Genomic DNA, 230,686 nt, shown 5'->3' on the forward strand with positions numbered 1-230,686 from the left:
AGTGAAAGAGGTGATGGGGAGTAACCGAAGTGGCAATGGCCTTCAAGTCCGGGTCAGTAAAGGAGCCATCAAAAAGTTACAGAAACAACGCTCAACTCAGCATTCACTTTACAGCCTGACTAGGTTTTTGCTCACTCGATACCTGGAAGCACAGATCTCGGTAGAGAAGCGGGACGATTGGCTCTCACATTCCTTCGAAGAATACAGCGTCGATAATGCTACAGTGAGAGAAATCGATGAGGTCATCAACGTTCCGAACATTGGACCTGTCGTGGTGACTCGTCATGCACTGGAACGGTTTGTAGAACGGCTTTCAGACGGTGTACCTAAGCATCCTTGGAAGGCTTTGACTTCAAAGCTGACAAGTCCTGCACTAATTAAAGCTCAATTGCCAGAACGAGTAGCTATACATAAATTAAAAAAATATGCACAGCAGGCTGAATTCTGGCAGCTTGATGGCTGCAAGTTGCACTTCGTTATTGTGCCAAACGATTCGATAAAATCATTGGTTACAGTATTCTGAGTTTAATAAACGAGTGAAATTTTCTCTACGAGTAAAAGTACAAGTACAAGTACAGATTGAACCAGAGTGCCCAAAGTGCAATTGTACCTGTTATCTGAATTTTTTAGCGGAGCGAGCTTTTTCCTGAACTGAGTTAACCATCTTAGTAAATGCACGATCTTTCGCTCTTCGTTCCGCTAAGGTCGCACTATTGTGTGCGTCTTCGCGCAACAGCTTTTTGTAATTAGCTAACCGTCTTGAAGATAGCTCACCGTTCTCCACGGCCTTTCTGACCGCGCAATTCGGTTCGTTCTCATGCTGGCAGTCACTAAATCGACATTGAGAGGCAAGTGATTCAATATCGGCAAAGGTAAGTTGAATACCTTCTTTTACATCACTAAGTTGTAGCTCTCGCATTCCAGGAGTATCCATCAAAAGGCCTCCTTTTGGTAACCATTTGATGGCCCGATAGGTGGTGGTATGGCGACCTTTGCTATCTTGTTCTCTAATGCTCCCAGTTTCCATTTCATTGTGGCCAAGTAAGCCATTTACTAGCGTCGATTTTCCAACACCAGAGGAGCCCAGAAAGGCAATCGTCTTGCCTTTCTGGCAGTAGGTTTCAAGTACAGAAACATCTTGAGGATCCAATGCGTTGATGCAATGAACACTTAGTAAGAGATCAAGTTTTTGGACTTGTTCTCGAACATCATCAACATTGCGACATAAATCTGCTTTTGTAAGTACAATAACGGGTGCAACACCTGCATCATTGGCCAGTGCTAAATAACGCTCAATTCGATTTAAACTAAAATCATCATTTAACGAGCTGACGATTAAGACCGTGTCAATATTTGCAGCAATGAGCTGACGTTTGATGGCACTGCCTGCGGCCTTTCGTTGAAACAATGACTGTCGTTCAAGTACGCGAAGTACTCGTTCTTGATCGAATACAACCCAATCTCCCACGCAAACGGAATCGATTTTGGGTGGAAGGTTAAATCGTAATGTCCCATTGGTACTCATCAGTACTACGTCTGATTTATGATGTTCGACGATTCGACCAAGCGAGCAACTCTCTAGCTCTTCCAACGTAAGTTGCTGTTGAAAGAATGGGCGCATACCTAAATCAGTCAATGAAAAAGTGTGCATCAGTTTGTCCTACCAAAGATCAGGGCTATCAAGGGGAGATAAGCAGGTTGGTGTCCCCTCTATTGGTGCTATGTTTCCACCAAGCATTGATTGTGCAATCCAACCTTCGGGGTATGACAGTGTAAAGGGGGCTTTGAGTACATCTTCGCTGATCGGAGCAAAGCCTGTCTTGGAGTAAAAATTAATATCGCCGTATGTGGCTACCACAGATACGCCAGCGTTTCTGAGAGTCTCAAATCCAAAATTGATCAGTGCTTGTCCAATCCCTTTCCCATGGCAGTCTGTCGCAACTGCAACGGGTGACAAGATAAATACGCTTTCACCCTTTGGAAAGGAAAGCTTTGAAAAAATGATGCCACCAACGATGCGAGCGTCGTCATCTTGAGCGATAAATACATAAAGATCGCCGTCTTTGGTAGGCAAGGTTAAGAAATCATCAACAAGTTTGGCGATTAAAGCGCCTTCGTTTTCACCTTCCGAGTCTGTAAATGTCTTTTTGAACAGTGCGATTAATTCGTTTTTTTGTTCAGGTTTATAATGTGAATAATTCATCTCAATATCTCTTATTTGGTTTTCACAATAAAGTACTGGTAGGTAAAGTCCTTGCCAGCAAACTTTTTATAAAGGCTTGTTTCCTTTTCGATATCGCTTATTGCTTGTGAATCAAATCCTTGCTTTTTCAGCTCGATAATTCTTTGTTCAAGTGGCTCCCAGTAATTTTTCCAGCCATCTAGCCCTAAAGAAAAATGAGTTACGATTTCGTATCCATACTCATCAAACAGTTTTAATCTAGAGGGAATATCTGAAATATCAGGGTAGTCTTCTAGCCAGAATTTCTTTGACTCTTCATCAGGTTCATTAGTGAGCCAAACTAAATCGCTGACCATCATATAGCTGTTCTTTTTCAATAAAGGTTTCCATTGCAGAAGAGCTTTTGCTATACCCATGATATAGACGCACCCCTCAGCCCAAATAACATCAAAACTGCCGTGCTCAAATGGCAAATCAGTCATTGATGCACACAGTGTTTGTATTCGTCCATTAAGGTCTAAATCATGCACTTTGGTTTCGAGTGTGCTAATGGCAAGCGATTCATTATCAACAGCAGTAACCATCGCGCTTGTTTCTTGCGCGAGTAGAATGGTCGATGTGCCTTTTCCGCAACCAATTTCTAAAATATGTTTGGGGGCCTGCGTTGGGATGCATTGCAAGGCTTGTAAGGTCGCTTGCTCTGAACCAGGGCCCCAACGGTCTACGGTTGAGAAAACCTGCATAAAATCTTTCATGTAGCGTTCGTGTTCATTCATGTCTTTCGATAACCATTTAATTCTGAGCGCGTCTTTTTCTTCAAAGCCCTGACTATGTAACCAATTTGCATATTCATTTGGTGCATTTTGGTTCAATGAGATATGCAATTGCCGTTGTGATTTTTCACCAATTAAGCCAAGTAACAGCTCTCGGGCTTTCACTTTATCTTCGATTTCTTTTTCTAGTTGTGTTAATCGTTCACGCAGAGTGGTTTTGTCTATTTTTTCTTCTAAACAGCTTTGACATTCCTTGAGTGAGAGTCCTGCACTCTGCAACTGTTTAATCAAGTAGAGTCGTTGTAAGTCTCGCTCCCCATAAAACCGATAACCATTGTCTCTGCGCATACCTCTGATAAGACCAAGCTTTTCATAATATAAGAGCGTGGTTCTTGAGATGCCTGCTTTTGTGGCCAACTCTGTAATTAGGTACATCTCAGTGTTTGTCCATATAGGTTGATATGTGAACAGCATAAACTGTGAAGCTATAGACAGGTCAAGTGAGTTTCATAAATATTTTGAGATTGTTGAGTGGTGTGAAGAAGACTGATTCGTGTAAAAGAACCTAGAAGCTAGATAGTCAGAAACACACACGATTCCTTCATCTATCTGGCTAATCGCTTTTATGGGGATCTTTAGCATGTAGCTCTGTGACATTTTCTGGAGCTGACAATGAGAACCCCTTTGTTACCTTGGTTCATCCTATGGGTGACCATCCCAATCATTATTTTCTTTCTATTCATCTTGCCCGCCCATGCCAGTGATGGGCAATTCTATCAGCGTGGTCAGGAAGGCTGGTTTTGGTATCAGGTCATTCCTGAGCCAGCGGAGGCTGAAGAGCTTATTAAGCCGGAATCTGGTGTCGTGGAGTCCAGTCAGAGCGAGCTAAAGCCCTTCAGTGCTGCCTGGTTTCGTGAGCACATGCAGTCGTTTATGGACAAGGCAATTGATGAGCCGACGAATGAGAACGTCAGAGCCTATCTGTACCTCCAGCGCGTCATGATGGATAAGGGCTCACAGTTTGCTGATGTTAGTCAGCAGGTGGTCATGGGCGATCCTGTTTTGGATGAAATCAGTCGCAGACCCTTGGCGACCTATGCTGCCAATCGGATGGACCGTGAAGCTGGCGCTCAACGGGAGGTTGCTTTAGGTGAAGTAGCAAAGCGAGCTGGCTTGTTCTTCTTCTATCGTTCGGATTGCCCTTACTGCCACGCTCAAGCGCCTATCATCGAATCCATGGCTTTAAACTACGGTTTCGAGGTGTTTGCTATTGCTGTCGATGGCATGCCTTTACCCGGTGGAGAGTTTCCCAATTACAAAGTCGATTCAGGACAAGCACAATCCTTGTCCGTTACGACTGTCCCTGCCGTGTTCTTAGTTGACCCGCCTAACGTTATTACTCCGATTGGACAAGGAGCAATGAGCCTTGATGAGCTCAATAATCGAATCATTCTCGCAGCCCATCAAGCCGGTTGGATTGACGATCAAACTTACTATGCCACCAGACCTGTTCAACCCGGCGTGTCACTCGCGATGTCAGCCCAAGAGCTTAACGAAAAGATATTACAGGACCCTGAGTTCCTTGTTCGCTATCTGCGTGCACAAGGAGGGTTATAACAATGAAAAAAGTATTACGAGTATCGCTAATCGCCTGTGCGATTGGTTTTTCATCTATGAGCCAAGCAAGCTTGCAACAGGAGATGAACCAGTTGTTTGGTTCAATGACCAACACCACTGCGCCTGGCGTATTTGAGAGTCAACGGCGTGGTGTGATATCTGGCGGAAGCGTTGTTGTTCGTAACAGGATCATGAACGAGAACCTCGTCTCTATGGTGCCACCGTCATTCCAAGCCGGTTGTGGCGGCATTGATATGTTCGCGGGAAGTTTGTCATTTGTTAACGCGGATCAGTTTGTTCAATTACTTCGCTCTGTTGCTGCAAACGCCAAGGGGTATGCATTCCAATTGGCGCTCAGTGCTATGTGTGAGAAATGCTCACAGCACATGGAGACACTGCAAAAGAAAATCCAGCAGTTGAACGAGTATTTTGGTAACTCCTGTCAAATGGCTCAGGGAGTCGTGAACGATACCCTGGCTGCTTTTGGTAAAAAGGGGCAAACAGAAGCCAGCATGTTGAGCTCACTTAAAGGGGCTGGGGACATTTTTACCAGTTGGAGTGAGTCCAATGGTAAGAACCCATATGAGAACGCTTCGAGTGTCGCGGCATCTGATGTAAACAGAACGATTAAAGGTAATTTGGTTTGGCGAGCACTGAAACGTCATTCGGCATCAAGCTGGTTTGCATCGGGGGATGACCGTTTTCTTGAAGCAGTTATGTCGGTGACTGGTTCGATCATTGTTGGTGATCTAGCTAATGCCGCTGATGGCCAAGGTAAAGCCCCGAAACTGACCAGACTGAATGGCAATAAAGTGACTATTGAGCATCTAATTCACGGCGGTAACGTCGCTATGTACCGATGTGACACAGTGACACAAGACGGCTGTCTGAGTCCGACAATCACTAACGTGACCCTGACGGGGTTATCAACCCAAGTAGAAAATTTACTTCTTGGTACAGGTTCCAGTAACGGCATTATTTTTAAGTTTGCTCGAAATACAGGAGCTGCTAGCACCACCGAAAAGGCTTTTATGACATCGGCTCCTGCGAGCATTGGCGGCATGATTCGAACACTTTCTGCATTAAATGAAGGGGCTGCTAGGTCGTTTGCTTCACGAGCGGCGCCATTTATTGCTGTTGAGATGGCCCGAGCATTGGTTGAAGACATGCTCAATGCAGCTAGAAGTACCTCTGGTGTAGAAGATCATGCCTATGCGAAGTTGTTAACTGAAGACCTTGAACGTGCACGTCGCCAAATCAATGAGGAATACGCCGCGTTACAGCGAAGATACGGCTCAGAGCAAGAATTGCTGGCGCACTTTAACCAAGTGATTCAGACCATTCGCAAACAGCGTTATTACACCGTTAAATCTACGGCGTTGGGGGAATAGGTCATGTGGGAAATCTATTCCATCGGGGATTCGGCTTTTTTAGAGCAGGTCCTGAACGCTGTCGCGATGATCACTGGTACAGGCGATTTCACTTCAATGGTTCGCATTGGCTTGCTCATTGGGGTATTGATGGTCTCTGTTCAGGCCTTAATGCAAGGTGGTCGTGGGATTAACTTTCAACATGTTTTAGTCTCATGGCTAGTCTTTGCAACCATGTTTGGGCCCAGTACCCGAGTGAGCATTGAGGATGCGTACACGGGACAAGTTCGAGTGGTTGATAATGTGCCCATCGGTGTTGCTGCCGCAGGTAGTACGATTTCGACTGTTGGCTTTCAAATCACGCGATTGTTTGAAACGGCGTTCTCAACTCCCGCCATGACGGAATACGGCTTTGCATCCAGTTTACAGTCACTGATTAAAGTGAGAAAACAGGTGATGGATCGCTCTGGGTTGGGTGATGCAAATCGTGTCGCCGGTTCGGACATCGAGCAATCGTGGTTTAACTACATCAAAGAGTGCACCTTGATTGGTATCGACATTGGCCAAAAGAACCTCGATCAGGTGCTGAGTGATCCTAACCCGATGACTGCGATTAGGTTTGATTCGCGCATTTATGGCACTCGAATCATGCTCAGTGGTAGCAGTAGCGATCTGGACTGCACCGATGCCTACAGCCAACTGAAACTCATGACAGAATCAACCTTCATTCCAAGGCTTAAACAGGTTCTGTCGGCCTCATTGGGAACTTCGTCAGCAACGGATACTGATGACGTGATCCGAAATGCACTGAATAACCTTGGTTTGGATTCGGTTAACATCCAAGAGTACATGACCGCGTCGGTGCTTTTGCCTATCTATGAGCAAAGCGTGACGGGCAAATATATGGATGATCAAGCTTTCACCGCCGCCGTTATGGTTAACCAAGCGATTGAGCAGCGCAATACGCAATGGGCGGCGGAGCAGACCCTGTTCCAAAGCATCGTTCGTCCGATGATGACGTTTTTTGAGGGTTTCATTTACGCCATCACCCCATTGATGGCCTTTGTGATTGCCCTTGGCCAAATCGGGATGCGAATGGCCGGGAAGTACTTGTTAATCCTGCTTTGGATTCAACTTTGGATGCCTGTCATGGCCATCATTAACCTGTATATTCATTTAACCGTTGCAGGGAAAATGTCGGCTCTTGATGCATTTGCAGGTACAGAAGTGCCATCTTTTGCTGGGATGATGCAGATGGATTCAGTGCTGCAAACCTGGATAGCTACTGGCGGCATGTTGGCGTCGAGTGTTCCGGCGATTTCGCTCATGCTTGTGTATGGCTCAGCAATAACCGCTACCCACTTGGCTGGACGTCTTCAAAACGGTGATGCCATTGATGAAAAGATGGCAAGTCCAGATGTCTCGAAAAATGCCCCGGTGATGCAATCACAGTCAATGTTCCAAAATTCAGCCCTCACTGGTTCTGCTATGACCGGCGCGTCAAACCTACTTAGCAGTTTCTCTGTCGGAAATGCGGTGGGTTCAATGGTCGGCTCTGCAAAAGAATCCATGACTCAGGCAACTCAAGCCTTTAGCCGTCAAGTTGGCAACACCATGAGCCGAACTTTTGGTGAAAAGCTAAGTTACGACAACCTTTCTTCGGTTGGACGTCAGATTGGTTCTTCTAATTCCGCATCTAGCGCCGTTGTTAATCAGGTCACTGATGACCTGCAAACACGGTATGGTTTCGGAGACGATAAAAAAGACGCTGTACGTGGCTTGGTATCGGGCGTGTTATCTGGCGGACTAAGGGTTGGTGGCGATGGAACCATTACTAATCCCGGTGAGAAAGAAGTTGCCGATAAGGGTTTTCTTGGGAGGCTTCTTGGAACGGGAGGCAATGATTCTCCACAAGGTAATTTGCCTGGAGTTGATAAGCCAGATTCATCTCGTGTACCAAAACTATCAAGGGTACGAGCTGGGTTGGATCTAGGTGGTAACTTTAGTGGCCAAGTTGAGTCGTCAGAAGGCAGTTCTCGGTCTACGACCGCAAATACGCTCACTGGGGAGATGCAAAGCTTGGCATCGAGTGATTCACGACGTGCTGAGTTTCGCGATGCGATGGTTAAGGACCTTTCAGATTCAAGACGCTCTGGCGTTGAGATGTCGTTGTCTAATCAAGACTATCAGTCACTTCAGAGTTCAGCACAAGACGTTATCACGGCATCAAACCGCTTTAGTGAGCTTGATCAGGCCAGCTACAGTCTATCAGGACAAAGGAACACGGATGGTGCGACGTTAACTCGATTAGCAGCGGATAATCCTGAAGTCATGGATTATTTAGGTCGCTATATGAACCAGCATGTTGAAGCAGGTAACCGATTACGTGAAAACCTTCCAATGTATCAGCGCTTGCTACCTGATGATAATCAGGCGTATGTGGCCGCAGCTATGGAGTCTTTAACCTATAGCAACTCCTCGACGCCCGCTGAACGAGACAATGACTATCAAGCAGCAATGACTGTTATGGCCATGGCTACCGGAGCCGATTTACGATCTATTCAGCCACGCTCTAATGAAGGCTTGTCATCAACTGCACCTACTTTTGGTGGCACTCAAAGCCAAGTGGAATCGGGTGTATTGGGCGGCTACGAGGATGCTGCAACTGTTCAAACTCAGTTCAACGCAGCTCAATCAGCTTACCAAACTAATTTGTCTGGTGTTGATGGACAACTAAATGCGCATCAACAACAAGCCCAACAGGCCGTAGTTTCTGACACAAGTACCTATCAATCTGGACTAAACAGTGAAGCTGGCTCTCAGTGGCGATCTCGCATTATGGCTGATGATAGCGGAGTTTCTGGTGCTGAAATGTTCTTCAACAGCGCCAGTGCTATTGGTGACTTCAGTGGCAAGCATACTGATGCAGCACTGCATACCTTGAATCACTTTGGCGAAGACTATGAGAGTTACAAGGAGCAAGCACTTGAAGACCCTAGCTCACGAGGTTTCTTGCACAATGCAACGGTGGCCAGTAAATCAACCTGGGATGGCTTAAAAGCAGCCGTTGACGCCGGAACCTCTTTGGAAAACCCATTGACGGCGTTTAATGATGCATACAGTGGATCGAGTTCGCAGTATGCCTCCGAAGTAAACTGGGGTACTAAGTCTGAAGCCATGTTGGCTGGGGCATTCGGTGCGGCAGTTAACAATCGATATGGTGAGTTCTTAGAACAGTATGCCGATGATTTTAAACAGGAAGCATACAGCGAAGGGCAGAGAATGGGATTGACCCCGATTCAAAGTCAAGTGTTCGCTCAAGCTTTCAATGAAGGTTTGGCGGGGCGCGTTTTCAACTCTGAAGACTCATCGAGTTGGTCGCCTGAAATGCTAGGTCTAAGGGAGCAAATGCTAAATGAGTATCGTCAAAAGGATGAGAGTGGCGCTTACATTCCTGACAGTGTGTCCGAAGAAGATAAAGCATTTGTGGATAAGCAGATAGCGGTGATCTCAAATGCATCGCTTGCGGGAGATTATGCTCAGAACAACTTGATCGATATTAGGGCTTATAACCAGGCATCAGGAAGGAACTGAAAATAGAAGGTAGCCAGCTTGTGGTTGGCTGGCTATTTTTTTGGCTTTTTGGGATACCTTGGATAAAAGCCATCAAAAAACGAATGGAGCTTATACCAATACCATTTTTCTTCAATGCTCAAAGTTCTACCCGAATCTTTAACTTGGCTACTCAAGAATCTAATTCCAGTGCAAATAGCTAAGAAAAAGAGTCCCAAGCCAACAATTGTCCAACTCGCTTGCCAATATGCGATTGCTACAAGCATAGTGATTATGGCTATAAGTCCGATGGGATTACAGGTCGCTTTGAATCCCAAGTAGCTGAAAAAAACGACGGTGCAGAACAGAAATGGCAAAGCCGCTAACTTGGCAGATGCCGTTAATATTTCTGATGGAAAGAAATGAGCCGCAGCCAAAGTCGCCAGAAAAAGCCCCAGTGATATAAACCAGCAGCGTGCTGGTAAAGATTTAAGTAAGTTTGTCATCTTCTTAGTACTCTCAAAGTGCACAGACGGTGCACAATCAAATCATGCATCAGCATGTTAGTTCTGAAAAAGTGCTCTAGTGGTTTGCTCGGCCATAATCTCACACACAGGGCATTTAAGCTGAATGCGCTGTTGAGATACCGTCAAATACAGACTGCCGCATCGACACCGGTGTAAGGATGCAAGCTGTGATCTTAAATCACGAGCTAGAACCCAACCTTCATTGATGGTCAGTTTTTTCCAGGGGATCTCAGCTGGAAGATCTGCTTCTTCTCTTGCAACCAAATACGCATCGTAAGCCTTCATCAAAGCATCGATATTTAATTGCTTGTAGACATTATCACCACCAATATTGACATAAAGCGCCATAAGCAGGGAGCCTTCAACTAATGCTCTTCTGCTTTTGACGATGGCATCAGATTCTGGCAATTGACCAGGACAAGGTGACTTGCCAGTCACTTCTTTATGGAGCCTTCTGATAATGTGGATTGGCAAACCTGTATCGAGCGCGATAATGGTTGTTCGAAATCCGTATTTAATAAGCAGCGAGGCTCGGGTAAATAGCTCACTTTTGGACAGGTTATCAATCATGCATCCCCCTTGTTGTTTAGGGTTGATAATAAATAAGCGATTCTTGGGATACCTGTGCCTTTGCTCTTCACCATCTCAATCAGTTGGCTTTGGTTACCCCTTGGTTGAAACAGCATGAATGATGAGGTCGCCACTCGTTGCAGGTCATCAACACCAGCATTAATCAAAGCATCAACCACGTCGCGTGTAAGTCCAAAGCGCAAGACGGCCTCTTGCGGATCAATTCGCGCTAATTCTCGTGCTGCGTGTAGGTACGCCAAATTTAATTGATAGAAGTCTTGTTGATTGGTTGTCATTGACGGACCTCCAGTTCATGTAAAATATTGCGATAGATAGAAAGCACTCTTTGCCCATACCAGCGTGCACGCTCTTCGTTCCAACTGTGATAGCGGCCTATGCCAAGCTCTAAATCATTTGGTGAAGACTTGATTGCTTCGGCCAAAATACTTGAGCCGACCGTAAGGTTGGTGATGGGGTCTAGCAGTTCCGCTGCTGAGCTCACCCGATGCCCATGCCAATGCAAATTGATTTGCATAAGGCCAATATCGAGCTGATATTTTTCAGTCTCTTGCAGTGCTTGGTTTAACAGTTTCTCTGCTTCTGTCTTAGATTTGGCGTAGGTTGCGTTTGAACCATTGCGAATTGCGTATGGCCATGGACTGGTCATGTTAAGACCTCGATGTGAGGCCGACTCAGCCAAGGCAACGGCGTAGAGCATGACTGGATCAATACCAACACTTTGTGCTGCTTTTTCCCACTGATAGCCCGGAAACGCATAGACTGAAGTGCTTGCGGACATGGCTATCACTAGGGCAACGGTTTTTGCTTTAATCGTTTTCATTTTTGTCCTCTAATTGATTTCCGAGAAGCGCCTGAATGGCTTTCGGGCTTATTCTTTTCAAAGGCACTGCGCTAAAATTGGCGATGCCTCTCGTGTAAACTTGTGCCGCTTTTGACCAGTCACCTACGGCAACAGGCGCTTGCATATCAAATCCTTTTTGCTGGTTCTGATGGTCTGCAATACCCTGTAATAGCCTTGGGTATTCACCCACTTCGTCCCGCAGCAAGTAAGCCTGGTAGCGTGTTAAAAACTCTTTTTGCTTAAAGGGGTATTCCCTGTCATCAACTTTGCAGAGTTCAACCCATCCCCCCATGTCTGAAATCACGCGGTGGATAAGTGCATCGTCAAACATCACGGATGTCCAAGCGCCAACCTGACGAACAGCCTTGTCAACTTTGTTCCAAGCAACCATGGCTCTTGAACCCGAGTTGCCATCGATATGCTTGATGACGTCAGCGGGCTTTGGAAAAAATTGCCCAGTATCCGGTGATTGAATATGCCGAGTCAGACCGATTCGCACTTCTTCAATGCTATAAGCACGAAGGGCTTCAAATGCGATGGATAGCAATTGCGGTGATAAGCTTTTGCCATACATGGCCCAAGCTGCTCCCCAAACTTCAGCAAACTCGCGTTTATCAACCTCCTGCACTTGAACGAACCTCCCGAATACCTGGTCCGGCCCAGCTTTCAGCGATGCGACGATTGCTTTCTTCAATATTCAATTGGTGATTGCTGCCCTTTAGGCTCGTCGATGATTGCTGTACTTCATCAATGCGAACGTACTCGTCTTCCCATTGCCGGTTTAAAAGCCAGTTATGTGGCATAGGGGTCTTAGTCCGATCTTGATACTGCAATCGGTTGTCTCGTTGCTCTTTCCAGCGTGTTAGCACTTCCAAGGCGAGTTCATGGTCTTCATTGAGGCCCATGCGTAGCCATTCTTCTTTGGCTTTCGCTTTTTTTTCTTTGCGTATTTGTACATCCCAGAAGTCTTCAAACTGTATGTGGTCAACAGTTTTAACTGTTGGTTTATTGCTTCTCTCAGAGTCATCCGACCGTTGAGAGTCCCTTACCGGGTTGCCATCAGGCATAAACAATGATGAAAATTCTTCTGGTAGCCGAGCTTGAAAAGCGGCAAGAGATTTCAAAAGCGATGCCATACCAACGAAGTCGGCAGGTACATCTTTAAGTAACCGAAAGGCAGCCTTACCTTGGTTCGGGTTTTCGATTGGGTTGTGCTTCAGAAAGCTCCGAATCAAAGTCCAACCGGATTCCTCGCAACGAATGAGGAACTGATCTTGTTCTAACTCATTTAGAGCCTTGGCAACCTGTTGCTCATCCCAGTTCAAGTCAGAAGCAACGTAACCAATCGGTAATCGAAAGCAGCCAAGCAAATTACAATGTGGGCATGTAAGCAAATACAGTCCTAGCAACTTCGCTGAGTCACTCCAGGACAAAACGTTTTGCTTTAGCCAAAAGCGGGTATAGACCTTGCCATAATCACGCATGGAGGAACTCGCTTTTGTGTTTACGTAAAATGCTGACCATTATTTGCCCTTAATCCTACTGGTTACTGGCTTTCAGCTCGCTTGGGCATTCGGGATAGATGTCCGGTCTTAACTGGGATCGGGTTACCTGTCCTTGCGTAGCTTGTTCGATGGGTAAAACGAATTCAGCGGGAACACGCCCTGATTTATTCAACCAAAACCAGACGTTTTGCTGTTTTGAGTTGATGGCTCGCGCTAATGCTGATTGCCCGCCTACCAAGTCAATGGCACGGCGGAGATGTTTTTGTGTCGTGTTGAACACTTCCATACCGTCTCCTGTTACAATAAAAACTGTTACAAGATTGAATGTTACAGTTTAAACTGTAGTTAAGTCAACAGTTAAAATTGTTGAAAGGCTACAGTTTTATTTGTAGAATACGGGCTTATGAAAACTTTATCCGAACGACTAAACCATGCCTTGCAGCTTACTGGGGTGACTCAGTCTGAGTTGGCTCGTCGCATTGGTATCAAACAGCAGTCGATCAGCCAGATTTGCTCTGGTAAATCGGCTAGGTCTCGTTACACCATGCAGATCGCGGAGGCGCTTCGCGTGAATGCTCATTGGCTCGCCACAGGTGATGGCGAGATTGGCTTGGGGGTCGGTAATGTAGAAGTCGGGCCTGATATTAAGGGAAGAATTCCTCTCATTAACTGGGTTCAGGCCGGTGATTGGACTGAAATAGCGGAGGGATTTGCCCATGAAGATGCTGAGGAGTGGCGTGAAGTCACTGGGAAAGCACATGAGGGTTGTTTCGCACTTCGCGTAAAAGGCGACAGTATGGAAAATCCAAGCGGAAAAAAATCCATACCTGAGGGGGCAGTGATCGTTGTTGATCCTGAGTTACCTTATTCTTCAGGTTCATTGGTTGTTGCGCGTTTGGATGATTCGAAAGAAGCAACCTTTAAGCAGTTAGTTATTGATGGTGAACAGAAGTACCTAAAACCTTTGAACCCGCAATACCCTGCAATACCGATCAACGGCAACTGCACCATCATCGGTGTAGTACGACAAGCTATCATCGATTTCTGGTAGCGAAGGAATTTGTGGTTTAGCCACAGTTGTTCATGAGCTGAAGAAGCAACGATTGCAAACAGCTACAACTGAGCATTGGCGCACGCTGAGAGTAAATGGTAACCGATTAGATAACCATTGATTGTTTATAAAGTCAAGATCAGCGAAAATAGCGGCCAATTACGATTAACACGACGGATTTGACAAGCGAAGAACTGAAAATAGAGTACTTCCAAAAGTGTGTACAAATCCGTGTACAAACTAAAAGAATTTATACATGGCAAACCAAGATTTTCTTAATGAAATCAATAAGCGAAGGACCTTTGCTATCATCTCGCACCCCGATGCGGGTAAAACAACGATCACCGAAAAGGTGCTTTTATTCGGTCAAGCGCTACAAAAAGCCGGCACTGTAAAAGGTAAAAAGTCAGGTCAGCACGCCAAGTCTGACTGGATGGAAATGGAAAAAGATCGCGGGATCTCGATCACCACCTCGGTTATGCAGTTTCCGTACAACGACTGCCTAGTCAACCTGCTCGATACACCTGGTCACGAAGATTTCTCTGAAGATACATACCGCACACTAACCGCGGTAGATTCGTGTTTAATGGTTATCGATACGGCAAAGGGTGTCGAGGACAGAACCATTAAATTAATGGAAGTTACTCGCCTGCGCGATACCCCGATTATTACCTTCATGAACAAAATGGACCGCGATACGCGTGACCCTATGGAAGTCATGGATGAAGTTGAAGATGTTTTAAAAATAAAATGTGCCCCCATTACTTGGCCAATTGGCATGGGTAAAGAATTTAAAGGTGTGTATAACATTTTAACTGATGAAACGATTTTGTATCAGTCAGGCCAAGGCCATACCATTCAAGAAAAGCGAGTGATTAAAGGTTTAGACAACCCAGATCTCGATGCTGCGATTGGTAGTTTTGCCGACGATTTACGCGACGAGTTAGAACTTGTTGTTGGCGCTTCTCATGAATTCGATCTCGATGAATTCTTAAAAGGTGAGTTAACACCGGTATTCTTTGGTACCGCTTTAGGTAACTTTGGTGTAGACCATATGCTAGATGGTTTAACCCAGTGGGCACCAACACCATTACCACGCAAAACCGATGGCCGCGATGTTGAAGCAACCGAAGAAAAGTTTTCAGGCTTCGTCTTTAAGATCCAAGCGAATATGGATCCAAAACACCGTGACCGCATAGCGTTTATGCGCATTGTTTCAGGCAAATACACCAAAGGCATGAAAATGCGCCAAGTACGTATTGGTAAAGATGTAAAAATTGCCGATGCTGTAACCTTTATGGCAGGTGATCGTGCCAATGTTGAAGAAGCCTATGCCGGTGATATTATTGGTTTACACAACCACGGCAGTATTCAAATTGGTGATACCTTTACCCAAGGTGAAGAAATGAAGTTCACGGGTATTCCAAACTTCGCACCTGAGATGTTCCGCCGTATTCGTTTAAAAGATCCGTTGAAGCAAAAGCAATTACAAAAAGGTTTAATCCAGTTATCTGAAGAAGGCGCGGTTCAAGTATTTCGACCGCTCAACTCGAACGATATGATTGTTGGCGCGGTTGGTGTGCTTCAGTTTGAAGTGGTCGTGCAGCGTTTAAAAACCGAATACAACGTTGATGCGATTTACGAATCAATCAGCATCGCAACTGCCCGTTGGTGCACTTGTAAAGACGAGCGCACATTGGAGCAGTTTAGAAAGAAAGCGTTTGATAACCTCGCGCTTGATGGCGGCGATAATTTAACTTATATCGCACCAACGATGGTCAATTTGAGCTTGGCGCAAGAGCGTCACCCTGATATTGAGTTCCATCAAACCAGAGAGCATTAATTAAAGATTCCCGCCTGCGCGGGAATGACGAAAAGATATAACGCCATTTCTGCCTTCGTGGGAATGACGAGTCAAATAACCGTCATTTCTGCCTTTGCGGGAATAACGAAAAAATATAACGTCATACCGCACTCGATGCGGTATCTCATGCGCAATAGCAAAGAGAAAGTGATTACGAAATGAATATTAAACAACTACTATCAGACATTGTATTAAAAGCAATGGTCGATGCAGGCTTACCACAAGACACGAACCCTGCCGTGAGCCAATCAACGAAACCACAATTTGGTGATTACCAAGCGAACGGCGTCATGGGCGCAGCTAAAAAGCTAAAAACCAACCCGCGAGAATTAGCTACTAAAGTTGTTGAAAGCTTAACTCCGGCATTAGTTGATGCAGGCATCGCTGAGAAAATTGAATTAGCTGGCCCAGGCTTTATCAATATTCATTTATCAAAAACTTGGTTAGCAAGCGCTCTGGCACAAGCGGCTAACGATGAAAAACTTGGCGTAACACAGCGTGCAGAGCCACAAACCGTAGTGGTTGACTATTCTGCGCCAAACTTAGCAAAAGAAATGCACGTAGGCCACCTGCGCTCCACGATTATCGGTGATGCAGTCGTTCGCGCACTAGAATTTAGAGGCGATAAAGTGATCCGTCAAAATCACATGGGTGATTGGGGCACACAATTTGGGATGTTATTAGCGCATTTAAGCGATAAATTAGCCGCTAATGAAGTTGCGGAAACAGCCCTAGCCGACTTAGAGAACTTCTACCGCGAAGCAAAAGTGCGCTTCGATGAAGAAGACGGCTTTGCCGATCGCGCGCGTGAATACGTCGTAAAACTGCAAAGTGGTGACGCCGATTGCGCAACGTTATGGCAACAATTTATCGATATCTCAATTCACCACTCTGAAGAGATTTACGATAAGTTAAACGTCACCTTAACCCGTCAAGATATCATGGGCGAAAGTGCTTACAACCCAGACTTGCCTGCTGTTATCGACGAACTTATGGCAAAAGGTATCGCAGTAGAAGATCAAGGCGCAAAGGTTGTGTTCATTGAAGAAATGGCTAATAAAGATGGCGAACCTTCGGTCTTTATCGTACAAAAATCTGGTGGTGGCTATCTTTACGCAACAACCGATTTATCAGCTTGTCGCTACCGTTCGAATGAATTAAACGCAGACCGTATCATTATTTTTACTGATGCACGCCAAGCGCTTCACTTTAAACAAGTTGAAATTGTTGCTCGCAAAGCTGGTTTCTTGCCAGAAAACGTTGCCTACGATCACTGCCCATTTGGCATGATGATGGGCGACGATGGCAAACCATTTAAAACCCGTACTGGCGGCACCATTAAGTTAGCAGACTTACTTGATGAAGCCGTTACTCGCGCAACCGAGCTCATCAAAGAAAAGAACCCAGAGATGCCAGCAGAGCAACTTAGCGAAGTTGCTCAAAAAGTCGGTATTGGCGCGGTTAAATTTGCCGATTTATCGAAAAACCGCACCAGTGATTACATCTTTAACTGGAAAACTATGCTGAGCTTTGAAGGTGCAACTGCGCCTTACTTACAATACGCGTATTCACGTATTCAAAGTATTTTCACTAAAGCTGGGGTGAAAAGTGAGCAACTACCTAGCCAAGCAACGATAGTTGAACCACAAGAAAAAGCATTAGCACTTAAATTGCTACAGTTAGAAGAAGTGCTCGACGCGGTGATCAGTGATGGCACACCTAACTTGTTATGTAATTACTTATACGAGCTTGCGAGTCTTTACATGAGCTTTTATGAAGCCTGCCCAATTCTCAAAGACGGCATTGACGAAGAGACCAAACTTTCGCGTTTAGCCCTTTGTCATGCAATTGCTAATACCTTAGAAAAAGGCTTAGACATCTTGGGTATTGAAGTCATGGAGCGCATGTAGCATTAACTGCATAATCTGATTACACTAAAGGCTATCAAATTTGATAGCCTTTTTATTAGCCTTTTTATTAGCCAATGACCATGTTTTTTACCGACAGCCATTGCCATTTTGATTTCAAAGCGTTCGACCAAGCGCGTGAGTCAATCGCGAAAAGCTGCTTAAACCTTGGTGTGCATCAACTGATAGTGCCGGCTATCGCACCAAGTAATTGGCATCAAGTATTAACCCTTTCAACAGCAACTCCACTCAAACTGCACAAAGCACTTGGTATTCATCCTTGGTTCTTAAATGACTTAACAACAGATCACCTTGATCAATTATTAGCCTTATTGCTGCAATACAAAGATAGCTTAATCGCCGTCGGTGAAATAGGTATTGACGGAAAAATAGCGGAAGAGCACGATAACCTGAGCAAACAAATCGAGTTTTTTGACCGCCAATTAACTATTGCCAAACAAGTACAATTGCCGGTAATCATCCATCATAGAAAGTCCCACCCTTTATTGGTCGAGCGGTTAAAAGCCAGTAAGTTCGACGGCGGTGGGGTTATTCACGCATTTTCAGGAAGTTATCAACAAGCCAAACACTATCTTGATTTGGGTTTTAAATTGGGGATTGGTGGTACAATTACTTATCAACGCGCGCAAAAAACGCTCAACACAGTCCGTAAACTACCACTCGACGCCATAGTATTGGAAACAGATGCCCCGGCCATGCCTATTTTTGAGCAATCAACTGAGCACAATAGCCCGCAAAATATCCCAGTAATTTTTGATTATCTGGTCAAACTAAGAACAGAGCCGAAAGAAATGATCGCTCAACAGATCGAAAACAACATCAATAAAGCCTTTTGTCTTTAATTTTTATTTCTTTATAAAACAATAACCTAAATTATCATCAGTACAGACATAGGCGATTAAACACACAAAACAGTTCATTTTTGAAAGCAAAGATGAAATAATACACACTCAATTACAAGTAGTAAGGTTGAATTATGGCGACTTCAGAAGCGAATCAGACACAAATCAATGAAACAGCAACTGAGCACAAGGTTTCATTGGAGCAACAATTAGCAGACGCAAACAAGCAAATAGAAGAGCTTAAACTGCAAATTTCATGGCTTGAGCGTTCATACGAATAATTAAACCAGACCTATTCATTTGTTATTAGCGAGCCTTTAGTGCTCGCTTTTTTTTGCTCATTTGAAAACTAAAAACAAAATATTTCATCGCAACTTTCAAATTTAGTCGAACGTTACGGCTTAGCGCTTGCCACTTTAATTGCTTTATGACGTGCCTTTGAAAAGCTTTTTGCCAGCAAGAAACCAACAATGCCGGTGAGAATTAATAGCAACCTAGCTTGCTCAAAAAGCTCGTTATTCGCTTGGTTGAGCGAGCTGGTGATCATCTCGTCTTGCAAGGTAATACGGACATAGCCCAATAGTTTGTCGGCGCGAATTTCACTGGTAAAGCTCGTCTGCTTAACGGCTACATCATCAGTTAATCTTGCTTGGGTACGCTCAAGAATTGCTTGTGCTTTTTCTGAGTTAATCAGGGTTTGTCCGGTAACATCATAAAATACGACATCGTGGATAAACGCTTGCTCACTTGTTCGCTCAGCCAGTAATGTTAACGCTTTTTTATCACCGCGCTCGAGCAAAATAGCAGCACTGGTCACAAGTTGTTGCAGTTGCAGTTGCCCCACCTGCTGATAATGCTGATGAACATTGTTTTTAGACTTTTGATCGCTAATAAAATGAATATTCAAGACAACAACGATAAGCACAACCGCTATAGTTAATTGCAGAATTTTATTATAAATCGGCGATATTTTAAGGTATAAAGGCATCTCTATTCGTTTCTTAAGATGAAAAATATTCGGCAGCCAAGCAAAATCTCTCAAGCTGTAGCTTAACTATACTGGCTAAATGATGTTTTTAAAATCTAAACGCAATAAATAATATTAAAAGGTTGTAGAAGAATATGTCGATGTTTGAGTATGAAATTAACGCGTTAGAGCAGTTATCAGTAAAACAAATAATTGATTGTAGTAAACCACTCACCAAACCATTAGCTTTTTCACTCGATACTCAACACCTGCGCCTTACCAGTAGCATAGTAGCTACCGAGCGAACACCAGTAGCTAAAATAGATGACATTCAACCACTAGAACAAACAAGCGCCACGCTAGTTGTCTTTTCAACGCTCAAACTTGCTACCTTGGTTAAACTCCAAGACTGCTGTCAATTAAACTTAATGAATATTGAGCAAATAAATCAGCGCAATGGCTTAACCAGTATTCGCTTTGGCATAACCTGCCAAGATATTAGCTTTAGCAGGCAACTGCTGGCTAGCTTTAATATCCAGCACAATATTGAGGCTGCCATTACTCAGCACTCACCGAGCTTAAGTCAGCCAGGTCTACTCGTTATGGATATGGATTCAACTGCAATTAAAATTGAATGTATTGATGAAATTGCCAAACTTGCCGGCACCGGTGAGCAAGTAGCGGCGGTAACGGCTCAGGCAATGCGTGGCGAATTGGATTTTAAACAAAGCTTATATCAACGTGTTGCAACCCTAGAAGGCGCTGATGAAGCGATCTTACAAACTGTACTCGCCAACCTTCCATTAATGGAAGGGCTGACTGAACTTATTGCTACTCTGCAAGCAAATCACTGGCGTTTAGCCATTGCTTCTGGCGGTTTCACCTACTTTGCTGACCACTTAAAAGCGACGTTACCACTCGATGATGCTTTTTCTAATCAACTCGAAATTATTGACGGTAAACTAACCGGAAAAGTGCTAGGTGAAGTAGTAGATGCGAATAAAAAAGCAGACGTACTGGTGATGCTCGCGGATAAATATCAAATTCCGATGAGCCAAACTGTCGCCATTGGTGATGGCGCAAATGATCTAGTCATGATGGCCAAAGCGCAACTAGGTGTTGCTTGTCACGCGAAAGAAATCGTCCAACAAAAAGCCCAAACCAGCATCAATAAAGCACCACTTGATACGCTATTGCACTGGCTTGATTAGCAATGATGAAAGAAACTACTGACTGGCTTGTTCGGCAATGTACATTTGATGTCTGAGCAATGCCTCTTTGGTGATATCAAACAATTCAACAACGCCTGCAACACTCCAAATATCTTGCTCTAATTGCTTACCTCGGTGAATGGCATATGAGCCGATATAGCTTAACTCTGGATTTAAAAAGTCCATATTAGGCCTATCGACACGTGAAAGCTTGGTCTGTAAACAAAATAATTGACCACGCTTTAATGCTGTGGCGATAAACATATGGCGTAATTTATCGCTACTTAGCTCAATATCAAACTTAGTGATTACCGCTTTTTCAACTGACTTAATACTGGTGTCAATTGACACATATAAAATACCGTGCACAGGTAAATCAGTACTTTGTAAACGCTTAAGTGCCGCAGTTAGCATTTCAATCGCGTTGTGATGACTAAGTAGCGGGAATAGATTGATCCTGCGTCGCTGGTCACTAAGGGTTCGGCAAACAGAAACAAAATTTGAGCTATCGTGATTAGCGACAACAAGCTCTGTTTTATAACGACTGCCACTTGTTTGCACCAACAGCTGTGGAATATCTAGTGCACTTGAATATATATTAAGCAGTGCCTTACTTAAGCCCGGGATAGTTAAGGCATATTCATCAACCTCGAGCTTATCTCTGTTTTTACTGATCAGCAGCTTAAAAAAGCTCCGACCAATATGCTGATGTTGCTCAACGTAAACCTTTAAATTAATAATATTTTTCTTTTTATTAATGCGAACCACTTCATAGGGTAACTCGCTTAAATTAAAAGCTTTGGTAATTTTTTGCAGTTTAGGAAAAGTCAATTTAACGACATCACCGCGTTTTAACATCGCCTCTCGATCAAGTATGATTTTTAATCCAGACATCGAAAAATCTTCAGACTTGCCTTGCCACTTTACGCCGCCCGCCTCAACGGTTGCTGGCGTTTGATATTTAAAGCGAGACTCAGAGCGCTGGTTTAAAAAACTAATGCCAACAGATTCTACTCGTTGATTTTCTGCACTGCGTTTATGGCCAAAGCCCTTGAGCATTTTCTTATCAATGTCTTTGTAGTTATAACGCTTGTACTCTTCTTGTAAACTTAAGCACGTGAGGTCATGAGCAACAATACAATAAGGCAAATTATCGACTTCGTTGTAGACATCGTCCGATGGCGGGTCCATCAGGTATTGATCTTTTGTCGCTAGTGAATTAGACAAGGTCAACGAAGCATGAGCCTTATCCCGATCAACGTCAAACAGCTTTATTTCAGTAATGGCAAACGATTCTTTTGATGCGGCAAAACCAATAAATTTGCGCATAAAGGCTTTATCTTGCTCCAGCTGCTTATTGTCAGCGGTATAGAAGAATTGTTGGCCATTACTTTCATGAATAAAGCTATATACCAATAAGCTTTGACCTATTTTTTTGGCCATTCTCAAACGCGCAATGCGCTCTTGTGTAAGTAAACAATCAATCGTTGAAAATTGACGTTCATCTTGCCAATACTGATATAGTGCTTGGTTGTTGTGGCCTGTTAATGCATACGCGGGGCGATACTTACCGTCAACTGAACGAACAAATATCGGTAGCTCATTAATTTTTGGCAAGACAAATTGCTGATAGCTACGCGCCTTAATGGCCGTAATCGTATTGTCTAAATTGATCTTGTATCGGCGTTTATTACCTTGAATAAAGCCCTTTAAGAATTGCTTGAAGCCATCTTTATCTTGACCTTTTTTATAAACCCTCTCCATGCCAACTAGCTGAACTTTATCAACTACCTGCATGTTTCTGATCACATAGTCAAAAGCGTTTTCTTTGCCAAATTGAAATTCTTGCTCTAAACCAACAAACTGAATAGTTAACGTTTGGCCAACCTTTAAAGTTTGTTCATCAGTCATCCGCACTTTAACACCGTCAACGCTCATATCTGAGGTTGTTGCCAGTAAGATATCATTGGCGTTCACTTCTACTTTTACCGGAATGGCAAAGTTCATGCGCTCTTCTTTGCGATTGAAATATGGGCCTAGAGTTACAACCTCTGCAGGGTATTGCGTTTTATCTAAGATGCGCTCTTGGTCTTGAGCTTGAGCGGAATCTACCTTTGCCTTCTCACGCTGATAGATTACCCTAAAATTGTTGTCAGTATTCTTAACTGCCTCATACACGCCAAAGGTATACGAGCCATAACTAGCAATGCTTTCTTTAAAGGTTTGGATCGCAACATCATCGAGAAAATGTGTTTTACCATCGTATTCAAACATTTTACATTCGCCATCAACCAAGCCTCGTAAGTCGACCAAACGAGTACAAGGTTGCGCCAGCCGTTTCACTTCCATCTTTAGTAAGAAGCGATCACTGGTCGGTAAATGTTTTGTTGCCGCATTATATTTAGTTTCGAAATCAGCCTTAAATACCTGACCTCTAAACTGATCAATAATGCGATTATATTTTGTTAAGTCTTTTGACATTGACCTTAAACTAACTCATCAACTACTGCGTTAAACGCATATCATTATCTTACAATCTTAACAAAATCAACAAGCAATATGCGTACCTAAAGCAAATAACCGAGAAATAACTTGCTCTGCATCGCTAATGTTGAACAAAAATAGCCAAGCTCATTAACGAGAAATAACTATACAGGCAATAAATTGACAGTAGCTTGCCAGTTGCATCTTATACCCGAAACAGCGACACTAGCGCGATAGAAATCATTATACGAAGAAAGGTGATAGCGCCAATGGCCAAAGCGGCAAAAATCGAATTTGTTTGTACCGATTGTGGAAAAAATTATACCCGTTGGCGTGGTCAATGTGAGTGTGGCGCTTGGAATACACTTGCAGAGATGAAAACATCAGCGGCCAAAAAAGCAACAAGTACCAAGTCAAGTGCAGCGGCTGGCTATGCTGGTATTGCTGGTGGTGGTGCCAAAAAAATAGATGAAGTGGTATCACTTGAAGCAGAAAAAAAACCAACCGGCATAGGTGAGCTCGACAGAGTATTAAGTGGTGGTGTCACCACAGGCTCAGTCAATATCATTTCTGGTGATCCCGGCGCTGGTAAAACTACCTTGTTATCTGCACTTGTTGCTCGCATGTCACAAGATGTCGCATCGCTTTATTGTACCGCCGAAGAATCGTTATCCCAGTTTAAAAATCGCGTTCAACGGTTAAAGCTCGATTATCAAGTAGACAACCTCTATTTACTATCTGAAACAAGTGTCGAGCTGATCATTGAAGAGCTCGATAAACATCAAATCAAATTTGCCGTAATCGACTCGATTCAAGCTGTCGTTACGGAAAACGCCAATGGTAGTCCTGGCTCACCATCACAAGTAAAAAGCGCCGCCCAAGCGTTAACCCAATATTGTAAACAAAATAACGTGACCATGTTTATCATTGCTCACGTCAATAAAAACAACGAAATTGCCGGCCCGCAAACCTTAGTTCACATTGTAGATGCCCTACTTCACATCGATACCAACGATGGCCAAGTAAGAACGCTAAGAGCGAATAAAAACCGCTTTGGTGATATTGATACCGTTGGTATTTTTAAAATGACAGAGCGCGGCATGATCAGTGTTGATAACCCCAGTGAAATCTTTTTGTCGGGTTCAACCACTAACTCTCCGGGCTCCGCCATTACCTGTATTCGCAAGGGCAACCGCAATCTGCTACTCGAAATTCAATGTTTGACCACGGAAATAGAATCCGAATTCCCGCAACGCGTCTGTGTCGGCTTAAACATGAACCGAGTAAAAATGCTAACCGGTATTTTGCGAAAGCACACCAAAACCAAAATTTTTCACGATACCTTTTTCAATATTGTTGGCGGGTTAAAAATTGATGAATCTGAAACCTGTATCGATTTAGCTTTAGTCACCGCGCTACTGAGCTCACTCAACGATTTTGTTGTCCCGAGAACGACTTGTATTATGGGCGAACTCAGTTTAAATGGCGATGTCCGGCCTATTGATAGTGGTGTACCCAGAGTAAAAGAAGCGGCACAACACGGTTTTGAACAAATTATTATTCCACACCGCAATTACCACAAATCGATGGAAGGTAGCGGTGCCCGTATTATTCCAGTAAAAACCATTCACCAATTATTGGAAATCATTCAATAATCGCCGCAAGCGCCTTAAACAGGGGAAGCAAATTAAACCTGACGTTTTCCCCTGTTGTTTGGTATTATTGGCCGATTAGATGTTATTCACTTAATGCTAGAAAAATTTCATGAAAAACGCAGTTAAACAGTTAGCTATCGGCGTAAGTGCCCTAGCGCTTTGCTTTATCTCGGTAGCTGAAGAAGCACCAAAAGTTGAACCACAAGAATTAACCATTGACCGAATTTATTCTTCACCATCGTTAAATGGTGCCACACCAAAATCACTGCGTTTTTCGCCAGACGGTAAGCGCGTAACTTATTTACAAGGCAAGCAAGAAGATTTATATCGCTACGACTTATGGGAATACCATATTGACAGTGATGAAAATCGACTACTGGTTGACTCTAAAGATATCTTTGACGGTATCGAAAACCTATCTGACGAAGAAAAAGCCCGCCGTGAGCGCCAGCGCATATACGGCTCTGGCATTATGGAATACAAATTTTCGAACGACGGCAAAGCCTTGTTATTTCCGTTAAATGGCGATCTCTACTATTACAACTTAGCCGAAAAAAAAGCCAAGCGTTTAACGAATACACCAGCATTTGAAACCGATGCGAAGTTTTCGCCAAAAGCCAATTTTGTTTCCTTTATCCGCAATCAAAATATTTTTGTTATCGATATCGACTCAGGCGAAGAAACAAAACTGACAAAATCAGGCGGTGGTACGATTAAAAACGGCATGTCTGAGTTTGTTGCTCAAGAAGAAATGGGCCGCATGACGGGTTACTGGTGGTCACCAGATGAAAAGTATATCGCCTTTTTAAACGTCGACGAATCGCCGGTAGACATTGCTGTGCGCAATGAAATTTACGCTGAAGAAATCAAACTTGTCGAGCAGCGCTATCCATATACTGGTACGCCAAATGTAAAAATCAAGCTCGCCACGGTTAACGTTAAAAGCCAGCGAATTCGCACTATTGATATCGGTGAAGAAACTGACATCTACATTCCACGAGTAAACTGGTTGCCTAAAGGCGATGCCTTGACCTACCAATGGCAATCACGCGATCAAAAAACACTGAAACTCAACCTCTATTCAGTAAAAAATCGTCGCCAATCAACCTTGCTCACTGAGACCTCTAGCCATTGGCTTAACCTACATGACGACTTGACCTTTTTAAGTGATAACAAGCGCTTTATTTGGGCGTCTGAGCGCGATGGCTTTAAACATTTGTACCTGTATAACACTGATGGTGAGCAACTTGCCCAATTAACCAAAGGTCAATGGGTTGTCGACTCGCTGCACGCGGTAGACGAGCAAGCGGGCTGGATATACTTTACTGGCCGCGCCGATACACCGTTAGAGCGTCACTTATATAAAGCACCACTTGACGGTAAAAGCCCTGAGCACGTTGTTCGAGTAACGAAACGCAACGGCTTTCACGACATTGTTTTTTCGAGTGATCTGAACACCTATATCAACAAGTTTTCGAATATTCAAACACCGTCACAAGTGAGTTTGCACAAGATCAACGGCGAGCACATTACGTGGTTAGAAGAAAACAAAGTCGATAATAACCACCCTATTGCACCTTATTACGATCAACTCGTGATGCCGGAATTTGGTACGTTAAAGTCGGATGACGAAACCACCACCTTGTATTACAAAATATACAAACCCAAACAATTAGTGCCAGGCAAAAAATACCCTGTTATCGTCAATGTCTACGGCGGCCCTTACGCACAGCGCGTTACTAACCGTTGGCAAGGAGCTGACTTCACGCAGTTTATGGTCAGCCAAGGCTATATTGTTTTCCAATTAGACAATCGCGGCTCAAACTACCGCGGTACCGCGTTTGAATTTCCGATTTATGAAAACCTTGGCGATATTGAAGTCACCGATCAGGTAACCGGCGTCAAATTTCTGCGCACGTTAAACTATGTTGATGAACAAAGAATTGGCATCTATGGCCACTCATATGGCGGTTATATGGCGCTAATGAGCATGTTTAAAGCAGGCGAATACTTTAAAGCCGGTGTTTCTGGTGCCCCAGTAACCGATTGGCGTTTATATGATACCCACTACACTGAGCGCTACTTAAATCACCCGAAGGCGAATGAAAAAGGCTATGAGTCGAGTTCTGTTTTCCCATATGCCAAAGATTTGAACGGCCCGCTGTTTATTTATCACGGCATGGCAGACGATAACGTATTATTTACCAATACCACCAAACTGATCAAAACGCTGCAAGATGAAAATAAGCTCTTTGAGTTGATGACCTACCCAGGCGCAAAACACTCAATGCGCGGTAAAAAAGTTAAGGTGCATTTAAACAACTCGATTATCGACTTCTTTGATCGTCACTTTAAAGCACAGCCATAAGCCAATCAGGCTTTTTATCAAAGGCAACTTAGGTTGCCTTTTTTATTTTCACCTCTAAATCACCGCTTCGAGTATGTCGATATCGTCAAATGAGTCGTTGTCGATAGTAAGGTGCAAACATAATGCTGCTATTACCTTCGCAATAGATGAATAAATTTTGACTATAAACATATTTCATTTTAGCGGTAATTGTGTTTAATTATGATGCGTCATATTTATGTTACTGAATAATAATAACAAACATCAGAAAACGTAAGCTGTTTTGAGTGCTGCCATTCAAGTATCCGCTACTTTAACCAAGTATTTCTTTGGTTTTACCCTGTTGTTTAAAAAAGAAAATTTTGGAAAACACCCATGAAGAATCGTCCGTCTGTAGTACGTAAAGTACTACTTTCTATTTCTGGCATTATTGCCGTTATTGCCATTGCCGTGGCTTACTTTGTCACCTCAGAGCGCGCCTCAACCGTTGAACAAACCGTTACGCAAGAAATTCGCCGCGCCACTCAACAAGCGGCTTTTGGCATCCATGAGTTTTTCCGCGAGCGATCGCGCGTTGTCACCTCATTACAAGCTAACCCATTCGTCAATGACTGGTTTGGTCGTTATAGCGAGCGCGGCTCATCCATTGACAACGACAAACAATACCAACAAATCGTCGACTTATTTAAAAACGAATCTGACCATGATCCCATGATCAAATCAGTGTTTTACGCGCCAGCGGCAACCCATGAATATTTTGATATCAATGGCCGTTACAACGATCCAAATTACTTCACTAGCAAGCGACCTTGGTGGTTTGAGGCACTGGAAAAAGATCGCTTGTTTATCACTAACCCTGAGATTGATGCTAACGACGGCTCCATTGTTACGTCAATAAAAACAACAGTCTACTCGCCATCACGCACCTTGCTTGGGGTGATGGGTATCGATATCCTCGCCTCAGAAATCAAGAGTGGCTTAATTGATAAAATGCATTACCAAAACGAAGGTTATGGCTTTTTATATACCGCCGATGGTCGTATTATCTCGTTTCCTGACGAGGCTAATAACATTGATATGAGCACCCTGCCTACCCTCGATCAAGTCGATAGTTTAATTAGCCACGCCAACGGTTTTAAAGCACTATTAAACGACAGCAAGCCACAACAAGAGCTGCTTACTACCCTAGATTTTAAAGGCGAACAGTACCTAGCCTTAGTCGCCCCGATTACCGATGAAACCATGGCTCTTGACTGGCGAGTTGGCTTTATGGTGCCAATGCACGCGATTACCGATCCCGTCACGCAAACCACTTATTCATCTATTTTTTCCGTGATCTTAGTACTCGCACTTACTTCTGGTGTTATTTTTATCACAATACAACGCTTACTTACCAAGCCACTTAAGCGCGTGATGGCGGCAATGGATGATATTGCCACTGGCGACGGCGACTTAACCAAGCGCATTGATATCAATACCAACGACGAGCTAGGCCAGCTAAGTGAGTCGTTCAATACTTTTGTTGAGAATATTCAAAAAATTATTAGCCAATGTAACCTCACCACACAAAAAGTACTGAGTGAATCAGATGATGTTAGCCATTTAGTTGCCGACTTCTCCTCAACGGTTGGCATGCAAAAAGGATACATCGAGCAAATAGCAACGGCAGCCACTGAAATGACCCAAACCATTCACGGGATTTCTGATAACGCTCAAACGTCATTAGATTACGCCACTAAAGCAGCTAATGAAGCGAAACAAGGTAAAGCCTTGGCTGATAACGCCAACACCTTGATCAATGATTTAGCTAATGAAGTGAGTCATTCAACCGAAGTTGTCAATGCCCTACACAAGAATTCAGAATCTATTTCAGCCGTACTAGAAGTGATCAAAAACATTGCTGAACAAACGAACTTACTTGCGTTAAATGCCGCCATTGAAGCAGCTCGAGCCGGTGAGCAAGGTCGTGGCTTTGCCGTTGTCGCCGATGAAGTAAGAACCCTTGCAAGTAGAACACAAGATTCAACGGGCGATATTGAAAAAATTATCGTGAAACTGCAAGAATCAGCCTCTAGCGCCGTAGCTGCAATGAATGTTGGCAAAGAAAAAACCACCGAAGGCGTTAGCGTTATCTTACAGGTCTCAGAAAAACTCGACCATATAAACCAAGCGGTTGCCCTCATTGAAGAACAATCAAATGAAGCGGCTTCAACCATTAAAGAGCAAGCGTCGGCGTCAGATGAAATTACCCAACAAACGATTTCGGTCAATGAACTTGCCGATCAAGCGGTTCATCAGACCTCAGATATGGCTCTAAAGAGTGAATCACAAAAAGCCGTAACTCAAGAGCTCACCGCGACTATTTCGCAATTCAAGGTGTAGTCGCTATTTGGTATTCGCAGGCGATAACGTTATAGTAGTAGCGTTTATCGCCTTTTTTATTTTAACACTTTATGAAAATTTCAAACGCCGTTGACCTCAACCTTGATGAAGTAGAAATCAGCGCTATTCGCGCGCAAGGCGCAGGCGGACAAAACGTCAATAAAGTTAGCTCTGCTATTCACTTGCGATTCGACATTAACGCCTCGTCACTGCCGGATTTTTACAAAGAGCGTCTACTGGCATTGAAAGATAAACGACTGACCAAAGACGGTGTTATTGTCATTAAAGCCCAACAACACCGCACTCAAGAAAAGAACCGAGAAGAAGCCCTCAAACGGCTTGTTGAGCTGATACAAAGCGTCAATGTGGTACAAAAAGCGCGCAAACCGACCAAGCCGACCAAAAGCTCGCAAATTAAACGCATGGACAGTAAAACCAAACAAGGTAACGTCAAAAAGCTCAGGCAAAAAGTAAAGTTTTAACTTAGTAGCAAACAGAGTTATCTGGCAGTGGGTAGGTGGAACTGACATTATCGGCACTGGTAATTTGCAGTTGGTTGTCAATCACCTCAAATTCAAACGTTCGCCCCAACCATGGCGTTTTTACTATCAATTCAAGTTGATAACGATTTAACGGCTGTTCACATAGCAAGTAGAAGTAATGATAAGCCCGCCCCATCGCGCCAGGATCTGAGGTATAAACGTAGATAGTTGAATCTTCAAAGGCTCGTTGCTGGTGGTAGTAAGTTAATTTGTTGGCGGTGTCGATGTTGATCATCAAGCCAAAAAACATCACGATAATTTGTAATGCAGCTAATAATAGACTCACAAACCACACCAAGGTCGCGCACCATGTTGGCTTAATGACTTGCTGAAAACGCGTAAGCGCAAACACTACCAGAAAAAAGCCAACTAATACACTGGTGTATTTTACATAGAACAACCAATAGCCGACCTTGGCCATAAATAACGGGCTGTCAAAATTTAGCCCCCACAATGTTGCGCCATAAAAACTTTCAAGTAATGGCAATATGATGAGTGCGATAGCAAGTAAAATATATTTCACTGTCAGCTGATATCCTTTTCTCGCTGTGCTAGTCAAATTTAGACAGTGACGTTACCCGTTGAATCTCGTACCACTAATTCAGGGGTGAACTGCTCAACCATTTTGCTATCAGACGACTTTTTGATTTGAGCGATCAATAACTTAGTCGCGTTTTCAGCGATTTTTTCAGTTGGTTGATCAGCGGTTGTCAGTTTTGGCCAAGTTTGGCGCGAGAACGGGCTGTTTTCAAAGCCTGCAATTGATAGTTGCGTTGGAATATCGATGTTCATCAAGCGCGAAGCGAATAATGCACCGGCGGCAATTTCGTCATTACAAGAAAAAATAGCAGACGGTTTTACCTCACGCTCCATCAAGGTTTTTGCTCCTTCAACACCTGATTCAAACGAGTATTCGCCATCGACAACTAAGCTACTGTCTAACGCAATGCCATTGGCTGTTAAGGCGTCTTTATAACCGTTAAAACGCTCAGCACTTGAGTTGTGCTCTTTGCCACCAGCTAAAAAGCCAATGCGCTGATGACCAAGGCTAATCAGATGCTCAGTAATATCAAACGCCGCTTGATGGTCATTAACCATCACGCAAGGTGAAATTTCATCAGGTGCGTGTTCACCCGACATGATCCGAACAACTTTGACATCTAAACTGGTTAAATGCTTGACGAACTCAGGGTTTTCAGAAAACGGTGGTGTTAACACTATGCCGGCAATACGCGACATTTTTACCATTAACGTGATTTCTTCAAGAATGTTTTTAGATTGTGCATTACACGGATGAATAACCAACTCGTAACCTTGAGACTTACAGGCTTTTAAAATACCGTTTTGCATATCAATGACGTAATAAGCATTGGGGTTATCGTAAATAAACGCGATAGAAAACGATTTAGTGCCAGCCAAGTTACGAGCTGCTAAGTTGGGTTGATAATCTAAAGCAAGCACCGATGCCATGACTTTTTCTCTCGTTGCATCGCGTACTGACGGCTCGTTATTCATCACCCGAGACACCGTTTTTATTGATACGCCAGCGTGTTTGGCAACATCGTTGATCGTCGCTTTCATTTAAATTTCAAACCCTAAAACAGATAATTTCTTATTATTTCCTGAGCGCTAGAGTATTGGCATTTATCAATAATCGCAACCAACAAATCTTGAAATTTCATTGAAATGACAATTGACAGCGCTGTCATTTTAACTTAGCTTTGCATAATCATTAACATTTAGGTTGGAAAAATGACAGCTAGAACTCAGCTTGCCAGTTGGCAAAAACTCGAACAGCTTGCAGCATCAGCAATACCTTTCGATGTAAACAAGGCGTTTAATCAAGATCCTTCGCGCTTCGACAAATACCATATCGAACTCGATAACCTGTTATTCGATTATTCAAAAAACTTTATCAACGATGAAGTATTAGCCACGCTGCTCAACTGCGCAAGAGAATGTCGGTTAGAGCAAGCAAGAGATAGCATGTTTGCCGGCAGCACCATTAACAAAACCGAAAACAGAGCGGTTTTGCATACTGCCCTAAGAAGTAAATCAACACAGCCCCTAATGGTGGAAGGTCATAATGTTCGCCTACAAGTGACACAAGAGCTAGCAAAAATTGAGCGCTTTGTTGAGCGAGTTCATTTAGGTCATCACACCGGCTATAGCAATAAAGTGATCACTGACATTGTGAGTATCGGTGTTGGTGGCTCGAATCTGGGGCCCGAAATGGTCTGCCAGGCGCTAACTCGCTATGCCCTAGCTAAAGTTAATGCCCATTTTGTTTCTAATGTCGATGGCGAACAAATATCGCAAGTTCTCGCTACAATAAACCCTGAAACGACATTGTTCATCGTTGCTTCAAAAACCTTTACAACCTCTGAAACGATGACCAATGCCAACACCGCAAAGCAATGGCTTGTTAATTATTTCAAATCGGAAGGTGCCGTTGCCAAGCACTTTGTCGCGGTCAGTAGCAACCTCGACAAAGTTGCTGAATTTGGTATCGCCAGCGACCATATTTTTGCTATGTGGGACTGGGTAGGCGGCAGATTTTCAATGTGGTCGGCAATCGCCTTGCCAATTGCCCTATACATCGGATTTGATCATTTTAAAACACTGCTTGAGGGTGGTGAATCGATTGACCAGCACTTTATTAACGCACCGCTTGCACAAAATATTCCTGTCATTATGGCCTTGCTCAGCTTTTGGCATGCGAGCTTTTTAGGTCACCAGAGCCAGGTGATTTTGCCTTATGATCAGGCACTCGCGAGATTTCCCGCCTATTTACAGCAGGCTGAAATGGAGAGTAATGGTAAATCAGTATCAACCCAAGGTGAGTCGCTACCCTACCCAACCGTGGCTGCGCTTTGGGGTGAAATTGGTATCAATGGTCAGCACGCTTTTTACCAATATTTACATCAAAGTAATGCCATTGTACCGGCTGATTTTATTGGTTCTATCGCAAGTCATCACTCACTTGATAACCATCAACAAGTATTAATGGCAAACTTTTTCGCACAAAGCCAAGGCCTGATGACCGGGGTTAGCCAACAAGCAGTCGAGGCTCAACTAGCCGATAAAGGCCTATCAGCTTCACAAATACAAGCACTCGCCCCACACAAGGTTCACCAAGGTAACAAGCCCTCGAATACCATTTTATTGGATAAGCTGACACCATTTAGCTTAGGTCAACTCGTTGCCTTGTATGAACATAAAATCTTTTGCCAAGGTGTGTTACTCGATATTCATTCATTTGATCAGTGGGGTGTTGAGCTTGGCAAAGTATTAGCGAAGAACATTGAACAACAGCTCAACGAGCAGCAAGTTGAATCAAATCAAGACAGTTCAACGCGTGGACTACTCAGTTATTACTTAGCGAAACAGGCTCAATTTAGTACGAATGACAGCCAATTAGGCGAATTAAACAGCAAAAATAGCACTGATTGAGTGGCCAATTAACGAATAAGCGAAGTGAAAACAAATTTATTTATTAATAAAAACCAACAACTTAGAAAATTTAGTTACTTTTTTTTAATAATTTTGTAGCCAAAATAAAATTTTCTGTGTAAGGTTTATACAAATTTGATGACAACGCTGTCATAAAAAGACAACGCTGTCATTTCAAATATCAAGCAACCAACTAAAATAATATTCACAACAATGTGTATTAAGGGAAAGTCAATGTCATCTAAACACTTTAAAAAAGGCGTCTTAGCAAGCTCTATCGCTATGGTGCTAACTGGTGGTGCTGCGCCACTTGCTCTTGCCGATGAAGCAAAAGCACAAGATAAAACAGAAGTCATCGAAGTTCGTGGTATTCGTGGCTCGTTAAAAGAAAACATCAATGCTAAACGCTTTTCAGACTCAATTGTTGATGTTATCACCTCTGAAGATATCGGCAAATTCCCGGATAAAAACGTTGCTGAAACACTCTCTCGCATTACTGGTGTTGCGGTTAGCCGTGAATTCGGTGAAGGTGAAAAAATCAGTATTCGCGGCGCTGGCCCTAAATACAACCGTACCTTATTAAACGGTCAAACTGTAGGTACTGCTGACTGGTTCATCCTTGATGAAGCGAACCGCAGCTTTAACTACACCATGTTACCGTCAGTTATCGTTAAAAACTTAGAAGTTTACAAGTCACCTGAAGCTTCAACTGACGAAGGCTCAATTGGTGGTACCGTAATTTTACGCACTCGCCGCCCGCTTGAACTTGATTCAAACACCGTTAGCCTTTCATTAGAAGGTCAATACTCTGAAACATCAGGTGAAACCGATCCACAACTTGCTGGTATGTACTCATGGAAAAACGAAGAAGAAAACTTCGGTGTGATGATTTCAGCAGTTAGCCAAAGCCGTACGTTAGAGCGTCAAGGTTTTGAAGTATTAGGCTGGATTGAAGACGAAGCCGACGACTACATCGTTCCACGTAACATTGGTGCACCTCGCTTTTTACAAGAGCGTGAACGCGATACAGTATTCGCGACCTTACAATACGCGCCATCAGACGACTTATTATTCACGTTCAATGCCATGTCTTCAAAAATGGACGTTGATAACCAAAACGCTAACTTAATTAACTTTGCTTTTGCTGACCGAGCTGAAATCATTGCTAATGCAACGAAAGTTGAAAACGGTGCAATTTTAGCATCAAGCGCTGGCGGTAACTACGCATACAACTTTATCAACCGTGTTTCTAGCACTGAATCTGAGCAATTCCACTTAGATGTTGACTACGATGCTGATAACTACACGTTAAATTTCGAAATTGGTACAACGGCTGCTAAAGGCGGTACTTACCGTGAAACATCTTGGGAATACGTTGCGGTAGGCGCAGGTTATTCATACGACTTAACCGGTACCCCAAATGTTGATATCGGTGTTGACCCATCAGACGGCTCTAACTTTGCTGCAGGCTGGATCTGGGGTGGTGCGAAACCAACCACTGACGAAGAAACATTCGCACAGTTAGACTTAGAATTCCCAGTAGAAGTTGGCCCATTCACGGCATTAAAAACCGGTTTAAAATACCGTCAAGCCGAGCGTACTCAAGGTCGTCACGCCTACAGCTGGCACGCGCCATTTACTGATGGTGGCGGAGCAGACTGGAACGTTTACCTAGGTCACATCTTTGAAACTTGCCCAACATTAGCTGACTGTGGCTTAGACGCATTAGGCTCAGTCAATGTCGATGTTGCAGCAACAGGTAACTTAACGAACCAAGTAGCCCACAACCGTCCATTAATGGAAGAAATCGCTTTTGGTGGCTTAAACGGCATTGATGCGGGTTATGCTATTCACGACAACCTACCTGAAATCTGGGAAGTTGAAGAAGACATTTTAGCTTTCTACGTACAAGGTGATTTCAGTGGTGAAGGCTACCGCGGTAACTTAGGTCTTCGTTACGTAAGTACAGACCAAACTTCATACGGTTATGAGTATTCAGGTGAGACTTGGGGCTTAAACACGATTAATGGCGACTGGTTAACGCCAGAAGTATTAAACTGGGTGAATCAATCAAACGATTACTCAGAAATGCTACCAAGCTTTAACATTGCCTTTGACGTAACGGAAGATCAAATTCTACGTGTTGGTGCAGCACGTGTCATGGCTCGCCAAAACTGGGCTGACATTTCTTCATCTGAAACTTATGGCTCACTAACTGGCGGTCGTGGTTCAGGAACACGTGGTAACCCACAACTTTCGCCGACAATTGCCAACCAGTTCGATGTATCGTGGGAATGGTACTACGCTGACGCTTCAGTCCTATCTGTAGCTTACTTTGCTAAAGATCTTAAGTCGTTACGTACATCAACAGTGGTAACTGAAGATCGTTACGACCAAGAGAACGATGTTTGGGTGCCAGTTGATTTCACTCAACCTGGCAATGGCTTAGCTGGTACTATTGAAGGTATCGAATTTGGTTTACAGCACGACTTTGGTGGCTACGGTGTCCAAGCTAACTACACTTACACAGATTCTTCTTCAGAAGAGCCTCGTGATGAAATGAAGCCAGGTTCAGGTCTTGTTGAAGGTACGTCTGAAGACATGCTGAACTTAACTGCCTACTACGAAAACGATACTTTCGGTGCGCGTATTATGTATAACTACCGCAGCGAGTGGTACAAAGGCTTGCACTTTAATGGTGATGAGCTATTTAACGACGATTTCGGTCAGTGGGATGCAAGTGCTTCTTGGAACTTCAATGAGTACTTAACCTTCACTCTTGAAGCCGTTAACTTCACTAATGAAGAAATTGTTGAGTACAACAGCTCTAAAGAACGTGTGATGTCGATTTATGAAAATGGTCGTCGCTACGTTGCAGGTGTTCGTGTTAACTTCTAAAAGTTAACCACAAAAAAAGCCGAGCTTTGCTCGGCTTTTTATTCACCCTAACTAGAGTTTTCCCCAATGAAAAAACGCGCGTTAAAACAAGTTGCCACGTGGCACAATGTTGACAAAGCAAGGTTTGAACAAGAAATCCAGCCCTTAGCAGAGCCAGCAATTTTAAAAGGTTTAGTTGATGATTGGCCGTTAGTTAATCACGCTAAAGCTAGTGAGAACTCAGCCGCGCAAGCCGTTATCAAACAACTTTCATCATTATATATTGGCGGCAATGTCCAGTTTGCTCGGTTAGATAAAACTAGCGCCAACGGCCGTTACTTCTACAACCCTAACTTTACCGGCTTCAACTTTAGCCGAGAAATAGCAAGCTTTGATGCGTTCATTAGTGAGTTATTAAGTCATTCCACACAATCAGAGCAAGCTGTTGCCATACAAAGTGCGCCTGTTGCCGATTACTTCCCCAAGTTCGAACAAGACCATTCACTCGATTTATTTGGCGCTGAAGTAAAACCGCGTTTTTGGTTGGGCAATCATTCAACCGTTGCGCCCCACTACGATGACGCCGATAACATTGCCTGTGTGGTATTAGGCAAGCGCAGATTCACCCTATTTCCGCCTGAACAAATTAGCAATTTATACGTTGGTCCGTTGAACAATACACCGGCCGGTGCACCGGTTAGTATGGTCGACGTTGCTAACCCAGACTTTGCCAAATTCCCGAAATTTAAAAGCGCGCTAAATCAGGCGCTCGTTGCTGAACTTGAGCCCGGAGATGCGATTTATATCCCAACCTTATGGTGGCACAACGTAGAGGCGCTCTCTAACGTTAATCTACTCGTTAATTACTGGTACGGCGGCTCTATTGCCGGTACTGAAAAACCCGTGCCAATGGATACCTTGCTGATGAGTTTACTGACGCTAAAAAACTTACCGGCTCAGAAGCGCAAAGCCTGGCAAGCGTTTTTCAATTACTATATTTTCGAAAGCCCCGATGACGCGCTAGATCATATTCCAGCGCATATTCGCGGCATATTGGCTGATTTATCCAGCAGTCAAAAACAACAAATTAGCCAATGGCTGATCAGCCAACTAAGCAATAAGAATAACCCATAAGAAGACGTTCATGAAAATAACTAATCTATCTTTTATCATCGCCTTTTCCTGTTCTAGTAGCCTATTACTTAACGCCTGCTCAGAGGTTAAAACACCTCAGGCAGTCGAATTACACCAAGCAAAACAGCAAGACATTAACGAGATTGCTGACAACCTTCAGGTTAAGTTTTCACTGGTCACGAACCAGCCAAGCGAGCATTGCGATCCTGATAAAACCGATGGCGATTGCTTTACCGCGCAGTTAACATTAACAGCGCTTGATGCGATCAAAGCAACAAACTGGCAAATTTACTTCTCGCAAATCACGCCAATTCAGTCGTCACAAAGCGATGAGTTTGTGATTGAACATATCAATGGCGATATTCACCGCATTAGCATGAAACCAGAATATGCCGGTTTTGGTAAAAACGAAGCCAAAACCATCACCTTTTACGGCAGCTATTGGTCGCTATCTGAAACCGATGCCATGCCTAACTACCTAGTTACTGCGCCTGATTTAAACGCGCAAGTGATCAAAAGCACAAAAGCGAAGATTGATCCTGAAACCGGTTTAGAAATTTTACCCCATGTTACCCCTTACACGAGTGTTGAACACCACTTCAAACGCACTGAATCAGACAGCACACAATGGCTAACTAGCGATTTACTGTATCAGCGCAACCAAGCGACATTTGATGCGCCACTCGATACCGACTATTTAGCACAAGCTATTATTCCAACGCCCAAAAGTGTTGAACTTGCTGACGACAAACGTCCAGTTGCGATCAAACAAGGGATTTCGGTTAACTTTAATCAAGTGCCAAGCAAGGCAGTGAACGCCGCGCTAGAGAGACTCGCTACGTTAGGCGTAAAACAAGTTGATAATGGCATTGCCGTTAATTTATTCATTGAGGCGACGCCAGAGCAAGTTAACGGTAGTTATAAGTTATCGGTGAGCGATGATGCGATTAACATCGTTGGTCAAGATGAAGCCGGCGTGTTTTACGGTTTGCAATCACTGGCGAGTTTAGTTGATTTAAACAGCGATACCATTCCACAACTAACGATAATAGACGCGCCACTTTTTGAGTTTCGCGGTATGCTAGTCGATGTTGCTCGCAACTTTAAAAGTAAAGACTTCATCCTCAAATTATTGGATCAAATGGCAGCTTACAAGCTCAATAAATTTCATTTTCACTTGGCTGATGATGAAGGCTGGCGAATTGAAATTCCAAGCTTACCTGAGCTAACGCAAATTGGCAGTCAGCGCTGTTTTGATATCACAGAACAACACTGCTTAATGCCACAGCTTGGTGCGGGCATCGAGACTGACAGCGAAGTGAATGGCTATTACAGTGTTGCCGATTACCAAGAAATTTTGCGTTACGCGAGCGCGCGCCACATTCAAGTTATCCCATCACTTGATATGCCTGGGCATTCAAGGGCAGCGGTAAAGGCGATGAATGCTCGTTTTAACACCTACAAACAACAAGAGCAGCTTGATAAAGCCAATGAATTTTTACTTTATGAAGCTGATGATTACACCAAATATTCATCGGTACAGTACTATCAAGACAACACCATTAATGTCTGTTTAGATTCTTCATACCGCTTTGTTGAACACTTGATGAAAGAAGTCCAACAGATCCACCAAGCGGCAGAGCACCCTCTCACTCGTTACCACATTGGTGCAGATGAAACTGCCGGTGCTTGGGTAGAAAGCCCTGCATGTAAAGCGTTTTTAGCCAATAACGATCAAGGGATCACTGAAGCTAAGCAATTATCGGGGTATTTCGTTGAACGCGTAGCCACCATGATTGCAAAATTAGGTATCGAGCCTGCAGCTTGGGCTGATGGTTTAGAGCACACCCGCGTTGAAAAAATGCCGTCGGTAGTACAGGCGAATGCGTGGGGGCCATTGATGTTTGGTTCACACAGTCAAACGCATGAGTTGGCGAACCGCCAGTGGCAAGTGGTGATCTCATCGCCTGATGCGCTGTACTTTGATTTCCCATACGAGGCCGATCCGAAAGAGCATGGCTATTATTGGGCTTCACGTGAAATTAACACAGAAAAAGTGTTCCAGTTTATGCCGGAGAATCTCCCGATTCACGCTGAGTTTTGGACCGATCGTCAGAACAACCCATACGAGGCTGATGATACTAAAAAACAAGCTGAATCAGGCCACTCGGAACAAGGTCCTCTGGATCAAGGTGTTAAATTTTACGGTGTCCAAGGTCAGCTCTGGACCGAGAATACTCGCAGTGACGACATGGCAGAGCACAAAATATTCCCTCGCCTACTGGCACTTGCCGAACGCGCTTGGTACAAACCCAAGTGGGCAGTTGATTACAACTATCAAGGGGCGAAATACAGCCAACAAAGCAATGTATTTAGCACACAACATCAAGCACTTCGCGACCAACAATGGCAGCGTTTTTCACAAGTTATTGGCAGTAAAGAATTAGCTAAGGTTGAAGCGGCAGATATCGCCTATCGACTACCTACAGTTGGCGCCAAAATTATCGATGGCAAATTACACGCAAACATTGCTTTTAAAGGATTAACCATTGAATACAAAGATGCATCGAATGTTTGGCAAACCTACGAAAAGCCAACATTGGTTAAAGGCCAAGTGGTTGTTCGCGCTCGAACATTTGACGGCAAGCGCGTAGGTCGCAGTTGGCAAGTTGTTCAATAAGCTGCATAAAGCCAACTCTTGTAGCGCGAAATAATGCGTAAAAAGCCAATAAAAACAACGATGTTAAAAAAATATTGCAGAAAGTTAAAATAACAAATGACAACGCTGTCATTTATGTTAATATGATTACCAATAACCGATTAAATAATTGCTTTAAAAAGCTCGTGAAGAGTTATCACAGAGGTTAACATGCCGACAAATAACAAGACCTACTTTTTAGGAATCGATGGTGGTGGTAGTAAATGCAAAGCCATTATCGTTTCTGAAGATAACAAAGTATTAGGCACTGGCGTTTCAGGACCGGCTAATCCGATCCACGGATTTGAGCAAGCAACCCACTCCATTACCGAATCAGCCTTACTCGCACTAGACGACGCTAAGTTAGACGATGTTAAGTTATGTGACTTGGTCGCTGGTGTTGGCTTAGCGGGTGTTAATTTGCCTGTATTGTTTGAGCAAATGTCAGCTTGGCAACATCCATTTAGAGCGATGTTTTTAACGACCGATTTACTGATAGCCTGTTTGGGCGCACACCAAGGTCAAGACGGTGCCGTCATGATTTCAGGCACAGGTTCATGTGGTTTTAGCTATGTTGATGAGACCCCATTTATCGTTGGTGCACATGGTTTTCCGCATGGTGATAAAGGCAGTGGCGCGTGGATTGGTTTACAAGCAACCAAAAACGTTTTGCTGTCACTAGATGGCTTGATCGCGCCAACGAGTTTATCTGAAGATATTCTTAATCACACCCAAGCAAAAGACGCAGTGTCATTAGTCGAAGCTATCGCTGGTAAGCCAGCAACCTATTACGCCAAACTTGCCAGTTACGTGTTTAAACGCGCAAATGAAGGCGATGCGATAGCCAAAGCGATCATTTTAGAGGGCGCGCAGTATCTTAGCCAAGTGGCCAAGCGCCTTTCACAACAAAACCCACCGCGTATTTCTATTATTGGTGGCTTATCCAGTTTCATTGTCCCTTGGCTTGAGCAAGATGTCCAAGCCAGTTTATCTGAGCCTGTTTTTCCTCCCGAAATGGGCTCAGTTCTTTTTGCTCAGCAGCAGCTCGCAAATGCTACTCACTAAAAGGTTTTTCTATGTCTAGCACATTAATGGAACAAGAAGCGAAACAAACGCCTCAAGTTATCGAACAACAATTGATTAAAAACCAAGCGGTTGCACAACGTATCGCTAACCAGTTAAACACCATTAAGCCGACTAACGTCATGATTATTGGTCGCGGCTCATCAGATCACGCCGGCGTTTTCGGTAAGTACCTCATCGAGATCGAAGCGGGTATTCCAGTGAGTTCAGCAGCGCCATCGGTATCAAGTGTTTACAACAAGCAACTCAAGTTAGCGCAAAGCTTAGTGATTGTGATCTCACAATCGGGTAGAAGCCCAGATATTTTAGCGCAAGCCCAGATGGCAAAGGATGCGGGGGCATACTGTGTCGCATTAGTTAACGATGAAACATCGCCACTTGGTGAAATTGTTGATGATGTGATGCCGTTATCAGCGGGCGCTGAAATATCTGTGGCGGCTACAAAAAGCTACTTAGCAACGCTTTCTGCCCTATTACAACTCACCGCCTACTGGACTAACAACCAAACACTTATCGAGGCATTAAATACCTTGCCAAGCGCACTTCAGGCAATCATTGATTCACCAGCGCAATTAACACCTGAATCTATCGACGGTGTCAAAAACCTAGTGGTACTTGGTCGTGGTTTAGGTTTTGCCGTGTCAAAAGAGATGGCATTGAAGCTCAAAGAAGTGGCAAGCATTCACGCGGAATCTTTTAGTAGTGCAGAATTTCTTCACGGCCCAGTAACCTTAGTGGAGCAAGGGTTAGCGATTATTAATTGTCAGGTCAGCGACGAAAGCTTGCAATCGCATCAAGAGCAAGTGCAAGAAGTGACTCGCCGCGGCGCGAATGTGGTCGATATTAAGCAACTCGACAATCACATTCACCCGAGAATTGCACCGTTAGTTGTCTTGCAAAGATTTTATTTAGACGTGGCATCTGTTGCCGTGTATCGTGGCTTTAATCCAGATGAGCCAAAGGGCTTAAAGAAAGTAACACGGACTTTGTAATGAACGAGATGAGCATCAGCGTTGCCAAACTGTTTGATGGTGAGCGCTTTTACAACAACTGCCAAGTCACGATAAGCAACGGCAAAATTTTAGCCCTCAAACCTGGGCTTGCACCAAGTGAAGTTGACTACCAAGGCTTATTAGTACCCGGTTTTATCGATCTGCAAGTTAATGGCGGTGGCGGTGTATTGTTTAATGCTACCCCAACCGTTGATGGCATAAAAACTATGTTTGCTGCCCATAACCGCTTCGGTACAACGGCGATGCTCCCAACCTTTATTACCGACAATGTTGAACAAATGGCGCTTGCCGCTCAAGCGGTAAGTGATGCGATAGCGCAAGGCGTAAACGGGATTTTAGGGATCCACTTTGAAGGCCCGCACCTGTCTGTTGCCAAAAAAGGGGCTCACAGCGCCGAGTACATTCGACCGATTAGCGATGATGAATGGCAAATATTATCGCGTAAAGATCTCGGTAAAGTGATCGTCACCATAGCACCGGAAAATGTCAGCGAAGCTGATATTTCGAAAATGGTTTCGCTAGGCATCAAAGTTTGTTTAGGCCATACCAATGCAGATTTTAACACCGCACAAAAAGCCGTAGATGCCGGTGCTAGTGGTTTTACCCACTTGTTTAACGCGATGTCGGCGATGACGTCACGAGAGCCAGGTGTTGTTGGCTGTGCCCTACTAAATGATCACACCTACTCTGGCTTGATTGTCGATGGCCACCACGTTGATTACACCAGTTGTGAAATCGCGTTAAAAGCTAAAGCGCAAGGCAGTGTATTTTTAGTGACCGATGCGATGCCACCTGTTGGTACCAACGACAGTGAATTTGCTTTCTTCGATCGCAGCGTGCAGTTACATGATGGCAAATTAACCTCTACTACCGGTGAATTAGCGGGCTCTGTGCTCGATATGGCTTCAGCCGTGAGAAATTGTCATCGCTATGCCCATCAACCGCTCGACAACACGCTGCGCATGGCAAGTTTATATCCAGCAAATTATATCAATGAAAGTCGCCACCGAGGCCGATTAAGCGTTAATCATCAAGCCGACATGGTGTTACTCGATGACGACTTAACGGTCGTTAGCACTTGGGTTGGCGGTAAGCAAACCTATCAAAAATAACAACAACAAAAATAAAGCAACAAGTTCGAGGAAGTATTATGACAACAAATGCAATTGAGCAGAGCAAACCAAGCAGCGTGGTGCCAATGACCATAGTTGCGGTACTGTTTTTCATTTTGGGCTTTGCCACATGGATAAACGGCTCGCTCATGCCTTATCTAAAACAAGTGTTAGATTTAACACCGTTTCAAGCATCGCTTATTCTTTTTTCATTTTATATCGCCGTTACCTTTACTGCGATCCCATCAGCTTGGTTGATCAGAAAAGTCGGTTATAAGAAAGGCATGGCCTTAGGTATGACAGGCATGATGATCGCTGGCCTATTGTTTATTCCTGCCGCTAAAACACAAATTTTTGCCCTATTTTTATTTGCTCAGTTAGTGATGGGTGCTGGTCAAACGCTATTACAAACAGCGGTTAATCCTTATGTTGTCCGTATTGGTCCTGAAGAGTCAGCCGCGGTTCGCGTCAGTATTATGGGGATCTTAAACAAAGGCGCAGGCGTTGTAGCGCCCCTAGTATTTAGCGCGCTAATTGCCAGTAGTTTTCAAGACACCGTTGGCACCGAGCTTAGCGCAGAACAAATTGATGCCATGGCAAACTCACTAGTAACCCCTTATTTAGGTATGGCGATATTTATTGGCGTACTCGCCTTAGCTGTATTTAAATCACCACTGCCTGAATTAGAAAAAGAGCCAGAGCACGCCGATGAAAGCCTGATCAAGCAAGCCTTGGCTCACAAGCATTTAGCCTTAGGTGTGGTCGCTATTTTTGTTTACGTTGCTGTTGAAGTTATCGCTGCCGACACCATAGGTACTTATGCCTTGTCTCTGGGTATTGAAAATTACGCGGTAATGACCTCATACACTATGGTCTGTATGGTCTTAGGTTATATTTTAGGGATCCTGACTATTCCGCGTTACATTTCTCAGCCACAAGCGTTATCGATTTCAGCTGTGCTTGGTATCCTACTCACCCTCGCGGTGGTCTTTGGTGATAGCCAGTCATACGTGATTGCCGAAACTATTTTAGTGCCATTTGGCGGTGCAATGTTACCCGACACCTTATTGTGTATCGCCTTTTTAGGTTTAGCTAATGCCATTGTTTGGCCTGCCGTATGGCCATTAGCCTTATCTGGTTTAGGTAAACTCACTTCAACAGGCTCAGCTTTGTTAGTCATGGGTATTGCAGGTGGTGCATTTGGTCCTTTGTTTTGGGGTCTATTAAGCAATACTTCACTCGGCCAACAAGGTGGTTATATTGTGATGCTACCGTGTTATGCCTTTATTTTATTCTATGCATTAAAGGGCCATAAAATAGCCCCTAAACGCTAACACAAGTACCCTCGATTGGTGGAAATTCCACAAGGCATAGCTAGTTCGGGCCAACTAGCTATGCCTTTTTTTATCCTTAAGACATGGTTAGTATGGCTAGTTCGGGGCTATAGTTAGCTATGCTTTTTTTATAATTACACGGCCTTTCCAAATCAATAATTAGCTATAGTTTATTTTTGCTAAAAATCTAAACTCAAATACACGACAAACGATTTTTTCGTCGCTTTGGCAATATCAAAGTTGCCATTATCCGGATACAAAGGCAAACCGACGATTTGCTCTACTGAACGAATATCGGCAAACCTGACTTTACCGTTGCCCCATTTGTGATAGGCGCCTACGGTGAACGGCATTTCTAACAACTGCCCTTCATAAGCCACTGAAATACCAATTAAATCAATATCCTCTACGCGCTGAAAGTCGATAGTGGTATCTATTTCACTATTTGAATTATCAGTAAAAACACCAAAAGCTAACGCAGACTTATTCGACAAAGGTAGCTTAGCACCAATAGCAAAGTTAGACACTTGGTTTAAATCTCTCGTTATTGGCGTTTGAATATCATCGACATAAAATTCATCATTTTCGACCTTGGAATAAAAGTGCCAATCAAAACTCACGAGTACCTGATTAAATTGATGTGCCACGCCCAAAGCAACATGCCACGGATAATCTTGCTCTTCATCATGGTTTGCAGTGATCCTAGATATCGGTGTCACACCATCGGGCAATGGTTGTCGGCTTGAAACTAAAATATTACTGGTCACCTGATAATCTCTCGACAGCGTGAAGTCTTTCGATAGCTGGCCGCCAAAGCGCCACTGTTGATAACGATACTGAAAGCCAATAGCCGGTTGTAATATCCACATATCATCATCAAATCGGCGGCTCGCATCGAAACCACTTATCACAGGGACGTCATCAACTAGGGTTGTGACTTGCGTGCCTGAGCCTTGGATAGTTTGAAACTCGCGATATTCGAAGCTCAGGCCAAAACCATAACTCAGTTGTTCATTGGCTTGGTACGCACCGGCAAAGGTAAGTTTATAGGCGCTATTATCAATATTGATATTGACGTATTCATTGACTTCTTGATTTGCGCCATCGCCGACATCGGGAGCTTGATAGACAACATCTTGATTTGTGCGCTCTTTAGAGAAATCTGTAGCGGCGATTGAGGCGGCGTATGACCACTTGCCAGATTGTGCTCTTACACCAAATAAACCAGGAATCACTGAAAACGCCTCGCGATTGAAATCTTGACCGTTGGTAAAAACCTCTTCAAAATCAGTTCTCTCCCATGCCAAGGTATTTATTGAAGCGGTTTTATTACGCTTGACCCAACTCAACCCTGCTACGTTGTAATGCATCACAGATAGGTCGTTTGCTAAGGCCGTATAAGCTCCCCCTAGTGAAACGGCCTCACCGCCAACCAGTAAATTATTGTAGTGATATTCATCGGCGACACTAACCGATGACACGCTTATCACAATGGTCGACACCAATAATTTGAGTTGAAACTTTGTCGAACTCTTGAACATTATCACCCACCCTGCTACATCCGTATAATATTTAGTTTAGACAAGTTAATCTAAATGGCTAAATTACAAGGTAAAAACTGTTCTATTGTAGGGCTTAATCACTAACATTAAACCGAGCCAAAAGCCCTTTGGCATGGTTAATAGCATCGCGCTCAATTGACGAAATTGGATCCTTTTGGCCTTTTTTAGCACCATTTAAAATTGATTGGGCGAACTCGATAGCATCGCGTTCTATTTGATAAAGTAAACCGGTAGGCGCTTTATATTCAGCTACTTTGGGCGACCCCATTTCCTGTGATAATTCACTAACCGAGGTTTCAAAAACAGCTGCCAAGCATTTTAACGACTCTAAGCTTGGTTGTTGCTGATTTTCGATACGTTGAATCGTTCGAACACTCACGCCAGCTAATTCCGCCAATTGCTCTTGCGACCAACCTTTGTCTAGCCGTCTTTGTTTAATGGTCATAATTACTCTCCTTATATGAAGTGTAGTTTATGACAAAAAATACAGTGCTAGAACACGACACTAACCTGACACACAGGAAAAAAGTTTAGATTTCCGCCTGCGCGGAAATGACGTCAGATAGTAGGAAAGAGGCACAGAATAGCAGGAAAGTGGCACACAATAGAAGGAAAGTGGCGCACAATAGAAGGAAAGTGGCACACAATAGAAGGAAAGAGGCACAGAATAGCAGGAAAGTGGCGCACAATAGCAGGAAAGTGGCGCACAATAGAAGGAAAGTGGCACAGAAATAGAAGGAACGTGGCACACAATAGAAGGAAAGTGGCACACAATAGAAGGAAAGTGGCACAGAGAAAAACAGAAATGACAGTAGCCACCGTCATGCCCGCGAAGGCGGGCATCTCATGAAGTATAACGGCTATTCTTCCAAATTAGGTGCTAACCAACGCTCTGCGGTATCGAGATCCCAGCCTTTGCGATCCGCGTAGTTTTGCACTTGATCTTGGTCGATTTTAGCGACAGCAAAGTACTTGGCATCTGGATGAGCAAAATACCAACCACTTACCGCAGCACCTGGCCACATGGCGTAACTTGAAGTCAGCTCCATGCCAATATTATTCTCAACATCGAGTAACTGCCATAAGCTACCTTTTTCTGTGTGCTCAGGGCATGCAGGATAACCTGGCGCAGGGCGAATACCTTGGTAAGATTCGCGAATAAGCGCTTCATTATCAAATTGCTCATCGGCCGCATAGCCCCAATAGTATTTGCGAATTTGCTCGTGCAAGTATTCTGCGCTCGCTTCGGCTAATCTATCAGCAACCGCTTTCATTAAAATACTGTTGTACGTATCGTGTTTAGCATCAAACTCAGCGACCAATTCATCACAACCAAAACCGGCAGATACGGCAAAAGCGCCCATGTAATCATTAACGCCAGACTCTTTGGTCGCAATATAGTCCGCTAAACAACGATTGTATTGCCCTGCAGGCTTTTTACCTTGTTGGCGCAAATGATGGGTTGTTATTAAGTGCTCGGTCTTAGCTTCATCGCGATAGAGGTGTACATCGTCACCCTCTCGAAATGCCGGGAATAAACCAAATACCGCTTTAGCACGCAGTTTGTTATTGTTAATCACGTCATCTAGCATGGCGTTGGCATCGTTAAATAGCTTAGTCGCCTCTTCACCAATTAACTCATGTTCGAGAATTTTGGGATACTTACCCGATAACTGCCACGTCATGAAAAAAGGTGTCCAATCAATATAGTTGCGAACAACATTCAGATCTAAATCATCAAGTACCGTAACGCCCAAATTTTTCGGTTTGGTTGGCGTGTACTTGTCAAAATTAATTGGGCTTGGGTTTGCCTGTGCCTGTGTTAAAGAAACCAGTGTTGAGCGTGGCCCTTTATTAAAGTGACGCTCTCTTACCCGTTCATACTCTTTGGTTTGACGTTCCATAAACGCAGGACGCAGCTCATCAGACAACAGCGAACTCACCACAGACACCGAACGAGAAGCATTAGGTACATAAACTACCGGATGCTGATATTGCGGCTCAATTTTAACCGCCGTATGGGCTTTTGAGGTTGTCGCACCGCCAATTAACAATGGCAACTCAAAGCCTTGACGTTGCATTTCTTTTGCTACGTGGACCATTTCATCAAGCGATGGCGTGATTAGGCCTGATAAGCCAATCACATCGACGTTTTCTTCTTTTGCAACTCGCAAGATCTCTTCACAAGGCACCATGACACCTAGGTCGATGATCTCAAAGTTATTACACTGCAGCACAACGCCCACAATATTTTTACCTATGTCGTGAACATCGCCCTTTACTGTTGCCAGTAATATTTTGCCGTTAGAACTCGCCTGTGTCTTTTCGGCTTCGATAAACGGTTGCAAGTGAGCCACCGCTTGTTTCATGACACGAGCAGATTTTACCACTTGCGGTAAGAACATCTCACCGGCGCCAAACAAGTCACCAACCACATTCATACCATCCATTAATGGTCCTTCAATGACATCGAGTGGGCGACTTGCTTCAAGCCTTGCCGCTTCGGTATCTTCAACAATAAATTCGTTGATACCTTTAACAAGCGCGTGCTCTAGGCGCTTTTTAACGGGCCACTCGCGCCATTCAAGATTGGCTTTGTTATCTTTGGCGCCAGCTTGACCGCGGTACTGTTCAGCAATATCAAGTAAGCGCTCGGTTGCGCCATCGTCAGCGTTTAAAACAACATCTTCAACCGCTTTTAACAAGTCTTTGGGAATATCAGAATAAATCGCCAGCTGACCGGCATTAACGATCCCCATATCCATACCGTTTTTAATACAGTGATAGAGGAACACCGCATGAATGGCTTCACGCACTGGGTTATTACCGCGAAACGAAAAAGAGACGTTCGAAACACCACCAGAAATCATCGCGTGTGGCAGATGGGTTTTAATGTCTTTAACCGCCTCGATAAAATCGACGGCATAGTTATTGTGATCTTCAATACCGGTGGCAACAGCAAAAATATTAGGGTCGAAAATAATGTCTTCAGGTGGAAAGCCTATTTCGTCAACCAAGATACGGTAGGCACGCTGACAAATTTCGAATTTGCGCTTGCGGGTTTCTGCTTGGCCAGTCTCATCAAACGCCATCACGATAACTGCTGCACCGTATCGACGAATAAGTTCGGCTTGCTCGCGAAAGATTGATTCACCTTCTTTTAAGCTGATTGAGTTAACAACGCCCTTGCCCTGAATACACTGGAGGCCCGCTTCTAAAATTTCCCACTTTGACGAGTCAATCATCACAGGGACCTTGGCAATATCGGGTTCACCAGCAATTAAGTTTAAAAAGCGAACCATGGCAGCTTTTGAATCAAGCATGCCTTCGTCCATATTGATATCGATAATTTGCGCGCCGTTTTCTACTTGTTGTAAGGCAACCGAGATTGCTTCATCATAGTTTTCTTCGGTGATCAGGCGCTTAAAAATTGCCGAGCCAGTAACATTTGTCCGCTCACCGACATTAACGAACAGGCTTTCCTTTTCAATGGTTAACGCTTCAAGGCCTGACAAACGACAAGCAATTGGCTTAGCTTCTATTTTTCTTGGCTTTATCTTAGCGACCGTTTCAGCCATGCCCCTGATGTGCTCAGGTGTGGTACCACAACAACCGCCAATAATGTTTAAAAAGCCAGACTCAGCCCACTCTTGAACATGGCTGTTCATATCTTCAACGGTAAAATCGTATTCACCAAAAGCGTTTGGCAAACCGGCATTGGGGTGAGCCGATACGGCATAATCGCTAATGCGACTTAACTCTTCAACATATTGGCGTAGTTCAACCGGCCCGAGCGCACAGTTTAAACCAAACGAAACCGGTTTGGCGTGGCGCAATGAATTGTAAAATGCTTCGGTTGTTTGGCCTGATAATGTACGACCTGAGGCATCAGTAATTGTGCCTGAGATCATCACAGGTAAGCGAATTCCCTCTTGCTCAAATACAGTTTCAACGGCAAAAACCGCGGCTTTGGCATTAAGCGTATCGAAAATGGTTTCAATTAAAATTATGTCACTGCCGCCTTTAATTAAGGCCGTTGTTGATTCAATGTAAGCTTGTTTTAGCTGTTCAAAGCTAACATTGCGAAATGCGGGATCGTTAACATCAGGAGAAATCGAACACGTGCGGTTAGTTGGCCCTAACACACCAGCGACAAAACGCGGCTTTTCAGGCGTTTTTTGATTGTACTCATCAACGGCTTGGCGAGCGATTTTGGCGGCTTCTAAGTTAATCTCATAGCTGATATCTTCCATGTCGTAATCAGCCATGGCAATCGTTGTTGCATTGAAAGTATTGGTTTCAATGATATCAGCACCCGCTGCGAGATATTCTTGATGAATGGTTTTTATAATCTCAGGCTGAGTAAGCACTAACAAATCGTTATTACCTTTAACATCGCAATGCCAATCGGTAAATCGCTTACCGCGATAATCTTGCTCTTCAAGTTTGTAAGCTTGGATCATGGTTCCCATGGCACCATCTAAGATCAAGATATTATTTTTTAACGCCTGTGTTAATTGATTAAACGATGCTAACTGCTGCACGTTACTCTCCTGTGATCGATGTCTGAATGTGCTCAGCATCTAATTGGTATGGGGTAATTTGATATACGTAATAGTTGATCCAATTGTTAAACAACAAGCTGCCATGACTGCGCCAACTGCTGCGCGGCTCGTTATCTGGATCATCACCTTTAAAATAGTTGACGGGAACTGTAGGCTCAAGCCCCATGGTCACATCGCGCTGATATTCTTGTGCTAACGTGTGTGCGTCATATTCTGGATGCCCAGTAACAAAGACTTGGCGCTTATCTTCACTGGCCACCAAATACACACCAGCTTCATCTGATTGCGCTAAAATATTTAGCCCGTTAATCGATTGATAATCTTGCTCGGTGACTTGCGCATAACGCGAATGAGGGACTTTAAACTCATCATCAAAACCTCGTGTCAGTTTTTCTAGCGGCGCGAGTACTTGATGATCATAAACGCCTGAGAGCTTTTCATCTCGGAGCTTTCGATCAATACCGTAATGATGATACAAGGCAGCATGTGCTGCCCAACAAAGATACATCGTTGAAACCACATGTTGTTGCGCCCAATCGAATACTTCGCAAATTTTGTCCCAATAACTGACCTCTTCATAGTCAATTAAACCAAGTGGCGCACCAGTGATAATTAAGCCGTCGTAGTGTTTGTGTTTAATATCGTCAAATAATCGGTAAAACGACTCTAAATGTGAAGTTGGTGTATTTTTCGACGGATTTTTGTGAATGCGCACTAACTCAATATTAATTTGTAGTGGCGTATTCGATAACATGCGTAGGATCTGCACTTCCGTTTCAATTTTATTCGGCATTAAATTTAATATCGCGACTTCCATCGGGCGAATCTCTTGATTAACCGCGCGATGTTCAGACATGACGAAGATATTCTCGTTGCCAAGAATATTTAATGCAGGTAATTGATCGGGAATTTTAATGGGCATGTTAGTTACCTAATCAGGTGAATTCAAAAATAAGGCTGATGACAATTTACATTTAGAAGTTTTTACATTTAAACGTTTAGACGTCTAAAATAATAACGTTTTCATCATAAATAGCAAGTGGCTTTTCTTGAACAGGCGATAAAAATAAAAAAGGCCTCAAATTAAGAGGCCCTATTTCTATGTAAAGCTAGATTAGCTTCAGCTTAAACATGCATGTCGATCTATGATCTTTTAGCTAAACATCGCTTTAACATTGGCGCTAAGCTCTTCGAATTCAGGTGTATTCATAAAGTCGATGTCTGGCATGATCCCCTTGTCGACATAGCTCTTTAACAGTACTGAACAGGTGGATTCTGATTTAAAAATACCGCATTTTATCGCGCCAGCACGGATAAAATCTAAGTAACTCGCTTCTTTTGGTAAAACGGTTAAGTCACTCCAATGCTTGACGATGTCGGTAAATTCATCACTAAACCCCCAAGCTTTGGTTACTTCAGCACCTATTGGACTTGATAACTTGACAATAGCTTGTTGTAAAAATGTCGGATTCGCGAAAACATCTGGGTGATTCTCTGCCTCAGTTAATATTGGCAACACCCCAACATTGTGGATTAAAGCAGCAAGCGTCAGTGTATCTATTGCTAGCGGCGAATGCTTATTACTACTTTTATAGTGGGTCATCAAAGCGATCGCAACGGATGCTACATCAACGGTTTTATCCCATGATTTTTTTAAGTACATACTGATAATTTCGTTATCAGAAATAAATACTTGTTCAAGTGCCATGGCTGTTGCAATACTTTTAATTTGTCTTAGGCCGATACGAGTTACCGCTTGGTTGACCGTTTCAACTTTTACAGAGCGCCCCATGATCGCATTATTAGCCACTTTTAACATGCCTAAAGATAAGGCAGGATCTTGGCTAATAATATCGCTCATCTGATTTAGGTTTACCTCAGGATCATCTGCGGCTTCCCTCACTTTCAAGGCTATTTTCGGTAAGGTGGGTAAGACAAGCGCATCTTGTTTTATTTTCTCTATCAAAATGATGTAGAGGGCATTTTCTGTTGCCATATAGGAATCCTTAAAATGTGTACCTTATTACAAAATAGCACAATTTTATGTTTTATCATGCACTTTAAACAAACATTTAATACAAGGTAAATCATTACAAAATAATGACTTTTGATATACATCAAAGAAAGATTGATTTCATCAGCTGTTTACACTATCTGTATTGATGGACAACTTGCTCAAACGGTAAAATAGGCGACATTCTGGACTAATTGGAATTTTGATGTTTTCACCTGAATTGCTATCACCAGCAGGTAGTTTAAAAAATATGCGCTATGCCTTTGCCTATGGCGCTGATGCTGTTTACGCAGGCCAACCGCGTTACTCTTTACGCGTACGCAATAACGAGTTTAATTTAGAGAATTTAAAAATTGGTATCGATGAAGCACATGCCTTAGGCAAGAAGTTTTATGTTGTCACCAATATTGCACCGCATAACAGTAAACTAAAAACCTTTATCAAAGATTTAAAACCTGTTGTTGATATGGGGCCAGATGCATTGATCATGTCAGATCCAGGCTTGATCATGTTGGTAAAAGAACATTTTCCACATATGCCAATTCACCTGTCAGTGCAGGCTAACGCGATCAATTGGGCAACCGTTAAGTTTTGGTATCAACAAGGTGTTGAGCGGGTTATTTTATCGCGTGAATTATCCGTTGATGAAATCGAAGAAATTCGCCAACAATGCCCTGAAGTTGAGCTTGAAGTATTTGTTCACGGTGCATTGTGCATGGCTTATTCAGGTCGTTGTTTGTTATCGGGTTACATCAATAAACGCGATCCAAACCAAGGAACCTGCACCAATGCTTGCCGCTGGAAATACGATGTTCATCAAGCCCAAGAAAATGAAACCGGTGATGTCATCGCGATTGCGCCACAAGCCGAGCCTGAAATTTACACACCGAGTGACGAAATTGTCTTGCTACAAGAACAAGGCCGTCCGGGTGAATACATGCCGGCGTTTGAAGATGAGCACGGCACCTATATCATGAATTCGAAAGACTTGCGCGCAGTAGAGTTGGTTGAACGACTGGTAAAAATTGGCGTGCATTCATTAAAAATTGAAGGCCGCACTAAGTCGTTCTATTACTGCGCTCGCACCGCTCAAATTTATCGCCAAGCGATTAATGACGCCGTAGCAGGTCGTCCATTTAATCAACGCCTAAATAACGACCTAGAGCATTTAGCACATCGCGGTTACACCGAAGGTTTCTTGCGCCGTCATCGCCATGGTGAAACGCAAAACTACGAATACGGCTATTCGATCAGTAAAACCCAACAATTTGTTGGTGAAGTTATTGGTCTAAACCCCGATAATGGCCTTATTGATATTGATGTTAAGAATAAGTTTTTAGTCGGTGATGAACTGCAATTAATGACGCCTAAAGGCAACCAAAGCTTTATCCTTACTCATATGGAAAACAATAAGGGAGAGGTGATTAAGGATGCGAAGGGGTCGGGTCACAAGGTGTCGTTGTCGCTAGACACCAATCTTGATTTAAGCCATGGCATTTTATTGCGTTACCTAGAGGACGGTGAAAATACGAGAAACCCGTTCTTACAAGCCAAAGCGTAAATGAGCTAAGCGACACTAAGCCACGATTAAAACTCGTGGCTTTTTTATTTTCTATCATAGTTAATTCACTCGGTATTAACTGCGCAAAACGGCTTTATTGCGCCCGGTGCCTTTTGCCTCATATAAAGCGTCGTCTGCGGCCTTTAATAAATGATCCAATGAGCGATAGCTTTCATTAGACTTGACCAAGCCCCCGCTAATGGTCACATTGATCGCACAGTCATCATCACTTTTCAGCGCCAACTCAGCAACATCAATCCGCATTTTCTCGATTAATTGACAAGCTTCTTGCCATGTTGCTGTAAGGATCACAGCAAACTCCTCACCACCAAGCCGGCCGACCACAGCACCTTGTGGTAACAACTCTTTAATGGTTTTCGCGACGGCTTTAATCACCCTATCCCCTGTGGGATGACCGTAGTTATCATTAATCGGTTTAAACTTATCAATGTCGATCATCATTGCGCATAAATTTTCAGCAGCTTGCGCAAACTGCTGTTCAGCAAGCTCAAAAAATTTCCGTCGATTGTAAATCCCAGTCATTTGATCAAACGATGATAAGTTATCTAAGTGTTTGATAAGGGCCTGAAGTTTTAGCTGGGTTTTGATTCTGGCTAGTAATTCTTTGGGCTTAAAGGGTTTAGTGACAAAGTCTAAACCACCACTGTCATACGCCAGTTCAATGGTTTCTTCGTCCGTTTTCGCGGTAATAAAAATCACTGGGATATGTTTGGTTTCTTCATGGCTTTTGAGTTGCTTACACACTTCAATACCGTCCATTCCCGGCATAATAATATCGAGTAATATCAAGTCAATCGGCTCCTGCTGAGCAATTTCGATTGCGCTATCTCCGTCAAGGGCAACGAGTAAGTCGTAGCCATCAAGTAAACCTAACAAGATGTCTATATTCTGCTTGGTATCATCAACTACCAAGATCGTTGCTTTATCTGCCATCATGACGCCTTTTACTCATTATTTATTTCGCTGTTTTTGTTTAAGCTTAGTTGAGTTATCAATAAATTTGCCTGTTTAAATTCGTAACCATCGAGGTGAGTAGCGATGGTTTGATAGATTTCACGGTCACTTGGTGCTAATTTATAGCGCTCTAATTCTTGGCGAACTTGATCACACTTTTTTGGCCGTTTGCTTGAAATTGCACTTGCTAGCTGGGCAAACAACTGCGCTCGTTGCTCACCTTCAAGCCAAGGTTTATGCTCAGGTTCATTATTATGACTCGTGAGCGTGAGTTTAATTTTGTCATCAATTTCGTCGATTAACGCTGTCAGTTGATAATAAAACTCTCGCTGGGATGTAGGTGTTGCCGAGCGTTCAAGCTGTTTTGCACACTGATGTAATTGTGTTGCACCAATATTACCGCTTAACCCTTTGATGGTATGAATGACTCTAGCTTTATCTTCATCATTCAATGCTGTCTCCTGCAGTTGTCGATATTCGTTGGCAAAATCAACTAAGACATTAGCGTATAACTGCGAGTTACTAACAAAAAAACGCAATCCCTTTTCTACATCAACACATGTCATCTTGGGTATGTTGAGATCCTGCTGATAACCTTGCTCTGATACCTCAATGTCGACAGATTCAGTGCTTGGCGATAAATAGCACAACAACAATTCATAGAGTCTTTCAACTTCAATTGGTTTAGCCAAAATACCATTCATGCCAGCAAGTTGTGTTTTCGAGACTTGCTCAGACATAACATTAGCAGTTAAGGCAATAATCGGGGTAAGAGCGTCGATATCTCTGATACCACGCGCCGCTTGATAGCCATCCATAATAGGCATTTGTAAATCCATTAACACCAATGAATGCCGCTGAGGACAAAAACGCTCAATGGCTTCTTGACCATTTACCGCGAACTCGATGATGATTCCCGTGCCATCGAGCAACCCTTTAAGGATTTTTTGATTAATGTGATTGTCTTCTGCCGCCAAAATAGTATTACCGCGCATCGGCGCTAGCCTTAATTTTAATTCACTAATCGACCGCTCTGATGGCACAACATCGATTTTTTGTGTTGAGTTAAACAATAACTTCACTAGCGCTTCATTAAATCGTTCGGGATCTAGCGGTTTTTGAAGGAAATAAGATATACCTAATCGCTTTGCTTGCTCGAAAAAGTAATCTTGATTGTAGGAGCTAATCATCATGATAGGAATAAGCTCGATACCACCTTGTTTTCGCGCTTCTTGACTATCAATAATTTTTTCGATCGCTTCAATACCATTCATTTCAGGCATGTTCCAATCCATGATAATTAAGTCGATTTGATACGCTTGTTGCTCGAGTAGTGCGATAGCTTCTTCGCCACTACTGGCATTCAACACCTCAAGCGAAAATTGTGTTAAATATTCAGCAATAATTGACTGACACTGGGCGTTATCGTCAACGACCAACACCGTTTTATCGGCAAAGTCAGCGATAGTGATCAGTTTATCACTGCTGGGTAACTCAATTTCAAACGTAAATTCACTGCCTTGGCCTAAAGCACTCCGGGCAGATATTTCGCCGCCCATAAGCTCAACTAATTGCTTTGATATCGCTAGTCCAAGACCTGTTCCACCATATTTACGGGTTGTGCTTTCATCTGCTTGGCTAAATGATCTAAAAAGCTTATTCATTTGCATCTTGCTCATACCAATGCCAGTATCAACCACCGAAAACTTCAGCCGCGAAGCACTCAGACGAGTAATATAGATATTGACTGAGCCTTTTTCAGTAAACTTGATCGCATTGCTAATCAGGTTGATCAGTATTTGTCTTAATCGATAAGGATCACCTTTGAATGAGCTACCGACATCGGGTTCGTAATGACATTTTACGGATAAGTGCTTGGCACTAATTTCGATGAGCATTAAATCAATCACGCCATCGATAAGTTTAACTAAATCAAAATCAATTGTTTCCATCTCAAGCTTGCCTGCTTCTATCTTGGAAAAATCTAATATGTCATTGATTATGCTAAGTAACGACTTCGCTGAGTATTCAATATCGCGCAAATACTTTTGTTGGTTGTTGTCTAAACTAGTTTGCAAGGCTAGGTGCGCCATACCAACGATACCATTCATTGGCGTTCTAATTTCATGGCTCATATTAGCGAGGAAATTACTCTTTGCTTCGTTAGCTGCTACCGCTTTTTCTTTGGCTTTTCTCAACTCTTGTTCACTAACGATACGCTCTGTTATGTCCCGAGCAAAAGCGATTACTCTGTTTTCCCCGTGGTAACTAACAAATTGTGCGGACACCTCAACAGGGATCTCTCCGCCCATTTTATTAATGTACTTTTCTTGAATTGTTCGGTTTGGGCTTAACTTCAACACAGAAACGTAATTAGGCCAAAAGGAAATCGTGTGAAACGGGCTGATATCAAACACGCTTTTGTCGACAAGCTCTTGTTGTGAGTAGCCTAGAGCACTACTAGCAGCCCCGTTAGCATAGGTAATTTTACCATCTTCTGCTTTGATAAAAATCACCATATCTCCCGTATTATCGACCGAGAACTGCACGAAAGTCAGCTCCATATTTGCTTGCTCTAGCCCTCGCTTAGCGGCAGATAGCTCTCTATTTACGCGTGACAGCTTATTAATCCAAAGCCCAGTAGAAATAACAATAACTAAGCCTGCACTAGCTAATGCGGCGAAAAAATAAAGACGAATATTAAATGGGGCTTTGAGCTCTTCGGGGAGCCATTTTCGCTGCATCTGCTCTAACTTAACTTGATCAATCTGAACGATAGCCTTTTCCAAGATAGACAGCAGAGTTTTATTCTCTTCCTTGGTTGCAAAAGCAATAGGAATAGTAACATTTAGTTGACCACGAACGCCTAGCCCCGACAGCTCATCACTTTTTTTGAGTCGTTCTATATTACTTAACGGGCTAATAAAGCCGTCGATTTCACCATTGCGCGTATCGGTGAGCATCGAGGGTAATGACTGATATCGCTTTAGTTTAATATTGGGGTATTGCTCAACAACTTGATCGATAAAACTCGCATTTGCCACCACACCAATAGCGGTTAAATCTGCGCGTTCGAAATCGTAAATTGTCTCTTGTGAGGTGTAACTAACAAAGTGGATGGCATCGTTATAGTATGGTTCGGTATAGCCTAATGTATCCGTATGCTGCTCGCTAATAGCCAAGGTAATATCAAAGTCACAAACACCACTGACGAGGTTGCTAATACTCGCCTGCTCACTGTTAACCGCCACACCATTAAAACTAACCGGTAATTGTTCAGCGACAGCATTTAGCACATCAATAGCTAAGCCTTGGGGCCGTTGATTGTTTTCACCGAACGATAACGGAGAAAGACTTTCATGATAACAATAACTGAGTTGACGCTTGTTGTAGAGATAGCCATTATCGCCAATCGATAGCTTGAGATATTGCTGACCAACACTCTCAGGCCCTGACGATAGCCACTTACGGTGGATAGCATCAATCGTGTCGCTATCTAGTGATTGAATTGCTCGGTCGATGATTTGATAAAGCTCTACTTTTGATTTTGTTACCCCCATAACAAAGTTTACAGGCTTAGTTTCAAACAACGGCTCGAGGTAATCCAAGCCAATACGTTTAGCTTCATAACTCAAACTTTCCGAGTAAAGTGTGTAGTCAGCTTGATCAAAAGCTAGTGTGCTTATCACTTCGGCAATAGTATCGACTTCAATAATCTTGACATTGCTCACAGTTTCGGCAAATTGTTCAACCGCTTTGGCGCCTTTTAGCATCACCATGGTTTTGCCAGTTAAGTCAGCGAGCGTTTGAATATTAAGCGGGTTGCCTTTTTTTACATAAACATAGCCATGTGTTGAGGCATAGGGACTGGTATAGTTAATGAAACTCTCAAACTCGTCGATTTGCGTTAAGGTGACAATCATATCGATCTCGCCGGTTTTCAAATTTTTATACAACTCGGCCAGAGGCTTAGTTTGGATGTCAAACTCTAATCCAGTTAACGCGGCAACGGTATCCAAATAATCGATACCAATACCTTTGAGGATACCGTCTTTGTCTTTATATACGAAGGGTTGATTCTCCCCCATCTCTCCAACAATAACCTTTGGGTTTTCACTAATATAGGCGCGTTCTTGAGCCGTTAAAATCAAACGGTTTTCACTCGAGAACCACTGGTCTTTTAATTGTGCTACTTTGTCTTGAGGGACTAAACCAATGGCTTTATCTAGAATATCGCGCAACAAGACATCATCGATATGAGTAGCCAGTTGTGCCTTACTGGCAATGCCGCGCTCAAGACTTAACGCTGGTAATATCTGAATATCCCTGAGCTGGTATTTCTTTTGCAGATACTGAAGCGCCAACATATCCCCAACAACAACGTCGACTTGTTCATCGCGTAACATATTGAGCTGCTTTTCTTGTGATAGTTCATAACTAACATCTAAGTGCGGATAAAGCGCGAGTAATGTCGAGGTGTAATAATTTTGCTGTGTGGTTACCACTTTGCCAGCAGTCAAAGCGGATAAATTTGTTATCGGTTTATTGATCCGACTCGCTATCCCAGTGAAAGAATCAAAAAAACCCTGAGTAAACAAGTAGCGAGATTTTCGCGCTGGAGTTTCCGTGATGTTAATAAGAAAGTCGAGCTTTTTGTCGGTAAGATCTTGCATTGCATCGGGCCAAAAATCAGTATATTGCAAATCAAATGACAAGCCAGAGTATTGACCGAGCAATGCTAGATAATCAGCGAGAAAACCTTTCGGCATATCGTTACTCAAAAACTGATAGGGTTCGTAATCAATTTCATGCTGTACTTTTAACGGTAACGCGGTACTCAACCGATTTCGTTCTTGGTCGGTTAACAAGGCATTAAACTGAGGAGTTAAGGTATTGAGTTTATTATTAAATAGCAGCTGATTTACCGACACCCGTTCACTGTGGCTAGCAGTCGCGTTTAACCTTGATTGCGCTTGCTCTAGCTTTGAAACTTGAATACTGCCTATTTCATAAACATCATCGAGCATTAAATCACGCGTACCATGCAAACTAAACTCAATCGCCGATTTAGGCTTTCCTTGTTGATTATAATATTGCTCAATTATCGCAACCATTTCATCAGGGTTATTGATCGCGTATTGCCAACCTTGATTCGTCGCAGTAATAAAGTTATTCACCAACTCACGGTGACGGTGAGCAAAGTTTGCTGATGTGACGATATTTTGTGTATTCGCTGTTCCCCCCCAAAGCTTAGGTTTAATCAGTTCATAAGGGATATTTTGTGCTTGTAAATCATAAATCTGATCGGTGATATGCGCGGTAAAGCCATCTATCTCTTTATTTTTAAAACGCTCGATAACGTTGTGATGCCGAACCAGTTTAAGACTACTAAGGTCAACTTGATAAAGTGATAAAACATCAGCAATCTGACCAGATAAAAAGCTCGCTTTACTTGGTACAGCAAGCGTTTTATCGGCCAAAAGTTTTGGCGAAGATATTTCAGGTTGAGTAACGAGGACAATAGGGCTTTGTTTGAGGTAATTAGCGATTAAACGAATGTCAGGATATTGCTGAAATTGCTCAACCACATTATTGCCCAACATGCCAAATTGTGCATCGCCATTACTGACACGTTTGACAATTTGAGTGCCATCTTTGTGCTCATGGAAAACAACATTGAGCCCAGCGGCTTGATAGTAGCCTTTGTGTTTTGCAGCGTAATAGCCAGCAAAGCTGGCATTATGTTGCCAGTACAAATCAAAATGAACCGTTTTGCTTTGCCCTGAAGCTTGCCCGTTGACTAACAAGCTCATCAAGCAAATCAACCCGTTAACGATAACCATTGCACGCTTCATTCAATTACTCCAGCAACAACTATTGAGCAATTCACGCTAACTACCAAGGATTAAAGTTCGAAAAAGAATGAAATTAACGTGGCCAGTGTGCGCAAGTAGTCTTCATCTTGCTCCTGCCATTGCGCTACACTGCCAACGCGCTCACAACAAATTATGCCTTTTGGCTGAAAATCTTTGAAAAAACTAATATCAAGTAGTGAAAAGATGTCATTGGTAGCGAAGTAGTCAGTATTAAAGCACTTAGTTACAGTGTGCTCTCGAGCATTTTCAGCCAATAGAAGTTCACTTTCGATAATAGAATCAAAGTATTCGGGGTAATCTGCCTTTTTTAAAATGGTATCTTGGAAAAAAAGATCTTTTTCTTGGTCGTAGCCTATCATGCAAGAAATTTGTGACTGGTCATCGCTAAATCGCCAAAAGCTCACTCGATTGGCGTCACCAATTTGATCGCAGGTACTCATACATATCTGCTTGAGTTTACTCACCCCATTAATACTTTTATCCCCGATAACTTTGGAAATATCGACGCAAACAGCCAAAACAACACTCCGTGTAAAACACTTTAAAATTATTTTAATAACTTATAGAGGCTAGACCATTATTTGAGTTTTTGACAAATTTGCCATGCACTGACTTTGCAACAAAATTTGTGATTGATATTTAATTGGCAGCAATTACAGACACAAGCAAGACATCAACACTATTACCTTGTCGATACTAATGGTGTAAAATACGGGGCTCTTTTATCGTCTCTAGCAATGTATTTGTTAGCCGAACACAAGGAAAACCCATGGCTTTAAAGATTTTAGATTCCTGCATTAATTGTGATATGTGCGACCCTGAATGCCCTAATGAAGCTATAGCCTTGGGTGAAGAAATCTACGAAATAGATCCCGATAAATGCACTGAGTGTGTTGGTCATTACGACAACCCAACGTGTGTTTCAGTGTGTCCTATCGATTGTATTATCAAAGATCCTGACAATGTTGAAACCGAAGAAGAATTGCTAGGCAAGTTTTTATTGATGCACGGCTAAAAAGAAAATAGCTTGAAAGCGATAAGGCTGGGAGGGAGAAAAGTTGGAAGGTAGAAATGTTGGAAGGTGGAAAAGTTGGAAGGTGCTAAAGCCATACAACCTTATAGCCTTAAAACTCTACAACCTTACAACTTTAAAACCTTAAAACCTTACTAAGTAATGTTATGAGATTCCCGATTAAAACACCTCAGGAATGACACATTGTTGTGACCTTACAGCCTTATTTCACAGTAATATGCGGTGAGCGTTTTACCACCTCATCGTTTAATTCAATACCAATACCAGGTGACTCACTGACTTGAAACACACCGTTTTTCGGTTGTGGATCTTGAATACACAATTCTCTATTCCACGATTTAATCGCGTAGGTATGGTGCTCGTGAATTAAAAAGTTGGGGATTGCTGTTTCTAAGTGCAATGATGCTGCCGTCGCCACTGGGCCACCACAAACATGCGCTTGAATACGAATATCGTATACATCGGCGTAATCACAGACTTTTTTCGCTTCGGTGAAACCGCCACATAAGCCAACGTCTGGTTGTAAAACATCAATCGATTGATCTTCAAAGTACGGACGAACATCCCAGCGATGATATAAGCGCTCACCGCCAGCAATTGGCACGCGCAAGCTATCCGATACCTTCTTGTGAACTTTCGAGTTTAAGTAATTAACTGGCTCCTCAAACATCATACAGCCAACTTCTTCTATTACTTCACCCATTTGAATGGCTGATGCAGCGCCCATTAATGAGTGGGCTTCAAAAATAATATCAACATCTTCGCCCACGGCATCGCGAATAGCGCGCAAGCGATCACCAAACAGTTTCATTTGTGGCTTGGTAAATAACTTGGTGCGATCAAAAGACGACTCGCCATTGGCATCATAAACAATCGGATCAACCTTCACACAGTCGTACCCTTCTGCCATCGCTTTAAGCGCCGCTTCGGCATATTCTGCTGGCTCAATAAGTTTTTTACACTCTTTATCCCAGTCAAACTGCAGTTGGCTTGCATAGGTGCGCAGCTTATCGTTGACTTTACCGCCCAATAATTGATAAACAGGTACACCAAGTGCTTTACCTTTAATATCCCATAACGCAGTATCAATAGCACTCATCGCCGAATACAATACCGGTCCACCACCTAAGCCCCAAAAGCTTTCTCTAAGCATACGAGACCACAACAGCTCAGTTTGAAAAGGGTTAAAGCCAATAAGCACGGCTTCAGCAATTTCTTTGATCATCGCTGCCGCTGCACTGTGCCCCCAATCATAAGCTAAACCTGCCTCGCCTACACCACTGAACCCCTCATCGGTGTGAATGCGAACAAAAACCGGATTCCACGGCGGACGTTCTGGACAATGGATATCAAAAATTTCTACATGCGTTATTTTCATTGTTATACCTACAATTTATACCAAGTGAATTAAATATTTGGTCACTCAGCGAGATTTAAAAGGCTTTTAGACAAGGCTTTGATTGCCGATAATGGTTATTCCCTTATCAAAATCAGTAACGAAGTATAAAAGCATTTTAAACTCGCCCTTGGGAGCTCGTCAGCAAAGTGATAATTTCACAAATTTACTTGATGTAGAATGACTACACCTGCATAAATTTCTTTTATTCTAACTTCCCTGACGTAGCTCTGAGTCGGTCAAATATTTATTTCAATTGGTATTATTCTGCAAAACGAGGATCAGCGCGATAAACTTTGCGCAACATCGCCGGCCAAGATTTTTGCCCGCCGGTAGCGCCAGAATGAACAATATTTGCTTGCGCTTTAATGTTATCGACAATTGCTTGCTCAACCAGTACCGGTTTCATGCCCGTTGCCATGATTTGTAATTGCACTTGGCAAGCGCGGGTTAAATCGTACATATGCATAAAGGCATCACCTATGGTTTGGCCTAGCGTCATGCCACCGTGATTCCTCAACAACATAAAATTCTTATTACCTAAATCAGCTTGCAGACGTGCTTTTTCATCCGCATTAACTGCCAACCCCTCATAGTCATGGTAACTCATCGATGCCAAGGCAAACATCGCATATTGACTCAGTGGTAATAACCCTTCTTCTACACTTGCCACCGCGATTGTTTCGTTAGTATGTAGATGTAAAACACACATTGCGTCATGGCGAGCTTCGTGGACAGCAGAGTGAATCGTAAAACCTGCAGGGTTGATTTCAAATGGGCAATCTTTATCGAGAATATTGCCGTCAATATCAATTTTTACCAAATTAGAGGCGGTGATTTCATCAAATGCCAAACCAAAGGCGTTAATTAAATACGCTTGGGTATCAGGAATTCTAGCTGAAATGTGGGTATAAATTAAATCATCCCAGCCGTGCATGGCCACTAGCCGATAGCAGGCCGCCAAATCCACCCGAGTTTGCCACTCAGCTTCTGAAACCTTGCCTTTGAGTGAGGGGGTAGGTATCTCGAACATAAACTTTTCATTCTATTTAGATGTCTATATGGCTAACTCTAACCTAGTTCTTTGTTCGATTAAAGCGCAATTGATGACAAATATTAGGAGATTAGTTGATTGACCAGTGCCGTGATTAACAAAATAAACACTAACACCATCAGAATTTTCGAATATTTTTGCTGTTGCTCAGGCTCTAACGGCTTGCCGTGTTTTTCGCCAAAAATAACCATTAAAGCTACGCCCCCAAAGACACAGGCCAAGATGATTAATAACGCCATATTTGTTTCTTCCTTAGTTTGATTACAGTTTCTATGATAATTTACTGCTATTAAAGCATTTTTTAATTAGAATATAGCGGTTCATTCGTTACAACTTGTATCAACCATGCCAAACGCAGAAACTTTTAAGCAAAAACGTCGATTTATCATTAGGCTAGGTAAAGCCCTGCATAAATTTGGCACTAACTCTTTTCGCAGTGAAGCACATTTACAACACGTTGCTGACTTTTTAGAGCTTAAAGCATGGTTTATTATCACGCCAACCTCCTTGACCTTCACTTTTCTCGATGATGACGACCAAGAACACAACTTCCTCGTCAGAGTAAAACCGAGCGAACTTGATTTAGGATCACTTGCCCGAACCGATGAACTTGTCGATGAACTCATTTCAGGCAAACGAACCCTAGATGAAGCGCTTGAGCGATTAGAAGAAATCGCAGAAATGCCAAACCCATACGGCAAGCTCATTTCTTTCTTTGCTTTTGGTGCCTCATCGGGCGCATTTGCTATGTTAATGCACACCAGCTGGAATGACGTGTTTTGGTCGACGATTTTAGGGCTTATTGTGGCTTTATTTATTTTCTGGGCTGAACGTTCTAAGCGCGTCACAGAAATGTTAGAGCCATTGTCATCATTAGTTTGCGCGCTTGCAGCATCAGCTATTGCTTCTGTCGACCCCAAGGTAAACGCGCCACTGGTCGTGCTATCAGCGATCATTGTATTTATTCCCGGCTTATCATTAACGCTTGGCTTATCTGAGCTTTCAGCTCGTCATTTAATCTCAGGCACCGCCAGAATAATGGACGCGATTATGACCTTATTTAAGCTTTATTTTGGTGCGTTTCTGGGCATGGCTTTAGGGAGCTTTGTTTGGCAACCATTACCATTTGAAGCGTCAGAGCCATTAAACGACTGGACGGCATGGCTTGCTGTATTTATTTTATCTTCAACGCTATCTGTGCTGTTTAGATTGCGTGGAAAAGATGCGCCTTGGGCGATACTAGGCGGGTTTGTTGCTTTTGGTACTAGCCTGTGGGCAAGTACTTATTTAGGGTTGGCGCTTGGCGCATTTGCTGGTGCATTTGCGCTTGGTGTATACAGTAACCTGTTCTCTCGCGTGATGAACTTGCCTTCGAGTATCGTATTATTATTAGGCTTAGTTGTGCTTGTTCCGGGCAGTAAAGTTTTTATCGGCTTAAATACCGCTATCTCGGGCAAGGAAATGTTGCATGTCCCCGATATAGGTTCACAAACCTTTTTAATTTTTATGTCATTAGTGGCCGGTTTAATTTTTTCGAACGTTGCTGTGCGATCGAGAAAAAGTTTATAACGATTAGCAAGGAAAATTATGGCGGGTTCGAGTTCAACAAAAAAAGCAAAGTACCACCACGGCGATCTAAGGCAGGCGCTTATCCTCGCGGCGACTTCAATGGTAGAGCAAGAGGGCGTCAACAATCTGTCGCTCAGAAAACTCGCTGAACAAGTGAATGTTTCTCGCACCGCCGCCTATCATCACTTCAAAGACAAACACGATTTACTGTGTGCTATTGCTGCCCAAGGATTTGCTCAATGGACAAGCCTAGCACAAGAAATTTCCGATGATAGCAGCCTGAGTGCACAAGAAAAATTCAAACAGTTTTTCCTCAAGTACATCCAATTTGCGATTGATAATTCGGCGATTTATGAGCTGATGTTTGGTCATCAACTGTGGCAAAGTGAAAGTGACAACAGTGCGTTAACCCGTGTTTCCTACCCCTGTTTTCAGTATCAAGTTGAAATGACCCGGGCGTGGCAACAACAAGGCCTTTTCCCGATTGACGAAAATCCAACACGCTTAGCACAAGTGACTTGGGCGACTATGCACGGTTTAGCTAAATTGTATATCGACGGAATTTACACCCAAAGTTCAACTATCGAACAAATGTGCGATACGGCAATTAATTTACTGCTCAAAAACGCTGTAAGTTCTTGATGCACAGCAATGGCTAATAACCTTTACACTCGCAACTTTGAGCGACAAGGTTGGTCATAGCTTTTAGCCCTAAATCTCGATACTATGGATAAGTTAACTAATCCATAATAATAACTATTGAGAGTATGCAATGAAAGCAATATTCACGAGCGCAGTTTGCTCGTCACTACTACTATTAAGTGCCTGTGATAACTCACAAAACGCACAATCAACTCAAACACCAAGCCAAGCGACAGCTGAAAAAGCAATGACGAAAACCCCGTTAGCTACTGGTATTGAAAAAGCTAACATGGATTTAACGGTTCGCCCACAAGATAACTTTTATCAATACGTCAATGGTGGTTGGTTGAAAGCTAACGAAATCCCAGGTGACAAAACCTCTATCGGCTCATTCTACGACTTGCGCGATAAAGCCGACGAAGACGTTAAAGCGATCATTGAAGAGTTGTCTCAGGCAAAAAATTTAACCGCTGGCTCAGATGAGCAAAAAGTTGCAGACTTATATAATTCATATATGGATCAGCAGCAGCGCGATAGCCTAGGGATCACGCCAATCCAAGGCTTGCTTGCAGAAATTAGCAACTTAAAAGACAAATCAGAACTTGCTAACTTTTTTGGCAAATACCAGTCAATCGGCATTACCAGCCCGTTATATCTATACATCAGTGTTGATGCAAAAGACTCTTCGCGCTACGCAACACACGTTTGGCAAGGCGGTTTATCACTGCCAGATCGCGATTACTACATCAACGAAGATGATCGTTTCGTTAAACTTCGTGAAGGCTACGTCGCCCATATTGAAAAAATGTACGATATTGCCGGCTTTGAAGGCGGTCAAACGGCTGCCCAAACCATTCTAAACTTAGAAACCAAAATGGCGCAGTCACACTGGACTAATGTTCAATCGCGCGACAGTGAAAAGCGTTATAACAAATTTGAGGTTGCTCAACTCAACGTCTTAACTGACGGCTTCGACTGGACAGCATACCTAGCTGGACAAAGCGTTGCTAACCAGGGCGATTTAATTGTTAACCAACCCGATTTTGCCCAAGGCTTAGGTCAACTATTTAAAGAAACATCACTAGACGAGTGGAAAACCTATCTAACCTTCCACACCTTAAGTGCGTTTTCATCGTACTTAACCAGTGAATTAGACCAAGAAAATTTTGAGTTTTTCTCAAAGCAATTGAGTGGCCGAAAAGAGCAACAACCACAGTGGAAACGCGGTGTATCATTGGTCAACGGTAGCTTGGGTGAAGTTATCGGCAAAGTGTATGTATCTCGTCACTTTAAACCCGAAGCCAAAGCGCGTATGAGTGAGCTAGTTGAAAATCTTCGTGCGGCTTACGGTGCCAGCATTGACGACCTCACGTGGATGTCAAAAGAAACGAAAAAAGCTGCCCACGTGAAACTTGCGGCATTCACGCCTAAAATTGGTTACCCAGACAAGTGGGAAGATTATTCAGCACTGACGATCAAGGGCGATGATTTAGTCGGCAACATGATCCGCTCAGGTAAAATTTCACATCAAAAGCAAGTGGAAAAGCTCGGCGGCCCTATCCGCAAATGGGAATGGGGAATGACACCTCAAACCGTAAACGCTTACTACATGCCAACGATGAACGAAATCGTATTCCCTGCCGCAATTTTACAACCGCCATTCTTTAATATGGCGGCTGATGATGCTGTTAACTACGGCGGTATCGGTGCGGTGATTGGTCATGAAATGGGCCATGGTTTTGACGATCAAGGCAGCCGTTACGATGCCGAAGGCAATCTGCGCAACTGGTGGACAGAGCAAGACTTAGCCGAGTTCAAGGTACGTACGCAAGCACTAGTAGAACAATACGGTGGTTATGCTGTATTTGACGACTTACACGTTAACGGCGAGCTAACTTTAGGTGAAAACATTGGCGATTTAGCCGGTGTAACCATTGCCTACAAAGCTTATAAAGCATCATTAAACGGTAAAGAAGCGCCAGTGATTGATGGCTTAACAGGCGATCAGCGATTCTTCATGGGTTATGCGCAAATTTGGCGCGTGAAAATGGTTGAAGAAGCATTGCGTAACCGCGTTGCAACCGACAGCCACGCACCAGGTGAGTTTCGTGCATTGGGCTCGTTATCTAATATGAACGAGTTCTATCAAGCCTTTGATGTTAAAGAAGGTGATGCTATGTATATCGCGCCAGAAAAACGCGTGAAGATTTGGTAATGCATTTTATGTAAAACGCATAATGAGTAAAAAGGCTACTTCGGTAGCCTTTTTTGATCGTGTGGTCGATTAATAGCTTTTAAATGCTGTTAATCGCACGGTAAAAAAATCGTTAAAGACCGATCCAAATTGCTAAGTATTTCGTTTAATAAGTTAATGTTTTCAATGATTGGTCGATGAAATGTGGTTAGTCAACAATCTAGGGTTTAATGCCATTTGGTTTAGCGCCATATTCCTGGGTAACACAGCGTTAGCCTTGGGTGTGCCATTACTCATTGCACACTGCTGGTATTACCGAGCGCGCAACGAATTATCAACACTACTACAGGTAGTGGTGATTGGCATATTAGTTGACTCCACATTAATGCACTTTGGCGTCTTCAAATTTGCTGAGCAGTCTGTTCTGATACCCGTTTGGTTAATGCTGATATGGGCAGCTTTTGGGGCAACACTTAACCACAGCTTGGCCTTTTTGAAAGACAAAAAAACCTTAACATTGTTAGTCGGTTTTTGCTTGCCGCCACTAAGCTATTTAGCCGGAGAAAAATTTGGCGCAGTGAGCTTTGGCTACAGTACCCCTTATACGCTAGCCATACTCGCTGTCATTTGGTCACCACTTTTATACGGGTTATTTAGGATATCTTATGTTAAACCTCAAACTCGCCTTGCCTAAGTTTTGCCGAGCAAGCTTACTGCTCATCACGTTGCTATGGGGCTTGCCGAGCGCCGTAGCGCAAGTACCACAAATAGAACAGCTCAAAACCACTTACAAAGAAGTGGGCAGTGCTAAATTTAGCGTGTTGTTTTGGGATATTTACCAAAGTCGCTTAGCTAGCCCGACGGGTAAATATCATCCAGAAAAAACCTATTTGTTCGAAATTACTTATTTACGTGATATCAAAGCACAAGATCTGATCGACAGGACAATTGAACAATGGCAACACATTGGCTTAAGTGAATCACAATACCAAGCTTACCTTGCAGACATCAAAAACTTATGGCCAGACATTGCCAAAGGCGACAAGTTATCGATGTACGTAGCTGACGATATCACCGCTTTTTACCACAACGACAACTTCCGAGGGATTGTTGAGCACCCGAGTTTCGCTCAAGACTTTGTTGCCATTTGGCTGAGTGAAAAAACGAGCCAACCAAAATTGAGACGCCAGCTACTAGGAGAAAGTAATGCTGACTAACCTGCTAAAAGTGCGCTATTTAGCCGTAGCTACTATCTTGTCTTCAACACTCTTATTGACCGGTTGTCAGGCACAACTTAGTGATTACGACAACACAACCCCCAACCTGAAATACGAAAACTATTTTCAAGGGCCAATGGTAGCGTGGGGTATGGTGCAAGATTATCAAGGCAAGGTTACCCGCCGATTTTGCGTCGAGATGACCGGTACATGGCAAAACAATACCGGGGTATTAGCCGAGACCTTTTATTTTGATGATGGTGAAGTGAGTTATCGCAACTGGCAATTAACGAAAGTTGCCAACGATAAATACATAGGTGAGGCAGAAGACGTGATTGGTGAGGCGTCAGGAACAGTCAATGGTTTTGCCGGTAAATGGCAGTACACCCTCTCGTTAGACGTCGGTGAGAGTAATTACCACTTCGCTCTAGACGACTGGCTCTATCAACTAGATGAGTATCGCGCATTCAACAAGGCAAAAATGAAAAAATTCGGCATCACGGTAGCAGAGCTCACGTTATTTTTTGACAAGCAAACGCCACTGCGTACTTGCGATAAAAAAGGCGCTTAGAGCGCCTTTTGTTTACTTTGTTCGCTACACCGCAAACGGGTATTTAATTGCCTCGTGGCATTGATAGCCGATCACTTCAAAGTCATCAGTAGTAACCCAGGTTTCAATATCCTCTAATGACTTAATATTGGGGTTTATCTTCAGTTGTGGCGCTGGGAATGGCTCGCGTTTTAACTGTACATCACGCATTAATTCAAGTTGATTCTCATAAATATGAGCGTTGACTATTTTATGGTACGCCTTACCTGGCTTATGGCCAGTAATTTGCGCCATTAATGCCAGTAATACAAAACATTGGATTTGATTAAAATTCAAGCCCAACGGCACATCACAGCTTCTTTGTGTGCTGTTTAAATACAGTGTATCGCCCAAAAGTGAAAATTGGTGTGAATACATACACGGGCGTAAACAACCTAAATCGAACTCGCCAGGATTGTAGAAAGTAACGATTTCGCCGCGATCATCAATGCCTTTAGATAAATTATCGACCACTTTTTTGAGCTGATCTAACTGGCTGCCATCGGGGCGTTGCCAAGCTCGGCCTTGAACGCCGTATACTCGCCCCATGTCATCTTCGCCCTTGCGCGCGGGGTTGTTTAGCCATGCTTGATTCTCATTGGCATTGGCATCCCAAGTTTTACAACCAATTTCACGAAATTGCGCTGCGCTATCGTAGCCGCGTAAATACCCTAACAACTCGGCAATGGCTGCTTTGTAAAAGCTTTTACGCGTGGTTATAAGTGGAAACTGATTATTTGCCACATCATAGGTTAAATCGGCATTGATCACGGTTAAGCATTTGATACCTGTGCGTTTGTTTTCAATCCACACCCCCTCATCAACAATGCGCTGACATAAATCTAAATATTGTCTCATTTCAACTAACCTACCGTGTCTTGTTACTTTGCGTTTGCTTGGCGCTTTGAGCCGTAAATAATAATGAATAATCCGATAATTACCATAGGCAAGCTTAAAATTTGCCCCATCGAGATAAATTCAAAGAAGAAGCCCAAGTGATCGTCTGGTTCTCTAAAGGCCTCAACAAACATTCTAAATACGCCATAACCGATTAAGAACACACCAGATAACATGCCCAGCGGCTGCTTTTTCTTGCTCATAAAATAAAGAATGAAAAACAGTACTACACCCTCTAAAAAGAATTCATAAAGCTGTGATGGATGACGCGGCAATTGCTCGGGATCAGTCGGAAAAACCACGGCCCAAGGCACATCGGTTGGACGCCCCCACAGTTCTGAGTTAATAAAGTTACCCAAGCGCCCCATCCCCAAGCCAATCGGTACTAGTGGAGCGACAAAGTCGCCAACCGTGAGAAAGTGCTTGCCTTCCTTTTTAGCAAAAATCAAAATCGCGGTGATCACCCCCAGTAAGCCGCCGTGGAATGACATTCCCCCTTGCCAAATTTTGAATAAATACAGTGGTTCGGCCAAGAACAATTCAAACTGATAAAACAAAACGTAGCCAATGCGACCACCTAAAATCACCCCCAAGAAGCCATAAAACAGTAAGTCACTTACCTGCTCTCGCGTCCATAAACCTTCACTTTTATCAGCTGCTTTATTGGCGATGTACATAGCGGCAACAAAACCGATTAAGTACATAAGTCCATACCATCTCACCGCAACAGGGCCGATTGAAAAAATAACCGGATCTATATCAGGAAATTGTAAATACTGGGTTGTCATATAAGTTCCATAAATTTTTGAATTAACGTGTGATACGCAATGTTGATTAAGATAAAAGCATTTCTATTGCCAACAGCATTAAAAAGCTAGCAAATAGTTTTTTTAGTGTTCTTACTGGCAGCTTGGTCGCTAGTTTTACGCCAACAGGGGCGAATAAAAATGACGTAGAAATAATACCAAGTAGCGCTGGCAAATAAATGTAGCCTAAGCTCCATTGGGGCAGTCCTGTTTGCTGAGTACCGGTTAACACAAAGCCAATAGAGCCAAATAGCGCAACCATTAAACCACATGCGGTTGCCATACCAATCGCTTGTCGCACCGGAATACTCAAATAACTGAGCGTCGGAATCAAAATCACGCCACCAGAAATCCCCATTAAACTGCCAATAACCCCCGTTATCACGCCAATAACATTAACCTTCCACTGCTTGGGATAAGGTTTAGTGCGCTCCACTTTGATCGAAATTAACATATAAATAGCTAGAACAAGCACTGCGCCAGCAAAAAATGAGGTTAATGCTTTTGCCGATAACAATTCAGCGATATAAGATCCGGTGATCGCCCCGACACTGACAGCCACCATTAAAGGTTTAGTTAATTGCCATGGAATGTTGCCATTTTTATGATGGGCAAAAGCGGCAGAGGATGATGTAACGACAATAGCAGCAAGCGATGTTGCTAACGAAATAGGTAAAACAAGGTGCTCTTCAATACCAAAAATGGGTAATAAATAAACTAACGCAGGCACAATAATCAGCCCACCACCTATGCCTAATAATCCGGCAAGGAAACCGACAGACATACCTAAAATGGCGCAAACCAAAATAATGGTTAAAGCTAACATTGCGTAATACTACATTCCTGCTCGAACAAATCCACCTAACCCTATGGCTTCAAGTTGTTCATTTAAATAGTTTTTAATTTCTTTTGCACTCGTTAAGGTTAAGACATTCGCCAGCATTGCTTGCGCTTGCTCCATCGAAATATGGCGAATGATCCACTTAATACGGCCAACGTTATGTGGGTTCATACTTAGCTTGTCGTAACCCATCGCCACTAGTAGTACAGCGCCGATAGCGTCACCAGCGAGTTCCCCACATAAACTCAATGGTACGGCGTGCTGTTTAGCTTGTTTCGCGATCTCATATAAAGCGCGAATCACTGAAGGATGATAAGCATTGTACAAGTGCGCTACGCGCGCGTTATTTCGGTCAACAGCCAAAAGATATTGCGTTAAATCATTACTGCCAACCGAGAAGAAATCGACTTTACCCGCCAGCTCAGGTAACAAAAACAAAGCACTGGGCACTTCTATCATGATACCAATTTTCGGCTTTAATATAGTTTCGTTCAGCTCTTGGCACAGCTCAAAATAAGCTTGATTAATCAGCCTGATAGCTTCATCAACTTCAACCAATGACGAAATCATCGGCAACATGATCTCAAGATTACCACAGCCAACATTAGCCCTGATCATCGCTCTTACTTGTAATAAAAATAGTTCGGGATGATCAATGGAAATTCTAACGCCTCGCCAGCCAAGAAACGGGTTTTCCTCTTTTATTGGGAAATACGGTAACGATTTATCTCCCCCAATATCGAGGGTACGCATGGTAACTGGCTGGTTTTCAAAGGCTGTTAATACATTATAGTACCAAATTGATTGTTCTTGCTCTGACGGAAAGCTTCGGCTTTCCATAAAGGGAATTTCAGTGCGATACAGCCCTACACCTTTCGCACCAGCACGCTTAGAGTGCTCAAAACCAGAGCTTAAGCCCGCGTTTAGCTGTAGTTCTACACACCTCCCGTCTACGGTAACAGAAGGCAGGGTTTCAACCGTTTTAATTTTTTCTACTAAGGCGATCTCTTCATTAACTAAATGTTGGTACTCTTTGAGTAAGCTTTTTTCGGGATTGATAAAAAGTTCACCCGAATAGCCATCAACGATTGCCATTGCGTGATTAAACGTTGTTAAGGTACTCTCTTGCACCCCCATAATGGCCGGAACACCTAATGCTCGAGCCAATATCGCAGCGTGTGAGTTATTTGACCCTGATAGCGAGACAACTCCTTGTAAACCTTGGTGTTGTAAATCAGCCAACATTGAGGCTGTAACCTCTTCGGCAACAACGATAAAGGTTTCGGGCAAGGTTTCTTGGCGTTCATCCTGTTCTTGAAGATTTTGTAAAATTCGGTTGGCCAAATCGCGAATGTCGCTAGCGCGTTCTCTAACGTACTCATCTTCTAAGGCTTCAAATTGCACCACATAAGCGTCGATAACTATTTTTAAGGCGCTTTGAGCACACCAACCTTGCTCAATCGTGGTGTGAATTTCTTGACCTAACTGCTCGCTTTCAAGCAAGTGCTTATACATTTCAAAAATATCAACACTCGCTTCATTAACCACGCCTTGGAGTTGTTCAGTAATTTGAATAAACTCTGCACGGGTTTTGCGAATAGCTTGCTTTAACAGCTCAATTTGTTGTTTGCTATCACTGTGATGCTCAAGGGTGATGTTTCGCAAGTCGGCTTTAGGTCGACGCACAAAAATTGGCGCGATCGCAACACCTGGAGAGCCTGCAACACCTTGAATATAAGGCCTTACCTGCTGTTTTTTATCGCGTTGCATTGACCAACCGCGATTTTGAGCATGCGCCAGTGAAGCTGCAAGCTGGGCCGACAAAGTCACCAGAAACGACTCTTCGGTTTCCGTAAAGTGACGCGCTTCTTTTTGCTGAATTGAAATAACACCCAGTACTTGGCCTTGATGAATAATCGGCGTACCTAAAAAGGCGTTTAGCTCATCTTCTTTTACTTCTGGCGCGTACTTAAAGTGAGCGTGTTTGCGCGCGTCGGCTAAGTTGAGTGGCTCTTCACGCTGCCCAACCAGACCGATTAAACCTTCAGAAAAGCCAATGGTTGTTTGACCTAAAGACTCTTTTGCTAAGCCGTCTGAGGCAACCAGTAAAAAATGTTGTTTTTGATAGTCAGCAAGATGTACCGAGCAGCAATCCGTGTTCATTACTCGTTTAACTTCAGACGTCATCCGCTCTAAAGCTTTGTCGAGCTCAACGGCTTGACTAAACTCTAATACGATTCGTCTTAAGTTTGTTAACATGTGCTTCCTTGGGAGTTAAGAAAAACAAACCGCTACTAAAAAGGAGCGGTTTGAAACATAGTAATTTAGCCTTTTCGCTTGCGTCGGTCGTGACGATGAAAAGGTAACGCGATGGGGGCAAATTCTTTCATGACCTTTCGGTATACCTCGCGCTTAAATGACACCACTTGCCTTACTGGATACCAATAGCTTACCCAGCGAAAGTCATCAAATTCAGGATGGCCTGAATGTAATAGGTTTACCGCGCTGTCAGGACTTGTAAGTTTCAATAAAAACCACTTTTGTTTTTGTCCGATACAGACCGGTTTACTGTCGTGTCTAATTAATCGTTTTGGTAATTTGTACCTCAGCCAATGTTTTGTTGAAGCAACAAGTTTAACATGTTCAGGTTTTAGTCCGACTTCTTCGTATAATTCCCGATACATGGTTTGTTCTGCACTTTCATCATCGTCAACCCCACCTTGTGGAAATTGCCAAGAGTGCTGACCATATCTTCGTGCCCAAAAAACTTGTCCCCTGTCATTGATAATTACTATGCCGACATTGGCTCGATAGCCATCAGCATCTATCACAGGAACTCCTGAATAAATTTTTAATTTATGCTTTGATTCTTCCACAATCTTGGCTTTCGAGCAAATGAATACTGACATTATTTTTTACACTGTGTAAAAATAGTGGCTTGCGAGTCAAAATTAATAAAAATGATATGAAACCAAAGGCTAAAGCGCCAAAATCAGAACAAGAGTTACTCGAAAGAGCGCAACAATTAGCCGGTTTAAGCCTAGGTGATATTGCCAACGCCGCAGACATCGCTGTACCGTCAAATTTGCGCAAAGAAAAAGGCTGGATCGGTTTGTTATTAGAGCATGTACTTGGCGCTACAGCAGGCACCCAAGCCAAGCCTGACTTTGATCAATTAGGCATCGAGCTCAAAACCATTCCAATTGACTTTACCGGCAAACCACTCGAAACGACCTTTGTCAGTGTTGCTCCGCTTGTCGGTTTAGTTGGCGCTTCTTGGCAAAACAGCCATATTCGAGAGAAACTTGCTCGGGTTTTATGGGTGCCAATTGTGAGTGAACGAGCGCTGATGATCAAAGATCGGATTGTTGCTACACCGTTTATTTGGTCACCTAATGAGCAAGAAGAGCAACTCCTCGCCAATGACTGGCAAGAACTCACTGATATGATAGTACTAGGTGAAGTAGAGAAAATATCTGGCAAATATGGCCAAGTATTACAGTTACGGCCTAAGGCCGCGAACAGCCAAGCAAAAACCAAAGCATTTGATAAGCACGGCAATGTTTTTATGACCTTGCCTCGCGGATTTTACTTAAAAACCCAATTTACCCACAAACTCATTGAGCAACATCTGAGAACTCGCTAATAGGGTCAACACTCGCTAGCCCAACCAATGTTCGCGAGATAAACTACTAGTGTAATAATTTCAGTAAAAACACGTTGCATCTCTGGGGATTAAAAAATAAGCTAGAGTAGTATCTTACATACAACACCCACCTGATATTTATAAGGTTTTTGAATAAGTATTGCATGAAGCTAATTAATAGGTTTGATCACTATATTACTGCAGTTTTCTTCGTCACTATTTTTGCCATAGTAGCGACGTCTTACTTTACCTTTAAAACGGTCATTTCAACCTATAACAAACAGCAACAAGATGCGACTATTCCCTTATTTTCATGGATAAACTCAGAGGTTATCAGCCCACTAACTTTATCAACTTATATGGCGCAGGACCCATTACTGATTGATTTAATTGAACAAGATGAACTCGACGAAGCCAAGCTCAATAAGTTTTTAGAAGTATCGTCTCAAGCAGGTAAATTACGTGCATTTATCGCACTAGAAAAACACAATATCATGATGAACTCTGAGGGTTTAAGAATTAACTTTCAGCATCAAGACGCCGAGTGGTATCAACGGATCAAAAAAATTGATCAAAACTTTACTGCAGATATTGGCGATTCCGAAAATCCAACCCTGTACTATGACGTTAAAATCTTTAATGAACAGGGGCTATTTTGCGGCTTCACCGGTGTCGGTGTAGATTTAGACATCTTCGCTGAAAAGTTAACGGAATTTAAAAACCAATTTGGCTTTGAAGTGTATTTCGTTGACGAAGAAAGCAACATTACCCTTTCAACCAATAGCTTAATGAAAACAGAAAGCCACCACCGCCGTGACGAACTGATTAATATTGCTTCTATGCCTTGGTACAAGCGCTATGAAAAAAGCATGGTCGAAAAAGAAAACGAGTTTGACTACAGCTCCGGCGATAATATTTATACCGTGACCCACCTCGACATTGAGGAGTTAAGATGGAAAGTGTTCGTGGTTGCGCCATCAGCGACTGGCCAAAAAACTTTCTGGTTACTGCTAATGAGTCGTTTTGGGATATTTGTTTTAGTTGCCTTAATACTATACTTTGTCTTCTTTTCACTGTTGGAATTATTCAAAAAAGACGTTGTTGCCGACGCTAATTTAGATAACTTAACCGGATTACCTAACCGCTCGTATGTGCAATGGAAATTTAAAAACTTATTGAGCGAGTATAGTGAGCTTGCTGTTGTGGTAACCGATATTGATCACTTCAAAGCGATTAACGACACCCATGGCCATATCGTGGGCGATAAAATTTTAAAACGCGTGGCTAAATTATTAAGCACGGACCTGCGCACTAAGGACATAGCGGCTCGTTGGGGTGGCGAAGAGTTTGTTTTAATTTTCCCCGAAACCTCGTTGCAACAAGCTGCAGATATTTGTCAACGCTTGCGCGCTTGTGTTGAAAGCACTGAGTTTTATGGTAAGGATAACCAGCAACCGATACGCGTCACCATGAGTTTTGGTGTTAGTGTTGAAAAGACCGAAAACCTGCAATTCAAACACTTTATTGAAAACGCCGACAAAGCTGTCTATCAAGCCAAAGCAAACGGGCGTAATCGCGTAGAGATATCTGAATAGAATAACTATATAGTCCACCATAACTTTTCTTTTATCTTATCAATAATGAACAGTTCTGCTGTCAGTAATATTTACACAGCACCAACCCAGCTGGATAAAAAACAAACAAAACCAACAAATTAGCATTTGGTATATATTATGCTTAACTAACTTTGATAAATAATTATTACAAAGGGTGTTGAGATTATGAAAAAATTTATTTTAGCTACTTTGCTGATGTTAGCCTCTACCACAGCAAGTGCGAGTATCATTTTAAGTGAAGTAGACGATAATGCTTACATCACTGTTGGTGGCTACGATATTGCTTGGGCTTCTCCTGTTAATTTCTGGGATGTTAACTTGTCTCATCAAGCACAATACGGTTGGCAGGCAATGACGCTTGCTGTTTATAATGAAATTGGTGGCTTAGATGCCGTTGATTTTGCAGGCGATGGCTACAATGCTATTTGGAATCCCAACCTTAACTATTATGTTGACCCTGTAACTGGTGCAACAGCCTTTACAGGTGGCTATGTCGGTTTTGATTCAATCGCAGTTGCATCACCTTGGTTCTCTAACAATTACGAGCACATTGACTACGGCCAAGCTGTTGGTGGTAATGCATGGGCAGGGGCAGATTTTGATGGCCCGAGCTGTCCTAATTCATGTAACGAGTCACTTGTATTTAGAGTATCTTCAGTATCCGTGCCAGAGCCAAGCTCTCTCGCCATTTTAGGCTTGGGGTTAGTAGGTTTAGTTGCTCGTCGCAAAAAACAAAGCTAACGCGTTTCTACAGGTTAAAAAATACTATGTGCGCAATATTCATTGCGCACGACTTACCTTGCATTTCCCTAGATAAATAAAAGTTGTTGACTAACCATAGAGTGATTAGTCTCTTAACTTCACTAACTATTTTGAACAGCTATAACGGGCTCGACAACAAAGTACCCAGTTAAAGACGTCTGATCTCAATATGCTGGCTAATAGTATAACTATTACGACTAGCCAAAACTAAAGGCTCAGTAAAACCAGCCTCTAAACAAACAAACTCCTTTTCTGCGCCAAGATGAACATCGCTCATACCTTGCGCTACTTCTTCGCCTGGATTCCACAAAATCCAACTACTTGTCCCTGTTGTTGATAAACTAATGATACGGGCTAACTTGTTATCAATTAGCTCAAGATTTTGATTGGTTTGATAAACCCTGTCTTTTGGGCCACGACAATCCACCATCGGCTCGGTGACAATTTGATCCGATAACTTATCAAAAAAGGCCACATTATTGAGCTTGGATACCGAAACTTTACTTGGCTCTCCTACCTTAAAATAGCTGTGCAGCGCACCCGTGTGCTCAAATGGCTCGTTACCAAGGTTGTCGATTTTCAGGCTTTGTTTAAAATCTTGACCAAAATATAGCTTTTGCTCAACCTCAAACTGATATGGCCATGTTGTCGCTAAGCCTTGACCGCCAAAGAGTAAAGTCAGTTCAACACCTTCATTATCGGCTTTTACAGAGGTCAATTGCCATTGACTTGTTCTAGCAAAACCGTGGTTAACTTCATCTTGTTTTGGCCCAAACCAAGGCCAACACAGCGGAATACCGCCGCGAATCGCCTTGCCCTGTTGATAGCTTGTATCATCTGATAACCAAAATACCTCGTCATGCCCAGTCGGTTGCCAGCTCAGTACATGACCTGCGTACAAAGAAACGGATGCCTGACAAAGCGGGTGCTTGATGTTGACAATATCAATGTCGTTAATCGATGACTGAACAACTTCAATATCCCCTTGTTGGAAAAGCAATTGAGGCGAGTGTGACATAAACGGAAACCTTTATTGAATGATCACCGATACTTTAACAGATAGACAGCTGTTGCAAAGCTTAAAATATTTCGATAGTCATGCCGTTTCCCAAGGAGGCTAATTTTTTACAAACATAAAAAAACCACCTTTCGGTGGTTTTTTCTAATGTCCGTCAACGACTACTTGGTATATGCTCGAGGCATATCTGAAGTTGCCATATAACGATCTCGAAGCTTGTCTGAGCGAGACTGTGTTGAGTACTCTTTACCGTCTATCCAGATGTGTTCAACCTTAGTGCTCAATTCAAATGGGTCTGCGCTCCAAAGGACTAAATCCGCTTTTTTACCAACCGCAATCTCACCAGCGTCAAGTCCAAAAACTTCCGCGACAGTTGATGTAATTGCCGCAAGTGCTTGCTCTGGCGTTAAGCCATTAGCAATCGCGTTACCTGCGTTGTAGCGCAATTGATACATATTGTGTGTATCACCACCGGTGGTAATCACTACTTTAACGCCTGCATTAATTAACTTAGCAGCGTTATCAAGTGAGTTATTTAACGCGTCAAAACTCGATGGTAGGTTTTGCATAGCATCAATGATCACGGGGACATCTGCCTTAGCCAGCTCATCAGCAACAACCACGGCGTCGGCAGCACTGACAATGGCTAAGTTTAAGCCAAAGGTTTGTTTTAGCTTGATAATGTTTAACAACTCACTTGCTCGATCTGCGTAAACAACCATCAGCTTTTCGCCATCAAGTAATGACTTGAGCACTTGCTCATCGCGTTTTAGCTCATCACCTTTTTTGTCGTCTTTCTTTGCTTTTTCCAGCTTGGCTTGGAAATCTGCTAGCTTGTCGGTGAGCTTTTGTAAGTTGGTTGCACGTGAGCCTTTGCTTTCAGCGCCTAACTCAACGTAAACGGCATTGTTGGCCACGCGAATACTGTCAAACTCACCTGATAAATCCGTGTAAAACGTTTGCCCTTTAAACAAGCTATCGCCACCGCGAGGTGACACCACACTCGAGGTAATACCGCCTTTGCGCGTGTACGCAATAACCGTTGATTTAGGGTTATACGCTAAGCTCGGATCAAACGTAATACTTGCGCCTTTATCACCAGCATCACGGCTGCGAGAAACAGCACCAACCTCAACAAGCCCAAGGTTATTCATCACGCTAATAATACCCGGCGTTAAATTTTTACCTTGCGCATCAATAACTTTGTCAGCATTTGCTGCAGACGGATTAATTGCAGTGATGACGCCATCTTCAACTAAAATGGTTGCATTCGTTAATACACCTTGCTCGTTAGCGGTATGCACGGTTGCATTAGTAATGGCTAAACTCTCTGCATTTGCCCAAGTAGAAGTTGCTGCAACAGCTAATGCCAATAATGATGATTTAAATAATTTCATGAGGCAGCTCCTTATTCTTGACCTAGTAAGAAATCGCTTTTCGCTTGATATTTTTCATCAAAGCGATCGTAAACTTTGGCGCCGTCAAGAAACACTTGCTCAGCTTGTGCGTAGACACTAAATGGGTTTTGGTTCCACAAGACAACATCGGCTTTCTTGCCAACTTCTAAGCTACCGGTTTCAGACTCAATACCGAGTGATTTCGCTGCATTGTAAGTGATCCACTTGATCGCATCTTGCTCTTTCAAACTAAAACCATTTTCATTTGCGCGGTACATAATTTTACCGGCTTCTTGGTTTAGGCGTTGAATCGTTGATGATGAATCTGAGTGAACAATGGCACATGAATTTGGCTTGCCGTCAACAATCGCGACATTCTCTAAGGTCATGTCGTATGCTTCCATTTTAAAGCCCCACCAATCTGGCCACATCGCTGCACAGTTGCCGTTTTCAGCAAGTAGATCTGCTACTTTGTAGCCCTCTACCGCATGGTGGAAAGTCCCCGAGTGGTAGTTAAATTCTTTGCCTAAGTCGATCATCATTGCCATTTCCTCTGCTTTGTAGCAGTGGTTGTGGATCATGATCTCGCCCTCTAAGACGCCGACAAGTGTATCTAACTCAATATCGCGCGCTGGTGGTGTTGGGTTTTTACCTGCATCGTAATCGGCGTTGTACTTATCCCATGCGCGCTTGTATTCTTCTGCTTCAGCCCACGCCATGCGATAGCCGGCCATATTGCCCATACGCGTTGATGGTGCGACTTTTTTGCCACCGTAAACGCGTTTAGGGTTCTCACCACAAGCCATTTTTAAACCATATGGCGCATCGGGAAACTTCATCCCTTGCATAGTGTGACTCGGCACGTTACGCAATGTTACGCCACGACCACCAAATAAGTTAGCTGAGCCAGGTAAAATTTGTAACGTAGTAATACCACCGGCACGTGCGGCTTGAAAGCCAGGGTCTTGTGGCCAAACACTATGCTCTGCCCATACTTCAGAGGTATTGGGTGAGATAGCTTCATTACCGTCGGAGTGCGACTCAACACTCGGGCTTGGATAAACGCCTAAATGTGAGTGAACGTCAATAATACCCGGCGTAACCCACTTGCCAGAGGCATCAATAGTTGTCGCGTTATCTGCCGTTAAATCTTGGCCTATTTTTGAAATTTTGCCATCAACTAACAATACGTCAGTGTTATCTAAACGCTCGCCAGTACCCGTAAGTACTGTGGCATTCTTTAATAACGTAGCAGTCGACGGCAGTACTTGGTAAGTACTTGGATATGGATTTTTGTTAATCGTAACTCTTGGATCTTGTGTTTCAGACTGCATACACGCAGTCAGTGCTAGCGAGATACCAGCAACTAAAAGAGTTGGTACAAATTTTTGCATTATTGAGGTTCCCGTGGTTGTTTCTGCGTGATGCGTGAACAACTTCATCGTTAGAGTATTGTCATACAGCGTAATAAAAGGCTTTACCAAGCTGTAGTTTTATCAAACTTTCACACTGACCTTATATTGATTTAGCCGAAACGACAATAGCTTTTATCGGTGTTCGATTGAATTATCGACAAGTTGAAGTGTTTTTACGATATTTTACTAACGATTGAAATAATCGTTTGAGTTTGTCTTTACGCAATGCCAATAAAAACAATGTGGCAAGCAAATAAATAGAGGGCTCGATCAGTTCGGATTTCACCGACCAATAAAAGTGTATTGCAACGAGTATTACTATCAAATAATTACCGTTATGTAAGCGCTGCCAATTGCCTTTCATTTTTCGTTTAAACCAAGTGATTGAAGTTATCGCCATCGGGATAAGCCAAATAAATGCTAACATACCGAGCGTTATATAAGGCCGCTTGAACACTTCTTCCAGGAAAAAACGCCATTCAAACTGCAGATCAAAAGCTAAAAAGTTAACGACATGACAACTCGCGTAAGTAAAGGCATATAAACCGAGTAATCTTCTCGTTTGCATTAAAAAGCCGAGTTTAAAACGTTGTGCCAATGGCGAAACGAGTAAGGTTAATAACAACAAATTAAACGCGCCAATGCCAGTAAAATGAATGATTGCTTTCACCGGATCACCGCCGAGCTGGTCATTTATCGCCAGCGCATACTGCTCTACGAGTAAACCAAGCGCACAAAGATGAATAGTAAGTTTGAGTAACAACACTTTTTGAGCAGTCGACATGTTCAATTTTCGCTTAATTTTTCGCTTAATAAAACTTAGTTAAATCCATGTTTTTATAGAGGTGAGCAACCTCATCGCCATAGCCATTAAATATCTGAGTGTCAATGCGATTTTGCGCGAATAGCCCGCCAGACGTAATACGTCGCTCTCTTGCTTGACTCCACCTTGGATGGGCAACGTCGGGGTTTACATTAGCGTAAAAGCCGTATTCGTGAGGCGCTAAGATATTCCATGTTGTTGGTGGCATTTTTTCCGTCAGGGTAATTGAAACAATCGACTTAATACTTTTAAAGCCGTATTTCCAAGGCACAACAAGCCGAATGGGGGCACCATTTTGCGGTGGTAAGGTTTTTCCGTATAAGCCAACACTTAAAAAGCTCAACGGATTCATGGCTTCATCGAGTCTCAAGCCCTCTTTGTATGGATACTGAATGCCGCCCCCTAATCTTCTACTGGTTTGCCCCGGCATTTGGCTTGGATCATATAGGGTTTCAAAGGCAACGTATTTTGCTTTGCTCAAAGGTTTTGCTTGTTTGATAAGCTCAGCTAACGAAAAGCCTACCCAAGGGATCACCATTGACCAGGCTTCAACACAGCGCAAGCGATAGATTCGCTCTTCTAAAGTAAAGCGTTTAAATAGATCGTCGTAATCTAAGGTGATCGGCTGTTCAACTTCACCATTAATCACAAGTTGCCAAGGGGTAACCTTAAACGATTGTGCTAATTCTGCCGGTTGATGCTTTTGCGCGCCAAATTCGTAAAAATTATTATGTGATGTAACTTTTTGCTCAGGTGTAAGCTTATCGGTACTCGCTTGAGCCTGCTGATAATCAAGTTTGGTTTGGCTTGAACGCATACTTTCTTTATCGTCAAACCAGTTAATCGCATTTGCGGTGTATGGCGCTAACAAGCCGGTTGCACCGATATAACCAAGAGATTTTAATAATTGACGTCGCTCGGTATAAACTCGCTCATCGGTCACTTGGTTTTCTAATAGTTGAGACTTCTTGGGGATTTTTATCAGCATATTAGGCCTTAACTTATATCGCGTAACTTCTACTACTATTAAGACCTTATACGCAAAGAATTACTTTCTTGATTAATTAATTTTTTCCAAATTGTTGGTCAAGGTAGTGAATAATATCGTTTGATTCATACATCCATGTTGCACTGCCATCGGCTTGTTCAATGCGCAAACACGGCACGGTGCGTTTGCCACCTTGGCTCACTAGTGTCTCGAGGTTGTCTGAGTCATGAATATTTTTCAAGCTAATAGTTAACCCTTGACGTTTAATCGCTCGGCGAACTTTGACACAAAATGGACAAGCGGGCAGTTGATACAGGCTCAAATGACGGGTTTTATTATCTAACTCAGCTTGCTCCTGAGCACTGCGCTTTGGTCTACTCGGTGAAAAGATAAAATCAAAAAATAATATGATGCGGCCAATAAGCCAACGAATGATCTTCATTAATACTGCCTTAAATGAATGTTAAAAAGTGGCTACTTGCAGCCTAAACAAGCGCAAGCAGCACGGGAGTTACCACATTAAATCATCTGGAATTTGAAAATCTGCATACGGATCATCTTCATCGATCTGTTCTTCTTGCTTGCGATCGTTTTTCAACAGCACAACTTGCGGATCTATCGTCGCTAATTTTTCCGCAGTTTCAGCAGTAACGACATAGGTTTTTTCGTCTAAACCACATAACGCAAGACGACCATTAACTAAGGCATCTTGAATAACTTTGCTAACATGTAGCTTCTTAATTTTACCGTCAAAGGTATAGTTGTACTCTAGATCGCCGTCGATATCAGATAACGAGTGATGGGTTAAGATCTGCAAAATACGCTGATGCTGCTCTTTTTTTGCTAACTCAGCTTTTTTCTGCTCATTGAGCGCTTTATCTTTTTCAAGCTTTTGTGCTTGCTGCTTAGCTAAATCTTGTTTCACTTGCTCTTGCAAGCTCGCTTCAACGTTCGCACCACTGCGTTTTTGTTTGTTTTTACGACGTTTATCACTATTGGCTTGACGCGCTTTTTGCTTTGTCGTCAAACCAGCTTTGAGTAATTGATCTTGTAATGATGACATGTCTCAACCAGCTAAAAATTTAAGTGCGCTAATTTTAACAAGGTTCGTTACAATGAGCGAGTACAGAATCCGTTTATAGAATTACCGCAGGAATAATATGCATTTACTCAAACTCAACTCGCTACAAAAAGCCCGTGTAATCGAAGAGTTCCAAGAATATTTTGATCAGGAATTAGGTTTCGACCTAGGTCAATTTGACGTGGAATTTCTATTGAGCTTTATCGAGAAAACGCTTGGCAACGCTTATTACAACAAAGGTTTAACCGACGCTCAAACCATGATTTCAGCGCGCTTAGAGCTATTAACCGAATCAATTGTTGAATTAGAGCAGCCGAGCGATATTTAGTAAACGTATGTGTCGCTAATTATTTAGTTTGTCTGTTAGGGTTAAACCGCCCGACGTCTTCGGCTAGCGGTAGGTTAGCTAAGAAGTAAATTGGCCATGCAACCAAGGCAATCACAAGTAACTTTAAATACCAGTTTGGTAAGATGTAACAAGACCAAGCACAAGTGAGAACAATCGAAATAATCGCAATGCGCTTTGCTCGTCTCGGAATGCTGCGCGTTGTTTGCCAGTGATAAATCAGTGGGCCAAAAGTGGGATTGTCGAGCAGCCATTGATGTAAACGCGGCGATGATTTGGCAAAGCAAGCGCCCGCAACGATTAGAAACGGCGTAGTTGGTAAAATAGGTAACACGACGCCTAGTGCTGCTAGCAAAACGAAACACAAGCCAAGTAAAATATAAAGCCAACGCGGTATCGCGTGTTTCATTTGTTATTATCTCGTCTTTTCTTCAGCCTTGACTTGCTGCCAGTAAGCTTCGAGTTGCGCTAGGTCACAATTTTCAACTTGGCTATGTTGCTCACGAGCTAAACGCTCGACTTGCTCAAAGCGCTTGGTAAATTTTTGATTGGCCGCGCGCAATAAGCTCTCAGGATCTTGTTTGGCATGGCGACACAAATTAACCACGGCAAAAAGTAAATCACCGAGCTCTTGATTAAGCGCTTCACCTCCGGTTGGCAACTCAGCTTTAACTTCGGCGACTTCTTCTTCGACTTTGGCAAAGACATCTTCGATTGACGACCAGTCAAAGCCAACATGGGCACAGCGTTTTTGAATTTTATTCGCTTGAGAAAGCGCGGGTAAACTCTTGGGAATATCGGCAAGAATACTCAACGAACTGGTTTGGTTCTTTTGTTCGCGCTCTTTGGCTTTTTCATTTTCCCAATTCGCTTTAATTTGTTCATCGGTCGCCAAATCTGTATCACTAAAGACATGCGGGTGGCGGCGAATAAGTTTTTCACAGACCTTTTCAATGACGCCGTCAAAGCTCAATACTTGTTGCTCTTCGCCTAACTGACTATAAAAAATCACCTGAAACAACAAATCACCGAGCTCTTTTTCGAGCTCGACAAAATCCTCTAGGGCAATCGCATCAGCGACTTCGTATGCTTCTTCAATGGTATGAGGGACGATAGTGGCAAAAGTTTGTTTAATATCCCATGGACAGCCTGTTTCTGGATCGCGCAACTGTGCCATGATCCAACGCAGTTTATCAATCGATGCTGGTGCCTCAAGCATAGCGGTTAGTTTATTGTTCACAGACGAATAACCTCAGAAACATCATCAAGTTGTAAAATTTTATTGGTTAAGCGTGCCAGTACCTCAGCGTTTGCTATTTCCATGGTTATACTCATGCGTGAATTTTGCTTAGCTTTGTCGGTTTGACTTTGCATGCCTAAAATTGAAATTCGCTCGTTGGCTATTAAGGTAGAAACATCGCGGAGCAAACCTGATCTATCACCTGAGATAATCGCAATCGTAACCTGATATGTCGATTTAACATCATCGCCCCACTGCACTTCGACACCGCGCTCAGGTTGTTGCTCTAATGAAGTAGCAAGTTGCTCACAATCTTTGCGATGCACGCTGATCCCCCGACCTTGGGTGATAAAGCCCTCGATTTCGTCGCCTGGTACTGGGTGACAACACTTCGCCATATGCGTTAATAAGTTACCCACGCCAGATACCGTAATGGCGTTATCTGATGATGTTTTAGCTTGGCTCGATTGGCTGACTAGGCTTTGTGGGTCAATTTCTTCTTCTGGTTGTGATTTTTTTATCAGCTGCTGCAAGTAATTCATCACTTGTTGCAAACGAATATTCGCTGTGCCGATAGCTGCGTACAGATCGTCAATAGTAGTCATATTGAATTTTCCAATAACCTCAGACAACTGACTTAATGGAATTTGACTGCGGGTTGACTCTGCTTCAAGCATTTCTTTACCAGCGGCAATATTTTTATCGCGATCAAGTAGCCTAAAGAAGCTTTGTACTTTGGCACGAGCTCGACCTGAGTGTAAATACCCCAAATTAGGGTTTAACCAGTCCCTACTCGGATTAGGGTTTTTCGAGGTTAAGATCTCGACCTGATCACCCGTTTGTAACTGATAAGTAAAAGGAACTATACGCCCTGAAATTTTCGCACCGATACAGCAATGGCCAACATTGGTATGAATGTAATAGGCAAAGTCTAATGGGGTTGAGCCTACAGGCAAATCAATTACATCACCATTTGGGGTGAAGGCATAAATGCGATCTTCAAATACCTGTGAACGCAGTTCCTCAAGCATTTCACCGCTTTCAGAGACATCTTCTTGCCACTGCAAGATTTTGCGCAGCCAATTCACCTTCTCATCAAAACCGGTTTTCTTACCACTAGCACTGCCTTCTTTGTATTTCCAGTGAGCAGCGACACCTAATTCAGCGTCTTGGTGCATTGCTTCGGTGCGAATTTGAACCTCAACTGGCTTGCCTTCCGGCCCTAAAACAACGGTGTGGATCGATTGATAACCATTAGGTTTAGGTGTGGCAACATAATCGTCAAACTCACTCGGCAGGTGTTTCCAGTTGGTGTGGACAACTCCTAATGCACCGTAACAATCTTGTAGCTCTTCAACTAAAATTCTAACCGCACGAACGTCAAATAACTGCTCAAAATCTAACGATTTTTTGCTCATTTTTTTCCAAATACTATAGATGTGTTTAGGGCGGCCATAAACCGTGCCTTTAACATTCATCTTTTCTAACTGATGTTGTAAATTATTAACAAAGTCAGTCATATACCGTTCGCGCTCTAAACGCTTACCGTCGAGCATTTTAGCAATTTTCATATAGGTTTCAGGGTGAAGATAACGAAACGAAATATCTTCCAACTCCCATTTCAACTGGCCGATACCTAAACGGTTTGCCAGTGGCGCGTAGATATTTGCTGTTTCTTTCGCCGCTAGTACGCGAGTTTCCTCATCGGCATTTTTCACTAAACGCAAGTAACACAGTCGTTCCGCCAGCTTAATAACAACAGCGCGAACATCGTCAACCATCGCTAGGAGCATTTTCCTGATATTGTCGATTTGCTTAACCGCAACTGGGTTATTATGACCTTGCTGTAAGGTTTTAATGGCGTCCATTTGATCAACGCCTTTAACCAAGACAAACACTTTTTTGGTCAGTAATTCTTCAGCTTGCTCTAATGTTAAGGCATGGTATTCAATTAGCGGGTAAATAAAGGCGGCGCACAACGAATCTTTATCTAGGTTTAATTCCGCTAGAATTTCGACCATCTCAAGGGACTTGGTGAGGCTTTCATCCTCGTCGTTGTAGTGGTGATGAATTTTCTGCCACAAGGCATCTAGAGCGTCGCGTTTTGCTTGCGTGAGTTCAAGCTGCGACAACCACTGCTCAAAACTGTGCTCAGAAATTAAATGTGACTTGCGAACTGAAACCATCAGTATTCCCTTTACTACTTAATACGCGGTGAATTAACGTTGAAACAATACCATAGTTTCAACGTGTTTTGTTTGTCCAAACATCTCCATTAAGGCAATTTTTTTGATCTGATAGCCTTGTGCAACCAAAACTGCGCTATCGCGAGCTAAGGTTGCCGGATCACAACTGACATAAACGATGTCGGTCGCATTGAATCGGCCAAGTTGTTGACAAGCTTCAAGTGCGCCAGCTCGGGCAGGATCTAATAAAATTTTATTATACGATTGTTCAAGCCAAGCACCCGACTGCCAATTTGCGTTTAAATTAGCTTGATAAAACTGACAATTACTCAAGTTATTAACACTTGCGTTGTTAGCTGCTTTATCGACCATGGCTTGAACGCCTTCAATCCCTGTAACGCTTGCCACTCTTTTAGCCAGCGGTAAACTAAAGTTACCAAGGCCACAATAAAGATCTAAAACCTTGTCTTGTTCTGACAATGATAACCAATCGATTGCGTGACTAATCATCTGTTGATTAACTTGATGATGCACTTGAATGAAGTTACTTGGTTCAAAAGCTATCTCAATATCGCTATCGACAAGATAAGACAAACCTTCAACCTGATTGAGCGGCTCAAGTGGTTTCTCTTGACCAAAGTCAAAATAAACTTGAAAGGTGCTGTTATTGCTTGCTTGTTGACAAAATACTTGCCAGCGCTCTTTAACTGCTTCGGTTAGCTTACCCAGTTGCCGAATAACCAACGTAATAATCGGCTGGTTTTGTTGCGCTGGTTGACGCTCGGTATAAACTAGCTCGATATGACCAATCGATTTCGCCGGCAATTGATTAACCGTGGCAACTAACTCAGGAAGTAGTTTTGATAACGGCTTTAGTAAAACGTCGCATTGTTTAATGGGTGTTACATTATTGGTGTGCTTTTCGCGAAAGCCCACCACAGCATTGCCATTTTTGTGATACTGAACACCAAGCCGTGCTTTGCGACGATAGTGCCACTGGCTATCAACTAAAGCGTCTTGCCAGGGTAAATCTAGCAATTTCTGCCTCGCAAATAACTCGGTGACTTTTGCCTGTTTGATCTCAACGTGTTGAGATTCATCGATATGCTGCATATCACAGCCGCCACATACTTTATAGTGCGGGCATTTAGGCGCAGAGCGAACATCACTTGGCTTGATTACATCGAGCAGTTGGCCAACACAATACTTACTCGATTGCTCGATAATTCGTACCTTTACTTGCTCTTGTGCCAACGCGCCGCTAATAAATATGGGTTTATTTTGATAACGAGCAACGCCACGACCGTTAAAGTCTAGTCGCTCGATGGTTAGCGTTAAGTTTTTTCCTTTTAGGGCTTTATTGGCGGTCGGTTTAAAAATTTTTACCATAATTTTCTTTGAATTCGGCTGAGTATTTGTAATTTTTTTTGGTCTACATGGCGAACTATGCCATGATATAGCGAAGCAGGGACAATTTTACACCAAACACGACGTTAGATGCAGAAAATAAGCCTAAAAGATTGGGTAATTCTCATTACCATTTTACCGACGACACTAATCGGCTTAGGATTAGCAGGTTATTTTACCGCGAGTCGTCACGCCCAACTCAATGATTTTTTAATCAATAAATCAACTAATATTATTGAACCGATTGCCATTGCCTCAACCAAATTATTGGAAAATCGTCAACGAGAAGATGTTCGCACGCTATTGAGCTTCACCCATAAAAATCACGCCGATATTATTCGCAGCATCGTGCTGTTCACCAATGACAACCAAGTTTTTGTTACTAGTGCTTACAATGGCGACACTAACGTCATGCGAGTGCCTGCAGGATATGACCTACCGCAAAAAACCACGGTAGAAGAAATCAACGATCAGCTAATATTTCGCACACCGATCATGGTTGAAGTTGAACCCAGTGAGAGCTTTTCGTCGTCACAGCAAATTATCGGTTACTTATCGATGCAGATAGATAAAAAGTCTATTCAATTTGATCAGCAACGCGAAATGATCATCGCCTTTCTATTGGTTGTTTTGGGCTCAATTATCAGCGCTGTCTCGTCATTTCGTTTGATTGGCAAGGTAACGAGGCCGCTTGGCTCGATGGTGCAAGCAGTTGATAGAATTCGTGAAGGTAAACTGGAAAGCCGAGTCAGTGGTCAGTTAATTGGCGAGTTAAATTTTCTTAAAAACGGTATTAATGCGATGGCACAGAGTCTAGGTGACTACCACCTAGAGATGCAACGCAGTATCGACCAAGCCACTCACGACTTACGCGAATCACTTGAGCAGTTTGAAATTCAAAACGTGCAATTAGATATTGCCAAGCGCAAAGCCCAAGATGCTAACCGCGTTAAATCAGAGTTCTTGGCTAATATGAGTCACGAATTACGCACGCCACTTAACGGTGTAATCGGCTTTACCCGCCAAGTATTAAAAACACCACTGAGTGACACCCAACGAGATTATTTACACACGATAGAACGTTCAGCTAACAATTTGTTAGCGATCATCAATGACATTCTCGATTTTTCAAAGTTAGATGCAGGTAAAATGGTGATTGAAAATATTCCGTTTGCCTTGCGAGAATCACTTGAAGAAAGCATCGCGCTGCTCGCCCCTAGCGCCCATAAGAAAAATATCGAATTATCATTGCGCATTAACAAAGACCTGCCTGATTCACTGATTGGCGATGCTATGCGGATCAAACAGGTACTTACTAATTTAGTCAATAATGCGATTAAATTTACCGATCAAGGCTCTGTGACGATTGATGTTGACACTGAGCATATTGATAAAGACAGCGTCGTCGTCAAGGTATTGGTAAAAGATACCGGTATCGGCATGAGCAAGCAGCAGCAACAAACTTTGTTTGAAGCCTTTAACCAAGCCGATAAAAGTGTCACTCGCTTATACGGCGGTACGGGCTTAGGTTTAGTTATATCACAGCGTTTAGTCCATGAAATGCACGGCGACATCGGTTTGCAATCAGAGCCTGATATTGGCTCAACATTCTGGTTTACGTTTAAAGTTGATCTCAACCACATTCAGTTGACAACGTTATCAAATGAAACAAGCCTCAAAGATAAATCGATCTTGTACTTTGAGCCCCATGCTCATAGTCGCCAAGCGGTAGCTGAGATTTTAACTTCGACCCAAATGAAAGTCACTTGCGTCGATGATTTATCAGAATTCGAGCGACTAACTGAACAACAAAACTTTGATTATGCGCTCATTGCAGGCGATGTCAGCCCCGGCTCGCTCAACCAACTGAAAAGCTTAGTCAGTCAAACCAGTGAGCGCATTGACAATGTTCACGTTGCCATGAACAGTACCTCGCCGAACTTACAAGAGATGATCGTCGCTGCGGGTGCCAAAACTTGTTTATCTAAGCCGTTAGTTGGCTTAAGGCTAATCAAAGCACTACAAGATAAATCGAGCGATAATGGCCACCTACCACTGCGTTCAAATCACGTTATAGTGCCAATTAAAGTGCTAGCGGTTGACGATAACGAAGCTAACTTGAAACTGATCAAAGCATTACTGAGTGAACAAGTTCAAGAAGTCGTAACAGCGACCAATGGTGAAGAAGCTCTAGCACTGTGTAAGCAAGAAAAGTACGCCATTATTTTTATGGATATTCAAATGCCGAAAATGGATGGTATTACTGCGCTCAAACACATAAAAGATGATACCTTTAACGAAAAGACCCCTATAGTCGCAGTGACTGCTCACGCGCTTAGCGACGAGCGCGATCGTTTATTAAAGCTTGGTTTTAATTCGTATATGACAAAACCTATCGATGAAACCATGTTAAAACATACCATCTACGAATATTGTGACTTTAAGCTGTTTATTAACGCGAAAAAAGACCCGGTTGAAACGTATACGCAAACTCGGGTAGAGGTAACAGAACAGCCAAAACCTGCAGTGATTGATTGGTCGCTGGCATTAAAACGCTCTGCAAATAATGAAGCACTAGCAAAAGATATGTTATCCGGCTTGGTCAATAGCTTACCCGAAACACAAGAAAAACTCACTGAGGCTATTACTTGCCAAGACATCGACACAACGAAAAGCCTAATTCACAAATTAAATGGCGCTTGTTGTTATTCTGGCGTGCCTAACTTGGCAAACTGTGTCAATGAGATAGAAACGCAGTTGAAACAAGGGGCGAGTATTGATGATTTGGAACCAAACTTTTTTGAACTAAGTGATCATATCGAAGCGTTGACCGAACAAGCCAGTCAATATGTCACACCTGCTTAAGACACAGGATTTAGCGAATTTGAATGTCAGGGGATGAGTTTATTTCGCCATCTTCTGTGATAACTGCGACACCGCCATTACACATTAGGACAGCTAAGCTCCGGCCATTATCATTACGAACAAAAGACAGCTCATAGCCAAATTTTCCCAGACTACTTGCCGAGAATTTTTGCGCGAGCGATAAGCGATTCCACCAGACCGATTGATGTGGCGACTCGGTTCTGCGTTCAACATGCATTTGACTATCTACCTGATCGTGAGCTTGCATATACTACCTCTTTATAGCGTCACCTACTTTTTAGTATAGTCACAAAGTATATTTTTTGTACAATTAATTCTAGCGTTTTTTGCGCTGTTTAAGATTTGACTCAGGTAGCAACAAAGCGTTAATCATGTAATTCGGGGAAAGAGTCAACGTACTCTGCCTCCGAAATAGATTAATTTAACCAATGCGGAGGATGGTTAAACGGGGGCAATTGTGCTAATCGGGGTCAGTGTTAGCGAACTGACCCCGATCCTCTTTAACCTACTATCTCGCCGAGGTCAGCAACAGGTGTATTTAATGCCTATATCTGATGCGTCCAGATAGTGGTCGGTCAGAATTATTTTAACTTGTTATATGAAGCTCTAACTTCATTTGCTGGTGTAGAATTCTAACCACCAAAATATCGTTTTCTCTTTGTTTAAAGAAGATGCTATGTTTTCTGTATAAGTATCTAAAATAACCCAATCTAATATCACTAATATCATGAGCTAGTTCAGGTTCATCACAAAGCAATTGCAGGCAATCATTAATACCTATCAAATAACTCTCAGCTTGAAGTTCTCCGAATTCAACCGCTGTATATTGGTATATTTTTTCTAAGTCTTTCTGCGCGCTATTTGACAGTGTATATTTTTTCATTATCAAGATTTTGATTTTTGTTGTTTGATAATATCTAAAACCGTAAGTTCGCTTTCACCGCTTAACTCACCTTCAACAAGCGCCATTTTAATAGCATCTTTTTCACTCTGGTTATGACGAATCAAATCACGGATGTAGTCACTTGCGTTCGCGAAACGACCTGACTCAATTTGCTTATCTATCCAAGTGCGCATTTCATCTGGGATAGATATATTTAGTGTTGCCATAATTAAAACCCCAACTGAGAACGAAGAATTGATATTGGCATATATTGGCAAATATTGCCATATAGATTTTTCATTAACCCTATGTGCTAATGGTGGACATCGGTAACAGTTAATAAAATTTCCCCGTCATTGCAGTAAGTGCTTACATGAATGTATGTAAGCAGAATAATGCAGGAGCAATTATCCAAACCGCAACCTCCTGTTCACTACATGGGTTCATAAGAGGTGCTTTTGCATATTTTTGTCACTTTAAATTACCATGTCTTTGTTTTTTCAAGCCCGCTTTTTAACATGTCTTTACATTATTTGCGTTAATAGCCTGTTATAAAAGTATATTGAGGAATTGAACAACCTAGCCTGCATTTGATTCAATGATGGTGTTAACTGTCTTTAAAGCATTTGTCGAGTTAAGAAACAATAGAGTAATTTAGGCTTTAGAGAGTTGTCTTAGAATCGGCTATAACAAATGTCGATTAAGTTAGTGTTAAAAGAAAAGTTATGAACTTAACATTGAATTCTGTTCTACCAGCAATATCTGTTGCATTGCAATTTATTATATTTTTTATGCTAAAGAAGCATGAGCCAGAGCTGACCAAAAAATATTACTTAAATGGTTCTATTTATAGCACTTTAAGTGATCAAAGCTTTAAAGCACAAGTGAAAGCTCTATGGTTTTACTACAACCCAATAAATTGGAAAGCAATCAAACCTTTACATATAAAGCTTACACTTATGCTGAACTTCATAATATTCGTATATATTATTTATGATGTTATGTTAAAGCCATCATTAAATAGCTAGGTCAATGGCTAATACTCGAATAAAGTGCGCCTCAGTTGTTAGGCTCATTACAGAATGAAACAAAGACAACGGTGTTTAGTCTTTGTTTAATGGTTTATGTGATTCAGAAGTCCTTACCGCGATAGCCCAAAACGTCAAAGACACCAAAAATCCATTTAAGCCATAAGTTAGATACTCCATTGTTCTGAGATCGTTAGGCATATTACTGTCCACTAGCGCGTTATATTTATAGTAAATAGATGCCAAAGCGCCAAGGAAACTATAAATATACCAATGTGTTAGTCCAAATGTAGATAAAATAGAATGTGCAACGAAGCCTATCGAAGCAACCATAACAAAGGTGACAGTCACCGAGGTGATTATCACCCAGAGAACGCCATCAAGAGGCGGCATAACCTCTGCTGAATAAAAAAATTTAATTAATTGAAAGGCTAACACAATAATTGAGGCGAAAGGCGAAATTATCGTTGCTAAAAAAGTACGTTTAAAGCTCATAGTTAACCACTAACCTCTATGGCAAAATACCCTCGTTATGGAACAAGTAATTAAGCGTAATACACTAATTCTTAACGTCGTAGGTTGGCATTACACCACCATTACCCGACATCAATAGCACTTTGGCATTTGGGTTATTTTTAACGAGTTCAATCTTTTCTCGTTCAATTTCAAGCGATCGCAACATCAAATATTGATCGATATTCATCTGAGATTGAACGATATAGCCGCGGTCGGCATCGGCTTTTGCTTTTTCAGCATTCAAACGAGCATCCTCTGCTTTTTTTCGTTCTTGTTCTGTTTTAACACGTTGAGACTGAGCGGCTGTGCGGTCTATTTCGTCCTGTAAGGCTTTATTTGGCTGTGCTTTGCCAATTACCACTCGATTGACTAATAGAGGGAGATTCACACTATCGATATAGTTTTGCATATTGCTGTGAATTTGTTGCTGACCATCGAGTAACGAGTCGGCATCAGAAATGAGATCAGAGCCAGATAGTTTTTTGGCAAAATTACGCACTTCAGTACGAAACACGTCTTGAACATTATTCTTGTACCAGTTAGCGCCAAAATTTTCATGTAATACCGGCGTTAAGCCCTTCTTTATTTGAATCGTTAGGTAGGCGTTAAAATCGACGGGAATTTTATCGGACGATACCAAGTCATTAAAAGGTTCATCGAAACGCTTTGGTGTTATCACATAACGTGTTGATGAAGTTGTCCAGCTTACCCACTCGGAGCCGGCAGAAACAGGTTCAGATAGCACCCCTTCCTTACCAAATAAAATAGGCTTGGCGGTCAGTACTAACTCCTCTCCGCCCTCAGCTGTTACACGAAACATCCACCCTAATAATAAAATACCTATAACGATGAATATCGCTGTACCACCAAAGGTAAATACACCTGATGAATGACTTTCAAATTTCATGACGACTTCCTTGCTTTACTTTTCTTAGAACAGCTGAAATGTTCTGCTTTTTTATCAATAAATTACGTTATTAATAGTGATTTTGCAAATGTGCTAAGCTAGCGGCCTACTTACGAATTAACCACAATGTTTCGCCCTTTGTTCTTAGCTTGATATAGCGCAGAATCAGCCCTTCTTATTAACATCTCCACAGACTCACCGTACACCATTTCAGCAACACCAAAGCTACAAGTTACCGGTTTAGATATTGGCCAAACCTGCTCACTTAATACTTCTCTTAGTGAATTGGCCAAATTGTTAGTGTCGAATAAAGAGGTTTGAGGACAAATACACAAAAACTCTTCACCGCCCCAACGTATGAAGTAATCATTATCTCTTAAGCGATTGAATATTGTTCTAGCAAATAGCATTAACACGTCATCACCTGCATCATGGCCAAATTCATCATTAATCTGCTTAAAATGGTCTATATCCATTATAATTATTGAGTCTCCTTCTTTTAGTTGTGGAAATATTTCCTCTGTAGCATGTCTATTTAGTGCACCGGTCAGCGCATCGATATTAACCTTATTTTTTAGACTGCTATTTTTTGAAGCTAAATATTTATTCCTGATAGATAGCTCAAGCACTTTTTGTTTTTGTCTCTCAGATGTTTCTTTATATTCCTTTACGCTCATAAATAAATAAAAGACAAGAAATAAAGTAAGTAAAATTATTATGCTGTAAAGCACCTGCGTATCATTGAGGTATTTACCAATCAGCTCAATACTCTCAATTTGTATTTCATAGCGTCCAACGGGAATGTTGTTACCTGTAGCAAGTTCAAGAACCATTGCGTGTTTGAATTCAGGACCTGAGTATTCGATAGATATTTTATTGTGAGTGAGCCACCAATTAGGCACTTGCAATGTGTTTAAAGGGATCTCATAAATGTTATTACTATTGGGGGTTGAGATTTCAGTTGTTAGAAATTTCCAAGTTTCAATTTTATCCTCTTTGGAATAGTTAGGGTTAAAAACCCTAAGCTGTGCTCTAATACCTTTAAAGTCAGCATTAGCATATTTCATCTTAATTCGGATTTGACTAAAATTCCTTAAATCTAAACCTTTTCTCGAGGCATCATTATGATCAGAGAGTGCGATCGTAATGTTACAAAACGGCCATGCGTAAGTTGATTTTTTAATATCACAGTCAAGAATAAGTTGTTCGCCTTTAACTCTTCTAATGTTAGCAAGCGACTCCCCTCCTAATGCAAAAGAATCGCTTTGAGCTAAATAATTATAGTGACTGCTAGGAAATAATTTAATGACTTTATTATTATATGATTGCCAAAAAAGAGTACAAAAAACAATAACTAACAAAACAATGCCAATTATAATTCGATTTACAGCCTGTCTTACTATGATCATCTACTGCACCTCCTTAATTACAGTTTAGACCAAGTATTTAGCAATGAGTGTCTATCGACTCAGCACAACAAAGGCACTGATCAATGCGTTATCATCGGCTAGAGAAATATGCCAAGACGTGGCACCAAGTGCCTGAGCTTTTTCTAGCGCGACACCGGTAATGTCGATAATTGGCGCACCAGTGTCAGTATTGTTGATTTCAAAATGTTGGAAAGATACGCCTTTAGCTATCCCTGTTTGCAGGGCTTTAGAGGCAGCTTCTTTCGCTGCCCAGCGTTTGGCAAGATATTGGCTAGGAAAAGTGTGTTCGTGATAACGCTCAAGTTCATTTGGCGTTAATACTCTTTTGGCGAGTTTCTCACGCACTGCCGGCTTCATATTGGCAATGCGCGAGCTATCGAGTATATCTGTGCCTATGCCAACAACCGACATTAGCCTCTCGCTTCAATCATTAAGCGCTTCATATCGCGTACCGCTGTATCAAGACCATCAATAGCGGCACGAGCAATAATCGCATGGCCAATATTTAACTCGATAATATCTTTAATCGCGGCAATCGGTTTAACGTTAAAGTAATGAAGGCCGTGACCAGCGTTTACCTTAAGCCCTAATGAAGTTGCATATTCAACGCCTTGCTTGATTTTCTCAAGCTCAACTAATTGTGCTTGTTCATCAGTTGCTTCTGCGTAATGGCCCGTGTGGATCTCAATAAATGGCGCACCAGATTTCGCTGCCGCTGTAATTTGTGCTTTATCAGCATCGATAAACAAACTGGTTTGAATGCCCTGCTCCGCTAACTGATTCACCGCTTGGCTGATACGATCTAACTGACCAGCCACATCTAAACCGCCCTCAGTGGTTAACTCTTCACGCTTTTCAGGTACTAAACAAACAAAGGTTGGTTTGACATCACAGGCAATCGCTAACATTTCGTCCGTCACTGCCATTTCCAAATTCATACGCGTTTGAATGGTTTGCGCCATTACGTAAACGTCACGGTCTTGAATATGGCGGCGATCTTCACGCAGATGAATGGTGATACCATCTGCGCCCGCGTGCTCTGCGACACTTGCTGCATGAGCTGGGTCAGGATAAGTTGTGCCTCGTGCTTGGCGCAATGTCGCAATGTGATCTACGTTAACGCCTAAATAAATTTCTTTCATTGCTTTTTATCTCTCGCCATAAATAATTCACGGCTTTTTAATGGTTTGTGTCCTAGTAGGTGATTGATCATTTGTCGCATCAAAACTTTATGCGTCGTCAACACACTTTGCGCTTGATAATTAGCTTGCGCGATATTTAATAAATCACTTCGTTGGTATATCGGTAATTGGCTTCCTTGGTTAGCTTCAACAAAGCCCTGCTCGGCGATAAATTGCCAATATTGATGCGATGATTCCTCAACAGTAGTGAAGTTTAGACTAAAGCCAAGCTCATCGAGCAGCTGCATTTCAAAGGTACGCAATATCGGCTCAATCGTATCACTTTTATTCAAGCTTTCAATAGCTTGGCCATATTGCTCAAATAACAGCTCACAAGGCACACATTCTGGTAATAGCCTAACAAGTAACTCATTGATATATAAACCGCTATAGAGCGAATTACCCACTAACACTCTGTGTTGATGACAACTTTCTAGCTGACTCGCTTTTTTTAACTGGTGACGACCCGAAAGCTGAAGCGAAAACAACGAAAAGGGTTGTAAAATCCCTCTTTTATTGGCTTTTAATGAGTGCCCAGATGAAATAACGGCACTCACTTTGCCATCGCGTTGCGTGAGTAAATCGATAATTAACTGATGTTCTTTAAATGGACGACTATGCAACAGATAGGCTTGCTGTGTCTCGAACATCATGGTTAACCAGAGTAATCGTCACCGTAGCCTAAGCTACGCAAGGCGCGCTCGTCATCTGCCCAGCCCGACTTTACTTTCACCCAAGTCTCTAAGAAAACTTTTCGGTCAAAGAGTTCTTGCATATCGCGGCGGGCTTCTTGACCAATCACTTTAAGCTTTTCACCCTTGTTACCTATGATCATGCGTTTTTGGCTATTGCGCTCAACAAGTACCAAGGCATTAATATGCAAGATACCTTTTTCATCAATTTTAAACTGCTCTATTTCGACTGTCGTTGAATACGGTAATTCATCACCCGTAAAACGCATCAGCTTTTCACGCATGATTTCTGAAGCCATAAATCGGCTCGAGCGATCAGTAATGTAGTCTTCTGGAAACCACCAATCACTTTCAGGTAGCGCTTTAAAGCATTGGGCTTTGATCGCTTCAATGTTTTCGCCTTTTTTGGCGGAAATGGGAATAATTTCTTTAAAGTCGTATTTACTGGCAAGCTTTTGTAAATGCGGTAATAACGCCTCTTTGTCTTGCACGTTATCGGTTTTATTGACCGCTAAAATGGTCGGCACATTGGCATTTTTTATTTTCTGTAAGACCATTTCATCGTCTTGGGTCCAGTGTGTTCCCTCAACCAGAAAAATGACTAACTCAACTTCAGCGATAGAGCTGCTGGCCGCTCGGTTCATCAAACGGTTAATCGCGCGCTTTTCATCAACGTGTAAACCAGGGGTATCAACCAACACCGCTTGATATTGATCTTCTGTCAAAATCCCAAGAATACGGTGGCGAGTCGTTTGCGGTTTACGTGAGGTAATACTCACCTTTTGACCAAGCAAATTGTTCAATAGCGTCGATTTTCCGACATTCGGCCGACCGACAATGGCAATTAAACCACAATGAGGAGCGTTATTTGTCATCTTGTATTCTCTTTAAGACTAGCTCTGCCGCAGCTTGTTCAGCTTTACGGCGACTGGTGCCTTGGGTGATCACTTCATCGGTTAAGATGTCAGTCGTACATTTTACTGTAAACGTCTGATTGTGTGATTTTCCTTGAATATCAATCACATCGTATTGTGGTAATGCGATTTTTTTGCCTTGTAGCAATTCTTGCAATCGTGTTTTCGGATCTTTTTGCACGCCCGGCTTGATCGTTTTTAAATGCTGTTCAAACCAACTTAAAATCAGTGCTTTTACCGTATCAATGTCGGAATCAAGATAAACCGCGCCAATGATCGCTTCAATGGCATCTTCTAAAATTGATTCACGACGATGGCCGCCGCTTTTCATTTCACCTGGCCCCAATACCAAGTATTCACCCAGTTTAAAATCTTGGGCTAGTTTAGCAAGCGTCACACCGCGTACTATGCTTGAGCGCATCCGCGTTAAATCGCCTTCACTGTGTTTAGGAAACTGTTCAAACAGGGCTTCAGCAATAACAAAGCCTAAAATGGAGTCACCTAAAAATTCAAGGCGTTCGTTGTGAACGCCCTTGGCACTTCGGTGAGTTAACGCTTGCACCAAAAGTTTAGGATTAGAAAACTGATAACCAATTTGCTTTGATAACCGATTAGCTGCTAATGGATTTGTTTTGATGTTCAACCAATACCACCTAATCTTTCAAATCTAATACCCGTTGGGATCCATGTTGGTAAGAAGTCTTCCTCGGTGCGCTCAAAATCAAAGCTCATCCAAATGAACACGGCTTTACCGACTAGGTTTTCTTCCGGAACAAAGCCCCAAAAACGACCATCTAGCGAGTTATCACGGTTGTCACCAATGGCAAAGTAATGGCCTTTAGGCACAACAAACTCATCAGCTTGTGTGCCTGTTTGCTGGAAATAATGTGGTACGCGTGGACGAAGCCCCTCATTAACCAAAATTTCGTGGTTAACGTCACCCAACTGCTCAGCATAGCGAGTTAACTCGTTAAAGCCATCTGAATAAGTACCGCGCTCAATAAAGGTTAATGGCATTTGTTCAAAATTCGGACATTCTTTATCTTGTGCTTGGCATGCTCGCTTAATATAAAGAACTTTGTCACGATAAATAATGCGGTCACCCGGTAAGCCGACAACACGCTTGATGTAGTCCAAGTTAGGGTTTACTGGATATTTAAAGACAACAATATCGCCTCGCTGTGGTGCGCCATTCTCGTAGAACTTATTTCGGGCAACCGGATCGCGTAAACCGTATTCGTATTTATTCACTAAAATGAAATCACCATCTAGCAAGGTTGGCATCATTGAATCTGATGGGATTTGAAATGGCTCATATAAAAACGAGCGCAAGATCATCACAAAGGCGATCACTGGAAAGATTTGCACTGAGGTATCGACAAATCCGCTTGGCGCTAAAATGCCGTTAACCACATCCTCTGGCAAGTCACCTTCACATTGTGATTGCGCAGATTCAAGGTTTGCTTGGCGTTGCGGTGCCAAATAAAATTTATTAACCAACCATACAACCCCAGTAAACACTGTGATTGCGACCAGAAATATTGAAAAATAAGCAGCCATAAACTCTCTTTAGTTATCCATTTTAAGTACAGCTAAAAACGCTTCTTGAGGAACTTCCACGTTACCCAATTGCTTCATGCGCTTTTTACCTTCTTTTTGTTTCTGTAGAAGTTTCTTCTTACGACTTACGTCACCGCCGTAACACTTAGCGGTTACGTTCTTACGCATCTGCTTAACCGTTGTACGCGCAATGACGTTATTACCGATAGCAGCCTGAATCGCAATATCGAACATTTGACGGTGAATGAGCTCTTTTAACTTATCTACAAGGCTTCGACCACGAGATACAGAGTTAGTTCGGTGAGTGATCATGGCAAGCGCGTCAACGCGATCACCATTAATCAGTACGTCAACACGAACCATATCTGCGGCTTGGAAACGAATAAAGTGATAATCAAGTGACGCATAGCCACGTGACGTTGACTTGAGTTTATCGAAAAAGTCCATGACAACTTCAGCCATTGGAATTTCGTAAGTCACCGCAACTTGGTTACCGTGGTAAACGATATCTTTTTGTACGCCACGCTTTTCAATACACAGCGTAATAACATTACCCAAGTGCTCTTGAGGTACTAATATGTTGGCTTGAACAATCGGCTCGCGAATTTCATCAATGTTGTTAACCGCCGGTAATTCACTCGGGTTATCAACCATTAACGTGGTGCCGTCAGTACAAAGCACTTCATAATTTACCGTTGGCGCGGTAGTAATCAAATCAAGATCATATTCACGAGCAAGACGCTCTTGAATGATTTCCATGTGTAACATACCAAGGAAACCGATACGGAAACCAAAACCAAGTGCAGAAGAGTTTTCCGGCTCAAAAAACAATGAAGCGTCGTTAAGGCTTAGTTTGTTTAACGCGTCACGGAAGTTTTCATAGTCATCAGAGCTAATTGGGAAAATACCGGCATAAACCTGCGGCTGTACTTTTTTAAAGCCAGGTAAAGCAGATGCAGCTTCTTTCTTCGAGATCGTAATGGTGTCACCGACTGGCGCACCGTGAATTTCTTTAATACCCGCGATAATAAAGCCAACCTCACCGGTTTTAAGCACGTCAGTCTCTTTCTGTTTCGGCGTAAAAATACCCACTTTATCAATGATATGGGTTTGGCCTGTTGACATCACAAGCATTTTGTCGCCCTTGCGCACTTCACCGTTCATCACACGGACAAGTGACACGACGCCTTGATAGTTATCGAACCATGAATCGATAATTAACGCTTGTAAATTAGCGTCAGGATCGCCTTGTGGCGCTGGAATGTTTTCAACGATACACTCAAGTACATCTTCAATACCCATACCGGTTTTTGCCGAGCACGGCACGGCGCCAGTGGCATCAATGCCGATAATATCTTCGATTTCTTCACAGACGCGATCTGGGTCGGCTTGTGGTAAATCGATTTTATTTAAAATCGGTAAGACCTCTAAGTCCATTTCAATTGCGGTATAACAATTGGCAACGGTTTGCGCTTCAACACCTTGACCGGCATCGACAACGAGTAATGCACCTTCACATGATGCTAAAGAACGTGAAACTTCATAAGAGAAGTCAACGTGACCAGGGGTATCAATGAAGTTTAACTGGTAAGTTTCACCGTCTTTAGCTTTGTAGTCTAAGGTAACGCTTTGCGCTTTAATGGTAATACCACGCTCACGCTCAAGATCCATTGAATCAAGTACTTGCGCTTCCATTTCGCGATCTGACAAACCGCCACAGTATTGAATTAAACGATCTGATAACGTCGACTTACCGTGGTCAATGTGGGCAATAATACTGAAGTTACGTATGTGTTTCATTTATATAATTTCTAACCAATGTTGTTGCAACCACCTTGCCTGATTGCAAGTAATTGCGGGTACTAACACCTTGCTAGTACCTAATTATCCGGATAATGGTTGCGAATTATAAACAAAAAACAGGGGCTATTCTTCTTTTTTCGCATGCTTAAATGTGATTATTGCTTCAAAAGTGTAAATAGCTTTGTCGAATCGACATATTTTTCAATATTTTTATGCTGTTAAATAAAAATAGTGGCTTAGGCGTGATGGATTTCGACAGGAATGTCGTGACTGGGTAGCTTTTTCACAAGATAAGGTGCGAGGTTCGCCTGATGATTTTGTTGATTTTCCAAGTACTGCGCAATCCGATAACCCAAATAGCCACCACCAATAGCCAGAGCAATCGTTAATAACTCACTAGTCGTTTGACCAAATAATACTTGGCCAAAACCTGCAAATGCGATTAAAAACGCTAAAGGCAAGCCGTAAACTCTAGCAAGACTGGTAAGCAGTTTGTCTTGAGGAATAGCGATAACCACTTTGTCACCTACCGCTAATGTTGGCTTAAAGCTATCGGTTGATAAGCGTAGCGACAAACTTTTTTGCGGAAACACTTTAGCAACCTGACCACTACCGCAGGTATCAATTTGCTGACAACTAGAGCAGGTAGATTTAATTTCGCTGGTCACTTCAACCCAGTTTTCGCCAACGTTGTTTACGGTTGCAGTTTCTTGTATCACTGAACACTCGGTAACTTAAATTGCACGGATTCAGCCATAAGTTGAGCGGTAGCTGTTGGTATTTTTCCTACGACACTCACCTCAAAGCCGTTTTTTACTTGATTGTAGACCAAGGTTGCGCCATCGCGAACAAACTCTGGCGCTCTCTGTTTATCAACGCTTTGTGTGACATAAACCGATACATCTACCAAGCCATCACTAAATAACATAAATTCAGCTGGGGTCTTTAGCAAGTTAATGCGATGCCGATTAACCCGTTTGCGCTCAAAGCCTAACGGTAGCCAATTAACTTGCCAATTAAGCTCTAACTCACTGTTAGCATTAGGAATATCAACAACATTTGGCAAGGTCATTTCATTGACTTGATGTAACTGACTCGGCATATTGTCCGGCAGTTCAAGGTAAGTAAATTGCACTTGTTCTAACAGTTGGCCTGTTGAAGTTAACAAAGCCAACTTGAGTAACATACCCGATTCTTCGTCGAGCCAAACCCAGTGCCCCAGTCGATGTGGGTCTTTCGAAACAATTCTGATCAACTGAGCTGCTCGGCCTAAAATGCGCGAGCGACCAACGCTAACAAAATCGTAATACTGGCCCAGTGATTCAATATCACCACTGAAAATCGCAGGAATTGGCCCTGAGATTTGATTGGTCGCTAACGAATATGCCGGCAAGCCTGGCTCGATATAACTAACAATTTGCCCCTTGCGCAGAATATCTTTTCGCGGACCATTTAACAAAGAGAGTATTTCGAGTTGTTCGCCCTCTTCATCGATACCATGAGCCCAATGATAAGGCTCGGCTTGATTATTTTTGACCACCACAAAAGCAGTTGAGAAATGACGTTGATTAAGGGTTTCAGAAAGGCGATTCAACCAAGCACTGGCGTCTTGGTTGTCATTTGCTATTGAGCTAAAAGCGCTCAATAGCAAAGATAAAACTAACACATACTTCATTAATTATTTTCTACTTCAGCTTCTTTTTCTTCAACAGGTGACTGCTCAGACTCAGTTGCTTGAGATAATAACTTAATTTGTTGCTGATGATCAGCTAATAATGCTTGAAATCGACGTTGCTGCTCAATGTAAGCTTGTTTTTGCGAAACCGTTGGCTGATTAACATTGTAACTTACGGGGCTAGTAATACCTGAAATAGGTGTAGTTTGCGCTACTTGACTCGGTGAAAACGGCTCATTTTGATTAACGTTTTGTTGGACACCTAAGATCATTAAACCCGCGGCCGATGCAGCAATCGCCACTTGCCCAGCAGGCTTGATAAATTGTACTAAGTTGGTTTTGATTTTCTGGCCAAATGACGGCTTAGCTTTCGGTGCAAGCACTGTCGGTTCAAGGGCAATAGCGTCGGCTATGCTTTGCGACACATCGATAAGTTGTTCACCAGATGATTCGTTACGAATGGCATCACCCGTGAGGTGATATTGCTTCCAAGTATCAGACAAAGTTTCATCAGCTAAGATTGCGTCTAACTGAGCTTCAACATCATCAATATTGTCTAACTCGTTATCTACAATGGCTGACATTGTCTCAAACTTATTTTCACTCATACATTTTACCTTTTTTCTCTTAGCGTCGAAGTAATGGTCTTATTTGTTTTTCAACGGCTTCACGCGCTCTAAAAATTCGTGACCTTACGGTGCCCACAGGACAATCCATTTCAATCGCTATTTCTTCATAACTTAAGCCATCTAATTCGCGAAGTTTAATGGCTACTCGCAAATCTTCTGGTAATTTTTCTATCGTCCGAAACAACACTTCTTGTATTTCGTCCGTCAGTAAAAGCTTTTCTGGCGATGCACTTTCTTTGAGTACATCGGAGCTATCGTACACTTCAGCATCGGCAACATCGATATCTGCCGGACTGTTTGGCTTTCGGCTATTGGCGACAATATGATTCTTCGCACAATTGACCGCAATGCGATAAAGCCATGTATAAAATGCACTATCCCCTCTAAAATTAGGTAACGCGCGATACGCTTTAATAAACGCCTCTTGCACTACATCGGCTACATCGCTTTGGTTCTTGACATAACGCGATACTAAACTGGCAACTTTATTTTGGTACTTAGTTACCAGTAAGTTAAACGCATTTTTGTCACCACGTTGTACCTTTTCAACCAACAATTGGTCAACGTTCTGTTCGCTCATTTGAGCTCGTTCTCCTACATACTACTAATTTGTCTTGATAGTTGGCTCTAAGCAAACGCACAATTTAGGACTATGATATTTATAGAAAGTTCGAAAAAATTTAGTTTTTTTTAATATTTTTTATTAAACGCTACTAATTCTAGGCTGTAATACCAATAACGCTATGCCTGCCAACGAATTAACGGTAAAATCATTTTCATTATAGTACCCGAATTTCTTTGGTTTATGAATCAACAACACAATTGTGACGTATTAATTATTGGTAGTGGCGCTGCGGGTTTGTCACTTGCTTTACATTTAGCGAAAAATGCTGACGTAATCATCTTGAGTAAAGGCCCTGTTACCGAAGGCTCTACCTATTACGCTCAAGGCGGTATCGCCGCAGTATTTGATGAAAATGATTCAGTCGATTCACACGTTGAAGATACCCTAATAGCCGGCGCCGGCATTTGTAATCAAGACGCTGTTCGCTTTACCGCAGAAAACGCTAAAGCTTGTATGCAGTGGTTGATTGAGCAAGGCGTTGAATTTGATCACGAAATAGATGACGACGGGGAAAAGCGTTACCACTTAACCCGTGAAGGTGGCCACTCGCATCGCAGAATTCTCCATTCTGCCGATACTACCGGCAAAGCCATTCAAACCACATTAGTTGAACGGGTAAATGCGCATACACGGATACGCGTATTCGAGCGTTATAATGCCATTGATTTGATCACTGAAAAGCAAGGTGAAAATAACGCCTGTATCGGTGCCTATATTTGGAACCGAAACATTGAAAAGGTTGAATCCATTTATGCTAAAAAGACGATTTTAGCAACCGGTGGTGCCAGCAAAGTTTATCAATATACTTCTAACCCTGATATTGCCAGCGGTGATGGTATCGCCATGGCGTGGCGCGCAGGGTGTCGCGTTGCTAATATGGAATTTAATCAATTTCACCCAACCTGTTTATTTCATCCTAAAGCAGGTACTTTCCTATTAACAGAAGCACTGCGTGGTGAAGGTGCAATTTTACGCCGACCTGATGGCAGTCGCTTTATGCCTGAGTTTGACGAACGCGCTGAACTAGCACCACGTGATATTGTCGCTCGAGCAATTGACTATGAAATGAAGCGTTTAGGTGCTGATTGCATGTTTTTAGATATCAGCCACAAAAGCGCTGAGTTTATCAAACAACACTTTCCCAATATTTATGAGAAAACACGTGCTCTAGGTATGGACATGACCAAAGAGCCATTACCTGTTGTCCCCGCAGCCCATTATACTTGTGGTGGTGTCATGATCGATCAGCGCGGTCGTACTGATATCGACAATCTTTATGCTATCGGCGAAGTTTCCTATACCGGCTTACACGGCGCTAACCGCATGGCGAGTAACTCATTGCTTGAATGTTTAGTTTATGCCCGAGCCGCTGCTTATGATATTGAAGCGACGATTAACCATCAAAGTAAATACAAACGCTTGCCTAAATGGGATGAATCTCGCGTAACAGACTCGGACGAAGAAGTGGTTATTCAACACAACTGGCATGAGTTGCGCTTGTTTATGTGGGATTACGTGGGTATTGTCAGAACGACTAAGCGTTTGCAGCGCGCGTTGCATCGCGTTGAACTGCTGCAACGTGAAATTAGCGAGTATTACACTAACTTTAAGGTCAGCAATAATTTATTGGAGCTAAGAAACTTAGTACAAGTCGCTGAATTAATCATTCATTCAGCCATGCAGCGTAAAGAAAGCCGTGGCCTGCACTACACGTTGGATTATCCAGAATTAGATGAAAATGCCGGTGAAACAATACTGACACCAGCGAAAGATCACGATTGAGGTTGTTTCACTTGATATACCGTGCGAGCCAGTCGACGAAAGTCATCATCAGCTAAACTATCGCGATAAATAAACCAAGTAATTTGCTGATTGTTTTTTTGTTCTTGCCACACCAGTTTGACACCCCACCACATAACCAAACTAGAGGAAATGATTTGCCCCTCAACTAAGTTGTGCCGTTGCTGATCAACAAAGCTTAACTTGCCTAGCGCTGAGAGTTGAAAATAATCTGTGCGCTTGACCTGTGGCGTTAACGCCAAATAACCAAACCAAGTGTCAAACTTTGTTGCGATTGATATCAAGCAGGGTAAATGTTCAACAGTTTTCCATAAAGCACAGCCAACAAGATAACCGGATAAAAAGTAAATCAGGGATTCCGGCGTTGACCAAAGTATACAACTATAGATAAACAGGAGGTGCAGGCATACCAATAATGGTGCTTTAGTATGCCTTATAACAATACTATGACTTTTTAACGCGTTTAAGGATATGTTGTACCATGTCATTTAATGCTGCATCCTTACAGACTTCATGCCCCATAAACCAAGCAAACAGGTCGGGATCATCACACTCTAACAAGCGTTCAAATGTGGCTTTTTGCTCACTTGTTAACTCGTCAAACGCCTCATCAACAAATGGCATAAATAATATATCAAGCTCCAACATGCCGCGACGGCATGCCCAACGCAATCTAGCTTTATTTTCACTTAACGACATAAAGGACCTTATTTTTTCCCAGTGAATTGTCTGCCTAGATTCTATCAAGTAACCTTAGGCTATTAAATATGAAAAAAACACAATAACGGTTGTTTTTTTTCAATTTACCCTCACTCTATAACTATTCCGATTCATTCAAGTGATCCTTATGACACAAGTATTACCAAGTTTAGAGCAACTGCCAGAAGTATTTAGTTTAAATTTATCGCAATTAGGGGCTATTCGCCTAGCGGGTGAAGAAAATAGTCATTATTTACAAGGCCAAGTCACTTGTGATGTTCTCTCTCTGCCAGAGAGTAAGCTACTTACGGGTGCGCACTGTAACGCCAAAGGCAAAGTGTTTAGCGTATTTAGACTCTTCAATTTAGGCGATAGTCACCTATTACTTCAACCTAAAACCACGCTTGAAGCATCACTAAAGGAATTACAAAAATTTGGCGTATTTGCCAAAGTTGACATCAGCCAAGCAAGCGAACTTAACTTTTATGCCATTGCCGGTGAAAAAAGTGGCACAGCCATCGGCAAATTAGTCTCAACCCTGCCCGATAGCCTAACCCCAGTAGTTGAAGAAAACGATATATCTGTACTCTATATCGCTGGCCAAATCCCGCGTTATGTTATCGCGACCAACAAAGCGTTTAACGAAGTTATTGACACTAACATTCCGGAGCTTGATGCCAGTGTTTGGCAACTGCTAGAAATTACTGATGGTTTTCCACACTTGTCAGAAAACCACATCGACCAATACGTACCGCAAATGCTTAACTTGCAAGCGATTGGTGCTATTAGCTTTACCAAGGGCTGTTACCTGGGCCAAGAAACCGTTGCTCGGATGCAATACTTAGGCAAAAACAAGCGTGCATTGTTTTCACTAACAGGCCAGTCGAGTGAAACGTTAGCTGAGTTAAAACAATTAGAGCAACAACTTGGTGAAAATTGGCGAAAAGCTGGAGATGTATTAGCCTATTATCAGGCGGATAACGGCGCAATTTATCTACAAGCCGTGTTAGCCAGTGATATAGCCGCTGACACCGCCCTTAGAGCTAAAGAACAGGAAAGTTTATCACTCACCATTAAACCGTTGCCGTACAGCACAGACATTAATAAATAAATGAAAGCAAAAGAGAACGCTATGAAAATTGAACAAAACAAAGTTGTGGTCATGCATTACGCCGTTTCAGACAGCGAAGATACATTAATCGACAGCTCATATGATCACAGCCCATTGGCGATTATTCACGGTACCGGCTATTTGATCCCTGGTTTAGAAAAAGCCTTAGTTGGTCACGAAGCTAAAGATACCTTTGAAGTATCGGTATCTGCAGATGAAGCCTACGGCCAACGCCATGACGAATTAGTTCAGACGGTTTCTCGTGAGTTAATGCAAGGTGTTGAAGATTTACAAGTAGGCACGCAGTTACGCGCTTCAACAGATCAAGGTGAACAAACCGTTATCGTGATTGATGTGAATGACGATGAAATCACTGTTGACGGTAACCATCCGCTTGCTGGTATCGATTTAAAATTTGATGTAGAAATCTTAGAAGTGCGTGACGCCACGGAAGAAGAGCTTGCTCACGGCCACGTTCACGGCGAAGGCGGCTGTGGTCACGACCACTAATATTCATAAGTGACGATAAAAAAATCCCGATAAACGCCAGTTTATCGGGATTTTTATTTTAACGCTTATAACGGCTTAGCGTTAACCAACGAGTGCCAATAAAATACCAGCAGCAACCGCTGAACCTAGTACACCCGCAACATTTGGCCCCATCGCATGCATCAATAAGAAATTGTGCGGATTCGACTCTAACCCTACCTTGTTAGCAACGCGAGCCGCCATAGGTACAGCAGATACGCCTGCGGCACCAATAAGTGGGTTAATTGGTGTTTTAGATAGCTTGTTCATCATTTTAGCCATTAAAACCCCTGACGCTGTGCCGATTGAGAAGGCAACCGCACCTAAACCTAAAATACCTAAGGTTTCAACGTTTAAGAATTTATCTGCTTCAAGCTTTGAGCCAACCCCTAAACCTAAGAAGATGGTCACGATGTTAATGAGCTCGTTTTGTGCTGTCGAGCTTAAACGATCAACGACACCACATTCACGCATCAGGTTACCTAAACAGAACATCCCCACTAGTGGTGTTGCTGCAGGCAAGAAGAAAATAGCCATCATCAAGACACCTAACGGGAAGATTATTTTTTCAACTTTTGTCACGTGGCGAAGCTGAGCCATTTCAATTTTGCGCTCTGCTTCATTGGTGAATAACTTCATAATTGGCGGCTGAATAATCGGCACTAATGCCATATATGAATATGCGGCTACCGCAATAGCACCGAGTAATTCAGGCGCCAGTTTAGATGCTAAGAAAATCGCTGTTGGACCATCAGCGCCACCAATAATCGCGATTGCAGAGGCGTCTTGTAAGCTAAATTCAAAGCCTGGAATGGCATTTAACGCAATTGCACCAAATAAAGTGGCGAAAATACCAAACTGTGCAGCCGCGCCTAAAAACAACATCTTAGGGTTAGCGATCAGCGGCCCGAAATCGGTCATTGCCCCAACACCCATAAAAATAAGTAGTGGGAAAATACCGGTATCAATACCCGCGTAATAGATGTAATGAAGAACCCCACCTACTTCTGAAAAACCAGCCAATGGGATATTCGTTAAAATCGCACCAAAACCAATCGGCAGTAGTAACAACGGCTCAAAGTTTTTAGCTATCGCCAGATAAAGCAAACCGACCCCAACAAGCATCATAATCACTTGATTGAGTTGAAAGTTGGCTAAACCTGTCGACATCCATAAGGTATGTAACTGCTCCATAATACAACCCTTACGCCAAACTTAGTAACGCATCACCAACAGCGACACTGTCACCTTCTTTGGTGTGAATAGCAACAACTTGGCCATCAGTGACAGCACGTACTTCCGTTTCCATTTTCATGGCTTCCATAATGATCACAACATCACCAGCGCTGACTTGCTCACCTTCACTCACTAACACTTTAAAAATATTACCAGCAAGTGGGGCGTTAAGTGTTTCTTCGGCAGAAACAGACGCTGTTTGCTTAATCGCCGCATCACTTACCTTAGGCTCAATATTGGCAATTTCACCACCTTGAGCAACAACAACGTCATACACTTTACCATCAACACTTACAGAGTAACTCTCTTGTGCTGCAGGTTTTGCAACAGGCGCTGACGCGACAACCACATCTTCTTTAGTTGGCACTGGCTCAAATGCATCAGGGTTATTTCTGTTTTCTAAGAATTTAAGACCAATTTGTGGGAATAAGGCGTACGTTAATACGTCATCAATTTTTTCATCTGCTAATTGCAGTGATTTTTCTACCGCTAACTGGTCAAGCTCAGTCGTTAAGCTATCTAATTCAGGCGATAACAAATCGGCAGGACGACAAGTAACCACGTCTTTGCCTTCTAATACACGCTCTTGAAGCTCTTTATTAACTTCAGCCGGCGTTGAGCCATATTCGCCTTTTAAAACGCCTGAGGTTTCTTTAGTGATCGACTTATAACGCTCACCAGTAAGTACGTTAAGCACTGATTGGGTGCCAACGATTTGTGAAGTCGGTGTAACAAGAGGGATGTAGCCTAAATCTTTGCGAACGCGCGGAATTTCTTCAAGCACTTCATCTAAGCGATCTGCCGCACCTTGCTCTTTTAACTGGCTTTCCATGTTAGTTAGCATACCGCCTGGTACTTGAGCTAATAAAATTCTCGCATCAACACCTTTCAGGCTACCTTCAAATTTTGCGTATTTTTCACGCACATCTCTAAAATAAGCTGCAACTTCCGCAAGCTTAACCATATCTAGACCCGTATCACGAGCTGTGCCTTCAACCGCAGAAACAATGGTTTCCGTTGGTGAATGACCATATGTCATACTCATCGAAGAAATTGAGGTATCAATGACATCAACATCAGCGTCAATGGCCTTAATATGTGTACCAACGCTCAAACCCGTTGTCGCGTGACAGTGCAAGGCAATTGGCAATGACACAGTCTCTTTTAAACGCGTAACAAGCTCTTGTGCGGCATACGGCTTAAGTAAGCCCGCCATGTCTTTAATACAAAGCGAGTGCGCGCCCATATCTTCGAGTTTTTTAGCCATTTCAAGCCATGTTTCTAGCGTGTGAACTGGGCTCTCAGTAAAACTCAGCGTACCTTGCGCGTGGGCACCTACCTTAACGGCAGCTTTGATTGCAGTTTCGAGGTTACGCGTGTCATTCATCGCATCAAATATACGGAAAACATCAATGCCGTTTACGTGAGCACGCTCAACAAATTTTTCAACAACGTCATCAGCATAGTGGCGGTAACCTAAAATATTTTGTCCGCGAAATAACATTTGCTGCTTGGTCTTTGGCATTGCTTTTTTAAGTGCGCGAATTCGCTCCCAAGGATCTTCACCTAAATAACGAATACACGAATCAAAGGTTGCTCCACCCCATGACTCTATTGACCAAAAACCAATTTCATCTAACTTAGGAGCAATCGGTAACATGTCCTCCAAACGAAGGCGAGTTGCCAGTAATGATTGGTGACCGTCTCGCAGGACTACTTCTGTAATGCCCAATGGTTTAGTCATGATATGCTCCTACTCTTTATTATGTTTTTGGCGGAAGTTAGCAACCGCAGCACTGATCGCTGCTACAACGTTTGGTTGAATACCTTGAACTTGCGCGGGTTTTCTTATGGTTGATTTTTGGACAGGCTGAGGATCGGGGAACTTCTTAGATAGGGGCACTAGCACCATATTAATGAAAACGACCAGTAAGCCTAAAAATGCAAAGACAAAAACCATACCGGCGATCATCAAGGTAGCTGCCTCGATAAATTGTTGATTTAGTGATTCCATGATTAACTCTTAACCTATTTTTTGAGAAATAGAATAATCACTCCAATAATAGAAATGCAAGAAAGAATTTATAAATTGGTAAAAATAATTCCTGTCAAGAACTAAAACAGATGTTTTAATAATTATTTGAAATACATTCTAATAATTATTCACTTATTTAGCATGGTGTTTACATAGTAATGCACAAAGTGAATATCTATTCATTCGTTTATATGGATGTGAGCAATTCATTTTGCCGTTGTTAAAGGAAAATGGGCTGCGAGGAATAGCATCACGCAATGACGGGGATTTTTCTTATTCGAAAAGTTTTCTAACCCCAGAAAGCAAAAAAGCTGACATTAGTCAGCTTTTTCAGATGTGGCGGACGCGGCAGGAGTCGAACCTGCGACCGCCTGGTTCGTAGCCAGGTACTCTATCCAGCTGAGCTACGCGTCCGCGGTAACTTTTCTTTTATATCCTAGTTCCGGATAGATTGATTAAGCTCAATCAAGCTACAAACAAAAAAGCTGACAATACGTCAGCTTCCGTATATTTTACCTAAGTAAATGTGGCGGACGCGGCAGGAGTCGAACCTGCGACCGCCTGGTTCGTAGCCAGGTACTCTATCCAGCTGAGCTACGCGTCCGCGGTAACCTTTCTTTTATATCCTAGTTCCGGATAACGAACCTTGTTCGTAGCCACCATTACCTAATATTACTATCCAACAGAGCTATGAGTTCGTGGTAACCTTTCTTTTATATCCTAGTTCCGGATAGATTAATTAATGCTTTAATCATAGCCAAATATTGCTTAATTACCACTTGAAAAAGTGGCGGACGCGGCAGGAGTCGAACCTGCGACCGCCTGGTTCGTAGCCAGGTACTCTATCCAGCTGAGCTACGCGTCCGCAATATTTTCACGTTATTATCGATAAAGATAATGGCGGTGAGGGAGGGATTCGAACCCTCGATAGGGTATAACGCCTATACTCCCTTAGCAGGGGAGCGCCTTCAGCCTCTCGGCCACCTCACCAACGTGCGGTGAATAATAAGGGATAAAAAAAATATGTCAAACGCTTTTTTTACTTTTCTTTCCGTTTGAAGATATTTCAATCAACTCGGCCGATTTTCATACATTATCACATCGTAAAATAAGCAAATTTAGTCAGGAAAAAGCCGAAAAACAGGCATAAAAAAAGCCGATGATTTATCGGCCTTTTGCTCAGGTATACAGTTTAGTAGTTGCCAGACGGCTCACCATCACCTTTTTCTGACTGTATGCGCATGTAAATTTCTTCACGATGCACTGAAACTTCTTTCGGAGCATTTACACCAATTCGAACTTGGTTTCCCTTTACACCTAAAACAGTAACGGTAACTTCGTCACCTATCATTAGGGTTTCGCCTACGCGTCTAGTAAGTATTAACATTATCGGTTCCTTTAACTAATGAGGTCCACAGATTGATTAAGCTAGATTTTAGATATCCATTTCATACTTCTCTATCTAGTAATAGCCAAGATTATGAAATTAGTCTAAATTTTCTTTCAATTAACGAATAATTAATAACTTGTTTTCAGTATAACAAAGCATCTGTTACTCGTTTGATTGAAAAGTGTGCTTAGTTGTTAACAGTCTTTTAAAAGCATGAGGCGACTAACACCTCATACTATTAGACCGGTCTAACTAAGCTTTTCTTGCAACCACGGCTGCACTGTTGCCATGGCTGCAGGAATATTTTCAGGTTGGCTACCGCCAGCTTGCGCCATGTCTGGACGCCCGCCACCTTTACCGCCAACTTGTTGGGCAACGAAGTTAACTAACTCCCCTGCTTTAACTTGTCCGGTTAAATCTTTTGTTACACCGGCAATTAAGCTCACTTTGCTTTCTTGCGCAGTTGCTAACATGATGATACCCGATCCCATTTTGTTCTTAAGATCATCGACCATTCCACGTAAAGCTTTAGCTTCAACACCGTCGATTGCCGCAATTAACGCTTTAACACCATTAATATCGACCGCTTGACTTACTAAGTCAGCTCCAGCTTGGGCTGCCATCGTTTGCTTAAGCTGCGTAACTTCTTTTTCTAATTGCTTATTTTTCGCAAGCAATTGTTCAACTTTTTCCTGAACGTTATTGCTATCACCTTTAACCAGTGATGAAAGCATAGCAATAAGATCACTTTGCTGCTCAGTATAGTTTATTGCCGCTTCACCAGTCACAGCTTCAATACGACGAATACCAGCGGCAATACCTTGTTCAGAAACAATTTTAAACAAGCCAATATTGCCGGTGCTATCTACGTGTACACCACCACAAAGTTCTGTTGAAAAATCACCTAGTGAAACAACGCGTACTTCGTCATCGTATTTTTCACCAAAGAGTGCCATTGCTCCTTTGGCTTTAGCGTCTTCAATATCCATCAGCTGAGTATCTCGCTTGTGGTTTTTGCGAATTTCTTCGTTTACCAAACGCTCGATATCACGCAGTTCTTGCTTTGTTAGCGCTTCAAAATGAGAAAAGTCAAAGCGCAGTTTTTCTTCATCACACAACGAGCCTTTTTGCGTTACGTGATCACCCAACACTTTACGCAACGCTGCGTGTAATAAGTGTGTTGCAGTATGGTTTTTAACTATTTTTTGACGACGCTCAACATCAATGACTGTGTTAACGCGTTCATTCACTTGAATTGGCGCGCTCGCCATACCTTGGTGAGCAAACGCTTCACCTATTTTCACCGTATCGTTAACAATGAACTCACCACCATTAACCAAAATAACACCCGAGTCACCGACTTGACCACCCGACTCAGCATAAAAAGTTGTATGATCTAATACCACAACACCTTTTTGACCGGCTTCAATCTTATCAACAGATTGACCTTCAACAAACAGCTCAACAACAGTCGCGTTGGCCTCGTTTCTAGTATAGCCCTTAAAATCAGTGACATGAGCAGATTTTAACTGTTCATTGTAGTCAGTACCAAATTGACTAGCTTGCTGTGCGCGTTCACGTTGTAAACCCATCGCTACATCAAAGCCGTTGTGATCTATGTACAACGCACGCTCTCTGGCGATATCAGCTGTCAAATCTGCTGGGAAGCCATAGGTGTCATACAGTTTAAATACATCATCGCCGCTGACTGTATCACCTTCAAGATTTGTTAAAATGTCTTCTAATAAAGCCATCCCGCGATCAAGCGTGCGACCAAACTGCTCTTCTTCAATGCGTAGCATCTTCTCAATAATTGCTTGGTGCTTAATTAGCTCTGGGTAAGCTTGCCCCATAGTTTCAACGAGTGCAGCCACCAACTTGTGGAAAAAATGCGATTTGGCTTCTAATTTATGACCATGACGAACCGCGCGGCGAATAATACGGCGAAGCACATAGCCACGACCTTCATTTGACGGCATAACACCATCAGCTATTAGGAAACTACATGAACGAATGTGATCAGCAATGACCCGCAAAGATTTATGCTCTAAATCATTGCATTCTAATAAATGCGCTGCGGCTTTAATTAAGTGTTGGAATGTATCAATTTCATAGTTGCTGTGAACGCCTTGCATAATCGCAGCAATTCGCTCTAAGCCCATACCTGTATCAACTGACGGCTTAGGCAGTGGTTCCATCGTACCGTCGGCTTGACGGTTGTATTGCATGAAAACTAAGTTCCAGATTTCAATGAAGCGATCACCATCTTCTTCCGGAGAGCCCGGAGGTCCCCCCCAAATGTGTTCACCGTGATCATAAAAAATTTCAGTACAAGGACCACAAGGACCTGTATCGCCCATTGACCAGAAGTTGTCTGATTCAAACTGCTTACTTGGCAACTTATCACCGATGCGAATAATGCGATCTTTTGGGACGCCTATCTCATTGGCCCAGTAATCAAACGCTTCTTGGTCTGATTCATAAGTTGTCACTAAAAGTTTTTCTTCTGGCAACCCTAAGACTTTTGTCAAAAATTCCCATGCGAAACTAATCGCGTCTTCTTTAAAGTAATCACCAAAACTAAAGTTACCCAACATTTCAAAAAATGTATGGTGACGCGCAGTATAACCGACGTTTTCTAGGTCATTATGCTTACCACCGGCGCGCACGCAGCGCTGCGATGAGGTTGCCCTCGTGTAACTTCTTTTTTCTGCACCTAAGAACACGTCTTTAAAAGGCACCATACCGGCATTGGTGAATAATAATGTTGCATCATTGCCGGGAACTAATGAGCTACTATCAACAACTTGATGGCGCTTCGATGCAAAAAAATCTAAAAATGCCTGACGAATTTCGGCACTTGTTTTGATCATGGTGATACCCACTTCTTTTTAATTAACTTAATGACAATACTGAGGCGATTTCGTCATAGGAAAAGCCACGAGCTTGTAAAAATCGAATTCGTTTTGCTTTGTCTTTGGGATCTTTAATGGCGACGTCGCCATACTTTTTCAAGTACGTTTGTTCTACCAACGCGAACCAATCTACCGGTTCGTCTTGATAAGCTAGGCGCTCAATATCGCTCGAGATCCCTTTTTGTTTAAGTTCATTTTGAATATAAAACTGACCGTATCCGCGCGACACCCGATTGCGAATAATACTCTGTGCTGCGCGAAACTGGCTTTGATAGTTGTTATCTACCAAAAACCTGATCACCTCATCAATTTCCTCTGCTTCAAAGCCTTTATTCTTGAGCTTTTGTACGAGCTCTTTTTGCGTGTGTTCACGGCGAGCTAAATAGGAAATTGCCTGATGTAATATATCTTTATTCAAAAACTTTAAAAGCTGACTAAATTTAATACGTTATTCTAACTAAAAACACGACCTAAATAACAGCTTTAAAACTCAAGAATATAAATTATGCTAAATAAGCTAGAAATTATGGCAAATTATCGCAATTAGCACAGATTCCCTTTTACTTTGTGTTAACAATCGCGCAATATTAGAAAGAGATACAAAATACAAAAATAATACAAATATTACACAAGGATGAATATGAAAGTTCAACTTACCCCTTTGACTTCATTTTTTATCGCACTTTTACTTTCGACATTATTGACAGCCTGCGGTGGTTCCTCGAGTAACAATGGCACGAGCTACCGAGTCAGTGTTGATCAATCAGCAATCGAATTCATCAACGAAGCGGGCACTGAGTCTGACGAAACCATCGCTGTTAATGTCAGTTACTCCGGCAAAGGACTGTTAGTTGGCATTCCAAATGACGGTAGCATCCCGCCTTGGTTAAATTATCAAATTACCGAATTAACAGACTCAACCGCGGTAATTGAATTTAGATTAGCCCAAGAAGATGTCATCGGCCCTGAGACATATACCACCCAAATTCGCGTAAGTAGTGGCGACATTGAAAATAGCCAATTCGTTCACACAGATATTAATGTCAGCCTGAGTATTTGGCAGTTATCGATTGACGACACGCCTGTTAGCTTGACGGCAACGAAAGGCAACACCTCAACTGACGAATTTGACATACGATTAATTGCGAGCAATACCGATTACACGATTAGTAGCGATCTCGATTGGTTGTCTTTTAGTACAACTGAAGCGCAAGGCAGCGGCGAGCTTGAAACCATAACTGCGACGGCAGATTACTCAGTAATTGAAAATGCCGGTTTTATTGAAGGCTCAATTACATTAACAGAAAGTACGGGCGGCTCATCTCAAACCATTGACGTAGCCCTAGCACTTGACGAGCTTTACTTAACCACGAGCCAATCTTCGGTAAGTTTTGTCAAAACAGCTAATACTGAGTTTTTGAGCCAACAAGTTGCCATCCACTCAAATGCTGAATCATCGTTAGACTGGCAAGCAAGTAGCGACGCGAGTTGGTTAACGTTAACACCGTCAAGTGATGGTACTGCATTAACAATTACGGCTGATGAAAGCTCAGTTACGGCTGAAAGTCTAGCACAAGCGCAAGTCACTATTACTACAGATGGCGCATTATCAGCGCAATCAGCGGTGATTGAGGTCGCACTTTATCACAGCGCTGCAACGTTAGCCGATTCAGACACGATTACGCCAATAACGGTTAATGCCGATGGATTAGCGGTTAACCCGCTAATCCCTTACGTGTATCTAGCGGTTGATAATACGATTCGAGTTTATCACCAATATACGCTAAACCTTGAAGCGACTTTATCGGTTGCACAAGCAGGGCTCAGTGTTGAAAACCTGATCACATCAAAAGATGGTAAGCATTTATTCGCTATGGCAACTGAAACCACAACAGATGGTGACGGCAATGAAATAACGACAACCTTCCACTACCACATCGATTTAGCCACCAATGCTATCACCGAACTCACCGATGCTGATATTAGCGGTAAACCGGTTGAGCACATGGTGATTAGTGGTCGCGATTTTATTGTCACTGATGCGATGGAATTTGCCGCGTTAAACTTATCGCTCATCCATCAAGATCCTAATACCTTAACCATAGATAACCTTGATTTTGCTAACGCGACTAATGCCTTGTACATCACGACAGGTGGTGCTGATTTAATCAGATTTACCGCACAAGTAAACGACTTTAGCGACACTATGATTGAATTGAGTTTTGATCAAAGTTATCGCCCTGAAAACGGTGGCAATACTGCACTATTTGATATTGTCGTGGACGATAGCGACAATAATGTATACCTGTTAAACGGCACAACAGATTGGCTCAGTTTTGACGGTGAAAGCTTTATCGACAATGGCCGATTAAATACCGGTGAAAACCTCTCGACCTTAGGCATGGTTGCAACACAAAATAAACAACCGATGATTTTACGCGCAGATGCCACACCTAGCGTATTTTTAGAAGGTTACAACTCTGAGCAGAGCCAAGTAAGCCAAACCACGGCATTAACCTTATTGCCAACAATTATCGATATTGACGGTTCAGGTACCCGCTACATTAACTATATTGAAGCCTTAAACACTGTTGTTTTCTACCGTGTTACCCCACTTTAAATAGCTCCTGTTTAATGAAAAAACCTAACGTACGCGTTAGGTTTTTTTATGTTTTCATTTAACTGTTACACCAATTAAAACTTATGTTTTATGATGCCCAAAACTAACCTTGGGTTGTGTTACTCGTTTCTAACGCGTGTAACTTTTTCGACAGCTCCAATATGGTAAACGGTTTAGTCAGCCTTTCGCTATACAACGCTTGAGGCACGGTGGAGGTATCAATAGAGTCACTATAACCACTCATCAATTGAATTTTACATTGAGGAAAGTTATCCAAAACATAACGGGCTAAATCAATACCCGATTTCCCCGGCATCATAATATCGGTTAAAACCACATCGATATCGGACTTGTGTAAAATATCAATAGCTTGTTCAGCAGAGTTTGCAACGTTAACGTGATAGCCTAATTTTGCTAACTCCAACTCAAACAAGCTCGTCAGCGCTTTTTCATCATCAACAACTAATACATTGCCCTGCCCCATCAAGTATTGATCAGGCACTTTATCCTCTTTAACACTAGCAGATGGTTGTGATAAGACAGGGAAATAAAGTTTAAAAACGGTGCCTTCGCCAATTTTACTCTCAACAACTATGGTCCCTTGACTGCGTTGGATAAAGCCATGGACTTGAGCTAAGCCTAAACCAGTGCCTTCTCGGCCTTTAGTTGTAAAAAATGGATCAAATAACCGCTTTAGAATGTCAGGCTCAATACCAGCGCCTGAATCTTTTATTTTTAAGCAGGTGTATTCTCCCACCGGGACAGGGATCAAACTTTGGGCATTTTCATCTAAGTATTCTGTGGATGTACTTATCACTAAGTTCCCCTGCCCAGACATTGCATGCTTGGCATTAATAATTAAATTCAAAATGGCATTTTCAAGCTCAAACGGATCAACTTTGATCAAGGTTGATTTCGCCTGATACTGATAAGTTACTTTAACTTGTTGTGACGCCGCTTTTTCAATCATCAGTTGCTTTTCATCGAGCAAGCCATTGAGATCTAATACCACCGAATTCTCTTCTTTTTTCGATGCAAACGACAGCAACTCTTTTGATAATACTCTTGCACGATCACCTGCATTCAAAATTTGCTCTAAGTAAGTCGCCGTTTCACCTTCAGCCTTTTGCTTAAGTAATTCACTGTAGCCCATGATAATACCTAAAATATTATTAAAATCATGGACTACACCACCCGTTAGCTGTCCAAGTGCTTCCATCTTTTGGCTATGGAGTAATTGCTTTTCTTGAATTTTCTCTAGCGAAACATCGACGACTGTTACCAAAAAGCGCTTTTCCTTGCCGTCGTGAGGCAAGTTAACGAAATTAAATCGGACGGGGAACTCACTTTTATCTTTTTTAACCGCGATTGCTTCATGGCTTTTAGTCAAGTTTTTAGTCGCGTCCTCAGTCAGAAATTTCTCTACAACATTTTGGCCATCTCGCGTGTTGAGGTTTGACAGTAAAACAGCCGCCGGTTGGTTAAGTATTTCTCTCTCCGTGTAACCAAACATAGCGACTGCAGCGCGATTAAATGACAATATTTTACCGCTTTCATCGAGTGACAAAACACCTTCTTTCATGTTGTCAATTATCATCGATTGTTCAGCTTGTTGACTAATTAACTTACTCTTAATTTGTCTACGCTCATGCGAATACATCAACTGACAAGCAAGCCCTGCAATGATATTGACGTAATTTTCCTCTTCGGGCAGCCATTGGCGATTTTCGCCAACGTGTTCTGCACACACAACGCCTTTTAATTGCCCGCCCTGAATAATACCAGCATCTAACATTGAACGAATATTTAATGGTTTGAGGTAGCCCTCTAAAAACTCTTGAGTATGTGGGTGACTGCGAGCGTCGGTAGCACTAATGCGAGTATAAGAAGTTAAGGCGTTAAAATAGGCTGGGTAGTCACTTTTTGACAACACGTTACCGCGTTCAAAGTAGTTTTTGTCAAGGTCGTATAGGGCGTGACAAACGAGCTTTGAGTCATCATCTGAAAACAACCATATGCTAAAGCGACGAACATTTAAGGCTTCACAACCGGCTTTGGCGATTTCATATATCGCAGTTTGCCATGCACCAGAAATAAAACTTTCAGACTGCGTTAGATTTGCAAGAGCCTGCGCTTGAATAGCAACTTGCTTTTGTGCTGCCAGTTTATTGTAGAAGTTAACCTCCAACTGCTTTTGCGCTTCTTGTTTTTTATTGCGGTCGTTAATGCCAACTAAGACACTAGCCACGGTACTAATCAAATTATCTTGCTCAGCGATGTGTTTCTTCGTTTCACTACCATCTCTATCGCTATCACATAAGAATAAGATAGCGATATCTTCATTGCCTTTTTGAATAGGAATAATGGTGCATCGTTTGTTTGCGCTATTATCAGTTTGTTGTATTTCACCAACATAAGGCATCGTTTGAGCTTCTATGAAACGTTCCAATTGATACAAATCGAAGCATTGGTGGAATGACTGATGTGACTTGGAGTCATAGCTCGTCAATACATCAAGATTAGATAAACTACCATTGACTTTAAACAGTATCCCCTTTTTGAAATCATATTCACCAATAAACAATCGAATAATTTCTCGATAGAGCTGCTCATCGCCTTCACCGGCTATAAACTTTTGTTGGATGTTTTTAATCAAAAAAAGCTGTTTACTTTTAACGGCTTCAAGCTGTTGAGTTTGTGATTGAATTGACCACAAAATCATCATCAATGAACAAAACAACAAGAGTAGTACAAGGTTAACCAAAGGAATCGCGTAAATAGCATTAGATGTTTGCTCTTGAAGGCGGGCATATTCAATGCCAATGACAAACTTTAGCGACTTGTCATAGAAAGTAAAATCTACAGGATAATATTGAGCAAGAACTTGAGGATCAGAAAAGTTCGATTGGCCAAACAACAAAACCTCTTGTGCATTAGTTGTATCGAATAACTCTAATTGCCAACCCAAAGGTAAACTTGCAGACAAATGCCGACTTATCATGTGCTCTATGTCAATGACCCCAACTACAGTATCAGTCATTGCCTTCGACGCCCCTGCCAATCTCAACGGCGTGATCATTAATGCGCCAAAGTGCTGATTTTGCACTAGTCGAATGGTATCGGTCATTACCGTTCGCTGGTTGACTACGGCCTTATCTATTGCTGCTTTTCGAGCGTTATTACTGTTTATATCAAAGCCAATGGCAGTCGAGTTATTAGCTTCAGGTAAAATATATTTAACCACCATATAACTTGGTCTTGAATCAACATCTTGCTTTAGTTGCTGTTCGTCGCGTTGATAAACCTTTATTTCTCTACCTAACTCTACTGAGAGCTTAAGCTCAAAACTGGTAACATCCTTCGCTAATACTTGCTGATTATAGCTGATCGCTAACCAGTCTTTACTTGATAAAAAGGGTTTGACGTAATAGTTGAAGTCAGCATATGACAGTGAAGGATGCTGAGAAAATAGTTCAGCAACAATCTCAATATTACTCTGTAACTGCGCTAAATCGGCTTTAACCTGGTTGGTCACTTCAACTTGGTATTTTTGAACCTTATCATGTACATAGTCATTAACTTCATGCTGAGATACCGCAACTAATCCCCATGCAACTCCCGTGAAAATAACGATAGGTAAACCAAACTTCAGGTTTGCAACACTCGCTTTTGACTTTTCACTTAACCATTTAACAAGTAACGGCGTTAAAACGACTATTCCTGATGCATCACCTAACCACCAATACCATGCTTTTACCGCTGCACTTGCTCCATTGAGCTCATAGACTAAATGGTGGGTAAGGAACAGACTCATTGGCGCTATCGCAGCCCCCACCGTTAAGGCGACACCGAAAAAGCTCACTAAGCCCTTGGCACTTGAAAAATATTTTGAGATATCGGATTGTCGTTTTAATAGTATTGCTCGTACCGCAAAAGGCTGAATAATCGTTGTAACTACACTCACCAAATACACAATAATCGGCGTAGGTTCTGTTGGTAAGTAAAAGTAGTACCAATAGTTGGTGAGTAAGACAGCCACCACAATACTTGGCAGCACTCGGTTACCATAGAACAAGACCGCGGCAAGTGCTAAACCTGCTGCTGGATATAAACCACTGGCATTGCCACTTAATGGCGTTGATAGCATTAAACCAAGCCATGCGAGTATCAAGTATCCACAAAAAAAATAACTATTTAACTTTATGTTGGTTAATAACATATGTATTGCTCACTGTGGTCATTTCATCTCTAAACATGAAACAAACGACTAAAAATCGATTAATACGATATACTCATTTACAAAACATAGCAAACAATTTCGATTAAATCGATATAATCGCTTGAATAATTCCACTCATGGTTATAATATCTTCTTCAGTGTAAAACCAAGCGTAGATTGAACTACCTGATGAGTAATCAAGATATTTTAACCCCGACAGAAGCTGCAAAACTTTTAATGATTTCACCTGTCACCCTACGACAGTGGGCGCAAAAAAATAAGATCAAGTCTCATACCACATTGGGTGGGCATCGTCGGTTTTTTTATGCTGATATTGTCAATTTTGCCAAGAAAGAAAATATAACCCTCAATCAAGGAAACGGCGATCAAGCCTTATCTGTTAAAAATATCCTTGTCGTAGATGATGACAAGCCATTTGCACAACTTTTTGAAACGGTATTGAAAAGCCATAACGAAAGCTGGAATGTAGTCGTTTGTCACGATGGCTTTGAAGCTGGCATCAAAACTCAACAGCTGCGACCAGATATTATTTTTGTCGATTTAATGTTGCCAGGGATCCTCGGTGACGAACTATGCCGCAATATCAAATCCAACCCTGAGTTATCTTCAATTCGAATCATCGGTATGACAGGTAACATGCAAACCGAAAACATTAATAGTTTTTTAAAAGCTGGTGCCGAAGCCGTTATTGGTAAGCCACTAGATTTTGAACAGCTTTTTTCTCTTTTAAAATAACCACACGGATATTCCTGCCAGCTTAGCATGCAAATATTTTTTACTGCATGCTAACAAACTCTTGACATCGATTTAATCGAATGTATAATTCGCAACGATTCAATCGTTTTAATCGGTATAACCTATGTCAGCGAATTTTAATTACATCGATGAAGAAGTTCATTTTCCAGCAGAGCAGCAGTTGATATCAACAACAGATCTCGTGGGAAAGATCACCTATGTAAACTCAAATTTCTGCAAAATTGCAGGCTATTCTAAGGACGAACTTATTGGTCAACACCACAACATTGTTCGTCATAAAGACATGCCTAAAGTTGCTTTTGAAGACTTATGGTCAAAGCTTAAGGCATATAAACCTTGGATGGGGTTAGTTAAAAATAGAACCAAGTGTGGACGTTATTATTGGGTCAACGCTTTTGTTACACCTATCTATGAAGCAGGCCGAGTTATTGGTTATCAGTCAGTGAGAACTAAGCCGACGCGCGACGATATTGAGCGTGCTATGCGTATATACAGCGCTAAAAACTTAACGGTAAAGCGCTTTAATATCACTAACCTGTTTGCTGAATTGTCTCGCAATAGCCTAGTTAATTACCTCAGCGGTGCGCTCGCAGCTATCTCTGTCACAGCGTTCGAGCAACCAGCAATTGCTGCAGGCCTGTCAGTAATACCTTTAGTCGGTCTTTACACACAATTTAGAGCAAATAAATTATTAAAAGCCGTCAACAAACAGTGCCGCGCAATTTTCGATAGCCCAGTGATTGCCACTACCTATAGTGACTTACCTGGCGCCTATGCCAACATAGAAACGACGCTTAAGTTTTTAGAATCTAAAGCCGTAACAATCTTAGGTCGAGTTAACTACACCTCAGGGTTAATTGCACAAAATATCGAAACAATCAAAGATGTCACCAAAGATGTCGCCAATGGCACCTACGAACAACAATCACAAGTTGATCAAATTGCCACAGCGATGGAAGAAATGGTGACAACAGTTCAAGATATAGCAAGGAACACGCTTGAAACATCTAACCATACCAATAAGGCATCAGAAATAAGTGATAGCTGTTGTTCTTCAATAAATACCACTAAAGAAGCACTTGAAGCCCTTGCTGGTAAAGTAACTCATGCGGCTGATTCTGCACAACAACTAAATACCCAAGCAGCCAATATTGAAAAAGTCGTTACGGTTATTCGATTAATTACCGAACAAACGGGGTTATTAGCACTTAATGCCGCCATTGAGGCAGCCCGCGCAGGCGAGCAAGGTAGAGGCTTTGCCGTAGTAGCCGACGAAGTTAGAGCACTTGCATCTAAAACCAGTGAATCAACTAAAGAAATTGAGCAAACGATCAGTGAGATTCAGCTAAATATCGCACAATGGGCTGAAAATATGAATGACAGTCGTAGCGATGCTCAATTGAATGTTGAGAAGATGGTTGAAAATGAGCAACTCGTTTTCCAGCAGCAACATATTATGAGTGAAGTACTGGGTCAAAGTATTCAAGTATCTTCAGCTACTGAAGAGCAAGAAGTTGTAGCCAGTGAAATAAACCGCAATATTCACCATATCAATGATATTGCGCAAGCCAATACACAGCACACTGAAGTACTAAAAGCTTCAGTTGACAAACTTCAAGGGATTTCGAATGAAATGAATTCCCTAGTAAGAAGCTTTAGTCACTAGTATTGTCTCTTTAAGAGGGGTAGGTTATGAACACACTTATGTCTGCTGAAAAATCTTTGTGTCTTAGCAATGTGCCATTAGCAATTGTCGAAGGAAGTAAAGACGCCATATTAATAACCGACGAATTCGCTAAAGTCTTATACGTCAACAAAACGTTTACTAAACTAACCGGCTACACTGAAAGTGATGTTTTTGGTAAAACACCGGCCTTGCTCAAATCGGGTCTACAAAATGAAAGTTTTTATCAAGAGATGTGGCGTTCACTGTTAAACGAAGGAATGTGGAGCGGCTATTTATGGAACCGAAAAAAAGATGGAAGTCTATTCTACGAACATCAAGAAATTAAAGTCTTCAATGACATCAATAATAAAAAGCTGTTCGTTGCAACCTTTAAAGATTGTTCGCAAGAGTTAGCGATAGAGCGAAAACGTGAGTTTCTCGACAATTACGACAATCTAACGGCTTTGCCCAACAAAAAACGACTATCATTAGCACTCGATAAGCTAGTGTTACAAAATCAGCCGTTTACCCTACTGAAAATCAAGTTAAATCATTTACCTAAAGTCAATATAACGTTTGGTCACGACTGTGGTGATCAAGTGGTTAAAACCATTGCTCAGCGTATTACGCAAACTCAACACGTTAAGTATTTCGTGGCGCGCACTGGCGGTGACAAGTTTACCGTGGCAATTCCTTTTGTTAACGACCGTAAAAAATTACAAAGTGTTATTAATAGTCTTACCAAGCAATTAGAACAAACGATAAAAACGAAAGAAACTGACATTATTCCTTTTATTAATATCGGTCACAGCCATTTCCCAAATGATGCAGATACGATTAGCGAGTTGTTCGATAAAACCGAGAAATCGCTGCAAAAACAGATCAAGCAACGACAATTACCCTCAGTTAGTAACAGTCTAATGGATCAAGACAATTACACTGAGTTTGCACTGGCTCAAGATATTAGAAGAGCACTTATCACGAAAAGCTTCGAAATATTTTATCAGCCTCAATTTGATACCCAGCTAAAGACGGTGGTCGCTGCCGAAGCACTGATTCGTTGGAAACATGGCGATGGTTTTGTCTCGCCAGCACTTTTTTTACCCGTTGCCCAAGAATATCAATTAATAAAAGATATCGACTTGTATGTTATTGAGCAGGTTTTTATTGATATCCAAAGTGCTCGTAAACGCGGTCAAATACTGCCTAAGATAAGCATTAACGTCTCAGACAATCTAATTTCAATTTCACTTTTAAAAAGGCTTATGGAGCAATACCAAATCACCGGCAGTGATTTCGAAATAGAGGTAACCGAAGGCGTTACCGCTCAACACAACCAAGCCTTTGTTGACTATTTAACAGAATTAAAGCAACTTGGTATTACAACCGCAATCGACGACTTTGGTACGGGATACTCGTCATTAGCGCGCTTACTCAACCTACCTATCGACAAGTTAAAAATCGATAAACAATTTGTCGACCATATTCACACCAAAGAACAAGATAAAAAGGTGTTAAAAGCAATATTACAAATAGCCAACGTATTAAACAAAGCTATTGTTGTTGAAGGTGTTGAGTATCAAGAGCAAGTAGATGTGTTATCAGAGCTAGATACCTTTATTATTCAAGGTTATTACTTCAGTAAAGCGGTTGAGATGCATGAATTCATTAACTTGGTTAACGCACAACAACCTGCTCAATGCGAAGGTACCTTTGGTTAAACTTAGCGACGTTTATAGTGCATCTGTGCATTGTAAACGTCACCATTTGGGTTATAGGCCTATATTAGAAATCCGATACAACAAGAGAGTTAGACGGGCCAACTCTCTTATCGGCTCGACATTAAAACGGCCAACCTTAGTAAACTAACCTTAGATATAGTCTTACCTACGCACTTAATTAAACCACTTTTTCTATCAATTTAAAGCTAGATTTGCCAAGTTGGTGTTTCTGTAATTTGGACACTTTAGCCATATTTTGTTTATAAACATTTAATTAACATATGCAATAAGAGTAGCAATTGAAAAATAAACTTATGTCTATGTGGTTAATGAAATTATCTTTAGCAAGCTTTCTGTTTTTTACCGCACATTATGCCAGCGCATCGCTGATCGTTAATGGTAGTTTTGAGCAAGTAGTCTTTGACGACAACACGTCATCAAAAGGTAATGTATTCGGCACTGATTTAGCAGCCTTTGCAAACAAGAATAAAGGTTGGGATGTATTTATGACCTTGCCGGGCTGGTTTACCTCAGGTGGCAACGGTATAGAAATTCAAAAAAATATCGTCACTAAGTCTCAAGATGGCTCACAACACGTTGAATTAGATTCACACAAAGTTGGTCAATCTAACTCAATGATGACACAAACAGTAGATTCACTGATCGTTGGTCAAATGTATCAACTTGATTATTACTATAAACCGAGAACCAATAACATCGACGATAATGGGATTAATGTTTATTGGTATGGTTCGAATACGCTATTTAACGATGGTATTCAAGCTCAACACACGTCTGACGGTACACGAAATACACAAACCGCTTGGCAACTTGAAACAATCACATTTGAAGCGTTAGAAAGTTCAATGAATTTGAGTTTTGCAGCTGTTGGTAGTCAAAATACACTGGGTGGTCTAATTGATAATGTTTCTTTAGTTCAAGTTGCACAAGTACCTGAGCCTTCAACATTACTATTATTACTATTTCCTGCAGGTATGCTGCTTGTAAAAAGAAAAACAGCTTAAATTGATCACGTTAACGGGATTGAGTGTAAACAATCCCGTAATTATTGGTCAAAAGTTATTGGTCAAAAGTTATTGGTCAAAAGTTATTGGTCAAAAATCGCTTTCAACTCATCAAGGTTTTTAACACCAAAAACTTTGGCTTGCATGTAAAGATCGTCATTAAACTGATGCCCTGTCGCACACCGATAGATACAGTCCAGCATAAAGTGAAATAAACAGGCTTGTTTGTTGCCCATCAAGTTGCCTGCTTTGAACTTTAACTTATCCAACGCCAAAAGCCATTTCACAACCTTTGTATCTATATGCCATTGAGACAACATCAAAGCAGATGCACCAAAAATACCAACACCACATACTTGTTTTAACTGTCGGTTTAAAATAGACAACTCATCAATACCTTGAACCGCTGGAATCACGTAACTAGCCTTGGGTATATCGCGATGATTTAACAAGAAAATACCGATCAAACCAAACATAAGCACTTGCTGGTTTATCGCCATTTCCACTTCTCCATTAAACAAACCTTCGCGTTTAAACCACTTTAAACAGCCAATAGTCAGTGAAAAGGAGCGATGATATGTTGACAATAATCGTTTATCGACAACATCATGCAAAGCATCACTTACCCCGAATAACACGGCAATATTGATCACAGTATCAATGCCTAAGTTTCGGCTGATAGCCTCCCGCAGGTCAAGTGGCGTTTTTCCATAAATAGCTTTACTAGCTTGGCCAATAACTCTACCAGAAAAAACAGGATCACCAGCTACGATTGCAACAACCTTATCCAAATCAATATTGTCATTCGATCTATACTTGATTAACTCAACGCAACTTTGCGGCATAGGTGGTAATGTTTCAATTACTTGGCTAAAAGAAGCTAGCTGCTCTTGAGATTGAGATGTTGTTGCCAAACTGCGGTATTGTGAGGGTGTAATGCCAAATTTTTGCTTAAAAGCTCTTTCAAAGGTGGCACGTTCTGAGTAGCCAAGTCTAGTGGCTAATTCGTCTATTTTTACATTATTTAATATCAGAGATTCAACGCAAAGCGCATTGAGAAATTTAGTCTGAATCGCTTTATAACTCGTACCTTCACTCGCAAGTTTACGCCTAAAGGTGGTAGAGCTCATATTAAGTATCTTTGCGCAGTGCTCTAGCGTAAGCGCTGCTGGTAGCTCTACCGCCAACAAACACTTAGTTACTTGCTCACTCAACGTCCTCATTTTTGCAAAATACTCCTTTATCGCAAACGCATTTGATAGCTGCACTACCTGAATTCAGGTTATTGAATTTAACAGATATTTTCAATCACCTGTGCAGTAAATTTATTTGGTTGTGCTTTTATATAACATCAATTTTAACTAAGACAAACACATTACCAATTAAAGCTGTTCGATTTTAGCTAAATACTCCTCTGCCTTGGTAAGTACTTGCTCGCGCTGCTCATCCGATTTTTTATACCAATTGGCATAAACCATACGATTGCGAGGGTTCGATTTAAACTTGTCTTCATGCGAAGCCATAAAACGCCAATAAAGTGAATTTAACGGGCAAGCATTAGCGCTTGTTAGCTCTTTTACTTGGTAGTGACAACTTCCGCAATAATCACTCATTTTGTTGATATAATTACCGCTAGCAGCATAGGCTTTTGAACCAACAATACCGCCATCAGCAAACTGGCTCATACCTCGCGTATTCGGCATTTCAACCCACTCGATGGCGTCGATATAAATCCCTAAATACCAGGCATCCACTTCATCTGGCTCAATGCCCGCTAGCAAACAAAAATTACCTGTCACCATCAAGCGCTGAATATGATGAGCATAGGCATAATCGAGGGACTGCTTAATGGCCTGATGCTGACAATGCATTTTGGTATCGCCCGTCCAAAACCACTGTGGCAATTCTCGTTTAGCCTCAAGGGTATTTAACGCGGCGTAATCAGGCATATTTGCCCAATAAATACCGCGAATAAATTCTCGCCAACCGACAATTTGCCGAACAAAACCCTCGATTTGCGCAAGGCTAATCACATCGGGCTGGCTATAGTAGTATTCAAGTGCGGTATCAACCACTAGTTTAGGGCTGATCATTTTACTGTTTAGCGCAAACGATAACCGCGAGTGATATAGGCTCCAAGTATTTTGCGTGGCAAGTAAATCTTGCTGACAGGTCATGGCATCTTGAAAGCGGCCGAAATTAGGCAAACAATGTTGGCAAAAATACTTGAGTAGTTCGACAGCTTGCTGGCGGTTAACCGGCCACAACAGTTGCTCGGTCGATTCACCGATGGTTTTTACATGATGCCGAGCTAGACGCAATAAAATATCACTGACGTCATTGGCAAATAATAAGGGGCTAGGAATATTATCAATATCTGTAGGTTTTAGTTTTTGCCGATTTTGCGCATCAAAATTCCACTGCCCGCCCAATGGCTCATCACCATCCATTAATAGCGCAAATGTTGTTCTCATCCGCCGGTAAAAGGCTTCCATGCGATGATGTTTCGCTTTTTTAAACTGCTTCGCTAGGCTTTTTTCATCTAAGTAAAAATGCTCTGTTTCAACGCTTTTCGTGTCAATATCGAGTGTTTGTGCAAACGCTTCAAGTTGTACTCTCAAACGATATTCATCGGGTAGCTGATAACTAAATTCGCGAATCTGATATTGTTGACACAAGTTTGTTAGCAGATCGGGTAAGTCAGCAAACGACTGAGTTTGATCAAGACTCAGGTATAGTATCTGATGACCAGCTTGGCTTAACGCCTTGGCAAAATGCGCCATGGCGAGAAAAAACGCCGAAACTTTTTGCACGTGATGTTTGGCATAATCGGTTTCTTGTTTTAACTCGGCAATCACATATAAGGTCGCTTGGTCGTGTTCTTTAAACCACGAATGCCCAGCGTTTAACTGATCGCCAAGCACAAGCCTGAGCTTTTGATAGTGCTGATAGTCGACTTTACTAATGTGCTGCATGTTTGCTATTTCCTGCGCAGGCCTTTGAGCAATATTTGACATTGTGCCAGTTTAGCCGCCACTTTTTTCGCCAACGAAATGGCCGTTGGCACACTGGGCATAACTTTTCAGGTAATTGGGATTTTTTCATATGGCGTTGGGTGTCCGTTTTTTCCTGGTGCTATGTTTGGCACTCACATGGCGCGCCAATATCCGCTGCGCCTCTTTTTTAACAGGCAGGGTATTACGCCAGCGCCACAATAGCGTCTGTGCTTCTTTGTAAGATAGTGCAATGTCAACGATTGGCTCAGGATAGTCTTTACCGAGCTCAAGGCCGTACATCATTTGTTCCATTGCTGATAACTGCCATGGGGTGTGAATAAGTGGCGCGGGGATTTGTTCAAGCTCAGGTAGCCACTGACGAATAAAGCGCCCGTCTGGATCTTTATCTAAGCCTTGCTTAACAGGATTGTATATGCGAATGGTATTAATACCCGTTACACCCGCTTGCATTTGGAATTGGCTATAGTGAATACCCGGTTCAAAATCCAAAAATAGCCGAGCTAAATGGCTAACGCCCAATCGCCAGTCAATCGCTAAATGGTGACATAAAAAGCTCACTAGCATAGCTCTCATCCTAAAATTTATGTAACCCGTTGCCTGTAAACAACGCATACATGCATCCACCATTGGATAGCCCGTCTTGCCTGACTTCCATGCGTTTAGCCGAATGTTAGCTAGCTCTCCTGTCGCTCGAGGTAAACCGTGATAACCGCGATTAACCGCCTCAAACTCCATCCTCGATTCACTTTCAAATTTTTGGATAAAATGGCAGTGCCAGTGCAATCGCGAACTCAATGCAACCAATGAGCGACGCCAGCCCGGCTTGTGCCAATAGCGCAATAAATACTGATAGCTCTGGCGCAAACTAATGTTACCCCAAGCTAAATACGGTGATAATCTCGAACAATGCGCTTGGCTGGCACTCGGGCTAGACAAGGAGTAATAGTAAGACTGGCCGCGATGCTCAAAGAATGAAGATAAGGTATGCCAAGCCTGAGCTTCTCCGCCTCGTTGAAAATTATCTTCATCTTTAGTGTGCCATTGACTTAAATCGGCTTGCGGAAAGACCTCAACTAATTTGTCGTCATTGAGCCAATTGACCCGCATAATATCGATGCTGTTAATTGGCGCACGCATGACTTGTTGCCAGTGCTTATCCCAATCGTTTCTGTGCTTTAGTGCCCGAATCACAGCGGCATAAGCAAACTCTCGCCATTTGACACCGTGATTGTCGCACCACTGTTTCACCTGTAAGTCTCGCTCAAAAGTGCGATTTAAGCCGATTTCTTGATGTGAAAACAGTGCTGAAATACCATATATCTGATCAATGCGTGTAAGTTCAGTTAAGACATCACCTTGGCTGATACACATTGCTGAATAAGGCACTCTGGCTTTCATATCTTCGAGTGACTGAGCGACAAAACGCCAATGACGAGTATCGTGGTGAGGATCATCAAGCAATAGATCTTCAAAGCAGTAGAACAACAGCACAGGCGAGCCAGCGTCAATAGCCGCTTCTAGTGGCGGATGATCTGATAACCTTAAATCGCGCTTTAGCCAAACAACACTTATTGCCATCGACTAACCTTCCGCCAGTGCGACTGGCCAGTCGGCGGCATCAACACTATCTAAGTTAGTCGCGCCCTGCTCGCCTTGCCAACGGTGAATAAAGTCTTGATTAGGATCGTAGCGTTGTTGCTGTTTTTCTATACTGAAGTGTCGGCCACCTCTTGGGTCAACACCAACGCCAGCGATATATTGCCAATTGCCCCAATTCGCTGCAACGTCATAATCAATCAATTGCGCTTGAAAATAAGCCGCGCCATAGCGCCAATCTAGTGCAAGCTCATTAACGAGATAACTTGCAACAATTTGCCGACCTCTATTAGACATATAGCCCGTTTCACGCAATTGATTCATGCAGGCATTCACCAAGGCACATGGTGTTGTGCCCTGCTGCCACTTGATAAATCGCTCTGGCGAAAAGGTAGTTAACGGTGCTTTTTTCGCGTTGCCTTTAAAGGTAAATAATTTGCTACCTTGCCTTAGTGCTAACCATTGAAAATATTCACGCCACAGCAGTTCAAAACCGATCCAGTAAGTGGATTCATTGGCGCCGAATTGCGCTTCATAGCGCTGTTTTTGTTGCCAAACTTGTCGGGCAGACAAATTACCTTGGCTCAAATAGGGGCTGAGTTTAGTTGATGACGACCACTCATCTAAGGCATTGCGGGTTTGTTTATAGCTCAATGGCGCCTGGCTTGAAAAATAGCTTCTTAAATGACGGCTAGCCGGTAACTCTCCACCAGCAAATGGCACTTGCTTTTCGCTAACAGGATGTGATTTCACGCCAAGTGCCAGTTCGCGTTTAAAATCAAATTCAGGCAAATTGAGCGTTAGTGATCTTGGTAAATTTTCACCAGAAAAACTCAACGGCGGATCTATTGTAATCTCTGGCTGTTCGACGGCTTTTCTAAAATGAGTAAAGCTGACAAAGCTGTTGTCTGCTGTTGGTAACTGCTCAGCTTGTAGTAAAGTTGATTGCCATGCGCTAACAACACGCACCTGTTTGAGCGCATCAACAGCTCGCCAAGCCCTGCGTTCATTCAAGCCAACGCTATTTGCAACACCGATGTGTGATAGATTAAATGCTTCAATCAACGGCGCTAGCGCGATGTGAGGCTCACCATAGACCACGTGAAGTTTATGGCCATAGAGCGATAAGTTACTCGCAAGTGCCTGCAACGACTGACAAATAAAGCGCCAGCGGTGCTCGCCTATTTCACGTTGCTGATAATTGAGTGGTCTGAACCAATTGGGGTTAATGATATAAACAAAAGCAATGCGGTCACATTCAATCGATAGTTGATTTAACGCGGCATTATCTTCAAGACGTAAATCTTGGGTGAAACAGTAAATGCCTTGGCTCATAAACGATTCTCTGCTTTAAAACACCTAATCAATTACGGTGTTAACTAGCCATTAGTTCACTTAACTTAGCAGTATAAATAGTTGAATTAATCTAGTGCTTTAAACTTTTCGTACAACAAGTAATATTTACCCTCTAATGTCAGATGAGACACACAGTGATAATCAATGAAGACACCGAAAAAATTTAACCTCGATTTTAGCCAACGCATCGTTATCGACACTAACCATGTTGCTTGGCAACCAAGCCCCATGAAAGGTGTGTGGCGAAAACCCCTAGCACGTGAAAACGCAGAACAAGGCCACGCTACGAGTATCGTTAGATACGAAGCAGGCGCAAGGTTTTCAGAGCACCCACACCCTTTAGGAGAAGAAATACTGGTACTAGATGGCGTGTTTTCAGATCACACTGGTGATTATGGCGCCGGTAGTTACATTAGAAATCCCGAGGGATTTAGTCATGCGCCGTTTTCAAATCAAGGCTGTACTTTATTCGTTAAGCTACATCAATTTCAGCCTGACGATAAAGCACAAGTGCGTATTGATACCAACAGTGCCAAGTGGCTACCCGGACAAGGTGGTTTAGCCGTGATGCCATTGCACGAACATCAAGGTGAGCACGTTGCCTTGGTAAAATGGCCAGCCGGTGAAAAATTTCAACCCCACCGCCATTTCGGCGGTGAAGAAATACTGGTGTTAAGTGGTGAGTTTAAAGATGAGCATGGTTCATACCCCACAGGTACTTGGCTAAGAAGCCCGCACCTTAGCCAACATCACCCGTTTGTTGATGAGCCAACAACTATCTGGGTTAAAACGGGGCATTTGCCATTTGATCCTTATGGACAAATTTGACCATTCAACTTGTTGGCTAGCATTACCTTTGCGATCTGAGCACCGCTAGTGTCGACTAGTTATGGCGCTAGCGTCGCTATTAACGATTCAGGAAGTGTAAAGTCGGGAAAATCATTTTTAGCTTTATTGTAATAATATCGGGCACGATCTAGATCACGGGTTTTAACATACGTAGTAATCATGTGTTCCGCGTATTTTGGATGTTTAAAATACTCACCAATTTTTTCCATTAGCGTTAATTCTTTTGCTTTATCAACATCGGTTTGTGCTAAGTCATATGCATACAGTCCATATAAAGCTAAGTACATCATGTCATAGGCTTCTGGCTGTTGAGTCAAAGCTAAATCTATATGAGACATCCCCATGGATTTAGCTTTGGCAATAAGCTCCATGGTTGCCTCATCTTTGAACAACTCGCGTTTAGCGGGGGTAATTCCCATTTGAACCAACAGTGCTTCTGCAGCTTTTGCTACCGACATCGGATTTTGAGCGGTAATTAAGTTGCCATCACGCGTGATAAAAGGCAACATCGGACTATTAGCGATAAAATGTGCTCCCCTGTTCTCGAGTTCAGTTTGAGCAATAACTTTGTATTTTTCGATATTTTCTTTTTTAAACGCCTTATCTTCAATCAGTGTAAAACTATTTACGCGCTTACCAGCCACATAATAACGACCGTCTGCTAATTTGATATCAATCAAAGCGGCTGGACCATGGCATACGGCGGCAATTGGCATGTTTGACTGGGCAAAACGGGTAATCCATTGCTTGGTATTGGTATCAAACGGTAAATCCATCACCGCACCATCACCACCAACGATAAATAACGCATCATATTGATTGGCACTAGCTTGCGTCGCAGATAGTGTATTTTGGAGTTGACTTAATCCTGAGGTTTGCTGTTTAAAAAATTTGATAGCAGGTAGGTCATCTTTATTGTTCTTTACTAATACTTTCCCTCCGCTAGGGCTCACTATATCAATACTAACCCCATTGCGATGAAAAATAAGATAGCTTTGCACTAACTCTTCCAAATCATAAGATAGTTCTGGATCGACACTGCCGTATCCCGAAATCAACATGGCTACTTTTTGGTTTTTCGTGATTACCTTAGTTTCTGCCGCTGAACTTGCTCTAACCGGTACAGCCAGCACCAATAAAGTGAAAAAAATTAACGTTAGGATGGGTTTCATCACATGTCTCCTGTTTAAAAAGAGACATTTTATTCATGACAATGTCGTGATTTCGTGAAGACACTTAACACATGGGTAAGTTACACCCGTTGAGGCGACATATCGACAAAGTCTATGGTGACAGTAAACTGTTGTTGAGCTTCGCTATAGTGAGTACTCATATGCCAACAACAAGCCTCACAAATGCGTTTGATTAAACTTAATCCTTGTCCAATACCAATACTCCCTTCCCTTTTAACACCACTGGCTTGATAACCGGTTGGTAGAGGATTGTTGTACTGATTGACCAATGTAAGTGTATGGTTATCTAATGATAGTATGATCTCTGGACTGGTCGCATGAGCGATAACATTGCTGATCAAATTATTTATTAATATTTCCAGCAAATTTTGATTGGCGATAATCATCACATCATTATTTGGCAAATGAATATCAAAGCACAAGCTTTGCCCTTTTTTAGTGTGATTTAACTCGAAATGACTGAGCACACTCTGCTCTATCAATTTATTCAATGACAATGACTTTGCCGATGACGACTCATTCCTAGCTAGCGCCAACAAAACATGCGTTGTTTGTGATAAAGCCTCGGTTGCAGTTTCCATTTGTTTAACTGATAACGGTGAAAAGCCAATGGCATAGTCTTGCCGATCATTTAGCTTAAGCTCTGCTTCACTGTTAAGCTGTTTCTTACTCAGGGCATTTTGCAAGATACTTATTGGCGTTCGAATTTCATGGCTAATATCTTTGGTAAAATGTACTTCTCGTGCTAAGGCTTGATTGAGCATCGTGAAACTTAATTCTATCGATTTTGCTAATGTACCGAGTTCATTATTCGGCATTTGCTGAACGACTTCATTTAATTGGTACAGGTTATCACTATTCACGGTTTTAACTGCGGAAGCCAATTGCTCAATGGGTTGTGAAATGCGTCGACCCATTCGCCAAGCCACCAACGCGACAATCAGACAAGAAAAAAAACTTAAGGCAATAAGCCATCTGACAACATATTGAAAATAGTCGGGGCTGACTTCAATACTGCCAACATCCGCCAGCAAGATGTATTCTTCTTTCTCGATATTAAAACGGGCAAGGTGAAAGGTTTTACCACTCGAGATGGTAAATTCAACTCGCTCAGGTTCTTCTATTAAAGCCAACGAAATTTCTTCTGGAAGTTCAGCGCTGCCTCGGTGTAACTGAAACATTTGCGAATGAGGTAAAGCCACTTTCCCTGTCGACTGATATTGTTGTTTGACGAGTTTAACTTGCTCATCAACTAATCGATTAAAGACATTATCTTCTATCAACCACGAGTAGGCCAAAAGTAAACAACTGTATATCAATGTCAATGAAAGGGTCAGTCCGAGTACCAATTTGGTAATCGAAGACGATAGTCGAGAACTAGATAATTTAAAGATATTCGCCATACTATAGCTCAGGTATATCGAGTCTAAAACCAATGCCATGAACCGTTTTTATCATGCCATAGGTAAAAGGTTTATCGACTGCGCTCCTCAAGGTATACATATGACTTCTCACAGCGTCGGTTTCAGGTGCATCTTCACCCCAAATTTTATCCACCAGATACCGTTTACTAACGGCATTTGGAAAAGCTTCAGCGAGTATGCATAAGATTTTGAAGTCGGTACTTGATAGCTTAATGGCTTGATTGTTGCGGGTAACTTCATTGGTGCTCACATTGATCGATAACTCGCCAACATTGATTACCTTTAACTGGTGAAGCCTATGACGGCGAGTCAGTGCAATACATCGCAAATAGACCTCTTCCAGTAAAAAAGGTTTTGTTAAATAGTCATCGGCGCCAACACCAAACCCTTCAACTTTATGTTCAATACTATCTCTAGCGGTTAACATTAATATTGGTGGTACTGGGGAGCAGGACTGTTTAATATGTTCACAAACCGCAATACCATCGATATCCGGTAGCGATAAATCAAGAATGATGACATCAAAGTTATTCTCTAATGCCAATGCTATTGCGAGTCTTCCTGACTTTGCATAATCGACAACAAATCCCTTTTCTGCGAGAAAGTCGCACAACTGGCTTGCGATATCTGGGTTATCCTCAACAACTAATACCGAATGGTGGTTATGTTCCATTTATGATATCTCACCTTTTTGCTTCATAATCATTCCTGAGCAACTGCTAAACGCTTGTTCGATCACCTTCGTAGCGCTTTAAATATTGGTAACTCCCAAGGGCGCATGGCAAATAATAAACCGATATGCTGTCTATTACTCAATGGCAACTTGGCATCTTCCTGATTAAGCTGTGCTACGTCTTTTTTCAACTGATTTAGCTTTCGTTGTATGAGATCAATAGTACTTTGGGTGTAGGTGCCTCGCATATAGAATCTAAAGCTATTGTCACCGACAAAACTAGACTCCATAAAACGCGTTAATCCTTCTTTTTCCATAAACTGCTCTAGCGGACCATTAGGCAACCAATGAAAATCTTGGGCGATTAAAACTTTATATTGGTTATCCGGTAACAACTGGATCATTTTTAGTCGATCGAGTTTAGCCAACAGTTGCACACACTCAAGTTGTTCAACTTGGTAATACTGTATTATTTCATCAAAAGACCAACCATCTCTTACACAGGCAGCAACCAAAAACAGCTTGGGATTATCAATTAACTCTTGCTCCTGTTCGGCCGTTAACGAAGATAACTTTTCAGTTTGATGCTCTATTAATAAAAATAAGTCCGACATAGTCAAAGATAAAACCGTACAGATTTCCTCTAAACGCGCGAGGGAAAATTGTTTCTGAGAAAACATCCTTTTTATATTGGCTTCACTCATATTGAGTTCACTGGCGAGCTGATTATAAGTCATTTGCCGTTGCTTTAACTGTGCTTTTAACGTTGCTACAACACGATCTAATTGGCTCAAAGTATTACAATCCTATACCAAGTAGTTATTTATTCAATACAATAACCACAAGAGTTGATTTATTCAATTCCACAGTCATAATCAATTATGTTTCAACAACATGAAGGAATCAAAAAATGAAACAAATGAATAAGTTACTTGCAATCTTACTTGCTACAACCAGTTTGTATTCGAACGCAGAAAGCGGTGCTTCAGATAATGCAAGCGCAGCGAGTAAACACTCAGCGCTAGCTGCCTCACATGGTACTGCTGCTAGTGCAAAAATCGGAAGTGCAGTTGTTGCAACACCACTATTGGTTGTTGGATCTGTTGGCCAAGCCTCAACGAGCGCTGGCACTGCTTTAATGGAACAAGCAGTAAAAGCTGAACCGCTAGAAATTACTGAAAAAACGGTCACTGCGGCACCTTCACCTAAACAAGTAATGAAGGCTAGCAAACAGGAAAATTTATAATGGGTAAATTAAAAAAATTGATCAATGCCCTAATTGCTATTTCAATGACCATTGCACTACCAGCTTTTGCTGGTAGTGCTCAAACGAGTGAAATAAAGCACTCAGTTGAGTCAGTTGAAAAGTTTGCCAAACAAGTAGAACGTTATGCGGCTAATAAAGGAGCAAGAGCTTTTATTATTGGTAGAGTTGGACGGCCGGAAAGTGAATTACCCAAAGGTATTAAATTCACTCACACAGCAATTGCAATCTACTCATCAATAGAGCTAGACACTGGAGAAATAGTCAAAGGTTATGCTGTTCACAACCTTTATCAAAAGGAAGGTCAATTAGATAAAAGTGAACTGATAATCGATTACCCCGTTGATTTCTTTTGGGGAGTCGATGCCTTAAAAGCTGGCATTATAATACCGGCACCAGCACTGCAAGAGAGAATTATTGCATTAATCGCTGAAGGTAAAGACAGTTTATTGCACAACGAAAACTATTCAGTTATTGCCAACCCATTCAATAATGAGTTTCAAAACTGTACTGAACATACGTTGAATATCGTCAATGCCAGTATTTATCAAACAACAGACGTTACACAATTAAAAGCTAATACAAAAGCGCACTTTAAGCCACAGCGTATTAAAGTGAACCCTGTCAAGCTAATGCTAGGCAATATCTTTGTCGATGACGTTTCAACAAGTGATCACGGTCGTAAAATTTATACGACGACATTTACAAGTATTGGCGGATATTTACAAGAAAATGAGCTGTTAAGTGAGGCTGTTGTTTTAACTCCTGAAGGCGAAGTTTCTCAACTTTTATAAGTACAAAAAGTTAGTAGCTACATTACTATTACTTGAGATTCCCCGCCTAGCTTAGCGGGGATCTCATATTTCTCGTTGGGATACTGACTACTCGGGTATGACACAGCAGTTGCGACGCCTAAGTGAGATACTCGATTGCTCGAGCATAATGCGATTTTCGCCCAGCCATAATACAGTCACGAATAGACAATATTCTGTTGCTAATACCTATTCATAATCAGAAGCGTATGTATCTTCATATGAGTGCGAGTAGAACTCAAACAGGTTGCCAAACGGATCTTCGAGATAAACCATTTGTGCCTGTTTTAATTCATCCTCTGGGTGATAGCGATGAATATCCATACGAACTTTGCCGCCATACTCTTCAACACGCTTAATCGCCGTATCAAACTGCTCTTTTGGTAACTGTAAACAAAAATGAAAGATACCAAGACGAGAGAAGTCAACGTTATGGCGCTCTTCACGATCAACCATTTCAAAAAGCTCCACACCGATACCATCGGTTGTGACTAAGTGAGCGATATTAAAACCTTTGAAACCTTCACCAAATACCGCAATGCACATGCGTCCAATAGCCGATTCACGCTCTTCGATGACTTTAGTATTGTTCATGACGATTCTCAGACCGAGCGCTTTTGTGTAAAACTCAACCGCTTTGTTCATATCGCCAACCATGATACCCACATGATTCATTTTCATAACTTGATCCTCATATTGCTAACTAGTCAATCTAGTTGATGAGGAAATTATAGGAAGAAGATTTGATTAAATAAAATTATTAAATATTATTAAATTCATAATTTATATTTATCAAAATAAACTATGCTTAATCCAATCTGGTTAGAAACATATTTGACGCTTATTGATACGGGTCACTTTACAAAATCTGCAGAAAAGCTGCACATGACCCAACCAGGTGTTAGTCAGCACATCAATAAACTTGAAGAAGCCTGTGGCCATGCGTTAATCAAAAGAGATAAGAAATCCTTTACCATCACAGAGCAAGGTCGCTTAGTGTATCAATACGCGAAAACGTTAATCAAAGATGAACAAAAGCTCTTTGATCAATTAAACTTTGACGATCCTTATTCAGGTAAGTGCACGATGGCATGTTCTGGCTCGGTAGCATTATTACTGTATCCAAAGTTATTGAAACTTCAACGTCAACACCCAAACATTCACATCAATCTAAAAGCAGCGCCAACTCAGCAAATTTTGAGCGACATTAAACATGGTCTTATCGATCAGGGGATAGTGACAGACATCCCTAACGAAAGCTTCTATGATTTTGAAGAGCTTGGCTGCGAAGAGCTTTGTTTACTATCGTCAATCAGCGCCAACAGCAATAAAGATTGGAAGACAATGCTTTCTGAGCTCGGGTTAATTTCGCATCCCGATGCCGAGCACTATCTGTCGTTGTACTTTAAGCAATCTGAAGAACAAGCGTTAAAACGCCTAGATATTAGCAAAATCCCCGTTATTGGTTCCGTCAATCAAATTGGCCAAATTTTGGAGCCTTTAGCACATGGTATTGGGTTCACCGTAATCCCCAAAAGTGTCTTAGAAAGTTTTCACAGCCCAGAACTTATACAAATATTGAAAGCCAATAAGCCGGTAATGGAAACCTTGTACTTGGTGCGCAGAAAAAACAGGGAATTACCTGCTCGATATCAGGTATTGAACTCACTGATCAAAGCAGTATGGAATTAGCCAAGGTGCGCTCGTTCCCTTTTATCAAAAGACATCGACAAAAAAAGCAGGCGATGCCTGCTCTATTTTAAGAAAAAACGATTACGCCTTTTTGACAAATTTTGCCGTCACCATCATTTCACCAACACCGTCAACTTTACAATCTAACTCGTGATCTTTCTTATCAAAGATTCGGCGAACAACAGCTTTGGTACCGATTTTAATCACTTGTGAGCTACCTTTGATTTTTAAGTCTTTAATTACGGTCACTTTGTCACCTTCAGCCAAAATTGCACCATTGAAGTCTTTCACTTCAATTAGGTCTTCTTCAGCAGCTTCTGTTGGATTCCACTCATGGCCACACTCTGGGCAAATAAATAATGCTTGGTCTTGATAAACGTACTCAGAGTCACATTTTGGACAATTTGGGATAGCTTCGCTCATAGTTTAAATACCTTATAAAAATTACGGCTATTCTATCAATAAACCCAATGAAACCCTAGATAGCAAAGTAAAAATTAAACAATAAACTAGCCAGTACAATAATTTACTAACCAATTGATTGATTTTACAGCAGTCAACATAGGTAAAATTGCACCAAAGCTAGATAAAATGGTACTGTTTATCGGCAATTATTTGGTGTACTACCCAAAAACAACAACAAAAGCTTGGTATTGAACACGGTTAAAACTAAATCTGTGCTTGAATACTCAATGCGGAGTATACCTACAAACAACCTCAAAATGAGAAACAGAAACGCATCTGTTCAATAAACAAAGGCGTAATTTTTTATGAGTTCAACTATTGAACAGCCAATCAATAAAAATGGCTGGTTTAACCGTTTTTTATCGACGGTTGAGTTTTTAGGTAACCTACTACCCCACCCTATCACGCTATTTGCGATGTTTTGTTTATTTATCATCGTATTTAGTGGTGTTGCAGACTACTTTGGTTTGAGTGCGATCGATCCTCGCCCGATTGGCTCTGCCGGACGAGACCCTGACGGTGTCATTGAAGTGGTCAGTTTATTGAGCGCGGAAGGTCTGCAAAAAATATTTTCAGGTTTAGTGACTAACTTCACTGGCTTTGCACCATTAGGCACTGTACTAGTTGCCTTGTTAGGCGTCAGTGTTGCTGAACACTCGGGGATGCTGTCAGCAGCCTTGAGAGGCATGGTCATGGGCGCATCGGAGCGCTTAGTGACCTTTATGGTGGTATTTGCCGCGATTTTATCAAATACCGCATCAGAACTAGGTTATGTTGTGTTAATTCCGCTTGCCGCGATGATTTTTCACAGTTTAGGGCGTCATCCGCTTGCCGGTTTAGCAGCAGCATTTGCGGGTGTTTCAGGTGGTTATAGCGCTAACTTATTACTCGGCACAATTGACCCGCTATTATCAGGTATCACTGGCGAGGCAGCACAATTAATTGATCCTACATACACGGTAAGTCCTGAGGCTAATTGGTATTTTATGATCATCTCAACCTTTTTAATTGCCGGTTTAGGCACCTTTATTACCGAAAAAGTAGTTGAACCTCGCTTAGGTAAATACAACGAAGATGAAGCCAGCGAGCCGTTAGTTTCCAATATTGAGCACTTAAGTCCACTTGAAGTAAAAGGATTAAAATGGGCAGGTGTTAGCTTTTTAGTGTTAGCGGCATTACTTGCTTTAACGATAGTGCCGGCAGACGGCATTTTGCGTCATCCTGAAACTGGTAAAGTTACGGGCTCTCCTTTCTTAAAGGGAATAGTCGTGATTATCTTTATTGTCTTCGCCATTCCTGGCTTTGTTTACGGTAAGGTGGTCGGCACGATGAAAAATGACGTTGATGTGATCAACGCTATGAGCAAAAGCATGAGCTCATTGAGTTTATATATCGTCTTGGTGTTCTTTGCTTCGCAATTCGTCGCGTTTTTCAAGTGGACTAACCTCGGCACTATCGTCGCCATTAACGGTGCTCAACTACTGCAAACCCTAGGTTTAACTGGGCCGGAAGTCTTTGTCCTATTTATTTTTATGTGTGCTGTTATTAACCTTAGTTTGGGTTCATCGTCTGCGCAATGGGCGGCAACTGCGCCAATATTCGTGCCGATGTTGATGTTAATTGGCTATGCGCCAGAAACCATTCAAGCGGCCTATCGTATTGGTGATTCAGTGACTAACTTGATCACGCCAATGATGAGTTATTTTGGTCTGATATTAGCCGTTGCTAGCAAGTACAAAAAGAATATGGGTATTGGCACGTTAGTCGCCACCATGTTGCCGTATAGCATCACCTTCTTTGTGGGTTGGGTAGCGCTATTTTACATCTGGGTATTTGCTTTAGGTATGCCAGTAGGACCAGACTCGCCGCTGTACTACACGCCGTAATCAGTTTTGTTGATTAAGAAAGCCACCGCAAGGTGGCTTTTTAGTTGAGACGAAATCTGAGCTAAATTTTCTTCACTGACGTACAATCAGGCAATAACAACATAACAACAACTCGATAACCTCTATTTAGCACTATGTCGACACCCAAGAAATCTACAGCTTTAGCCACGGTATTCGGACTATGTTTGCTGTCACCGTTGAGTGCAGCGCAAGAAAACAGTATTGAAACGATCACCGTTACGAACACTCGCGATATTCAACCATTAAATGAAGTGAGCCGAGCTATTGCCCTGATTTCTCAAAACACCATAGAGCAAAGCCAAGTCGATCATATCCAACAAGTGTTAAATCAAACGACTGGTGTCAATATCGATCGAAACTCAGGCCAGGAAATGTTACTGGCGATTCGCTCGCCTGTGCTCAGTGGCGCAGGTGCATGTGGTAGCTTCTTAACGTTAGAAAATGGCATTGCACTTCGGCCAACCGGCTTTTGCAATGTCAATGAATTATTCGAAAGCCACTATGAATTGGCTGAATCAATTGAAGTGTTAAAAGGGCCGAGCTCTGCGTTTTACGGCAGTAATGGCTTGCACGGTAGCATCAATATTGTTGCGCCAGCTTCGTTTTCTCGTCAGCCTTTTGTCAAAGCTACGTTTGGTCAATGGGATTATCAGCAACTGTCTTTTCTTGCGAACAGCGAAAACTTAGCATTGTCTTCTTCGTTAAGTCATAGTGGTGGCTATCGCGATGATTCGGGCTTTGATCAACAAAAGGTGTCGTTAGCCCATCAATATCAAGCACAGCATTTTGAGCTCACGAGCTTTTTAACGGCAACCAACTTAAATCAAGAAACCGCCGGCTATATCGTTGGCAAAGATAGTTACAAAGATGAGGAAGTTCGCCGGTCAAACCCAAACCCTGAAGCTTATCGCGACGCCAGTGCAATTCGCATTTCACAGCGTTATCAATTTGATCAAAACCTTGTGGTATCACCTTACGCTAGATACTCACAAATGGCGTTTTTGCAACACTTCGTACCAGGTAAACCGGTTGAAAAAAACCGTCATTATAGCGTTGGATTGCAAAGCCAATATCGGCTAATAGAGAACGAAAACACTCGTGTCGATCTAGGTATTGACGGCGAATTTGCCAGTATTTCACTGCTAGAGCAGCAATTTTCACCAACCCAAGGCAGCGCATTTTTACAAGCGACTATCCCCAATGGTAAGCACTATGATTATGAGGTTGACGCGCTGACATTTGCTGGATTTGGTCAAGTGCAATATCAGCTGTCGAGTCAATGGTTATTGAGCGCAGGCGCACGCCTTGAAACCATTCATTACGATTATCAAAATCAAATGAACAGTGGTCGCGTTGACGAAATTGGCAACCCTTGTGGCTTTGGTGGTTGTCGTTTTAATCGCCCAGAAAGTCGCGACGATCGCTTTACCATGTTCTCACCCAAGCTCGGCGCTATCTATCAAGTAAATGCTAATACCTCAACTTATATTAACCTAAGCCATGGCTTTCGCGCACCACAAACCACCGAGCTCTATCGCTTACAACGCGAGCAATCGGTCTCTGATTTATCACCTGAGGAGCTGCTAGCTTTTGACATGGGTTATCGCCAAACACTTGGTAATAGCCAAATAGAGCTTGAAGCCTATTGGTATGATAAATCGAATGTCATTTTGCGCGACAACGACTTCTTTTACATTAGTGATGGTGAAACCAGCCACCGAGGCATAGAAGCGGCTTTTAACACGCAATGGTTAACTCATTGGCAATTAAACGGTAATGTTTCTTATAGCCGTCACACCTATGAAAACAACCCCAATTTAAGCCAACAAACGATCATCGGTAACGATATTGCTAATGCGCCGCGTTGGTTGTCAAACCTTGGCGTTAGTTATCAAAGCACAAATTATCAAGTGGCAATACAGGGACAATATGTTGGCGAGTATTACTTAAATCCAGAAAATAGTGCCAGTTACGACGGTCATTTTTTGCTGCATCTGCGCGCGCAATTTGACTTAGCCGATGAGCTGCAAGTATTTGTTAACCTGGATAACTTGTTTGATAAATACTACGCCGAGCGCGCCAATTACACGAGTTTTACCCAAGAGCGATATTTCCCCGGCTTACCGAGAAACTTAAAGCTATCGATGCGCTATAACTTTTAAACACTGAAAGTATGGGCTGCTATTGAGATCAAAGTGCCAGCGCTTTGTGCATCATTTCTTTGCCCTCGTGTTCAACATAGTCGAGAAACACCTTAGCAATCGGTGATAGCTGTTGATTTTTCGCCCATGAAAAAGACCAGTTTGATTGTATTGGCAGCCCTTCAACAGTTAACACTTCGACCCCGTATATTTCACCAAATGCCAACGTATGGGCTGATAAAATGGACACCCCAAGCCCAGATAATACAGAGTGAATGATCGCTTCATTACTGGCTATCGTCATTTTGATATTCGGCTGACAGCCTTGTTGCCTGAAAAATGACTCGGTTGAATAGCGCGTGCCCGAGCCTTGTTCGCGAATTAAGAAATCTTCTTGGCAAAAGCGCTCAAGCGAAACGCTTTGCTCTTGGGTTAATGGGTGCCCTGCTTTTGCTATTGCCACTAAATCATTTGGCATAAATTCGGTGGCTTGTAAATCGAGGTGCTCTGGCACATAACTAAATACGTAAAAGTCATCAAGTGATTGTTCAAAGCGCTCAATCACGGTTTGCCTATTTGCTACCGTAAACTGAATGTCGATACCGGGGTAGCGCTGACAAAAAGGCCCTAAAAGATGCGGAATAAAATATTTAGCGGTCGTCGCACTAGCTATGCGTAAAGTACCTGAACTCAACCCCTTTAAATTAGATAACTGCATATCTAAGTTCTCACAGCTTTGTAAAATTTGTTTAGCCGTTTGTGCCGTGACAATCCCCGCATCGGTGAACTTCAACTTGCGACCAATTTGTTGGTAAATCGGTAAACCAATCGCTTCAGTGAGCTTTTTAAGTTGCATGGAAATCGTTGGCTGAGTTAAAAACAACTTCTCTGAAGCGGCTTTAATGCTGCCGGTTTCATAGACTGCAAGTAAGATCTCAAGCTGACGAAAGGTACCAATATGTGCGTGTAATCTCGAAGCCATTATTTAGTTAGATTTTTATCTATCCAAAAGTTAATTAATATCTATTTTTATCTAAAACTAGCAAAATGTAAAATGCTCGCCGTTATCTACTACTGCGAGGTTTTTATGAATACTAGAGTTGTTTTCCTGTCACTCATCACCAGTTTAGCCCTAGCGATTTGTTATCTGATTGGCATTAAGATTGGCCACCAAGCATCAGGCTTTGCAGTGCTCGCTATTCTACTTGCTAGTTATGTTGCCTTTAGCTTCATTAGCTCAACGGTGAGTATGCGTAATCAATCGATAACAAACGCTACAAACCGTTTAGCTAAGGACAAATAAGCCATGATAATTGACGCTGTTATCGCATTTTTTATCTTAGGCATTATTTGTCAATTACTCGGGGCAAAACTCGCCTTTCCTGAAGGGCTGTATAAAACGTTAAGTATGTTCTTGATGATAGCCATTGGCCTCAAAGGCGGATTAGCATTGCAAGATCACATTGATCCTGCGCTCATTGGGATGTCGCTTGCAGTCGTCGGTTTTGGTTTATTTTTACCGCTTATTGCCTTTCCCTTACTGAGATATTTTGGCCGGCTTGATAACATCAATGCGGGTGCGATAGCTGCCCATTATGGCTCCGTCAGTGTTGCTACTTATGCCGTTGCGGTAGCACTACTTGAAGCCACTAACGTGAGTTATGAAGCGTATTTCCCGCTATTTGTTGTGCTGTTAGAAATGCCCGCGATTGTTGTTGGACTCATTTTAGCTAAAGGTAGCCTCAAGATAATAAACGCCGCATTTATCAAAAAAGAACTGGTGGCCAACCAAAGTATTTTATTGATGTTGGGCAGTTTAGTGATCGGTTATTTTGGCGGTGCCAGTGTCGAAAAGATTTCCCCCATGTTTATTGATCTATTCTCAGGCGTGCTTGCGTTGTTTTTATTGAAAATGGGGTTAATTGCCGGCCACCAATTATCCGCGCTCAAACAAAATAGCTTGTTTCTCGTTAGCTTTGCGATATTAATGCCGTTAATAGGCGGCTTTTTAGGCACTGGCTTAGCTTTACTTATGTCGCTAAGTGGTGGCGGTATTGCGCTAATGGCGGTACTAGGTGCGAGCTCTTCTTACATCGCAGTGCCTGCTGCGATGAAAGAAAGCTTGCCAGAAGCGAATGCAGGTATGTCGATTACCGCATCTTTAGGCGTCACCTTTCCATTTAACGTGTTAATTGGTGTGCCCTTTTTTATTACCTTAGGTCAGTATTTAGCTGCCTAGTCTTGTGGCGGGTAAAAGCTAATAACGATTAAGTTTTTACCCGCCACCGCTATCCCTAGCTCTTCATCACCCTCTTCATATGGGTTGATTTGCACCAAATGACCAACAGGCACATCTTGTTGAAAGTCGCCCAAGTGTAAAGCGAGCTCTCCGTTATCTAACGCGTAGATAAAGTTCAAGACACTTTCATCTAGTAATAGTGAGTCAAGTTGATGAAACGTAGACACCTGAGGAATATACGCCCCTTGCTTAGTCATGATATTAAAATCTTTGATTGGCCCATCAACGAGCTGACCACAGGTTTTACTGCCGCCATCAAACGTTGTAAATTCAAGTATCTCGCGTAAATTGTCGGTATACTCTAGGTCGTGGGTTAAATCTATCCCCTGCCCTTCAATTAACACAAGGTTGCGCCAATAGCCTGAGAAATCTGAAAATTCGCCATCTTCAGTGACGCTAGCGATACTTAAGCGCCATTCAAAGCCATTAACATCACCACCTTCGCTAACTGCTAGCTCTAGGGTTTCGCCCTTGCCATTTTTCCAAGGGATTTTGCGAAATTGATCAGGGCTGATAATTTCAATCGGATTTACGTTACTCATTTTTCGACCACATCTTTTGACGCCAATAATAGTTGGCGCTATTTATACTATACTTTGAGCTAAGTCTCGAATACGAATCGCATCATGCTGTTGAAAGTAGGTTTTGTTGTAGTCGCTCTATTGCTTGCCGGTGCCGAAACAATCGCACAGGACGAGTTAACTATTTTTACCGAAGCCTTCCCACCTTATAGCTTTCAACAAGGTGATGAAGTTGTCGGTTTAAATATCGACATCATTAAAATGGCCTGCAAAAATGCCAATATAAACTGTACTTTTCAACTTTACCCTTGGCAACGCTCATACAACTATGCCTTGAAGCATAACAACAGCGGCGTGGTTTCAACTTCTAGAACACCCGATAGAGAACAACAATTTAACTGGGTTGGCCCGCTAGTTGACATGCCAACATGCTTTTATAAAGTGGCAATACGCGATGATATTGTCGTTAATCATCGTGACGACCTGCTTAACTACACTATCGGCCTAGCACGCAATGATGTCTACGAGCAAATACTAAAAAGTTGGGGGTTTAAGCATGGTAAGAACTACATCAGTTTTAATGAAAAATATGCCTATATGCAGGCCTTTAAAGCAGGGAAGTTAGATTTGTTTTTAGCTTCTGCTAATACCATTAACAAACACCTCTCGTTACTCAACCTTAGTTTTAACGATGTGATACCTATTTTTTTATTGAACGACGACAATCTAGGTGGAAACTATTTAGCGTTAAATAAAAGTGTCCCCCCTCAATTAACACTTAAGTTACAAGCTGAGGTTGAAAACATCACCCGCTCAACAACATTGGATAAGCTAAAAAATCAGTACATCCCGGAAATAAGCCACGATTATTCGCCTACTTCAAAAGTAGTGCAAGCCTGCCTTTAAAGTTAAAGAGTAGGCTGTGATGTTCATTACCTCAGTATTTACTGAGTTACACGCAATAAATTGGTTAAATGAGATAGTGCGTCTTGGGATGTACTCGCAACCAAATGAGTGAGATAAATTGGTCGCTTAATTTGCACTGAACTATCAATATAACAAAGGCTTCCCTCTTCCACATAAGGCTGAACAAGTTCAGCAGGTAAATAAGCAAAACCACCTTGCGATAAAATTAATTCTAAGGCAATCGTCGCTGTTGAGGTGCGATGCGACGGAAAAACTTTGTGATGAACGGCGTGCTCTTTGGCAAATGTTAAGCCCCAATCAACGTAAATATAATTGTCTGCATTTTCTGAAAATCCGCTGCTACTGCCCACTAAGCAAATATCAAAGTAACCTATCAAGTTATTTTGAAATTCGTTCTCTTTAATTGGGTCGGTTAGAAAAGCAAAGTCTAAGCTTTTGTCTTCTAATTTTCGCTGAATCGCCTCACGCACAGAAATTTCGGTACCAACTGACATACCTTCAAATAAATTGGCAATTTCACACACCCGCTTCGAGACGTACGCATCCCAAATATTAGGAGTCGCGGCAATATTTAGCTTCGATTTTTGGTTGATCGCTACATCTATCGCAGCCTTAGATTGGCTTACGTGATCAATAATAAGGCCGGCATAAGGCAATAGCGCCTCACCTGCTGGCGTCAGCGTTAAGTTGTTTTTCTCTCGAATAAACAATGTTGCGCTGTAAAACTCTTCTAATTGTTTAATGCGCGCACTAACGGCTGCTTGTGTGATATAGAGCTGTTCTGCTGCCTTGCCAAAATGGCGATTTTCAGCAACGGCAATAAAGGTTTTAAATACTTTGATATCCATGGCAAAGCTCAATGTTAAGCATCTCTATAATCTAAAGATTATTTGTCTTTGCGACAATAATTATTTGCTTTTCTTTTTAATACTTCAATCATAAATTTAGGCTCGAAAAACAACCTTTAGGAGCAGGTATGACGCCGTTCAAATTAATTGCTTTAACGCTTTTAATTTCATTCAACATCAATGCAAATGAATACGAAGTAGAGTCAGATAAAGCTGAGCCATTCATTGTTCAGGGCTATTTTGACTATTGCACCGAGATTCGCCCTGATGATGAAGACGAGCACAACTTCATTTTAAACTGTGTCAATTCCCAGTTAAGTGAATCTGGCTACGACACATTTTCAAGCTATCAAGAGCTTATTACGTATATGAATAAGGATGATGAAAATGATGGAAACCGCGATTAGACCTGGCAAGGTCCCTTTCTTTGCAACAGATGTCTTTCCTTACGGCATTTCGCGCAGTAGTTACTTCAACAAACGAGAGTCAGACGAACTGATTAAATACGGTCACACATTTCTCTCGCTACAAAACGGCACGATGGAACCAGAAAATGCCGAAGAAGCAGCGTTTGTTGCGGATTTGACATCAAGTGAACCAAGCGCGTTATACAGTGTAAAGTTGTGGCAAAAATACCTCGCGGCAGTAAGCAAGCGCGGAACATTCCACGGTTTTTCGATGAGTAGTAGAAACTACAATAATTCATTTACTTCAAACATTAGCAACGAAGATATGTTTGAGTTTGCCAGCTAACATGTGTGGCAGGTTCAAGGATGAACCCCAGATTATACAGGTGAAAAAAGACATGGTTATAAAAAAATTAATGGTATTACTCGCAGCGAGCTTAATTGCCTTGAATACCAACGCAATTGCAGAAGAAATGCCAGTAACAGACAATCTACCTGCTGACATTGGTGATATCGTAAAAGTATGCCATCAAGATTCGGTAGAAGATGAAGTTGAAGCAGATTCGCTTAACGATTACTTAGTGATGTGCATTAACGATGAACTAGAAGCTAATGAATTTGATCCACTAAGCTACGAGTCTGCACTTAAGCTGATCAAACAACACACGCCGCCAGCAAACTAATTTTTTGTTAAGCTAAGCGGTTAATAAACTGAGTTGCAAAAAGACCAAGCAAGCCACTGCGCTTACTTGGTTTTTTTATATCTATAAGCGCTATTCGCCATGCCGGACGAGCCGTTGGCGAGATCCGTTATCTTCTTAATTTAACAATGAGATCCCGTGTAACAACATCACGGGATGACGCTACTTACACAACATCACGCGGTGGCTCTACTCATGTGAAAGCGCAGGCTAATTTAGCTTCAACAACAACCCTATAATCACAAAAACATTTATCGTTAAGACTAATATATTTTGTTTTATTTTTTTACTAAAAGCGCTCATATTCACCTTGTCGCTTAAATATTTTTTGTATTGGAGAAAACTGGTGACAAATAAAGCATTCAACTTTATCGAAAACGATGATTACGAGATCATGCTTTTTGACGAAGATTTTGATGATGGCATGTTTCAAACGAATAACGTACTGCGCTCAAGCAAAAAAGAGCCGATGCGCACGAAAAAAAGAGCGTTAAATAATCGTAAGAAACAGTTAGAAATGCTCAAAGAACACAGAAGAATTAGCCGTGAAATAGACGATTTTTACGACGACTAATCAAGTCTAGCCTAATTCAGCAACATAGAATCCACCTTTAGCAAGGTGGATTTTTATTTTAAGTACACGCCCCTTAAACGCCTTATTTATAGGTCCGCATTATCTCTAACAAAGTCTTGATAGCTAATATATTTCCACTGGTTACGGCCTGACTTCTTAGCTTCATACAACGCATTATCGGCAGCTAATGTAATCGATTTAGGGCGCAAGATCTGTTCTGGTGAATCAGAAGCCTCAACAATGCAGGCACCTAAACTTACAGTGATATAGCTAGCTGTAGGAGAATTTGGGTGTGATATGTTTAACTTGGCAAATGAGCTGACAATTTCATCGAGTTTTAATCGCAAATCGTCAACCGATATATCGCTGTAGAGCATGATAAACTCTTCACCACCATAACGAGCACAGAGATCATTGGTGCGTTTAAAGTGTTGACTCAATGTTTGAGCGACTTTAATTAACGCTTCATCGCCAGCTAAATGGCCAAGTTCGTCATTATATTTTTTGAAGTGGTCGATGTCGGCGATGATCACAGTAAAACTCAAGCCTTGTCGAATAAATAGTTGAGATTGGCGCTCCAGTGCTAATTCAAAACTTCTTCGGTTAGCAATGTGCGTTAGGGCATCGGTTAAAGCCTGTTGGCTCAACATCGCATTTTGTTGTGAGATCGTCGACATTAGTTTATTAAAATGACGTGAGACACTATCTAATTCATCAATGTGAAAGTTTTCATCAATGAGCTTATCGCTATGGGTATCTTCGATATTTTTTATCTGTGAGGCCAACTGCTTCATCGGCTGAATAATGATATTTGAAATCATGCTATAAACAATAAAAATAAGTATCGTAAAAATACTAATAAACAGTGTACTTTGCTTGTCTAATAGCGGTGGGAATTCTCCGTTAGAGTGCTCCATAACTAACAACAATATTGGCCGCTCTAAAAAATCCCTAATATACAGTTGAGTATTAGGGCTGATCTCAACCTCCTCAACCTCATCTGTCCAATTTGCCAAATTCTTCACTGCTTGCGTTTGGCTTACTGGAGAGACGGTAACTTCGGTCATGGTGAACTTTTCGATATCATCAACGACTTCTTCGGAAAACAGCTGTAAAAACAAAACAAACCCACGTTCATCGCCAGTTCTATCGGTTTTCTTTATTTCTGTAACACTAAACAGTGCTGGCCCGTGCTTGGTGTTTATCATGCCAGAAGCTTTGGCTACTTTGCTGCTGCCCAAACGCGAAGGAAATATTTTTGTGTGTTCCGGGAAACGTTTAAAATCAAAAACATCAAAAGCCAACGCTTTGTGATTTCGATGATCAAACCCTCTGGAAAAAGCTAAGGTTAGATCTTCAGCAAAAATAAAAATGCCATCCAGCTGTAAGCTAACAAAGGTATCTTCCACAAAATTTTCCTCGATATAATCATTCGAGCGATTTTCAACAAAGCTATAAGTTCTATCCCATACCGCATAATCATAATTAATCGACTCAATTGAGCTCATGTAGGTTAGCGCGACTTGATTAAGTACTTGTAGCTCTTTTCTTACCAACTCACTAATGCGTAGCTCTAATTTTGGTCGTTCAACAAATGCTCGGTAACTAATCACCGCGCAAGTGAAGAGAACAAAGATAAGAATAAAAATGCGTATTTGTATTTGATTAAACGTTAAAGCCTTCACTTCACCTCCTTTAAGCTGGAGAAAGTAACGCCAGTTTATGAGTTATTGAGTGACAATGGCGTAACTAGAAGTATGGCTCAATTCTTTAAAAACTCTAAAAAGTCACCAAAATAATGACCAGTATAAAGAACAACGGTAAATAAGTGTTCCGGCGTTACATAAGAAGCAACGCCGAGAATTGGGCATTTGAAGAATTAACTATCTCTTTGAAGGTATTGCTCTTCAAAGAGCGTGTTATAGCGATTGAGTTTATTCTGACGGATAAACTTAGTTACCTTAGCCACGTAATGATCGCCCTCTTCCGAGTAGCGATTAAGTGACTTTGCCAACACCACACCGGTTACTGGCTTTTCAGCTTTACGCAAACTAGCACGAGTTTCTCGTAAACTGGCGTAGGCATGATTAGTATTTAAATTTTTAATATAAGCTCTCACTGAAGCATTGACGGTTTTAAACTTAGCGACTTCATGCCCCTTTCCCTCATCTCTTGATGACGGCACCATGCCACAGCCTTTTCTAAAGCACCAATGACCAAATAGATTATTACCTTGTTTTGAAAAGCGCGAACTGCCCCAACCCGACTCAATGGCCGCTTGAGTTAGTGCTAAAGACGCAGGCACATAATCGAGCTTTTTTAACAGGGCTTGGTAAAAGCCCTTTTGCTCAACCGTCAGTTTAACTTTATAGCTAGACGCGAGCTCACTTACCCACTGTTTTTCACTTTTAGATAGTTCAGGCTTACTTCTCAGGCCTATCACTGTCTCCCTCAGCATCATGATATGAGCATTTTCTTCAGCGATTATCGGGTATAAGGTCTCAAAAAATTGTTGTTTCTTGGTTTTTACATCAACAATACTGGCAAAGTCTGGTAGCGCTTTTAACGTTGCCTGTGGCGTATTGATAACGTTCGGTAAGCTTGAACTGGATTTCAACAGATAAGTGAGCACGACTACCGTAATCACCGCCGCCGAACTTATCATCACTTTTTTTGATTTTGTTGCATTTGTTAGCATATTGAACACACCTCATACTGTGCTGCGTAAGTATTTCAACTGACAACTCAGTTGCTCTACTTTGCGCTAAACATCGCGATACTAACAATAACCCCCCTTGTTAGTGACGCTCAATTATTATTTTATCTGCTATTTACCACCAGGTGTAATAAAAAGTTTCAAAATGTAAAAAAATAATTTGCAATTTCATAAGTTTTACCTGATAAAGGCGACATTATTTATCACAACAAATCCTGAGAGCTAAAATGTCAGAACCGTTACCAGATTTGATCAAAGAAGTCCTTGAAACTTCTAATGACAATATCACGCCAAGTGATGTTGCTATTCAATCTGATAGTAGCGAACTTGCACTGTTGTTGGAGTCGTTACCGATTGACGAGCGTATCGCGCTTTGGCAGACCATTCCGCTAGCGAAGAAGCTTGATGTACTAATCGACATGCGCAGCGACCCAAGGGAAGTGTTGATTAAGGCGACAGAAAGTAGCCAATGGGATGCTTTATTTTGCGATATAAACGCAGAAGATCTGCTCGAGCTCGCTGATTCACTTCCACAAGAATTGATAGGTCAAGCCCTCGATGCAATGGATAAAGTGCAAACTGGCTACTTTAATCAAGCAAACGAGTATCCTGACGAGCAAGTTGGCCACTGGGTAAACCATGAGTTTTTGATTTTGCCAATTAATGCAAAAGTGCGTGACGCTAATCGATTAATTCGCCGCAACGTGCCAATGCACTGCGACACAATATTTTTAGTTAACCGATTCGGTCATTTCAGTGACGCGGTAGCTGTTGCAAGCTTGCATAGCCAACCTGAGCATATTCCGCTAGCAGACTTAACGATTGAAGACTTACCGGTTATCGACGCGACAACCAGTTGTCATGAAGCTGCTTTTGAAGTCCAAAATTCGGGCTTTGCTGCCTTACCGGTTGTAGATGAAAACTCAAAACTCGTTGGTCGACTTGATATTTTAGCCGCTTCAGAGTTGGTTAGAGAATATTACGAGCGTCAATTGATGGCGAGTGCGGGTATGGATGAGGATGAAGATTTATTCTCGCCTGTTCGAAAAAGTGCCCAAAGTCGTGCAGTTTGGTTAGGCATTAACTTAATTACAGCATTTTTAGCTAGTGCCTTTATTGGTATTTTTGAAGCGACAATTCAACAAGTTGTCGCACTTGCGGTACTCATGCCAATTGTAGCGAGTATGGGCGGTATTGCCGGTAGCCAAACCTTAACCCTGATCATACGGGGTTTAGCACTCAACCAAATAACGCCTGCTAACTTAGGCGCATTGTTGAGAAAAGAGCTCAAGGTGGGCGGCTTAAACGGCTTGATTTGGGCGTTAGTGATTGGCTGTATCGCGATGTTTTGGTTTAGCGACAGTATGCTTGGTGTGGTGATTGCCATCGCCATTTGTTTGAACATTATTGCCGCGGCATTTGCCGGTGTTTTTGTCCCGGTAATTTTAGATAAATTAAAAATTGATCCTGCGCTTTCAGGCTCAGTTATTTTAACAACGGTAACCGATATCGTCGGTTTCGTTGTGTTTTTAGGGCTAGGTACCCTACTTTTGTTATAAAAGGATAACGCATGGAATTTTTGCAAAACAACCCTGAATTAGCTATTTGGCTAGGTATTGCATTTTGTATTTCTCAATCAGCAATGTTTTCGGGGTTAAACTTAGCGTTTTTCTCGCTAAGTCGCCTGCAACTTGAAGTTGAGGTAAACCACGGCCACAAAGCTGCGGCTAAAATTTTAAAGTTAAGAGAAGACTCAAACTTTCTACTGACGACGATTTTGTGGGGTAACGTAGGGATTAACGTCTTGCTGACGCTACTGTCAGATTCAGTATTAATGGGGATGACAGCATTCGCGTTTTCAACCGGATTTATCACTATTTTTGGTGAAATTTTACCGCAAGCTTATTTCTCGCGTAACGCGATGAAAATGGCCTCAATTTTGGCACCGGTACTAAGGTTTTATCAAATAGTATTATTCCCTGTAGCCAAGCCTTCAGCACTGATCCTTGATGGCTGGTTAGGTAAAGAAGGTGTTGAATACATGCGCGATAAAGATTTGCGCAAAGTGATCAAACAGCACGTGGAAGCCGAAGAAGCGGAAATGGATCACGTTGAGGGTATTGGCGCCCTTAACTTCTTAGCGATTGATGACATTAAGGTCTCGCAAGAAGGTGAAATACTCGATCCATCATCAATTATTCAGTTGCCAACTAAAGTTGATTTTCCTCTCATCCCCGAGGTGCTTCGTGAAAATACCGATGAGTTCTTGAAGAAAATCAATGCCAGTGGCCATAAATGGGTGGTGTTAGCCGATGAGCACAACAATCCTCATTTGATCTTAGATGCTGATGGCGCGCTGCGTGATGCACTATTTGACAACGGTAAAAGCTTTGACTTATACCACTATTGCCATCGTCCGCTCATTGTCCACGACGATAGTTTAACGCTAGGTGATGTGATTTGGCACTTAAAAGCACAAGAGTCGCTTGATGCTAATCACGATGGCACAATTGATGTTGACGTTGTTCTGGTTTGGGGCAACAAACCTAGAATCATTACAGGTGCCGATATTTTGGGGCGTTTACTCAAAGGTATCAGCTCAGCTATGCCTGAAACCTTGTTATCGAACAAGCTACAAATGGGCATTAAATTAAATCGTCAAAGTGAAGAAGATTTAGCACAAGAGCAAAAAGCCACGATAGTAAAAACGAAACGGACGACAAAAAAGCCAGCCAGAGCCAAGTCAGTCAGCGTCAAAGCTAATACTAACAAGGCTAAAACGCATGAAATAACGGCAGATGCCAACAACGTTACAAAGCAACCAACGGACGAACAAAGTTAACTTTGTTCGTTTTAAAACATTAGCTATTCCCGCATATGCGGGAATCTCCACCCGCCCGCCGTCATTCTCGCGAATGCGGGAATCACCTCTTTTCGATAGAGATACCCGACGACTCGGGTATGACGATGATTTTGTCAATTCTGTATGAGCCCTATGGTCATTCTCGCAAATACGGCAATAACAACCACCGCCATCATTCTCGCGAATGCAAGAATCACCACCTGCCTGACGTCATTCTCGTGAATACGGGAATCTCCACTTCCAGTAGAGATACCCAACGACTCGGGTATGACGATGATTTTGTCAATTTTTATGAGCCCTATGGTCATTCTCGCAAATACGGCAATAACAACCACGCCGTCATTCTCGCAAATGCAGGAGTCACCACCTGCCTGACGTCATTCTCGTGACTACGGGAATCTCCTCTTCCAGCAGAGATACCCGACGACTCGGGTATGACAATGATTTTGTCAATTCTGTATGAGCCCTATGGTCATTCTCGCAAATACGGCAATAACAACCACCGCCGTCATTCTCGCAAATGCAGGAGTCACCACCTGCCTGACGTCATTCTCGTGAATACGGGAATCTCCTCTTCCAGTAGAGATACCCGACGACTCGGGTATGACGATGATTTTGTCAATTTTTATGAGCCCTATGGTCATTCTCGCAAATACGGCAATAACAACCACGCCGTCATTCTCGCGAATGCGGGAATCTCCTATTTTAGGTAAAGACACCCAACAACGAAATACCACATATTCATTACTGGCTGAAGTAGTTTACACTCTACCTCCCAACCCAAAAGGCTCCAATTAGCGTGCCCTATACTTTATAGTTTGCGTGTTATAAAATTTAAAACATCTCTTTTGCAAGCAGAAAAATCGGTTCCAAAAAGTGTTTAAAGTAGTCACTTTGTTTATCGCAATAACTTTACTTCCTCTGTCAGTGAGCGCGAAGCCAGAAAAGTTAATCTTTGCCGCTATTCCTGGCTACCTTGAAAGGTTTGAAGCAGGAAACTTAGATGACAATATTGCTGTGCGATTAGCAAAGGAGTTAGGGGTGCCTATTGAGCTATACCCTTGCCCGTGGGTAAGGTGCTTAAAGCTCATAGAAACAGGACAAGCAGATATTATTGATGATCTTTTCAAAACACGCGACAGAGAAGAATATATTCAATACCTCTCACCGCATTTTAAGGTTCAAAAAGCAGGCTTTCGCTTTTACGCACTGAATAAAAAAATCACTTCGTTTGACGATCTCGACGGTTTGATTGTTGGCCACCTCAGAGGCTATAAGCACTTCAAAGAGTTTGATCAAGCGACCAGTTTTAGTAAGGTTCCCGTTTTAGATTTTGAAATCATGGTCAACCTGATGATGAATGGCCGTATCGACGCATTTATCGCACCGCCCTCTTTTGCTATTGAACATATTGAGCCATTTGATCCTGAGGGCAAGATAGTAAAGCAAGATTTTGATCATATTGTTGATATGCCGCTTTATTTAGGTATTTCTAAAAAAAGTGGCTGGGTCAATGAACAAAGCGCTTTAGAGCAATCCTTAGAAAACATACTCTCACAAGCCCATTAATTAGCTTTGAAATATTAAAACAGTTTATTGTTTGTAAAGCGATACCCGACTACTCGGGTATGACGAGGGTTTTTGCCAGTTTTGTATGAGCCCAATGCTCATTCTCGCGAATGCGGAAATAACCAACCGCCCGCCGTCATTCTCGCGAATGTGGGAATACCCCCCCTACCGTAACTCTCGCGAATGCGGGAATCTCTAAATTCATTGAAATAGAAACCGCAAGGGTGTCGGTATGGTTAGTTGTATTTTTGTACATACCTATTGACTCTTGATGTCAGCATAATTTACAACGAAATAAAAAGACCAATAATAAAACAATAATTCACAACAAAAACAAACACCTATAAATCGGTCCGCTTTTTGCATACTGATTTAAAAAAATTTAATAAAATGATGTTTTAACTAAAAATATCTAGAGGGTTAAGAGGCTCAATAATGAAGTTTAAGTTTTTAATGCGTATGGTTTCAGCGTTAACTTTAGTTGTGGTATCAAACGCCAATGCTGGTTTGATTCACAATAATTTGGAATGGTTAGATTTATCAGTAACTACGGGTATGAGTCGCAATCAAGTTGAGTCGACTGTTTTAACTCAAAGTGAATACCAGTCATATCGATATGCAACACAAGATGAAGTCAACGCCTTGTATTATGACTATATTATTGAGCAAAATTCCGTCCAGGTAGTAAATACTGCATGGCATATAGCTGAAGATCCAAATTCAGACATTTTACAATATTTTTTCACCATGACTTCAGGAACAACTTGGAATAGTTCATTAAGTACTGTTGATGGAAGTTTAGGCTATGATCAGTGGGATTATAATTGGGGGCGATTAATCTACGGTGCCGACCAAAACAATCAAAGTTCAGTAACTATGTATGGATGGTTTCACGGAATGCAAAGCACTAACTTACCGACTTATAGTGCCCAAGTACATTTGCGTTCGGCAAACGACGGAAGCTCTTTACAAGCAACATCACCATATTTTATGTCTGATTCAGATGCTCAGTATTACAACAACAGTGTTCTAGTTAGAAGTGTCTCGGTACCAGAACCTTCGACACTCGCTGTTTTTGCATTGGGGCTAATTGGCTTGGTATCTCGTCGCGTAATTAAGTAATAACTTTAGCTAGGTTATGGTTATACCAAGTGAATTAAATATTTAAAAGTAAAGTACATTCGCAGGTAGTTACCATTAAAAAAATTAGGCATGCCACAGTTATTGGGACATGCCTTTTTTATTACAAACACAGTAATCTATAATGCAATTTTATCGGTATTAAAACCACTTACTCCACTTCATCAGCACTAAAATAACCACTGAAAGCCCTGTCATTGCGCCCATTAACATCTTAAAGGCGTAATCAACTTCTAGTCCAGGTAAGCCAGCGACATTCATGCCAAAGACACCTGTTAAGAATGACAGGGGTAAGAAAATAGCCGTTACTAGCGATAGCACATACATTCTTGCATTTTGTGCTTCTGCAGTTTGATAACGCAGCTCGTCTTGAATCAATAACGTTCGCTCACGCATAACATCAAGTGTTTCTAAATAACGAGCAATACGCTCCGTTTGCTCTTTTAATCTAAATTTTTGAATTTTGCTCAAAGTGTCAAAGACGATTTGCATTGCATCGAGCGCTTCTCGCTGTGGCCCAATATAGCGTTTGATTTGCGCTGATTGACGACGAATCTCAATCACCTCTTGGCGGTTTATCCGCTCAGGCTTAGTATTTAGTAAAGCTTCATAAGTATCGAGAGCAACGTCATAAGATTCGACTTCACTACAAATTTTGTCGGTAATTTTTTCCACTAATATGCATAACAAATCTTGAATACTTTTGACTTTATTTCTGCTTTTTGTAGCCGCAACAACTTCTTCAATTGAACGCAACGCACGGCCTTTTTTAGTGGTAGTTACTACACGCCCCTCACTGATCCATATGCGTAACGACACCATGTCATCGTGATCGGCCTGATGGTTTAAGTTTATAGCTCGCAAGTAAATTAAAATCCCATCTTCCAATTCAAGTAATTTAGGTCGTGTTTCTTGCGCCATCAAGCCTTCGATCGCTACCAAAGGCAGTGATAACGACTTCATTAACTCGAACGAAGACTCGTGGTCACTGTGCAGGTGATACCAGTCAAATTCGCCAGTATCTTTACCCGCGCGTTGATGAAATATCATCGATTTTTTTTCATCAATTTCAGTCATAGTCAAATCCTTAGTACAACAGGTTATTTACTCTGTTTAATTTCAATTGCGCCATCAATATGAACATCGCGTTGTGGAAAGGCAATAACGATGTCTGCTTCGTTAAACGCCTCATCTATGGCAAAGCGAATATTGCTGCTAACAACCCGTAAACCACCTTCTACTTGAGAGTTAATCCAATAATAGACTTCAAATAGTAATGAGTTATCGCCGAAGTCTTGGAAGAACACCGCTGGCATTCGACCTTCCTCCTGTAAAACTTGGGGTTGCGCCTTTGTCACCTCGAGTATTAAATCTCTCACTTTCTGGCAATCACTGCCATATGCAACCCCAACGGTTACCGTGCCGCGAATCAGTTTGTCACGAAGTGTCCAGTTGGTTACGGTATTTTCGAGTAATTTGCTGTTCGGAATAAGCATGTGAACACCGTCTACACGCCTAACACGGGTAGAACGAGTGTTAATTTCTTCCACGATGCCTTTAACGCCTTCAACTTCCAAAAAGTCACCAATTCTAATCGGCTTTTCGCCCATTAATATCCAACCACTGATAAAGTTGTTGATTACGTTTTGCGCGCCAAAACCAAAACCGATGGCGATAGCACCCGATAAAAACGCAAATGCCGTTATTGGCACGTTGATCATCGACAAGGTAGTGATAAAGATCAGTGCCAGCGCAATAACGTACAAAATACGCTCAATTAAGTGCACTAAATTAGGGTCTTTGTTTTTATCTTTTAAGCGATTACCCAAAAGCTTGATAGAAAAGCGCGAAAGCCAAATACTCACGATCAGCCAAATTGGGACCGTTAGTACTTCGAGCAAGGTAAAATCGTTACCGTTAAAGGTAAAGAGGGTCATGTTTAAAATATTTTGGATCTTCTCAAGCATCATTACTCCTCAAGGGTTGAAGAAATAAAGGTTTGTGACACGTCAACATAAAAGTGATCACTAATTGCCTGTCGCCCCAATAACATTAAATAAGTCATATCAGAGCGATCAGTTAAGGTAATTTCAATATTCCACTTGTGATCGCCTAAAATTGCCGGTGTTTTGACAACATAGCGCTGTTCACTCAAACCATTAGATGATTTTACTTTTCTAACATCGTGTAACAAAGCCGAACAATGGGTAATTGTCTCAACATTGTGGATTTCAGGGTGAATATCAAATTCAATACCTGGCTTACCTTTGATCTTTACGCGCTTGATATTATCAACGTGTAAAGATGAAGTTTGTGCGCCGGTATCAACACGTACCGGCAGCTGGCTAATACCTAACTCAGGTAAATCAATTGCCTCAATGTGGCCAATAATCATTCTATCTGTCATAACAATTCTTCACTTGTTTCTGTGTTAACAACTAACGCTTCTTCAACGTTGCCAATATGCTCGGCAATTTGCTCATCATCTTCACTAAAAAACGCAATGTGATACATAGCTTCACCTTCTTGTACCAGCGGAATATTTTGCTTACCGATAATAACCCCACTCTTATGCGCTAAGACTTTACCGAGTACATCACCATAAGGACTGCCTATTTCAGCCAAGACATCGCCTTTGACGACTTGATCGCCTAATTCGTATAAATGCGTTGCAATACCACTAGCACTTGCTCTCACCCAGCCGCTATGATTCGCAATAAACTGAGTCGACTTGCGCTTTCTCGCACCGCGTTTAGGCATCATTTTTAAATGGCGAAGAACATTCACTATGCCCTTGATACCGGCGCGAATAGAGAACTCGTCAAAACGCAACGCTTCACCCGCCTCATAAAGCAATACTTTGGTTTTATTTTTAACCGCAGCCTCACGCAGTGAACCATCAAGTACATCTGAGTTCAAAATTACAGGCACATCAAACACTTTAGCCAACTCTAATGTCATTTCATCAGACAAATCCGCGCGAATTTGCGGCAAATTTGAGCGATGGATAGCGCCAGTGTGCAAATCAATCCCGTAATCACAATGGCTAACAATTTCCGTCAAAAAGATATTGGCAACCCTTGCAGCTAAAGACCCTTTTGCTGAACCCGGAAAGCTTCGGTTTAAGTCGCGGCGATCCGGCATGTAACGCGATTGGTTTACCACGCCGTATACATTGACCATAGGTACCGCTATTAATGTACCGGCTGAAACCTTAAAGCCTTTCAAGTTAATTAATCGGCGAATAATTTCTATACCATTGAGTTCATCGCCATGGACAGCAGCACTGACGAAAATCGTTGGACCACGTCGCTTACCGCGAATAATATAAACTGGCAAATGAACATCAGCATCGGTATAAAGCTTGGCTACGGGCAAATCGATTTTACGCGTTTCGCCCATGCCAATCTCATATTCACCTATTTTTAGTATAGTCATTGTGACACCCTTTCCTTTAGAGCTAATTAGCCTTGACCACGTGTTTTAGTTGATCTAGCTCTGGCAGTTTTACCTGTTTTTTCAATAAACTCAATCACTTTGCCTGCAATATCAAGTCCTGTTGCGGTTTCAATTCCCTCTAAACCCGGTGAAGAGTTAACTTCCATTACCATAGGGCCATTATTAGAGCGAAGTAAATCAACACCACAGAAATTTAAGCCCATAACTTTCGCCGCATTAACCGCTGTTTCGCGCTCGGCTTTTGTTAGTTTAATCACTTCTGCTGAACCGCCGCGGTGAAGGTTTGAGCGGAACTCACCCTCAGCACCTTGACGCTTCATTGCTGCAACAACACGCCCACCAACAACTAAACAGCGAATATCGGCACCGCCTGCTTCTTTGATGAACTCTTGCACTAAAATATTAGCTTTTAAGCCCATAAAGGCTTCAATAATACTTTCTGCGGCTTTTGCTGTGTCAGCTAATACCACACCAATACCCTGAGTACCCTCAAGTAACTTGATGACTAGAGGCGCACCACCAACGTTTTTAATCAAGTCTTTTACGTTATCAGGCTTGCTCGCAAAGCCTGTGCGTGGCATACCAATACCTTTACGTGAAAGTAGTTGCATTGAACGCAACTTGTCACGAGAGCGGCTGATAGCAACCGATTCATTAACATTAAACGTGCCCATCATTTCAAACTGACGTGCAACCGCTGTACCGTAAAAGGTAATTGAAGCCCCAATGCGCGGAATAACAGCGTCGTATTTTGGCAACTCTTGACCGTGGTAGCGAACAGCTGGTCGACTGCTGGTAATATCCATGTAGCAGTGTAATGTATCGATAATATCAACTTCGTGACCACGCTCTAAACAAGCTTCTTTTAAACGGCGCGTTGAGTATAAGTTTTCACCACGAGATAAGATTGCAATTTTCATAATAAATTCCTCTGTTTTGTTGGGCGCTAAATGTAGGCAACAATTAATGAAAAGAAAAACGAAATAAACTATAGTGTTTAACAAATATTTTTTATTAAACTAAAGATAGCCAACGCCTGATGAAAATCGAATTATTGACCACTTTTTTAGAAGTTAGCCAAACCTTGCACTTTCGGGTGGCAGCAGAAAACCTTTTTATCACTCAAGCTGCCGTTAGTAGCCGCATAAAACTATTAGAAGATGAATTGGGGGTATTACTGTTTGACCGCACACATAAGCGTTTAAAGTTAACCGCCGAAGGCCATCGCTTAGTTAAACACGCCAATGAAATGCTGATCATGTGGCAAAAACTCAAGCAAGATGTCGGGGTGAGCGAAGCTAACTCGAGCCAATTGTTTGTTGGTTCAATGATGTCGATATGGGATATCGTACTGCACGATTGGCTGCAAAAAATTCACCGTAACCTAGACGATGTTCACTTACATATTCACAACTACTCCCCTATTGAATTGCGCAAACAAGTCTTATCACGACTGATCGACATTGCCTTTGTCTTTGAACCACCACACGTGGAAGACATCGTTGCCGAAAAGGTATCAACCGTGCCTTTACAGCTAGTTTCCACCGAGCAAAACGCCGAACTTAGCAACTTAGAAAATATGATCCAAGTAGATTACGGCGAAGCCGTAAATAGCCAATTTATCCGTGATTTTAGTGAGTATGAAGTCGTGCGACACACGATGAGCCAACCGCGCATAGCGCTTAACTTTATTCTAGAAGCGGGTGGTACGGCTTACCTACCGAAACAAATGTGTTTCGAGCACTTAAGAAAAAACAAGCTTTTTGAAGTTGAAGAGGCGCCAATCTATAGCCGTGAAATACACGCTATCTATTTAGCAAAAAGTAATAAAGTAGAACTAATTAAAGATTCGCTGTTACTTTTCCCTTATGTACGGGCATAAAACAACGTTGGTATTTAAAAATTTCCTTTATTCTTTTGATAAATAAAATTTATCGATAGGCCACCTATTAAAAAATAATTTATCTTTATTAAAAACTTTTTGTCGACATTAAACACGGCAACGCTAGCTTTAATTGGTAAGCTATTTCGCCATGCTAAAGTTGAAAAAGTCTTTGGTGAGTTGCTGCTCTATTTCTATCGCTTTTTCTGTTGGGCAGAATAAGTTGAAATTTAACTTCACTTTGCCGGTGTCAGTCGTGGTAATTTGCACCGTTGGCTTAGGGCCCGCAATAGTTACATCTAATCGGTTCTCGATTAGTGTGTTGTAACGCTCGGCAACATCGGCAAAATCGGCGCAATATGCCATCGCTTGAATTTCGAGACTTTCAATAAGGCTATTAACATCGCCAGTGGGTGCTTCATAGGTAATAGAAAAGCTATGATTGACGTAGCGGCGCATGTAATTGAGGTTTTTGATCGGTTGTAACATCAAAGCGCTGTTAGGCAAAAACACCGTGCGACCAGTGTAGCTGTAGGTTTCTCTATCGACTTCGAGCAAAACAACTTTCGCCCAATCGATTTGTGAAACTTCACCTGTTATTTCATTGGTTTGGATCCAATCACCGACTCTAAATGGCGCACTTGCTGTGATGTAGAAAAAGCCAATAAAACATTGAATAATCTCTTTGGTCGCTAATACAATCGCCACAACAAACGCTGCAATAGACAAGGCAAAACGCTGTAATTCTTCTGCCCACAACGCCATTAAAATTAACAACATCAACAAGTTAAACAAATTATTAAAGTTATTGATTAGATAACGTTTATCTAGCCCTTTTCGCTTAAACTTGCGTTTGTAGAACCGACACACGGTAACTTTGATCGCAAAGCCAATCAGCAGGATCAAAATTGTTAACACCAGCTTGTTATCTAATAAATATGTCATTTGTATGTCTTGGTTAACCTGAGTCGATGAAAAGTCGCGCGATTTTACGAAAATCACAAAGCACAAGATACTAAATATTTTTTGTCGTGACCATGAATAGTATTTTATTCAAGCAAAGCAACACACTTAATGTTATAACGATTAAATGACTTTAATGACCCCTTGATACATCATCATTTGGCAATGAAACGAATACTCACCTTTTGCCAAACCATCAAACGAGATCTGCGTCACTTGATTGAGGAGGAGTTGCTCACTGATATTTAATGCTGGTATCAATACACTTTCAGCACACGGTGTTGCATCAACTCGATTAAAGCGCAAAACAAAAGGCCGGTTAGCCATCACTTGGATAATAGCGGGCGAATACACCCCGTCTTTAACCTCTATCACTACATCATCAAATACAGGCGTTGCGGCTTTTGGTTTATACAACCAAAACCACCAAATTATCAGCCCGATCAAGCACAACCCAATTAAGTTTACGATTATCATTTACTTACCTACGCCTGAGTTTTCACTTTAAAAAGCCTCAATCGATTAGCATTACTGACCACAGTCACCGATGAGAAGGCCATCGCCGCACCTGCAACGATTGGGCTCAGTAAAAGCCCAAAGTATGGATACAATATTCCCGCGGCAATAGGGATGCCTGCGGTGTTATAAACAAATGCACCAAACAGGTTTTGCTTAATATTACTCAGCGTTGCTTGGCTAATTTCAATGGCATCGACCAAGCCATGTAAGGAACCACGCATTAAGGCGATGTCTGCACTTTCAATCGCGACATCAGTACCTGTGCCTATAGCAAAACCGACATCGGCTAAGGCGAGCGCCGGAGCATCGTTAATACCATCACCTGTCATACCAACAACTTCTCCTTGGCGTTGTAGTTGCGCCACTTTATCGGCTTTATCTTGGGGCATCACGTCGGCTAAAAACTCAGTAATCCCCACTTGTTCGGCAACGGCTTGTGCTGTTTCAGCATTATCGCCGGTTAACATAATGGTGCGAATCCCCTTTTCTTGCAGGCGGCTTATTGCCGCAAGTGAATCCGACTTGATTGGATCAGCCACAGCAATAAGCGCCACTAATTGATGATCAACGGCAAGATACATCGCGGTTTTCGCCTGTTTTGCCAAAGCAGAAACCTGACTTACCTGCGCCTTGAACTCAACACCGCAATCGTTCATTAACTTAGCATTACCCAATAACAGTGATTTGCCTTGACAGTTTGCCTTTACACCTAATCCTGTGACCGCTTCAAACCCCTCTATCGGCAATAGCGATATTGCTTGTGCTTGAGCACTTTCAACAATTGCATGAGCTAATGGATGTTCTGAGCCGTTTTCGAGACTAGCGGCAAGTTGTAAGACGGCTGTTTTGCTTAGATCACTTGTTAAAATAATGTCCGTTACTTTCGGCTGACCTTCGGTAATGGTTCCTGTTTTATCGAGTAACATCGCCGTTACTTTGGCCGCAGTTTGCAGCCCTTGGCCATTTTTAATTAACACGCCTAACTCAGCTGCTTTCCCCACCCCAACCATCACCGACATGGGCGTTGCTAAACCCAAGGCACAAGGGCAGGCAATAATTAGCACGGTCGTTGCGCTAATCAATGCAAACGCAATCGTTGGCTCAGGGCCAACATTAAGCCAAACTAGCGCGCTTAAAATGGCAATGATCATCACCACAGGTACAAAAACACTCGCAATAACATCGGCTAAACGCCCAATGGGTGGCTTCGAATTTTGCGCTTGCTTTACCATAGCAATAATTTGTGAGAGCGCTGTATCCTTGCCGATACGCGTCGCTTTGAATAAACAAGAGCCGGTTTTATTTAATGTCCCAGCGACCACCTCATCGTTAACGTTTTTTTCAACAGGCATCGGTTCACCCGTTAGCATCGATTCGTCTACTGAAGTGCTACCCTCAACCACTATGCCATCAACCGGGATTTTTTGGCCGGGCTTAATTTTAACAATATCATTTTGTAAAACCTGAGCGATGGCTATTTCAACGTCTTGATTATCTCGCACAACAATAGCGGTTTTTGGCTGTAAACCAATCAATCGTTTAATGGCTGCCGAGGTTTTTCCTCGGGCCTTTAACTCCAACGCCAAGCCTAGATTGATCAAACCAATGATCATCGCGGTTGCCTCAAAATAGACATGTCGAGCCATGTCAGGAAATGCGTTGGGTAAGAGAACAACCGCCATAGAATAAAGCCACGCAGCCCCCGTACCGATGGCAATGAGGGTATCCATATTAGCGGTGTGATTAAGCAGCCCTCGCCATGCGCCTACATAGAAGTGTTTACCTGAGGCAAGCATTACCGCAAAGGTTAATAAGCCAACCGCGCCCCAGCTCACCCGCTCAATTGGCGTTTCAACGTTCATCTCGCCAATAAATAAGCCATAAACCATCAAGGGGAAACCCAACAGCAATGCAATTACAGTGTGCCTAACAAGTTTCTTGTAATAATCGCGCTCAGCAGCTTCTTTTTCATCAAGAACTTCGTCAAAGTCACTGCTATCAATGTGCTTGGCGTTATAACCGGCTGACTCAACGGCGCCAATCAATAGCTCTACTGGCGCTGTACCAGTAACGATCACCGTACGGTCGGCAAAATTCATCTGGGCATTACTAACACCGGCAGTTGCTTTAAGTGCCGACTCAATTTTGCCAACACAGCTAGCACAACCAGCACCTTCTATGGTTAATTGAACGCTCACTTGATTCTTTTTCATCACCACTCACCCTTTGTACTTGGGAGGGAGCCATTCAATAAGATGGCTCTAACAATTTTCATCGCTTTAACGCGAAAACGACAATTAAAGTTGCTTTAATTCTTTGAGCTTATATTGGCGCTTTTGCAGTAAATTAATCGTCCAAATCATACCGGTAAACGATAACCACAAGGTGATAAAGCCAAAGGCGATTATTTGCCAGTTGTTAAACGAGCCTTCATTGGCATAATCCATAAAATGCAGCATGAAGAAAATACCGGCAAAGCGGCTGTCATCATCGCTGTGCCCCGTTATTCGGCCAGATTGTGCTTCAACATAAACTCGCGTATTTACCTCATCATTAAAACTCACTTGCCAACTCGGATTCTTTTGCTTGGGTAAATCCTCATTTTTGCCGCCAATAAAGCTAACCGACTCTACCTCACCAGGACCATTATAAGATTGTTCAGCAAGCGCTATGGCCGTTGTTCTATCAATCTTAAACAGCTCACCCGTGTAGGCGTGATATAAACTATAGCGATTGTTAAAATGCGGATATAAGCCCTTTTCATGATTCATTAAATAATAAGGCTTACCGAGTAAATTAATCAGCTTTATTGAAGTCGACGCTGATGAGTTCTCTAGTAGTTGCTGTGGCTCAACTAAGCGACTGTGATCAAAAACTAACGGCTGATGAAGATGAGCGCGATACTGATGGCCACCGGCTTTATGATGATCCATTAAATTAAAATACAAACCGGTCGCTAGCCAAATAAGCAATTGCAAACCAACAATAACAGACGCCCACTTGTGAATTTTTTTGACTAAACCCATTAGCTCATTCCTCGCAGCTTTTTAGCAAGTGTTTTAAATTCCGGTTTTACCACCCGATCGTAACTTAACACTGCGCCGGTAATAGCTGCTAACAGGCCAAATAAGGCAAACCAAAACAGTAATTGATTGTCTATTTCACTGGCTTGATAATCCATCACATGAAACCTAAACATCCAATCAAATAGTCGCCACCACTCATGTCGTTTGGTGACGACTTCACCCGTTAATGAGGAGATATAAAGTGCTGGTGCACCAAAATTATCAAAATCGACACGCCATGCTGGTACGCGGCGAGGGCTTAATTCAAACGGCGGATTATCTGTAATTAAACGCGCTGAAATAATCTCACCATCGCCAGTATATTCATGCCTTGCAATGCGTTTGGCGGTTTGCTCATCAAGCGGTGAAAGTAACTCGCCAGAATTAGCATCCACTAAGTATTGCTCGCCCTCAAGGCTAAAGCGATATACGGGTTTATCAAGCATCATCGCCAACGACAACTCATCAAATTGCCCATAGCGTTGGCGCAAGGTTGTTGTTGATATATTCACTTGGTCAGCAGATAGCTTGGTTTGATGATTGTGAACTAAACTATCGCCGTGAATATAGTGAATATTAAAAAACACCATATAAGCGCCGGTCACAGACCAAATAACAAACTGAACGCCAATAAATGCCATTAACCATTTGTGATACTTTCGACTAGTTTTCAACAAGTTAAATTTATTTTTTCGTCTGTTATCGATAGTGCGTGACTTCCATAACAAATACACCGCAGGCAGCACTAACAAGGTTAAAATCACGGCACTGGCCATACCGCCAACCATAGGCGCGGCGATCCGGCTCATGACTTCAGAGCCAGTACCCGTACCGTATAAAATTGGCATCAAACCGATAATAATGGTCGCTACCGTCATCATCACGGGGCGTACTCGCATACCAGCGCCTTGCATGATCGCATCAACTAGCGCGTTACGATCAAATGTTCGCCCTTGCGCTTTTGCTGATTCAACGGCTTCTTTGTATGCCTGATTTAAATACACGAGCATGATCACGCCGATTTCCACCGCAACCCCAGCAAGTGCAATAAAGCCAACGCCTACTGCGACAGAAAAGTTAAAGCCCTCTAGATACATCAGCCAAATACCACCGATCATCGCTAACGGCAAAGTGCCCATAATGATCGCGACTTCTGCTAAACTTCTAAAGTTGAGATAAAGTAAAACAATGATAATCGCTAACGTTAACGGCAAGACATAACTTAGCTTTTCTTGTGCCCGCGCCATATATTCATATTGGCCAGCCCAACTAATTGAATAACCGGCGGGCAAATCAATCTCGTTAGCAACTTTGGCTTTAGCGCCTTCGACATAACTGCCAATATCAACACCATCAATATCAATAAACGTCCACCCGTTAATCCGAGCATTTTCACTCTTGATCCCCGGCGGCCCCTCTTCCACATAAACATTGGCGACATCGGCCAGTGCGATACGTTGGCCTTTTGGCGTGACAATCGGCAGTTTTTGCAGTTGCTCAGGTGAGTCTCGATAATCTTGCGGATAACGTAAATTAACCGGATAACGCTCTAACCCTTCAACGGTTTGCGCTACATTCATCCCGCCAATGGCCGTTGCAACCACTTGCTGAACATCGGCGATATTCAAGCCAAAACGCGCGGCTTTGATGCGATCGATATCCACTTTAATATAGCGGCCACCGGCAACCCGCTCAGAATAAACAGAGGCGGTACCGGGGTAATCTTTCAAGACTTGCTCAAGCTGCTGACCAATGGCTTGAATGACCGCTAAATCGCTACCAGCAACCTTGACGCCCACCGGCGTTTTAATACCTGTTGCCAGCATATCGATACGCGTTTTTATCGGCATTACCCAAGCATTCGTTAGGCCGGGAAATTGTACCAATTTATCAAATTCTTGCTTTAAGCTTTCGGTAGTCACCCCTTCTCGCCACTGGCTTTGCGGCTTTAACTGAATAAAGGTTTCAATCATCGTGAGCGGCGCAGGATCGGTCGCTGTTTCCGCCCGCCCTACTTTACCGAACACAGATTCCACCTCAGGTACGGTGCGAATGAGCTTATCGGTTTGTTGTAACAACTCACGTGCTTTACCAATCGATATCCCCGGATAGGTGGTTGGCATATACATTAAGTCGCCTTCATCAAGTGGCGGAATAAATTCACTGCCAATTTTATCCAGCGGTGAAAAACCGACCCAAGTCACAGCTAGTGCCGCGATAATTGTCGTTTTTGGGTAGGCTAACACTAGGCTTAACAATGGCTTGTATGCGGCAATTAAACCGCGGTTAATCGGATTTTTATGCTCAGAAATGACCTTGCCGCGAATAAAGTAGCCCATAAGCACGGGGATCAAAGTAATCGCTAAACCTGCAGAAGCTGCCATCGCGTAAGTTTTGGTATAGGCAAGCGGCGCAAACATTCGCCCTTCTTGTGCTTCCAGAATAAACACCGGTAAAAAACTCACAGTAATGATGAGCAAACTAAAAAATAGCGCAGGACCTACTTCACTAGCCGCCTTGGCGACGATTTGCCAGCGGTTTTCTTCGGTTAATGGCGTTTTTTCCATATGCTTGTGCATATTTTCGATCATTACTATCGCGCCATCCGTCATTGCGCCAATCGCGATGGCAATACCGCCTAACGACATAATGTTGGCATTTATCCCTTGGAAATACATGATGATAAACGACACCAAAATCCCCAACGGCAAGCTGACAATAGCAACAATGGACGAGCGTACATGAAAGAGAAAGACCATACAAACCAATGCAACAACGGCTAATTCTTCCATCAGTTTTGACCAAAGGTTATCAACCGCACGTTCAATAAGCCCTGAGCGATCGTAAACGGTGACGATTTCAACACCATCGGGTAAACCGTTTTGCAGTGCTTTTAATTTCGCTTTAACACCTTCAATGGTTTTTTGAGCGTTTTCGCCAAAGCGCATCACCACCACACCGCCCACAGTTTCACCTTCGCCGTTAAGCTCAGCAATACCACGGCGCATTTGCGGCCCTAAGGTAATATCAGCCACTTCACCTAAAAGCAGTGGCGTACCATTGATATTTAAACCCAGCGGAATCGCCTCTAAATCTTCAATCGACTGAATATAACCGGAGGCGGTGACCATGTATTCCGCTTCCGCCATTTCGACAACCGAGGCGCCCACTTCTTGATTGCCTTGTTTAATTGCCGTTTGAATTAAACTCAGTGGAATATCATAAGCACTTAATTTATCGGGATTAACCACCACTTGGTACTGTTTGACCATGCCGCCAATCGCTGCAACTTCAGAAACACCAGCAACGGTTTGTAATTCATATTTTAAAAACCAATCTTGAATACTGCGCAGCTCACTAATATCGTGCTTACCGCTTTTATCGACGAGGGCATAAAGATAAACCCAGCCTACCCCTGTGGCATCAGGGCCAAGTTGCGGCTTAGCCGAATCAGGTAAGCTTGGTGCAACCTGTGAAAGGTATTCAAGTACCCGTGAACGCGCCCAGTAGAGATCGGTGTCATCATCAAAAATAATGTAAACATAGGAGTCGCCGAAAAACGAATAACCACGCACCGTTTGCGCACCCGGTACCGATAGCATCGCGGTTGTTAATGGATAAGTGACCTGATCCTCAACCACTTGCGGCGCTTGGCCAGGATATGATGTTTTAATGATCACCTGAACGTCAGATAAATCAGGGATCGCATCAACAGGCGTGTTTTTAAACGCGAAAATACCCGCGCCAACTAAAATAAAGGTGGTCAACAAAACAAAAAAGCGATTAAAGACCGACCAATGAATAATACGTTCTATCATGGTTTTCTCGCCTAATGGTTGATGTGTTGACTATGATCCATGTCAGTCATAGCGCTGATCTCGACAACAACGAAGTCATCGCGAATTTCAAAGGTAAAATTGATTTTTTGGCCAATCGAAAACTCATCTAAGACAATATTATCGCTAACCATAAAGTCCATAGTGGCCGCAGGGCGATCCCATTTTTCAATCGCGTCACGTGAAATATTAATCACCCGTTTTTCTAAATCAATGGCATTAATCACACCATTTACTGTCGCTGACGGGGCACTATCGCTATTGTCCTCTGGCTCCGACATAATATGAATGCCGGTTACTTCATAGCCGCCCTCATTAGTTTGCGTGACTTCAAAGTGCAAAGTTTGGCCAGCTTTCAAGGCATTAATATCAACACTTTGACCAATCATAAAGTCCATCGTCATTGCTGGCCAATCCCATGCTTGCGACGGCCCATGTGTTATATTTGCCATGCGATGATCAACCATCACTGAGTTGATTTCACCTTCCATCCATACTGATACTGGCTTTTCGTCATGACTCATGCGTTTAAAGTCTGAATTTTTACTCGATTCTGAATCAATTAAAAACTGGGCAGAGGTGACGACGATATCGTCTTGCGTTAGACCAGATAAAATTTCAATGTCATCGTGATCTACTCGGCCAATATCAACGGCAATCGATTTAAACTGTCCATCACCTAAGGCTAAGACCACGCGATCTTGCTTACCTGTGCGAATTACCGCTTCTTTTGGTACGACTAAAACATCGGCACTGGTTTGCGCTTTAATATTGATTTGCGCGTACATATTCGGCTTGAGTTGATGATCAGGATTGTCGAATTTTAAGCGTACTCGTACACTGCGGTTTTTATCGTTAAGTGTAGGATAAACGTAATCGACTAGCCCTTGCCATGTTTTGCCCGGTAAGTAATCTAACGTCATAGCTACCGCTAAGCCTTGGCTGATCATTGGCGCATCGCGCTCGAAAACCTCGGCTTCAACCCACACCTGATCCAATTTGCTGATGCTAAATAAGGTGTTGCCTGGCTTAACATAAAAACCCTCGCGAATTTTTAAGCCATCAACGACACCGGATTGCGGTGAGTAAAAGGTGATGTTTTGCTTTACCTTACCTGTCTTGGCTAATTCGTTGATAAAATCAGGGGTAAGTTGCAGTGCAGTTAACCGCGCTTTAGCAGCGTTGATCAGCGACTTGTTATTGCGCTTAACGGCAATTAAAAACTCTTCTTGCGCGTTAACTAATTGCGGTGAATATAGCGTATACAATGGCTGACCTTGCTCAACCGGATTGCCTTCAGCTTTGACATACAGCTTTTCTATCCAGCCATCAACGCGCGGATGAATGTGGACTAATTGATCTTGGTCGTACTGAACATAACCCACGGTGGCAATATCAGAATCTAAGGTTTTTCGCTCAACCTGCGCCGTCCGAACACCTAAGTTATTGATAACATGAGGGGCAATTCTTACCGTACCGGGGCCATGTTCGTCAGCTGAATTCGATTCTTCATAAACAGGAATTAAATCCATGCCCATCGGCGATTTACCCGGTTTATCGCGGCGATAATTTGAGTCCATTGGCGCAACCCAATACAAGGGCTTTTTCTCATTATTTGCCTGCTCGCCTGCCCCTTGTTGGTCGTTAGGGCTTAATAAGTTAATGGCACTTGCACCAATCACAGCACCAACAATGGCTGCGCCGACTAATTTGATCATAAGATTATTGTTGTTTGACATTTTTATTCTCCCACCGACTTAACATTAAGTCGCGGCGTATCTTGTAGGCCCTTGTTTTGGTATGGGTTTTGGTATGTGTTTTGATTTGAAGCTTGGCTAAAAAAGTAATTCACTCGAGCAACGGCTTTTAATGCTTCAACATCGATTTGCAGCGCTGAAATACGCGCATTTAACTGAGCAATTCGCGATCGGACAACTTCAGCAAAGTCGCCATCATCGTTGGTATAAGCGGTTAACGAGGCTTCTGCTTGCTCTTCGGTTTGGGTTAACAATTGTTGTTGATATATCGCTTGGCGCTGCGATAACCGTTGCAACTGACGAACTTCTTTTTCAACGGCGCTGATCATTTGTTTAGTCAGTAATAACTTTTCAGTTTTTATCGCTTGCGCTTCAGCAACCGACGCCGCGACTTGTTTATCTTGTTTGTTTTCAGTAAATAAGGGTAAATCAAAGGACACACCTACTGAAAACAAATCGGCGCGACTGTCACCCGATGGCGTATCATCGCGATAACCATAACTGGCATTTACCCCCCATTGAGGCTTGTATTGCTGCTCGGCAAGATCAATATTTTTTTCAAACACTTGTTGCTTGATATCGATAACCGCCAATGCTGGGTGGTCCATCAATTCTTGTGCTAGCTGTGAGCGCGAATATTGTGAATTTTTCAATAAGTTGGTTTTAGCTAATGCTAGTTGAGGCAACTTTTCACTCACACGAAACGGCTGCGTGCTCTCGTCAAAATAGGCAAATTGACTCTCAAATTGATTACCTTGGCCAATAGCTGAGATGTCAACAACGTGTAACCACTCATTTAACCGAGCCACCGAGGTTTCAAGCTTTTGCTTTTGCGCGGTGAGTCTATCTTCTAATTGGACAATCTCCAGTTGCGCGCGAATAACATCTTGTTGTCGGGTTTTACCCACAGCATTGGCGTAGCTGACTTTTGCCACTTCAGCCATTTGCTCAAACAAAGACCAATCGGCTTCAATTAGGCGGACAGTTTGTTGTGCCAGATAGGCTTCTAACCACAATTCAGAAACTATGGTGGTCAACTTGGCTTTGCGTTCAGCGCGTAATAACGGATATTTTGACGCTTCGATTTTAAGTTGGTTGGCTTTAATAGTTAAACTATCGCCACGTGGAAACATTTGAGCAACACCAACTTTGAGTTGAGTCATGCCCTCTTGCTCCAAATTCCACGCATCGGTTGGCAAATTCGCGATCGATAGTGACACGGTTGGATCGGGTAACGTATTGCTAGCAATACTGCGATACTCTATCGCTTGTTGTTGTAACTCATTCCCCTGTAACCACGGGTCGTTTTGATGAGCTAAAGCAATCGCTTGATCCAGTGAAATAACCTGCTGAGCTTGGGTTGTAATTGCTGATAAGCCCAAAAATAAACTCAGTGTTATGCTTGATAAACGTAACTGATGCATTTTCATTAGAATTGCTCCTGATAATTATTGACCCGAGCAAACACTCGACTACTACCGTCACTAAACAAAACCAATACTCGATAAGGCATAAAGTTATCGCCCACTTCCATGCCTGGTGAACCTACAGGCATGGCTGGCACAGATAAACCAATAGCATCAGGTAATGGCGATGTTAAAAAATGGCGAATAAATTTTGCCGGTACATGCCCTTCAAAGAAAAAGCCTTGTTGGCTAACTGCGGTATGGCACGAGCGATATTGGGGTAATACACCATATTGTTGCTTAATCGTACCGAGATCTTGATGATCAACACCAGTGGCAGTAATACCCTGCTGTTCTAGATGGTGGAGCCACTTTTTACAGCAACCACATGTTGGTGTTTTATGAACAAATAATTGTAATTCATTAGCAATTTCAGGTGTTGTTTCGCTATGAGCCAGCATTGGTAGATACAGGAGTACCATGGCTAGTTTAAATAGTATTTTCATTGTCTTTCGCCACTAGAATAATCTAGATAATCAATAAGTTGTATTGGTTTAAAAGTGTAATTAACGGTATATATACAAAGAAATCAGCGCAAAAAAGACACACTGATCCTGTTTAAGCAATGATCGGTGGGCGAAATAGAGCAGAAATAACGAAGTTAGTGTGTTGAGTTTTCGAGCTAACAATCAACTCACTTGCTAAGGCAAGAGATCCTGCTTTATCAACAGAATTGAGTAATGAAACACCTGTGCAAGCATTGGTTGGGCATGGGCAATCATCACCACAACAATCGCCGTGAGTTGGCGCCATACTGTGCTCCATTGCTTTTCCGGCTAATGTTTTATCAGCCATTGTTTGATGGTGCATCATCATGGCGTGATCCGTATTAGCGTGATCAACCTTTGCTGATTGAGCTGATTGTTGAGGTGCTTTTTGATGAGATGAATGCGTGTTACCCGACATTTCACACGTCATTGCGGCATTAGCCAAGCCTTGCCCAACAAAGGCAAGAAGCATAAATAGCGCTAAAACAACGGTTGAAATGGGTTTGCTCATCATTCACTCTCAATAAATCTCGCTCAAGAGTATGCGAAATTGACCAAAATGTAAATATTTCAAGGCTCATCAACTTAGGCCACCAAAACAAACTACTGCTAAATCAGGTAGAAATTTCAGTTAATTCAAAGAAAACTAATTGATAGCTCCATTAACTTTACAAAAATATTGTTTGCATCTAATCCCTAGCAACCTCCTCCCCTAAAAAAAATAAATGATAATAATTATCATTTGCACTTCGATTTACATGACTGTATCATTCACACGATTTTAACAACAACATGACAAAGGGAAAAAACAGTGTCAAAAAAAGTGCTATTAGGCTCAACAGCTTTATTAGGTGCATTATCTATCGGCTCAACCTCAGTGTTTGCTAATGAGACAGCCGATAACAACAATAAAGCGAAAGACAAAGAGCTTGAATTAATTGAAATCCACGGTGCTCGCAACTCACTCTATAGCGTAAAACAATCAGGTGATATTCGCCGATTAGCAGAACTCGTGGATACACCTGCTACGATTACGGTATTAACCAAAGACCAAATAGAAGAATCTGGTCGCTCAGATCTCAAAGAAATCCTCTCAACCCAAGCAGGCGTTACGCTTGGCACAGGTGAAAACGGTAATGCCTTTGGCGATCGTTATATTATTCGCGGCCATGAAGCGCGTTCAGACGTATTCGTTGATGGCTTGCGCGATCCGGGCATGACCACCCGTGAAAGCTTTTCAGTTGAACAAATTGAAATCACTAAAGGGCCAAGTGCTACGTTTGCTGGCCGAGGCTCATCAGGTGGTGCGATCAACTCAATCACTAAAAAAGCATCGTTAGGTTATGATTTTGGTCGAGTAGATGGCGGTATTGGTAGCGATGACTACTACCGCGTATCGGTTGACGTTAATAAGCCAATAAACGAAGACTTTGCCACTCGTATTAACTTAATGAAAGCCAATGAAGATGCGCCAAAGCGCCCGGGCGCAGAGCGCAGCCGTGAAGGTGCGTTAATTTCTGGTTTATATGACGATGGCAACAAAACCAAAGTTTGGGCTGATGTTTACTACTTAAACGCTGAAGATGTGCCTGATTTAGGCACGACGGTCGTTAACGATAAAATTATCGAAGATATTCCAGTGTACGCCCAAAATGGCGACTTCATGGATTCAGAAGCTTGGTCAACAACGCTTCGTTTTGAACATCAGTTAAATGATACGTGGAAGTTATACAATATCACCCGTTACGGTGAAACAGAAAACGGCTATGTAGCCACTAGCGCCGGCGGTACATCGGGTTACGCAAATGAAGCTGATGCGACCAACCAAGAAAATGGCTTTGATACCTTTGCCCTAGGCAGTCATTCAAACGCACAGGAAGTTGAACACGTAGCAACACAATTTAACTTGTTTGCTGAGTTATCTCATGGCTCAATTGAGCACAAGTTACTTTTCAGTGCTGAATACGCCGATTACTCAGTCAAGAACTACAGCTACGACAATATCCGCGACTTTGTAACAAGCAACTGCTGGACAAACACTCGCCGCGGTGTAGCCGAAGGTTTTTGTGGTTTAGATAGCAATGGCAATGCCGCAGATGGACTAAATAGCGCACTTGATCGCTCTAACATTGTTAAAGGCGCCCTGAAAAATGACTACAATTATGAAGTTGCCGCGATCTCAATCATGGATACAATTCAGTTAAACGATGACTTAATGATCTTTGCAGGCCTTCGTTTAGATTCATACGATTACAGCAACCTAACCAACGGAAGAGATGGCGAAGCGCTTTATGAGTTCTCAGACACCTTAACCAACGGTCACTTTGGTGTTGTTTATGAAGTGGTTGACGATATCAACCTATACGCGTCATACGGTACGGCAACAAACATCAATGGTGGTGAATCTGATGTTGGTGGTAACTGTGGATATGGCGGCGTTTGTACTGATTCAGAAGGCAGTGCTAACGCGGAACCGGAAACAGTCACCAATATCGAGATTGGTACTAAGATGTCGCTTAACGATGAAAAGCTATTTGTTCAAATTGCCGCTTTCCAATTAACCAAAGACGACATTATGGAAGGTGCTGGCCGCGGCTATGACGTAACAGGTGCGCTAAATACCGGCAAGCACGAAGTTACTGGTATTGAAGTGGCGATGAATGGTCAACTAACCGAAAAGCTAAGTATTCAAGTTAGTGCTGCAACCATGGATTCAGAAATCCTAAAGTCGGAATCAAATCCAGATAGCATTGGCTTACCGCTAGCATTATTTGCTGACGATAGCTTTTACGCTCAAGCGCGTTATCAATTAACAGAAGACTTTGCTTTCGGTGGTGATTTTACCTACAAAAGTGGTATGACAGGCGGCCAACCTGATACAGGTTCAAATGGCCCTGACGTTCCGGCGTATCGCGTATACAACTTATTTGCCACCTATAACTTTAGCGACGATGTAACAGCTCGCGTTAATTTAGGTAATGTTTTTGACGAGGAATACTACACCTCGACATACCGCGCACCTAAGTTCATGTATATTGGCGATCGCCAGTCATTACGTGCAACTGTCACTTACCAATTCTAGGAGAAATAACATGGTCTTGATCGAGCAACTACTAAGCCACGAAGAAGTAAACCTATTGCGCCAGCACCTCGATCAAGTGCCATGGCTCGATGGTAAAGGCACGGCAATGGGCATGGCTGCTGACGTAAAAAGCAATGGCCAAGCCGATGCCAATAATGAAACCGTACAGCAGCTTGCCAACTCACTTCTGGCAAAATATGGCGAGTGTGCCAAGCTCGTTTCGGCTGTGCTACCCCACAAAATTTTTCCACCGTGTTTTAACCGTTATTGCGAAGGTGAAACCTATGGCTTGCACGTAGATGCGGCGGTAATGCGATTGCCCAATTCAACAGATATTTTGCGTTCAGATATGTCGATGACCTTGTTTTTATCTTCGCCTGATGAATACGAGGGCGGCGAGCTGATCATCCAAACCGAATTTGGTGAACAAAAAGTCAAACCCAAAGCTGGTGATGCGGTGATCTATCCATCAAGCAGTCTGCACAAAGTCACACCGGTTACTTCAGGCGTGCGCCTTGCCGCCATTACTTGGATGCAAAGTATGGTGCCCGACACCCACATTCGCGAGTTGTTATTTGAGCTAGACCAAAACATTCAACAACTGCTAAGCAATCAATCAGTGCCAAGAGCGCAACTTGATAGCTTACATCACATTTACCACAACTTGATTCGCAAACACTCGGTGTTTTAGCTATTCAAGTATTAAATTACAAAACTAATAAATCAATAATTATTCAAATTCTAATATATTTTTTTATCAATTTTCACGAATGGTCTATTATTAAATTCACAAAAAACTCCAAAGCAAGGAATGCTGCATTATCCTTCATTGGTAAATATTGGAACTCTCGGAGGGTATATACATGGATTTGTACATAAATAGTAAATCCATAAACTCAAAGCAGTTACACAACCTGTCTCTTACTATGCTTAGCGATATAAATAGCTATCAAGATTTGACAGCGTCTTTACCTCAATCACAAGTAAAACGATCTTCTAAAGGCGATCCCATTACGACTAAAGGAGATCCTGTTACGATAGGTCAACTAGCACTAACTTTTTTAGGGGGTGGTAGCGCAGTGGCCCTGCTTGAAGTAATTAGAGCATATATATCTCGAAATAACACTTTATCTATTGAATTGAAGAATAAAGACGGTAGCTCAATAAATTTCACTGCTGAAAACGTCAATGTTTGTGACTCGAAGGAATTAATCGAAACAATTCAATCAATGGCTTTAAAACAAGAGTTAAAGTCATGACCAAAACAGCCATTCTCATTGGTTCATCAATATATGAAGATAATTCTTTACACAACTTACGTTGCCCAGAATCAGATGTCACAGGTTTAGTAAAAGTATTTAAAGATAAAAATATTGGTGAATTTGATGAAATCAATACTTTTATTAACAAAAGTTCACATGAAATCATCATTCAAATTCAATCTAAATTAAACCAATTAGGCAATGAAGACACTTTAGTTATTTATTTTTCTGGACACGGAAAAATAAGTATAACCGGAAACCTTTATCTAACGACAACAAATACGAATACTCACTTATTGGAAACAACAGCCATTGAATTGGCACTTATTTATAGGTTAATCAAAGACTCTAACTGCAGAAAAGTTATTGTAATTTTAGATTGTTGTTACAGTGGTGCTGTCGGTGACGTTATAACAAAAGGGACAATAGAGGATCAAATTCAGAATGTGAATAGGGGAAGCGGAACAGTACTACTCACTGCCTCTACAGGTTTACAAGTTGCGATAGAAAAAGAAACAGACGATTATAGCTTGTTTACAAAGTACTTAATTCAAGGGCTTAAAACCGGTGAGCCAGACTTAAATGGCGATGGATTTATAACTATAAACGAGCTTTATAGTTATGCATATCAGCAAGTAACAAATGAAAGCTCTCAAGAACCTACATGTAGTGGCATAGATATAAAGGGAGATTTAACTATTGCTAAAAGTGGCAAACAGCCAAGAAAGGAAAGGGAAAAAGCCCTAGAAAAATTACTGTTTTCACTAAAACATGATAAGCGAATAGGCAAAGAGATGTTTCAAGAAGCATACTCTATCATTGGTCTTGCAGTTGATGATCTATCCACGGAACAGCGTACAAAAGACAATTTACTAACTGATTTGTTAAATGGAGATTTGGAGGCTGTTGACTTAATTTTAAAATGGAATCAAATAATAAAACCAAGTTCGTCAGGTAATAATGAACTACCACCAAAGGAAAAAATCAAAACTATAACAAGCACTGAGGCAGTTAGTAATGGTGATGAAGAAAGGGCGAAATTTACATGGTGGAAACAAATTTTATTTACCATTTGTACTATTGTGCTTTGTAGCTCCTGGGAGGTTAAAGAAGGCTTTTATATGCAGCTTTCTTGTCTGCTGTTAGTCTTAACTTTATACGTTTCAGTAAAATATCAAGCCAATTTAAACAAACCTTTTTTAGTGTCATCACCAGTATTTCTATTTCAATATGATTTTTATGACGTTCAATTTTATCTAGGAGAGACTTTGGCTACCCTGCTGTTACTTATTGGCTTAAATCAGTGGATATTAGCTAGCCCTTCTTTTTCCAGAATAAGAGAACGTCTAACCAACCATTACTTTGTGACAGTTACACTAATTCCACTTGCATCGCTAGTTCTGTCAATTGGTTACTTTTTCACAGATGATTTTTACCTTGCACCATTTATTTCGCTTACATACCTATTACCTTTATTTATTGCGATTTACTGTACTTTACACAATGAATATTCAAAGCGAATAAGCCTTATATTAAGTTACGTATGTGTTATCTGTTTATCGTTGGCGCTCAAGTATTTTGAGCTGAATTTATCTTTTGATTTTGATAATGGTTACATTTTCTTTGGGTTCACAACTATAAACTGGTTTGAGCCTCTGCTATTTATTTGTTTGATTTGGTGCGCGATCAACTTCCAACGCGATATACACAACAAGCAAATAGGATTGATTAGTAAATATGGAGTATGTGCAACGGGGTGCTTTGTACTGTATTTGTTAAATCTATCAGGAATAACTCCAGAAGCTTATATTAGTAGCCTTTTTAGCGAGCAGGCTAATACATCAAGCATAGAGAACATCGAGGTTGTAAAGACCAGCTTATTTAGCCATAACTTTTCTGCATACTGGATGTTACTCTTTTTTATATTTTGGGGAGCCAGTAACTCAAAAGTAAAATGGTATATACCAACACTTATGGGCATCATTTTTTACTTCACGATGACCGTATTTGCAGTTATTGCTGATAATACAGCTTTAATCGACATTGCTCTATTGCTATACGTTATTCTAATATTTCATTTTAGTGTAAAGTACAGCAAGATTATTCGGAAAGCTTTATCTCCTCCTAACTAAAAACTATTGAATACCAAGAGTAAAAGTATCAAAACAAAAGCAAGCGTAGCGATTAAAGGGCTAGTTTTATTCCATTTTTATAGGCCGTAATCCATTTGATTGCTGTTATAATGCCGCCATCATTTTCTAAGAATCATTTCCATGGCGTTAAAAGCAACCATCTTCAAAGTCGACTTATCCATTTCAGATATGGATAAACATTATTACGCTGATCACGCGCTAACCATTGCAAGGCACCCTTCGGAAAGCGACAAACGCATGATGCTAAGAATCATTGCGTTTGCATTCAACGCACATGAACAACTTGAATTCACCAAAGGCTTGAGCGATGTTGATACGCCCGATTTATGGCAAAAAAACTACAGTGGTGAGATTGAGCTATGGATAGAGTTAGGCCAACCGTCAGAACAACGCATTAAAAAAGGCTGTAACCAAGCCGTGCAAATGATGGTCTACAGCTACGACAACAACGCCTTTGACGAATGGTGGAAGAAAGAGCAAAACGCCCTAAATATGCGTAAAAACCTTACGATTACCACCGTCAGTGAGACTACCATCGAACAACTAGCTGACTTAGTAGAGCGCCAAATGCAGATCCAAGTCACCATTCAAGATGGTCAAGCGTGGTTTAGTGTAAATAATCAAACGATTGAGGTGAGTTTGAATAAGGTTAAAGAAGTTTAGGTTTATAGCAACAAGCACTACTTTAAACTAGGTATAACTCATTTTGATCGAAATACCGAGCATCGCGTATATTATCCTTGTTTATATTTCTAACGGAGTCATTAATGAGCGCAGTAATAGAAACCTTTAAACTCGGTTTTCCTTGGCAAACCTTCGACCCTTTCCTTTTTTGCGTGTTCCACAATGACAAATTCCCTAAAGGCAACGGCAACTTCGGCCCAGATGCATCTTTAGCTGGTAGAAATATCGGGCAGGATTTTGCGTGGAAAGACGGTTGGAATATGTACCACGGCGCAAAAGTCCCTGGCTTTCCAGGCCATCCACACAGAGGATTTGAAACAATAACATTGGTCAATGAAGGATTAGTTGACCATGCCGACTCGCTCGGCGCTGCTGGGCGTTATGGTGGTGGCGATACGCAATGGATGACAGCAGGAAAAGGTATTCAGCATTCAGAAATGTTTCCGCTAGTTAATACTGATTCCACCAACCCGTTAGAGTTATTTCAGATATGGCTTAACCTACCCGCTGCTAGCAAAATGGTGTCACCAGACTTCAAAATGTTATGGCGAGAGGAAACACCAATTGTTGAAGTTAATGACGGTGACAAAAGCGCTACCGTTAAGGTGGTTGCCGGTGAATTTGCAGGGCAAAGACCGCCATCACCACCACCAAACTCTTGGGCGGCCGAGGCTTCTAACGAAGTAGCGGTATGGCACATCAAAATACCACAAGGTGGCTCAATACAGCTTCCCGCTGCCTCTGCTGGTTTAAGCCGTGTACTTTATTTGTTTAGCGGTCACTCGGTAACCCTCGGCGATGAAGTATTGCCATTGAATCACGGCGCAAAATTACAATCAGACCAAGCTATAACTATATTGGCTGATGAAACACCAGCGCAGTTGTTGATGTTACAGGGACGCCCTATCAACGAGCCTGTAGTGCAACACGGTCCGTTTGTGATGAATTCTGCAGCCGAAATACAGCAAGCTTTTGAAGATTATCGAAGAACACTGTTTGGCGGCTGGCCGTGGGATTCGAGTGAGCCAGTTCACAAGCATGTACATGGCCGCTTTGCCAAATATATTGACGGGCACTATGTAGAAAAAGCGCTCTAATATTCATACTCTCTAGGCATTACCACCAGAGCCTTATGGCTCGGCGGTAAGCATGATGAAATTGCTATGTTATAACTTGCCGTTGGCATAGCAAACGGTACGCTCCACCTTTAGAAATTACCGCGTCAATCATTCATTGGGTCTCTACCTTCACAGCTGCTGCCAAGAACATTCGCACTGCCATCTCGATTAAACCATTCGAATTCTACCGATCGATTAAAACTTGTACTTGGTTACGAGCTATGAAATAGTAAGAATAGTCAACTAGTTAATTAACTTAACTTTTTTTATTTATTAAACATGGAAGTTGTTATGAAGTACTTACTCCTTTTACCTCTATTAGTATTACTTTCAAGTTGTAAATCACAGCAAGAGCAGATTGTCGATAGCTCATGGTACGAGATAAAGTCTGAAAATTTCAGAATCATTACTGACGATAATAGCAATAGAAGTGAAATACTGATTAAGGATTTAGAAAGGTTTCGGCAATTTACTACCTCATACTATGGTGCGGCGACACTTCCTGGGGGCAGTTTGCTACGAGGGGTAAACAAGACAAATAGCCCGTTAACCATATACGTAGCTGAATCGGTTGAATCTTATGCAAACTTATTAGGCTATGACCGAGCATTTAGTACCGCTGGTATGTATTACACCAATGAATATGGTCAATTTGCCTTTATCAATATGGGGGCTGGTTCTTATCGGCAAGTTAAAAAGTTAACCTTAGCTCGAGAGTTCCTTTTTCACGAATACATGCACTATTTGCTAGTTAATCAGTCGCAGGGAGTGTACCACCCATATTGGTATTCCGAAGGGATCGCTGAGTTATTTTCTACGCTTACCTTTGGTGATGATGACAACTTTATTTACGGCAAAATGCCGATAAGCAGAGAGTATTCATTGGCAAAAGGTCGTATTTTACCTGTCGCTCCACTGTTGATCACTACTAGGCATTCAGACGTTTCAGATGAATATCTATCCGCTTTATATGCAAGTGGTTGGCTACTTACTCATTACATCTCCCTTGAAAAGAAACAAAGTGCACAGTTAAACGGGTATCTAATGGCTCTTAACAATGGAAAGCACCCTATTGGAGCCTTTGAAACTAACTTTGGTATGAATATCAATGCCTTTAATGAGCGTTATATACAATACCTTAAGAATGACAACTATAAATATATTACTGGGAAATTTCGAGGAGGCTTTAAAGAAGTCAAAAGCACCAGAGTAGAATTACCCACGGCCGATGCACTTGGTGAAATTAGCCGAATGATGGCTATTACGTCCAAGGAAGTAGAACCCATCAGCAAATTAATTGAAACAGCAAATAAGCAAGGTATAGATACTGCACACTTTGATTTTTCGCTCGCCTATGTGTTATTGCAAGAAAAGAAAGGCAAAGAAGCTAGGGAATTGATAGCAGATCATCAGGCAGAAACAAGCTGGCAAAACATGGTAACCGCAGCGAGTTTAAAATGGCAGGTAGAGCACGGTGATATATCAGTTGAAGAAAAGCAGCAGTTATTGCAGCAAATCATTGAACTTTATCAGCTAGTAATAGAGCTTGAGCCTTACAATCAAGCAGCAAAGTTAAGATTAAAATTAGCTCAGCAAGACTTAACTCAATTATCCAAGACGGCTTGAGTTTTGTATTCTTAGATTTGTTTTTTCGCAAAGCTTAGGTAAAGGGCTGATCTTTGTTTAATAAAGCAACTAAAAAGCTGAACTAAATTCAATCTGATTTAATTAAAGTAACGCTCAAAAAAAAGCGAGTACTGCATTTGCAATACTCGCTTTTATTAACTAAGATTAAATCAACTCACAAAACTAGCATAAACCACTGATTTAAAAGCTGAATACATCAATCCTAGTTGGAAACTCTTTTGGACATAACCTTATTAAAATACATAAAGTTACGATTTAAGTTATTGCAATTATAGTTGGAAACCATAACAAAATACTTAGACTTTAGTTAACATTATAGACAGTTCAAGATGGAAACCATCTAAACAACCTAAAGTTAGCAATGTTCATTCACTCCTATTGATATTTGGCATTGATCTGTAACCAAGTCATAAGGGATAACGTTTAGTCTTAAACTTGGTTTAAAACTAAACTCTTCTAAAGCTGAATCAAAGTTTTCATGCTTTGGATATATTAGAAACATATCGCCACTACCGTTTAAGTATTTTTCACCGTATGCAAATAATTGATACATATCGGACTGGGCAAGATTATATTTATCTTTACCGGTAGCCAGGTTTTGATTGATTACCTTCCATTTGGTATCCATAACGCTAACAACTTTTTTATCGTGGTAAATAACGATATCTGGCCGGAGTTTAAACCAGTTTTGCTCTTTATGCTCTGTCAAAGCTTTACTTTGAGTTTGCTCTGATAGCCTGAGAGGGCTTTCGAAACGGCTTTTTAGTTTTGCAGCTACGTATCGCTCAAATAATACTTCCATTGGAAACAGAAATGACACTCCATTAGCTTGTCCAGCCAAGGTAATTGGCGATTGATAACTAAGGATTAGTCGACACCAAACCTTTATATCTCGATAGTGTGCCAATGTTCGATCATCTGACCACTTTCTAAAGTCAGAGCAGTAATCGGCAGACTTCCTAATATCATGAAAAACAAACAATAACTCTCTTGCTAATCGCTGATTATTAGGACTTTTCGTCCATTTAAAAACTTGGTATAGAGCGGAGTGAAGTAACCTGTTTTCTGCTCTATCAGCTGTAAATATGTCATGGGATACTTGAAAATAATGTTGCCTGCCTGGACGCTGCCGAATTTGCTTTGCTGTCAGCAACTGTCCTTTTAAAAAAGGAGATTCCCTTTCAGTGCGCCTATAGTGACTGCGTATTCCTTTCTTTATTAACTTAGAAGTTTCCTCTAAGAATAGTGTGATAAGGACTTCTAAGAGAGGCTGATTGATAATCTTCAAGCTCGAGTTATAGAATTGCTCTAATTTAATTTTTTCAACGACGGATAACATTTTTAATAAAGTTTTCCGAGCTAATTCAGTATCGTCGCTGTCTCTAGTAACTTTGGGCAGTATTTCTATTCGAGTACCGCATGGTGTTTCGACAACTCCTACAAAATTAACTACTTGCAAAGCTATTCCATTTCCTCGGCGCTTAACCTTTATTAGCTCTCTTCCGTTTTCACCAATACTTTGACCATTCAGGAGTAACCAATTAAAAGCTTTGCTGCTAATAGAGCGACAGCCAATATCTTGGCTGTTTCCACCATTCAATAGCAGACCATACTCCTTTATAACTATATCTTTGGCAAACGTCGTCGGATTATTCATAAATACCGATAAATGCTTTTGCATCTTTGAATGCCATGGAATTACGGGTGTATGGCTGAACCCCATTTAACTCCCAATCATTGCCCATTAGATTGGCTATTTCTGATGAGTCAAACTTTTCGATAATAAAACGTAGTTGAGCTTCCTGCTTTAAATGATCTCCCAAAACTTGACCTACTCGCTCCCAATCTTCGAAAAAGTACTCTTCTAAGAGAGGTAAAATCTGTAACTCAAATATGCTAGCCAACTTCTCTAACGTTGGTTCCGAAATCAGAGGTATAAAGAAACTATGCCCTATTGTATGCTCTCTATCATAAAGAAGTTCTATACGAGAATTTATAGCTTGAACGACTCGAGAAACGTCTATGCCGTTAATTTTTGGGATCTGATTCAAAATTTCGTAATCAGTCATCATCTCTATAAATTCAAAACGACGCCTTAGAGCTATATCCACTTGTGCTAGAGACTTATCAGCCGTATTCATCGTACCAATCAAATATAAGTTTGAAGGAACAGAAAAACTAGTTTTAGAATACGGAAGTTTAACTGAGATAGTTTCAGAACCACCTGTCCGTTTGCTCGGTTCAATCAAAGTTATTAACTCGCCAAATATATTGGCTATATTCCCTCTATTAATTTCATCGATAATAAGTACTCTTGCATCAGAAGTGTTCAGAGCGTCAGTAGCAATACCTCTCTTGATAACACTTTCGATTAGGGGAGCGAAAACATTTGGATATCCATTAATAAGATACTTTTCCATATTTGTATCTACTTTGTCGAATACCCTCTTGTGCTTAATATCTTCAATACTAATATCCCCAGATTTAACTAAATGAACAAGTTCATTTACGATGGACATAGCGATCGGCAACCTAGAGCCATTGGGCTTTTCAAACTCAATAATTTCTCTTGTAATTGAGTTCACCTTGTAATTGGCGATTGATGTGCCAGGTGCTACTTGCTGAGCTTTTTTAGTACTAGCGAGTAATAATTGAAGCTTTTCTTTATCTATCGTCGGTGGCTTCAATCTATAAATGGTTTGCTGAGATAAATTCTTGTTAAACAGTTCACTAACCGGTAGTGACGGGCTAAACTGCTTTAGCCATTTTACCTCGCGAAGTTGGCTGTAATCGCCATCATTACTTTTTTGGAAATAGTAGTCGCCTGTGATTTCTGCTATGGCTCTGAACTTATGATTGCCATCTGAGACAATTACTAAATCTCCAATCGCCATCTCGTTTTTAAAACGAATCACCGAACTTACATTAAAGTCAAAGCTCTCATTATCGATTGTATAACCATTGGATCGATATAGTTCAGCAATGTCTTTACGGCTAACAGCAGAGGTGAAATCTATGGCTCCACCATATCCCAATGCGATGGTGCTATTTTCAATACACTCTTCAAAAATATAAGCATCTTCTCCAAGAGTATTTCCTAAGGACATTTTCCATATTTTTCGGCTAGATACATCAATGTCAGAATCCACTGATTCGGCTTTGACTTTTGAAGACGCAGCGTCACACATTTGCTTAAAAATACCGTCTTCAACTTCATAGCTAACTTGATTATTTTCATTAGTAGCAGCTTTAATTCCCTCAACAAAATCTTCATAACTGAAGCTCTGATGAAAGGTAACAAAGCCAACTCTATTTGACTTAACTAAGCTGTCAAAGCGTTCTTTCAATAACTGTCTATCACTTTTATTTACTTTATAAAAATCAGGAGCGATTATTTCTAATGCTTTATTTATTGTTGAATATGTTTTACCTGTTCCCGGCGGACCATAAAGAATTGTATTCAAACTGACATCAACGCTTGCAGTTTCCTCAGGCAATACTGTCTCTTCATCAAATTCATCATCATTTGTGATTGCATCTTTATCTATTTGATTCCAAACTTCATAGCCATATTCAACTACATTTTTGTCAGCTCTCTTTGCCATTAACTCCTTATAGAGTTCAGCAAAACCCGCCGAGCTATTGCCACACGCCTTTTGCAATACATCTTTTTTGAAAATATTCAGCAGCACGGGGAAATTATGATCTTGATATAAAAAAGCAATCTTCCATTTCAACGTGTCAGCAAGTTCAAGAGCTTCAATTGAATTTAGATCGCTAGCATCTACAAACTCTATAACTTTTAAGATATTTGATTTTACATTTTCGAACGCTTCAATTTCTGAAGAACCAAACTTCCTGTTCCAAGAATATGAGTCGCCATGCTGGATATGACTCCTCTCACCTTTAGGTTCTTTGTTTCGCCTATAAATGCCAAACTTCGAAGCATCACCTCCACGAATAGAGCCTAACGGCTTGGTCTTATGCTCCAGCCAATATGCAAAGGTGTCTTGATTATTTACGTCAATATATTCATCTAAAGAAAGCTCTTTTATTTTTTCTCTTGGCCATCGAGTTAAGAACTCGTCTAGAATTTGTAGCCTGCCATTCATTGTTACTGACACAGTTATAGTCCTATTGTTTCTATATATTATTAAAAGTCATTCCAAAGGTAGCTGTATTCAGTTCAGCTTTGTAAAATTTAACATTCTGACTATTAATTACTTTTTTAACCAGCTTGATATCTTGAGGGTTTACTTTACAACCAAAATAAACAGCTTTTAGTTTTCCCGGCCAAGGATATAAATCGTCTCCGGTTTCAACGATATGCCTCCATTCCTGCTCATACTCCCAATGCCTAGACTTTGTGTACAAGATTCGCCTTTTAGACGACAGTCTTTTGTCCTTATCAAGAAGTGACTTTGGGTTTAATCTAGGGTGGTTATCAGAATAAAAAACAGGCTGAGTCTCTTTGTCGTTTGTTAATTGGTTATTGTCTTCCCTGGAGAACTCGAGACACATCCCGGAATGTTCAGCTGCATAATGAGACCACATCAATAAATTTTTATTACTTGCAGCTAACGATAAGATCCCAAGTTCCTCTATTTCTCTCTTAAAAGTATCAAGATGTCCCTTTAACGATATTTTTGTACTAACTATAGAGTCTGACATTTGTTTGCCAAAAGCCTTAGTTAACTTTACCGGGTCAAATTCATTGCTATAAGCGTGCAAACGCCCATCAATATAAAAACGTGTATCAAATGGGTCATTAAACCGTGCAGCCTTTGAATACCATAGTTTGCACTCTGCTAAAGCATTTAATTGATTTTTCTCTATAGGGGAATATTTGAACAGAGATTTAATTTCTGGATTCTTCAAAACTACCTCTCTTAGTTCTCTATATATAACTTCGCAATTTTCTCAAAAAGAGAACTTTTACTTACTTCATTTATTCTAAGAATATCTTCTGTAAACGAACTGAAAAATATATGCGTAATTGGTTGATCTAGAGCCTTAAGAAGTTCACCGTCAGCATTGAAAGTTAGCAGATTATATACACGGTTCTGCTTTGCAATATCTTGGTTTGGTCTTTGGATTGAAGCAACAAAATAGAAAAGATCAGGCCCCTTTTCCTGCATATACACGTGGTGATACTGCTTTCGTTCTTTAGGTAGCAGGTAATATGGCAATACTGATACATCGACACCACTTTGTCGATTTACAACTAATTCATCACTATCAGATATAGAAATAGTATCAACTGCACTATTGCCAATTATTTGAGGCACCCTAATTGTGCTGTAGGAAGTAAGTAAAACAGATCGATCTTTATCATAAAGATAGAAGCTATCATCATGTATCTGTCTATCACCAAAATAAGGGCATTCGAGCGCTAATCTTTTTTCGGATTTAATTAGCTTATTATCTTCAACAACTAACCGCTTACTTCTTATATTCACGTCTAAAACTGAAGCAAAGAAGTTATTTTTCTTCGCTTTTATCTTTCTAATGTATACCAGCTGTAAATTGGCATCCGGTAAATCTATTTCATCAAAAGCGCGGTTGATGAAAACGTTTCTTTTTAGCCAAATTTCAGAATTTATTCTATTGAGTTTGTGTGGTGAAATAACATAGCTAACTTCTGAACCTCTAGGTTTTACTTCTTTATCTGTTTCAGCAAGGTTTAGTCCCTGTATAACTTTGGGAGATTGAGATTCGAATCGAGCAATTTTCAGCTGAGTATAATAATCAAGATCTTCTCTTTGACTAATAGACGTATTCCTGTATACGTCCCAAAAGCCCGTATATACTCTTCCTTCAACACCTTTTCTTTGGATACTGGAGTTACCATCACTCGCGTTTAGAACGATATAGTTATGTTCTTTTTTAAGCGAATCAATAGGTATTGGAGCTTTAACGATCGACACGTTATTTGCTTCAAACTTGGAATACAGTTGGGATAAAGCTTTGTCTTTTTTAAGCGCGTCAAAATCGTCACCAAGATTATCAATAATAACGACATCAGAAGAACATACTTTATCTGATGAGATAAAATTATCTGTAACATGTGTAGCGCTGAAATGCCTAGCTGAAAACTCTAAATCTAGCCGATTTAGTATCCCCTGAAGAATATCTGATAGTAGGTGTTGTGAGTAGTTTATTGACGTAGGAAAAGCCTCTCCAAATGACATAAACTTACGTTTCGAATATTTTGTAGCGCTAACTTCTCTACTAGCAATGTACTTCGAATCTTTAGTTTTAAATAGTGCCTTAGTATCATCTAGATCCACAGTGATTGCTTCGAGCCTATTTACCCTAAAGACCTTCTTTACCAAGTTAAAGCAAAGCTCTTGGATCGGTGAGTAGTAAAGCTCTGGTTTTAACGCCTCTAAATATGTAGTCCCATCTTTTTTCTCTCGTCCAGACCTATGAACACTCAAATAGAGCTCTGAATTAAAGTAAGTAGGAGAGAACTCATACTTTTCCTTTGTCTGCTCAATGAACTCTGTTTTTAAGTGTAACCCTAACAGTCCCGAAACTAACCTGTCTTTCTTTTGCTTATTTAGCAAACTAATTTCATCAATTAGTAACTCATGATTTGGTTTTTCATGAGTCAAATAGAAGAAATAAACCTCTACAGCCCCTTCATTGAAGAACTTTACCCATTCATAATGCGGATTGATTTCATTTGAGAGTTGTAACTCTTTTCTAATTGACGCTTTGATTTCCCTATGAATTTTCTGTTCAAACTCGACAAAGCTTTCGCCTTCTTTGACAAATAATTTGGATTTGCACCCGATATAAAGGTCTTCATGTAACGAGTGAAAAAGCGCTTTAACTATGTCGTCAGCCTGTCCCTTAATATCCAAAATATTTGTTGTTGCTATTGGCATATTTTGGGCAGGGTATGTACAACCAAAACTCATTAAAACTTTCCTTGTAGTAAATTTGATAAGACAGAGTTTAAAGCAACCCTCTGGTTTAATTGGCTTCCTTCATAATATGATGTGAGCTCACCGTCGCTGTTTCTTCGTTGCTTCGGTTTATAGCTAGACTCTTCTTTAAAAAGGTTTAAGTAAAAAAGCTTATTCAAGTGACTAACTTCTTGCTCATGATTCAACGGATTGTTTTCTAAGCGCCCATTCAAATATATGAAATTAAGCTCAGAATATTTTCCTTCCACATAGTCAGATACTGTTTTTATTTTTGTTAACGCTTTATGGTGAGCCCCCTTTGACAAAACAGCTTTATCAAGCGTCGAAGACCAATTTTTAACATCAATACAGAGTAACCGGTCATTAACCTCCACATAAAAATCGAAAAGCTCATACGAACGAATTCCAACTTTTTGTACGACTTCTTCTGTGGTTAAAGCCTTAATTTCAAACTTATCCAACAGTAATTTGAAAAGATACTCTCCAACATTGCCTTTAAGCATTCGAATAAATTTGGGATGAGGAACATTCATCTTGAATGCTTCTGACGATAATCGAGCGCTCTCTCGTACTAGCGCTGTAACAAAATTATCAGTTTTGTAGTCCATTTTACTGGTGTAATCCAATGAAACCATTTTGTCTGGACGATACAAACGGTCGCCATTGGTGATATCAGTTAAGATCTCTGGTGCATTGTCCCTATAGCAAAGCTTAAGATTCTCATTGATGTCTGCAAGGTTTATATAGAGTTTTTCGATTGAAGCTGCCACCAATTTATCGGTTTTAGCAATTTCAGTTAACCTTAACTCTTTCAGATACTTTTCTGGATCGTTTACTGATTCAATACTCCTAAGTAGATCATTGAAATATAATGCATTTTTATCTCCCTTACGTGCATCTTCGATTATCTGAGGTACTACTTCATCAAAGAATTCGTCAAGTAACCCCCCTGATGATTGAACATCTCGTTCAAAAGCTTCTCTTTTAGCATCAGTATCAAAGCCAACCTCCGCACTTCTCCTAGCACACTCAGCCTTAAATCGCTGGTTTAGTAAAGACATGCTCTCAAAGAAAATTTCATTTCTGGGATCTTTGGATAACCGAGAGAACTGAACAGCTGCTAGGTCCGCAATATCCGAGGGCACAAATATCTCAGAGGTCATATTTGCATCTTTTCTTTCAACACGACCTATTGCTTGCATAATTGCCTTGAGTAATTCGAGTTCGTGCTCATAGTTTAAGAATCGATAGTCTTTCCCATGCACCAAGTTGATTTCAAATTCACTTAAGGCCTTTTCCTCTGAAGTGTCAGATATTCGCTTCATAATCGATAGGCAATTTGCAAGCGAATAAAGGGTTTTGTCACCTGTAGCACTGTCTTTAATCACCTGGCTCCAAAAAGGAGAATTGACTAATACAAGCCTTTCAAAATCAACTTCAAAGCTCCCACTTAAGTGATCAACATATTCGACAAAATAATTAAGGCCTGTCCCCGCACCTCGATAAGTAGACATAAAAGCAAGCTTTAAGTTATTTGAATTAACTTTGACGAAACTTCGAACGTCAACTTCCTTATTGAGCTCTGCATTGAACAAAACTGTCTGAACAACCGGCTTATTAGAAAATGGGGTAAATTGAAAAATACGTCCCTTTTTATCTAAGTCTCTAAACCCATTAGGTTTAACCGTCTTACCAGTCTTAATGGCCATAACATATTTTCTTAATGCATTAAGAAAGTTGCCAGATAGTGATAAGGAAAGAGTGTGTTTTCCATCAAAAGCAGCCAGTAACCACGCAGTTAATTGGCGCTTAAACTCTAGTCTCTTGTACTTGTCATCCTGTTTATAGGTATATTCCGATAATTTTTTATACCAAGCATCAAAAGTACTTCTGAACTCGTCATCTAGCTGCTCGCCACATAAGAATTCACTATATTCATCAAATACTTCAAACTTTACTTTTCTCAACTCTGCTCTTGTCTCACGCAGATTTACCAAAGTTTCTTTAGAATCCAAATTTCTTGTAATTAGCTCAATACCCAAATTTCTTGTGCCATCGTTACAATATTTTCTCAAGAACGGTTGGTTGTATTGACCTACAATATTTTTATTAATACCACTTGTTGCACTTAGTGCAATTACAGAGTTTGTAGTGTTATGCAGCATACGAAGTAACGAGACTTCTGGCTGCTCCTTAATTAAGCTAAGAGAAAAGTTTACATAGGTAAGTTTCTCCAAGGACGGGTCTCTAAATTCTAAAAGCTTTTGAGGGATTAAAGAGAAAACAGTTTTTGGATGAAAATAGGTATAGAAGTGGTCTATTTTGATTTCACTTCTCTCATCTGGACGATCGAACATACTTTCTACTTCAGACGCGACCGTTCTTGCTTTTTTCATGAATTTATAAAGCGGGTAGTTTTGACTGCTATCGCCACCTTGCTTTAAAGACTTAACAAATTCTGAAGACGACTTAAATTCACTCGCAGCGGCAGCTAGCACCGCCATTGTTACTTGATAGACATCATGTAGCGATAATGTAGTATCTCCTGAGTCAGTAGTATAATAAAGCTGACAAGTACCTGTGCCGTGAGCAAGCCTTACTCTTATCCGCTTCAAACCATCTTCATTAAAATACCTTTTGGGAGTGAAACAAAATGCATTGCGCGTCAGGTTTATGATTTGCTCAGCGTCTCCATGTCTTATTTGAACAAAGTCGATATTTCCTGAAAAAGTTGCCAATACATATTTTAAATTAAGCCCATTTGATAATTCACAATGTTCACTAAGGTTCCTTCTAATCTTTTCGACAAAAGCCAACTTGTCTTCATAAAATTGCGTAAATTCAATGTCTGCTTCAATAGTTTCTGTGACCTGCATATATATCCGATATACACCAGCAAACACATGCGCAAGTTGGATTTCAGGTGTTATCAATGTGGTCGTAGCAGAGTCTGAAAACAGTTTATGAGCTTCATGAACCTCATCTATGATGACAGTAAAACTAATGCCTTTCTCTCTAAAGTAATTCGATGCATCGGCTTCAAAAAAATCATTCTCTAGGAACTCAACTCTTTGTTCATGCTTATCTGACAAGTGCATACCAGTTCTAATATTAGAATCTGTTAAGTGTTTTTTCCCCCCAACAATGCAGTCAAATGGCATAGATTTAAAGGAAAATAAACCTTGAGGATTTTTTTGTGGCAGGCGGATGTTCAAATCAAATTTATTAGTTGTTGCCAGCATTATGCAGGGCTTAACCATTGCAATGGCAAAAGGAATACAGTGCTTTATTATCTCCGCTCTGAGCATGTCTAGCTCAGTTGAAGACTCAAATAAAGAGATAAGATCCGCCGCTTCCTCATTGTAATTTAAGCAAGATAGCGATAAATCAAATAGGATTCTCTCCATATTGCGACGTTGCTCAGTCAGCTGCGATTTCAAATCACTTATTATTTCTGCATTGTCCGCTTCATACGTCTTAACTTCGGTATTAATACGGTTCTGCAAGGAATCCACGGTTCTTAACGACTGAGCTAGTCTTGTAAGGTCTTTTTCAAGCCATTTGTATTTTTTACGTTTTCTTACCCATGAGTTGTAGAGGTCATGGTTTTTTCGCTTTTCACCATTTGGAGATGCTACCCAGCTCTCAAATTCTAAATCTGTTAAGTCAAGCATCGCTAGAAATGCGACAAATTCAATACCAGAGTTTTGCGCTTTTTTAACCAGACCTTTATCAAAATCAAACTGAGACTTTTGAGGACTCACGAACACAAGATTAGTGAAGGGACCTGTACTTGTTGAGTTACTACCATACTCAATATATTCGGAGATAACACCGTATGATTTACCAAAGCCAGTGCCATCATTGGACTGAATCAAACAAGGCTTTCTATGATGAGAGACTTGGTAAAGTTTTGAAGCCTCACCTCTATATTTGTTTATTGAGTTCTTTAGATCTTCACTAGGTTTTAATTGATTAATAGTATCTAAAACAGACTCACACTCTTCTAAGTGAGCTCTCTCTGAAAACTCATAACCTTTTCCATTCGTATATTTGAGTAATCCTGCTTTGTATAACTCAAAAGTTACATTCAGCTCACTGATTGCGAACTTTTCACTTAAAAGCTCTAAGGTCTTTTTCAAAGGTGCTTTTTCTTTAATAAGCATACCGAGTTCCAGCTCAAGTTCATCAGAAATGTTTGAAGGCAACCTCTCAAACAAAGGGTGTATAGAGAAGTCTTCGAGATTAGCCTTGCTATCTCTCTTATAAAAAACACCTGTCTTATAGCTAGTTCTTTTGTCAATTGAGAAAAACCCCATCTTCGCTAGCATAAATAAAATAGCTTTAGGTTCGTCACCAAATTCAGAAGCCAGCTTTAATATCTCAGGAGCACTTTCAGTTACTTCCGACAAAGACTTCAGCAAAGCATCATTATTTTTAGCAACTTTATAAAGTTGCTCTTTTGTTTCATTTGTCCACTTCATAAATCACCTTAGAAAATCCTTCATTCTTCAGATAAAAGCTTTCATTAAATAACTGCTGCTAAGCTGTTTATACTGATAAATCGATATTGAATACATTTTAATCCGAATCATTTGATTTGCAAGAGTGTATTTATACAGTCTATAATGATTCTAGAAATCAAAATGAAGACATTAAATATGAATAAACTTGAACTAGTGGATTTCTTATTAATGTTTACAGGGAAAGTGAACAGAAATGAGTTAATGGAAATTGCAGATATATCTATCGCAACTGCAACAAGAACTTTGACTCAATACAGAAAAGAGTTTCCTAAGAATATCGAATACAATGTTGGTAAAAAAAGATATGAAGCTTCAGAGCAATACCAACCCGTATTTGAACATGATTGTTATAGCGCATTAAGGGCTGTAGCTTATGGCCAAAGATTAGAACCAACTAAATTACAGGCAACCATAGGGCCCAAACTAACCCCTAATATCACAGCGAATCTTGATCCATTGCTAGTCTCTGTCATTAGTCGCGCTATATTTTTCAAAAAAGCACTCAGAGTTAGTTACGTTTCATCTACAAAAAGCGACAGGAACAAAGAAAGATTAATTGCTCCAATCGCTATATTTGAGAGTAGAAATAATTGGTATGTGAGAGTATGTGATGTACTTGATAATTCGACTTATAAGAACTTTAAGTTAGTTAGGTTTGAAAGTGCAGTTTGTGAGGACTTTCCAAATGTACTTCCTGATGATACTGAATGGTCGAATCTCATCACACTAACCATTGGCCCACACATTAAGCACCCCAATCCCGAAGCCTTAAAGTTAGATCTTGGATTAACAGAAAAACCAGTCATGAACATCACTGTCTCTGAAGCTTTGGCTGGCTTTGCGCTAACTGAGCTTGGTGTAGATTGCTCATTAGGTGCTTGTTTGAACCCTTATCATTTCCAGTATTGCCTCTTGAACCGGCATGAATTGATTAATATCGACTCCTTGATTCTAGCGCCAGGGTTCAATGAAAAGTAAGCCAAAAATAGTTATTCAATATACTGGTGCTCTTCCTCCAAATATCCTGAGGGCCATTAAATATAGCTTTGAGGCTTTCCTCTGTTATCACAATTTTGTACGGTTTTACTTAACAAATCCCAAATCAATCAAATAGAAACCATCCCTTTTAGAAGTTTTAGAGTCGCCTTGAGTCCCGCCTTACCTTCTCTATCAACTAACTCTAAGGGTGTAAAACCATCTAATAAGTGATGATTATTAGGCATACTCATAAACCCATAAATGTTGTCAGGGTTGTTAAACATAACCTTTAATTTGGCGTCTATTTGCAATATCAATTCAATTCTTTCCTGCAACTCTGATTCGCCCACATTCATCGATAAAATAGACTGGACTAGCTGTTCACTTGCTTTCCAATATCGCAAGATATTGAGTGCTTCAATCTCTGAGTTTTCACTTATCATGTACACCTCTTTTATGTTTATCTTCCCGCTTCGCGGCACTACAACCAGTTGCATTTGATCCTCTCATTTCCAAGCTTTTCAACCAATTTCGTCAAAATACTGTCAAGCATTAATTTGACCAAATTGATTACATGTACAGCGTTCGGTCAACGTAAATCAATGACTTAGCAAATTGGTGATTGCATTTTTTTTAAATCCCTTTAATCTCTTTTTTGGGGTCAATAAATAAAGCTTTTGGTGAGCGATTTAACTGCAAATCTACTTTAAAATGTCTTTAAGTTGCTCTTCTGGTTTTTTCTTCGCAGCGTCGCTGCGGTATAAAACGATTTGTTTGTATTCAAAGAAAAGACTTATACCAATTTCAAAAATTCACGCATACTTCATTTGAATCTAGCACCTCAATACAACTAAGTAAAATAGCATTATTATTCAACAGGTTAGTATCAAACCGGAACTAACCCTCACTATAAGCTTGGTAGTAACGGTTACTTCCAAAGTGCAACTAGTGCTTTCGCTTTTTCAAAAGATTTAGGTAACTTTTTCGAATAGTTAAGTAACCAATTATGTCCATCAACGGCTCTATCTACCGCTGAAACTGAAAGAAACGTTCCGTTTAGAGCGTCGATTTTATTGCATAACATGAGATCTCTCATAGGCCAGTTAATTTCAGGTCTATGGCCAGTAACCTGAGCTTCAGGTAGTTGAGCGTACAACCAATCTTTATCATGCTTATATAGCCACATATAAGCACTACACTGGCGCTTTATCTCATTACGAGTGGCATTACCATTACTTTCCATAAAACGTCTAAGCAATGTTCGATTCAAATGCATTTTATGATGCATTTTTAGATGCCGTCGCCACTTGGAGAGACCGCTGTGGGATTGAATGATTTGCTCTACCGCTCCAACTGATATACCTAAAAACTCGGAAATATCACTTCTATGTTGTCCAATGAATGCTTTTCTCCAAACCGCTCGCTCAATATCAACAGTAATAAACTGCCTTCTTCTATCAATCGAAATTCCATTTCGTATCGCTAAACCCTTAACAAAGCCTATACTGCATTCTAGACGCCTTCCGATTTCTCTAAGCGATAGACCTGTATTTAGCAATTTAACAACATCCGAGACTTTATTTCGCGACTCTGAAGGAGGTAAAATTTTATTTGCTTCACTTTTGAGGGGGATATTGAAAAACTCTACAGGCGAATCTGTTAAAAACCCCATTAAAAGAACATCTCTTACGTAATGAGTAGATGTGTCGTGATGTACCAGACGAGGAACAAAACTAAAATCGCCAAGCTCTGGAGGTACTTGTCCTTGCTTAAACCCAAATAAGCCTGCCCAATAACGCTTAAGATCTTTCTTCAGAATCTTCCACCTAATACGGCCACCAGCGGTTAGATATCCCTTAAGACTCAGCCAAGCTTTATATCTTTCACTTAACGAGCCTACCGGTGTTTGTTGTTGCAAAAACATAAAAAGCTCTGCGACATACTTACTAAGTTTATAACTTGATTCAAAGCCCTTGAGAATACTGTTAACTTCAATGTCAGGTAGCACATACCTGTGATTCAATTCACCATCTCCAGCCAGCGTTTGGTGAAGCAGCACGTTATGAACTGGGCAAACGGTAACACCATGAAGCTGATGGACTACGTGCCAATAAGGCACCCCATACTTCATTTCATCTTCAGCAATACAGGCAGGACAAGACTTAAGCATATGACCAAAAGACAACTTTGAAGCGGCGATACGGCCTTTTTCATAAATCTCAGAGCCATTATCAGTGATTTCTGCTTCAAATAAGCCGTTTCTCTTGGCTCGATGCTTCAAGCCAAATGCTACGATTGTATGTGCGCTAGCTGTTACAGAAAATGCAGCACGATGGATTCCCGACAGCCTAGCTAAATTGTCGATATGACCTGGCAAAAATGGATTCACTCTTATCAATTCACGACCAAACAAAATTTGATTTGTGTGCTTAACACAATTGTAAGGTGACATCATATGGAAACGGGCAACAAGGCTATATGCAGACTCTCCTGGCAATAATGCTAGCGGTAAATCCATCTTATGCTCCAATCTGCGCCAAATAGTCTTCTAGAAGCAGGTATGCGATTGGATGAGGATGCGCAATACGTGCGTCTATTTGCCTTAAATGGGGATTTCTCAGCAATGAGCTTGTAAGTATTCCTTGATACTCCTTTAGCCCACTGAACAATGCATAATACTCATTGGGACTTATTGAGCCCCAAAAACGACTAAACCAACCAGCTAACTTCATTCGCCTAGGAACACTCAAAGGATCCAGCCCATTGATATTGGCAGAAGCTTTCATTCTTGCTACTACAGCGAATCGACGCTGTTCATCATATTCAGATTTAGCCAACAAAAGTGACGCTTTTTCGATACGCTCCATTTTATTTGTAAAAATAGGATTGTGACCCAGCAAACGTTTTCCGCATTTTGGGCACTTCCCATCTGCTGGCGGTATAGGATTAAGCTCTAGTTTTTTCATCTTCCAACCGCAAGCCAAACACCCATCAATCAACGGCTCCCTATGTTTCAGGCAATGAAATACACCTGGTAATTGGTGATCGCGGTGGAAATATGGCGCACCAAATTTTTGTGTGTCGTTGTCAATACATGCGCGGCAAAATCGCCAATTTGAAACATGAGTATTTCCACAACCAGTAAGCTGCAATACCCCTTTGTCATTTCGAACTTTTGGCAGGAGAATCTTGGGGAGATAGGCACCTAAATAACCAGAAATACCATGATCAACCACAAGCTTCCTGTACGCTTTACTATCCCAATGAGTCTCTGATGAAAACATTGTGATAATTTGCATTTCTAACTCATTAAAAGCAGTGTGCGGATTGACGAGTCCCAATGCTAGTTTAGTTAGTTTATCAGTATTCACACTACCAGCTGTTCTCATCATGTAATACCAACGAGCAGGTGCAGCATGTGCATCTTCCCCTGGCATCAAAGTTTGGAGTGCTTTACTCATTTATCCTCCTTTCGACTTGCTAAATTAAGTAAGTTTTCTGGAGACATAGCTTCACTTTGCTTATCTGCACTCACTTCATGAGCACTGCGAGGTGGCTGACTTGGCATTAATTGAACGCGTCCAGTCATTAATTTTGAGTTTTCTCTTGTTGCAACCTCTACCAACTCTTTAGCTTGGCGCTCAACATCTTTCAATTTCTCTGAGCTATCGTCTGATTTTGGAGTAACTTTTTCTAACAGCAACATTGGTTTCAAATCTTCGAATTTATGATACTGCCCCTCTATTAGTGCGTTAATTGGCGCTGCAAGAAAGTTGTATTGCTTCAAAAAAACAAAATCTAATGCGCGAGTAGTCAAAGACTGCTTCTCTGCCGGAAAATAACTAAGAAAGCGTAGTGTTGCCTGAACTATCGATACAGCTATAGCAGGAATACCTCCGGATAAGTCGTGCAGCTTTAACCGCAATGCGTCTTGGTTCTCCGTCCCCCTATCAGTAATACGGAGTTAAACAAAGCATGACATAAGTTTTTCCAAAAACCTGATTCAACGGAGCAACTAGCAAGACTCATAGAACCTGCCCTGATTGTGCGGCGCGTGATTGTCATTTCTTTTGTAAAGAGATTTAAGGTACTAAACGTCCCAACAAAAATAGTACTTACTCCAAGAGAGTTAACGAGCTCCTCGACAAACTTCATTGACGTTTTCTCATTTGGCCCTATTACAATTTTTTCTGGGGCCTTAGCGAAGTTTTGAGCCTCATCTATTACCAACGCACCTATGTGATGAAGAATGACCGCTTTTCTGACAGCGTTAATTAAGTCTTTTACGTTACTATTTCGATGCCGATAAACATAATCTTCCCCCGTTACCTCATCTATCGCTTCTAACACTGAGTTTAAGAAATTCTTTTGACCAGTTCTCTCATGGTGTTCTACATACAAATAAGTCACTTGTGTAAGTTGGCTTGTGAGCGTTTTACCTTTTTGATCGCTATAAGCTCCATGCTCTATTGTTTGGTCGATTAAGCGAAGAGCTTGTTTCACCATACTCGATTTACCTCGACCAGAAAGTCCACATACCAAGTATGTATAACTATTCTCAATCAGGTTTAAGCGCTTTATATTGGTCGCTTTTAATGGTTCATCCTTGTCCCTTTCGACTGAATAGAGAATTCTTTGCCAATCTTCTTGCAACGGATTTCGCCCTAGATAACCAACTTCAATTCCTAGGCGAATAGCCTCATAAACTTCAACCATTTCATCTTGCACTACATGTAAGCTAAATAGATTGAGAATCGATGAGCGCGTGTAATAACCGTGTAATTCTTCTGGGACAGCAGATAGATCAAGACCACCTGTAAATGCCACTGCCGACTGGGTTTGAATTTGTTGTTTTGTCAACGGAAATCCAAGCCCTTCAATTAGTGGATTACCGCGATGCATAGGATTAGGATGGACAATGTAGTTTGCTTTAGCCATGCTGAACCTCCTGCACTGCATTTGGATTCGAAAAATCGTTAGCTATGGCAATGTTTACTTGGTCTTCTTTATTACTGCTTGGATTTCCAAAAACGGACTCTGTAACCATCTGATACTCATATTTTTGCATATCTGCGGCAACAGCTTGATTGTCTTTCACACCAGGGGAGATAGTTTTAGCTTGTGATCTTTTTAAACGACGAGCTTCTCGCTTAGCCGTCAATTCTAATAGTCTAATATCACCTCGTAGAAGGACGCGCTCGATTAAACTACTTTGTCTCGCACACTCCAATTCATGTTTTAGAATTGCAAGTCTGTGATGTACTTGTATCCACTCTTGATTTCTATAAGCTTGACAGCGCTCTGTTAAATCAAGTTGATAAACTTGGTTAGTATCTTTATCCCTCCACCAAATATGATTAGTACTAGACTGAGAATATCGAATACTTATTTTTTCGCGAGAGAAATTTTTAGACTGATCCAATAACGGTAATTTTTCGAATTCTTTGGATGAATAATACAAACCATCAAACTTTACTCCGCGAGCTTCTACACTAACTTTTTTCTCTGATAACAACCCGAACACGAGTTGCTGAAATGACACAGTTGCTGGAGTAATGATGCTTCGCTTCAAGCTATAATTCCATGCAGCTAAAGAAGTAAATGCAACTCCGTCTCGCTCCATTTCAAACGTTCGATTGTTAACCCTAGGTTTTTGATTGTTCGCGTAGAGAATGCATTCAATGAGCGCTTTAACTAACTGTTTATAAGTTAAGATAGCGTTTCGGCTTGGGTGCTGACGATCGAATTGCTGGACTTTAAAGACTTTGCCATGTTCTAACGGTGAAAAAGCAGATTTCTGTATAACATCAAAGTTATTTTCAACTGTACCTTTGCAAACGCCCATGTGATAAGCATTCAAATTAGTAGTGCTTATTCCAAACTGACCTTTAAGAATTGCTTCCATGTTTGCGTCAGTATTTTCAGTACCTCTATCAAGAGTCAATTCACTGCATACATGGGAACAAGGCCAATCTTTCTCTTCAATAATCACTCCGTATTTAGCACAAAACTCTACTTTATTGCTAAATGCATTTAATAGTGCTTCTCTCTCAGCAGTCCAGCCAGCTCCCAAGAAAGAAACATGCATTCCGACTATCATGCCCGTTACCACATCAACCACAAGATAGAGGACTGGCCGTCCCACTGACAACAATTCATTAGAGAACTCATATCGAATATATATATCCAACACGGTGCTATCTATTTCGTAACGGCTAGTTGCTCCTCTCAATCCATAGCTTGCAGATCCAGTTCTAGCTTTATGATCCCGCTCATAATTCTTCTGACCAACTTTTTTCCGTAACCAAACTAGTTCACTCACAAGCTTATTGACTTGTCTGATGAATGAGCGCTGCGAGATTGTTTCTCGTACTTCAAGTACCATTCGAAATTCTTGCTTAATATCTTCGTCAGGAGCTCCTTTTGGGGTTACTCTAATAGAAGCATATTCATGTAGATAGTCGGCGTAAAAATCAGCTTTGACGACTTCTTGTCTGGCTTTAAGGTTCTTCCTCACAAATGCAGTTATGTCTTTTACATCGCTTTGTGTAACATGCCGATGTGGGCTTCCGAAACGCTTTGCTGGACCAGGCTTTTGGCTTAAATCAAATTGCCCATCTTTTCGCCTTTGTGGTTCTTTAGGTAATGAAAAGTTCTTCCCACAATTATAATACTCAGGCAGTAGCGCATTTTTAAAACCACCGTTTTTAAAAAACCGATTTAATGTTGCTGCTACATATTTCTTGCTTCGCCCTGATTTACGAATTAGGTCTTCCAAAATTCCATTAGGCTCCCCAAATAAATAGGCGACTAACTTGTCCTCATCTGTTACGAGGGGTTTGATCGTTTCCCAAGCTTTATCTCGCATTTCAAGCTGGTTCAGCAATTTTGTATCTCGCTTTTTCGATTTAGACTTTAAACGAGTTAGTTCAATCTCCTTGAATTTAATGATGTATTGCTGATCATCTAAAAAAAGTATTTCGGGAATATTAGGATCAAATATTGCCCATATCTTCCGTCTCAATAAGTCATTCAGTTTATCTAGACTGATGGTAAAGGGACGCTTTGGCGTCTTCAGAGATAAGTCACTAACAGCAACTTTGTCCTTATAGAATCCAACAATTCGATAATGAATTTGCTCATGTTTTTTGTTTACGGTTTTAATGATTTGATTAATATGCATAGAAAACCTCCTTTTGCTGAGGTTTCAGCACAGGAAGTGGCCTATTTAAGTTAATAACTTCATTAAAATTAAACTTAAATGCGCCTTCATAGGCCAAATTCTGAAAAATACATTGGACTTGGTGTAGCGGAAGATTTACTTGGTCTGAAACATGCTCTAAAACTTCTCGCACAGTTGAAGTAGAAAGCTCATCAAAAGACAAATTAAAATGCACTAACATTACCGATTTAAGCTCAGTACTAATTGCTATTTGCTCTTTGAAGCTAAAACACTCTCTTAGAAACTTTAGATTTAGTGTTTTATTTGAATTGAATGTTTGCTCTGTTAATTGAGTCCAGCTAATTCCTTGCTGCTTGCAATATTCACGCTCGATTTTAGCTTTGTCGTCCGTACGTTTTACAGCTTGTGGGCTTGACTGGCTTGCATCAAGCGATTCAGCATATTTAAAGTTGTAAGCATGTAAACTGTTATCTCTATGCTTGATTAAATAGTCCAAAGTCATCGTTTTTGCGGGTCGATGACCATCGAACTTTATACGTTCTTTGTAAGAGCTAGGATGAACAATGTTTAATTCGGCAGCGATGCGCATAGTATCCGCTAGCGGTAACGGGTACTGTTCAAATATATCTTCAACGCCAGCTTCATGTTCAAAGTGGAAAAAGGGTTCTAATTCGCCTCTACTTAAAAAGTGATGCGTACGACCTGTTTTATGGCTATGTATGATTTGACCTTGACCTATACTGTGGGATTGGCGCACTGTTACCCAAGGGCGATAACCTTCTGCTTTTATTCGTCTTAAATAACGTTCAGTTTTATCTCGCTCCTGCTTAGTTATGATTGGCTGTGTTACTGATTTTCTCATTTTCTGATCTCCAATAATTTAAAGAGATCACTAATGATATATCGCAAAAGAAAACTTTCAACAACCTATCCCATTGAATAATAATGACATTTTATTTATATATGCTAATATTATGTGTTGCTCGATTTTTAACCACACTAACAAAATCAAAATCTTAGCCCCAAAATATTAATAACTGCTAATTATATTTTGACAGCTTTTAATTCCTTTAAAGAATATAAAATAAAATATTAATAGCAAAATAATTTTAGAAAAATGTCTTTAGTGATGTAGCGAATAAATTTGTCAAAAGTGTATTTTTCTACTCCTACACTACCTACTACCTAATAATAAGAAAGTAAAATGGGCACAGAAAATAAGCTTAAACTAGACTCATGATTGTTCTAAGTCATAGACAATTTTTCTTAACTGTGATTAATTTAAATCCATGTAAATTCAAAGGAATGAAGAAATGATATCTTCTCTAACAATAAAAGATGTGGCCAGTTTTGATAGCAGCGCTCCAGTTCAAATACCTAACCTAAACAAAAAAGTTAACCTATTTTTCGGCTTAAATGGAGCAGGCAAAAGTACGATTGCCAATTTTTTGCAAAACCAAGAAGATGATGCCTTTAAATCTTGCTCTATCAATCCAGCTATTTCGCCAGACATTGAACTATTCGTCTATAACCAAAAGTATGTAGAAAACAACTTTTATCAAAAACAAAGTCAAGAAGGAATCTTTACTGTAGGGGAAGAGAGTAAGGAGGTTCAGCTAGACTTAGACAATAAGAATGATGAGCTGACAAAGTTAAATATGTCGCTAAGTGAGTTACAAGCAAAAGGAAAAACGCTAAGCGATAGAAAAGATTCGCATTTTAATACACTGAAAGAAGCTATTTGGGAAGAAAAGAAGGCAATTGATAAAAGCCCATTAAGGTTTTGCCTAAAAGGATATGGCACGAAAGACAAATTTCTGTCTCAGGTACTTGAAAGTAATGGAGACATTTCTAAAAAATTAGAAGATTTAGAAAAAGAAATCGAAGGTATAACTGACAGTTCAGAAAAAAGAATTTGGAAAGATCCTGTTTCTTTCGATGCGATTGATGTTGAACAAGATGAGCTGTTGTCTCAAAAAGTCATTGGCTCTGGAGACTCATATCTATCAGCCTTTATCAATGAATTAGATAATATAGATTGGGTAAAAAAAGGCAAAACATATATAGATCAGGAAGATAAATGCCCTTTCTGTCAACAAGAACTACAGGAAAATTTCAAATCTGAATTATCAAAATTATTCGATCAGACTTACGAGAAAAATATTGAAAGGCTTAAGGGTCTGCATAGCAGCTACTCAATAGCCGTGGACAAAATTGAAGCAGAGCTCTCAAATGACTTTTTCAATCTCAGTTATGTAACTAGCCATATCGAATTACATTCTTCAATTGAAGCATATATTTCCTTGCTAAAAGCCAATATAAAAACTCTTGAAGATAAAATAAATAAACCTAGCACAGATGTCTATTTAGAAAGCACTTCCGGCCACCTAGAAAATCTAAACGAGATATTGTCACAGATTAAAGACGAAGCTCAACAGTTCAATGAAAAAATAGATAAAAAAGACACATTTATAGCGTCAGTTGTTACACAATTTTGGCAAGTACTTAATCAAAAGTGTCAGCCAGCAATAACATTGCACCAAAAAACTAGTGAGCAATTAGAAACAGAATTAGAACGTTTAAGAGAACAATATAAGGAAGTTCAATCTGCTCGGCAAAAAGTTAATGAAGACATTAGCAATTTACAAGAAAAAGCTGCGAGTATAGAAAGTTCCATCACACAAATTAATTGTCAACTCAAATCGCTGGGTATTAATAGCTTCCATATAGAGTCTATACCAGACCAAAGCGGCTTATATAGATTAGCTAGAAACCAAGGAAGTACCTCTGATGTATATGACAGTCTAAGTGAAGGCGAAAAGACACTTATTACATTTTTATATTTTGTTGAAAGTTGTTTTGGCACCAACGATAAAGATAACGTAATTTCACTGGAAAACAGAATAGTAGTAATTGACGACCCTATTTCTAGCTTATCCCATAATTACGTTTACGACATAGCCTCTATAATTCATCACAAAGTCATAGCTGATAACTTCATGCAGGTATTTGTTCTTACGCATAATCTATATTTTTTCCATGAACTACTCATGTTAAGGCAACCAAACCCTGGGAATAACATAAATGATTACAATTTATTCAGGGTATTTAAATCGAATTATTCTAATGTTCTGCCAATGAAAAGAAATGATTTGCAGAATGACTACCAAACTTATTGGCAAATCGTTAAAGACTGCAAGAATGGTCTAGCTCAACCCAATCTATTACCAAACGCAATTAGGAATATACTTGAGCATTACTTCAATTTTATTCATAAAAAAGAGAAGCTAAAACAAGAACTTGAAAAATTAGGTGAGGAAGAAACAGAATTTAAACCCTTGTTTAGGTATATAAGTAGAGAAGGTCACTCTGATTCAATAAATTTGTTTGATACAGGCGCGATAAACACTGAGAAATATATTGAGAAATTTGAGCAAGTTTTTGAAAAATTAGATCATATAGATCATTTCAATAAGATGATTACGGAAGACTAAGTCAGCTGTCGCTCCTTACTACACATTATCGATTAGGTAATGAGCGGAAGTGTTGACACACATCTTCCCATTTGCCTAGACGAAAACGCTGATACTTTTTGACAAAAACAGATTTATGTTTCATCTCGTATACCTCGCTTTAAAAGCGACAGTGTTGACCACTGACAATCCTTGTAAGCCTTTTACAAGCGGTAAACAACTACAGGATTGGGGTAAAGAGCGACAGCTTATTGTATTGTATCAATTACTTACTATTGGGCAAGTAATAAATCCCTTAATATTAATAAGGTTAAAAAATTTCTAAAAAAAACGAGCTCTATTTGGGAGCTCGTTTTTCGTTTACTCAGTTTCCAACTAGGTTTGCAGTTTCCAACTACAATTACCTAGTTTCCAACTTCAATTGTCGTATTCAAAAGCACTTCTTAGTCTTTATAAGTATCCGTACTAGGGCAAGAACACACTAAGTTGCGGTCGCCATATACATCATCGATACGGTTTACTGTTGGCCAGAACTTGTTAGCTGCAGCAGCTGGTACTGGGAATACGGCTTCAGCAATTGAGTAACCGCGTGTCCATTCATCAGTGATGTCTGCCATTGTGTGCGGTGCGTGGCTTAATGGGTTATCTTCTAAGCTCCAAGTGCCCTGCTCAACCTTGCGAATTTCTTCGCGAATACAAACCATCGCTTCAATGAAACGGTCGATTTCAACTTTGCTTTCTGACTCAGTTGGCTCGATCATTAATGTGCCTGCTACAGGGAATGACATGGTTGGCGCGTGGAAACCGTAGTCCATTAAACGCTTTGCTACGTCCATTTCAGTGATCCCTGAAATTTCTTTTAACGGACGTAAGTCAACAATACATTCGTGCGCTACACGGCCATTGTTACCCGTGTATAAAATTGGGTAATGTTGGCTTAATTTGTGCGCTAAGTAGTTGGCATTAGTGATCGCGTATTTAGTTGAATCGGTCACACCTTGCTTGCCTAACATAGCGATGTAAAGGTAAGAGATACACAAAATACCCGCACTGCCCCATGGCGCTGCTGAAACTGCATCGTTACCTTGGGTCGACTCGTCAACGTTCACTAATGGATGATCTGGTAAGAATGGCGCTAAGTGTGCTTTAACACCAATTGGCCCCATACCAGGGCCACCACCACCGTGAGGAATCGCGAATGTTTTGTGTAAGTTTAAGTGAGATACGTCAGCACCAATGTAACCTGGTGAAGTAAGACCCACTTGCGCGTTCATGTTTGCGCCGTCTAAGTAAACTTGACCGCCGTTTTCATGAACGATGTTACAAATTTCGCGAATTGTTTCTTCGTATACACCGTGAGTAGACGGGTATGTGATCATGATACAAGATAAGTTGTCACGTAGCTCTTCAGCTTTGGCTTTAAGATCAGCCATATCAACGTTACCGCGCTTGTCACAATCGACAACTACAACTTTCATACCAACCATTTGCGCTGACGCAGGGTTAGTACCGTGTGCAGAAGATGGGATCAAACAAATGTTACGATGTGCATCACCACGACTTTCGTGGTACTTGTGAATAGCGATAAGACCAGCGTACTCACCTTGTGCACCTGAGTTAGGTTGCATTGAGATGTTGTCGTAACCGGTTAATTCAACTAACCACTTACCTAACTCGTCGATCATTTGCTTGTAACCTTGCGCTTGGTCAATTGGCGCAAATGGGTGCATGTTAGCAAATTCAGGCCATGATACAGGGATCATCTGAGCCGTTGCATTAAGCTTCATGGTACATGAGCCTAATGAAATCATAGAGTGGTTTAACGCTAAATCTTTTGTTTCTAACTTCTTAATGTAGCGAAGCATTTCTGTTTCACTGTGGTAAGAATTAAATACTTCGTGCGTTAAGAAGTCTGATTGACGTTGTAAGTCCGCTGGAATTGAAGAGTGACCGCTTTCAACGATTTTGCCATCTAATTCAGCAACGTCTAAACCGTGGCCTTCGCCAAGTAACACATCAAATAATACAGCTACGTCTTCACGAGTGGTTGTTTCATCAATCGATACGCTGATTTGACCTGCAACATCTGTGCGTAGATTCATGTTGTTTGCTAGTGCACGAGCAACAATCTCTTCTTTGTTATCCACAGCAAAGGTTAATGTATCGAAGTAGTTAGCGTGAACTGCGGTTAAGCCTTTGTTTGCCGTACCTAAACAGACGATATCAGCTAAACGGTGAATGCGATTAGCAATGGTTTTTAAGCCATCTGGGCCATGATACACCGCGTAGAACGCCGCCATATTGGCTAGTAATACCTGTGCCGTACAAATATTAGAGTTGGCTTTTTCACGACGAATGTGTTGCTCACGCGTTTGCATCGCCATACGCAATGCGTTGTTACCACGGGTATCTTTAGAAACACCAATAATACGACCTGGCATAGAGCGCTTGTATTTATCAGAAGTGGTGAAGAATGCCGCGTGAGGACCACCGTAGCCCATAGGTACACCAAAACGTTGTGATGAACCAATCACTACGTCGGCACCTAACTTACCCGGTGCTTCCAATAAAATTAAACTCATGATATCTGCAGCGACGGCAATGATACCTTTTTTCGCCTGAACTGATTCAATGATCGGACGAATATCAACGACTTCACCTGTCGCTGATGGGTACTGAATTAACGCGCCGAAAACATCAAAGTTTTCAATCTCGCTAACTGGCGCAACAACTACTTCAAAACCAAAAAATTCTGCGCGGTTTTTCACAACAGAAATGGTTTGTGGGTACACGTCATCGGCGATGAAGTACGTGTTGCTCTTCTTGTTTTTAGAAACGCGTTTCGCTAATGCCATAGCTTCAGCAGCCGCTGTACCTTCATCTAATAATGAAGCAGACGCCAAGTCTAGGCCGGTTAGGTCTAAACACATTTGTTGGTAGTTTAATAATGACTCTAAACGACCTTGTGCGATCTCTGGCTGGTAAGGCGTGTAAGCTGTGTACCATCCTGGATTTTCTAATACGTTACGCAAAATTACGTTTGGCGTTAAAGTGCCGTAGTAACCTAAACCAATAAATGACTTGTTGACTTTGTTAAGGCTCGCCACTGCTTTTAAGTCAGTTAACGCTTTAACTTCAGTTTTGCTTTCTTCAATCGCAGGTAATTGCGATAAACGAATGTTTTGAGGCACAATTTCATCAATTAATGCATCAACAGATTCTGCGCCAATATCAGCTAGCATAGCTTTTGTTTGCGCTTCATCTGGGCCAATATGGCGACGAATAAAGTCTTGAGTTTGCTCTAATTGTGCTAAAGACAATGAGCTGTGCGATTGAGTAGTCATAAAACAACAATACCTAAAAAGTGGCTAATGTTTAGATTAAGTCATTATTTAGTTGAGGTAGGAGTAGATTGCTAACCAAAACTAAAGTTCTTAAAACACGTTTTAAAAAAATAAGCCCCGTAAACAAACTTACGAGGCCTTAAACACTATCGACGATTAGTCTTCGTCAATTGAATTCGCGTAACCTTCAGCGTCAAGTAAGCTGTCTAACTCACCTTCGTCTTCAAGTTTAATTTTGAACATCCAACCGTCACCAAAAGCGTCAGAGTTAACGAGCTCTGGTGAGTCTTCTAATTCTTCGTTCACTTCAACAATTTCACCGGCAACTGGTGCGTAGATGTCTGAAGCTGCTTTTACAGACTCAGCAACAGCAACGTCGTCACCTGTGCTTACGCTTTCGCCAACTTCTGGTAATTCAACAAATACCATGTCACCTAATAATTCTTGTGCATGCTCTGTAATACCAACAGTTACGATGCCGTTACCTTCGTTACGTACCCACTCATGCGACGTTGCGTATTTTAACTCTGAAGGAATGTTACTCATTTTTATGTTCCTAATGTTGAATGTTTTTAAATTCTGTTTTGTGAGCGTTGTGCTCTCGTTAGCAATCTACTCACTGAATATAGAGCAAATGCTAACTTAATCAATGATCTTTTTGTTAAAGTTCAAGATTGCGGCCTTCGCCGCAATGACGGTCTGTCGTTCCTGCGAAGGCAGGAATCTCTAACGACTTAAAGTACTGATTTACCGTTACGTACAAAGCTAGGCTTAACAACTGTTACTTTGACTAGTTTCTTACGCATTTCAACTTCAACGCTATCACCTACTTTTACTGCACGTGGTACACGCGCCATAGCAATTGAGTGACCTAACGTCGGTGAGAACGTACCAGAGGTAATAACGCCTTCACCTTCAGCAGTCACAACTTTTAAACCACCGCGCAATACGCCTTTTTCTTCAAGTACTAAACCAACTAATTTTGGCTCTGTGCCCGCTTCGCGTTTCTCTGCTAAAGCCGCTTTACCTTTAAAGTCACGCTCTTCGTCCCAAACAATTGTCCAAGCCATGTTAGCCGCTAATGGCGTAACTGACTCGTCCATATCTTGGCCGTATAAGTTCATACCTGCTTCTAAACGCAAGGTATCACGGGCACCTAATCCACACGGTTTAACACCTGCATCTAACAGTTGTTGCCAGAAATCTGCCGCCATACTTTCAGGTAAGGCAATCTCATAGCCTGCTTCACCTGTGTAGCCGGTTGTTGCGATAAATAAGTCGCCAGCTTGCACACTAAAGAAAGGCTTCATACCTTCTACGGCCGCTTTTTGCTCATCGTTTAATAACGTCGCAACTTTCGCTTTTGCTTGTGGGCCTTGTACTGCGATCATCGCAAACTCTGGGCGCTCAGTAATCGTGACATCAAAGCTTTTTGCTTGCTCATTGATCCACGCTAAATCTTTTTCACGAGTCGCTGAGTTAACCACTAGGCGATATTGAGTTGTGGTGAAGAAGTAAATAATTAAATCGTCGATAACACCGCCAGCTTCATTACACATACCTGTGTATAACGCTTTGCCTGCAACATCTAATTTTGCTACATCGTTGATTACAAGCTTGCGTAAAAATGCTTGTGCATCTGCGCCATCAACATCAACAATGGTCATGTGTGAAACGTCGAACATACCGGCGTCTTGACGAACTCCATGGTGCTCTTCAATTTGAGAACCATAGTTAATTGGCATTTCCCAGCCGTGAAAATCAACCATTTTAGCGCCTGCTTCAAGGTGCTTTGCATGTAATACGGTTTTATTTGGCATCACTCGTTCCACTTTATGTTGTGTCAGTTAATTGAATTAAAGCCTAGCGCAATTTAGCTCAAATTAAAGACAATTATTGCTGGCTTTTTATTGTGCGCCAGATTATAGCCATGCTCCAAATGGGGATCAATAAATTACCACTAATTTTCAAATAAAAAACCGCCTAATTAAATTCTTCCGAAGAATATTTAAAATAAGCGGTATTTATAAAATTTAATTTTAATTTTTTGGCGTTTTTTATGTTAATCAAACGACCACTTTTCTGACTGCTTGGTCAAGCTTGGCATGTGAGATTTTTTACCCAAGGCTTGATTTATCATCAGCTGTTTTACTGGCTTAACTTGATTTAAAAGATCTAAGCCAAATCCACGTAGTGTTTGCAGTGGCAATGGCAATGGTGAAAACACTTGTTTAATACTTTCCATTGCGCTGATCATCTCAACCGCATCGTTTTTACGCCAACGGGCAAAGCCCTTTAAGGCAATAGTTGAGTCTATGGTATTGAGCTGATTATTCTCGGCTAGCTCAGCAAAGCAGTCAGCAAGTGCAACAGCATCAATAATGCCTAAATTAACGCCTTGGCCAGCTAGCGGATGAATGGTATGTGCCGCATCGCCAATTAAAACCGCCCTATCTTTAATGAAGTCGCGCGCGAGGCGCATTGTTAACGGATAACTAAAACGCTCACTCGCTAAGTGTAATTGCCCTAACTTGCCATCACTTGCTGCAGTTATTTCTTTACCAAATTGCTCATTGGTTAATCCTTGTAACCTTTTGGCGTCGTCTGGCTGTGTTGACCAAACGATAGAATAACTGCCTTGCTCGAATAACGGCAGAAACGCTAATGGGCCCGTAGGTAAAAATACCTGCCATGCCATTGGCATTAACTTTTGCTCGGTTTTTACCGTTGCGACCAAGGCATGGTGATCGTAATCTCGAAACGTTAACGGCATATCGAGCTGGTTGCGAAGCCATGAATTTGCCCCATCGGCACCAATTATATAGTTTGCAATAATCGGCTGTTGACCATCAAAGCTAGCAAAAACTTCGTTTTCCCCCATGCCGATGCTAGCAACTTTCTGGCTGATAAAGCTTATTCCAGCGTCTGCCTGTGCTGTTTGCCAAAGCGCCTTGCGTATCACGTTATTCTCAATAATCGCACCGAGGTTGTCTCTATCGACATCTTGCGCGTTAAAGTCTAACTTGCCGCCCGCTGCCTTATCCCAAATATGCATGGCTTGGTATGGCTGATAGCGCATAGAGATGATCGCCGACCAAACGCCTAAGTTTTTAAACACTTGCTCACTTGCTTGGTTGATGGCACTCACGCGAACCTCGGGCTCATTGGCCAAGACACTTGGCGAGGTATCGTCAACGATAGCAATGGTGAGCGATGATAGTTTACGCACAGCTAACGCTAGCGTTAAGCCAACCATGCCACCACCAACAATTAATAAATCGTACTTTTGCATATTTGCTAAGTTCTCATTTGTTATAACTCGTACCGTCATTACCGCGAATGCAGTAATCTCCTTTACACTATACATAGATACCCGACTACTCGGGTATGACTCCTACTGTCATTACCGCGAATGCCTGTATGGACGCAGGTAAGTAGAACAATGTAGGAGCAATTGTCGAGGCGGTAATCTCCTTTCCACAACACAAAGATACCCGACTGCTCGGGTATGACTCACACCGTCATTACCGCGAAAGCGGTAATCTCCTTTTCACTGCACATAGATACCCGACTGCTCGGGTATGACTCCTACTGTCATTACCGCAAAAGCGGTAATCTCCTTTTCACTGCACATAGATACCCGACTGCTCGGGTATGACTCCTACTGTCATTACCGCAAAAGCGGTAATTTCCTTTTCACTGCACATAGATACCCGACTGCTCGGGTATGACTCCTACTGTCATTACCGCGAATGCCTGTATGGACGCAGGTAAGTAGAACAATACAGGAGCAATTGTCGAGGCGGTAATCTCCTTTCCACAACACAAAGATACCCGACTGCTCGGGTATGACTCACACCGTCATTACCGCGAAAGCGGTAATCTCCTTTTTACAACACAAAGATACCCGACTACTCGGGTATGACTCACACTGTCATTACCGCGAATGCCTGCATGGACGCAGGTAAGTAGAACAATGCAGGAGCAATTGTCGAGGCGGTAATCTCCTTTCCACAACACAAAGATACCCGACTGCTCAGGTATGACTCGCAGTGTCATTGCCACGAATGCGGGAATCTCAGCGCCTCAAATTAATAGCCCATCGTTTTAGCAACGAAAGGGTGTTTAATACAGTTCATGTAATTAAGCGCTTTTAAGCCAATATTGCGACCCGCAATAAGTGGCGGTAACTCATTTGAAAACAGTGTGACTAATGAGTCTGTTAAGCCAATAACCTGTTGATGATCTTGGCGTCGCTGCGCTTGGTAATTTTGTATCAAAGTTAACCCACCAATGTCTTGATCATTATCAAGAGCCTTCGTTATTGCTGTCGCTAAATCTTTAGTATCGCGCAAACCTAAATTAAACCCTTGACCAGCAATCGGGTGAATCGTATGCGAAGCATTACCGATCAAAATAGTTCGATGAGAAACCTGTTCAGTGGCTTGAATAAGATGAAGCGGGTAAACAAAACGCTCCCCCACTTGCGTGATCTCACCTAACCAAGGGCCAAACTCTTCATATAAAGCGTACTTAAGGGATTGCTCATCGAGCTGTTGAATTTGCTCCGCCCGCTCAGGTGGTAACGTCCAAACTAACGAGCAGCGATCTTTTGACAGCGGCAACATTGCCAATGGGCCATTGGTTGTGAAACGCTCATAAGCAACATTGTCGTGTTTTTTTGCTGTACTCACATTAGCAATAAGCGCTGACTGCTGATAGGACTTAGCTGTAGTGGTAATACCCGCAGCTTGACGCACCACTGAATGACCGCCGTCACAACCAAGCAATAGCTTGGTCATTACCACCTTTTTATCATCAAGCGTGATAGCTACATCTTGTGCTTGGTATTCAACATTGGCAATAGAGTTAGGACAAAACCAACTGATATTATCGTACTGGCTCAGCTCTTGGTGAATCGCTTTACCAATTAATGCCATTTCAATCACCACACCAAGGGCAGAAACATTATGCTCTTGAGCGTAAATACGCGCTTTACCGTAATTGCCTTTATCGGAAATATGAATGGTTTCAATTGGCGTCGCCGCACTTTTCATGTGTTGCCAAACATTAAGCTGGGCAAGATAACTCACGCTTTGATGTGAAAGAGCTAACACCCGATCGTCAAAGTTTAAACTTGGCGTTGTATTAATTGGCGCATTTTCTACGATGGCAATATTAAGCGCTTCACCGTTCGCCTTAGTCAGTTGCGATAAGCTTAACGCGGTGAGCGCGCCCGACAAGCCACCACCAGAAATGACGATATCAAATGCACTATTTTCTGACACTTTGTTCATTACTCCGCGCTGTTTATCTAGTAGCTAACTTTAGTTAATTAAGATCCCAGACTCACTAAGATGCCATTAATGCTTCAATGTCGGCAATTGTTTTTGGCACACCTAACGAGTAGTTTTCATAGCCGTTTTCAGTGACCACAACATTATCTTCGATGCGCACACCTATACCTTTGTACTTGTCATCAACTTCGGCATCTAATGGAATGTATAAACCAGGCTCGATAGTCATGATCATACCCGGTTCAAAAGCGCGATTTTGACGACGGTTTTCGTCGATGTCGTAATCACCAACATCGTGAACATCAAGCCCTAACCAGTGGCCTAAACCGTGAATAAAGTACTGCTTGCAAGCCTTTTCTTCCATTAAGGTATCAAAATCACCTTGTAAGATACCTAACTCAACTAAGCCTTTGGTGAATACTTCGTGAACAATATCGTTAAGCTGCGCAAAACTTACGCCTGGTTTAATCGCTTCAATTGACGCGATTTGTGCATCTAACACTAACTGATAAATCTCTTTTTGCGCTGGCGTAAATTTACCGTTTATCGGGAATGTTCGAGTGATATCAGACGCATAACCATCGAGCTCGCCACCGGCATCAATCAATAACAATTCGTTGTCTTTTAATACATCACTATTGTCGGTGTAATGCAAAATATTGGCATTGTCGCCGCCGGCAACAATTGAGCCGTACGCTGGGTGTCGCGCACCATTAAAGGCAAATTCATGATGAACTTCGGCTTCTATTTGGTACTCAAACATCCCTACTTGACAGTTTTTCATCGCGCGAACATGAGCGTTGGCAGTAATTTCGTTGGCTTTACGCATCACCGCTAATTCGGCTTGCGATTTAATTAAGCGCATTTCTGCTAACATGCCAGAGCAATCAATTAACTGACTTGGCGCTTTATCACCAGCTTTAACCCCCGATTTTACTGCACTTAACCAATCAAATATTTGACTGTCGAAAGCGTCGTTTTCATTGTGAACTGTGTATAACGACGATTTGTGCTTGAGCATAGCAACGATTTGTTCATCGGCCTGCTCAAGAGTAAAGGTTTGATCAAACGCGTATTTTTCTTTTGCTAGTTCAGCGCCAACTCGGCGACCATGCCAGACTTCTTGTAATGGGTCTTTATCGCGACAAAATAGCGTACTCTGGCCGTTGCCCAATGCATCTTTAGTTAGTACTAAAAGTGCTTGTGGCTCGTTAAAGCCAGTCAAATAAAGAAAATTCTTGTTTTGACAAAATGGAAATTCAGTATCGTGACTGCGCGTTAGCTCGTCAGCCGCACAAAAAATCGCAATGGAATTTAGGTCCATTTGATCAATAAAACAGGCTCTGCGAGCAACAAATTCTTGGATATCAATCAACATAACTAGCTCTTATTAATGTAGTGTTTTATTTGGGCTTTTCTGCTCAGGTGCACTACCGAGCTCAGAAAAAATCAACAATGAGGAGATACGCACATACTCTTCAATTTCTAACAAAGCGTGCTCGCCTTCTTCATCTTCATCAACTTCACTTGACAAGTTGGCGATTTCAGCAAAATCAGCGATCACTTCTTTAACTTCATCTGAGGCGATATCTGATTGCTGATGCTGCATGCCAAAGCCTAAATTAAAGCCTTGCACCCAATGGCCTAATGCGGCGCTGCGCTGTGCTAACGACTCTTCGTCATCCGGCAACAACAAACTAAACCCATAAGAGTCGTCTAACAGGTTTTGCCAAATATTACTGTAGACTGACTGGACACTAGAACTTAAGGTGGCACTAAAACTTTGGCCATTGTTGAAAGCGTCAGCAAGGAGCGCTGAGTAACTGGCATTGTCAAACTCGTAACCGGCGGCAATAAGACCGGTTAGAAAGCCGTGGATCTCGCTAGCATGGGCGATCACATCTTGAGTAGAAATAATTGATTGCAACGTGGAAAAATCAATTGCGTGTGCTGAGCTCATCGTTCAACTCTTTTTTTGGGAAAAATTGGCACTATCCTACACTTATTCAAGGCTTGGGGCTAGAATAAACTCCATCATTATCTCGCTTAACTATTGCATAGTTTTTATTGCCTCGTTATAGTGCATTATTAGCGGTAACTTTCCGTTTTTCTTCGTTTATTTAGCTAGTTTTTGCCAATTTTGGATAAAGAATAACCAACCATGACACCTCAGTGCTTAGAAATTGAAATTGCTGGTAAACAACTAAAAATTGCCTGTCCGGTTGGCGAGGAGTCGGCACTGCTAAAATCTGCCCAAGATTTAACCGCTCGACTAGAGCAAGCACAATCGGCTCATCCTAGCGCGAAAACAGAAAATTTGTTGCTGATGTTGGCACTAAATTTAACCAACGAACTACTTTCATTAAAAGCAGAAATGGTCCAAGAGCGAGTTGAAACGCAAGAGAAAATCGCTTTATTACAATCAACTATTGAACAAGCGATAAACGTTACTAGTACCAAGAAAGCAGGGTAATACAAGTCTCACAGCGTTTTTTCGTAAGCCTAAGCAAACATGTAAATATTAATTCACTTTTGTTTTTACTATGCTATTTTTAGTGGCTTTTATTAACTAAACGTTATCTTATGTTTATCAAGCTAATTTTATTAGTTATTTCTTCTGTGTCTTTTTCGATTCTCGCACAAGAGAAAATACGTTACTTTTATTCTTCATTGCCCCCATATGAATATATCAATGCTGACAACCGCGCTGACGGCATGGGCATAGAGGCGATAAAACAACTCTTTTATCAAAATTCGCCATCTATTGAGTTTCACTTTAACTCGATCAATCGAGGTATCAAATTATTAAAAACAGGTGACTACGACCTAGTTTCAGTTATTGCGCCAAACGAGCAAGTACAAAAAGACTTTTATATAAGTAATCGGCCTTTGTACTTTGTTAGACTGGGCGTTATACGCAATCAGTCGACGCCTAGCCTGAAAGACATCAGCCAACTAAAACAGCAACCTTATGTCGCACTAAGCTCTTCTGCATTTTATGGTCTCCAAGATAAATTGGACACTAACAACACCAATGGCATGCGATATAATGTCGATAGTTTTGAGCAAGCACTGCAACTCATAAATGCAGGCAAAGTAGACTATTTCCTCACCTATGATTATCCAAGCAAAACATCAACACTCTCAACCAATGTTTTTGACGGACTTGTGTCAATGCCTGTTTATATTGCTATATCAAAGCATCATCCTAATGCCACTGCATTGGTGAATCTAGTGAATGATAAATTAGATAACCAATCAACTCATTAATAGTTACCAATACCGATGTTTTGCGGACAAAAACATCCCCTCGAAACTCTACGAAGGTATGTTTTTAGCTGATTGCTTACTTCTTAGATAATTTTTGTCTAGTGAATAATCGATTGGTTACAATTATTAGTTTCACTCGTTTGCACATCGGCTATAATAGCTATCAGAGCCTCTCGAAATTCTCGTGTGTTGACTATGTCCCCGAGCCGATAAGTTTTACCTCAGGAATTTCAGCTTTTGCTATTGAGCATGCTCGACTTGTATCGAGAAGCCTACGGTGGAAGCGCAAGTTCCGCCTTGAACCACGGTGTTCAAGGGCTAACGTTAACTGCGGTATTTTGGGAGTGCTCCACATCCTCCACTTGAAATTGCAATAGAAATAATCACCTTTACTTCTGTTTGAATAAACCTTATAACTCGTTTGTTTGTAACCAATAAAGCTTGATATGGCGACCCGACACTCTAAGTCAACAATTTCACAGCACAATCTACCCATCGGCATCTTTGATTCAGGCATTGGTGGCTTATCGATTGCAAATCAGATCAAACAGCGTTTGCCCAACGAGCACCTTATCTACCTAGCAGATAATTTACATGCCCCTTACGGGGAAAAAAGTGATGCTTTTATTTGTCAACGGGTGTTAGAAATTGGTGAATTCTTAACAAAGCAACCCGTTAAGGCGATTGTTGTTGCTTGTAATACGGCAACGGTTACTGCGATCCAAGCACTGCGAGCAAAATATTCAATACCTATTATCGGGGTCGAGCCGGCGATAAAACCTGCTGCACTTCACAGTAAAAATAGAAAAGTTGGCGTATTGGTAACACAAGCAACGGCGAGTACACAACGCTTTCACGACTTAATTCACACCTATGCCACTGGCGCTGATGTTTTTATTCAGCCCTGCCCTGGCTTGGTTGAATTAATTGAAAAGTTAGGTGATAACACTCAGCAAATAAGTACCTTGCTTGATCAGTACTTAACTGGCTTTATCGAACAGGACATCGATACACTCGTACTTGGTTGTACGCATTACCCATTGGTAAAAGCTTTAATTGCAAGTAAATTAAACAGCGCTGTGAATATTATTGATACGGGTATTCCTGTCAGTGCCCAACTAGAGCGCAAACTCATTGAGTTTGACCTTCTCGCTAGTGCCCAGCCGACTCAACCAGATGTCTTTTACACCTCTGCCTGTAACCAAACCTTAGCCAAAAAAATAGCGGAGTTGTGGCAATATCCAGCACAAGTATTGCCAGTCCCACTTAATTAAGTTACTCGCTTACAAGAAGTATCTGAAACCAAAACCTACCATATCGAGTTCAGGCTTGGAGCCATCGGCATAAGTGGTCGAGTCAAACTTTTTGTCAGCATATATCCAGAAGTTTTTACTCCATTCGTAGGTAAGGCCAACCGAGCGGAATGACATATTGTATTGACTGTCACCCGATTTATCGGCTAAATCGTTATAACCACTGGTCAGCGTAACATTGTTGTCAAACTTATAAGCAACTACCGCTTCTTTACCCACAGATTTTTCCATCAGTTGATTAACGTTAGTCGCCTCGTGATTTTCCATCTTAGAATATAGCGCCGCGACATAAAGGCCAGGTTGATTAAATTTGCCATAAGTTACGTGGAAAGTTGCAATGCGATCGTCTGCGGTAAATTGTTTGGTGTTATTTTCAATCGTCACTTCACCCGTATTAAAACCTGCACCAACGCCGAATTTGTAGGGGAGTTTGTAAGTTAACCCGATACCGTAGTTAGTATCAAAGTTGATATAACCATTATTGATTAACGTGTTTTCCCCGCCTATTTCTATCGACTCTTCCATGACCTGAATTTGCGCGCTAACCGTCAAATTCCCTAGCTGATTGTTGTATTGCAGTGCTTTATCAGCTCGTCCTGTACCAGATAAATAACCGTCTGTTGCAAAGTTATACGTGCCTGACGCCATGCCACCGAACATCGGTAATACATCTGTTACGGCGGCAACTTGATACAAGCTACCCCACTGTTTACCAACTGTAAAACTACCGTAGGTATCGTGTGACACCCCAACATAACCTAAACGCAACCAAACACTGTCTCCTTGGTTGCCTTGAGGTCTTAATTGGTCGCCGCTTAAGATCAAACCAAAAGAAGGGTCACTAGCTAGCGTTATCCCCCACTCTAGCATCGCAACAGATTGCCAACCATCGGAAAGGTCTTGAGTAAAATTCAAATTTAGTCGTGAGAAGCCATCGGTGATCTCATTGCGATCCTTGGTTTGAATATAACCCACATCAAAGTAACCGCCCATCACCACCGATTTTGAACTGTCACTATAAATTTCAATTGCCATTGCATGACTGGCAAATACCAAAGGTAATAGGCAAGCGAATTTTTTCTTTGTTGTCATCAAAAGATCCTACTAGTTGTACTAATAGCAACTATAAATGAATCACAAGATTTAACTGTTAAAGGCTGTAACAAGGTTTTCACATTTTGTTATCAAACTCAGTGAGCGGAAAATCATTTAGCCGTCTAGACGTAAAAAAGCTAGTAAATAACTTTTTAAGAAGTTAGAATTGCACAAAATTTTGACCATAATTAGACAACGCTACGTAATAACGTGCACATTGTTAATGAATGAGGTTTTATGACAACTCACTTATTTACTTCAGAATCAGTTTCTGAAGGTCATCCAGATAAAATTGCTGATCAGATCTCTGATGCAGTACTAGACGCGATCATTGCTGAAGATAAATTCGCTCGTGTCGCTTGTGAAACTATGGTTAAAACAGGCGTAGCGATTATTTCAGGTGAAATCACAACCGAAGCTTGGGTTGATTTAGAAAAGATCACTCGTAAAGTTATCACTGATATCGGTTACACTTCGTCAGAGGTAGGCTTTGATGGTGACACCTGTGGCATTATGAACTTGATTGGTCAGCAATCTCCTGAAATTGCCCAAGGTGTTGACCGCGCTAAACCTGAAGAGCAAGGCGCTGGTGACCAAGGCTTAATGTTTGGCTATGCCACCAATGAAACACCTTCATTAATGCCTGCGCCACTTTACTATTCTCACCGTTTAGTAGAGCGCCAAGCTGAAATGCGTAAAAAAGGGATCTTGCCTTGGTTGCGCCCAGACGCTAAATCACAAGTAACATTTGTTTATGAAGATGATAAGCCTGTAGCGATTGACGCCGTTGTGTTATCAACACAGCATAACCCTGA

Annotated in this window: 190 protein-coding genes, 4 tRNA genes, 1 other RNA gene and 2 pseudogenes (2 of these 197 running past the window's edge); 76 read left to right on the plus strand and 121 right to left on the minus strand. The window is 41.7% G+C overall.

The features are described 5' to 3' along the window. A protein-coding gene (locus LP316_RS14565; protein WP_193021839.1) for a hypothetical protein crosses the window boundary here: on the plus strand, positions 1 to 523 show its 3' portion. Its footprint begins 176 nt before the window's first position; the window shows 523 of its 699 coding nt (coding positions 177–699); the start codon falls outside the window, past its left edge; the stop codon is at positions 521 to 523. Between the two features lie 90 nt (positions 524 to 613). Here LP316_RS14565 and rsgA read toward each other — a convergent pair whose 3' ends face one another. Genes rsgA through LP316_RS14580 form a run of 3 tightly spaced genes read right to left on the minus strand, consistent with a single transcriptional unit; the run spans position 614 to position 3,390 of the window. Further along, positions 614 to 1,651, minus strand: coding sequence for a ribosome small subunit-dependent GTPase A (gene rsgA, locus LP316_RS14570; RefSeq protein ID WP_193021840.1), 1,038 nt, complete (start codon positions 1,649 to 1,651; stop codon positions 614 to 616). Between the two features lie 9 nt (positions 1,652 to 1,660). After that, positions 1,661 to 2,203, minus strand: a complete 543-nt coding sequence (locus tag LP316_RS14575) for a GNAT family N-acetyltransferase (protein WP_193021841.1) — start codon at positions 2,201 to 2,203, stop codon at positions 1,661 to 1,663. A gap of 11 nt (positions 2,204 to 2,214) precedes the next feature. Then, a complete protein-coding gene (locus LP316_RS14580) occupies positions 2,215 to 3,390 on the minus strand; it encodes a MerR family transcriptional regulator (RefSeq protein ID WP_193021842.1) in 1,176 nt (391 codons plus the stop codon). 237 nt (positions 3,391 to 3,627) lie between these two features. Between LP316_RS14580 and LP316_RS14585 the strand changes: the two genes are divergently transcribed. The 3 genes from LP316_RS14585 to LP316_RS14595 are packed head-to-tail and all read left to right on the plus strand — an operon-like array spanning position 3,628 to position 9,536. Further along, on the plus strand, positions 3,628 to 4,572 hold the full coding sequence (locus LP316_RS14585; protein WP_193021843.1) for a thioredoxin family protein: 945 nt from the start codon (positions 3,628 to 3,630) through the stop codon (positions 4,570 to 4,572). A 2-nt stretch (positions 4,573 to 4,574) separates the two neighbouring features. Then, a complete protein-coding gene (locus LP316_RS14590) occupies positions 4,575 to 5,963 on the plus strand; it encodes a conjugal transfer protein TraH (RefSeq protein WP_193021844.1) in 1,389 nt (462 codons plus the stop codon). Between the two features lie 3 nt (positions 5,964 to 5,966). Next, positions 5,967 to 9,536: a conjugal transfer protein TraG N-terminal domain-containing protein gene (locus LP316_RS14595; protein ID WP_193021845.1), complete on the plus strand. Its 3,570-nt coding sequence runs from the start codon at positions 5,967 to 5,969 to the stop codon at positions 9,534 to 9,536. 32 nt (positions 9,537 to 9,568) lie between these two features. Here the strand turns inward: LP316_RS14595 and eexS are convergent, their stop codons facing one another. The 7 genes from eexS to LP316_RS14630 are packed head-to-tail and all read right to left on the minus strand — an operon-like array spanning position 9,569 to position 13,244. Next, complete coding sequence (eexS, locus tag LP316_RS14600; protein ID WP_063527794.1) at positions 9,569 to 10,000, minus strand: entry exclusion protein EexS; 432 nt, start codon at positions 9,998 to 10,000, stop codon at positions 9,569 to 9,571. A 57-nt stretch (positions 10,001 to 10,057) separates the two neighbouring features. Beyond that, a complete protein-coding gene (locus tag LP316_RS14605) occupies positions 10,058 to 10,591 on the minus strand; it encodes a FlhC family transcriptional regulator (RefSeq protein WP_193021846.1) in 534 nt (177 codons plus the stop codon). Next, a complete protein-coding gene (locus LP316_RS14610; protein WP_000210563.1) occupies positions 10,588 to 10,887 on the minus strand; it encodes a flagellar transcriptional regulator FlhD in 300 nt (99 codons plus the stop codon). The genes LP316_RS14605 and LP316_RS14610 overlap by 4 nt, the downstream gene beginning before the upstream one ends. Continuing rightward, complete coding sequence (locus LP316_RS14615; RefSeq protein WP_193021847.1) at positions 10,884 to 11,432, minus strand: lytic transglycosylase domain-containing protein; 549 nt, start codon at positions 11,430 to 11,432, stop codon at positions 10,884 to 10,886. Before LP316_RS14615 ends, LP316_RS14610 begins: the two co-directional genes overlap by 4 nt. Continuing rightward, positions 11,419 to 12,081: a DUF6475 domain-containing protein gene (locus tag LP316_RS14620; protein ID WP_226960753.1), complete on the minus strand. Its 663-nt coding sequence runs from the start codon at positions 12,079 to 12,081 to the stop codon at positions 11,419 to 11,421. Before LP316_RS14620 ends, LP316_RS14615 begins: the two co-directional genes overlap by 14 nt. Continuing rightward, positions 12,068 to 12,937: a hypothetical protein gene (locus tag LP316_RS14625; protein ID WP_193021848.1), complete on the minus strand. Its 870-nt coding sequence runs from the start codon at positions 12,935 to 12,937 to the stop codon at positions 12,068 to 12,070. Before LP316_RS14625 ends, LP316_RS14620 begins: the two co-directional genes overlap by 14 nt. 55 nt (positions 12,938 to 12,992) lie before the next feature. After that, a complete protein-coding gene (locus LP316_RS14630; protein WP_000451746.1) occupies positions 12,993 to 13,244 on the minus strand; it encodes a helix-turn-helix domain-containing protein in 252 nt (83 codons plus the stop codon). Positions 13,245 to 13,361: 117 nt separating this feature from the next. Here LP316_RS14630 and LP316_RS14635 point away from each other — a divergent pair, with 117 nt between their 5' ends. The 5 genes from LP316_RS14635 to LP316_RS14655 all read left to right on the plus strand — a co-directional run bounded on the left by LP316_RS14635 (position 13,362) and on the right by LP316_RS14655 (position 18,924). Continuing rightward, positions 13,362 to 14,009: a LexA family protein gene (locus tag LP316_RS14635; protein ID WP_000854920.1), complete on the plus strand. Its 648-nt coding sequence runs from the start codon at positions 13,362 to 13,364 to the stop codon at positions 14,007 to 14,009. Positions 14,010 to 14,265: 256 nt separating this feature from the next. After that, positions 14,266 to 15,852, plus strand: coding sequence for a peptide chain release factor 3 (gene prfC, locus LP316_RS14640; RefSeq protein WP_193021849.1), 1,587 nt, complete (start codon positions 14,266 to 14,268; stop codon positions 15,850 to 15,852). Positions 15,853 to 16,031: 179 nt separating this feature from the next. Next, positions 16,032 to 17,783 (plus strand): arginine--tRNA ligase, encoded by a 1,752-nt coding sequence (gene argS / locus LP316_RS14645; RefSeq protein WP_193021850.1) that lies wholly within the window; start codon positions 16,032 to 16,034, stop codon positions 17,781 to 17,783. A gap of 80 nt (positions 17,784 to 17,863) precedes the next feature. Further along, positions 17,864 to 18,643 (plus strand): TatD family hydrolase, encoded by a 780-nt coding sequence (locus LP316_RS14650; RefSeq protein WP_193021851.1) that lies wholly within the window; start codon positions 17,864 to 17,866, stop codon positions 18,641 to 18,643. Between the two features lie 134 nt (positions 18,644 to 18,777). Further along, a complete protein-coding gene (locus tag LP316_RS14655) occupies positions 18,778 to 18,924 on the plus strand; it encodes a hypothetical protein (RefSeq protein WP_193023930.1) in 147 nt (48 codons plus the stop codon). A 113-nt stretch (positions 18,925 to 19,037) separates the two neighbouring features. Here LP316_RS14655 and LP316_RS14660 read toward each other — a convergent pair whose 3' ends face one another. Beyond that, complete coding sequence (locus LP316_RS14660; protein ID WP_193021852.1) at positions 19,038 to 19,631, minus strand: AhpA/YtjB family protein; 594 nt, start codon at positions 19,629 to 19,631, stop codon at positions 19,038 to 19,040. Between the two features lie 140 nt (positions 19,632 to 19,771). On the opposite strand from LP316_RS14660, the gene serB reads away from it, so the two are divergent. Beyond that, complete coding sequence (serB, locus tag LP316_RS14665) at positions 19,772 to 20,821, plus strand: phosphoserine phosphatase SerB (protein ID WP_193021853.1); 1,050 nt, start codon at positions 19,772 to 19,774, stop codon at positions 20,819 to 20,821. A gap of 15 nt (positions 20,822 to 20,836) precedes the next feature. Here serB and LP316_RS14670 read toward each other — a convergent pair whose 3' ends face one another. After that, positions 20,837 to 23,302, minus strand: a complete 2,466-nt coding sequence (locus LP316_RS14670; RefSeq protein ID WP_193021854.1) for a PilZ domain-containing protein — start codon at positions 23,300 to 23,302, stop codon at positions 20,837 to 20,839. Positions 23,303 to 23,574: 272 nt separating this feature from the next. Between LP316_RS14670 and radA the strand changes: the two genes are divergently transcribed. The 4 genes from radA to arfB all read left to right on the plus strand — a co-directional run bounded on the left by radA (position 23,575) and on the right by arfB (position 30,171). Further along, positions 23,575 to 24,960, plus strand: a complete 1,386-nt coding sequence (gene radA, locus LP316_RS14675; protein ID WP_193023916.1) for a DNA repair protein RadA — start codon at positions 23,575 to 23,577, stop codon at positions 24,958 to 24,960. A 109-nt stretch (positions 24,961 to 25,069) separates the two neighbouring features. Beyond that, positions 25,070 to 27,328, plus strand: a complete 2,259-nt coding sequence (locus LP316_RS14680) for a S9 family peptidase (protein ID WP_193021855.1) — start codon at positions 25,070 to 25,072, stop codon at positions 27,326 to 27,328. Positions 27,329 to 27,682: 354 nt separating this feature from the next. After that, a complete protein-coding gene (locus LP316_RS14685; RefSeq protein ID WP_193021856.1) occupies positions 27,683 to 29,689 on the plus strand; it encodes a methyl-accepting chemotaxis protein in 2,007 nt (668 codons plus the stop codon). A 71-nt stretch (positions 29,690 to 29,760) separates the two neighbouring features. Beyond that, positions 29,761 to 30,171 (plus strand): alternative ribosome rescue aminoacyl-tRNA hydrolase ArfB, encoded by a 411-nt coding sequence (arfB, locus tag LP316_RS14690; protein ID WP_193021857.1) that lies wholly within the window; start codon positions 29,761 to 29,763, stop codon positions 30,169 to 30,171. Between the two features lies 1 nt (position 30,172). Here arfB and LP316_RS14695 read toward each other — a convergent pair whose 3' ends face one another. Then, entirely contained in the window at positions 30,173 to 30,754 is a 582-nt protein-coding gene (locus LP316_RS14695; RefSeq protein ID WP_193021858.1) for a hypothetical protein, read from the minus strand. 38 nt (positions 30,755 to 30,792) lie between these two features. After that, positions 30,793 to 31,812, minus strand: coding sequence for a LacI family DNA-binding transcriptional regulator (locus tag LP316_RS14700; RefSeq protein ID WP_193021859.1), 1,020 nt, complete (start codon positions 31,810 to 31,812; stop codon positions 30,793 to 30,795). A gap of 171 nt (positions 31,813 to 31,983) precedes the next feature. Here LP316_RS14700 and pgi point away from each other — a divergent pair, with 171 nt between their 5' ends. From pgi to nagP, 8 genes are all read left to right on the plus strand, one after another. Further along, the gene (gene pgi, locus LP316_RS14705) at positions 31,984 to 33,684 is read left to right on the plus strand and encodes a glucose-6-phosphate isomerase (protein WP_193021860.1); all 1,701 of its coding nucleotides are present in this window, start codon (positions 31,984 to 31,986) and stop codon (positions 33,682 to 33,684) included. Between the two features lie 234 nt (positions 33,685 to 33,918). Then, a complete protein-coding gene (locus LP316_RS14710; RefSeq protein ID WP_193021861.1) occupies positions 33,919 to 36,582 on the plus strand; it encodes a TonB-dependent receptor in 2,664 nt (887 codons plus the stop codon). Positions 36,583 to 36,648: 66 nt separating this feature from the next. Continuing rightward, positions 36,649 to 37,695: a cupin-like domain-containing protein gene (locus LP316_RS14715; RefSeq protein WP_193021862.1), complete on the plus strand. Its 1,047-nt coding sequence runs from the start codon at positions 36,649 to 36,651 to the stop codon at positions 37,693 to 37,695. Positions 37,696 to 37,705: 10 nt separating this feature from the next. After that, entirely contained in the window at positions 37,706 to 40,375 is a 2,670-nt protein-coding gene (locus LP316_RS14720; RefSeq protein WP_193021863.1) for a family 20 glycosylhydrolase, read from the plus strand. Positions 40,376 to 40,564: 189 nt separating this feature from the next. Continuing rightward, positions 40,565 to 41,458 carry an N-acetylglucosamine kinase gene (nagK, locus tag LP316_RS14725; RefSeq protein WP_193021864.1) on the plus strand — a complete coding sequence of 298 codons (894 nt, stop codon included), beginning with the start codon at positions 40,565 to 40,567 and terminating at the stop codon, positions 41,456 to 41,458. Positions 41,459 to 41,469: 11 nt separating this feature from the next. Beyond that, positions 41,470 to 42,468 (plus strand): glucosamine-6-phosphate deaminase NagB-II, encoded by a 999-nt coding sequence (gene nagB-II / locus LP316_RS14730; RefSeq protein ID WP_193021865.1) that lies wholly within the window; start codon positions 41,470 to 41,472, stop codon positions 42,466 to 42,468. Further along, a complete protein-coding gene (gene nagA / locus LP316_RS14735) occupies positions 42,468 to 43,601 on the plus strand; it encodes an N-acetylglucosamine-6-phosphate deacetylase (protein WP_193021866.1) in 1,134 nt (377 codons plus the stop codon). Before nagB-II ends, nagA begins: the two co-directional genes overlap by 1 nt. A gap of 38 nt (positions 43,602 to 43,639) precedes the next feature. After that, on the plus strand, positions 43,640 to 44,935 hold the full coding sequence (gene nagP, locus LP316_RS14740) for an N-acetylglucosamine MFS transporter NagP (protein WP_193021867.1): 1,296 nt from the start codon (positions 43,640 to 43,642) through the stop codon (positions 44,933 to 44,935). A 179-nt stretch (positions 44,936 to 45,114) separates the two neighbouring features. On the opposite strand, the gene LP316_RS14745 is transcribed toward nagP, so the two are convergent. From LP316_RS14745 to LP316_RS14765, 5 genes are all read right to left on the minus strand, one after another. Further along, positions 45,115 to 46,476 carry an OmpP1/FadL family transporter gene (locus LP316_RS14745; protein ID WP_193021868.1) on the minus strand — a complete coding sequence of 454 codons (1,362 nt, stop codon included), beginning with the start codon at positions 46,474 to 46,476 and terminating at the stop codon, positions 45,115 to 45,117. A gap of 94 nt (positions 46,477 to 46,570) precedes the next feature. Further along, on the minus strand, positions 46,571 to 46,942 hold the full coding sequence (locus tag LP316_RS14750) for a helix-turn-helix domain-containing protein (RefSeq protein WP_193021869.1): 372 nt from the start codon (positions 46,940 to 46,942) through the stop codon (positions 46,571 to 46,573). A gap of 415 nt (positions 46,943 to 47,357) precedes the next feature. Further along, complete coding sequence (metH, locus tag LP316_RS14755; RefSeq protein WP_413470659.1) at positions 47,358 to 51,041, minus strand: methionine synthase; 3,684 nt, start codon at positions 51,039 to 51,041, stop codon at positions 47,358 to 47,360. A gap of 1 nt (position 51,042) precedes the next feature. Then, the gene (gene metA / locus LP316_RS14760; RefSeq protein WP_193021871.1) at positions 51,043 to 51,984 is read right to left on the minus strand and encodes a homoserine O-acetyltransferase MetA; all 942 of its coding nucleotides are present in this window, start codon (positions 51,982 to 51,984) and stop codon (positions 51,043 to 51,045) included. Positions 51,985 to 52,215: 231 nt separating this feature from the next. Further along, entirely contained in the window at positions 52,216 to 53,058 is an 843-nt protein-coding gene (locus LP316_RS14765; protein WP_193021872.1) for an HDOD domain-containing protein, read from the minus strand. Between the two features lie 223 nt (positions 53,059 to 53,281). Here LP316_RS14765 and yegQ point away from each other — a divergent pair, with 223 nt between their 5' ends. Next, entirely contained in the window at positions 53,282 to 54,637 is a 1,356-nt protein-coding gene (yegQ, locus tag LP316_RS14770) for a tRNA 5-hydroxyuridine modification protein YegQ (protein ID WP_193021873.1), read from the plus strand. A 75-nt stretch (positions 54,638 to 54,712) separates the two neighbouring features. On the opposite strand, the gene LP316_RS14775 is transcribed toward yegQ, so the two are convergent. Genes LP316_RS14775 through LP316_RS14785 form a run of 3 tightly spaced genes read right to left on the minus strand, consistent with a single transcriptional unit; the run spans position 54,713 to position 61,928 of the window. Further along, a complete protein-coding gene (locus LP316_RS14775; RefSeq protein ID WP_226960754.1) occupies positions 54,713 to 55,591 on the minus strand; it encodes a diguanylate cyclase in 879 nt (292 codons plus the stop codon). 11 nt (positions 55,592 to 55,602) lie between these two features. Continuing rightward, complete coding sequence (locus tag LP316_RS14780) at positions 55,603 to 61,467, minus strand: transporter substrate-binding domain-containing protein (protein WP_193021875.1); 5,865 nt, start codon at positions 61,465 to 61,467, stop codon at positions 55,603 to 55,605. Positions 61,468 to 61,517: 50 nt separating this feature from the next. Beyond that, a complete protein-coding gene (locus tag LP316_RS14785; protein ID WP_193021876.1) occupies positions 61,518 to 61,928 on the minus strand; it encodes a hypothetical protein in 411 nt (136 codons plus the stop codon). Between the two features lie 329 nt (positions 61,929 to 62,257). Between LP316_RS14785 and LP316_RS14790 the strand changes: the two genes are divergently transcribed. Further along, entirely contained in the window at positions 62,258 to 62,503 is a 246-nt protein-coding gene (locus LP316_RS14790; RefSeq protein ID WP_193021877.1) for a YfhL family 4Fe-4S dicluster ferredoxin, read from the plus strand. A 220-nt stretch (positions 62,504 to 62,723) separates the two neighbouring features. Here LP316_RS14790 and LP316_RS14795 read toward each other — a convergent pair whose 3' ends face one another. The 3 genes from LP316_RS14795 to LP316_RS14805 all read right to left on the minus strand — a co-directional run bounded on the left by LP316_RS14795 (position 62,724) and on the right by LP316_RS14805 (position 65,210). Next, complete coding sequence (locus LP316_RS14795; RefSeq protein WP_193021878.1) at positions 62,724 to 63,899, minus strand: mandelate racemase/muconate lactonizing enzyme family protein; 1,176 nt, start codon at positions 63,897 to 63,899, stop codon at positions 62,724 to 62,726. 280 nt (positions 63,900 to 64,179) lie between these two features. Next, positions 64,180 to 64,950 (minus strand): class II aldolase/adducin family protein, encoded by a 771-nt coding sequence (locus LP316_RS14800; protein WP_193021879.1) that lies wholly within the window; start codon positions 64,948 to 64,950, stop codon positions 64,180 to 64,182. An 83-nt stretch (positions 64,951 to 65,033) separates the two neighbouring features. Next, on the minus strand, positions 65,034 to 65,210 hold the full coding sequence (locus LP316_RS14805) for a hypothetical protein (protein WP_193021880.1): 177 nt from the start codon (positions 65,208 to 65,210) through the stop codon (positions 65,034 to 65,036). Between the two features lie 106 nt (positions 65,211 to 65,316). Here LP316_RS14805 and LP316_RS14810 point away from each other — a divergent pair, with 106 nt between their 5' ends. From LP316_RS14810 to LP316_RS14835, 6 genes are all read left to right on the plus strand, one after another. After that, the gene (locus LP316_RS14810; RefSeq protein WP_193021881.1) at positions 65,317 to 66,540 is read left to right on the plus strand and encodes a threonine/serine ThrE exporter family protein; all 1,224 of its coding nucleotides are present in this window, start codon (positions 65,317 to 65,319) and stop codon (positions 66,538 to 66,540) included. A gap of 18 nt (positions 66,541 to 66,558) precedes the next feature. Then, the gene (locus LP316_RS14815) at positions 66,559 to 67,182 is read left to right on the plus strand and encodes a TetR/AcrR family transcriptional regulator (protein WP_193021882.1); all 624 of its coding nucleotides are present in this window, start codon (positions 66,559 to 66,561) and stop codon (positions 67,180 to 67,182) included. Positions 67,183 to 67,312: 130 nt separating this feature from the next. After that, entirely contained in the window at positions 67,313 to 69,397 is a 2,085-nt protein-coding gene (locus LP316_RS14820) for a M13 family metallopeptidase (RefSeq protein ID WP_193021883.1), read from the plus strand. A gap of 181 nt (positions 69,398 to 69,578) precedes the next feature. Then, on the plus strand, positions 69,579 to 70,070 hold the full coding sequence (locus LP316_RS14825) for a DUF2878 domain-containing protein (RefSeq protein WP_193021884.1): 492 nt from the start codon (positions 69,579 to 69,581) through the stop codon (positions 70,068 to 70,070). Continuing rightward, positions 70,042 to 70,593, plus strand: coding sequence for a chalcone isomerase family protein (locus tag LP316_RS14830; RefSeq protein ID WP_193021885.1), 552 nt, complete (start codon positions 70,042 to 70,044; stop codon positions 70,591 to 70,593). The genes LP316_RS14825 and LP316_RS14830 overlap by 29 nt, the downstream gene beginning before the upstream one ends. Beyond that, the gene (locus LP316_RS14835) at positions 70,583 to 71,164 is read left to right on the plus strand and encodes a DUF3833 domain-containing protein (RefSeq protein ID WP_193021886.1); all 582 of its coding nucleotides are present in this window, start codon (positions 70,583 to 70,585) and stop codon (positions 71,162 to 71,164) included. Before LP316_RS14830 ends, LP316_RS14835 begins: the two co-directional genes overlap by 11 nt. A 24-nt stretch (positions 71,165 to 71,188) precedes the next feature. Here LP316_RS14835 and LP316_RS14840 read toward each other — a convergent pair whose 3' ends face one another. The 5 genes from LP316_RS14840 to rppH form a co-directional block, all read right to left on the minus strand. Continuing rightward, positions 71,189 to 72,040, minus strand: a complete 852-nt coding sequence (locus LP316_RS14840) for a thymidylate synthase (protein WP_193021887.1) — start codon at positions 72,038 to 72,040, stop codon at positions 71,189 to 71,191. Positions 72,041 to 72,063: 23 nt separating this feature from the next. Continuing rightward, positions 72,064 to 72,867, minus strand: coding sequence for a prolipoprotein diacylglyceryl transferase (gene lgt / locus LP316_RS14845; protein ID WP_193021888.1), 804 nt, complete (start codon positions 72,865 to 72,867; stop codon positions 72,064 to 72,066). A 46-nt stretch (positions 72,868 to 72,913) separates the two neighbouring features. After that, entirely contained in the window at positions 72,914 to 73,711 is a 798-nt protein-coding gene (locus tag LP316_RS14850) for a sulfite exporter TauE/SafE family protein (RefSeq protein WP_193021889.1), read from the minus strand. Between the two features lie 9 nt (positions 73,712 to 73,720). Next, complete coding sequence (gene ptsP / locus LP316_RS14855) at positions 73,721 to 75,985, minus strand: phosphoenolpyruvate--protein phosphotransferase (RefSeq protein ID WP_193021890.1); 2,265 nt, start codon at positions 75,983 to 75,985, stop codon at positions 73,721 to 73,723. Between the two features lie 65 nt (positions 75,986 to 76,050). Continuing rightward, the gene (gene rppH / locus LP316_RS14860; RefSeq protein WP_193021891.1) at positions 76,051 to 76,557 is read right to left on the minus strand and encodes an RNA pyrophosphohydrolase; all 507 of its coding nucleotides are present in this window, start codon (positions 76,555 to 76,557) and stop codon (positions 76,051 to 76,053) included. 134 nt (positions 76,558 to 76,691) lie between these two features. Between rppH and mutH the strand changes: the two genes are divergently transcribed. The 3 genes from mutH (at position 76,692) to LP316_RS16045 (ending at position 79,729) form a co-directional block, all read left to right on the plus strand. After that, complete coding sequence (gene mutH, locus LP316_RS14865) at positions 76,692 to 77,372, plus strand: DNA mismatch repair endonuclease MutH (RefSeq protein ID WP_193021892.1); 681 nt, start codon at positions 76,692 to 76,694, stop codon at positions 77,370 to 77,372. Between the two features lie 164 nt (positions 77,373 to 77,536). Next, a complete protein-coding gene (locus LP316_RS14870; protein WP_193021893.1) occupies positions 77,537 to 78,967 on the plus strand; it encodes a sensor domain-containing diguanylate cyclase in 1,431 nt (476 codons plus the stop codon). A gap of 186 nt (positions 78,968 to 79,153) precedes the next feature. Beyond that, on the plus strand, positions 79,154 to 79,729 hold the full coding sequence (locus LP316_RS16045) for a PEP-CTERM sorting domain-containing protein (protein ID WP_226960755.1): 576 nt from the start codon (positions 79,154 to 79,156) through the stop codon (positions 79,727 to 79,729). A gap of 169 nt (positions 79,730 to 79,898) precedes the next feature. Here LP316_RS16045 and LP316_RS14880 read toward each other — a convergent pair whose 3' ends face one another. From LP316_RS14880 to LP316_RS14910, 7 genes are all read right to left on the minus strand, one after another. Next, positions 79,899 to 80,768 (minus strand): D-hexose-6-phosphate mutarotase, encoded by an 870-nt coding sequence (locus LP316_RS14880; RefSeq protein ID WP_193021894.1) that lies wholly within the window; start codon positions 80,766 to 80,768, stop codon positions 79,899 to 79,901. Between the two features lie 161 nt (positions 80,769 to 80,929). Further along, positions 80,930 to 82,165: an amidohydrolase family protein gene (locus LP316_RS14885; protein ID WP_193021895.1), complete on the minus strand. Its 1,236-nt coding sequence runs from the start codon at positions 82,163 to 82,165 to the stop codon at positions 80,930 to 80,932. A gap of 11 nt (positions 82,166 to 82,176) precedes the next feature. Next, positions 82,177 to 83,559: an amidohydrolase gene (locus LP316_RS14890; protein ID WP_193021896.1), complete on the minus strand. Its 1,383-nt coding sequence runs from the start codon at positions 83,557 to 83,559 to the stop codon at positions 82,177 to 82,179. A 172-nt stretch (positions 83,560 to 83,731) separates the two neighbouring features. Then, on the minus strand, positions 83,732 to 84,364 hold the full coding sequence (gene msrQ, locus LP316_RS14895) for a protein-methionine-sulfoxide reductase heme-binding subunit MsrQ (protein ID WP_193021897.1): 633 nt from the start codon (positions 84,362 to 84,364) through the stop codon (positions 83,732 to 83,734). Between the two features lie 25 nt (positions 84,365 to 84,389). After that, on the minus strand, positions 84,390 to 85,391 hold the full coding sequence (gene msrP, locus LP316_RS14900; protein WP_193021898.1) for a protein-methionine-sulfoxide reductase catalytic subunit MsrP: 1,002 nt from the start codon (positions 85,389 to 85,391) through the stop codon (positions 84,390 to 84,392). A gap of 76 nt (positions 85,392 to 85,467) precedes the next feature. After that, positions 85,468 to 85,833 (minus strand): glutaredoxin family protein, encoded by a 366-nt coding sequence (locus LP316_RS14905; RefSeq protein WP_193021899.1) that lies wholly within the window; start codon positions 85,831 to 85,833, stop codon positions 85,468 to 85,470. A 69-nt stretch (positions 85,834 to 85,902) separates the two neighbouring features. Continuing rightward, complete coding sequence (locus LP316_RS14910; RefSeq protein WP_193021900.1) at positions 85,903 to 86,454, minus strand: DUF2058 domain-containing protein; 552 nt, start codon at positions 86,452 to 86,454, stop codon at positions 85,903 to 85,905. A gap of 97 nt (positions 86,455 to 86,551) precedes the next feature. Between LP316_RS14910 and LP316_RS14915 the strand changes: the two genes are divergently transcribed. Then, positions 86,552 to 86,800, plus strand: a complete 249-nt coding sequence (locus tag LP316_RS14915; RefSeq protein ID WP_193021901.1) for a DUF2164 domain-containing protein — start codon at positions 86,552 to 86,554, stop codon at positions 86,798 to 86,800. Between the two features lie 19 nt (positions 86,801 to 86,819). On the opposite strand, the gene LP316_RS14920 is transcribed toward LP316_RS14915, so the two are convergent. From LP316_RS14920 to rlmD, 4 genes are read right to left on the minus strand one after another with little or no spacing between them, the layout of a single operon-like run. Next, the gene (locus LP316_RS14920) at positions 86,820 to 87,227 is read right to left on the minus strand and encodes a YbaN family protein (RefSeq protein WP_193021902.1); all 408 of its coding nucleotides are present in this window, start codon (positions 87,225 to 87,227) and stop codon (positions 86,820 to 86,822) included. Between the two features lie 6 nt (positions 87,228 to 87,233). After that, the gene (mazG, locus tag LP316_RS14925) at positions 87,234 to 88,058 is read right to left on the minus strand and encodes a nucleoside triphosphate pyrophosphohydrolase (RefSeq protein ID WP_319020960.1); all 825 of its coding nucleotides are present in this window, start codon (positions 88,056 to 88,058) and stop codon (positions 87,234 to 87,236) included. Continuing rightward, complete coding sequence (gene relA, locus LP316_RS14930) at positions 88,055 to 90,244, minus strand: GTP diphosphokinase (protein ID WP_193021903.1); 2,190 nt, start codon at positions 90,242 to 90,244, stop codon at positions 88,055 to 88,057. Before relA ends, mazG begins: the two co-directional genes overlap by 4 nt. A gap of 33 nt (positions 90,245 to 90,277) precedes the next feature. Further along, positions 90,278 to 91,633, minus strand: coding sequence for a 23S rRNA (uracil(1939)-C(5))-methyltransferase RlmD (rlmD, locus tag LP316_RS14935; protein WP_193021904.1), 1,356 nt, complete (start codon positions 91,631 to 91,633; stop codon positions 90,278 to 90,280). A 108-nt stretch (positions 91,634 to 91,741) separates the two neighbouring features. Here rlmD and barA point away from each other — a divergent pair, with 108 nt between their 5' ends. Beyond that, positions 91,742 to 94,516, plus strand: coding sequence for a two-component sensor histidine kinase BarA (gene barA, locus LP316_RS14940; RefSeq protein WP_193021905.1), 2,775 nt, complete (start codon positions 91,742 to 91,744; stop codon positions 94,514 to 94,516). Positions 94,517 to 94,526: 10 nt separating this feature from the next. On the opposite strand, the gene LP316_RS14945 is transcribed toward barA, so the two are convergent. The 3 genes from LP316_RS14945 to LP316_RS14955 all read right to left on the minus strand — a co-directional run bounded on the left by LP316_RS14945 (position 94,527) and on the right by LP316_RS14955 (position 95,647). Continuing rightward, positions 94,527 to 94,784: a hypothetical protein gene (locus tag LP316_RS14945; protein ID WP_193021906.1), complete on the minus strand. Its 258-nt coding sequence runs from the start codon at positions 94,782 to 94,784 to the stop codon at positions 94,527 to 94,529. Between the two features lie 339 nt (positions 94,785 to 95,123). Continuing rightward, entirely contained in the window at positions 95,124 to 95,420 is a 297-nt protein-coding gene (locus LP316_RS14950; RefSeq protein ID WP_193021907.1) for a type II toxin-antitoxin system RelE/ParE family toxin, read from the minus strand. Positions 95,421 to 95,422: 2 nt separating this feature from the next. After that, positions 95,423 to 95,647 carry a type II toxin-antitoxin system ParD family antitoxin gene (locus LP316_RS14955; protein ID WP_193021908.1) on the minus strand — a complete coding sequence of 75 codons (225 nt, stop codon included), beginning with the start codon at positions 95,645 to 95,647 and terminating at the stop codon, positions 95,423 to 95,425. Between the two features lie 498 nt (positions 95,648 to 96,145). On the opposite strand from LP316_RS14955, the gene LP316_RS14960 reads away from it, so the two are divergent. Next, positions 96,146 to 96,448: a hypothetical protein gene (locus LP316_RS14960; RefSeq protein ID WP_193021909.1), complete on the plus strand. Its 303-nt coding sequence runs from the start codon at positions 96,146 to 96,148 to the stop codon at positions 96,446 to 96,448. A gap of 75 nt (positions 96,449 to 96,523) precedes the next feature. Here LP316_RS14960 and LP316_RS14965 read toward each other — a convergent pair whose 3' ends face one another. The 14 genes from LP316_RS14965 to rpoE all read right to left on the minus strand — a co-directional run bounded on the left by LP316_RS14965 (position 96,524) and on the right by rpoE (position 108,335). Beyond that, on the minus strand, positions 96,524 to 96,943 hold the full coding sequence (locus tag LP316_RS14965; RefSeq protein WP_193021910.1) for a hypothetical protein: 420 nt from the start codon (positions 96,941 to 96,943) through the stop codon (positions 96,524 to 96,526). Between the two features lie 64 nt (positions 96,944 to 97,007). Then, positions 97,008 to 97,871 (minus strand): SPFH domain-containing protein, encoded by an 864-nt coding sequence (locus tag LP316_RS14970; protein ID WP_193021911.1) that lies wholly within the window; start codon positions 97,869 to 97,871, stop codon positions 97,008 to 97,010. A gap of 110 nt (positions 97,872 to 97,981) precedes the next feature. Continuing rightward, positions 97,982 to 99,280: a GGDEF domain-containing protein gene (locus tag LP316_RS14975; protein WP_193021912.1), complete on the minus strand. Its 1,299-nt coding sequence runs from the start codon at positions 99,278 to 99,280 to the stop codon at positions 97,982 to 97,984. A gap of 51 nt (positions 99,281 to 99,331) precedes the next feature. Then, positions 99,332 to 99,712 carry a holo-ACP synthase gene (gene acpS / locus LP316_RS14980; RefSeq protein ID WP_193021913.1) on the minus strand — a complete coding sequence of 127 codons (381 nt, stop codon included), beginning with the start codon at positions 99,710 to 99,712 and terminating at the stop codon, positions 99,332 to 99,334. Next, positions 99,712 to 100,443 (minus strand): pyridoxine 5'-phosphate synthase, encoded by a 732-nt coding sequence (pdxJ, locus tag LP316_RS14985; RefSeq protein WP_193021914.1) that lies wholly within the window; start codon positions 100,441 to 100,443, stop codon positions 99,712 to 99,714. Before pdxJ ends, acpS begins: the two co-directional genes overlap by 1 nt. Beyond that, positions 100,440 to 101,135 carry a DNA repair protein RecO gene (recO, locus tag LP316_RS14990; RefSeq protein WP_193021915.1) on the minus strand — a complete coding sequence of 232 codons (696 nt, stop codon included), beginning with the start codon at positions 101,133 to 101,135 and terminating at the stop codon, positions 100,440 to 100,442. The genes pdxJ and recO overlap by 4 nt, the downstream gene beginning before the upstream one ends. Positions 101,136 to 101,137: 2 nt before the next feature. Further along, positions 101,138 to 102,049 (minus strand): GTPase Era, encoded by a 912-nt coding sequence (gene era / locus LP316_RS14995; RefSeq protein ID WP_193021916.1) that lies wholly within the window; start codon positions 102,047 to 102,049, stop codon positions 101,138 to 101,140. Beyond that, positions 102,039 to 102,731: a ribonuclease III gene (gene rnc, locus LP316_RS15000; RefSeq protein WP_226960756.1), complete on the minus strand. Its 693-nt coding sequence runs from the start codon at positions 102,729 to 102,731 to the stop codon at positions 102,039 to 102,041. The genes era and rnc overlap by 11 nt, the downstream gene beginning before the upstream one ends. Beyond that, complete coding sequence (gene lepB / locus LP316_RS15005; protein ID WP_193021917.1) at positions 102,728 to 103,648, minus strand: signal peptidase I; 921 nt, start codon at positions 103,646 to 103,648, stop codon at positions 102,728 to 102,730. Before lepB ends, rnc begins: the two co-directional genes overlap by 4 nt. 9 nt (positions 103,649 to 103,657) lie before the next feature. Then, positions 103,658 to 105,448 (minus strand): translation elongation factor 4, encoded by a 1,791-nt coding sequence (gene lepA / locus LP316_RS15010; protein WP_193021918.1) that lies wholly within the window; start codon positions 105,446 to 105,448, stop codon positions 103,658 to 103,660. 239 nt (positions 105,449 to 105,687) lie between these two features. After that, positions 105,688 to 106,170 carry a SoxR reducing system RseC family protein gene (locus LP316_RS15015; RefSeq protein WP_193021919.1) on the minus strand — a complete coding sequence of 161 codons (483 nt, stop codon included), beginning with the start codon at positions 106,168 to 106,170 and terminating at the stop codon, positions 105,688 to 105,690. After that, the gene (locus tag LP316_RS15020; RefSeq protein ID WP_193021920.1) at positions 106,167 to 107,126 is read right to left on the minus strand and encodes a MucB/RseB C-terminal domain-containing protein; all 960 of its coding nucleotides are present in this window, start codon (positions 107,124 to 107,126) and stop codon (positions 106,167 to 106,169) included. The genes LP316_RS15015 and LP316_RS15020 overlap by 4 nt, the downstream gene beginning before the upstream one ends. Beyond that, positions 107,126 to 107,734, minus strand: coding sequence for a sigma-E factor negative regulatory protein (locus LP316_RS15025; protein ID WP_193021921.1), 609 nt, complete (start codon positions 107,732 to 107,734; stop codon positions 107,126 to 107,128). The genes LP316_RS15020 and LP316_RS15025 overlap by 1 nt, the downstream gene beginning before the upstream one ends. A 19-nt stretch (positions 107,735 to 107,753) precedes the next feature. Beyond that, positions 107,754 to 108,335, minus strand: a complete 582-nt coding sequence (rpoE, locus tag LP316_RS15030; protein ID WP_193021922.1) for an RNA polymerase sigma factor RpoE — start codon at positions 108,333 to 108,335, stop codon at positions 107,754 to 107,756. Positions 108,336 to 108,560: 225 nt separating this feature from the next. Between rpoE and nadB the strand changes: the two genes are divergently transcribed. Then, positions 108,561 to 110,162 carry an L-aspartate oxidase gene (gene nadB, locus LP316_RS15035; protein WP_193021923.1) on the plus strand — a complete coding sequence of 534 codons (1,602 nt, stop codon included), beginning with the start codon at positions 108,561 to 108,563 and terminating at the stop codon, positions 110,160 to 110,162. Here nadB and LP316_RS16210 read toward each other — a convergent pair. After that, positions 110,153 to 110,422, minus strand: coding sequence for a protein YgfX (locus LP316_RS16210; protein ID WP_193021924.1), 270 nt, complete (start codon positions 110,420 to 110,422; stop codon positions 110,153 to 110,155). The genes nadB and LP316_RS16210 overlap by 10 nt on opposite strands. Positions 110,423 to 110,624: 202 nt before the next feature. Next, entirely contained in the window at positions 110,625 to 110,879 is a 255-nt protein-coding gene (locus LP316_RS15045) for a succinate dehydrogenase assembly factor 2 (RefSeq protein ID WP_193021925.1), read from the minus strand. A 148-nt stretch (positions 110,880 to 111,027) separates the two neighbouring features. Between LP316_RS15045 and ygfZ the strand changes: the two genes are divergently transcribed. Continuing rightward, positions 111,028 to 111,990: a tRNA-modifying protein YgfZ gene (gene ygfZ, locus LP316_RS15050; RefSeq protein WP_193021926.1), complete on the plus strand. Its 963-nt coding sequence runs from the start codon at positions 111,028 to 111,030 to the stop codon at positions 111,988 to 111,990. Positions 111,991 to 112,011: 21 nt separating this feature from the next. Continuing rightward, the gene (locus LP316_RS15055) at positions 112,012 to 112,500 is read left to right on the plus strand and encodes an FKBP-type peptidyl-prolyl cis-trans isomerase (protein WP_193021927.1); all 489 of its coding nucleotides are present in this window, start codon (positions 112,012 to 112,014) and stop codon (positions 112,498 to 112,500) included. 81 nt (positions 112,501 to 112,581) lie between these two features. Here LP316_RS15055 and LP316_RS15060 read toward each other — a convergent pair whose 3' ends face one another. From LP316_RS15060 to LP316_RS15105, 10 genes are all read right to left on the minus strand, one after another. After that, positions 112,582 to 113,712 (minus strand): sodium ion-translocating decarboxylase subunit beta, encoded by a 1,131-nt coding sequence (locus LP316_RS15060; RefSeq protein WP_193021928.1) that lies wholly within the window; start codon positions 113,710 to 113,712, stop codon positions 112,582 to 112,584. Positions 113,713 to 113,722: 10 nt separating this feature from the next. Next, a complete protein-coding gene (gene oadA / locus LP316_RS15065; RefSeq protein WP_193021929.1) occupies positions 113,723 to 115,498 on the minus strand; it encodes a sodium-extruding oxaloacetate decarboxylase subunit alpha in 1,776 nt (591 codons plus the stop codon). Positions 115,499 to 115,507: 9 nt separating this feature from the next. Beyond that, positions 115,508 to 115,768 (minus strand): OadG family protein, encoded by a 261-nt coding sequence (locus LP316_RS15070; protein WP_193021930.1) that lies wholly within the window; start codon positions 115,766 to 115,768, stop codon positions 115,508 to 115,510. A gap of 358 nt (positions 115,769 to 116,126) precedes the next feature. Further along, positions 116,127 to 116,203: transfer RNA gene (locus LP316_RS15075), tRNA-Arg, on the minus strand. A 113-nt stretch (positions 116,204 to 116,316) separates the two neighbouring features. Then, positions 116,317 to 116,393, minus strand: a tRNA-Arg gene (locus LP316_RS15080). A 184-nt stretch (positions 116,394 to 116,577) separates the two neighbouring features. Next, positions 116,578 to 116,654: transfer RNA gene (locus tag LP316_RS15085), tRNA-Arg, on the minus strand. A gap of 33 nt (positions 116,655 to 116,687) precedes the next feature. Further along, positions 116,688 to 116,779: transfer RNA gene (locus tag LP316_RS15090), tRNA-Ser, on the minus strand. Positions 116,780 to 116,981: 202 nt separating this feature from the next. Next, the gene (gene csrA / locus LP316_RS15095) at positions 116,982 to 117,176 is read right to left on the minus strand and encodes a carbon storage regulator CsrA (RefSeq protein ID WP_193021931.1); all 195 of its coding nucleotides are present in this window, start codon (positions 117,174 to 117,176) and stop codon (positions 116,982 to 116,984) included. 251 nt (positions 117,177 to 117,427) lie between these two features. After that, positions 117,428 to 120,052, minus strand: a complete 2,625-nt coding sequence (alaS, locus tag LP316_RS15100) for an alanine--tRNA ligase (protein WP_193021932.1) — start codon at positions 120,050 to 120,052, stop codon at positions 117,428 to 117,430. A 22-nt stretch (positions 120,053 to 120,074) separates the two neighbouring features. Further along, the gene (locus tag LP316_RS15105) at positions 120,075 to 120,512 is read right to left on the minus strand and encodes a regulatory protein RecX (protein WP_193021933.1); all 438 of its coding nucleotides are present in this window, start codon (positions 120,510 to 120,512) and stop codon (positions 120,075 to 120,077) included. Positions 120,513 to 120,734: 222 nt separating this feature from the next. On the opposite strand from LP316_RS15105, the gene LP316_RS15110 reads away from it, so the two are divergent. Then, entirely contained in the window at positions 120,735 to 122,714 is a 1,980-nt protein-coding gene (locus tag LP316_RS15110; RefSeq protein ID WP_193021934.1) for a BACON domain-containing protein, read from the plus strand. 103 nt (positions 122,715 to 122,817) lie between these two features. On the opposite strand, the gene LP316_RS15115 is transcribed toward LP316_RS15110, so the two are convergent. Next, a complete protein-coding gene (locus LP316_RS15115; RefSeq protein ID WP_226960757.1) occupies positions 122,818 to 126,933 on the minus strand; it encodes a CHASE domain-containing protein in 4,116 nt (1,371 codons plus the stop codon). A gap of 189 nt (positions 126,934 to 127,122) precedes the next feature. On the opposite strand from LP316_RS15115, the gene LP316_RS15120 reads away from it, so the two are divergent. The 4 genes from LP316_RS15120 (at position 127,123) to LP316_RS15135 (ending at position 132,122) form a co-directional block, all read left to right on the plus strand. Continuing rightward, entirely contained in the window at positions 127,123 to 127,689 is a 567-nt protein-coding gene (locus tag LP316_RS15120; RefSeq protein WP_193021936.1) for a response regulator, read from the plus strand. Positions 127,690 to 127,813: 124 nt separating this feature from the next. After that, positions 127,814 to 129,376 (plus strand): methyl-accepting chemotaxis protein, encoded by a 1,563-nt coding sequence (locus LP316_RS15125; RefSeq protein ID WP_193021937.1) that lies wholly within the window; start codon positions 127,814 to 127,816, stop codon positions 129,374 to 129,376. 26 nt (positions 129,377 to 129,402) lie between these two features. Further along, positions 129,403 to 131,097: a putative bifunctional diguanylate cyclase/phosphodiesterase gene (locus LP316_RS15130; protein WP_193021938.1), complete on the plus strand. Its 1,695-nt coding sequence runs from the start codon at positions 129,403 to 129,405 to the stop codon at positions 131,095 to 131,097. Between the two features lie 299 nt (positions 131,098 to 131,396). Then, entirely contained in the window at positions 131,397 to 132,122 is a 726-nt protein-coding gene (locus LP316_RS15135) for a PEP-CTERM sorting domain-containing protein (protein ID WP_193021939.1), read from the plus strand. 83 nt (positions 132,123 to 132,205) lie between these two features. Here the strand turns inward: LP316_RS15135 and LP316_RS15140 are convergent, their stop codons facing one another. The 5 genes from LP316_RS15140 to LP316_RS15160 form a co-directional block, all read right to left on the minus strand. After that, positions 132,206 to 133,345, minus strand: a complete 1,140-nt coding sequence (locus LP316_RS15140) for an AraC family transcriptional regulator (protein ID WP_193021940.1) — start codon at positions 133,343 to 133,345, stop codon at positions 132,206 to 132,208. Positions 133,346 to 133,504: 159 nt separating this feature from the next. After that, entirely contained in the window at positions 133,505 to 135,097 is a 1,593-nt protein-coding gene (locus LP316_RS15145; RefSeq protein WP_193021941.1) for a cryptochrome/photolyase family protein, read from the minus strand. Further along, the gene (locus tag LP316_RS15150; protein ID WP_193021942.1) at positions 135,084 to 135,227 is read right to left on the minus strand and encodes a DUF2256 domain-containing protein; all 144 of its coding nucleotides are present in this window, start codon (positions 135,225 to 135,227) and stop codon (positions 135,084 to 135,086) included. The genes LP316_RS15145 and LP316_RS15150 overlap by 14 nt, the downstream gene beginning before the upstream one ends. Further along, positions 135,224 to 136,717, minus strand: a complete 1,494-nt coding sequence (locus LP316_RS15155; protein ID WP_193021943.1) for a cryptochrome/deoxyribodipyrimidine photo-lyase family protein — start codon at positions 136,715 to 136,717, stop codon at positions 135,224 to 135,226. The genes LP316_RS15150 and LP316_RS15155 overlap by 4 nt, the downstream gene beginning before the upstream one ends. Before the next feature lie 3 nt (positions 136,718 to 136,720). Continuing rightward, positions 136,721 to 138,070 (minus strand): DASH family cryptochrome, encoded by a 1,350-nt coding sequence (locus LP316_RS15160; RefSeq protein ID WP_193021944.1) that lies wholly within the window; start codon positions 138,068 to 138,070, stop codon positions 136,721 to 136,723. Between the two features lie 165 nt (positions 138,071 to 138,235). Between LP316_RS15160 and LP316_RS15165 the strand changes: the two genes are divergently transcribed. Continuing rightward, the gene (locus LP316_RS15165; RefSeq protein ID WP_193021945.1) at positions 138,236 to 138,919 is read left to right on the plus strand and encodes a cupin domain-containing protein; all 684 of its coding nucleotides are present in this window, start codon (positions 138,236 to 138,238) and stop codon (positions 138,917 to 138,919) included. Positions 138,920 to 138,978: 59 nt separating this feature from the next. Here LP316_RS15165 and LP316_RS15170 read toward each other — a convergent pair whose 3' ends face one another. The 4 genes from LP316_RS15170 to LP316_RS15185 form a co-directional block, all read right to left on the minus strand. Further along, complete coding sequence (locus tag LP316_RS15170) at positions 138,979 to 140,112, minus strand: type 1 glutamine amidotransferase domain-containing protein (protein ID WP_193021946.1); 1,134 nt, start codon at positions 140,110 to 140,112, stop codon at positions 138,979 to 138,981. An 80-nt stretch (positions 140,113 to 140,192) separates the two neighbouring features. Beyond that, positions 140,193 to 141,575: a hypothetical protein gene (locus LP316_RS15175; protein ID WP_226960758.1), complete on the minus strand. Its 1,383-nt coding sequence runs from the start codon at positions 141,573 to 141,575 to the stop codon at positions 140,193 to 140,195. Continuing rightward, entirely contained in the window at positions 141,538 to 142,230 is a 693-nt protein-coding gene (locus LP316_RS15180; protein ID WP_193021948.1) for a response regulator transcription factor, read from the minus strand. The genes LP316_RS15175 and LP316_RS15180 overlap by 38 nt, the downstream gene beginning before the upstream one ends. A gap of 62 nt (positions 142,231 to 142,292) precedes the next feature. Beyond that, positions 142,293 to 143,024: a helix-turn-helix domain-containing protein gene (locus LP316_RS15185; RefSeq protein ID WP_193021949.1), complete on the minus strand. Its 732-nt coding sequence runs from the start codon at positions 143,022 to 143,024 to the stop codon at positions 142,293 to 142,295. Between the two features lie 116 nt (positions 143,025 to 143,140). On the opposite strand from LP316_RS15185, the gene LP316_RS15190 reads away from it, so the two are divergent. Together LP316_RS15190 and LP316_RS15195 are read left to right on the plus strand one after the other, a co-directional pair. Continuing rightward, positions 143,141 to 143,476, plus strand: a complete 336-nt coding sequence (locus LP316_RS15190) for a hypothetical protein (RefSeq protein WP_193021950.1) — start codon at positions 143,141 to 143,143, stop codon at positions 143,474 to 143,476. Then, a complete protein-coding gene (locus tag LP316_RS15195) occupies positions 143,476 to 144,288 on the plus strand; it encodes a DUF2145 domain-containing protein (RefSeq protein WP_193021951.1) in 813 nt (270 codons plus the stop codon). Before LP316_RS15190 ends, LP316_RS15195 begins: the two co-directional genes overlap by 1 nt. Before the next feature lie 207 nt (positions 144,289 to 144,495). Here the strand turns inward: LP316_RS15195 and LP316_RS15200 are convergent, their stop codons facing one another. Next, positions 144,496 to 144,987, minus strand: a complete 492-nt coding sequence (locus tag LP316_RS15200) for a VOC family protein (protein ID WP_193021952.1) — start codon at positions 144,985 to 144,987, stop codon at positions 144,496 to 144,498. Between the two features lie 123 nt (positions 144,988 to 145,110). Here LP316_RS15200 and LP316_RS15205 point away from each other — a divergent pair, with 123 nt between their 5' ends. Then, positions 145,111 to 145,998 carry a LysR family transcriptional regulator gene (locus tag LP316_RS15205; RefSeq protein WP_193021953.1) on the plus strand — a complete coding sequence of 296 codons (888 nt, stop codon included), beginning with the start codon at positions 145,111 to 145,113 and terminating at the stop codon, positions 145,996 to 145,998. Between the two features lie 81 nt (positions 145,999 to 146,079). Here LP316_RS15205 and LP316_RS15210 read toward each other — a convergent pair whose 3' ends face one another. Further along, a complete protein-coding gene (locus LP316_RS15210) occupies positions 146,080 to 146,421 on the minus strand; it encodes a zinc ribbon domain-containing protein YjdM (protein ID WP_193021954.1) in 342 nt (113 codons plus the stop codon). 347 nt (positions 146,422 to 146,768) lie between these two features. Here LP316_RS15210 and LP316_RS15215 point away from each other — a divergent pair, with 347 nt between their 5' ends. After that, complete coding sequence (locus tag LP316_RS15215) at positions 146,769 to 148,349, plus strand: AbgT family transporter (RefSeq protein ID WP_193021955.1); 1,581 nt, start codon at positions 146,769 to 146,771, stop codon at positions 148,347 to 148,349. Positions 148,350 to 148,483: 134 nt separating this feature from the next. Next, positions 148,484 to 150,532, plus strand: coding sequence for a TonB-dependent receptor (locus tag LP316_RS15220; protein WP_193021956.1), 2,049 nt, complete (start codon positions 148,484 to 148,486; stop codon positions 150,530 to 150,532). Between the two features lie 28 nt (positions 150,533 to 150,560). Here the strand turns inward: LP316_RS15220 and LP316_RS15225 are convergent, their stop codons facing one another. Next, the gene (locus LP316_RS15225) at positions 150,561 to 151,493 is read right to left on the minus strand and encodes a LysR family transcriptional regulator (protein WP_193021957.1); all 933 of its coding nucleotides are present in this window, start codon (positions 151,491 to 151,493) and stop codon (positions 150,561 to 150,563) included. A 105-nt stretch (positions 151,494 to 151,598) separates the two neighbouring features. Between LP316_RS15225 and LP316_RS15230 the strand changes: the two genes are divergently transcribed. Both LP316_RS15230 and LP316_RS15235 read left to right on the plus strand, forming a co-directional pair. Then, the gene (locus LP316_RS15230; RefSeq protein WP_193021958.1) at positions 151,599 to 151,814 is read left to right on the plus strand and encodes a hypothetical protein; all 216 of its coding nucleotides are present in this window, start codon (positions 151,599 to 151,601) and stop codon (positions 151,812 to 151,814) included. Between the two features lie 3 nt (positions 151,815 to 151,817). After that, positions 151,818 to 152,750, plus strand: a complete 933-nt coding sequence (locus LP316_RS15235; protein WP_193021959.1) for a sodium-dependent bicarbonate transport family permease — start codon at positions 151,818 to 151,820, stop codon at positions 152,748 to 152,750. On the opposite strand, the gene LP316_RS15240 is transcribed toward LP316_RS15235, so the two are convergent. Then, positions 152,747 to 153,352, minus strand: a complete 606-nt coding sequence (locus tag LP316_RS15240) for a HutD family protein (protein WP_193021960.1) — start codon at positions 153,350 to 153,352, stop codon at positions 152,747 to 152,749. The two genes, LP316_RS15235 and LP316_RS15240, sit on opposite strands and share 4 nt — an antisense overlap. 84 nt (positions 153,353 to 153,436) lie before the next feature. Between LP316_RS15240 and LP316_RS15245 the strand changes: the two genes are divergently transcribed. Then, the gene (locus tag LP316_RS15245) at positions 153,437 to 154,237 is read left to right on the plus strand and encodes a substrate-binding periplasmic protein (protein ID WP_193021961.1); all 801 of its coding nucleotides are present in this window, start codon (positions 153,437 to 153,439) and stop codon (positions 154,235 to 154,237) included. Positions 154,238 to 154,275: 38 nt separating this feature from the next. Here the strand turns inward: LP316_RS15245 and LP316_RS15250 are convergent, their stop codons facing one another. Then, the gene (locus LP316_RS15250) at positions 154,276 to 155,106 is read right to left on the minus strand and encodes a LysR family transcriptional regulator (RefSeq protein ID WP_193021962.1); all 831 of its coding nucleotides are present in this window, start codon (positions 155,104 to 155,106) and stop codon (positions 154,276 to 154,278) included. 128 nt (positions 155,107 to 155,234) lie between these two features. Between LP316_RS15250 and LP316_RS15255 the strand changes: the two genes are divergently transcribed. The 4 genes from LP316_RS15255 to LP316_RS15270 all read left to right on the plus strand — a co-directional run bounded on the left by LP316_RS15255 (position 155,235) and on the right by LP316_RS15270 (position 156,788). Next, the gene (locus tag LP316_RS15255) at positions 155,235 to 155,513 is read left to right on the plus strand and encodes a hypothetical protein (RefSeq protein WP_193021963.1); all 279 of its coding nucleotides are present in this window, start codon (positions 155,235 to 155,237) and stop codon (positions 155,511 to 155,513) included. After that, complete coding sequence (maoP, locus tag LP316_RS15260) at positions 155,494 to 155,859, plus strand: DUF413 domain-containing protein (protein ID WP_193021964.1); 366 nt, start codon at positions 155,494 to 155,496, stop codon at positions 155,857 to 155,859. Before LP316_RS15255 ends, maoP begins: the two co-directional genes overlap by 20 nt. A 52-nt stretch (positions 155,860 to 155,911) precedes the next feature. Beyond that, a complete protein-coding gene (locus LP316_RS15265; RefSeq protein WP_193021965.1) occupies positions 155,912 to 156,196 on the plus strand; it encodes a hypothetical protein in 285 nt (94 codons plus the stop codon). A gap of 364 nt (positions 156,197 to 156,560) precedes the next feature. Then, on the plus strand, positions 156,561 to 156,788 hold the full coding sequence (locus LP316_RS15270; RefSeq protein WP_193021966.1) for a hypothetical protein: 228 nt from the start codon (positions 156,561 to 156,563) through the stop codon (positions 156,786 to 156,788). Between the two features lie 86 nt (positions 156,789 to 156,874). On the opposite strand, the gene LP316_RS15275 is transcribed toward LP316_RS15270, so the two are convergent. Together LP316_RS15275 and LP316_RS15280 are read right to left on the minus strand one after the other, a co-directional pair. Further along, entirely contained in the window at positions 156,875 to 158,473 is a 1,599-nt protein-coding gene (locus tag LP316_RS15275) for a diguanylate cyclase domain-containing protein (RefSeq protein ID WP_193021967.1), read from the minus strand. 194 nt (positions 158,474 to 158,667) lie between these two features. Beyond that, entirely contained in the window at positions 158,668 to 159,486 is an 819-nt protein-coding gene (locus LP316_RS15280) for a glucosaminidase domain-containing protein (RefSeq protein ID WP_193021968.1), read from the minus strand. A 245-nt stretch (positions 159,487 to 159,731) separates the two neighbouring features. On the opposite strand from LP316_RS15280, the gene LP316_RS15285 reads away from it, so the two are divergent. The 4 genes and pseudogenes from LP316_RS15285 to LP316_RS15300 all read left to right on the plus strand — a co-directional run bounded on the left by LP316_RS15285 (position 159,732) and on the right by LP316_RS15300 (position 165,058). Further along, positions 159,732 to 161,063: a magnesium transporter gene (locus LP316_RS15285; protein ID WP_193021969.1), complete on the plus strand. Its 1,332-nt coding sequence runs from the start codon at positions 159,732 to 159,734 to the stop codon at positions 161,061 to 161,063. 11 nt (positions 161,064 to 161,074) lie between these two features. Beyond that, a pseudogene (locus LP316_RS15290) lies at positions 161,075 to 162,106 on the plus strand (DUF21 domain-containing protein); the annotation flags it as partial. 1,137 nt (positions 162,107 to 163,243) lie between these two features. Beyond that, positions 163,244 to 163,936: a substrate-binding periplasmic protein gene (locus LP316_RS15295; protein ID WP_193021971.1), complete on the plus strand. Its 693-nt coding sequence runs from the start codon at positions 163,244 to 163,246 to the stop codon at positions 163,934 to 163,936. A gap of 435 nt (positions 163,937 to 164,371) precedes the next feature. Then, on the plus strand, positions 164,372 to 165,058 hold the full coding sequence (locus tag LP316_RS15300) for a PEP-CTERM sorting domain-containing protein (protein WP_193021972.1): 687 nt from the start codon (positions 164,372 to 164,374) through the stop codon (positions 165,056 to 165,058). A gap of 159 nt (positions 165,059 to 165,217) precedes the next feature. On the opposite strand, the gene LP316_RS15305 is transcribed toward LP316_RS15300, so the two are convergent. Genes LP316_RS15305 through rimK form a run of 5 tightly spaced genes read right to left on the minus strand, consistent with a single transcriptional unit; the run spans position 165,218 to position 169,455 of the window. Then, entirely contained in the window at positions 165,218 to 166,153 is a 936-nt protein-coding gene (locus tag LP316_RS15305; protein ID WP_193021973.1) for a zinc transporter ZntB, read from the minus strand. A 23-nt stretch (positions 166,154 to 166,176) separates the two neighbouring features. Then, positions 166,177 to 167,043: a mechanosensitive ion channel family protein gene (locus LP316_RS15310; protein ID WP_193021974.1), complete on the minus strand. Its 867-nt coding sequence runs from the start codon at positions 167,041 to 167,043 to the stop codon at positions 166,177 to 166,179. Positions 167,044 to 167,045: 2 nt separating this feature from the next. Continuing rightward, positions 167,046 to 167,483: an ATP-dependent zinc protease gene (locus LP316_RS15315; RefSeq protein WP_193021975.1), complete on the minus strand. Its 438-nt coding sequence runs from the start codon at positions 167,481 to 167,483 to the stop codon at positions 167,046 to 167,048. Further along, on the minus strand, positions 167,480 to 168,514 hold the full coding sequence (locus LP316_RS15320) for a succinylglutamate desuccinylase/aspartoacylase family protein (RefSeq protein WP_193021976.1): 1,035 nt from the start codon (positions 168,512 to 168,514) through the stop codon (positions 167,480 to 167,482). The genes LP316_RS15315 and LP316_RS15320 overlap by 4 nt, the downstream gene beginning before the upstream one ends. Positions 168,515 to 168,540: 26 nt before the next feature. Then, positions 168,541 to 169,455 carry a 30S ribosomal protein S6--L-glutamate ligase gene (gene rimK / locus LP316_RS15325; protein ID WP_193021977.1) on the minus strand — a complete coding sequence of 305 codons (915 nt, stop codon included), beginning with the start codon at positions 169,453 to 169,455 and terminating at the stop codon, positions 168,541 to 168,543. Positions 169,456 to 169,574: 119 nt separating this feature from the next. Here rimK and LP316_RS15330 point away from each other — a divergent pair, with 119 nt between their 5' ends. After that, on the plus strand, positions 169,575 to 170,417 hold the full coding sequence (locus LP316_RS15330) for a LysR family transcriptional regulator (RefSeq protein ID WP_193021978.1): 843 nt from the start codon (positions 169,575 to 169,577) through the stop codon (positions 170,415 to 170,417). A 141-nt stretch (positions 170,418 to 170,558) separates the two neighbouring features. Here LP316_RS15330 and LP316_RS15335 read toward each other — a convergent pair whose 3' ends face one another. From LP316_RS15335 to LP316_RS15375, 9 genes and pseudogenes are all read right to left on the minus strand, one after another. Continuing rightward, positions 170,559 to 171,362, minus strand: coding sequence for a mechanosensitive ion channel family protein (locus LP316_RS15335; protein WP_193021979.1), 804 nt, complete (start codon positions 171,360 to 171,362; stop codon positions 170,559 to 170,561). Between the two features lie 141 nt (positions 171,363 to 171,503). Further along, positions 171,504 to 171,857, minus strand: a complete 354-nt coding sequence (locus tag LP316_RS15340) for a cupredoxin domain-containing protein (protein ID WP_193021980.1) — start codon at positions 171,855 to 171,857, stop codon at positions 171,504 to 171,506. Positions 171,858 to 171,865: 8 nt separating this feature from the next. Then, positions 171,866 to 174,112: a heavy metal translocating P-type ATPase gene (locus LP316_RS15345; protein ID WP_193021981.1), complete on the minus strand. Its 2,247-nt coding sequence runs from the start codon at positions 174,110 to 174,112 to the stop codon at positions 171,866 to 171,868. Between the two features lie 84 nt (positions 174,113 to 174,196). Continuing rightward, a complete protein-coding gene (locus tag LP316_RS15350; RefSeq protein WP_193021982.1) occupies positions 174,197 to 174,925 on the minus strand; it encodes a PepSY domain-containing protein in 729 nt (242 codons plus the stop codon). A gap of 743 nt (positions 174,926 to 175,668) precedes the next feature. Further along, positions 175,669 to 178,782 (minus strand): annotated as a pseudogene (locus LP316_RS15355) (efflux RND transporter permease subunit); the annotation flags it as partial. 11 nt (positions 178,783 to 178,793) lie between these two features. After that, positions 178,794 to 180,539 carry an efflux RND transporter periplasmic adaptor subunit gene (locus LP316_RS15360; RefSeq protein WP_193021984.1) on the minus strand — a complete coding sequence of 582 codons (1,746 nt, stop codon included), beginning with the start codon at positions 180,537 to 180,539 and terminating at the stop codon, positions 178,794 to 178,796. 2 nt (positions 180,540 to 180,541) lie between these two features. Beyond that, on the minus strand, positions 180,542 to 181,987 hold the full coding sequence (locus LP316_RS15365) for a TolC family protein (RefSeq protein WP_193021985.1): 1,446 nt from the start codon (positions 181,985 to 181,987) through the stop codon (positions 180,542 to 180,544). Continuing rightward, entirely contained in the window at positions 181,987 to 182,469 is a 483-nt protein-coding gene (locus tag LP316_RS15370; RefSeq protein WP_193021986.1) for a DUF411 domain-containing protein, read from the minus strand. The genes LP316_RS15365 and LP316_RS15370 overlap by 1 nt, the downstream gene beginning before the upstream one ends. 112 nt (positions 182,470 to 182,581) lie before the next feature. Beyond that, positions 182,582 to 183,022 carry a hypothetical protein gene (locus tag LP316_RS15375; RefSeq protein WP_193021987.1) on the minus strand — a complete coding sequence of 147 codons (441 nt, stop codon included), beginning with the start codon at positions 183,020 to 183,022 and terminating at the stop codon, positions 182,582 to 182,584. Between the two features lie 300 nt (positions 183,023 to 183,322). On the opposite strand from LP316_RS15375, the gene LP316_RS15380 reads away from it, so the two are divergent. The 7 genes from LP316_RS15380 (at position 183,323) to LP316_RS15410 (ending at position 192,436) form a co-directional block, all read left to right on the plus strand. Beyond that, the gene (locus LP316_RS15380; RefSeq protein ID WP_193021988.1) at positions 183,323 to 185,593 is read left to right on the plus strand and encodes a TonB-dependent receptor; all 2,271 of its coding nucleotides are present in this window, start codon (positions 183,323 to 183,325) and stop codon (positions 185,591 to 185,593) included. A gap of 10 nt (positions 185,594 to 185,603) precedes the next feature. Next, positions 185,604 to 186,284, plus strand: a complete 681-nt coding sequence (locus tag LP316_RS15385) for a Fe2+-dependent dioxygenase (protein WP_193021989.1) — start codon at positions 185,604 to 185,606, stop codon at positions 186,282 to 186,284. Positions 186,285 to 186,456: 172 nt separating this feature from the next. Beyond that, entirely contained in the window at positions 186,457 to 186,852 is a 396-nt protein-coding gene (locus tag LP316_RS15390) for a hypothetical protein (RefSeq protein WP_193021990.1), read from the plus strand. Then, the gene (locus LP316_RS15395) at positions 186,849 to 188,987 is read left to right on the plus strand and encodes a caspase family protein (RefSeq protein WP_193021991.1); all 2,139 of its coding nucleotides are present in this window, start codon (positions 186,849 to 186,851) and stop codon (positions 188,985 to 188,987) included. The genes LP316_RS15390 and LP316_RS15395 overlap by 4 nt, the downstream gene beginning before the upstream one ends. Positions 188,988 to 189,128: 141 nt before the next feature. After that, positions 189,129 to 189,671: a YaeQ family protein gene (locus tag LP316_RS15400; RefSeq protein ID WP_193021992.1), complete on the plus strand. Its 543-nt coding sequence runs from the start codon at positions 189,129 to 189,131 to the stop codon at positions 189,669 to 189,671. Positions 189,672 to 189,775: 104 nt separating this feature from the next. Next, positions 189,776 to 190,789: a pirin family protein gene (locus LP316_RS15405; RefSeq protein ID WP_193021993.1), complete on the plus strand. Its 1,014-nt coding sequence runs from the start codon at positions 189,776 to 189,778 to the stop codon at positions 190,787 to 190,789. 312 nt (positions 190,790 to 191,101) lie between these two features. Continuing rightward, the gene (locus LP316_RS15410) at positions 191,102 to 192,436 is read left to right on the plus strand and encodes a hypothetical protein (protein WP_193021994.1); all 1,335 of its coding nucleotides are present in this window, start codon (positions 191,102 to 191,104) and stop codon (positions 192,434 to 192,436) included. A gap of 376 nt (positions 192,437 to 192,812) precedes the next feature. Here LP316_RS15410 and LP316_RS15415 read toward each other — a convergent pair whose 3' ends face one another. Genes LP316_RS15415 through LP316_RS15435 form a run of 5 tightly spaced genes read right to left on the minus strand, consistent with a single transcriptional unit; the run spans position 192,813 to position 203,876 of the window. Then, positions 192,813 to 194,138 carry an McrC family protein gene (locus tag LP316_RS15415; protein ID WP_226960759.1) on the minus strand — a complete coding sequence of 442 codons (1,326 nt, stop codon included), beginning with the start codon at positions 194,136 to 194,138 and terminating at the stop codon, positions 192,813 to 192,815. Beyond that, entirely contained in the window at positions 194,107 to 196,581 is a 2,475-nt protein-coding gene (locus LP316_RS15420; protein ID WP_226960760.1) for an AAA family ATPase, read from the minus strand. Before LP316_RS15420 ends, LP316_RS15415 begins: the two co-directional genes overlap by 32 nt. Before the next feature lie 19 nt (positions 196,582 to 196,600). After that, positions 196,601 to 197,335, minus strand: coding sequence for a DUF2971 domain-containing protein (locus LP316_RS15425; protein ID WP_193021995.1), 735 nt, complete (start codon positions 197,333 to 197,335; stop codon positions 196,601 to 196,603). An 11-nt stretch (positions 197,336 to 197,346) separates the two neighbouring features. Continuing rightward, positions 197,347 to 199,383, minus strand: coding sequence for a hypothetical protein (locus LP316_RS15430; protein ID WP_193021996.1), 2,037 nt, complete (start codon positions 199,381 to 199,383; stop codon positions 197,347 to 197,349). Beyond that, entirely contained in the window at positions 199,383 to 203,876 is a 4,494-nt protein-coding gene (locus LP316_RS15435; RefSeq protein WP_193021997.1) for a hypothetical protein, read from the minus strand. The genes LP316_RS15430 and LP316_RS15435 overlap by 1 nt, the downstream gene beginning before the upstream one ends. A 162-nt stretch (positions 203,877 to 204,038) precedes the next feature. On the opposite strand from LP316_RS15435, the gene LP316_RS15440 reads away from it, so the two are divergent. Further along, positions 204,039 to 204,896, plus strand: a complete 858-nt coding sequence (locus tag LP316_RS15440) for a WYL domain-containing protein (protein ID WP_193021998.1) — start codon at positions 204,039 to 204,041, stop codon at positions 204,894 to 204,896. Between the two features lie 128 nt (positions 204,897 to 205,024). On the opposite strand, the gene LP316_RS15445 is transcribed toward LP316_RS15440, so the two are convergent. The 7 genes from LP316_RS15445 to LP316_RS15475 all read right to left on the minus strand — a co-directional run bounded on the left by LP316_RS15445 (position 205,025) and on the right by LP316_RS15475 (position 212,941). Then, positions 205,025 to 205,393, minus strand: coding sequence for a hypothetical protein (locus LP316_RS15445; RefSeq protein ID WP_193021999.1), 369 nt, complete (start codon positions 205,391 to 205,393; stop codon positions 205,025 to 205,027). Between the two features lie 431 nt (positions 205,394 to 205,824). Then, positions 205,825 to 207,414, minus strand: coding sequence for a TnsD family Tn7-like transposition protein (locus LP316_RS15450; protein WP_193022000.1), 1,590 nt, complete (start codon positions 207,412 to 207,414; stop codon positions 205,825 to 205,827). A 1-nt stretch (position 207,415) separates the two neighbouring features. Beyond that, on the minus strand, positions 207,416 to 208,357 hold the full coding sequence (locus LP316_RS15455; RefSeq protein WP_193022001.1) for a TniQ family protein: 942 nt from the start codon (positions 208,355 to 208,357) through the stop codon (positions 207,416 to 207,418). Then, a complete protein-coding gene (locus LP316_RS15460; protein ID WP_193022002.1) occupies positions 208,354 to 208,821 on the minus strand; it encodes a hypothetical protein in 468 nt (155 codons plus the stop codon). The genes LP316_RS15455 and LP316_RS15460 overlap by 4 nt, the downstream gene beginning before the upstream one ends. Beyond that, positions 208,812 to 209,834, minus strand: coding sequence for an ATP-binding protein (locus tag LP316_RS15465; RefSeq protein WP_193022003.1), 1,023 nt, complete (start codon positions 209,832 to 209,834; stop codon positions 208,812 to 208,814). Before LP316_RS15465 ends, LP316_RS15460 begins: the two co-directional genes overlap by 10 nt. After that, the gene (locus LP316_RS15470; RefSeq protein ID WP_193022004.1) at positions 209,827 to 212,079 is read right to left on the minus strand and encodes a transposase; all 2,253 of its coding nucleotides are present in this window, start codon (positions 212,077 to 212,079) and stop codon (positions 209,827 to 209,829) included. Before LP316_RS15470 ends, LP316_RS15465 begins: the two co-directional genes overlap by 8 nt. Further along, complete coding sequence (locus LP316_RS15475; RefSeq protein WP_193022005.1) at positions 212,069 to 212,941, minus strand: TnsA endonuclease N-terminal domain-containing protein; 873 nt, start codon at positions 212,939 to 212,941, stop codon at positions 212,069 to 212,071. Before LP316_RS15475 ends, LP316_RS15470 begins: the two co-directional genes overlap by 11 nt. Before the next feature lie 451 nt (positions 212,942 to 213,392). Here LP316_RS15475 and LP316_RS15480 point away from each other — a divergent pair, with 451 nt between their 5' ends. Beyond that, on the plus strand, positions 213,393 to 215,573 hold the full coding sequence (locus tag LP316_RS15480) for an AAA family ATPase (RefSeq protein WP_193022006.1): 2,181 nt from the start codon (positions 213,393 to 213,395) through the stop codon (positions 215,571 to 215,573). 422 nt (positions 215,574 to 215,995) lie between these two features. On the opposite strand, the gene gcvP is transcribed toward LP316_RS15480, so the two are convergent. The 7 genes from gcvP to LP316_RS15515 all read right to left on the minus strand — a co-directional run bounded on the left by gcvP (position 215,996) and on the right by LP316_RS15515 (position 226,153). Further along, the gene (gene gcvP / locus LP316_RS15485; protein ID WP_193022007.1) at positions 215,996 to 218,896 is read right to left on the minus strand and encodes an aminomethyl-transferring glycine dehydrogenase; all 2,901 of its coding nucleotides are present in this window, start codon (positions 218,894 to 218,896) and stop codon (positions 215,996 to 215,998) included. 156 nt (positions 218,897 to 219,052) lie between these two features. Then, positions 219,053 to 219,442, minus strand: a complete 390-nt coding sequence (gene gcvH / locus LP316_RS15490; protein WP_193022008.1) for a glycine cleavage system protein GcvH — start codon at positions 219,440 to 219,442, stop codon at positions 219,053 to 219,055. Positions 219,443 to 219,630: 188 nt separating this feature from the next. Further along, positions 219,631 to 220,716, minus strand: a complete 1,086-nt coding sequence (gene gcvT / locus LP316_RS15495) for a glycine cleavage system aminomethyltransferase GcvT (protein ID WP_193022009.1) — start codon at positions 220,714 to 220,716, stop codon at positions 219,631 to 219,633. A gap of 242 nt (positions 220,717 to 220,958) precedes the next feature. After that, positions 220,959 to 222,263: an FAD-dependent monooxygenase gene (locus tag LP316_RS15500; RefSeq protein ID WP_226960761.1), complete on the minus strand. Its 1,305-nt coding sequence runs from the start codon at positions 222,261 to 222,263 to the stop codon at positions 220,959 to 220,961. A 724-nt stretch (positions 222,264 to 222,987) separates the two neighbouring features. Next, entirely contained in the window at positions 222,988 to 224,193 is a 1,206-nt protein-coding gene (ubiH, locus tag LP316_RS15505; protein WP_193022010.1) for a 2-octaprenyl-6-methoxyphenyl hydroxylase, read from the minus strand. Positions 224,194 to 224,248: 55 nt separating this feature from the next. Continuing rightward, positions 224,249 to 225,568: a Xaa-Pro aminopeptidase gene (gene pepP / locus LP316_RS15510; RefSeq protein WP_193023922.1), complete on the minus strand. Its 1,320-nt coding sequence runs from the start codon at positions 225,566 to 225,568 to the stop codon at positions 224,249 to 224,251. A 15-nt stretch (positions 225,569 to 225,583) separates the two neighbouring features. Next, positions 225,584 to 226,153, minus strand: coding sequence for a UPF0149 family protein (locus LP316_RS15515; RefSeq protein WP_193022011.1), 570 nt, complete (start codon positions 226,151 to 226,153; stop codon positions 225,584 to 225,586). A gap of 201 nt (positions 226,154 to 226,354) precedes the next feature. Between LP316_RS15515 and zapA the strand changes: the two genes are divergently transcribed. The 4 genes from zapA to murI all read left to right on the plus strand — a co-directional run bounded on the left by zapA (position 226,355) and on the right by murI (position 228,737). Beyond that, complete coding sequence (gene zapA, locus LP316_RS15520) at positions 226,355 to 226,666, plus strand: cell division protein ZapA (RefSeq protein WP_193022012.1); 312 nt, start codon at positions 226,355 to 226,357, stop codon at positions 226,664 to 226,666. Positions 226,667 to 226,776: 110 nt separating this feature from the next. Continuing rightward, on the plus strand, positions 226,777 to 227,463 hold the full coding sequence (locus tag LP316_RS15525) for a substrate-binding periplasmic protein (protein ID WP_193022013.1): 687 nt from the start codon (positions 226,777 to 226,779) through the stop codon (positions 227,461 to 227,463). Positions 227,464 to 227,629: 166 nt separating this feature from the next. Continuing rightward, a non-coding RNA gene (gene ssrS, locus LP316_RS15530) (6S RNA) lies at positions 227,630 to 227,813 on the plus strand. Positions 227,814 to 227,909: 96 nt separating this feature from the next. After that, a complete protein-coding gene (murI, locus tag LP316_RS15535) occupies positions 227,910 to 228,737 on the plus strand; it encodes a glutamate racemase (protein ID WP_193022014.1) in 828 nt (275 codons plus the stop codon). A gap of 9 nt (positions 228,738 to 228,746) precedes the next feature. Here the strand turns inward: murI and LP316_RS15540 are convergent, their stop codons facing one another. Further along, positions 228,747 to 229,868: a porin gene (locus tag LP316_RS15540; protein WP_193022015.1), complete on the minus strand. Its 1,122-nt coding sequence runs from the start codon at positions 229,866 to 229,868 to the stop codon at positions 228,747 to 228,749. Between the two features lie 240 nt (positions 229,869 to 230,108). On the opposite strand from LP316_RS15540, the gene metK reads away from it, so the two are divergent. Further along, a protein-coding gene (gene metK, locus LP316_RS15545) for a methionine adenosyltransferase (protein ID WP_193022016.1) crosses the window boundary here: on the plus strand, positions 230,109 to 230,686 show its 5' end (the start). The gene runs 610 nt beyond the window's last position; 578 of the gene's 1,188 nt are visible here — the first part of the coding sequence; it begins with the start codon at positions 230,109 to 230,111; its stop codon lies beyond the right edge, outside the window.

Origin of the sequence: Thalassotalea sp. LPB0316 (assembly GCF_014898095.1) — a bacterium.
In the GTDB taxonomy this organism is placed as follows: Bacteria; Pseudomonadota; Gammaproteobacteria; order Enterobacterales; family Alteromonadaceae; genus Thalassotalea_G.

Coding starts and splice junctions, on each gene's coding strand:
- rsgA (WP_193021840.1), bottom strand. CDS start 1,651: ATGCACACTTTTTCATTGACTGATTTAGGTATGCGCCCATTCTTTCAA.
- LP316_RS14575 (WP_193021841.1), bottom strand. CDS start 2,203: ATGAATTATTCACATTATAAACCTGAACAAAAAAACGAATTAATCGCA.
- LP316_RS14580 (WP_193021842.1), bottom strand. CDS start 3,390: ATGTACCTAATTACAGAGTTGGCCACAAAAGCAGGCATCTCAAGAACC.
- LP316_RS14585 (WP_193021843.1), top strand. CDS start 3,628: ATGAGAACCCCTTTGTTACCTTGGTTCATCCTATGGGTGACCATCCCA.
- LP316_RS14590 (WP_193021844.1), top strand. CDS start 4,575: ATGAAAAAAGTATTACGAGTATCGCTAATCGCCTGTGCGATTGGTTTT.
- LP316_RS14595 (WP_193021845.1), top strand. CDS start 5,967: ATGTGGGAAATCTATTCCATCGGGGATTCGGCTTTTTTAGAGCAGGTC.
- eexS (WP_063527794.1), bottom strand. CDS start 10,000: ATGACAAACTTACTTAAATCTTTACCAGCACGCTGCTGGTTTATATCA.
- LP316_RS14605 (WP_193021846.1), bottom strand. CDS start 10,591: ATGATTGATAACCTGTCCAAAAGTGAGCTATTTACCCGAGCCTCGCTG.
- LP316_RS14610 (WP_000210563.1), bottom strand. CDS start 10,887: ATGACAACCAATCAACAAGACTTCTATCAATTAAATTTGGCGTACCTA.
- LP316_RS14615 (WP_193021847.1), bottom strand. CDS start 11,432: ATGAAAACGATTAAAGCAAAAACCGTTGCCCTAGTGATAGCCATGTCC.
- LP316_RS14625 (WP_193021848.1), bottom strand. CDS start 12,937: ATGCGTGATTATGGCAAGGTCTATACCCGCTTTTGGCTAAAGCAAAAC.
- LP316_RS14630 (WP_000451746.1), bottom strand. CDS start 13,244: ATGGAAGTGTTCAACACGACACAAAAACATCTCCGCCGTGCCATTGAC.
- LP316_RS14635 (WP_000854920.1), top strand. CDS start 13,362: ATGAAAACTTTATCCGAACGACTAAACCATGCCTTGCAGCTTACTGGG.
- prfC (WP_193021849.1), top strand. CDS start 14,266: ATGGCAAACCAAGATTTTCTTAATGAAATCAATAAGCGAAGGACCTTT.
- argS (WP_193021850.1), top strand. CDS start 16,032: ATGAATATTAAACAACTACTATCAGACATTGTATTAAAAGCAATGGTC.
- LP316_RS14650 (WP_193021851.1), top strand. CDS start 17,864: ATGTTTTTTACCGACAGCCATTGCCATTTTGATTTCAAAGCGTTCGAC.
- LP316_RS14655 (WP_193023930.1), top strand. CDS start 18,778: ATGGCGACTTCAGAAGCGAATCAGACACAAATCAATGAAACAGCAACT.
- LP316_RS14660 (WP_193021852.1), bottom strand. CDS start 19,631: ATGCCTTTATACCTTAAAATATCGCCGATTTATAATAAAATTCTGCAA.
- serB (WP_193021853.1), top strand. CDS start 19,772: ATGTTTGAGTATGAAATTAACGCGTTAGAGCAGTTATCAGTAAAACAA.
- LP316_RS14670 (WP_193021854.1), bottom strand. CDS start 23,302: ATGTCAAAAGACTTAACAAAATATAATCGCATTATTGATCAGTTTAGA.
- radA (WP_193023916.1), top strand. CDS start 23,575: ATGGCCAAAGCGGCAAAAATCGAATTTGTTTGTACCGATTGTGGAAAA.
- LP316_RS14680 (WP_193021855.1), top strand. CDS start 25,070: ATGAAAAACGCAGTTAAACAGTTAGCTATCGGCGTAAGTGCCCTAGCG.
- LP316_RS14685 (WP_193021856.1), top strand. CDS start 27,683: ATGAAGAATCGTCCGTCTGTAGTACGTAAAGTACTACTTTCTATTTCT.
- arfB (WP_193021857.1), top strand. CDS start 29,761: ATGAAAATTTCAAACGCCGTTGACCTCAACCTTGATGAAGTAGAAATC.
- LP316_RS14700 (WP_193021859.1), bottom strand. CDS start 31,812: ATGAAAGCGACGATCAACGATGTTGCCAAACACGCTGGCGTATCAATA.
- pgi (WP_193021860.1), top strand. CDS start 31,984: ATGACAGCTAGAACTCAGCTTGCCAGTTGGCAAAAACTCGAACAGCTT.
- LP316_RS14710 (WP_193021861.1), top strand. CDS start 33,919: ATGTCATCTAAACACTTTAAAAAAGGCGTCTTAGCAAGCTCTATCGCT.
- LP316_RS14715 (WP_193021862.1), top strand. CDS start 36,649: ATGAAAAAACGCGCGTTAAAACAAGTTGCCACGTGGCACAATGTTGAC.
- LP316_RS14720 (WP_193021863.1), top strand. CDS start 37,706: ATGAAAATAACTAATCTATCTTTTATCATCGCCTTTTCCTGTTCTAGT.
- nagK (WP_193021864.1), top strand. CDS start 40,565: ATGCCGACAAATAACAAGACCTACTTTTTAGGAATCGATGGTGGTGGT.
- nagB-II (WP_193021865.1), top strand. CDS start 41,470: ATGTCTAGCACATTAATGGAACAAGAAGCGAAACAAACGCCTCAAGTT.
- nagA (WP_193021866.1), top strand. CDS start 42,468: ATGAACGAGATGAGCATCAGCGTTGCCAAACTGTTTGATGGTGAGCGC.
- nagP (WP_193021867.1), top strand. CDS start 43,640: ATGACAACAAATGCAATTGAGCAGAGCAAACCAAGCAGCGTGGTGCCA.
- LP316_RS14745 (WP_193021868.1), bottom strand. CDS start 46,476: ATGTTCAAGAGTTCGACAAAGTTTCAACTCAAATTATTGGTGTCGACC.
- LP316_RS14750 (WP_193021869.1), bottom strand. CDS start 46,942: ATGACCATTAAACAAAGACGGCTAGACAAAGGTTGGTCGCAAGAGCAA.
- metA (WP_193021871.1), bottom strand. CDS start 51,984: ATGCCCATTAAAATTCCCGATCAATTACCTGCATTAAATATTCTTGGC.
- LP316_RS14765 (WP_193021872.1), bottom strand. CDS start 53,058: ATGGCAACAGAAAATGCCCTCTACATCATTTTGATAGAGAAAATAAAA.
- yegQ (WP_193021873.1), top strand. CDS start 53,282: ATGTTTTCACCTGAATTGCTATCACCAGCAGGTAGTTTAAAAAATATG.
- LP316_RS14775 (WP_226960754.1), bottom strand. CDS start 55,591: ATGGCAGATAAAGCAACGATCTTGGTAGTTGATGATACCAAGCAGAAT.
- LP316_RS14780 (WP_193021875.1), bottom strand. CDS start 61,467: ATGAAGCGTGCAATGGTTATCGTTAACGGGTTGATTTGCTTGATGAGC.
- LP316_RS14785 (WP_193021876.1), bottom strand. CDS start 61,928: ATGAGTACCTGCGATCAAATTGGTGACGCCAATCGAGTGAGCTTTTGG.
- LP316_RS14790 (WP_193021877.1), top strand. CDS start 62,258: ATGGCTTTAAAGATTTTAGATTCCTGCATTAATTGTGATATGTGCGAC.
- LP316_RS14795 (WP_193021878.1), bottom strand. CDS start 63,899: ATGAAAATAACGCATGTAGAAATTTTTGATATCCATTGTCCAGAACGT.
- LP316_RS14800 (WP_193021879.1), bottom strand. CDS start 64,950: ATGTTCGAGATACCTACCCCCTCACTCAAAGGCAAGGTTTCAGAAGCT.
- LP316_RS14805 (WP_193021880.1), bottom strand. CDS start 65,210: ATGGCGTTATTAATCATCTTGGCCTGTGTCTTTGGGGGCGTAGCTTTA.
- LP316_RS14810 (WP_193021881.1), top strand. CDS start 65,317: ATGCCAAACGCAGAAACTTTTAAGCAAAAACGTCGATTTATCATTAGG.
- LP316_RS14815 (WP_193021882.1), top strand. CDS start 66,559: ATGGCGGGTTCGAGTTCAACAAAAAAAGCAAAGTACCACCACGGCGAT.
- LP316_RS14820 (WP_193021883.1), top strand. CDS start 67,313: ATGAAAGCAATATTCACGAGCGCAGTTTGCTCGTCACTACTACTATTA.
- LP316_RS14825 (WP_193021884.1), top strand. CDS start 69,579: ATGTGGTTAGTCAACAATCTAGGGTTTAATGCCATTTGGTTTAGCGCC.
- LP316_RS14830 (WP_193021885.1), top strand. CDS start 70,042: ATGTTAAACCTCAAACTCGCCTTGCCTAAGTTTTGCCGAGCAAGCTTA.
- LP316_RS14835 (WP_193021886.1), top strand. CDS start 70,583: ATGCTGACTAACCTGCTAAAAGTGCGCTATTTAGCCGTAGCTACTATC.
- LP316_RS14840 (WP_193021887.1), bottom strand. CDS start 72,040: ATGAGACAATATTTAGATTTATGTCAGCGCATTGTTGATGAGGGGGTG.
- lgt (WP_193021888.1), bottom strand. CDS start 72,867: ATGACAACCCAGTATTTACAATTTCCTGATATAGATCCGGTTATTTTT.
- LP316_RS14850 (WP_193021889.1), bottom strand. CDS start 73,711: ATGTTAGCTTTAACCATTATTTTGGTTTGCGCCATTTTAGGTATGTCT.
- ptsP (WP_193021890.1), bottom strand. CDS start 75,985: ATGTTAACAAACTTAAGACGAATCGTATTAGAGTTTAGTCAAGCCGTT.
- mutH (WP_193021892.1), top strand. CDS start 76,692: ATGAAACCAAAGGCTAAAGCGCCAAAATCAGAACAAGAGTTACTCGAA.
- LP316_RS14870 (WP_193021893.1), top strand. CDS start 77,537: ATGAAGCTAATTAATAGGTTTGATCACTATATTACTGCAGTTTTCTTC.
- LP316_RS16045 (WP_226960755.1), top strand. CDS start 79,154: ATGAAAAAATTTATTTTAGCTACTTTGCTGATGTTAGCCTCTACCACA.
- LP316_RS14880 (WP_193021894.1), bottom strand. CDS start 80,768: ATGTCACACTCGCCTCAATTGCTTTTCCAACAAGGGGATATTGAAGTT.
- LP316_RS14885 (WP_193021895.1), bottom strand. CDS start 82,165: ATGAAATTATTTAAATCATCATTATTGGCATTAGCTGTTGCAGCAACT.
- LP316_RS14890 (WP_193021896.1), bottom strand. CDS start 83,559: ATGCAAAAATTTGTACCAACTCTTTTAGTTGCTGGTATCTCGCTAGCA.
- msrQ (WP_193021897.1), bottom strand. CDS start 84,364: ATGTCGACTGCTCAAAAAGTGTTGTTACTCAAACTTACTATTCATCTT.
- msrP (WP_193021898.1), bottom strand. CDS start 85,391: ATGCTGATAAAAATCCCCAAGAAGTCTCAACTATTAGAAAACCAAGTG.
- LP316_RS14905 (WP_193021899.1), bottom strand. CDS start 85,833: ATGAAGATCATTCGTTGGCTTATTGGCCGCATCATATTATTTTTTGAT.
- LP316_RS14910 (WP_193021900.1), bottom strand. CDS start 86,454: ATGTCATCATTACAAGATCAATTACTCAAAGCTGGTTTGACGACAAAG.
- LP316_RS14915 (WP_193021901.1), top strand. CDS start 86,552: ATGCATTTACTCAAACTCAACTCGCTACAAAAAGCCCGTGTAATCGAA.
- LP316_RS14920 (WP_193021902.1), bottom strand. CDS start 87,227: ATGAAACACGCGATACCGCGTTGGCTTTATATTTTACTTGGCTTGTGT.
- relA (WP_193021903.1), bottom strand. CDS start 90,244: ATGGTTTCAGTTCGCAAGTCACATTTAATTTCTGAGCACAGTTTTGAG.
- rlmD (WP_193021904.1), bottom strand. CDS start 91,633: ATGGTAAAAATTTTTAAACCGACCGCCAATAAAGCCCTAAAAGGAAAA.
- barA (WP_193021905.1), top strand. CDS start 91,742: ATGCAGAAAATAAGCCTAAAAGATTGGGTAATTCTCATTACCATTTTA.
- LP316_RS14945 (WP_193021906.1), bottom strand. CDS start 94,784: ATGCAAGCTCACGATCAGGTAGATAGTCAAATGCATGTTGAACGCAGA.
- LP316_RS14950 (WP_193021907.1), bottom strand. CDS start 95,420: ATGAAAAAATATACACTGTCAAATAGCGCGCAGAAAGACTTAGAAAAA.
- LP316_RS14955 (WP_193021908.1), bottom strand. CDS start 95,647: ATGGCAACACTAAATATATCTATCCCAGATGAAATGCGCACTTGGATA.
- LP316_RS14960 (WP_193021909.1), top strand. CDS start 96,146: ATGAACTTAACATTGAATTCTGTTCTACCAGCAATATCTGTTGCATTG.
- LP316_RS14965 (WP_193021910.1), bottom strand. CDS start 96,943: ATGAGCTTTAAACGTACTTTTTTAGCAACGATAATTTCGCCTTTCGCC.
- LP316_RS14970 (WP_193021911.1), bottom strand. CDS start 97,871: ATGAAATTTGAAAGTCATTCATCAGGTGTATTTACCTTTGGTGGTACA.
- LP316_RS14975 (WP_193021912.1), bottom strand. CDS start 99,280: ATGATCATAGTAAGACAGGCTGTAAATCGAATTATAATTGGCATTGTT.
- acpS (WP_193021913.1), bottom strand. CDS start 99,712: ATGTCGGTTGTTGGCATAGGCACAGATATACTCGATAGCTCGCGCATT.
- pdxJ (WP_193021914.1), bottom strand. CDS start 100,443: ATGAAAGAAATTTATTTAGGCGTTAACGTAGATCACATTGCGACATTG.
- recO (WP_193021915.1), bottom strand. CDS start 101,135: ATGATGTTCGAGACACAGCAAGCCTATCTGTTGCATAGTCGTCCATTT.
- era (WP_193021916.1), bottom strand. CDS start 102,049: ATGACAAATAACGCTCCTCATTGTGGTTTAATTGCCATTGTCGGTCGG.
- lepB (WP_193021917.1), bottom strand. CDS start 103,648: ATGGCTGCTTATTTTTCAATATTTCTGGTCGCAATCACAGTGTTTACT.
- lepA (WP_193021918.1), bottom strand. CDS start 105,448: ATGAAACACATACGTAACTTCAGTATTATTGCCCACATTGACCACGGT.
- LP316_RS15020 (WP_193021920.1), bottom strand. CDS start 107,126: ATGAAGTATGTGTTAGTTTTATCTTTGCTATTGAGCGCTTTTAGCTCA.
- LP316_RS15025 (WP_193021921.1), bottom strand. CDS start 107,734: ATGAGTGAAAATAAGTTTGAGACAATGTCAGCCATTGTAGATAACGAG.
- rpoE (WP_193021922.1), bottom strand. CDS start 108,335: ATGAGCGAACAGAACGTTGACCAATTGTTGGTTGAAAAGGTACAACGT.
- nadB (WP_193021923.1), top strand. CDS start 108,561: ATGAATCAACAACACAATTGTGACGTATTAATTATTGGTAGTGGCGCT.
- LP316_RS15045 (WP_193021925.1), bottom strand. CDS start 110,879: ATGTCGTTAAGTGAAAATAAAGCTAGATTGCGTTGGGCATGCCGTCGC.
- ygfZ (WP_193021926.1), top strand. CDS start 111,028: ATGACACAAGTATTACCAAGTTTAGAGCAACTGCCAGAAGTATTTAGT.
- LP316_RS15055 (WP_193021927.1), top strand. CDS start 112,012: ATGAAAATTGAACAAAACAAAGTTGTGGTCATGCATTACGCCGTTTCA.
- LP316_RS15060 (WP_193021928.1), bottom strand. CDS start 113,712: ATGGAGCAGTTACATACCTTATGGATGTCGACAGGTTTAGCCAACTTT.
- oadA (WP_193021929.1), bottom strand. CDS start 115,498: ATGACTAAACCATTGGGCATTACAGAAGTAGTCCTGCGAGACGGTCAC.
- LP316_RS15070 (WP_193021930.1), bottom strand. CDS start 115,768: ATGGAATCACTAAATCAACAATTTATCGAGGCAGCTACCTTGATGATC.
- csrA (WP_193021931.1), bottom strand. CDS start 117,176: ATGTTAATACTTACTAGACGCGTAGGCGAAACCCTAATGATAGGTGAC.
- alaS (WP_193021932.1), bottom strand. CDS start 120,052: ATGATCAAAACAAGTGCCGAAATTCGTCAGGCATTTTTAGATTTTTTT.
- LP316_RS15110 (WP_193021934.1), top strand. CDS start 120,735: ATGAAAGTTCAACTTACCCCTTTGACTTCATTTTTTATCGCACTTTTA.
- LP316_RS15115 (WP_226960757.1), bottom strand. CDS start 126,933: ATGTTATTAACCAACATAAAGTTAAATAGTTATTTTTTTTGTGGATAC.
- LP316_RS15120 (WP_193021936.1), top strand. CDS start 127,123: ATGAGTAATCAAGATATTTTAACCCCGACAGAAGCTGCAAAACTTTTA.
- LP316_RS15125 (WP_193021937.1), top strand. CDS start 127,814: ATGTCAGCGAATTTTAATTACATCGATGAAGAAGTTCATTTTCCAGCA.
- LP316_RS15130 (WP_193021938.1), top strand. CDS start 129,403: ATGAACACACTTATGTCTGCTGAAAAATCTTTGTGTCTTAGCAATGTG.
- LP316_RS15140 (WP_193021940.1), bottom strand. CDS start 133,345: ATGAGGACGTTGAGTGAGCAAGTAACTAAGTGTTTGTTGGCGGTAGAG.
- LP316_RS15145 (WP_193021941.1), bottom strand. CDS start 135,097: ATGCAGCACATTAGTAAAGTCGACTATCAGCACTATCAAAAGCTCAGG.
- LP316_RS15150 (WP_193021942.1), bottom strand. CDS start 135,227: ATGAAAAAATCCCAATTACCTGAAAAGTTATGCCCAGTGTGCCAACGG.
- LP316_RS15155 (WP_193021943.1), bottom strand. CDS start 136,717: ATGGCAATAAGTGTTGTTTGGCTAAAGCGCGATTTAAGGTTATCAGAT.
- LP316_RS15160 (WP_193021944.1), bottom strand. CDS start 138,070: ATGAGCCAAGGCATTTACTGTTTCACCCAAGATTTACGTCTTGAAGAT.
- LP316_RS15165 (WP_193021945.1), top strand. CDS start 138,236: ATGAAGACACCGAAAAAATTTAACCTCGATTTTAGCCAACGCATCGTT.
- LP316_RS15170 (WP_193021946.1), bottom strand. CDS start 140,112: ATGAAACCCATCCTAACGTTAATTTTTTTCACTTTATTGGTGCTGGCT.
- LP316_RS15175 (WP_226960758.1), bottom strand. CDS start 141,575: ATGGCATTGGTTTTAGACTCGATATACCTGAGCTATAGTATGGCGAAT.
- LP316_RS15180 (WP_193021948.1), bottom strand. CDS start 142,230: ATGGAACATAACCACCATTCGGTATTAGTTGTTGAGGATAACCCAGAT.
- LP316_RS15190 (WP_193021950.1), top strand. CDS start 143,141: ATGAAACAAATGAATAAGTTACTTGCAATCTTACTTGCTACAACCAGT.
- LP316_RS15195 (WP_193021951.1), top strand. CDS start 143,476: ATGGGTAAATTAAAAAAATTGATCAATGCCCTAATTGCTATTTCAATG.
- LP316_RS15200 (WP_193021952.1), bottom strand. CDS start 144,987: ATGAAAATGAATCATGTGGGTATCATGGTTGGCGATATGAACAAAGCG.
- LP316_RS15205 (WP_193021953.1), top strand. CDS start 145,111: ATGCTTAATCCAATCTGGTTAGAAACATATTTGACGCTTATTGATACG.
- LP316_RS15210 (WP_193021954.1), bottom strand. CDS start 146,421: ATGAGCGAAGCTATCCCAAATTGTCCAAAATGTGACTCTGAGTACGTT.
- LP316_RS15215 (WP_193021955.1), top strand. CDS start 146,769: ATGAGTTCAACTATTGAACAGCCAATCAATAAAAATGGCTGGTTTAAC.
- LP316_RS15220 (WP_193021956.1), top strand. CDS start 148,484: ATGTCGACACCCAAGAAATCTACAGCTTTAGCCACGGTATTCGGACTA.
- LP316_RS15225 (WP_193021957.1), bottom strand. CDS start 151,493: ATGGCTTCGAGATTACACGCACATATTGGTACCTTTCGTCAGCTTGAG.
- LP316_RS15230 (WP_193021958.1), top strand. CDS start 151,599: ATGAATACTAGAGTTGTTTTCCTGTCACTCATCACCAGTTTAGCCCTA.
- LP316_RS15235 (WP_193021959.1), top strand. CDS start 151,818: ATGATAATTGACGCTGTTATCGCATTTTTTATCTTAGGCATTATTTGT.
- LP316_RS15240 (WP_193021960.1), bottom strand. CDS start 153,352: ATGAGTAACGTAAATCCGATTGAAATTATCAGCCCTGATCAATTTCGC.
- LP316_RS15245 (WP_193021961.1), top strand. CDS start 153,437: ATGCTGTTGAAAGTAGGTTTTGTTGTAGTCGCTCTATTGCTTGCCGGT.
- LP316_RS15250 (WP_193021962.1), bottom strand. CDS start 155,106: ATGGATATCAAAGTATTTAAAACCTTTATTGCCGTTGCTGAAAATCGC.
- LP316_RS15255 (WP_193021963.1), top strand. CDS start 155,235: ATGACGCCGTTCAAATTAATTGCTTTAACGCTTTTAATTTCATTCAAC.
- maoP (WP_193021964.1), top strand. CDS start 155,494: ATGATGGAAACCGCGATTAGACCTGGCAAGGTCCCTTTCTTTGCAACA.
- LP316_RS15265 (WP_193021965.1), top strand. CDS start 155,912: ATGGTTATAAAAAAATTAATGGTATTACTCGCAGCGAGCTTAATTGCC.
- LP316_RS15280 (WP_193021968.1), bottom strand. CDS start 159,486: ATGCTAACAAATGCAACAAAATCAAAAAAAGTGATGATAAGTTCGGCG.
- LP316_RS15285 (WP_193021969.1), top strand. CDS start 159,732: ATGTCAGAACCGTTACCAGATTTGATCAAAGAAGTCCTTGAAACTTCT.
- LP316_RS15300 (WP_193021972.1), top strand. CDS start 164,372: ATGAAGTTTAAGTTTTTAATGCGTATGGTTTCAGCGTTAACTTTAGTT.
- LP316_RS15305 (WP_193021973.1), bottom strand. CDS start 166,153: ATGACTGAAATTGATGAAAAAAAATCGATGATATTTCATCAACGCGCG.
- LP316_RS15310 (WP_193021974.1), bottom strand. CDS start 167,043: ATGCTTGAGAAGATCCAAAATATTTTAAACATGACCCTCTTTACCTTT.
- LP316_RS15315 (WP_193021975.1), bottom strand. CDS start 167,483: ATGACAGATAGAATGATTATTGGCCACATTGAGGCAATTGATTTACCT.
- LP316_RS15320 (WP_193021976.1), bottom strand. CDS start 168,514: ATGACTATACTAAAAATAGGTGAATATGAGATTGGCATGGGCGAAACG.
- rimK (WP_193021977.1), bottom strand. CDS start 169,455: ATGAAAATTGCAATCTTATCTCGTGGTGAAAACTTATACTCAACGCGC.
- LP316_RS15330 (WP_193021978.1), top strand. CDS start 169,575: ATGAAAATCGAATTATTGACCACTTTTTTAGAAGTTAGCCAAACCTTG.
- LP316_RS15335 (WP_193021979.1), bottom strand. CDS start 171,362: ATGACATATTTATTAGATAACAAGCTGGTGTTAACAATTTTGATCCTG.
- LP316_RS15340 (WP_193021980.1), bottom strand. CDS start 171,857: ATGATAATCGTAAACTTAATTGGGTTGTGCTTGATCGGGCTGATAATT.
- LP316_RS15345 (WP_193021981.1), bottom strand. CDS start 174,112: ATGAAAAAGAATCAAGTGAGCGTTCAATTAACCATAGAAGGTGCTGGT.
- LP316_RS15350 (WP_193021982.1), bottom strand. CDS start 174,925: ATGGGTTTAGTCAAAAAAATTCACAAGTGGGCGTCTGTTATTGTTGGT.
- LP316_RS15360 (WP_193021984.1), bottom strand. CDS start 180,539: ATGTCAAACAACAATAATCTTATGATCAAATTAGTCGGCGCAGCCATT.
- LP316_RS15365 (WP_193021985.1), bottom strand. CDS start 181,987: ATGAAAATGCATCAGTTACGTTTATCAAGCATAACACTGAGTTTATTT.
- LP316_RS15370 (WP_193021986.1), bottom strand. CDS start 182,469: ATGAAAATACTATTTAAACTAGCCATGGTACTCCTGTATCTACCAATG.
- LP316_RS15375 (WP_193021987.1), bottom strand. CDS start 183,022: ATGAGCAAACCCATTTCAACCGTTGTTTTAGCGCTATTTATGCTTCTT.
- LP316_RS15385 (WP_193021989.1), top strand. CDS start 185,604: ATGGTCTTGATCGAGCAACTACTAAGCCACGAAGAAGTAAACCTATTG.
- LP316_RS15390 (WP_193021990.1), top strand. CDS start 186,457: ATGGATTTGTACATAAATAGTAAATCCATAAACTCAAAGCAGTTACAC.
- LP316_RS15395 (WP_193021991.1), top strand. CDS start 186,849: ATGACCAAAACAGCCATTCTCATTGGTTCATCAATATATGAAGATAAT.
- LP316_RS15400 (WP_193021992.1), top strand. CDS start 189,129: ATGGCGTTAAAAGCAACCATCTTCAAAGTCGACTTATCCATTTCAGAT.
- LP316_RS15405 (WP_193021993.1), top strand. CDS start 189,776: ATGAGCGCAGTAATAGAAACCTTTAAACTCGGTTTTCCTTGGCAAACC.
- LP316_RS15410 (WP_193021994.1), top strand. CDS start 191,102: ATGAAGTACTTACTCCTTTTACCTCTATTAGTATTACTTTCAAGTTGT.
- LP316_RS15415 (WP_226960759.1), bottom strand. CDS start 194,138: ATGCAAAAGCATTTATCGGTATTTATGAATAATCCGACGACGTTTGCC.
- LP316_RS15430 (WP_193021996.1), bottom strand. CDS start 199,383: ATGAGTTTTGGTTGTACATACCCTGCCCAAAATATGCCAATAGCAACA.
- LP316_RS15435 (WP_193021997.1), bottom strand. CDS start 203,876: ATGAAGTGGACAAATGAAACAAAAGAGCAACTTTATAAAGTTGCTAAA.
- LP316_RS15440 (WP_193021998.1), top strand. CDS start 204,039: ATGAAGACATTAAATATGAATAAACTTGAACTAGTGGATTTCTTATTA.
- LP316_RS15445 (WP_193021999.1), bottom strand. CDS start 205,393: ATGCAACTGGTTGTAGTGCCGCGAAGCGGGAAGATAAACATAAAAGAG.
- LP316_RS15450 (WP_193022000.1), bottom strand. CDS start 207,414: ATGGATTTACCGCTAGCATTATTGCCAGGAGAGTCTGCATATAGCCTT.
- LP316_RS15455 (WP_193022001.1), bottom strand. CDS start 208,357: ATGAGTAAAGCACTCCAAACTTTGATGCCAGGGGAAGATGCACATGCT.
- LP316_RS15465 (WP_193022003.1), bottom strand. CDS start 209,834: ATGGCTAAAGCAAACTACATTGTCCATCCTAATCCTATGCATCGCGGT.
- LP316_RS15470 (WP_193022004.1), bottom strand. CDS start 212,079: ATGCATATTAATCAAATCATTAAAACCGTAAACAAAAAACATGAGCAA.
- LP316_RS15475 (WP_193022005.1), bottom strand. CDS start 212,941: ATGAGAAAATCAGTAACACAGCCAATCATAACTAAGCAGGAGCGAGAT.
- LP316_RS15480 (WP_193022006.1), top strand. CDS start 213,393: ATGATATCTTCTCTAACAATAAAAGATGTGGCCAGTTTTGATAGCAGC.
- gcvP (WP_193022007.1), bottom strand. CDS start 218,896: ATGACTACTCAATCGCACAGCTCATTGTCTTTAGCACAATTAGAGCAA.
- gcvH (WP_193022008.1), bottom strand. CDS start 219,442: ATGAGTAACATTCCTTCAGAGTTAAAATACGCAACGTCGCATGAGTGG.
- gcvT (WP_193022009.1), bottom strand. CDS start 220,716: ATGCCAAATAAAACCGTATTACATGCAAAGCACCTTGAAGCAGGCGCT.
- LP316_RS15500 (WP_226960761.1), bottom strand. CDS start 222,263: ATGTATAGTGTAAAGGAGATTACTGCATTCGCGGTAATGACGGTACGA.
- ubiH (WP_193022010.1), bottom strand. CDS start 224,193: ATGAACAAAGTGTCAGAAAATAGTGCATTTGATATCGTCATTTCTGGT.
- LP316_RS15515 (WP_193022011.1), bottom strand. CDS start 226,153: ATGAGCTCAGCACACGCAATTGATTTTTCCACGTTGCAATCAATTATT.
- zapA (WP_193022012.1), top strand. CDS start 226,355: ATGACACCTCAGTGCTTAGAAATTGAAATTGCTGGTAAACAACTAAAA.
- LP316_RS15525 (WP_193022013.1), top strand. CDS start 226,777: ATGTTTATCAAGCTAATTTTATTAGTTATTTCTTCTGTGTCTTTTTCG.
- murI (WP_193022014.1), top strand. CDS start 227,910: ATGGCGACCCGACACTCTAAGTCAACAATTTCACAGCACAATCTACCC.
- LP316_RS15540 (WP_193022015.1), bottom strand. CDS start 229,868: ATGACAACAAAGAAAAAATTCGCTTGCCTATTACCTTTGGTATTTGCC.